General features: G+C 71.1%; 123 protein-coding genes, 5 pseudogenes and 1 riboswitch. Of the genes and pseudogenes, 74 read left to right on the forward strand and 54 right to left on the reverse strand.

Annotation, left to right across the window (positions count from 1 at the left end; translation table 11 throughout):
- Positions 1-26: 26 nt before the first annotated feature.
- The 3 genes from AB0C16_RS21605 to AB0C16_RS21615 form a co-directional block, all read right to left on the reverse strand.
- Entirely contained in the window at positions 27-1,982 is a 1,956-nt protein-coding gene (locus tag AB0C16_RS21605; RefSeq protein WP_357685512.1) for a Xaa-Pro dipeptidyl-peptidase, read from the reverse strand.
- A gap of 196 nt (positions 1,983-2,178) precedes the next feature.
- A complete protein-coding gene (locus AB0C16_RS21610; RefSeq protein WP_357685513.1) occupies positions 2,179-3,231 on the reverse strand; it encodes a substrate-binding domain-containing protein in 1,053 nt (350 codons plus the stop codon).
- On the reverse strand, positions 3,215-5,725 hold the full coding sequence (locus AB0C16_RS21615; RefSeq protein ID WP_357685515.1) for a glycoside hydrolase family 3 N-terminal domain-containing protein: 2,511 nt from the start codon (positions 5,723-5,725) through the stop codon (positions 3,215-3,217). Before AB0C16_RS21615 ends, AB0C16_RS21610 begins: the two co-directional genes overlap by 17 nt.
- Before the next feature lie 353 nt (positions 5,726-6,078).
- On the opposite strand from AB0C16_RS21615, the gene AB0C16_RS21620 reads away from it, so the two are divergent.
- Genes AB0C16_RS21620 through AB0C16_RS21630 form a run of 3 tightly spaced genes read left to right on the forward strand, consistent with a single transcriptional unit; the run spans position 6,079 to position 9,225 of the window.
- Complete coding sequence (locus tag AB0C16_RS21620) at positions 6,079-7,425, forward strand: extracellular solute-binding protein (RefSeq protein WP_357685517.1); 1,347 nt, start codon at positions 6,079-6,081, stop codon at positions 7,423-7,425.
- Positions 7,422-8,333: a sugar ABC transporter permease gene (locus tag AB0C16_RS21625; RefSeq protein WP_357685519.1), complete on the forward strand. Its 912-nt coding sequence runs from the start codon at positions 7,422-7,424 to the stop codon at positions 8,331-8,333. The genes AB0C16_RS21620 and AB0C16_RS21625 overlap by 4 nt, the downstream gene beginning before the upstream one ends.
- 1 nt (position 8,334) lies before the next feature.
- Positions 8,335-9,225, forward strand: a complete 891-nt coding sequence (locus AB0C16_RS21630) for a carbohydrate ABC transporter permease (protein WP_357685521.1) — start codon at positions 8,335-8,337, stop codon at positions 9,223-9,225.
- 58 nt (positions 9,226-9,283) lie between these two features.
- On the opposite strand, the gene AB0C16_RS21635 is transcribed toward AB0C16_RS21630, so the two are convergent.
- The gene (locus tag AB0C16_RS21635; RefSeq protein ID WP_357685523.1) at positions 9,284-9,997 is read right to left on the reverse strand and encodes a TetR/AcrR family transcriptional regulator C-terminal domain-containing protein; all 714 of its coding nucleotides are present in this window, start codon (positions 9,995-9,997) and stop codon (positions 9,284-9,286) included.
- 116 nt (positions 9,998-10,113) lie between these two features.
- Between AB0C16_RS21635 and AB0C16_RS21640 the strand changes: the two genes are divergently transcribed.
- From AB0C16_RS21640 to AB0C16_RS21660, 5 genes are all read left to right on the forward strand, one after another.
- Positions 10,114-11,154: an alpha/beta hydrolase gene (locus AB0C16_RS21640; protein WP_357685525.1), complete on the forward strand. Its 1,041-nt coding sequence runs from the start codon at positions 10,114-10,116 to the stop codon at positions 11,152-11,154.
- Between the two features lie 112 nt (positions 11,155-11,266).
- Positions 11,267-13,306, forward strand: coding sequence for a M14 family zinc carboxypeptidase (locus AB0C16_RS21645; RefSeq protein WP_357685527.1), 2,040 nt, complete (start codon positions 11,267-11,269; stop codon positions 13,304-13,306).
- 85 nt (positions 13,307-13,391) lie between these two features.
- Positions 13,392-15,077, forward strand: coding sequence for an NAD(P)H-dependent oxidoreductase subunit E (locus AB0C16_RS21650; RefSeq protein WP_357685529.1), 1,686 nt, complete (start codon positions 13,392-13,394; stop codon positions 15,075-15,077).
- A 197-nt stretch (positions 15,078-15,274) separates the two neighbouring features.
- The gene (gene fdhF, locus AB0C16_RS21655) at positions 15,275-18,115 is read left to right on the forward strand and encodes a formate dehydrogenase subunit alpha (RefSeq protein WP_357685531.1); all 2,841 of its coding nucleotides are present in this window, start codon (positions 15,275-15,277) and stop codon (positions 18,113-18,115) included.
- 69 nt (positions 18,116-18,184) lie between these two features.
- A complete protein-coding gene (locus AB0C16_RS21660) occupies positions 18,185-19,141 on the forward strand; it encodes a DUF2157 domain-containing protein (protein ID WP_357685533.1) in 957 nt (318 codons plus the stop codon).
- An 87-nt stretch (positions 19,142-19,228) separates the two neighbouring features.
- On the opposite strand, the gene AB0C16_RS21665 is transcribed toward AB0C16_RS21660, so the two are convergent.
- The 5 genes from AB0C16_RS21665 to AB0C16_RS21685 form a co-directional block, all read right to left on the reverse strand.
- A complete protein-coding gene (locus tag AB0C16_RS21665; protein ID WP_357685536.1) occupies positions 19,229-19,399 on the reverse strand; it encodes a hypothetical protein in 171 nt (56 codons plus the stop codon).
- Positions 19,400-19,484: 85 nt separating this feature from the next.
- Entirely contained in the window at positions 19,485-20,891 is a 1,407-nt protein-coding gene (locus tag AB0C16_RS21670; RefSeq protein ID WP_357685538.1) for a hypothetical protein, read from the reverse strand.
- Complete coding sequence (locus tag AB0C16_RS21675; protein WP_357685540.1) at positions 20,888-21,151, reverse strand: hypothetical protein; 264 nt, start codon at positions 21,149-21,151, stop codon at positions 20,888-20,890. Before AB0C16_RS21675 ends, AB0C16_RS21670 begins: the two co-directional genes overlap by 4 nt.
- Positions 21,152-21,164: 13 nt before the next feature.
- Positions 21,165-22,622, reverse strand: coding sequence for a HEAT repeat domain-containing protein (locus tag AB0C16_RS21680; protein WP_357685542.1), 1,458 nt, complete (start codon positions 22,620-22,622; stop codon positions 21,165-21,167).
- Positions 22,623-23,061: 439 nt separating this feature from the next.
- The gene (locus tag AB0C16_RS21685; protein ID WP_357685545.1) at positions 23,062-23,826 is read right to left on the reverse strand and encodes a protein phosphatase 2C domain-containing protein; all 765 of its coding nucleotides are present in this window, start codon (positions 23,824-23,826) and stop codon (positions 23,062-23,064) included.
- Positions 23,827-24,123: 297 nt separating this feature from the next.
- On the opposite strand from AB0C16_RS21685, the gene AB0C16_RS21690 reads away from it, so the two are divergent.
- The 3 genes from AB0C16_RS21690 to AB0C16_RS21700 are packed head-to-tail and all read left to right on the forward strand — an operon-like array spanning position 24,124 to position 27,082.
- A complete protein-coding gene (locus tag AB0C16_RS21690) occupies positions 24,124-25,299 on the forward strand; it encodes an ATP-binding protein (RefSeq protein ID WP_357685547.1) in 1,176 nt (391 codons plus the stop codon).
- The gene (locus AB0C16_RS21695; RefSeq protein WP_357685549.1) at positions 25,296-26,414 is read left to right on the forward strand and encodes a hypothetical protein; all 1,119 of its coding nucleotides are present in this window, start codon (positions 25,296-25,298) and stop codon (positions 26,412-26,414) included. The genes AB0C16_RS21690 and AB0C16_RS21695 overlap by 4 nt, the downstream gene beginning before the upstream one ends.
- Positions 26,384-27,082: a response regulator gene (locus tag AB0C16_RS21700; RefSeq protein WP_357685552.1), complete on the forward strand. Its 699-nt coding sequence runs from the start codon at positions 26,384-26,386 to the stop codon at positions 27,080-27,082. The genes AB0C16_RS21695 and AB0C16_RS21700 overlap by 31 nt, the downstream gene beginning before the upstream one ends.
- 51 nt (positions 27,083-27,133) lie before the next feature.
- Here the strand turns inward: AB0C16_RS21700 and AB0C16_RS21705 are convergent, their stop codons facing one another.
- On the reverse strand, positions 27,134-28,456 hold the full coding sequence (locus AB0C16_RS21705; RefSeq protein WP_357685554.1) for an amidase: 1,323 nt from the start codon (positions 28,454-28,456) through the stop codon (positions 27,134-27,136).
- Positions 28,457-28,777: 321 nt separating this feature from the next.
- Positions 28,778-28,926, forward strand: a riboswitch (cyclic di-AMP (ydaO/yuaA leader).
- A gap of 11 nt (positions 28,927-28,937) precedes the next feature.
- Between AB0C16_RS21705 and AB0C16_RS21710 the strand changes: the two genes are divergently transcribed.
- The 3 genes from AB0C16_RS21710 to AB0C16_RS21720 all read left to right on the forward strand — a co-directional run bounded on the left by AB0C16_RS21710 (position 28,938) and on the right by AB0C16_RS21720 (position 33,749).
- Positions 28,938-29,630, forward strand: coding sequence for a CHAP domain-containing protein (locus tag AB0C16_RS21710; protein ID WP_357685556.1), 693 nt, complete (start codon positions 28,938-28,940; stop codon positions 29,628-29,630).
- 152 nt (positions 29,631-29,782) lie between these two features.
- On the forward strand, positions 29,783-30,157 hold the full coding sequence (locus AB0C16_RS21715) for a cadmium resistance transporter (protein ID WP_357685764.1): 375 nt from the start codon (positions 29,783-29,785) through the stop codon (positions 30,155-30,157).
- A gap of 370 nt (positions 30,158-30,527) precedes the next feature.
- Positions 30,528-33,749 carry a LamG-like jellyroll fold domain-containing protein gene (locus tag AB0C16_RS21720; RefSeq protein ID WP_357685558.1) on the forward strand — a complete coding sequence of 1,074 codons (3,222 nt, stop codon included), beginning with the start codon at positions 30,528-30,530 and terminating at the stop codon, positions 33,747-33,749.
- A gap of 73 nt (positions 33,750-33,822) precedes the next feature.
- On the opposite strand, the gene AB0C16_RS21725 is transcribed toward AB0C16_RS21720, so the two are convergent.
- Positions 33,823-34,836 (reverse strand): endonuclease/exonuclease/phosphatase family protein, encoded by a 1,014-nt coding sequence (locus AB0C16_RS21725; protein ID WP_357685559.1) that lies wholly within the window; start codon positions 34,834-34,836, stop codon positions 33,823-33,825.
- Positions 34,837-34,991: 155 nt separating this feature from the next.
- Between AB0C16_RS21725 and ilvA the strand changes: the two genes are divergently transcribed.
- Complete coding sequence (ilvA, locus tag AB0C16_RS21730; protein ID WP_357685562.1) at positions 34,992-36,206, forward strand: threonine ammonia-lyase; 1,215 nt, start codon at positions 34,992-34,994, stop codon at positions 36,204-36,206.
- Between the two features lie 128 nt (positions 36,207-36,334).
- Positions 36,335-36,682, forward strand: a complete 348-nt coding sequence (locus tag AB0C16_RS21735; protein WP_357685564.1) for a hypothetical protein — start codon at positions 36,335-36,337, stop codon at positions 36,680-36,682.
- A 115-nt stretch (positions 36,683-36,797) separates the two neighbouring features.
- Here AB0C16_RS21735 and AB0C16_RS21740 read toward each other — a convergent pair whose 3' ends face one another.
- From AB0C16_RS21740 to AB0C16_RS21765, 6 genes are all read right to left on the reverse strand, one after another.
- A complete protein-coding gene (locus AB0C16_RS21740) occupies positions 36,798-37,223 on the reverse strand; it encodes a hypothetical protein (RefSeq protein WP_357685567.1) in 426 nt (141 codons plus the stop codon).
- A 282-nt stretch (positions 37,224-37,505) separates the two neighbouring features.
- Positions 37,506-40,919 carry a hypothetical protein gene (locus AB0C16_RS21745; protein WP_357685569.1) on the reverse strand — a complete coding sequence of 1,138 codons (3,414 nt, stop codon included), beginning with the start codon at positions 40,917-40,919 and terminating at the stop codon, positions 37,506-37,508.
- The gene (locus tag AB0C16_RS21750; protein ID WP_357685571.1) at positions 40,916-48,670 is read right to left on the reverse strand and encodes a neuraminidase-like domain-containing protein; all 7,755 of its coding nucleotides are present in this window, start codon (positions 48,668-48,670) and stop codon (positions 40,916-40,918) included. The genes AB0C16_RS21745 and AB0C16_RS21750 overlap by 4 nt, the downstream gene beginning before the upstream one ends.
- Positions 48,671-48,690: 20 nt before the next feature.
- Positions 48,691-56,259 (reverse strand): SpvB/TcaC N-terminal domain-containing protein, encoded by a 7,569-nt coding sequence (locus AB0C16_RS21755; RefSeq protein WP_357685573.1) that lies wholly within the window; start codon positions 56,257-56,259, stop codon positions 48,691-48,693.
- A gap of 148 nt (positions 56,260-56,407) precedes the next feature.
- The gene (locus tag AB0C16_RS21760; RefSeq protein WP_357685574.1) at positions 56,408-58,036 is read right to left on the reverse strand and encodes an FAD-dependent oxidoreductase; all 1,629 of its coding nucleotides are present in this window, start codon (positions 58,034-58,036) and stop codon (positions 56,408-56,410) included.
- Positions 58,037-58,225: 189 nt separating this feature from the next.
- Positions 58,226-58,990: a glucose 1-dehydrogenase gene (locus tag AB0C16_RS21765; RefSeq protein WP_357685576.1), complete on the reverse strand. Its 765-nt coding sequence runs from the start codon at positions 58,988-58,990 to the stop codon at positions 58,226-58,228.
- 151 nt (positions 58,991-59,141) lie between these two features.
- Between AB0C16_RS21765 and AB0C16_RS21770 the strand changes: the two genes are divergently transcribed.
- From AB0C16_RS21770 to AB0C16_RS21790, 5 genes and pseudogenes are all read left to right on the forward strand, one after another.
- The gene (locus AB0C16_RS21770) at positions 59,142-59,645 is read left to right on the forward strand and encodes a helix-turn-helix domain-containing protein (protein ID WP_357685578.1); all 504 of its coding nucleotides are present in this window, start codon (positions 59,142-59,144) and stop codon (positions 59,643-59,645) included.
- 108 nt (positions 59,646-59,753) lie between these two features.
- Positions 59,754-59,987 (forward strand): annotated as a pseudogene (locus AB0C16_RS21775) (BTAD domain-containing putative transcriptional regulator); the annotation flags it as partial.
- A gap of 180 nt (positions 59,988-60,167) precedes the next feature.
- Complete coding sequence (locus AB0C16_RS21780) at positions 60,168-60,401, forward strand: hypothetical protein (protein ID WP_357685580.1); 234 nt, start codon at positions 60,168-60,170, stop codon at positions 60,399-60,401.
- Positions 60,380-62,461, forward strand: coding sequence for a histidine kinase (locus tag AB0C16_RS21785; protein ID WP_357685582.1), 2,082 nt, complete (start codon positions 60,380-60,382; stop codon positions 62,459-62,461). Before AB0C16_RS21780 ends, AB0C16_RS21785 begins: the two co-directional genes overlap by 22 nt.
- A complete protein-coding gene (locus AB0C16_RS21790) occupies positions 62,454-63,119 on the forward strand; it encodes a response regulator transcription factor (RefSeq protein WP_357685584.1) in 666 nt (221 codons plus the stop codon). Before AB0C16_RS21785 ends, AB0C16_RS21790 begins: the two co-directional genes overlap by 8 nt.
- A 38-nt stretch (positions 63,120-63,157) precedes the next feature.
- Here the strand turns inward: AB0C16_RS21790 and AB0C16_RS21795 are convergent, their stop codons facing one another.
- The 7 genes from AB0C16_RS21795 to AB0C16_RS21825 form a co-directional block, all read right to left on the reverse strand.
- Positions 63,158-63,460 (reverse strand): hypothetical protein, encoded by a 303-nt coding sequence (locus AB0C16_RS21795; RefSeq protein ID WP_357685586.1) that lies wholly within the window; start codon positions 63,458-63,460, stop codon positions 63,158-63,160.
- A 138-nt stretch (positions 63,461-63,598) separates the two neighbouring features.
- Positions 63,599-63,799, reverse strand: a complete 201-nt coding sequence (locus tag AB0C16_RS21800) for a ferredoxin (RefSeq protein ID WP_357685589.1) — start codon at positions 63,797-63,799, stop codon at positions 63,599-63,601.
- Positions 63,796-64,464 carry a TetR family transcriptional regulator gene (locus AB0C16_RS21805; protein WP_357685591.1) on the reverse strand — a complete coding sequence of 223 codons (669 nt, stop codon included), beginning with the start codon at positions 64,462-64,464 and terminating at the stop codon, positions 63,796-63,798. Before AB0C16_RS21805 ends, AB0C16_RS21800 begins: the two co-directional genes overlap by 4 nt.
- Positions 64,458-65,672 carry a cytochrome P450 gene (locus AB0C16_RS21810; protein WP_357685593.1) on the reverse strand — a complete coding sequence of 405 codons (1,215 nt, stop codon included), beginning with the start codon at positions 65,670-65,672 and terminating at the stop codon, positions 64,458-64,460. Before AB0C16_RS21810 ends, AB0C16_RS21805 begins: the two co-directional genes overlap by 7 nt.
- Positions 65,673-65,792: 120 nt before the next feature.
- On the reverse strand, positions 65,793-66,401 hold the full coding sequence (locus tag AB0C16_RS21815) for a dihydrofolate reductase family protein (protein ID WP_357685595.1): 609 nt from the start codon (positions 66,399-66,401) through the stop codon (positions 65,793-65,795).
- Between the two features lie 192 nt (positions 66,402-66,593).
- Entirely contained in the window at positions 66,594-67,199 is a 606-nt protein-coding gene (locus AB0C16_RS21820; RefSeq protein WP_357685597.1) for a hypothetical protein, read from the reverse strand.
- Positions 67,200-67,420: 221 nt separating this feature from the next.
- Positions 67,421-68,338 carry a LysR family transcriptional regulator gene (locus AB0C16_RS21825; protein ID WP_357685599.1) on the reverse strand — a complete coding sequence of 306 codons (918 nt, stop codon included), beginning with the start codon at positions 68,336-68,338 and terminating at the stop codon, positions 67,421-67,423.
- Between the two features lie 113 nt (positions 68,339-68,451).
- On the opposite strand from AB0C16_RS21825, the gene AB0C16_RS21830 reads away from it, so the two are divergent.
- Complete coding sequence (locus AB0C16_RS21830) at positions 68,452-69,414, forward strand: cyclase family protein (RefSeq protein ID WP_357685602.1); 963 nt, start codon at positions 68,452-68,454, stop codon at positions 69,412-69,414.
- A 37-nt stretch (positions 69,415-69,451) separates the two neighbouring features.
- Positions 69,452-70,420 (forward strand): EamA family transporter, encoded by a 969-nt coding sequence (locus tag AB0C16_RS21835; RefSeq protein WP_357685604.1) that lies wholly within the window; start codon positions 69,452-69,454, stop codon positions 70,418-70,420.
- A gap of 190 nt (positions 70,421-70,610) precedes the next feature.
- On the opposite strand, the gene AB0C16_RS21840 is transcribed toward AB0C16_RS21835, so the two are convergent.
- The 3 genes and pseudogenes from AB0C16_RS21840 to AB0C16_RS21850 form a co-directional block, all read right to left on the reverse strand.
- Positions 70,611-71,288, reverse strand: coding sequence for a winged helix-turn-helix transcriptional regulator (locus AB0C16_RS21840; protein ID WP_357685606.1), 678 nt, complete (start codon positions 71,286-71,288; stop codon positions 70,611-70,613).
- Positions 71,289-71,297: 9 nt separating this feature from the next.
- Positions 71,298-72,023 carry an alpha/beta hydrolase family protein gene (locus AB0C16_RS21845; RefSeq protein ID WP_357685608.1) on the reverse strand — a complete coding sequence of 242 codons (726 nt, stop codon included), beginning with the start codon at positions 72,021-72,023 and terminating at the stop codon, positions 71,298-71,300.
- 194 nt (positions 72,024-72,217) lie between these two features.
- A pseudogene (locus AB0C16_RS21850) lies at positions 72,218-72,370 on the reverse strand (NUDIX hydrolase); the annotation flags it as partial.
- Between the two features lie 206 nt (positions 72,371-72,576).
- On the opposite strand from AB0C16_RS21850, the gene AB0C16_RS21855 reads away from it, so the two are divergent.
- The 3 genes from AB0C16_RS21855 (at position 72,577) to AB0C16_RS21865 (ending at position 77,276) form a co-directional block, all read left to right on the forward strand.
- Positions 72,577-74,601, forward strand: a complete 2,025-nt coding sequence (locus AB0C16_RS21855; RefSeq protein WP_357685611.1) for a histidine kinase — start codon at positions 72,577-72,579, stop codon at positions 74,599-74,601.
- Between the two features lie 462 nt (positions 74,602-75,063).
- Positions 75,064-76,455 (forward strand): MFS transporter, encoded by a 1,392-nt coding sequence (locus AB0C16_RS21860; protein WP_357685613.1) that lies wholly within the window; start codon positions 75,064-75,066, stop codon positions 76,453-76,455.
- Positions 76,452-77,276 (forward strand): ChbG/HpnK family deacetylase, encoded by an 825-nt coding sequence (locus AB0C16_RS21865; RefSeq protein WP_357685615.1) that lies wholly within the window; start codon positions 76,452-76,454, stop codon positions 77,274-77,276. Before AB0C16_RS21860 ends, AB0C16_RS21865 begins: the two co-directional genes overlap by 4 nt.
- 271 nt (positions 77,277-77,547) lie before the next feature.
- Here the strand turns inward: AB0C16_RS21865 and AB0C16_RS21870 are convergent, their stop codons facing one another.
- Positions 77,548-77,721 carry a hypothetical protein gene (locus AB0C16_RS21870; protein WP_357685771.1) on the reverse strand — a complete coding sequence of 58 codons (174 nt, stop codon included), beginning with the start codon at positions 77,719-77,721 and terminating at the stop codon, positions 77,548-77,550.
- A gap of 144 nt (positions 77,722-77,865) precedes the next feature.
- On the opposite strand from AB0C16_RS21870, the pseudogene AB0C16_RS21875 reads away from it, so the two are divergent.
- A pseudogene (locus AB0C16_RS21875) lies at positions 77,866-78,117 on the forward strand (cytochrome P450); the annotation flags it as partial.
- Positions 78,118-78,196: 79 nt separating this feature from the next.
- Here the strand turns inward: AB0C16_RS21875 and AB0C16_RS21880 are convergent.
- The 3 genes from AB0C16_RS21880 to AB0C16_RS21890 all read right to left on the reverse strand — a co-directional run bounded on the left by AB0C16_RS21880 (position 78,197) and on the right by AB0C16_RS21890 (position 80,797).
- The gene (locus AB0C16_RS21880; RefSeq protein ID WP_357685617.1) at positions 78,197-79,342 is read right to left on the reverse strand and encodes a DUF6596 domain-containing protein; all 1,146 of its coding nucleotides are present in this window, start codon (positions 79,340-79,342) and stop codon (positions 78,197-78,199) included.
- Positions 79,343-79,348: 6 nt separating this feature from the next.
- A complete protein-coding gene (locus tag AB0C16_RS21885) occupies positions 79,349-79,756 on the reverse strand; it encodes a YciI family protein (RefSeq protein WP_357685620.1) in 408 nt (135 codons plus the stop codon).
- Between the two features lie 393 nt (positions 79,757-80,149).
- Positions 80,150-80,797, reverse strand: coding sequence for a TetR/AcrR family transcriptional regulator C-terminal domain-containing protein (locus AB0C16_RS21890; RefSeq protein WP_357685622.1), 648 nt, complete (start codon positions 80,795-80,797; stop codon positions 80,150-80,152).
- 88 nt (positions 80,798-80,885) lie between these two features.
- Here AB0C16_RS21890 and AB0C16_RS21895 point away from each other — a divergent pair, with 88 nt between their 5' ends.
- Positions 80,886-81,341: a hypothetical protein gene (locus tag AB0C16_RS21895; RefSeq protein WP_357685625.1), complete on the forward strand. Its 456-nt coding sequence runs from the start codon at positions 80,886-80,888 to the stop codon at positions 81,339-81,341.
- Positions 81,342-81,752: 411 nt separating this feature from the next.
- Here AB0C16_RS21895 and AB0C16_RS21900 read toward each other — a convergent pair whose 3' ends face one another.
- Positions 81,753-81,923 (reverse strand): hypothetical protein, encoded by a 171-nt coding sequence (locus AB0C16_RS21900; protein WP_357685627.1) that lies wholly within the window; start codon positions 81,921-81,923, stop codon positions 81,753-81,755.
- A gap of 218 nt (positions 81,924-82,141) precedes the next feature.
- Here AB0C16_RS21900 and AB0C16_RS21905 point away from each other — a divergent pair, with 218 nt between their 5' ends.
- The 7 genes from AB0C16_RS21905 (at position 82,142) to AB0C16_RS21935 (ending at position 90,300) form a co-directional block, all read left to right on the forward strand.
- The gene (locus AB0C16_RS21905; protein ID WP_357685629.1) at positions 82,142-83,005 is read left to right on the forward strand and encodes a MurR/RpiR family transcriptional regulator; all 864 of its coding nucleotides are present in this window, start codon (positions 82,142-82,144) and stop codon (positions 83,003-83,005) included.
- Positions 83,006-83,310: 305 nt separating this feature from the next.
- Positions 83,311-84,324, forward strand: a complete 1,014-nt coding sequence (locus AB0C16_RS21910) for a sugar ABC transporter substrate-binding protein (RefSeq protein ID WP_357685632.1) — start codon at positions 83,311-83,313, stop codon at positions 84,322-84,324.
- Between the two features lie 9 nt (positions 84,325-84,333).
- Positions 84,334-85,887, forward strand: coding sequence for a sugar ABC transporter ATP-binding protein (locus AB0C16_RS21915; RefSeq protein ID WP_357685634.1), 1,554 nt, complete (start codon positions 84,334-84,336; stop codon positions 85,885-85,887).
- Positions 85,884-86,975, forward strand: a complete 1,092-nt coding sequence (locus AB0C16_RS21920; RefSeq protein ID WP_357685637.1) for an ABC transporter permease — start codon at positions 85,884-85,886, stop codon at positions 86,973-86,975. The genes AB0C16_RS21915 and AB0C16_RS21920 overlap by 4 nt, the downstream gene beginning before the upstream one ends.
- The gene (locus AB0C16_RS21925; protein WP_357685639.1) at positions 86,972-87,811 is read left to right on the forward strand and encodes an alpha/beta fold hydrolase; all 840 of its coding nucleotides are present in this window, start codon (positions 86,972-86,974) and stop codon (positions 87,809-87,811) included. Before AB0C16_RS21920 ends, AB0C16_RS21925 begins: the two co-directional genes overlap by 4 nt.
- 45 nt (positions 87,812-87,856) lie before the next feature.
- Entirely contained in the window at positions 87,857-88,762 is a 906-nt protein-coding gene (locus tag AB0C16_RS21930) for an NAD(P)-dependent oxidoreductase (RefSeq protein WP_357685641.1), read from the forward strand.
- Positions 88,759-90,300: an aldehyde dehydrogenase family protein gene (locus AB0C16_RS21935; RefSeq protein ID WP_357685643.1), complete on the forward strand. Its 1,542-nt coding sequence runs from the start codon at positions 88,759-88,761 to the stop codon at positions 90,298-90,300. Before AB0C16_RS21930 ends, AB0C16_RS21935 begins: the two co-directional genes overlap by 4 nt.
- A gap of 503 nt (positions 90,301-90,803) precedes the next feature.
- Here AB0C16_RS21935 and AB0C16_RS21940 read toward each other — a convergent pair.
- Positions 90,804-91,031 carry a hypothetical protein gene (locus AB0C16_RS21940; protein ID WP_357685645.1) on the reverse strand — a complete coding sequence of 76 codons (228 nt, stop codon included), beginning with the start codon at positions 91,029-91,031 and terminating at the stop codon, positions 90,804-90,806.
- Between the two features lie 285 nt (positions 91,032-91,316).
- Between AB0C16_RS21940 and AB0C16_RS21945 the strand changes: the two genes are divergently transcribed.
- Both AB0C16_RS21945 and AB0C16_RS21950 read left to right on the forward strand, forming a co-directional pair.
- Positions 91,317-91,502, forward strand: a complete 186-nt coding sequence (locus tag AB0C16_RS21945) for a hypothetical protein (RefSeq protein ID WP_357685647.1) — start codon at positions 91,317-91,319, stop codon at positions 91,500-91,502.
- A gap of 565 nt (positions 91,503-92,067) precedes the next feature.
- Entirely contained in the window at positions 92,068-92,424 is a 357-nt protein-coding gene (locus tag AB0C16_RS21950) for a hypothetical protein (protein WP_357685649.1), read from the forward strand.
- 94 nt (positions 92,425-92,518) lie between these two features.
- Here the strand turns inward: AB0C16_RS21950 and AB0C16_RS21955 are convergent, their stop codons facing one another.
- Entirely contained in the window at positions 92,519-94,849 is a 2,331-nt protein-coding gene (locus tag AB0C16_RS21955; RefSeq protein ID WP_357685651.1) for a lantibiotic dehydratase, read from the reverse strand.
- 84 nt (positions 94,850-94,933) lie between these two features.
- The gene (locus tag AB0C16_RS21960; RefSeq protein WP_357685653.1) at positions 94,934-96,487 is read right to left on the reverse strand and encodes an AMP-binding protein; all 1,554 of its coding nucleotides are present in this window, start codon (positions 96,485-96,487) and stop codon (positions 94,934-94,936) included.
- Positions 96,488-96,957: 470 nt separating this feature from the next.
- Between AB0C16_RS21960 and AB0C16_RS21965 the strand changes: the two genes are divergently transcribed.
- Positions 96,958-101,763: an amino acid adenylation domain-containing protein gene (locus AB0C16_RS21965; RefSeq protein WP_357685766.1), complete on the forward strand. Its 4,806-nt coding sequence runs from the start codon at positions 96,958-96,960 to the stop codon at positions 101,761-101,763.
- Complete coding sequence (locus tag AB0C16_RS21970; protein WP_357685655.1) at positions 101,760-107,294, forward strand: SDR family NAD(P)-dependent oxidoreductase; 5,535 nt, start codon at positions 101,760-101,762, stop codon at positions 107,292-107,294. Before AB0C16_RS21965 ends, AB0C16_RS21970 begins: the two co-directional genes overlap by 4 nt.
- Before the next feature lie 108 nt (positions 107,295-107,402).
- On the opposite strand, the gene AB0C16_RS21975 is transcribed toward AB0C16_RS21970, so the two are convergent.
- From AB0C16_RS21975 to AB0C16_RS21985, 3 genes are read right to left on the reverse strand one after another with little or no spacing between them, the layout of a single operon-like run.
- Entirely contained in the window at positions 107,403-109,652 is a 2,250-nt protein-coding gene (locus tag AB0C16_RS21975) for a lantibiotic dehydratase (protein ID WP_357685658.1), read from the reverse strand.
- Positions 109,653-110,615: an LLM class flavin-dependent oxidoreductase gene (locus tag AB0C16_RS21980; RefSeq protein ID WP_357685660.1), complete on the reverse strand. Its 963-nt coding sequence runs from the start codon at positions 110,613-110,615 to the stop codon at positions 109,653-109,655.
- Between the two features lie 8 nt (positions 110,616-110,623).
- Positions 110,624-110,830, reverse strand: a complete 207-nt coding sequence (locus tag AB0C16_RS21985; RefSeq protein ID WP_357685662.1) for an MbtH family NRPS accessory protein — start codon at positions 110,828-110,830, stop codon at positions 110,624-110,626.
- Between the two features lie 298 nt (positions 110,831-111,128).
- Between AB0C16_RS21985 and AB0C16_RS21990 the strand changes: the two genes are divergently transcribed.
- From AB0C16_RS21990 to AB0C16_RS22020, 7 genes are all read left to right on the forward strand, one after another.
- Positions 111,129-115,868: an amino acid adenylation domain-containing protein gene (locus tag AB0C16_RS21990; protein ID WP_357685663.1), complete on the forward strand. Its 4,740-nt coding sequence runs from the start codon at positions 111,129-111,131 to the stop codon at positions 115,866-115,868.
- Entirely contained in the window at positions 115,865-123,505 is a 7,641-nt protein-coding gene (locus AB0C16_RS21995) for an amino acid adenylation domain-containing protein (RefSeq protein ID WP_357685665.1), read from the forward strand. Before AB0C16_RS21990 ends, AB0C16_RS21995 begins: the two co-directional genes overlap by 4 nt.
- The gene (locus AB0C16_RS22000; protein WP_357685667.1) at positions 123,502-124,287 is read left to right on the forward strand and encodes an alpha/beta fold hydrolase; all 786 of its coding nucleotides are present in this window, start codon (positions 123,502-123,504) and stop codon (positions 124,285-124,287) included. The genes AB0C16_RS21995 and AB0C16_RS22000 overlap by 4 nt, the downstream gene beginning before the upstream one ends.
- Positions 124,268-125,302, forward strand: coding sequence for an ABC transporter ATP-binding protein (locus AB0C16_RS22005; protein ID WP_357685670.1), 1,035 nt, complete (start codon positions 124,268-124,270; stop codon positions 125,300-125,302). Before AB0C16_RS22000 ends, AB0C16_RS22005 begins: the two co-directional genes overlap by 20 nt.
- A 40-nt stretch (positions 125,303-125,342) precedes the next feature.
- On the forward strand, positions 125,343-126,179 hold the full coding sequence (locus tag AB0C16_RS22010) for an ABC transporter permease (RefSeq protein WP_357685673.1): 837 nt from the start codon (positions 125,343-125,345) through the stop codon (positions 126,177-126,179).
- On the forward strand, positions 126,179-127,006 hold the full coding sequence (locus tag AB0C16_RS22015; protein ID WP_357685676.1) for an ABC transporter permease: 828 nt from the start codon (positions 126,179-126,181) through the stop codon (positions 127,004-127,006). Before AB0C16_RS22010 ends, AB0C16_RS22015 begins: the two co-directional genes overlap by 1 nt.
- Before the next feature lie 96 nt (positions 127,007-127,102).
- Positions 127,103-127,987: a tryptophan 2,3-dioxygenase family protein gene (locus AB0C16_RS22020; protein WP_357685678.1), complete on the forward strand. Its 885-nt coding sequence runs from the start codon at positions 127,103-127,105 to the stop codon at positions 127,985-127,987.
- Positions 127,988-128,013: 26 nt separating this feature from the next.
- Here the strand turns inward: AB0C16_RS22020 and AB0C16_RS22025 are convergent, their stop codons facing one another.
- Complete coding sequence (locus AB0C16_RS22025; RefSeq protein WP_357685680.1) at positions 128,014-129,321, reverse strand: cytochrome P450; 1,308 nt, start codon at positions 129,319-129,321, stop codon at positions 128,014-128,016.
- A gap of 213 nt (positions 129,322-129,534) precedes the next feature.
- Between AB0C16_RS22025 and AB0C16_RS22030 the strand changes: the two genes are divergently transcribed.
- Positions 129,535-131,832, forward strand: a complete 2,298-nt coding sequence (locus AB0C16_RS22030; protein WP_357685683.1) for a lantibiotic dehydratase — start codon at positions 129,535-129,537, stop codon at positions 131,830-131,832.
- A gap of 584 nt (positions 131,833-132,416) precedes the next feature.
- On the opposite strand, the gene AB0C16_RS22035 is transcribed toward AB0C16_RS22030, so the two are convergent.
- Positions 132,417-133,418: a helix-turn-helix domain-containing protein gene (locus AB0C16_RS22035; RefSeq protein WP_357685685.1), complete on the reverse strand. Its 1,002-nt coding sequence runs from the start codon at positions 133,416-133,418 to the stop codon at positions 132,417-132,419.
- Between the two features lie 685 nt (positions 133,419-134,103).
- A complete protein-coding gene (locus AB0C16_RS22040; RefSeq protein ID WP_357685687.1) occupies positions 134,104-134,271 on the reverse strand; it encodes a hypothetical protein in 168 nt (55 codons plus the stop codon).
- 711 nt (positions 134,272-134,982) lie between these two features.
- Here AB0C16_RS22040 and AB0C16_RS22045 point away from each other — a divergent pair.
- The 8 genes and pseudogenes from AB0C16_RS22045 (at position 134,983) to AB0C16_RS22080 (ending at position 139,678) form a co-directional block, all read left to right on the forward strand.
- Positions 134,983-135,639 (forward strand): alpha/beta hydrolase, encoded by a 657-nt coding sequence (locus AB0C16_RS22045; protein ID WP_357685689.1) that lies wholly within the window; start codon positions 134,983-134,985, stop codon positions 135,637-135,639.
- On the forward strand, positions 135,636-135,857 hold the full coding sequence (locus AB0C16_RS22050; protein ID WP_357685692.1) for a NucA/NucB deoxyribonuclease domain-containing protein: 222 nt from the start codon (positions 135,636-135,638) through the stop codon (positions 135,855-135,857). The genes AB0C16_RS22045 and AB0C16_RS22050 overlap by 4 nt, the downstream gene beginning before the upstream one ends.
- A 180-nt stretch (positions 135,858-136,037) precedes the next feature.
- On the forward strand, positions 136,038-136,649 hold the full coding sequence (locus AB0C16_RS22055; protein ID WP_357685694.1) for a TetR family transcriptional regulator: 612 nt from the start codon (positions 136,038-136,040) through the stop codon (positions 136,647-136,649).
- 11 nt (positions 136,650-136,660) lie between these two features.
- The gene (locus AB0C16_RS22060) at positions 136,661-138,163 is read left to right on the forward strand and encodes an FAD-dependent monooxygenase (RefSeq protein ID WP_357685696.1); all 1,503 of its coding nucleotides are present in this window, start codon (positions 136,661-136,663) and stop codon (positions 138,161-138,163) included.
- A gap of 37 nt (positions 138,164-138,200) precedes the next feature.
- Positions 138,201-138,560: a hypothetical protein gene (locus AB0C16_RS22065; RefSeq protein WP_357685698.1), complete on the forward strand. Its 360-nt coding sequence runs from the start codon at positions 138,201-138,203 to the stop codon at positions 138,558-138,560.
- Between the two features lie 20 nt (positions 138,561-138,580).
- A pseudogene (locus AB0C16_RS22070) lies at positions 138,581-139,021 on the forward strand (TniB family NTP-binding protein); the annotation flags it as partial.
- Positions 139,021-139,458: a S1 RNA-binding domain-containing protein gene (locus tag AB0C16_RS22075; protein WP_357685699.1), complete on the forward strand. Its 438-nt coding sequence runs from the start codon at positions 139,021-139,023 to the stop codon at positions 139,456-139,458. The pseudogene AB0C16_RS22070 and the gene AB0C16_RS22075, both read left to right, overlap by 1 nt.
- Positions 139,424-139,678, forward strand: coding sequence for a S1 RNA-binding domain-containing protein (locus AB0C16_RS22080; protein ID WP_357685702.1), 255 nt, complete (start codon positions 139,424-139,426; stop codon positions 139,676-139,678). Before AB0C16_RS22075 ends, AB0C16_RS22080 begins: the two co-directional genes overlap by 35 nt.
- Positions 139,679-139,718: 40 nt before the next feature.
- Here the strand turns inward: AB0C16_RS22080 and AB0C16_RS22085 are convergent, their stop codons facing one another.
- A complete protein-coding gene (locus AB0C16_RS22085; protein ID WP_357685704.1) occupies positions 139,719-140,936 on the reverse strand; it encodes an MFS transporter in 1,218 nt (405 codons plus the stop codon).
- A gap of 60 nt (positions 140,937-140,996) precedes the next feature.
- Here AB0C16_RS22085 and AB0C16_RS22090 point away from each other — a divergent pair, with 60 nt between their 5' ends.
- Complete coding sequence (locus tag AB0C16_RS22090) at positions 140,997-142,040, forward strand: DUF5937 family protein (RefSeq protein WP_357685707.1); 1,044 nt, start codon at positions 140,997-140,999, stop codon at positions 142,038-142,040.
- A gap of 164 nt (positions 142,041-142,204) precedes the next feature.
- Entirely contained in the window at positions 142,205-143,086 is an 882-nt protein-coding gene (locus AB0C16_RS22095) for an AraC family transcriptional regulator (RefSeq protein ID WP_357685709.1), read from the forward strand.
- 12 nt (positions 143,087-143,098) lie between these two features.
- Here the strand turns inward: AB0C16_RS22095 and AB0C16_RS22100 are convergent, their stop codons facing one another.
- The 7 genes from AB0C16_RS22100 to AB0C16_RS22130 are packed head-to-tail and all read right to left on the reverse strand — an operon-like array spanning position 143,099 to position 149,924.
- Positions 143,099-145,159, reverse strand: a complete 2,061-nt coding sequence (locus AB0C16_RS22100) for a xanthine dehydrogenase family protein molybdopterin-binding subunit (RefSeq protein ID WP_357685768.1) — start codon at positions 145,157-145,159, stop codon at positions 143,099-143,101.
- Positions 145,160-145,182: 23 nt separating this feature from the next.
- Positions 145,183-146,172: a xanthine dehydrogenase family protein subunit M gene (locus AB0C16_RS22105; RefSeq protein WP_357685711.1), complete on the reverse strand. Its 990-nt coding sequence runs from the start codon at positions 146,170-146,172 to the stop codon at positions 145,183-145,185.
- The gene (locus AB0C16_RS22110; protein ID WP_357685713.1) at positions 146,169-146,693 is read right to left on the reverse strand and encodes a 2Fe-2S iron-sulfur cluster-binding protein; all 525 of its coding nucleotides are present in this window, start codon (positions 146,691-146,693) and stop codon (positions 146,169-146,171) included. Before AB0C16_RS22110 ends, AB0C16_RS22105 begins: the two co-directional genes overlap by 4 nt.
- Complete coding sequence (locus AB0C16_RS22115) at positions 146,690-147,946, reverse strand: low temperature requirement protein A (protein ID WP_357685716.1); 1,257 nt, start codon at positions 147,944-147,946, stop codon at positions 146,690-146,692. The genes AB0C16_RS22110 and AB0C16_RS22115 overlap by 4 nt, the downstream gene beginning before the upstream one ends.
- Before the next feature lie 15 nt (positions 147,947-147,961).
- Positions 147,962-148,603 carry an SAM-dependent methyltransferase gene (locus AB0C16_RS22120; protein WP_357685718.1) on the reverse strand — a complete coding sequence of 214 codons (642 nt, stop codon included), beginning with the start codon at positions 148,601-148,603 and terminating at the stop codon, positions 147,962-147,964.
- Positions 148,600-149,595, reverse strand: coding sequence for an alpha/beta hydrolase (locus AB0C16_RS22125; protein ID WP_357685720.1), 996 nt, complete (start codon positions 149,593-149,595; stop codon positions 148,600-148,602). The genes AB0C16_RS22120 and AB0C16_RS22125 overlap by 4 nt, the downstream gene beginning before the upstream one ends.
- A gap of 23 nt (positions 149,596-149,618) precedes the next feature.
- Positions 149,619-149,924 (reverse strand): antibiotic biosynthesis monooxygenase, encoded by a 306-nt coding sequence (locus AB0C16_RS22130; protein ID WP_357685723.1) that lies wholly within the window; start codon positions 149,922-149,924, stop codon positions 149,619-149,621.
- Positions 149,925-150,165: 241 nt separating this feature from the next.
- On the opposite strand from AB0C16_RS22130, the gene AB0C16_RS22135 reads away from it, so the two are divergent.
- Positions 150,166-150,738: a ferritin-like domain-containing protein gene (locus AB0C16_RS22135; RefSeq protein ID WP_355551096.1), complete on the forward strand. Its 573-nt coding sequence runs from the start codon at positions 150,166-150,168 to the stop codon at positions 150,736-150,738.
- Here AB0C16_RS22135 and AB0C16_RS22140 read toward each other — a convergent pair.
- The 3 genes from AB0C16_RS22140 to AB0C16_RS22150 form a co-directional block, all read right to left on the reverse strand.
- Positions 150,686-153,457, reverse strand: coding sequence for an AAA family ATPase (locus AB0C16_RS22140; RefSeq protein ID WP_357685725.1), 2,772 nt, complete (start codon positions 153,455-153,457; stop codon positions 150,686-150,688). The genes AB0C16_RS22135 and AB0C16_RS22140 overlap by 53 nt on opposite strands.
- Before the next feature lie 467 nt (positions 153,458-153,924).
- Entirely contained in the window at positions 153,925-154,584 is a 660-nt protein-coding gene (locus AB0C16_RS22145; RefSeq protein WP_357685728.1) for a response regulator transcription factor, read from the reverse strand.
- Complete coding sequence (locus AB0C16_RS22150) at positions 154,581-155,726, reverse strand: sensor histidine kinase (RefSeq protein WP_357685731.1); 1,146 nt, start codon at positions 155,724-155,726, stop codon at positions 154,581-154,583. Before AB0C16_RS22150 ends, AB0C16_RS22145 begins: the two co-directional genes overlap by 4 nt.
- Before the next feature lie 111 nt (positions 155,727-155,837).
- Between AB0C16_RS22150 and AB0C16_RS22155 the strand changes: the two genes are divergently transcribed.
- Both AB0C16_RS22155 and AB0C16_RS22160 read left to right on the forward strand, forming a co-directional pair.
- Entirely contained in the window at positions 155,838-156,485 is a 648-nt protein-coding gene (locus tag AB0C16_RS22155) for a DUF4386 family protein (RefSeq protein ID WP_357685733.1), read from the forward strand.
- A 52-nt stretch (positions 156,486-156,537) separates the two neighbouring features.
- Positions 156,538-156,675 (forward strand): annotated as a pseudogene (locus tag AB0C16_RS22160) (transposase); the annotation flags it as partial.
- 12 nt (positions 156,676-156,687) lie between these two features.
- On the opposite strand, the gene AB0C16_RS22165 reads toward AB0C16_RS22160, so the two are convergent.
- On the reverse strand, positions 156,688-157,020 hold the full coding sequence (locus AB0C16_RS22165; RefSeq protein WP_357685735.1) for a hypothetical protein: 333 nt from the start codon (positions 157,018-157,020) through the stop codon (positions 156,688-156,690).
- Between the two features lie 191 nt (positions 157,021-157,211).
- Here AB0C16_RS22165 and AB0C16_RS22170 point away from each other — a divergent pair, with 191 nt between their 5' ends.
- From AB0C16_RS22170 to AB0C16_RS22220, 11 genes are all read left to right on the forward strand, one after another.
- On the forward strand, positions 157,212-157,550 hold the full coding sequence (locus AB0C16_RS22170; RefSeq protein WP_357685737.1) for a YciI family protein: 339 nt from the start codon (positions 157,212-157,214) through the stop codon (positions 157,548-157,550).
- Between the two features lie 2 nt (positions 157,551-157,552).
- On the forward strand, positions 157,553-158,710 hold the full coding sequence (locus tag AB0C16_RS22175) for a sigma-70 family RNA polymerase sigma factor (protein ID WP_357685739.1): 1,158 nt from the start codon (positions 157,553-157,555) through the stop codon (positions 158,708-158,710).
- Positions 158,711-158,919: 209 nt separating this feature from the next.
- Positions 158,920-159,615 carry a hemerythrin domain-containing protein gene (locus tag AB0C16_RS22180; protein WP_357685741.1) on the forward strand — a complete coding sequence of 232 codons (696 nt, stop codon included), beginning with the start codon at positions 158,920-158,922 and terminating at the stop codon, positions 159,613-159,615.
- A gap of 17 nt (positions 159,616-159,632) precedes the next feature.
- A complete protein-coding gene (locus AB0C16_RS22185; protein ID WP_357685743.1) occupies positions 159,633-160,079 on the forward strand; it encodes an ester cyclase in 447 nt (148 codons plus the stop codon).
- Between the two features lie 233 nt (positions 160,080-160,312).
- On the forward strand, positions 160,313-161,506 hold the full coding sequence (locus AB0C16_RS22190; protein ID WP_357685745.1) for a cytochrome P450: 1,194 nt from the start codon (positions 160,313-160,315) through the stop codon (positions 161,504-161,506).
- 362 nt (positions 161,507-161,868) lie between these two features.
- On the forward strand, positions 161,869-162,051 hold the full coding sequence (locus tag AB0C16_RS22195; protein ID WP_357685747.1) for a hypothetical protein: 183 nt from the start codon (positions 161,869-161,871) through the stop codon (positions 162,049-162,051).
- A 202-nt stretch (positions 162,052-162,253) separates the two neighbouring features.
- The gene (locus AB0C16_RS22200; RefSeq protein ID WP_357685749.1) at positions 162,254-162,937 is read left to right on the forward strand and encodes a hypothetical protein; all 684 of its coding nucleotides are present in this window, start codon (positions 162,254-162,256) and stop codon (positions 162,935-162,937) included.
- A 436-nt stretch (positions 162,938-163,373) separates the two neighbouring features.
- A complete protein-coding gene (locus AB0C16_RS22205) occupies positions 163,374-163,619 on the forward strand; it encodes a hypothetical protein (RefSeq protein ID WP_357685751.1) in 246 nt (81 codons plus the stop codon).
- A gap of 200 nt (positions 163,620-163,819) precedes the next feature.
- On the forward strand, positions 163,820-164,413 hold the full coding sequence (locus AB0C16_RS22210; protein WP_357685753.1) for a tyrosine-type recombinase/integrase: 594 nt from the start codon (positions 163,820-163,822) through the stop codon (positions 164,411-164,413).
- 389 nt (positions 164,414-164,802) lie between these two features.
- On the forward strand, positions 164,803-164,934 hold the full coding sequence (locus AB0C16_RS22215) for a hypothetical protein (protein ID WP_357685755.1): 132 nt from the start codon (positions 164,803-164,805) through the stop codon (positions 164,932-164,934).
- 233 nt (positions 164,935-165,167) lie between these two features.
- A complete protein-coding gene (locus AB0C16_RS22220; RefSeq protein ID WP_357685756.1) occupies positions 165,168-165,554 on the forward strand; it encodes a hypothetical protein in 387 nt (128 codons plus the stop codon).
- A gap of 66 nt (positions 165,555-165,620) precedes the next feature.
- On the opposite strand, the gene AB0C16_RS22225 is transcribed toward AB0C16_RS22220, so the two are convergent.
- Positions 165,621-166,097: a hypothetical protein gene (locus tag AB0C16_RS22225; RefSeq protein ID WP_357685758.1), complete on the reverse strand. Its 477-nt coding sequence runs from the start codon at positions 166,095-166,097 to the stop codon at positions 165,621-165,623.
- 222 nt (positions 166,098-166,319) lie between these two features.
- Between AB0C16_RS22225 and AB0C16_RS22230 the strand changes: the two genes are divergently transcribed.
- From AB0C16_RS22230 to AB0C16_RS22240, 3 genes are all read left to right on the forward strand, one after another.
- Positions 166,320-166,514, forward strand: a complete 195-nt coding sequence (locus AB0C16_RS22230; protein WP_357685760.1) for a hypothetical protein — start codon at positions 166,320-166,322, stop codon at positions 166,512-166,514.
- Positions 166,515-166,711: 197 nt separating this feature from the next.
- Positions 166,712-167,413 (forward strand): integrase core domain-containing protein, encoded by a 702-nt coding sequence (locus tag AB0C16_RS22235; protein ID WP_357685770.1) that lies wholly within the window; start codon positions 166,712-166,714, stop codon positions 167,411-167,413.
- Positions 167,414-168,754: 1,341 nt separating this feature from the next.
- Positions 168,755-177,028 carry a DNRLRE domain-containing protein gene (locus AB0C16_RS22240; RefSeq protein ID WP_357685762.1) on the forward strand — a complete coding sequence of 2,758 codons (8,274 nt, stop codon included), beginning with the start codon at positions 168,755-168,757 and terminating at the stop codon, positions 177,026-177,028.
- The last annotated feature ends 82 nt before the right edge of the window (positions 177,029-177,110 follow it).

The raw sequence follows: 177,110 nt of genomic DNA on the forward strand, positions 1-177,110 counted from the left end.
GCCCGCCCGGCCGGTCGGGACCCGGGTCAGCCGTTCGCCGCGGCGAACGCGGCCGCTCCGCCGACGAGCGGCAGCGTGACCGTGCTCTTCGTGGTGTCGAGGTTCAGCGTCGCACCGGGGGTGGGGCGGATGGTGTAGTCGTAGTCACTCGACAGCAGGACGATGCCGATGCGGTGTCCCGCCGCGAACACGTAGTCGTGCGGCTGCATGTCGAAGTCGAGCCGGTATGGCGTGCCCGGCTTGACCGGCTCGGTCCGCGAGATCGACTTGCGGTTCTGCGGATCCGTCCAGCCACGGGTGATGATCTTCGCCTTGCCGTTCTGGTCGTAGTCGACGAGCAGTGCCGTGACGTTCGCGGCCGGCTGGCCGAAGGACATCCGCAGCGATACCAGCGGCGTGCCGCTGAGCTGGACCGGCCCGCTCAACGGCGCCGACTTGTAGGCCAGCCGGTTCGGAGACGTCGCGGCATCGGCGAGAGTCTGCGCGCGCTTCGTCGCGTCGTCGACGATCGTCTCGATCACCGGCTCGCCCTGGCGGGTGTTGTCGAGGGTGAGCTCTCCGGAGGCGCCGTCCGCGCCGGGCGCCAGGTTGAGCGCGGCGTCCGCGGTGGCCGGTTCGGGCCATTCGGCGTATTCCACCAGCGTCCTGTTCTCCCGCTGGACCAGCGCCCGCGGGTCGTTCTCCACACCGTTCTGGTAACCCCACAGGTAGCGGGTGAACCAGCGGTTGAGCACGTTGACGCTGGGGGAGCCGCCGTGCCCTCCCTGGTGCAGGTAGATCTTGTGCGGCACTCCGCGCGCCTTGAGCGCTTCGTACCACTGCACGGCGTGCTTGGTCTTGACGTTCCAGTCGTTGAGCCCGTGCGCGACCAGCACCGCGGCGCGGACCTGGTCGACGTCGTTCATGTAGTTACGCTCGTCCCAGAACGCGCTGTAGTCGCCGGTGACCCGGTCCTGAGTCTCCGCGAGCTCCTCGATCACGCCCCGGCAGGACTGCCTGTCCGCGCGGGTGTAGACGTACTCCGCCAGCACGTCGGCGTCCTCGCCCTGGTAGCCGCCCGGGGCGACCACGGCGCCGTTCGCGCGGTAGTAGTCGTACCAGCTCGAGATCGCCGAGATCGGCACGATGGCCTCGAGACCCTCGACACCGGTGCTCGCGACCGCGTTGGGCAGGGTGCCGTTGTACGACGTGCCGATCATGCCGACCTTGCCGGTCGTCCACGTCGCGTCGACTTCGCCGCCGGCGGCGTTGTAGGCCTTCGCGCGACCGTTCAGCCAGTCGACGACCGCTTTCGCGCCGATGGTCTCGTTGCGCCCGCCGGTGGTCGGACAGCCGTCGGACTTGCCGCTGCCCAGCGACTCGGCATGGACCACCGCGAAACCGCGGGGCAGCCAGTTCGCCTCGTGGCTGGTGCTGATGATGGGCTGCGGGCCGGTGCCCGCGGCCGCGTCGGCCCCGGCCTCGCCGGCGTCGGCGGCGATGGCGGCCAGCCGCTCGTCGGCCGCCGGGTCCTTCACCGAGCCACCGCGGTTCATCCAGCCCTTGCCCGGGCGGAGCGCCTCGTGGAGTTCGTGATCGACATTGTGGTTCGCGACCGGGTTGCCGCCGGCGTAGTAAGGGCTGGCCTCGTACACCACGGGCGACTTCAGACCGCTCGTCTCCGTCTCCCGGAGCCGGGTGACCTCGGCGTGCACCCGGTCGTTCCGTCCGTCGCCGTCGCTGTCGATCGAGGTCTCGACCCACACTTCCTCGCGGATCCAGTCATTGCGGTTCGAGGAGAAAACCGGCTGGGCCATGCCGTCCGTGAACACCGGTCCGACGGGGACATCGGCGGAAGCGCTGACGGGGGCCGAGGTCGCCGCGACTCCGGCTAAGGTCATTGTGGCGGCGAGACCCAGGGCCGCGGCGCCGCGGCGTGCTGATCCCGGACGGAAGAACGCGGTGGGTGCCATGAGGCTCGGCACCTGGCGGGGTAGCGACATCGACAAACCTTTCCGGACGATCAGTGCAGGACCGGAAAATTGGCCCAAGTGGCCTCAAGGTACTGGAAATGCCTCCAAAAATGGGATCTTCGCTACCAGATCGTTCTCGGACGGATGCCCTGTCTCGATCACGCCATCTCCCGCACGTTTCACGTGACTGGGGACTTCGACCGTGGCGGACGTGGCGCTGACCCGGCTACCTTCCCGGACGTCCGGCGCCGGGCCTCGTATCCCGCGAGGCGGGAGCGGTCGATCCGCGCACGACCAACTCGGTGGCGAGCTCGACGTGGTGCGAGTCGATCTGCTCGCCCGCCGCCAGGCGGAGCGCCGTGCGCAGGGCGACCCTGCCCATCTCGCGCAGGGGCTGGCGGACGGTGGTCAGAGGCGGCGAGGCCATCCGGGCGATCTGGGTGTCGTCGAAGCCCGCGACGCTGAGGTCCTCGGGGATGCGCAGCCCCCGCGCCCGGGCGGCCTCGATGACGCCGAGCGCGGTCTCGTCGCTGCCCGCGAAGATCGCCGTCGGGGCCTGGGGCAGGTCGAGCAGGGCCGCGCCACCCTCCACGCCGTCGTGGTAGCGGAAGTGCCCCGTCCGCACGTGGTCAGGGAGCACGGGCACCCCCTCGGCCTCCATGGCGGCGCGGTATCCGTGCAGGCGGGCCTGGTTGCAGGCCGCCGTCGCCGGACCGCCGATGTAGGCGATGCGCCGGTGGCCGAGGGAGAGCAGGTGCTGGGTCGCGGCCAGGCCGCCGGCGAAGTTGGTCGACCCGACGCTGGTCACGCGGGCGCGTGGCAGGTTGAGCGGATCGATCACGACCAGCGGCAGGTGGGCCCGGGACAGAGCGGCCAACTGGCCGGAGGTCAGCTCGCTGGTGACCGCGATCAGCGCCCGGCGCCCGGCGGCGACCAGGTCGCGGGCCCATGCCGCGGTGCGGTCGGCGCCTTTGCGGATGCTGACCACGACCCCCACCTCGACCTCGGCCCCGGCTTCCACCGCCCCCTGGATGATCTCGGTGGAGTAGGCGTTGAAGTCGGTGTCGAACTGCACCTCGACCGTGGCGAGCGCGCCGACCTCGGCGCGGCGCGGTGACGGCGCGACGTAGTCGTGCTGCTGCAGCAGCGACTGCACCAGGGAACGGGTCGCCGGCGCGACGTCGCTGCGGCCGTTGAGCACCTTGGAGACGGTCGCGACGGACACACCGGCCGACGCCGCGACGGTGGCCAGCGTGGCGCGTCTAGGACTTGCCCGCATCTCTTCCCTCCTGTCGCCCGGCGGCGGAGCCCGGCGGCGACCCCACCTCGACGGGCGTGACGAGCCGCCGGCCGTGGCCGACGACCCGCGACGGACCGGTCAGCGTGACGCCGCCGCGGCACGGCAGGTCGGTCGCGGACGTGCCGACGAGCACCTCGACCTCGCCCGGCTCGACGATCCGCCGCAGGTCGCGGCCGGTGAACGCGGTCCGGTCGGCGTGCACGCGGAAGCTCACCTCGGTGCTCGCGCCGGGCTCCAGCCGGATCCGCGCGAAGCCGGTCAGCTGTCTCACCGGCCGGGTGACCTGGGCGAGGACGTCACGCAGGTAGAGCTGGACGACCTCGTCGCCCGCCCTGCCGCCGGTGTTGCGGACGCGGACGGACACGGTGAACTCGCCGTCGGTGGGAACCTCGGCGTCGCTGATCCGCAGGTCGCCGACCTCGAAGGTGGTGTAGGAGGCGCCGTGGCCGAACGGGAACAGCGGGGTCGGGTCGAGGTTGCTGATGCCCCGGCTGTCGGCCCCCAGCGGTGGTTGCAGGTAGGTGCCGGGCTGTCCGCCCGGCCGGCGGGGGATTTGCACGGGCAGCTTGCCTCCGGGCTGGACACGACCGGAGAGTATACCGGCGATCGCCGCACCACCCTCCTCACCAGGCATGAACGCCTGTACGAGCGCCGCGGCCCCGGCGTGCGCCTCGCCCAGGGCGTACGGGCGGCCCGAGACGACGACCACGACGACGGGCGTCCCCGTGGCGGCCAGGCCGGCCAGCAGGTCGGACTGCACCCCTGGCAGCCGGAGGTCCTCGGCGTCGCAGCCCTCGCCCGAGGTCCCCTGCCCGAACAAGCCCGCGAGGTCGCCCACGACGGCGACGCACACGTCCGCCTCGCGGGCGGCGGCGACCGCGGCGGCCAAGCCCGAGCGGTCCTCGCCCCGCACGTCACAGCCCTGTTCGTGGACGATCTCGGCGCCGGGCAGTTCGGCCCGCAGGGCGTCGAGGACGCTGGGCGCGTCGATGCCGAGCCCGAGGCCGGGGTGGCCCGGCAGCACGTGGTTGGGGAAGGCGTAGCACCCCATGAAGGTGCGCGGGTCGGCCGCGCCGGGGCCGACGACGGCGACGCGGCGCGGCGCCGGGCGGCCCTCTCCGAGCAGGGGCAGTGCCGTGCCGGCGTCGAGCAGGACGACGGACCGCTCGGCCATCTCGCGGGCCAGCGCGCGGTTGGACGGCGAGTCGAGGTCCACGACGCCGGCCGCGGCGACCGAGCCCTCGGGAGTCCAGTCCCGGTCGAGCAGCCCGAGCTGGGCCTTCTGGGTGAGCAGGCGGCGCGCCGCCCGGTCCACCAGGGACTCCGGCAGCTCGCCCCGGCGTACCCGCTCGGCCAGGTGCGGGCCGAAACCGATGGTGTCGGGGAGCTCCACGTCGACGCCCGCGGTGAGCGCCTGGACGCCGGCGTCGTCGGTGTCGGCGGCGACCCCGTGCATCATCGCGAGGAACGGTACGGCCCAGTAGTCGGAGACGACGGTGCCGGTGAACCCCCACTCCTCGCGCAGCAGGCCGGTCAGCAGCCAGGAGTCGGCGGCGGCCGGGACGCCGTCCACGTCGGAGTAGGAGTTCATCACCGAGCGGGCCCCGCCCTCGACGATGGCCATCTCGAACGGCGGCAGGATCATGTCCATCAGCTCGCGGCGCCCCATCGGGACGGGACCGTGGTTGCGGGCCGCCCGCGAGGCGGAGTAGCCGGCGAAGTGCTTGAGGGTGGCGATGATCCCGGCGCTCTCCAGCCCCCGGACGTAGGCCGCGCCGAGCATCGCGACGAGGTACGGATCCTCGCCCATCGTCTCCTCGACCCTGCCCCAGCGGTAGTCGCGCACCACGTCCAGCACCGGGGACAGGCCCTGGTGCACGCCCACCGCGCGCATGTCGCGGCCGATGGCGGCGGCCATCCGCTCCACCAGGTCGGGGTCGAACGTCGCGCCCCAGGCGATGGCCGCGGGATAGACGGTCGCGCCGTACGTGGTGAATCCGGTGAGGCACTCCTCGTGGGCGAGCGCGGGAACGCCGAGCCGGGAACGCTCGACGACCGAACGCTGGAGCCGGACCAGCTCCGCGGCGCCTTCCGCCACGGTCACCGGCCCGCTGCCGAACACGCGGGTCAGGTGACCGAGCCCGTGACGGGTCGCCTCCTCGAAGGGGACCGTCCCGGCCGCCGCGAACGCGTCCTGCACCGGCGCCACGTTCACCGTCCCACCGGCACCGGCACCGGCATCGGGGTCGTCACCGGGGTCGGGGTCGTCACCGGAATCGGGAGCGGGATCGGGATCGGGCCGGCCGACGTGCCGCATGGCGTTGCCGGCCCATTGGCTGCCGAGCTGGGCGACCTTCTCCTCCAGGGTCATCTCCGCGAGGAGGGCGTCGACCCGGTCGGCCACGGGCAGGGTCGGGTCCTGCCAGGGGTGGAGGGCCCGGTCCGCTGCGGGAGTCCGATCTAGCGCCGTCATGTGTTGGTCTCCTTAGCAACCGGTTCCTGATGCATGTTTCGCAATGTTTCGACACTGTTGGACGACCTCGACCGAGAGCCTTCCTCTGTCCGAATGACCAGCTGAGTGCCCATGCGAGAGTACCCCACGGATCTCTGTCCCGCCGAGCGGGATCCCTGTCCCCGTAGGGGCTTGACACGCCTATGACCGAAATCTAGATTGACGTGCCGCGCGGTCATTTCGCAAATGTTTCGAGACCTGTCAGGTGGAGGGGAGGAGCGGCATCGGGGGGTGCTGATCCACGACCGCCGGCCACCGCATCCGATGATCAACGCGCCGCGGCCAACCCCCGGCATTCGAGTACGGAGATCAGCGTGGAGTCCAGGACAACATCCCGCCGTACGTTCCTCAGCCTCTCCATGGGACTGCCCCTGGGAGCCGCGCTCGCCGCCTGCGGCAGCTCGGGGCCGACCAGACCCGGCACCGGCGCGAGTGGCGGCGGGGGCGGCGGGGGCGCCACCTACTGGTACCTGTCGGTCCAGCCGCAGGAAGGCGTGCGCACCAGGACCGTGGAGCGGTTCAACCAGGCCAACCCCAACGGCAAGATCACGGGGACGACCTTCCAGAACGACGCCTTCAAGACGAAGATCAAGACGGCGATCGGGGCCGGGCAGGCGCCCACGCTCATCTGGGGCTGGGGCGGCGGCGGGCTGCGCAGCTACGTGCAGGCGGGCCAGGTCGAGGACCTCACCTCGTGGTTCGACCAGAACCCCGCCGTCAAGGACCGGCTGTTCCCCTCCTCCTTCGGCGCCGCCACCATCGACGGCAAGATCTACGCGATGCCCTGCGAGACGATGCAGCCGATCGTCCTCTACTACAACAAGCAGGTCTTCGAGAAGGCCGGCGCCCAGCCGCCCCAGACCTGGGGCGACATCATGGACCTGGTGCCCAAGTTCAACGACAAGGGCATCGCGCCGTTCTCGCTCGGCGGGCAGTCGCGCTGGACCAACATGATGTGGCTGGAGTTCCTCTTCGACCGCATGGGCGGACCCGAGGTGTTCCAGGCCGTGTTCGACGAGGAGAAGGACGCCTGGAGCAACCCGATCGCCATCGACGCCCTGGGCAAGGTGCAGGAGCTCGTCAAGGCCGGTGGGTTCATCAAGGGCTTCTCCTCGATCACCGCCGACTCCAACGCCGACCAGGCGCTGCTCTACACCGGCAAGGCCGCGATGATGCTGCACGGCGGCTGGACCTACGGCGGCATGAAGCAGGACGGGGGCGACTTCGTCTCCGGCGGCCACCTCGGCTACATGAACTTCCCGCCGGTCGACGGCGGCAAGGGCGACCCCGGCAACACCGTCGGCAACCCCGGCCAGTACCTGTCGATCTCCTCCAAGGCGACCCCCGAGCAGAAGGAGATCGCCAAGAAGTTCTTCGCCACCGAGCTGATGGGTGACCAGGCGGTGAAGGAGTGGGTCGAGACCGGCGCGGTGCCGATCGTCAAGGGCGCCGACAGCGCGTTCGCCGCCTCCAAGGACGCCGACTTCCTGAAGTTCGTCTACGGCATCGCCGTCAACGCCAAGACGTTCGCCCAGTCCTGGGACCAGGCGCTCAGCCCGACCGCCGCCGAGGTGCTGCTGGACAACATCTCCAAGCTGTTCCAGCTGTCGATCTCGCCGCAGGAGTTCGCCACGAACATGAACGCGGTCATCGGCAAGTGAGCACGGTCGCGACCTCCGCCACGGCCGCCCCGCGAGAGGGCCGTGGCGGCTCGCTCGCGTGGCTGGCCGTGCCGGCACTGGTGTTCTTCGCCGGGTTCGGTGTGATCCCGCTGGCCGGGGTCCTCGTGCTCAGCTTCACCTCCTGGGACGGCCTCGGCGACATCGGTTTCGCGGGGTTCGACAGCTGGCGCGCCGTGCTCTCCGACCCGGGGCTGCCGCACGCGCTGTGGGTGACGTTCCTGGTGATGGCCGCGTCCTGGGCCGTCCAGACGCCGGCGAGCATCCTGCTGGGCGTGTTCCTGGCCGGTGATCAGCGCTACCGCGCCGTCCTGTCGGTGCTGTACTTCATCCCGCTGCTGCTCAGCTCGGCGGCCATCGCGATCACGTACAAGGCGCTGCTCGACCCGAACTTCGGGCTGGGCGCGGGGCTGGGGATCCCGCTGCTCGTCCAGGACTGGCTCGGCGAGCCCGTGCTCGCCTTCGGCGTCGTGATCTTCGTGGTGTCCTGGCAGTTCATCCCGTTCCACTCGCTGATCTACCAGGGCGGCGTGCGGCAGATCCCCCGTTCCATGTACGAGGCCGCCGAGCTCGACGGCGCCGGGCGGATCCGCAAGTTCTTCAGCATCACCCTGCCGCAGCTGAAGTACACGATCATCACCTCCTCGACCCTCATGGTCGTCGGCTCGCTGACCTTCTTCGACCTGATCTTCGTGCTGACCGCCGGTGGCCCGGGGGACGCCACCCGGGTGCTCGCCCTGGACATGTACAAACGGGGCTTCCAGGCCAACCTCATGGGCCCGGCCAGCGTGATCGCCGTCATCCTCGTCCTCGTCGGCCTCGCCCTGGCGCTGCTGCTGCGCCGGCTCGGCGGCGGCAACGCCGCCGACAGCCGACTGGAAGGCGCCTGACATGGGGACGACCCTGACGACCCGGCCCGAGCCGACCGCCGCGCCGCGGCCCCGGCGCGCCCGCGGCCCGGCCACCGGTCACCGCAACTGGCTGGGCGGCGTGGCCGGATGGCTCTGGCTGGCGGTCGTGGTCGTGCCCATCTACTGGATCGTCGTCACCAGCTTCAAGTCGCAGAGCACCTACTACGCGACCAATCCGCTGGCGCCGCCCGGCGAGCCGACGCTGCGGAACTATCAGCTGGTCGTCGAGTCCGACTTCCCGCTGTACTTCCTCAACAGCCTCATCGTCACCGTCGGCGCGGTGGTGCCCGCCGTCATGATCTCCTTCATGGCGGCCTTCGCGATCGTGCGGGGCGGCTCCGGCCGGTTCCTGCGCTCGGTGAACGCCCTCTTCCTCATGGGCCTGGCCATCCCGCTCCAGGCCACGATCATCCCGGTCTACCTGATCATCATTCGGCTGCACCTTTACGACACCCTGCTGGCCCTGATCCTGCCGTCGATCGCCTTCGCGATCCCGCTGTCGGTGCTGGTTCTGGCGAACTTCATCCGCGACGTGCCCAAGGAGCTGTTCGAGTCGATGCGGATGGACGGCGCGAGCGAGTGGGTGACGCTCTGGCGTCTGGCGTTCCCGCTCACCCGGCCGGCCGTGGTGACGGTGTCGATCTACAACGGGCTGACGATCTGGAACGGGTTCCTGCTGCCGCTGATCCTCACGCAGAGCCCGGACAAACGGACCCTGCCGCTCGCGTTATGGACCTTCCAGGGGCAGTACAGCGTGAACGTGCCGGCCGTGCTGGCCTCGGTCGTTCTCACCACGCTGCCCATCCTGGTCCTCTACGTGGTGGGCCGCCGCCAGCTCGTCAGCGGCCTGACCGCGGGTTTCGGCAAGTGACGGCCCTCGGACACGAACCGGTCGCCTATGGAGTCTGGGTCACGCGCTGACGTGACCGTCATGGCACGTCGCCGAGACCCGTGCGCACCGAGTCTCCTCGGCCCTCGATGAGTGCCTGGAGGCCGTCGAGGATGCGCTCGAGGCCGAAGTCGAACGCTTGGTTCTGTCCGGCCGCGCTCATGGTGGCCTCGGCCACGGTGCGAGCCAGGGCCGGGAATCGGTCGGCGTGCTTTGTGAGCACGTCGCCGATCGCGGTCAGGAAGTGGTCCTCGGACCGGCTGGTGGCGCGTGCCTGGTGGGCTATGACGCGGACCTGGCCGGTGAGGACCGCGAAGATGTCGAGCCGTTCGGCGCCGGTCAGGCCGGTATCGACGAGGAGGGCGAGTGCGGCCTCCATCCAGCTCAGCTCGTTTGGCCCGACCGGGCGCGGCAGCATGACGGCTTCCAGTGTCCATGGGTGGCGCAGGTGGGCGGCGAGCAGGGCATGCGCCCAGGCGCGCAGCCCGGCTCGCCAGGTCATGTCCTGCAGGTCGGGGGGTTCGCCGAGGGCACGCTCGACGATGACGGCCACCAGTTCTTTCTTGCCGGGCAGATATCGGTAGAGCGCCATTTTGGTGAAGCCGAGCTCCGCGGAAACGCGCTGCATCGACACGGCAGTGAGCCCCTCGGCGTCGGCGATGCCGATCGCGGCGTCAGCGATGCGGTCGAGGGTCAGCATCGGCTTCGGGCCACGGCTGCCCTCCGCGCGGATGCCCCACAGCAGATCCGCCACGTCCCTTCGTTCCTTCCCGGCACTCACCGCGACCTTGCAGAACCGCAAAACTGTCTCTACAGTACACAATTAATATTGAGTCCGGTGCCCACAGTTTACGGCCCAGGAGGAAACCCATGGTCAATCCGCTCATTGCCACCCTGCAGCGTCCGGTTCTACGACGCCGCAACGCTCGGCGGCTGGTGATCGACTCCCCCGCGGGAGTCAACGAAGAGCGCTTCCTGACCATCAATGGATACGAGCAATGGGTGACGATGCGTGGCAGGGATCGTCAGAACCCGGTGCTGCTGATCCTGCACGGCGGCCCGGGATCTTCGTACATCCCCTTCAACCCCTGGCTCACCGAGTGGGAGAAGCACTTCACGATCGTGCAGTGGGACCAGCCGGGAGCGGGCAAGACGTTTCAGCGCAACGGTCGCACCGACCCTGTAGGGCTCTCCCTTTCCCGCCTCACGACCGACGGCATCGAGCTGACCGACCAACTGCGCGACCTGTTCGGGTGCCGGAAGGTGATCGTCCTCGGCAGTTCCGTGGGCAGCCTGATCGGCTCGCAGATGGTGCGGCGCCGCCCGGACCTGTTCGATGCCTACGTCGGCGTCAACCAGAACAGCCCGGGCTCCGATCCAGTGGGCTATCGGCTCGCTCGTCAGGCCGCGCAACAGCAGGACGACCGCAAGGGCCTGCGCCTGCTGGAGGAGATGGGCCCCGACCCGTCCCGCTGGACGATCGACCAGCACGAGGGCCTCATGAAACTCGCCATAAGGGTCACCAAGGGTGTGCCCAACATGGTCTACGACCTGATGCTCCCTGCCCTGATGTTCGCACCGTGCTACACGATGAGCGATATCAAGGACTACCAGCGCGCCATGACGTACACGCTCCGTCAGGTATTCGAGGAGTTGCGGGCCTTCGACCGGCGCGATCCGCACGACGAGTTCGCTATCCCGACCTTCTTCTTCATGGGCGAACGGGACATCATCACGCCGACCATTGCCGCTCGGGAGTACTTCGGGAACATTAGCGCCCCACGCAAGGAGTTCGTGGTCATCGAGGGAGCCGGTCATCTGGCAGAATTCGCCAACCCGAGACAACTTCTCCACGAGCTGCTCGTCCGCGTGCGCCCGCTCGCGACACCCCACACGCAAGCGCTCCAATGACGAAACCAGCTCGTAACCGGACGGCTTCGCGCTCCGTCCCCCGGCTGGGTCTTGCTGGTTTCGCCAAGTCGGCTTTCAATGATCTCCATACCGGTGATCCTTGGAGGAGCCGATGCGTGGCTTACGGGCGTCCGCAGTAGTCCTGACGATCGTTCTCGCGACCGCCCTGTCCTCAGGGCCGTCCATGCCGGCGGTCGCCGGGCCTACCGACCCGGAGCCGGCCTCGCTGGTCACGCTCTCCGTGCCGGACCTGGCCGCGATGGAGCGCCTGGTCGCCTCCGGCGCCGACCTCACCGAGCGGGTACGCCCGCAACCCGACGGCAGCATCCAGGTCGACGCGGTCGTCACGCCGAGCCAGCTGGCCGCCCTCCGGCCGCTCGGCGCGACCCTGGCGTCCGGCACGCCCTCACCGTCCGCGCGGACACAGGAGGGCGCCGCCACGAAGGACCAGCTCGTCGTCGAGCGGGCCGTCTGGTTCAAGTCCCGTGACGGCTACTTCCTGTCGGTCGAGGCGTCCAGCAACGCCGGCGCGTCGGCCGTTCTCAGCGTGACCTGGAAGGGCAGGCGCGGCTCCACCGGGCAGGCGCCGATGGTGCCGTACGTCGACGCGGGCGCGTACCTGGGCCACCAGCTCAGCACCCCCGTGCCCGCCACGGACCAGCCGCAGTGGGTCACCGTCACCTCGGCGGCAGGCGGCACGGCGCAGGCGCGGGTCGAGGAATGGCCCGACGGCGAGCGGCCCGAGCGGACGGGGCCCGGCTACCAGAAGGACTTCGTCAGCGCGTACATGCCGCCGGCGCAGCTCAACGAGCGGATCAAGTCGCTGCACCAGCGCTTCCCCCAGCTCACCGACATCATCACGCTGCCGAACCCGACCAACGGCTACCGGCGGCACGCCCAGGCCCTGATCGGCGCCCCGCCCGGCGCCGCCGTCGTGGTCACCTCGACCGCCTACGGCTCCGAGGGCGGCAACGACCTGGCCGTCGAGCTCGTCACGCCCGGAGCGCCCGACCGGCCGCTGGCAGTGACGGTGAACGGCAAGCAGATCACCGTCAGCCTGGCCACCGACGGCTCCGGCACGCCCACCAGCACCGCCGCCCAGGTGGCCGCGGCGATCAACGGTACGGCGGGCGCCGGCGTCAAGGCCTCGGCGTACCGGACGGACCCGGGAGCGGGCGTCATGGCCCCCGCGCCGCTCACCCAGCTGAGCGACTTCCTCCAGGCGCCGGCCGACGTCTCCCGCGAGCCCGCCCGGGTGCTGGCCCTGCGCATCGGCGTGCACCGCGACGGCTCGCGTCCCGGCGTGCTCGCCTACGCCCAGGAGCACGCCAGGGAGTGGGTGACGCCACTGGTCACCATCGAGGCGGCCGAGCGGCTGCTGCGCAACTACGCGCGCGACGCGGCGACGCGCAAGCTGCTGAAGAGCGCGGACGTCTTCATCGTGCCGACGGTCAACCCCGACGGCGCCAACTACAGCTTCTACGACTTCAACTCCCAGCGTAAGAACATGACCAACCACTGCCCGCCGCAGCAGTCCGATCCGGCGCTGCGCAACACCTGGGGCGTGGACGTCAACCGCAACTACGCCGTGGGCTCGCTGTCCGACGGCTACTTCGGCGCCTCGGCCAACTGCCAGAGCGGCACCTTCGCCGGGCCCGCCGAGAGCTCCGAGCCCGAGAGCCGCAACGTCATCTGGCTGGCCCAGACCTACCGCAACATCAAGTTCGCGCTGAACGTGCACAGCTACGGCGGCTACTTCATGTGGCCGCCCGGCGCCTACAAGCTCGACGGCCGCGTCACCCTGCCCCGGCCCACGGCCCAGCAGGAGGCGTACTTCCTGCGCTCGGCGCGCACCATCGAGGAGGCCATCGCCGCCGAGCGGGGCACCGTCACCTGGCCGCAGCAGACCGGGCCGGTGACCGACGTGCTCTACTCGGCGGCGGGCAACTCCGCGGACGAGCTCTGGTACGACTATGGCATCTTCGGGTGGGACTTCGAGGTGGGCAGCGACCTGTGGAACCCCGCCACCGGGAGATGGGAGGGCGTTGGCTTCCAGCCGCCGTTCAGCGAGGGGCACCAGGAGGCGATGGAGTTCGCCTCGGGCCTCATCTCGCTCATCGGGGTCGCCGCCGACTACCGGGAACGCCGATGAACGAAAACCGATGATTTGACCGAATTTATCCAGGGGATTGCCCGGTGAACGCTGCACAGAGCGGACAGCGGGAAGGTACTTCCCCGTGGACTCAGCCGATGGATTCGACGCCTTCCGGGCGCTGGCGGAGCGGCACGGACGTCCCGGAGCCCGGCTGATCGAGTCGCTGGCCGAAGCGGCGGCGGGCGCGAGCGGCGGTCCGGCGGAGTGGGCGCCCGGCGTGGCGGAGCGGCTGGGCCTGCCCGCGTCCGCCGGGCTCGGACCGGCCACCTTCTACGCCGATCTGGCGGCCGGACGGGCCCGCCGCCATGTGCGCGTCTGCACCGCCGCGGCCTGCTTCGCCGCCGGCGCGGGCGCCCACCTGCCCGAAGTCGAGAGAGTCCTCGGCGCCGGCGTGGACGGCGTCAGCCCGGACGGCCAGACCTCCCTGCAGGCCGTCCGCTGCCTCGGCTACTGCTACGCCGGTCCGGCCTGCCTGGACGGTGACACCTCCTGCACCGGCCCCACGCTCGCTGACCAGCTCGCCGGCCGCGTCCCGCCGCAGGCTCCACCGATACCGGCCGCCGACACCACGGGTGATCCCGTCGTGCTCGCCGGAATCGCCGGCGACGAGGTCCCGTGGCAGGTGTGGGCCGAGACGCTGGGCGCGCGCACACCTGACCAGGTCCGAGCCGAGATCGCGGCCTCCGGCCTGCGCGGGCGCGGGGGAGCGGGCTTCCCGGTCGCCGCCAAGTGGGCCGCCGCGGGCCGCTCGCCCGGCACCGTGGTGATCGCCAACGGGGACGAGGGCGACCCCGGCTCGTACGCCGACCGGCTGCTGATGGAGGGCGACCCGGGCCGCGTGCTGGAAGGGCTGGCGCTGGCCTGCTTCGCCTGCGGAGCCCGCCATGGGCTGGTCATGGTGCGCTCGGAATATCCGCAGGCGCTGGCCGCGATGCGAGACGCCCTCCGCCGGGCCTACGACGACGGGCACCTGGGCCGAACGGCCGGCGGCGGCGAGACCGACCTGGACATCCGCATCGTCGAGGGCGCCGGTTCCTACGTGGCGGGGGAGGAGACCGCGCTCATCGCCTCGCTGGAGGGGCAGCGCGGTTGCGCTCGGCCCCGCCCGCCGTACCCGACGCGGCACGGGCTGTGGCAGGCCCCGACCGTGGTCAACAACGTCGAGACGCTGGCCGCCGTCCCCTGGATCGTGCGGCACGGCGGGCACGCCTACGCCCGCCGGGGCACCCCTGCCGAGACCGGGACCAAACTGGTCAGCCTGTCGGAGCGGTTCGCCCGGCCGGGCTGCTACGAGGTCGAGCTGGGCACGCCGGTGCTGCGGATCGTCACCGAACTCGGCGGCGGTCTCAAGGCCGGGTCCGAGCTGGAAGTCGTGCAGATCGGCGGGCCGCTCGGCGGGTTCCTGGCCGCGGACCGGCTGGACACGCCGCTGACCGAGGCCGCGCTGGAGAGCCGCGGAGCCGCGCTCGGCCACGCCGGTCTCGTCGCCTTCGACCAGCGGGTGCGGCCCGAAGAGGTGCTGCGGCACGTGTGGCGGTTCGCCGCCGCCGAGAGCTGCGGAGCCTGCTCCCCGTGCAGGGTCGGCTCACGCCGCGGCCTGGAACTCGTGGGCGACACGCCACCCGGTGAGGAGTACGCGCGGCTGCTGCGGGTGATGGAGGAGGCGAGCATGTGCGCTTTTGGGCGCCGGGTGCCGCCGGCGGTGCGCAGCCTGGCCCGCGCCTACGGTGACCGGCTCGCGGGATGGGATCCGGGGTGGGATCGATGAGCGCTCCCATGGATGGAGGTCCCAGGGACGGCGGCTCGATGGACCGCGGCTCGATGGACGGTGGTCCCATGGGCGGAGGTCCCAGGGATGGTGGTCCCAGGGATGGTGGTCCCAGGGATGGTGGTCCCAGGGATGGTGGTCCCAGGGATGGTGGTCCCAGGGATGGTGGTCCCAGGGACGGTGGTTCCAGCGGTTCCGTGGACGGGAGTGGTGAGGTCCGGCAGGACGGGATCGGGCAGGGCGGGACCGGGCGGGACGAAATCGGGCGGGGCGGGATGACGGTCGAGGTCGATGGCGTCACCGTTGTGGTCGCCGAGGGCGCCACGCTGCTCGCCGCCGTGCGGGCGGCCGGCGTCGTGGTGCCCACGCTCTGCCACGACGACCGCTTCCCCGCCGCGGGCTCGTGCCGTACCTGCCTGGTGAGGGTGGACGGGAAGGTCGTGGCCGCGTGCGTGACCCCGGCCGTCGACCGCGCCCGGGTCGAAGCCGGCACGGCCGACCTGCGGGCGTCGCGCCGCGAGAGCCTCGAAGTGATCGTCTCCGCGCTGCCGGCCCGCGCCCTGGAGGGCGGCGCGGACGGGAGCGAGCTGGCCAGGGCCTGTCACGAGGCCGGCATCACGCCGGACGCCGCCCATGGAGCGGGCGGCCGAGGACGGGACGACAGCCATCCCTATGTCCACCTGGACCGCGACCTGTGCATCGCGTGCGGGCGCTGCGTGCGGATGTGCGCCGACGTGCAGGGAACCTTCGCCCTCACCCTGGCCGGCCGGGGCGCCGACACCGTGGTCGCGCCCGGCACGGGCGGAGCATGGGCCGACTCCGACTGCGTGGCGTGCGGCGGCTGCGTCGACTCCTGCCCCACCGGCGCCCTCACCGAACCCGGGCTGCCCGGCGGCGCCCGGCCGAAGTCACTCACGCGCACCCGCACGACCTGCGGATACTGTGGCGTCGGCTGCGCCCTGGACATCCTCACCGAGCCCGAGCCCGAGCCCGAGCCCGAGCCCGAGCCCGAGCCCGAGAAACACCAGAGGCCCGAGAAGGTCGTGGCCGTTCTGCCGGCCCATGACGGCCCGGTCAACCGGGGCCACGCCTGCGTCAAGGGCCGCTTCGCCCACGGCTTCGCCCGATCGCCCGAACGGCTCACCCGGCCGCTGCTGCGCCGCGACGGCCGCCTGGAGCCGGTGGGCTGGCGCGAAGCCCTCGACCACATCGCTCGCGGGTTGCGGGCGGCCGTCGCCGAGGGCGGACCGGAGTCGGTGGCGGCGATCTCCTCGGCGAGGGCCACGAACGAGGAGAACTACCTGATCCAGAAATTCATGCGCGTGGCGATCGGCGCCAACAACGTCGACAACTGCTCCCGGCTGTGCCATTCCCCCTCCGCCGCCGGGCTGACCGCTTCGTTCGGCCTGTCCGGAGGCACCGACTCCTTCGACGACGTCGAGCGGGCCGACTGCCTCCTGGTGGTGGGGGCGAACCCCGTCGAGGCCCATCCCGTGGTCGGCGCCCGCCTGCTCCAGCGCGTGCTCCGCGGGGCGCGGCTGGTCGTCGCCGACCCCCGGACGGTCGGGCTCGCCCACCACGCCGACGTGCACCTGCGGCCCCGGCCCGGCACGAACGTCGCCCTCTTCCACGGTCTGGCCCACGTGCTCCTCGACGAGGGGTTGATCGACGAGGAGTTCCTGCGCCACCGAGCCACAGGACTGCCCGAGCTCTCCGAGCTGGTCGCGGGCTACCCGCCGGAGCGGGTGGCGGCCATCACCGGGGTGCCCGCCGCGGATCTGGAGGCCGCCGCCCGGTTGTACGGGAGGGCGGAGCGTCCCGCGATCGTCTACGGCCTGGGCGTCACCGAGCACCTGCACGGCACCGATGGGGTGCGCGCGCTGGCCAACCTGGCGATCCTGCGGGGCGCGGTCGGCACGGACCGGGGCTTCGGCGTCAACCCGCTGCGCGGTCAGAACAACGTCCAGGGCGCCTCGGACATGGGCGCCCTGCCCGACCTGCTGCCCGGCTACCAGGAGGTGGACGACCCCGCCGCGAGAGCCCGGGTCGCCCGGGTCTGGGGCGCCGACCTCCCGTCCCGGCCGGGGCTGCGCATCCCGGAGATGTTCGCCGAAGCGCGCGCGGGCAGGCTGCGCGCACTGTTGATCATGGGTGAGGATGTGTGCGCCACCGACCCCGACTCGAACCGGGTCGCCGAGGCGCTCGAGGCCTGCCCACTGGTCGTCTGCCACGAGCTGTTCCTGTCCGAGACCGCCCACCGCGCCGACGTCGTCCTGCCGGCCGCGTCGTGGCTGGAGAAGGAGGGCACCTTCGTCAACTTCGACCGCCGCTTCCAGCGGGTGCGCCCCGCCCTCGCCCCGCCGGGACAGGCCCGGAGCGACTTCGCGATCGTCCACGCCCTCGCCTCGGCCCTCGGCGTGGACCTCGGCTGCCCGACACCCGCCGCGGCCCTGGCCGAGTGCGCGAGCCTGGCCCCGCTCTTCGCCGGGCTCTCCCAGGAACGGCTGGACCGGGAGGGCGCCGTTCACTGGCCGGTGCCGGCCGACGCCCCGGCTGGAACGCCCAGGCTCTACCAGGATCGGTTCGCCACCCCGGACGGGCGGGCCCACCTGGCCGCCCACCCCTACCTGCCACCCGGCGAGGAACCGGACGAGCGCTATCCGCTGATCCTCATCACCGGGCGGCGCTGGGCGCACTACAACTCCGGCGGCATGACCCGGCGCACCGGCAACGTCCGGCTCGACGCCACCGACCGGCTCGACCTCCACCCCGCGGACGCCACCCGGTACGGCGTGCGCGACGGAGACCCCGTCACCCTGGAGAGCCGTCACGGCCGGGCCCGGCTGACCGCGCACACCACCCCCGAGGTCGTACGAGGGCAGGTGTTCTGCGCCTTTCACTTCCCCGCGAACGGGGTCAACACCCTGACCTCCGACCGGGCCGACACCGTCACCTCCTGCCCCGAGTACAAGGTCACCGCCGTCCGCCTGCTTCCCGGCCGTGAGGCGCTCGGGAGAACCGAAGGAGGCGACGGTTGACCGCGGGCCTCCCGGGGGCGGGAGGATGGTGGAAAGGGCTGCTACAGCCAGGTGTGAGAGGAGCAGGCGGTGGCCGAGAGCCGAGACGACGTCCTCAGGCGTCTGGTGCGCGAGAGCGTGCTGACCGCCGAGCAGGCGATCGCCGTCGGCCGGGCGCTCGACGAGGCGGAGCCGCGCCCGGCCGGGGTGCGGTGGGTGGAGGTGGCCGGATACGTCGGAGGCGGCCTGGTGCTCATGGGCGCGCTCTCGCTGGTGGGCCTGTCCTGGGCGGAGCTGACCCGGTCCGCCCGGATCGTGATCCTGCTGGCCGTCACGGCCGGGCTGCTCGCCGCGGGGGTGGCGCTCAGCGGCGTGCGGCTGCCCTGGCGCCCGCCCGCGCGGGTCGGGCCCGCGCAGGCCCGCTCGGCCGCGGTGTCGCTGGCCCTGGCCTCCGGTACGGGCGCGCTGGCGGCCGATGTGCTGGCCACCGGCGACCGGGGCACGATCGCGGCCACGACCGGGCTGGTGGTGGCCGCGGCGGGATACGCGGTGCTTCCCGCCGTGCCGGGAGCGCTGGCCTGCGCCGCCTTCGCCGCCCTGGCGGCCGGCTCGCTGGCCGGCGAGATCAGCGGCTCCGCGCTGGCCGTGGGCCTGTCCGTCATCGGCGCGGGCGTCGTCTGGACCGCCCTGGTGCTGGCCGGGGTGATCCGGCAGCGGCGGCTGGGGCTGGGGCTCGGCGCCGCCATGGCCCTGCTCGGCGGCCAGTGGGCGCTCGGTCAGGAGCACACGGCGGCGTGGGGATATGGGCTGACGTTCGCGGTCGCCGTGGCCTGCCTGCTGTTGTACCGGTGGGAGCGGGCCTGGGTGCTGCTCGTGGCGAGCGTGACTGGGCTCACCCTGGCCATCCCGGAGGCCGTCTGGGACTGGACCGGTGGCGCGGTCGGCGGCTCGGTCATCCTGATCATCGCGGGCGCCGTCCTGGTGACCACCTCGGCGGTCGGCATCAGGCTGCGGCGCGGCCGTGCGGGCGGCGACAGGGAACACTGACCCGCGTCGGAGCCGACCGCGAGTCCCGGGCCGAGGTCCGGGCCGCGCATGCCCAGTGGACGAGGATGGCCCACTCCGTGAGGGGTCCTAAGGAGGGGGGCGCAGCGCTGGCCTTCGCGGACCTGGTCGCCTGGTGATCAGGGCCAGGTCGCTGCCCGCCACCACGAGCAGGGCCACCCGGTCGCCGGGCCTGAGGGTGGCACGGCGCCGCCACAGGCGCGTCGAGCGCACACCGCGCAGCCGGGTGCCGTCGGGCACCGCAGCCCGTAGCCGTCCTCGCTGACGACCTCGTCCACCACGCCGAGGGCGGGGCGCGCGTGCGGTGCCGCCCGGACCACGTCCATCACAGCCGATCCCCGATCCTGGTCAGCACGTCGAAGTCAGGCACGTGGTCGTACGGGATGGCCCAGACCCGCTCGCCGTACTCCCGCACCATGAGCGCGCCCAGGGCGGTCGGATGCCACTCGGGCGTCGGGTGCTCGTGGGCGGACCAGCCGCTGGTGTAGAGCGGACCGCACGGGTTGCCTTCGAGCGGGCAGTGCACGAGCGCGGGCAACCCGCCGCCGTACAGGAGACGTACGCCGGTCTCGGTGACGAGGTTGCGGCCGAGGTCCAGAGAGCGCAAGCCGCGCAGCCCCGCCGAGGTGAGCTGGGCGACGTGCCCGTCGTCCAGCTCCTGCCCGGACAGGTCGAGCGCGAGCAGCCGGGACAGGTGGCCGGACGCCAGCAGCTCGGGCAGCAGCGGCGCCACCCCCGTCAGCCGGACGTAGAGGATGGGCGCGGCGGCGTACAGCTCGGTCGCGTGACGCAGCAGCGCGGGCGCCCCGATCGAGACCCACTCCACGAACCCCCGGCGGAAGGCCACCTGGCCGGCGCCGAGCCGCCGGACCTCGGCCGACCAGGCCGGGTGCCGCTCGATCAGCGACGTGGCCGCGGGCGGCTCGAAGCGTTGGTACGGCCAGTCCCTCCGCAGCTTCTCGCGCTCCTCGACCTGTTCGCGCACCAGGATCGCCCGCTGCTCGCCGCGCTGTCCGGCCAGCGCAGCCCAGCGCAGCCGCGCCTCGGTGTCGTCGGGCCGCGCCAGCAGCTCCGCCAGCGCGGCGCGCTCGGCGGCGCCGGGCGGCCGAGCCGCTTCGGTCGCCATCGGCAGGGTGTAGGCGGTGACGAGCCGGCCGATCGCCCGCGCAAGGGAATCGCACCAGCGCTTGGCCGGTCGCCACAGGTGCTGGCTGGTCGCGCCGTCGAAGGCGGGCAGCGGCTCGTGCGCCAGCCGCGCCAGCGCCTTGATCTCCCGTACGACCTCCGGCGCGAACCGGCTCGTGCACGGCAGGCGGCGCAGCACCCTGGCCGCCGAGGTCAGCCTGGTCCGGGCCTCCTCCAGGTCGGCCAGCGCGCGCCGCATCGACCTGGAGAGCCCGGCCGCGTGCGGGTGGTCACCGAGCAGCGTGGCGATGCGGCCGTAGTGGTCGGCGGCCCGACCGCAGGCGTAGAGGTCTCCGGCGGCCCGTGAGAGCGCCAGGACGGCCGCCGCATAGGTGCGTTCGCCGGTCGCCGGAGCGATCTCGGTGAGCCCCCTGCGGGCGCGACCGGTGGCGTCGCGGTCCTCTTCGAGCACGCGGTCGCTGATCCGATGGGCCACGGTCAGGCGGCTGTCACCGTGGGGGAGCCCGTCGCGCACCCGCCTGATGGCGTCGTCGGCGGCGACCTGACCGGACAGCGCGCCGTGACGCATGGCCTGGACGGGGTTCACGGCAGGAGTTCGAAGAGCGGGCGCACCTCGGCGGGAAGGGTGGCGTCGTGGAAGACGTGGGTGACGCGCCCTCCATCGTGCTCTCCGTCGTGCTCCACGATCAGCCAGAAGAGTGTGCTGTCGGGCGGCGGACCGGGCGGCCGGGTGGCGGGCAGCGCCGCGACCACTCTCTCCAGCTCCGGGAACGCCGAGGAGTCCAGGACGACCTCCACATCCTCGTCACCCATCGACCACGTACGTCGTAGTCGCACCCTTAACATCGCGGAAGCCTCCTCAGGCGTTTCCAGCCGGTCCAGCCGGTCCAGCCGGTCCAGCCGGTCCATCCGGGCGGTCCGGGCGGTCCAGGATGGACGTCAGCAGCTTCAGCACCAGCGGGGCGGGCCACTCGTCCATCCGTCGTTCCATCTCCTCGCGCGACCGCAGCAGCTCGGGCCGCGCGCCCGCCACGCCGGGCCAGCGCTGGATCGCCCCGAGCAGCGTCCACGTGTCGTTGACCGGGGCGGGCCACTCGTCCATCCGTCGTTCCATCTCCTCGCGCGACCGCAGCAGCTCGGGCCGCGCGCCCGCCACGCCGGGCCAGCGCTGGATCGCCCCGAGCAGCGTCCACGTGTCGTTGACCGGGGCGGGCACGGCCAGCCGGGACAGCGCGTCGGGCAGCAACGAGCCGGCGAACGGCGCTGCGGCGCTCAGCATCTCCTGCTCCTCGTGGGTCAGCGGGGCCGGATCGGCCAGCCGGAGCCGCAACGGTGGCACGCACCTGCCGTCACCCTGCCGTACCAGCACGTCGACCGCCAGTGCCGCCGTCTCGCTGTCGTCCAGGGAGCGGGCCACCCGGTCGAGGTGGGCCGCGAGCAGCGGGTCGCCGGGCTCGCCGAGCCAGGTGCCGATGTCGCGCAGCGCACCCCGCCGTACGGCGGAGGCGGGATGGGCGAGCAGCTCGCGCACGAGCGGGCCGAGCGGTGCGGCCTGGGCCGGGTGGTGCCGGGCCAGCATGGCGGCCTCGCCACAGATGATCGTCGACCACTCGGCCGGGCAGTCGCCGGTGGCCAGCATGCGCGTCATGCGGGCCAGCCACCGGGCCCATGCGTGGGGGAAGGAGCGCAGGCGGCCGCTGAGCGCGCTGACGGTGGAATCCCAGTCCGGCTCCATCCACGGCAGCTCCTCCAGGCGCGGCTCCACCTCCTCGTGCACGACGAGGGTCAGCGCCTCGACGACCTCGTCGCCGAGCCCTTCGCCGGCCGCCGGGTCCTCGGCCACAAAGGACAGATCGGCGGGCCGCATCAGCAGCGCGTACGCCGCGCCGAAGCGCTCCACCGGCGGCCCGTCGCCCGCCACCAGGGTGCGCAGGAACTCCCGCTCCTCCTCGAACTGGGCGAGCGCGACCAGCGACGCGATTCTGGTGGCCGCGTCCGGCTCGCGCTCCAGGTGGTCGCGCAGCGCCGGCGGCAGCACGGGGTCGTCGACGTAGGACAGGACGAACGCGACGATCCGCCTGATCGCCGGGCTCGGGTGGTCGAGCCGGGCCAGCAGCGCCGGCTGCCCGGCCGCCGCGGCCGTCCTCACCCGGTCGGGCCACTCCGTCGACTCGTGTCTCGGCACGTCGCGAGGGATGTGCCGCAGCCCGAGCTCCTCGGTGAGCAGGTCGATCGAGGTCGAACTCACGGCCCCCGGTTCGTCCACCATCTCGCCGAACTCCACGAGCACCCAGTGCCACCCGAAATGCTGGTTCATCCGGCACATGGTCCCGCATGGCCGACAGGCCTGTCATCGGCTGAAAAATCTTGACAATTTCTCCCAAGGTGATCCGGGCATTTGTGACGGTTGACGCATTCAGCCGCCCGACGGACCATCCATGAGGTATTTGGACATCGTGACCCTCACCGACATGGTCCACGCCACCCTCACCCGCCGCCCCTTCGACGGCGCGCCCCGAGGAGGCGAAAGCCGCCGGAACCCCTCACCGTGACGTCGCCCGCGCGCCTGGTCGTGAGCCCCGCCACGACCGGGTCAGGCCACCGGCGGCCGGTGCCACATCGTGAGCCGCGTCAGCGGGAGATGGCCCAATCGCCTCGTGGAGCGGCCGGCGGCCCTCGTCGCTGGAGATGAGCGTGGCCGGCTCGGAGGGGGCGATGCGGCACGGGAGACCGGCCCGGCCGGGTGCGGGAGACGTTCAGACGGTGACGAACTCCGCGATGACCACGGTGGCGTCGTCCTTCGGCTCCACGGCGGCCATCTCGTCGTACAGCCTGTCCAGGCAGGCGGCGGGGGACGAGCCGACGGTGAAGAGCTCCGTCATGCGCGGGACGCCGACGGCCTGGATCACGCCGTCCGTGACGACGACGACGCGGTCACCCGGACGCAGGGACACAGTGCCGACCTCGGGCTCCGGAGCGGACGCCGAGCCGATCCCGCGCGGCGGCGGGCCCCCGTCGAAGGAGTGCGACGTGGTGAGCGGCTGAGGCGTCTCGCCTTTCGCGCAGTGCCAGATCGCGCCGTTGCCGAGGTGGACGAAACACAGGCGCGGGCTCTCACCCGGATCGAGCATGATCAGGTCCAGGGTGCTGACCAGGCCGGACATGACGGGGTCGCGCCCGGCGGCGGCGCGGACGGCCCGGTGCGCCGCCTGGGCGCAGCCTTCCAGGTCCTCCTCCAAGGGCCCCGTGTGCTGCGGCCCGGCGGCGACCACGGCGCTCAGGGCCAGGGCGGCGGCCGTCTGGCCGAGCCCGGGGGCGCCCGCGCCGTCGGCGACCGCGATCAGCCGTTCCTGGACGACGTAGGCGTCGGAGGGGTGGCCGTGCGAGCCCTCGTACGTGCCGCCCGCCGCCACGAGCCGCGGCCGCGGCACCGGCAGGCCGGGCGGCCAGGCGGCGCGACGGCCGCGAACCGCCATCACGGGCAGGCAGGCGATCAGGATCGTGATCACGACGAAGGTCATACGCTCCCCTTCCGACGAGGTCATCGCGACGCACCCAGTACGCGACGCACCCAGTAGACGCCCGCGCGGGGTGAGGCGTCTGACGGCCGATCAGCCGTCATGCCCCCGGCCACCGGGCGGTCCAGGGTGCGGAAAGGGCGGTCCACACCGCAGCAGAGCCGGCCCGAGGAACAGCCATGCCACCCATGACCCCATCAGCCGCCACACCACCAGAAACCCCTTTACAGACCCTTCTCCTCTATGTCCGGTGCGTTAGGGTGAGACCCGTCTTGTGCTCTCATCGCGGGCGGACGGCACATGGCTCACTCCGGTTCCACGAGGTACGACTCGGCGGCCAGGCAACTGGAGAAGGCCGTCGCGCGTACCGGTGCGGGCGCAAGGGGCGTGGTGGGCCTGGTGGCGGTCGTCGCCGCGACGCTCGGCGCCGATCCGCCGGTCTCCGCCCTGTGGCTGGCGCCCATGCTGGCGGTCGAACTCCTGTGGACCCTGCCGTTCCTGCGCCTGGCCTGGCGCGGGGGGCCGCTGCCCGCCTGGCTGGTGGCCGGTGACGTGGCCATCACCGTCGCGTTGTGCCTGGCCCAGCGCCGTCTCGTGGCGGAGGAGGCGATCGAGGGCGGAGCGAGCTGGATCGCGGGGCTGGCCACGATGAGCATCATCGTCACCGGGGTCACCTGGCGCCCCAAGGTGGCCGTCCCCGCCGGGCTGCTCGTGGCGGGCGCGTACCTGGCCGGTGTGCGGCTCGCGTCCCCGGGCCAGGACGTGACCGGCACCCTGGGAGTGCACCTCGTACAGATCGTCTCGATCGCGGTGCTGATGACGCTGCTGCGCCGTTCCGCCGCCCTGGCCGACGCCTTCCTGCGGGAGAGCGCGCGCGCCGGGGTCGCGCTCATGGTCGAACGGCTGCGGCGCGAGGACGAGCTGAGGCAGGTCGGCAGCGTCCACGAGACGTCGCTGCACACGCTGACGATGGTCGGCCTGGGCACCTACGACCAGCCCTCGGCCACCCTGCGCGGGCAGGCGGCGATCGACCTGGCCGCGCTGGAGAGGCTGCGTGACACGCCGCGGGCCCCCTCCGCCTCCGCTCCTTCCGCCTCCGCTGCCATCGCCCTCGACACCCTGCTGGACGAGGTGGCCGGCCGGGCGGCGGGCCTGGTCGTCCACCGGCGCCTGACCCCGGAGACGGTGCCCGGCGACGTCGCCGAGAGCTTCGCCCGCGCCGTCACCGAAGCCCTGGCGAACGTCGTCCTGCACGCCGGCGTCGGCGAGGCCCGGCTGGTGTCGAGCAGGCACGACGGCGAGATCCGCGTGGAGGTCGCCGACGAGGGCCGCGGATTCGAGACGCACCGGTTGCCGCCCGACCGGTTCGGAGTCCGCGGATCGATCCTCGACACGATGCGGGCCCTGCCGAACGGCGGCGCCGAGATCTCCTCCGGCGGCCTGGGCACCCGGGTCAGCCTGTGGTGGCGGCCATGACCGACGACATCGAGCAGGTGGCGTGGCGCTACTCCCGCTACACCGCGATCGGCGCCGTGGTGATCGCGGCGGTCTGGCACACCGGCTACGACCTCACGGTCACGATCACCGGCTGGCAGTCCTTCCGCTGGCCGGCGCTGGCGGCGGCGGCCTGGATCCTCTACACGGTCATCGGCGTGATCGCAGCGCTGGCGCTGCTGCGCACCTCGCGCCCGCCGGCCGGAGTGCGCGAGCTCGCCGTCGCCGTGCTGGCCGTGGACGTCGCGGTGATCGTGTCCTGCCGGCCGGAGGACCTGCTCGGCTCCATCGACTGGGGCTGGGGCTCCGTGGGCTGGCTCGGCGTCGTGCTCCTGTGGAACACGCCGCGCCCGCGGCGCGAGCTGATCGTGTTCCTCGCCGCCAACGCCGGCATCATGCTGGCGGCCATGGCCGTGACCGGGACCTACGACCGCGTCTCCATCGCCAAGTACCTCGTGGTCATGGTCGGCGCCGTCACCCTTCAGCTCGGCTATCTGGCGGGCTGCCGCACCCTGCGCGAGCGCGCCGAGGACGCCGTGCTGCTGGCCCGCCGGCTCGCCGCCGACGACGCCTGGCGGGAGTCCGCCCGGCGCATCCACGCCGACCGGCTCCACAGGTACGCCGCGATCCGCGACGTGGCCGAGTCGCTGCTGAAACAGCTCGCCGACGGCGCCGATCCGGGCGATCCCCGCGTACGCGCGGACTGCACGGCCGGGGCCATGCGGCTGCGCCGCCTCATCACCGAACGGGAGGACGTGCCCGACGAGCTGGTGTCGGCGCTGCGCGAGCGCATCGACGCGGCCGAGCGGCGCAAGGTGCTGGTGACGGCGCCGCCGTTCGGCGAGAACCTGCCCCACCTGCCCGAGGGCGTGCGGGAGGACCTGCTCAGAGCGCCGATCCGGGCGCTGGACGGGGCCAGATCGCGGGCCAGGGTCACGGTGTCCGCGATGTCCACCATGGTGAGCGTGGCCGTCGTGGCGGACAACGACGACCTGCCCATCAGCGCGACCCCGGTGCGCGAACCCAGCGGGGTCGTCGTCACCTATCAGCGGCAGGAAGGCGAGGTATGGATCAACAGCATCTGGCAGGGCCCGTGACGGTCGCCCTGGTGGAGGACCACCAGGTCGTGGTGGACGGCGTCAGGTCGTGGTTCGGCCCGCCGAGCCCGGTGGAACTGGTCGCCCAGGGGCCCACCATCGAGTCCGTCCGTGACGTGGCCGCCGACGTGCTGCTGCTCGATCTCAACCTCAACGGGACCATGGTCATCGACCGCGTCGCCGAGCTGTGCGGAGGCGGGCAGCGGGTCATCGTCTTCTCCGAGCACGAGGAGCCCGAGACGGTGCGCGTCGTCCTGGACGCGGGGGCCTCGGCGTTCATCGGCAAGGGGCGGGCCACACGGGAGTCCTGCCTCGAGACCATCCTGGAGGTGGCCGCCGACCGGCCGAGCGTGACGCCGCCGATGGCGCAGGCGATCGCCACCGACGAGGGCCCGCACCGGCCGCACCTGTCCGACAAGGAGCGGGCCGCGCTGTTGTTCTGGTTTCAGTCGATGTCGAAGGCGTCGGTGGCCGCCCGGATGGGGATCAAGGAGCGGACCGTGCGCCAGTACATCGACCGGGCCCGGGTCAAGTACGCGGCGGCCGGGCGGCCCGCGCCCACCAAGGAGAAGCTGCTCATCTGCGCCATCCAGGACGGCCTCGTCCGGCCCGACGAGGTGACCGTCTACACCTCGCTGGCCGCCCGGGCAGCGGAGGAGCTCACCTAGCGGGGCCCCGGACGATCCGGTGAGGGCCCCGCCGCCGCGTACCCGCGGTGATCAGGCACTCGGGCGGCGAGCGGCGGCCTCGAAGAGCAGGTGCTCCCGTCCGGGACGGCAGACGAACTGCAGCCCGACCGGCAGGCCGTCCACCGTCCCGGCCGGCACGGTCAGCGCGGGCAGGCCGAGCACGTTCCACGGGCTGGTCAGCGCGAGCAGGGCGGCCCGCACGGCGACGGGCCGGCCGTCGAGCTCGGTCTCGCGCTGGTCGAGCAGCGGGGCGGTCAGCGGCACGGTCGGCAGCGCGAGCACGTCGTGACGGCCGAACAACGCGCCGGCGACGACCTCGGCCAGCCGGGATCGGGCGCCCATGGCCCGGACGTATCTCCAGCCGGGCATCTCGGTCGCGACGCGCAGGCGTTCGAGCACCTCGGGGTCGAACAGCTCGGGGGCCTCGGCCAGCCGGCCGGCGTGCACCGCTGCCGTCTCGCTGCTCTGGATGGCGGTGTAGGTCTCCAGCAGCTCCCCGGCGATCCCCGCGGGCAGCCGGAGCTCCTCCAGGGGCCCGGCCGCCGCGCGCGTGGCGCTCACCACCCGCGGGTCGCAGGCGAACAGGCCGGCGGGATCCAGCCAGGCCACGCGCGCGGGCCCGGTGTCCTCGGGCACGTCGGCCAGGGCGAGGCAGCGGTAGGCGTGCAGGCAGTCGTGCCCGTCGGCCGCGAGGACGCCGACGTGGTCGAGGGTCTCCGACAAGGGGAAGACGCCGTCCGCCGGTATGGCGGCGTACGCGGGCTTGAATCCGGCGACCCCGCACAGCGCGGCGGGAATGCGAACGGAGCCGCCGGTGTCGGTGCCGAGCGCGAGCGGGACCATGCCCGCCGCCACGGCCGCCGCGCTGCCGCCGCTGGAGCCGCCCGACATGCGCGCCGGATCCCAGGGGTTGCGCGAGGAGCCGTTGGCCGAGCGGTCGCCGGTGGGACCGTAGGCGAACTCGTGGGTCGTGGTCTTGCCGACGATGACGGCGCCGGCCCGGCGGAGCCGCGTCACGCACTCGGCGTCGGCGTCGGCGACCTGGCCGGCGAAGTGCCGTGACCCCATGGTCACGGGCAGGCCGGCGACCATGATGAGATCCTTCACGCCCACCGGCACGCCGTGCAGCGGGCCCCGGTCGGCGCCCTCGGCCAGCTCGCCGTCCGCCCGCCGCGCGGCGGCCCGCGCGCCGTCGGCGTCGACGCTCACGAACGCGTTGAGCGACGGATCGAGCCCGGCGATGGCGTCGAGCGCCCGCTCGACCAGCTCGGCCGACGTGGTGCGCCGCCCACGCAGGTCGCGTGCGAGCCCGGTGATGGTACGGCCGGTGAAAGGGCCGGGGGAGATCGGCATGGGGCCCCTTTCGTAGGTATGCGGAAGATCGTAGTAGCCCGGAACGCCTCGCGAACGGCGCGGGGGACCCCGGCGCCGGACGCCGTCACTTTGCCATTCCGAGGACCCCGCATGAGGAGAGAAAGGTAAAGAATTGAAACGCCGAACCCTTACGCGCCAGGGGATTCCGTTAGGGAGACCCTAACCTCGCTTGCATTCGTCTATGCGATTCACTTACCTTCGATGGTATTCGCGGCGCGCGACAGGGGCTGAAGGAGATGCCCGCGTGGCCGTTCAATTGCCGAGACCGCGTCCGGCCTGCATGAACATCTAGCTGCAGGAGCGGCGCGGCCGCCGAATCCGCGACATCGCGAAACCGGGGACCCACTTCTTTTCTGGGGTGAATCGGCCGCTCTCCCAAAGGGCGGTCCGTAGGGCACTTCCACGCCCGAACCCGACAGCTAACCCGGTAGGCGGCATGGAAGCAAGGAGCAATTCAAGTATGGCCAAGAACATCCTTCAGCACGCCCATCTGCCGGCGAACGCCGCCCGGTTCGCCGTCGGGCTGACCGTCGCGGCCGGCGTGGCCTTCGCCGGTTCGCCGGCCATGGCGACCGGACCCCAGGCGCAGACCAACCCCTCGCAGCCCCTCGCCGTCGCCGCCCCGGCCGCCCCGGCCTCCGCGGGCAACACCGGCCAGGTCAGCATGCAGAGCGTGCTGCAGGTCGCCGAGTCCCAGATCGGTGTGAAGGAGAACGCCGCGGGTGGCGGGACGCCGTACCACAGCTGGTACATGTCCTCGCCGCGGGCGATGGAGACCCTGGCCCGCGACGGCGGCGGCAGCCCGAAGCTGTACGCCAACGCCCCGTGGTGCGCCATGTTCGTCTCCTGGGTCGGCGAGAAGGCCGGCGCCCGAGCCTCGATCGGCTGGGACGCCTACACCGTCACCTACGCCGACTGGTTCAAGGCCAACAAGCGCTGGGGCGACGTCGCCAAGCCCGGCGCCGTGGTCTTCTACGACTGGAACGGCGGCAAGAGCACCAGCGGCGTCGACCACGTCGGCCTGGTCAAGAAGGACAACGGCGACGGCACGATCACCGCGATCGAAGGCAACACCGGCAACGGCAAGGTCGAGGAGCGAGTCCGGCCGAAGGCGCACGTCACCGGCTACGGCTACCCCGAGTACAAGGCCTGACCGGAGACGGCCTGACCGAAGGCGCGGGGCGACGCCCCGCGCCTTCGGCGATCTCCGTCCAGACGGGATCCGCGCCCCGGTCACCGTTCCGGAACGGCGGCGGCGAAGCCGCGCACCCGGCTGGGCCGGCCGCCCGGTAGGTTCTCGCGGTGATGGACACGATCGCGGTCACCCTGGCCACCGCGGCCGGCGTCTTCGCCGGGACCAACGTCGACGACCTCATCGTGCTCACGGTGTTGTCCCTGTCCTCCCGCGCGCACGGGGTGCCGAGGCCGTGGCGGATCTGGGCCGGCCAGTACGCCGGGATCGGCGCTCTGGTGGCGGTGTCCGCGGTCGCCGCGCTGGGGTTGAGCATCGTGCCCGATCAGTGGGCCGGCCTGCTCGGTCTGATCCCCTTCGCCCTAGGCCTGCGCGGTCTGGTCACCGCCGTGCGATCCCGCCAGGCCGCATGGACCGGGGACGTGTCCGGCGTGGCCGGCTTCGAGGGGGACGACGGAAGGTTGAGCCGATCTACCGCGGTGGGTTGACGACAGGGTGGCGACGCCGGCGTATATTGCAGCCAAGATCGGCCAGTGGCCGTGACGGACCCTTCCCTGCCTCACTCCCCGCCTCACTCCCCGGCGACGCGGGCGAGCGGGGCCGGCCCCTCGTTCGACGCCATCCACAGGACTGCCCGGACCAGCCGGAGGAGAGTCGAGTGAACCCACGCGGACACCCGCCCGTCACGTTATCGGAGCAGTGACGGCAGTGACGGCAGTGACGATGAAGGACGAGCGCGCGAGGTCAGGTCTCCGTCACACCACACGACGTGTCGCGGCAGCCGCCGGAGCGGCTGCTTTCTTCTTTTCCGGCACAGCGGTCACGCCCCCGGCGATCGCCGCCTCGGAAACGGGACGGGTGGCGCGCCAGGCTTCCGGCGCCGCCACGGAGCAGGGAGCCCTGTCGGCGGCGCGGCGGACCGGGGAGCGCGTCGAGGTCGGCTCCCTGCGGACCGAGACGCGCACGGTCTACGCCACCCCCGGGGGCGTCTTCGTACTGGAGCAGAACGCCCGCCCGATCCGCGTACGCCAGGACGGCCGCTGGGCAGACGTGGACACGACACTGAGGCCGCTGCCGGACGGTTCGGTGGCCCCGGCGGCGACGGCGGCGCGGCTGCGGTTCTCCGGCGGCGGCGAGGCTCCGATGGCCACGGTCTCCCGGGGCGCCAAGTCGCTGGCCGTGTCATGGCCGGGCGGGCTGCCGGCTCCCACTCTCGACGGTCCCACGGCCACCTACGCCGAGGTGATGCCGGGCGTGGATCTCCAGGTCACGGCCGACGTGGACGGCTTCTCGCACGTGCTCGTGGTGAAGTCGAGGCAGGCGGCCCTGAGCGGGCGGCTGGATCGGCTGCGGTTCTCGCTGCGGTCCGAAGGATTGTCCGTGCGGCGCAGCCGGGGCGGCGGGGTCGAGGCGGTCGACCGGGCCGGCGCGGAGGTGTTCGTCGCCCCGGTCCCGCTGATGTGGGACTCGCCCGCGACTCCCGAGGGCCGGCGCATGGCCCCGGCCACCAGGCCCGGCGAGGGCCCGAGCCCGGGCTCCCGGCACGAGGCGATGGGGCTGGAGCTGGCCGGCGACACGATGACCCTCACCCCCGACAAGGACATGCTCGCCGCCCCCGGGACCCGCTACCCGGTCTACCTGGACCCGTCGGTGTCGGCCCCGCGCAGCTCGTGGACGTCGGTCTGGAAGAAGTACCCGACGACCAACTACCTCAACTCCAGCGACGTGGCCCGCGTCGGGCATGAGAACGAAACCGGCCAGACCAACCGCTCCTTCTTCACGATGAACACCGGCTCGGCCATCCACGGCAAGCAGATCATCAAGGCCACGCTGCGCACGTACGAGACCTGGTCGTGGTCGTGCACGAAGAAGGCGGTCGAGCTGTGGCTCACCGGCACGATCAGCAAGTCCACCACCTGGAACAACCAGCCGTCGTGGTCGCAGAAGCTGGACACCGAGACCGTGGCCAAGGGCTGGAGCGCGTCGTGCCCGGCCGGCGGCGTGGAGTTCGACGCGACCGAGGCGGCGGTGAAGGCGTCGGCGGGCAACTGGCCGACGATCACGCTCGGCCTGCGGGCGACCAGCGAGACCGACACGTACGCGTGGAAGAAGTTCCGCAACAACCCCGTCCTCGTCGTCGAGTACAACAGCGTGCCGGCCACGCCGGTGGCGGCCGACGCCTGGGCGGATCCGGGCGGGGCGTGCGTCTCGGGCGCCGCCCGGCCGGTCGTGGGCACCGCGACGCCGAAACTCTGGGCCAAGCTGCGCGACGACGACGACTCGGTCATGGGCCGCTTCGAGTGGTGGGACACCGGCGGGGCCATGGTGGGGGAGCACGTCACACCCGTCGCCTCGTCCGGCAACGCGTTCTACGCCACCATCCCGGCGGGGGCGTACGGGAACGACTCGGTGATCCGGTGGCGGGTGCGCGCCGAGGACGGGATCGCCACGAGCGAGTGGAGCCCGTGGTGCGAGATCGGCGTCGACACCGCCGCGCCCGGCCGCGAGCCGGTGGTGACCTCCGCCCAGTACCCGGAGAACGGCTGGGGTGACGGGCTCGGCCGTGCCGGGAGCTTCACCTTCGGGGCGAACGGGGTCGCCGACGTGACGGCGTTCCTCTACGGGCTCAACACCGCCCCGGTCACCGAGGTGATGGCCGATGCCGCGGGAGGGACGGCCACGGTCCGGCTCACCCCGAGCGAGGACGGCCCGAACGTGCTGTCGGTCCGTAGCAGGGACGCCGCCGGCGAACAGGGACCGATCCGCAGCTACGTGTTCAACGTCAGGGACGGCACGGGCCCCGCCGGGCACTGGAGGCTCGACGAGGGCCAGGGCGGCACCGCGGCCGATTCGGCGGGCTCCCACCCAGCGACGATGACCGGCGGCGCCTGGATCGACGGCCGGGCGGGGAAGGCGCTGCGCTTCGGCGGCGCCGGTCAACACGCGGTGACCGGCGCGCCGATCGTGCCGACCGAGGACAACCTCGCCGTCTCGGCCTGGGTACGGCTCGGCGGCACGGAGCTCCCGGCGCACAACGTCGCCGCGGTCAGCCAGAGCGGCGAGCTGCACAGCGGGTTCTGGCTCGGCTACCGGTCCAGCGCCAAGTCGTGGGCGTTCATGATGAACCACTCCGGCGGCACCTCCCAGACGGTGTGGGCGTCGAACGCGGCGGTGGTGCCGAAGGCCGGGGAGTGGACCCACCTGACCGGCGTCTACGACTCGGCGGCGAAGGCGTTGTCCCTGTACGTCAACGGCACCCGGACGGCCGGTCCCGTGGCCTACCACGGAGGCGCGGGACCGGCGACCGCGCTGCAGTTCGGACGGGCCCTCTACCAGGGCGGCATGACCGACCCCTGGCCGGGTGACGTGGACGACGTGCGGGTCTACGACCGGGCGGTGTTCGCCGACGAGGTCGCGCTGCTGGTCAGCCACGCCGCCACGCTGACGGGGCACTGGAAGCTGGACGAGGGGGCCGGCGTGAGCGCCGCCGACGCCGCGGCCCGGACCGGCCCGCTCACCCTGGGCGGCGCCGCGGCGTGGTCGAACGGCTGGCTCGACGGCGCGCTCTCGCTGGACGGGGCCGACGGCCACGCCCAGGCGGGCGGGGCCGCGATGCGCACCGACCAGAGCTTCACCGTCACCGCCTGGGCGCAGCTCGACGCCCTGCCTCCGGGCGACGCCGCGGCCGTCGCCCAGAGCGGGACCCGCGCCAGCGGCTTCGTGCTGGGATACGCCGCCGACGGCCCGCGCTGGATGTTCGGCATGGCCACCGCCGACGCGGACGCAGCCCCGGTGGTGCGGGCCCGCTCGGACGCCGTGCCGTACGCGATGGAGTGGACGCACGTCGCGGGCGTCTACGACGCCCTGGCGCGCAAGCTCCGGGTCTACGTCGGCGGGCACCTCGTGGCCACCACCGAGGTGGACCACTCCAGCACCTGGAACTCCGCCGGGCCGCTTCAGCTCGGCCGGGCCCTGCGCGACGGGGCCATGGCCGGCCACTGGCCCGGAACCCTCGACGACGTACGCGCCTACCAGGGCGCCTTGGGTGATCTGGACATCGCCCGGCTCGCCGCCGAATAGCCCTCTCGCCTGATCACCGCCCTCTGGATGGTGAGGACGGATGCCCGAGACGCGGCCGTGGGACGAGCTCGTCCTACGGCCGGACCCGCAGGTCGGCGAAGAGCGCGCGGTGGTCGGATCCCGGCAGGTCGCGCACCCGCACGGCGACCGCGCCGGCCCGCGCGTCCGTCAGCACGTGGTCGATGGCCACCAGCGGCGGCAGCGCGCGTCCCTTCGGCCAGGTGGGCACCAGGCCCTGCCCGGTGGCCGCCGCCGCGTCGGTGTAACCGGTGGCCAGCAACCGCCGGAAGACCGCGTGGTCGAGCGTCGCGTTGAAGTCGCCCACCAGCAACCGCGGCGTCCCGGCCGCCGGCGCGGCCGGCAGCGCGGCGATCCCGGCCTCCCACTCCGGCACCGTCGACGGCACGGGCGCGACCGGGTGCACGACGACCACCTCCACCGGCGAGCCGCCGGGCAGCGCCACCTCGGCCACCGGCATGTGGTGCCCGACCGGCTTGAACGACCCGGACCGCTCGCGCAGGGGATGGCGCGCGTACACGCCGCTGCCCTCCGGCCCCCGGGACTCCGGCTGGGTGACCTGGTACGGCAGCAGCCCCGTCAGCCCGGCCGCGTCGAGCCGCCGCATGGCCGACCACGTCAGCTCCTGCAGGCTCAGCACATCCACGTCGAACTCGCGAACCAGGTCGACGATCACCGTCACGTCGCCGCGCCCGCCGTTGAGGTTCGCGGTCAGCACCCGTAACGGCCGCCCCTGGGCGGAAGTGGAGGCGGAGGCGGGGGCGGCGCCCGGGTCGCCCACCACGCGCGGCGCCACGCACCAGACGAGGCAGGCGCACACCGCCAGCATGAGCGCGATCGCGGCCCTGCTCCGCACGGCGACCGCGAACGCCAGCACCACCAGCGCCGCCACCGTGAAGTACGGCGTGAAGGCGACCAGCGGCACCAGGAGCACGCCCCGCTCCAGCCCGCCCACCCGCACGGCCGTCCCCACCGCGAACAGCACGGCCAGCCCGACGGCCACCCGCGCGCCCCGTATCCGGCGGGGCCGCGCCCGCCGCGTCGTCTCCGTGTCACCTTGCGTCAGCACAGCCGCACACCCTAAGCGGCGATCCTTAAACGCGGATGAGGATCCGGAGCCGTGAGGCGCGGGCGCCTCGGTGCGCGCGGATCGATGACCGGCCCGGCGGGCACTCCGGGCGACGGGTCCGGCCCGCCGGGTGGCCATGGTGGGAGACTTCTGAGATGAGCCCTCCTCAGGTGACCTACGACGATGTCGTCGCCGCACGGGAACTCCTCGCCGGCGTGGTGGTCCGCACGCCCGTGCTGGACTCGCGAGCGCTTTCCGACGTGATAGGCGGGCCGGTCCACCTCAAATGCGAGAACCTGCAGAGATCCGGGTCGTTCAAGGTCCGCGGGGCCTACGTCAGGATCGCCCGGCTCACCGAGGAGGAGCGCGGAAGAGGGGTGGTGGCGGCCAGCGCCGGCAATCACGCCCAGGGGGTGGCGTTGAGCGCACGGCTGGTCGGAGCCAAGGCGACGGTCTACATGCCCGAGGGGGCGGCGCTGCCCAAGGTGGAGGCCACGCTGGGTTACGGCGCGGATGTGATCTTCGCTGGGCATACCGTGGACGAGGCGCTCGCCGCGGCGAGGGAGCATGCGGAGCTGACCGGAGCCGTGATCATCCATCCCTTCGACCACCCGGACGTGATCGCCGGGCAGGGCACGATCGGGCTGGAGATCCTGGAACAGCTCCCGGCCACCGGAACGATCGTGGTGCCGATAGGCGGTGGAGGGCTGGCGGCCGGGCTCGCGCTGGCGGCCAAGACGCTGCGGCCGGGGGTGAGGATCGTGGGCGTTCAGGCTGAGCGCGCCGCGGCCTATCCCGCCTCCCTGGCGGCAGGGCATCCGGTGATGGTCGATCTGTTCCCGACGATGGCCGACGGCATCGCGGTGGGACGCCCGGGGAAGCAGCCCTTCGAATTGATCCACTACCTGCTCGACCGGGTGGTCACGGTGACCGAGGAGGAGATCTCCCGGGCGCTCGTGTTGTGCCTCGAACGCGCCAAGCAGGTCGTCGAGCCGGCTGGAGTCGTGGGGGTCGCCGCCCTGCTGGCCCATCCGCGGGCCTTCGAGCCGCCGGCGGTCGCGGTGCTGTCCGGCGGCAACATCGACCCCATGCTGCTGGCGCGGGTGCTCCGTCATGGCCTGGCAGCCGCGGGGCGTTACCTGGCCCTGCGGGTGCGGCTCCCGGACCGCCCGGGAGCCCTGGCGGGGTTGCTGGCGGATCTCGCCGCTCTCCGGGTGAACGTGCTGGACATCGTGCACGAGCGGTTCGGATCGAGATTGCACGTGGACGAGGTCGAGGTGCAGTTGCAGCTCGAAACGAGGGGTCCTGAGCATTGCGCGGAAGCGCTGGAGACCCTGCGAAGAGACGGCTGCGAGCTCATCTTCGGCTGAGTGTGGTGGGTCGGCGTGAGACCCGTCCCAACGGCATGAGGCCGTGCCTATAGCATGTGTCCTTAGGCTCCGAGCGTTCCTCCGACCTCTCGGGGGGCCTGAGCCGCAATCTAAGAGTGTGATGCGACATGAGTAGTGCTCGCAAAACCGAAGGCCACGCCGCCACGGAGCCCGCCCAGCGAAATGAGGCCGGCAAGCGGGCCCAGCACGCGACCAACGCGCAGTGGCTCAAAGACAATCCGGCCGCGATGCCGCAGGTGAGCGCGGGCCGCTGGGCAGTGTACGATCGCGCCGGCCACCTGTGCGGCCACCTCGTCGGCGGCGGCCCGAGCCGCGAAACCCGCTTCAAGGCGATCATCGCGGCCAACGAGTGGATGCCTCCTGGCAGTGCGCCGGGCAGCTATGGCATCACCCTGCACGATGCCGGGGCGCACCTGCTCGACGACGGCGTGGGCGACGAGGAGACATCCTCCTGAGCTCCGCCGGACGGTCCTGGATCTGAGACACGGGCGCACAGTCCCTGGAGTCCAAGGCCACCGCACGGCATCCTCGTGCGGTGGCCACGCGGAGCATCCGTGGCTGTGCGCGCGTTCAGCCGCCCTGGGTGTAGATCGTCTTCCAGCGCGAGCACTTGCCGACCGGGCGCGTGGCGTTGCCCCGGCACACCTGCACCCTGATCTGCAGCACCCCGCCGACGCTCTTGCTGAACGAGCCCGTGCCCGGCACGCAGTTGTACACGCCATGCGTCCGCCAGCGGCCGTTCTGCGCGCTCTGGCGCCGGATGAGCACCCACGAGCAGCCCTTGCCGTAGGTGTCGTCGAGGTATCCCTTCACGATCAGCCCCGACTGCCCGACGACGACGCGTCCCCACGCGGTCGCCTTGCCGTCGGTGGAGTGGACGCCGCCCCACTTCCAGGAGGTGGGATCCGCGGCCGCGGCGGTGCCCTGGGCGGCGAGGGCGGCGAGGGCGATGGTGGCGGCGGCCATGCCGGTCAGGACGCGGGCGGCGATGCGCATGAGAGGTCTCCCGGGGTGGTCGGTCGTCGGCACGTCCCCAAGGAATATCGGTCCGCTCTTGTGTGCGGCTTGGAACTGGATGGGGCCGCTCGCGGCCACCGGCGGAGGCGGCCCGTCGACCTGCGAGCCTGCCGACCTGGGTCCAGACCGGCCGCCCCTCGTGCCCGGCCGTGGCGCGCCGTTGGAGACGCGTCTCACCCTGAGGGCCATCCGGCACCTGAGGGCCGGGCCCGCGTCGTCGTGGAGGGAGGACGCGCCCCACCTGTGGTCGGGGGAGGTCGCTCAGCCGCCCCAGGTCACGGCCAGCCAGAGGTCGTCCAGGTCCGCGCCGTCGAAGTACAGCGTCAGCGGCCCGACGGGCCGGGGCGGCGGCGCGATGCCCTCGGCGCCACCGCTCAGCGTGCCCACCAGCAGGTCGCCGATCGAGCCGTCCTTGGCCAGCGTCTCCTTCCTCGCGGCCGGATCCTGTGTGCCCGGCTTGTCGAAGACCTCGATGCTCGGCGGCGGCGACTCCGCGCCGCTGCGCGCCAGCAGCGCGAGCCTGGCCACGGAGCCGAGCCTGCCCTGGCTCCAGAACGGGTAGTGCTCGGGCCGGAACGTGAGCGCCAGCTCGTGACGCTCGCCCGCCGCGGGCTCGCGCGTCCTGAACCGCGCCCACTCCGTCGGGAACTCCTGCCGGACCGAGAACAGCCGCACGTTCCCGACCCCCTCGGCCCGCTCCATCGCCGCCTTGAGGCTGTCCATCGCGCCCCTGCGCAGCGGGTCGCCGCCGTCGCGCGCGGTGTAGCGCAGGTGGAAGATCACGTCGCTGATGGTCTCGTAGTCGAACTGGCACGGGTCGCCCCTGCTCGGGTCGGCCGGGAGTTCGAGCTGCCACTCGCTCACCACGCCGGAGTTCTCGAACGGGAGCAGCCGTTCGTCGCGCAGGCTCGTCTCGAACAGGCCGGTCTCGTTCTGCCCGCCGCTGACCACCACGGACTGCAGGCCGAAGTAGTCGCTGAAGCGGTCGTCCTCGGCGTCCCGGCGGTCGTACTCGCCGTCGCGCAGCGCGGGTGAGACGCGGACGCTGCTCTTGAGCAGGGTGAGCTTGCAGTTCACGCCGCTGTAGGGGCCTACCACGCAGGGGAAGCTGACCGCCATCGACCTGATCCGGCGGAAGTGGTGGCCGGGCCCGTCCATGTCGAACAGGCTCTCCGGCAGCCGCACGGTGCACCGGCCGGTCCTGCGCAGCCGGATGAGCGCCACCGGGTCGAGCTGGAGCAGGCTGATGTGCTTGGTGAGCTCGTACTCGCGCCGGTTGAGGTCCAGGTAGGCCATCTCCATGCGCTTGATGTCGAGGTACAGGCGCTCCCCGGCCAGCAGCCCCTCCCTGCCGTCGAGATATCCGTAGCCGATGAAGGTCAGATCGGGTGTGCCGAGCTCGTGCCGCAGTGCTCGCTCGGCCTTCTTGGCGAGGTCGAACGCGAACTGGAACGACTGCGCGTACAGGCCGCTGATCTCCCGTTTCATCCATGTGTACAGGGCCTTGTTGGTCTTCTTCCCGCCCCTCTCCGTGCCCTCCTCGTTGAGGAAACGCTCGATCTCCCGCGCGTGCTCCATCTGCTTGCGGTGGTTCTTCAGCTCCAGCTCGGCGATGGCCTCACGGAGCTGGGCGGCCCGGAGCTGGCGCAGGATCTGGATGATCTCTCCGGCGGCCAGGTTGCTCTGGTGCGCCCACTCGCGCTCGCGCCGGGCGAAGGAGTCGATGCGGGCGGCCCGCCGGGCCTCGAAGTTGAGCCGCTCGGCGACGGCCCGCGCGGCGGTCGAGGCGGCGCCGAAGCCGTCGCCGACGTTCCTGCCGCCGTACTCGACGGTGCCGCCCACGCCGAACGGCTGGGCGTGCACCTTGGCGGTCGGCACCAGATGGGCGATCGAACCGGCGAAGCTGACGATGTTGGCCACGTCGCTGGCCAGCTGCGCCGCCTCCAGCAGCAGCGACTCCCGGACCTCGTGCGAGCTGAGCAGCCTGCCGCCGTTGAGGAACCTGGCGGCCTGGGCCAGGGCGTCGGTGGCGATGTCCACGTCGATCTCCCGCCCGGCGATCTCGGGCTCGCGCATGGTGAACGCCATCTTGCGCAGGCTCTCCTCGTCCAGCTCGCCCAGCTCGGGCAGCGCCCTGGTGATCTCCTCCTCGGACCTGCCGAGCTGGCGCTCGTAGTAGACGTAGCGCTGGGTGGGCAGCGCCAGCGAGGCGACGAGCGCCTCCTTGGACTTGGCCGCCTCCTGCAGCTGGGCGTAGCGCACGTGCTCCACGAGGCCGGAGATCACGCGTTCCTGCTTGGCGCGCAGCACGGTCATCGCCTCGCCGTCGGCCTTCTCCATGGCCGACAGCAGGGCGGCGCCGAGCGACTTCACCTCCTGCGCGACCTCGGCGGCCTTTTGCGCCAGCATCGGGAAGCGCACCAGGGGCAGCGGCTGGTTGAGCCCGCTGAGCACGGCGCCCACGTCGAGTCCCGCCGCGGTGGCGCGGGCCAGCAGCGCCGGGTCGATCGGCGGTTCGAACAGCGCCAGCCGCCGGAACGTCCCCTGCAGGTTGAGACTGTTCCGGATCTTGAAGAGCCGGTCGGCGACGGTGTCCCAGTAGCCGAGCAGCCGGTCGTTGCGCGGCACGCCGAAGTACAGGGCCTTGCCCAGGCTGCGCAGCGTGCCGACCCGGTCGTTGTCGGGGGCGCCGTCCGAGGGGAAGGGCATCAGGTCGAACGGCACGTCCGCTTCCAGATCGCGCATCGCGTTGCCGAACGCGCTGAGGTCGTGCCTGAGGTTCGCGTACGTCCGCGGCCGCACCGACCCCTTGGACGGCACGGCGAGCGGGCGCGGCCCCAGGATGTTGGCGGCCAGGACGTAGAGCGTGAACGCCTCGTCGATCGCCTCCCCGGTGTCCTGCCGGAACAGCGAGTCGCCCCAGGCGATGAGGTTGTCCAGGTAGGCCATGACCGTCTTGATCATGTAGGACTGCTGGCGGTACCTGGCGATCACGTGCGGCCGGAAGGGCGCGTCCTTCCACGCCTCGATGCTGCGGATCGTGGTCTCGCGCAGCGCCGGATCGGCGCCCGTGCTCAGGTTGACGAGGATCTCCTCGACCTTGCGCGCGTCGGTGTACTGGAACGGCCGCACCCGCCAGAACCGCTCGGGCGTCGGTCCCCGGCCGTCGTCGGTCGGGTCGAAGATGTAGTGGAACCAGCGCTGCGCCTCGGCGAACCGCTGGTTCTTGCTGAGCTGGACCGCGATCGCCATCGGCACGTGGAAGAACAACTCCCAGTTGTAGACCGCGTAGGCGCCGTCGAAGGAGAAGTCCAGCTCCTTGACCGGGTACGGCTCGCGCACCAGCGGGGACGGCTGGTAGGCGGCGGAGAAGAAGGCGTCGTACAGCGTCGGCTTGAACCTGCCGTTCAGGGTCTCGAACGTGCCGTCCGGCTTGACCACGTAGTCGGTGTCGGCCGCCTGCAGCGCCGCGGTGGAGCCGGACAGCAGGCGCCGCACGAGCTCTCCCACGTAGGGGTGCAGGTGCTCGTGGATCCGGTAGCCGATCGCCCGCTCCTGGATGACGAAATGCTTGATCTCCGTGGTGACGTCGACCCCTTTGCCGGGCTTGTGGTGCAGCTCGGTGTCCAGGTAGCCGTGGAAGTGCGCGTCCTTGGCGAGCACGAGCCTGTTCATCGCCCGGTGCCTCCGTTCCGCATGGAGAGGTTCTTGGCGAGGCCGGCGTTGAAGCCGGTGCCGCCCACCACGTTCAGCGGGGCGCCGCCGGACACGAGGCCCGCCTTCGCGATCGCGGCGCCGGTCAGGGCGGCCTCGGGGCTGACCGCCATCGGGGCGCCGGCGGTCAGCGTGACGCCGGCCGCCAGCTCGACGCGCCCGGCGGGACCGACGAGCTGGCCGTCGTAGACGATCCCGGTGCCGGGGTTGACGAGCCAGTCCCGGCCCGGCTCGATCGTGAGGACCGACTCGGGCAGCACCTTCCCCTGCGTCGGGTCGTCGGGGATCGGTATGGGGTTCTTCAGCTTGAACGGCTTGTCGGCGATCACCTTGATGCCCTCCCACCAGTTGGGGCGGTCCCATTCCTGCTCCGGCCGGGGAGTCCTGGTGACCCACTCCTGCCATTCCTCGACCGTCCGCTCGGTGACGTCGGGCTCGATGAACATCGTGTGCGTGTTGTCCTGGTAGAAGACCGGCTTGGTGAGCGCGGCCAGCTCCGCCGCCCCGCTCTCGACGGCGCGCGCGACGCTTTCCGGCAGGCCGGGCGCGACGCCGATCGTGATGTCGTTGTCGCAGGGCAGCAGTGTGTACGCGGCCTTGCCCCGCATGATCGGGGGCGTCTCGACGACGGTGACCGGCCGCTTGCCATCCTCGGTGGTGACGCGCGCCGTGAACGTGACGGTCAGCCGGCCGCTGCCGCCGTGCCGGTTGGCCCGCACGTCCGTGGCGCTGTACGGCGTCGCGAGAGCCTGCTGGTGCTCGCCGGCCGGTGCGCGCTCCGGCGCGGCGTTGCGCCCCGCCAGGTAGTAGGACTGGCCGATGGCGGCGCCGAGGTGGACGTAGACGCCTTCGTGGTCGTCGCCGTGCCGCTTGGACACGTGCACCGGGACCGAACGCGGGTCGAACGCGGCGGGCACCGTCGCCGACAGCGGCCCCGTGCCCGGCGACTCGCCGGACTCGTGCGTGGTCCACTGCCCGTTCAGGTACTCGCTCCAGTGCAGCCGCACCTCGACGATCTTGGTGGAGACGGCGAGGGCGAGGTCGCCGAGCAGCGGCCCCATCTTCAGCTTGGCCAGCTCGGTGCCGCCCGAGGCGGCCGGCTGGGGCGGCGCCGGGTTCGCCCTGTCGGCGAAGGTCACCCAGAACACGTGCGGGCGCCCGCGCCAGACGACGGGCACGATGTGGTCGCCCACGATCTCGGTGGTGACCGGCTCCCACGGCGTCCACGTCTGGTGGGCGAAGCGGTGGTAGAAGTACTTGTGCGGTTCGCCGTAGGTGCGGCCGATGACGTGCAGCACGTTCGAGGCCGGGTCGGCCTTGTCCTCCAGGTGCATGCCGACGATGTCGAGCCTGGCCAGCTCCTCCAGTTTCCGCAGGTAGGCGAGGAAGGCGTCCTCGACCAGGTCGTCGGAGACGTCGCCCTGCAGCAGGGCGCCCTCCAGCTCGGCGAACAGGTGGGTCTTGTCGTCGCGGAACTCCGGTTCCAGCCAGTTCTCGGGGAAGAGGAAGATCTTGCGGTTGGCCTCCCAGACCCGGTAGCGCTTCATCCACTCCCAGTGACGGGCGTTGACGGCCGACGGGTGCACGTCCCGCTCCAGGTTGAGCAGGCACCGCTGGACGAACAGCTGGACCGAGCCGATGGCCAGCCTGACGCGGGAGGTCCGCACCACCGGCTCCATGCCGGGATCGATGAGGAAGTACTCGTAGAGCTGCTCGACCCGGTCGAAGCCGTGCCGGTGCATGACGTGCGCGACGAGGGCGTCACGCCGCCGGGCGCGTTGCCGGTCGAAGATGGGCTGCGCCACCCGCTGCCACGCCTCGGGCTCCAGGCGGGCCTTGACGGCCTCCTTCAGGTCGCGGGCGATGGCGGCCCGCGCCTGCGGCCCGGTGGCGGGGTCGACGATCGCGGTCCAGGAGCGGAGCGCGTCGACGGGCGCCCCGAACCGCTCGGCGATCAGCAGCACGTCCCACACGCGGCGGACGGCCCGCTCGTCGGTGAGCGCGGGCCGGTCGGGGAGCGCGTCCACGGCGGCCGTGACGGTGGCGGGCTCGCGCCTGGTGAGCCCGGCCAGGAGCGCGCGGGCCCGCTCGGGCGCCGGCGCCTGGAAGACGTCGATGAGGGCGTCGGCGCCGCCGGCCGGCTCCCGCTTGAGGGCGGCGTAGCCGATCATCCGCAGGACCCAGCCGAACAGCGTCCTCGCGGTGTCCAAGTCCGGGTCCGTGGCCGGCGCCGTGGGGAGGTCGCTCAGCGACCCGCCGCCGAAGTCCGCGGGGTGGGTCAGGATGTGGCGGGCCTCGCGGTCGTTCAGCCCGAGCGTCACGATCAGCCGCGCCGCCTTGTCCAGGAGCGTCAGCGCCCGCTCGCCGTCCGCCACGGCGGTCTCGGGGTACAGCCTCAGCCGCGGCAGGCCGTCCTTGGCCAGGGTCTCGCTCCGCACGAGCAGTCGGCCCCCGCCGCCGCCCAGGTGACGCAGGTCGGCCGAGAACCGGTAGAGGCGGCCCGGCTTCAGCTCCACGTACTCGCTGATCTCGGCGTGGTCGGCCGGTGCCGTCCCGCTGAGGAACTCGGGCTCGGGCAGGTGCTCGAAGCGCATGCTCGCCCGCGCGTCCTTCCGGTCCAGGAGCACGAAGAAGCGGTACGCGCCCGCCGAGGGGACTTCGAGACAGCCGGCGAAGCGGGCGCTTTCGGCCCCGGCGGGGCGCAGCGGTTGCCCGTCCGCGTCGCGCTCGGCGGTGTCGGCCTCCCGCGAGAGCACGGCCGCCAGCGGCGGCCCCGAGCCGTCGGGCGCGGCCCGGAACGTCAGCGTCAGACCCTGCTCGGCGGCGCCGGCCAGCGGGTCGAGCAGTGGCAGCCGCTCGCCGTCCGGGCCGGCCACGCCGAGCAGGGTCGTGTCGGTGAGCAGGCCGTCGACCAGGGCGGGATCCGCCTCGGCGCGCTCGGTCAGCGTCGAGACGACGAAGGTCCTGATGAGCCGCCGCTGGAGGTGGGGCAGGAACACCGTGACGAGCCTGGCCCGGCGCCGGTCCATGAGCCGCTGGGACTGCGCCGGGGTCGAGCCCGGTGGCGGCGGCGCGAACAGCAGGTCGAAGTCGGCGTCTTCGAGGAAGCCGGTCGCGGGCCGTACGCTCTCCGGCTGCGCGCGCAGGTGCTTGTCGAAGAAGGCGCGCGCCTGGGCCTGCACGTCGTCGAGCAGCCGGCCGAGCAGCGGCGAGGGGACGTGCGGCGCGCCCGGTGCGGGACGTGGCAGCCGCGCCAGGAGCTCGGCCTTGGCGGTGTCGAACAGCACGCCGCGGAAGGTGAGCTTCTGCTCCATGCGGACCGGGTCGTGGCCGACCTCGACCACGGAGGGCTCGCCCGCGAACGATGCGGCCTCCAGCCGGTCCGGCGGCTGCACGCCGGCGGCCACGGCGGTGAACTCGGCCGTGCCCTCGATCGCGGCCAGGAAGCGGGCCACGACGTCGGGCGCGAGCGCCAGGGCCAGCTCCTGGCGCAGGGTCTCCTCGTCCATCGCGGCGGGGTCGGCGGGCACGGCGTGCTCGGCCCTGATGGCACGCACGCCGGTGGCCAGTGTCCTGATCAGGGCCAGGCTCGACTCGGGGTCGGGCCGGTGCTCGCCCACGGGGTCGTCGACCCGGTGCCGCAGCAGGTGGTCCAGATCCCCGACGGTCAGTCCCGCGTCCTCGACCTCGGCGGCGATCTCGGCCAGGCGCAGGGCCGCGCCCCACGGGTGGCTGGGATCGTCGAGCAGGAACGGGTCCAGCCCGGACAGCGTCTTGAGCGAGATCAGCTCGGCGACCGTGAGCTTGAGCGCCCCGGCGAGCAGGGCGTGGCGGTAGAGCAGCGACACGGTGGGCAGTGTGAGCGTGGCCCCGTCGAGCGAGAGCGGGGGGTCGGCGGCCGACAGCACGCGCCGGATGTCGTCCTCGGTGAGGCCGAGCGCGCCGCGCAGGGCGAGCAGGTGGTCCTTGACCAGGACTCCGGGCTCGGTGAGGTAGCGGCCGAGCACGTCGTCGAAGACCGGGTCGGTCCTGAGCGCGCCGCGGGTGAGGAAGAGCTGGGCGTACAGCAGCCGGTCGCCGGTGCGGGCCAGGTCGGACCAGAGCGTGAGCAGCCTCAGCCTGCCCGGCCTGCCCGGGCCCAGCCGGGCGTCGAGAGCCTTGAGCCTGGCCAGCCGGAGCAGGGCGCTCCTGAGCGGGGCGCCGGCCAGGTGGGCCGCGTCGAACGGGGTGCCGGCGGTGAAGACCGTCAGCGCGCGGTCGGTCTCCTCCAGCGACCAGCCGAGGATCCGCCACAGGCGGACGAACAGGTTGATCCGCAGGAAGGCGATGCCGTCGGCCGCCCGGCCGCTCGCGTAGCGCAGCGTGGTCAGGTCGAAGCTGCAGCCGGCCTCGGGGTCGGCCAGCACCAGCACCTCGTCGTACCGGATGGCGGCCAGCTCGGACTCCAGCGCCGCGGCCGTGGTCGAGTACGTCGCCGCCAGGCCGGTCAGCCGCTCGGCGAAGGCGACGGCCTCGAGCCGCCGCTCCTGGTCCGGGCGGGACAGCGTGGCGGGGTCGGCGCCGATCAGCGGCTTGTGGTCCAGGTAGGAGCGGGCGTCGCGGACGGTGACGCCCAGCTTGTCCAGCAGCACCAGGCCGGCCGCCTCCGGGTTGACGAAGCCGCACCGCACGACGTCGGTGACCTCCTGGTAGGTGAGGCCGAGCCGGCGGGAGAGCGCCTTGGCCGAGTTCAGGTCGGTGCGCTGCCCGGTCTCCGGGTCGGTCGCCGGCGTGGTGGCCTCGGCGGCGGAGGCGTAGCCGTACAGCTCGTGCCAGGCCGGCAGCGGGTCGGGGTCGACGAAGATCCGGTGCTGCGCGGGGGAGAGGCCCAGATACTCCACCAGCACGTCCTCACGGCCGTCCCCTTCAGGGCGGAAGGCGTCGAGCATCTGCCACAGCGGCGCCTGGAAGTAGTCGGCGAAGGCCCGCACGGTCTCCAGCCAGAGATCGAACGGCAGGTCCAGCGGGTACCGCGCGCCCAGCAGCTTGTCGTAGGCGCCGGCGAGCACGTTGTGCGGCTCGGCGAGCAGCTCCTCGGTGGTGGCGTCACCCGTGTCGTGCGCCGCCCGCTCGTCCAGCGCGCCGTGGGCCACGTAGTACTCCAGGATCTCGTTGACCACGTCGATGTACGGCAGAGCCGTCTGCGTGTTCTCGCACGTCAGCGGGATGTGCGGCAGGTCGGGCCGGCGCTGGGCCAGCGCGTCGTAGGGCATCTTGTACGTGTCGGTGTAGGACTGCCCCTGGTGCTGGGTCTTCCAGTGCGCCAGGAAGTTGCCCCATACCTCCGGCTCCGGGTCCACGAACTGCAGCAGGTCGACCAGGTAGGCCGCCGGGCCGAGCACCGAGCGGCAGTGCTCGCAGTCGCAGTAGTCCATCGAGCCGAACAGCGACTCCATCGTGGGGAACCGCTTGATCAGCTCCTGCTTGACGTCGCCGACCACCTCGGGCGGCGCGGAGAACCCGTACATGGGCGCCTGGCTGTCCATCGTCTTGGCGATCGTGAACAGGTTGTAGGTGACGCTGCTGACCTGCTGCGCCTTGCGGTAGACCAGCCGCGCCTGCTCCCGGCTGGGGAACATGGCGCCGTAGCGGTCCAGGAACACCTCCTGGGAGTGCGCCGCCACGTCGTAGGCGGAGGTCAGGCCCAGGCCGATCAGGATCGGCACGCACTCGTCGTCCGGCGTCATCTGGTAGACCCGCTGCAGGACGCGCACGCTCGTCATGACCCCGGCGGCCTCGGCGGCTCCGGCGGCTCCGGCGGCCTCGGCCAGGTCCGGGTGGGCCTGGACGAAGGTGTTGACCGGCGTCCGGCCGAGCGCGAAGCCGCGGCCGATCGCGCTTCTCAGCCACGCCGCGGTGGCCCCGCGGGCGTCGCCGAGCCCGTACGCGTCCGTCTCGTCGTGCTCGATCCGGTGCGTGATGACCTGGGTGGGGTAGCTCAGGCGCACCTTGCGCGCGAGGTCGCCGGCGTAGGCGCGCAGCCGGTCGCCGACCTTCGGCCCCTCGTAGGCGGGCGGGATCAGCGCCGCCAGCTTCTGCTCGTCGTTGTCCGCCAGCTCGGTGATGTCGTCCACCCAGCGCTGCGGCTCGTAGTAGCCCCGGTCGGCGAGTTGCGCGGGATCGGCGATGTGGGCCGTGCGCTGCAGGTGCTCGACCAGCGGCGCGCTGTTGCGGGCCAGGAAGGCGAGCTTGCCCTGCGCCTGGAGCGCGGTGATGTCGGCCTCCGGCACCCCGGCCCGCGCCGCGGCCTGCCAGAGCTGGCCGGCGTCGCCGCGGTGCGAGACGTACACGCCGGCGAACTTCTCGCGCGTCGCCTCGCCGACCTCGGCCGTGCGCAGCAGGTCGGCGTACGTGGAGCGCGAGCCGGGCGCGGGCGCGGCCAGGCGGACGCCGGTGGCGAAGGCGGCGAACCCGGCCTTGAACTCCGCCGTCTCCTGCGGGGTCAGCGCGATGATCCCGGCCTCGCTCGCCTTCTTCAGCGCCATGTCGACCGCCTCGGCCGACACCTGGGCCAGGTGCGTCCTGTCCGAGGGCAGACCGGCGCGGAACAGCCCGTACAGGGCGTCGGCGCGCAGGTTCACCTGCGGCTCGGCGGCCAGCCTGGTGGCGTTGGCGGCCAGCGCGATCAGCCGCGCGTCCCAGCCGGTGCTGCGGTTGAGCAGCGTCAGGTCCTGCCGCTCGGTGTTCTCCCTGGCCTCGGCCAGCTTCGCCAGGCCGCCCACGACCGGCGCCAGGTCCCGCGTCAGGCGCTGGTACTCGGGGCCGAGGGGTTGCAGCGCGGCCGGCGCGACCAGGTTGACCACGCTCCTGGGGGCGTCGCCCAGGTCGTGCAGCACGCGGGAGAGGGGGATCTCCTTGCCAGTCTGGTCCACGGCGCGGATCTCCAGCCCGGCCTGCTGCCCGTTCCCGCCGTACGGCAGCGAGAACAGGCCGTCCGAGCGGGTGAGCGCCTCGCCGAGCAGCGCCTCGCCGGTGCCGAACCCCTTGCGGTAGAGCCGGATCCGCATCGTGTCGGCGGGGGCGCCGTGCTCCAGCACGATCCGTCCCCGCACCAGCCGCTGCCCGGCGGGCGCGGGCGCCGGGGGAGCCGCCAGGTCGACGATCTCCAGCGGGCGCGCTTCGCGCACCACCTCGGACGACCGGATCGGCGTGCCGTCCTCGCCGGTGGCGGAGACGCTGAGCTCGATGCCGCCGAACTGGGGGAGCGGGTCGTAGCGGATGGTGTAGCGGCCGTCGGCCTCGGTGACGTCCTCGCCCAGCCGCACCGGTCCCGCCGGGCTGTGGTGGAAGGCCCGCACCCGCGCTCCGGGGAAGGGCAGCCCGTCGCCGCGCAGGACCACGCCGGCGACCACGTACGCGCGCGGCGGGCTCTCGGTGCCGAGCAGCCCCCATGCGCGCAACAGGCCGTCGATCGCCCCGGCGGTCTCCGCGTCCACCCGGCCATGGGCTTCGAGCCGCCGCTCCTCCTGGAACAGGCTGACGATCTTCGCGGTCACGTCGCCGTAGAAGGACTTGCCGACCTCCTCGGTCAGCATCTCCAGCAGCTCGCGCCGCCGGCCCTCGTCGCCCCGCAGGATCGCGGCGCGCTCGAGGATCAGCTGGAGGGCGTTGTGCAGGTTCGCCACGCCGGCGCCGCGTGAGCCCGGTTCGAGCGGGAAGGCGATGGGATCCACGGTTTCTCCTCAGAGGTCGCTCAAGGGGCCCAGTTCATGACCTGGCCGGCGTCGTTGGTCGGCCGGAGGGGGCCGGTGTAGGGGAGCGAGGTGTGGAATCGCACCTCGGACAGCTGGTACTCCTGACGGAGGTACTCGGTCGGCTGGTTGTTCTCGACCGGCTTGGTGATGGCCCCGTCCGCTCCCACGGTGAAGGTGACCTCGGCGACGGAGCCGATGGCGTTGTCCTTGGCGAACAGACGGGTGATCTTCCCGTCGGCGTTCGTCTCGTAGCCGTAGACGTCCACGAAGTGGTCGGTGACGGGCTGGCGCACCGGGTCCACCACGCGGGCCGTGGCGGGTTCGTTGACGCCGGCGAGGACTGCCCGGCCCGAGTCGATGTGCCGCTTGACCTGGTCGAGCGCCAGGTCACTGGCCGTCCGGTCGGTCGTCATCCGCCGGGCCGTCCGCTCGTACAGGACCACCCCGCCGCCGCCGATGGCCGTCTCGCCGCCGGCGGCGGTCATGTTCGCGCCCTGGAGCGCGAGGTCGTAGCAGACGTCGACCCCGCCGGCGGGCCAGCCCGGCGGCTGGAAGTCCTGGAGTTTCACGACCTCCCGCCCGAACAGCCGCCGCTTCAGGTCGAACGACTGCGCGGTGGCGTCCGCCAGGAAGCCCTTCGCCGGTTCGAGGCGTGAGCGGTTGTAGCGTTCGAGCCGCTCCGTGACGACCCCTTCGACGACCGACCGCTGGGAGGTCTCCTCGATGGCTTCGCGCATGAGCTGCCGCAGGTTGTCGGTCCTGACGACGCTCTTCGGCTGGGTGCCCGTCTTGTCGACGTGGATGACGGGGTTCCCCCTCGCGTAGGCCAGCACGTTCGGGCCGTCGACGAGGCCGAGCGGGTCGCAGCTCGTCCACCGGCCGAGCCACGGCGCGTAGTAGCGGGCGCCGAGCAGGCACAGGCCGGTCTCCTCGTCGTGTTCCCCGCCCGAGTGCCGGTAGCGCTTGGGCGATTCGAGCTGGGGGGTGGTGGCCTGGTAGGTGGTGCTGCCGTAGGGCGAGTACTCCTCGTAGGACAGGATCCCGGCGCGGTCGTCCAGCTCCAGCCGGGCCGAGTCGAGGTGGTCGCCGAGCTGGAAGCGGACGAGGCGTTCGGGGCCGGCCCCGGCGCCGGCCGTGCGGGTCTCGACGAGGGCGAGGCGGTGCTCGCCGTCCATGACGTGCAGCGTCTGGCGTTCGAGGGCGAGGGGGTGACCGGTCTCGTGGCGGCGGAAGATCTCGAACCCGGCCAGCTGGATCCGCTCCTCGGTGACGCCCGGCGACCTCTCCCAGACCTTGCGCACCCGGGTGCCCGCCGCGTCGTAGACGTAGTGGGCCGAGGCGCCCCCCGGCAGATCGGCGCGGCGCAGCCGGTCGTGGTGGTCCCAGTGGGCGTTGCGCTCGGGGTCGGTTCCCGCGAGGTGCGGCAGCCGGGTGACGTTGCCGTGCTCGTCGTGGCGGTAGCGCTCCTCGGCGGCGCCGCCGACCGTGGTGCCGGTCAGCCGGTTGCCGCGCTTGGCGGGCTCGCACAGGCTGGCCTCGCCGTACCGGTAGGACCGGGTCCAGCCCGGGTGCGCCGGGTCGGTGCCTCGGTGCCGCGTCTCCAGGAGGTTGCCGGCCGCGTCGTAGGCGTACGACTCCGTGTACGTGCCCATCGCCTGGCCGTCGTTGGGGTGGGGCAGCCCGGTGCGGGCGAGGTCGCCGGGGGAGTGCGGCACGGGGGTCCCGCCGGCCTGGCCGAGATGCTCGCGGCCGGTGGCCTCGATGAGGCGGTAGACGGCGTCGTAGGTGTAGTCGGAGCTCGGCTCCACCCGCCGGTTCCCGAAGAAGATCGTTTGCTGGGCGGCGTCGGCGAGATGGGTGATGTTGCCCATCGGGTCGTAGGTGTAGGTCAGATCCTGCAACCCACAGCCGGGCCAGTCGGGCAGCGGCGGCCGCGGGCAGTCGCCCGGGAAGGCGGTGGCGTCGCGGACGGTGCGCAGCCGCGTCAGACGGAAGCTCAGCCGGTCGTAGACGCAGGTGGTGACGGTGGCGTTGCCGTAGGTGATCGTGGCCCTGCGGCCCTTGGCGTCGTAACCCACGTCGGTGACGAAGGGGGTCCAGACCGGCTCGCCATCGTCCGCCGGGCCGTCCGCCGGGCCGTCCGCCGGGCCGCTCACCGTCTCGCCGCGCAGGTTGACGTCGACGCGGTCGAGCAGGCCCGCCTCGTTGTAGCCGCGCCGCACGACGCTCGCGTCGGGCGTGGTCCTGGTGACCTCGCGGTTGAGCGCGTCGAAGGTCGCGCGGATGGTGTGGGCGCCGGGGAGCAGGTGCGGCGCCAGGGCCGCGTCCAGGGCGGCGGGATCGAGGATCGGGGCGGCGCCGGACGGCAGGAACGGCTCGATCGCCCGCCAGTCGGGCGTCTGGTCGTGGACGGCCGCGACCCGGCGCGTGGACGCGGTGAGGTTGCCCTTGAAGTCGTACTCGTCGTTCGTCGCCACGCCCGCCTGATCCAGGTGCAGGTGGAGGCGGCCGCACAGGTTGCGGGCCGGCGCCTGCGGATGCCGCTCGCCGTAGACCAGGCGTTCGGCCAGCAGTTCACCGCCCTGGCCCTCGGTGACCCAGGCGCGCAGGGGGCGGCGCAGGGAGTCGTACTCGGTGCGGAACGCGTGGCCGCGGCCGTCCCATGAGCGGATGGGGTGGCCGGTGATGTCGTTCAGCGTCCAGCGGGTGCCCGCGTCCATGCCGGTCTGCCTGGTCCGGTGACCGAGCAGGTCGTGCTCGTAGCGCATGACCACCCGGCCGAGCGGGTCGCCGGCCTGCTCGATCGCGTCGCGTACCGAGCGCTCGTTGCCTTCGATGTCCAGCTCGGTCCGGGTCGGGTGGGTCTCCTCGACCGTGGCGCCGTCGCGCTCGAAGCGGTTGCTCGCCACGGACAGGAACGTGCGGCCCAGCGGGTCGAGGTACGCAGTGGCCGGGGTGTCCGCGTGGCGGGCCGCCTTGCCGGCCGCGGCCTGCTCGTGCGGGCCGAGCGCTCCCGACGCGCGCCGCCCGTGCCAGGTCTGCCAGGTGGCGGGCTGGGTGGCGAAGTATGCGGCGACATATCCGCTGATGTCGTGATCGGTACGGGGATCGCCGGTTTCCTGGCCGTGAGCCGCGACCGTGTCGTTCAGGTCGTAGGTCACCTGCCGCCACGGATCGACCACGACCTTCGCGTACGTGTGGTCGGGGTTGAGCGTGGCCACGACGCGTTCCAGCGGGTCGTAGAACAGGATCGGGCTGACGCCTGCCCGCGCGGCGAACTCGAACCGGTGCGAGTCGGTGAAGAACGGCTCGTACTGGCGGACCGGTTTGCCCTTGTTATTGAGGATCGTCCAGCCGGTGCCGACCCAGCGGGGGCTCACGTCGTCCGCCGTCATCACCGGGCTGCCGTCCGGGCCGAGCACGACCCGCCCGCCGGCGTCGCGCCGGGGCACGGGCCCCGGCTCGGCCCGCGTCTTCTTCTGGATCTCCCGGCTGAAGCCGTCGGAGTAGGAGAACGTGTGCCGGATCCGGCTCCCTGGCCCGTGGGTCTCGCGCTCCAGCGTGCAGGCGCTCATCGGGCCCCCGGTGTTCCGGTAGGCGTGCAGGTCGTAGACGACGCGCGTGGTGGCGTCGCCCAGCACGGCGAGCGGATCGGCCAGCACGCCGGGCGGCGGATCGGGCAGGTCGGGCTCGAAGCCGTCGAGCGAGCCGCCCAGGCCCTCCTCCGGCTTGCCCATGACGGCGGTGCCCACCACCAGGCCGAGCGCGTCGAAGGCGACCTCGGTGCGGTTGCGGTTGGCGTCCATGACCTTGTACGGCTGCAGCACCCGGTAGTCGTTGCCCGGCCCCGCCGCGCCGCCCGGGCCGCGCTCTCCGGCGGTGACCCGGTTGCCCGCGGCGTCCCGCGTCTCCGTCACGAGCAGGTCGTAGGCGTCCACGTCCACGTCGGTGACGTTGCCGAACGGGTCACGGTAGCGGCGGGGCGTGAAGAAGTGCTCGCGCGCGTACGCCGCCTCCCCGGCGCCGGGCGCGTAGAAGGTGCGGCCGGACGGGATCCACCAGCGGCCGTCGCCGTCCAGGTCGGCGTAGCCGCCCCCGTCGCCCTCCCGGCTGCCGAGCACGGCCGCGGGATCGGGGAGGAGCGCGCCGAAGGTCCGGGCCAGCAGCGCGGGGGTGAACGCGAGCCGGTAGCTCTCACCGGGCAGGGCGAGCGGCTCCAGGACGCCCAGGGGGAGCAGCGCGCTCAGGTCGTCCGCGCGGTAGAGGGTGCGGGTGTGCTCGACGAGCCTGCGCTGCCGCCTGGCGGCCGGTGCGGCCTCGTAGCCGATCTCCTCGTCGAACACGTGCGCCATCCCGCCGGGACCGGGCCGGACGAAGTCGGCCGGCCCGAACCGGCCCAGCGGGCCGCTCGGCGAGTAGCCGGTCAGCTCGTAGGCGCGGCTCTCGCACGGCCGCGGCACGCGCCGCGCCCCGGGCTTGTCGACGCCGTTGGTGAACCGGTTCTCGGTGTAGGTGACCAGCGGGCGAGCCTGGCACTCCCGGTCGGCGGCCAAGGGCAGGCCCGGGTCGGCCAGGCGCCTGCCATAGGCGATGGACGCCTTCTTCAGCGGGTTGCCGAACTCGTCCGCCTCCAGGGTGATCTCGTGCTCGATCCTGGGGTCGGCCACGCCGCCCGGGTAGAGCCTCCGCTCGTACCGGTAGGTGATCTCCTCCAGCGGGTGGGTCAGGAACACCGCGTGGGACTCGCCCGCCTGCCGCTGGAGCATCTCGACGGCGTAGTTGCGCTCCATCACGGTGTACGGGCGGCCGGACACCTCTCCCCGCCCGTCGAGCGCGTAGACCTCCTGGCGCAGGACCGAGCCCTTGAGCGCGCGGCACGCCTCCCGCTCCTCCCGCGCGGACAGCCGGCAGGCGATCCGGGTGCCGTCGGCCTGCCGGATCGTGTCCGGCAGGACGGTGTCGTCGAGCAGCATCGCCGCCAGCTCGGCGGGGGAACGGCCGGGCTCGCGGTGGTACTCACCGGCGTAGTGGCGGGAGACGCCGCGCCCCTCCAGATGGGCGCCCGTGTGGAACCAGGTTTTGGTCAGCACCGGCGGCACGTGGTGGGCGGCCTCCAGGTTGGCCGCGCCGCCCGGGTCCAGCGCGCCGAGCCGTTCGGTGTCGAGCTGCTCGACCAGGCCGAAGCCGCGGAACTCCCGCTCGTCCCCGTCGAAGTGGCCGTGGTGGTAGGTGTAGCCGGTGGTGAACCGGTTCCGGCCGATCCGGTCGTACGTCTCCACCTGCTCGACCACGTGGACGGGGAAGGGCAGCCGGGTCGCCCACGGCCGCCCGGCGGCCTTGTCCTCCAGCCAGAAGCGGGTGGACGGCGCGTAGCCGATGCGGGTCTCGGCGCCCATGTTGTTGACGATCGAGGTCAGCAGGTGCGGTTTGCGCCCGCCCATCAGGTCGATGTAGCGGACCGTGCGAGCGGCGTCGCCCGGCAGCGGCGAGGACCAGACCAGGCAGGCGGTGCCCGTGCCGAACAGGTCGGTGACCTGGATCGACGACAGGCTCTCCACCGCCGGCGCCCGGTCGAGGCGGTGCGCGCCGCTCCACCCGTTGCCCGAGCGGTTGAACCAGACCCGCACCCCGTCGGCGCCCAGGTAGAACAGGTCGGCCGTGCCCGACCCGTCGATGTCGGCCAGCCGGATCCGCCGCGGGTCGAACTGGTCGAGGTGGTCGAACCGGGGCGAGCCGTCCATCGTGATCATGTCGCCGAAGCGGCCGTGTCCCAGGTTCGGCCAGTAGCACACCTCGCCGTCGCGCAGCCGGACGAGGTCGGCCAGGCCGTCGCCGGACATGTCGGCGAGCTGCACCGATCCCGTGCCGTCGCCGAACACCGGCATGGCCCGCGCGGGCACCCGCCTGGCCGGGCCGAAGCCGTCCTCGCCCAGCGACGGATGCCACACCAGCGCGCCGTCCTCGGTCACGAGCACGTCGGCGCGGCCGTCGCCGTCCAGGTCGGCGAACCGCAGGTTCGGGCCGTCCCAGTCGAGGTCCGGCAGGCCGCGGAAGGCGCTGAACCCGGTCCACGTGCCGTCCGGGGCCCGCTCGAAGAAGCCGGGCGCCTGCCTGCCGAGCGTGACCACGTCCAGGCGGCCGTCACCGGCCAGGTCCAGCAGCCGGGCCGGAGCGGAGCCCAGTGAAGGCCGGGCCGCGACCGTCCGCAGCGGGCCGAGGCGGCCCCCGGCGGCGGGCGGTTTGTAGTACCAGGCTTCGGCGCCGCGGGCGAGGACGCCGGACACGCCCTCGCCGTCGAGGTCCGCCCACTCGAACGCCGAGCCCGGCACGTTGCGCAGGCTCTCCGCGTCCAGCCGGCGCACCTCCCCGTCGATGACGGCCTCGCTGTAGCCGTACTCCACGGGCGGCAGCGACCTGGTGACGTACCCGCCGGGAACGCGGCGGTGGCCCTTCAGCGTCATCGACGCGACGAACGAGGCGACCGGGTCACCGCGGCGGGTGTCCTCCGGCAGGCCGGCGGCGGGCCGGTAGGCCAGGTCGAGCGAGCGCACCAGGCAGTCGGCGCCGACGCCGGGCTCGTCGAAGTGGTGGAACATCAGGATCCGCTGGCACAGCCGGTAGGTCCGCACCTCGAAGCCCGCCCGGTAGTCCGAGAACGGGTCGCGCCGGCGGATCCACTCGCCCGCGTCACCGGGCCGGGGATCGTCCCGGTCGTGCTCGCCGTAGTCGAGGACCAGCTCGAACAACCATGCGGCGGCCGACAGGTCCGGCTCGACGAGCCTGCTCACCCGGTTGCCGTAGGCGATCGACTTCAGGTGGCGGGCGGCGGTGCGGGCGGCGTCCGGCCGGCCCCGTTCGTGGGCCTGGGCGAGGTCGGCACCGGCGCCGTCCTCGGGCTTGTACCTGTAGACGATCGCGTTGCCCTTGTCGTCGTGGCTCTCGCGGATCAGCCAGCTGAAGACCTGCCCCTCGGGCCCGCGGACGCGGGAGTCGTCGTCGGTGCCGTACAGGGAGGTGATGTCGTCGCCCGTGATCGACCGCCAGTGCGTCTCCCCGGTTTCGGCGTGCGTCCACCGCTCGATCCGCGCGAACAGGCCCTCGGTCCTGGGCCGGTAGCGCCGTACCAGGTAGGTGTCCGGGCCGGCGGTCTCCCTGCGGGTCTCCACCCGCCCGTCAGGGCCCGCCACCGGTACGAGGTCCTCGGCCCCGGTCAGGAGGAAGACGTCCGACTCCCGGTCGTCGTCGTAGACGGGCAGGCCCTTGTCGGTCCTGCGCGTGATCGACGGCAGCGAGAGCGACCACCCGAAACCGAACACGCCCTTCCCCGCGCCCGTGTCGTAGGTGAGCGCGAGCCGCGGGGTGAACCCCGACCTGCCGGGGTTGACCGGCACCGGCACCGACAGGGAGCCCGTGCCCGAGGCCGGGTTGGTCGCGAACTTCTCCCCGATGCCCCTGATGGCGCCCCCGCCCTTCGGCAGCGAGATGCCGGGCGCGGCCCGCGTGAAGCCGTCGGCGGGGACGTCGTCAGGTGCGGTCGCCCGGCCGGAGTCGAGGGGTGATTCTGACACCACGACGCTCCCCCTTCCGATGCCGCGTCCAGGTCACGCTATGGACGGCGGTGGCCGGGCGGCATCGGGGAGCGTCCCGGGGAAAGCCCTAGAGTGCTGGTGTTTGACGCGCTGTCTCCGCCGCGTCCCCGCCGGGAAGCTCGCGGGATCAGCGGGACACGGCGTGCTGCGCGGCGCGGTAACCGAAGACGACGGCGGGGGCGATGGTCGAGCCGGGGCCGGGGTAGGTGCGGCCCATGACCGAGGCGGTGGTGTTGCCCGCGGCGTACAGGCCCGGAATGGCCGAGCCGTCTTCGCGCAGGACGCGGGCGTGCTCGTCGGTGAGCAGGCCGCCCTTGGTGCCCAGGTCGCCCGGATGGAGGCGGACGGCGCGGAAGGGGCCCCGCTCCAGCGGGCCCAGGTTGGGGGTGGGCTTGACCCGCGGGTCGCCGTAGTAGTTGTCGTAGACGGTCCGGCCACGGCCGAAGTCCTCGTCGACGCCGGTGCGGGCGAAGCCGTTGAACCGCTCGACGGTCGCGGTCAGCCGTCCCGGATCGAGGTCGATCCTCGCCGCCAGGGCGGGCAGGGACGGGGCCTCGACGAGCAGGCCCGCCTCGATCCACTTCTTCTTGCGGCCGAGGTAGGCGGTGTTCAGGTAGCGCCGCGCGTGCCTGACATCACTGATCATCCACATCGGGCCCGATACGCCGTGCTGGAGCATGTCGTGCCCGAAGTCGATGTAGGACTGCGACTCGTTGGTGAAGCGTTCCCCGTTCGCGTCCACCACGATGCTGAAGGGGAGCGACCGCTCGGCGACGAGGAAGCTGTTCTTGCCGTCGGGGCCGACCAGGGTCGCGCCCCACCAGGCGTCGTCCATGAGCGCCAGCGCGCCGCCGGCCCGGGCGCCCACCTCGATGGCGGTGCCCAGGTCGCCTTCCGGAGCGGAGGAGTATCCGGGGATGCCGTGGTGCTTCAGGCGCCATTCCCGGTTGTTCGCGAAACCTCCGGCGGCGAGGATGACGCCGTGCCGGGCGCGGACCCTCCGCCGCCGGCCGTCCCTCTCGACCACCGCGCCCACCACGCTGTCGTCCTCCACGACGAGGTCGACGATCGGCGCGGAGAGCCAGACGGGGGTCTGCTGGGTGCGAACGATGTGCATGAGCGAGCAGGAGAGCGCGCCGCCGATGCCGACCGGGCGCTTGCCGCCCGCCAACTGGCCGAGCGAGCGGAAGACGAACTGCGCGCCGCGGACGAAGCCGCTGACGGTGGACCAGGCCCGTGCCAGCAGCCACACGTCGTCGGTCATGAGCGGGAGCGGAATGCCGTCCTTGGCGCGCGAGGTGGCGTACCAGTCGCCGAGCAGCTTGGTGTCGAAGGCGGCGACCTCGATCGAGCGCCCCACCTTGCCGCCCGGCCGGTCCGGGTAGTAGTCGGGGTAGTCAGGTGATCGCCGCCATCTGACGCCACGACGGCCGAGGAAGGTCACGACCTCGGGAACGGTCTGGAGAAAGGCCGTCCTGCGCTCGGGCGAGGAGGCCGGCCCGGCGTCGCCGATCACGTCGTCCATGTACCCGAGGGCCTCGTCGGCGGAGTCCTGGACACCGGCCCGGATCATGAGCGGGTTGGCCGGCATCCACAGCCCGCCCCCGGAGATGGAGGTGGTGCCGCCCCATCTCGGAGTGCTCTCCACCACCAGGACGTTCAGCCCCCGGTCGGCCGCCGCGATGGCCGCGGTCAGGCCCGCCGCGCCTGAGCCCGCGACGAGCACGTCGACGAGGTCGTCCCATTCATCGGTCATCGCAGCTTCCCTCGGTTCGCGAAAGACGTCGGAGGGTGTGATCCCTCGCCGAACCGGACAGTTGTGTCCGGTTCGTGGTCGTAGTCTGTGCGATGAGCGCTCGCCGAGTCAACCAGTGCGCCGCCGCCCGGCTACGGCGCGGTGGGATCGCGATACGGGTGGCGCGGCGCCCTGCCGCCCTCCCCGGATTCAGCCCGCCGACCAGCCGCCGTCCACCGGCACGATGGCGCCGTTGACGAACGAGGCGGCGTCGGAGGCGAGGAAGAGGGCGGCGTCGGCCATCTGCTCGGGCTGGGCCATCTGCTCGCCGAGGGCGAGCACCGGGCCGAGCCGGGTGATGCCGGCCGGGTCGAAGTCCCTGACGCCCTCCGCCGTGGCGATGCCGGTCAGCGTGGGGCCGGGCAGGATGGCGTTGCAGCGGATGCCCTCCTTGGCGTACGCCCAGGCCACGCTGCGGGTCAGGCCGACCACGCCGTGCTTGGAGGCGGTGTAGGCGGCGCCCGCCGCGCCGCCGCGGATGCCGGCCTCGGAGGCGGTGTTGACGATCGCGCCGCGTCCTTCGCGCAGCATGTGCGGCAGGACGGCGTGGGTGACCAGGAAGGTGCCGGTCAGGTTGACGCGCAGCACCCTCTCCCACATCTCGACCGGGATGTCCGCGGGCAGGGCCATGTTGTCGATGATGCCGGCGTTGTTGCACAGCACGTCGATCCGTCCGTACGCGCTGATCGCGGTCTCGGTGAGAGCCGCGACCGACGCCTCGTCGGAGATGTCGGCCACCGCGGCGATGGCCGTGTCGCCGATGCCGGAGGCGGTCCGCTCGGCGCTCTCCCCGTTGATGTCGCAGACCACGACACGGGCGCCGGCCTTGGCGAAGGCGACGGCCATCGCCCTGCCGATCCCGGAGCCCGCACCCGTGATGAGGGCGACGCGGTCGTGGAAGCTGTCGGTTGTCAAGGTTTCGTCCTCCCGATCGGGGGCGCGGAAAGCCGGCTGAAGGAGACGGTGGGCGGCAACAACCGGACAAAATTGTCCGGTTGCTACGATAGCCGTTATGCCTGCCGCGCGTCGACCGAACAGAGGCCCCAGTGCCGCGGCGGAGAACCGTGTGGCGCTGATCACGGCGGCTCGCGAGGTCTTCGCCGGCGCCGGATACAACGCGCCGCTCAGCATGGTCGCCCGCGCCGCCGGGGTCGGCCAGGGGAGCCTCTACCGGCACTTCCCCGATCGCATCGGTCTCGCGCTGGCCGTGTTCGAGGACAGCGTCGCCGACCTGGAGGCCCTGGCCGCCGAGCCCGGCACCACCCTCGACGACGTGCTGGCCCTGATCACCGAGCAGACCATCGCCTCGACCGCGTTCATCAACATGGTCAGCGCGCCCCCGCGGCCCGACCCGCGCATCGTCGAGGTGCGCGATCGCGTGGCGAGGCTGCTGGAGGGCAGGCTTTCCGAGGCTCGGCGCGCCGGCCGCGTCCGCGCGGACATGACGGCCGATGACCTGGTCATGGCCGTCGGCATGCTGGCCAGCCTGCTCGCCAACATTCCGGCCGCCGAGCGGCCCGAGACCGCCGAACGGATGTGGAGACTGCTCCGCAGCGGGATCGAGCCCTGACCGAGCCGCCGCCCTGCGGTTCGGCTTCGACGCGGATGTTCCAACTGGTCCCGTACACGTTGGGATTCGTCTGGAGGACGAGGGCGATCCTGCCTCCGGGAGCGCCGCGCGGAGGCGGAGCTGGCGCTGGGCCACGACACCACGCTGATCCCCGAGCTGTTCGAGCTGGCGAGCCGGCACTCGCTGCACGAGCGGTTCAGCGCCCAACTGATGCTCGCGCTCTACCGGGCGGGCCGCAGGGGCGCGCGGTCCCGGCTCGACGGCTGCGCGGCCGCTCACGACCTCTGGCGCTCCGCGCTGCGCACCTTCACGCGGACCGGCGTACGCGAGGGGGGGAGCTGACCGCCTGGCGCCGCCGATGGGGCTGCCACTGCGACCTCTCGGACGTCCGCGAAGATCGATGATCCGGACGGGGGCGGGAGCCGCCGCGGGCCGCCGGAAATCGAAGATCACTCACCGATCGTTGCTACGATGGGCGACACAATAGTCACGCTCCGCGATATCTCTCTTCTGGAGCCCCCCATGCGCGCATTCCTCAGATCGCTCGCCTTCCTGGCGGTTCTCGGCGCCGTGCTGACGCCCGTCGGGGCCGCCGCCGACGTGCCCCGCGCCAAGCGCTACATCGACTCCTTCCACTCGGAGGCCGGATGCCGGGCGGCGGGCCGCGACGGCGAGCGGAAGGGACACTGGACCAACCCCACCTGCGTCAAATCGATCATCGACCTTCTCGGCACGTGGGACCTTTGGGTGGACTGACCCCGGATCCGGCCGCCGCCGTCCGGTGGCAGGCCCGCGGCGCGCACCTGGCCGGCATGGCCTCCGCGCTGCTCCTGGCCGTCCTGGTGGCGAGGTTCGCGGTGGTGCTGCCCGGCTGGGAGCGGCAAGGGCCGGCACACCCCGGCGAGGCACGGCTGACCGCCGAGGTGACCCGGCTGGTGGTGGGCCTGCCGGTGTGCGTGGTCGCGGTGTTGCTGCTGGCCGACCGCTACGCGTCCCGCAGGGGCCGGCTGGTCCTGGCCGCCGGGGTCGTGTGGGTCGTGCCGCCCGCGGTGTCCGATGTGCTCGCGCACATGGAGAGCCAGGCGGCGCCGGTCGCCGGGGCGGCGATCCTGCTGGGCGCCGCCGGCACCGCCTGCCAGCCGCTGACGGTGCTCCTGTTCCCGTTGTGCCTGCTCCCCGGCTCGACCTCCCGCCGATGGCGGCGGGGGGTGGTCCTGGCGGCCGGAGCCGCGAGTCTCGAGTACGCGGTGATCTGGGGGCTGGGCACGCCGGGCCTGCCGGGGTTCGCCAGCCCGTGGTCGGGGACCGCGCCGGGGGAGTGGGCCTCGGATCTGCTGCACAACAGCCAGAACGTGCTCGACTGGATGACGCTGGCGGTGACCGTGGCGATGACGGCGGCCCTGGTGCGCGGCGCGGGCAGGGCACCCGCCGGCGAGGGGCGCGGGGTCCGAGGGCTGATCGCGACGGCCTACCCGCTCTACGTCTGCCTGCTGCTGTCCGACCTGTGGGGCGAGAGCTGGACGATCGTGGCGCGGGCGGCCGGGGTCACGCTGTGGGGAGCCATGATCTGCCTGGCCGCCTCCCGGGGCGGCATGTGGCGGCTGGAGCGCGTCACGAGCCATCGCATGGCCCGCGCGTTCGTCCTGGCCGTGCTGGTCATCGCCGCGACGTGCGCCGCGACGGGGGCGTGGGCGGCCTTTCCCGCCGCGCGCACCACGGCCACCGCGATCGCCGCCTGCTGCGCGCTGGTGGTCGGCTGGGCCGCCCGGCCGGTCGTACAGCACGCCGTCATGGCGGTCGAGCGGGCGTTCTACGGGCCGCGCGCCCGGCCGCACGAGGCCGTGCGGGCTCTGGCGGCACGACTGCAGCACGCCCCCCATCCCGGATCCGTGCCCGAGCAGATCTGCCGCAGCGTCGTGGAGGACCTGGGCCTGTCCGGGGCGAGGATCGGAGTCGAGACCCGCGCGGGTCCACGCGTGCTGGCCACCGCCGGCTCCCCGGTGAGCGGGCCCGGACAGGTCTTCGTCCTGCGCCACCACGGACAGGTGGTGGGCCGCCTGGAGGTGGCGCGCGACGGCGCGAGCACACCGGCCGAGCGCGACACCGAGCTCCTGTCGCTGCTGGCCGACCAGGCCAGCCCGGCGCTGGCCGCCCTGCGGCTGGGCGAGGAGGCGCAGGCCGCCCGCGAGCACCTGGTGCTGGCCCGCGAGGAGGAGCGCAGACGGCTCCGCCGGGAGATCCACGACGGCCTCGGGCCCCAGCTCGCCGCGGTCCAGCTCCGGCTGGGCATCGCCGAGGCGTGCAGCCCGCCGCCCGCCGCCGCTCATCCGCATCTGCGCACTGCCGCCGAGGTCCTCGGCGAGGCGCTGGCCGAAGTCCGCCGCATCACGGCCGGGCTGACCCCCGCCACCCTGGTGGACCGGGGACTGCTCGACGCGACCCGGATCCTGGCACACCGCCTCACCACCGACGCCGTGCTTGTCACGGTGACCGACCCGCCCGCACCGCTGCCCGCCCTGTCGCCGGCGGTGGAGACCGCCGCCTACCGCATCGCCGCCGAAGCCGTGACGAACGCCGTACGCCATGCCGGAGCGCGCGGCGTGGCGGTGACCTTCACCACGGCCCCCGCGGCGCTCACCGTGACCGTCACCGACGACGGCGACGGCTTCGGCGCGGACGCGCTGCCCGGCACCGGCCTGTCCTCGATCGCCGAACGCGCCGAGGAGATCGGCGGCGCGGCCACGATCGACACCGCCCCCGGCGGCACCACCGTGACCGCCACCCTCCCCACCACCCTCGGAGATCCCCATGAGTGAGACCGGGCCACGCGTCTGGCGGGTGCTGCTGGTCGACGACCACCCCCTGTTCAGGGAGGGGCTGGCCGCGGCGGTGGACCTGGACGGCGAGTTCACCGTGGTGGGGCAGGCGGCCACCGGCGAACAGGCCCTGACCGAAGCCGCCCGCACCACCCCCGACCTGGTCGTCATGGACCTCAACCTGCCGGGACAGTCGGGCATCGAGGCCACCCGCGACCTCCTGCGGGCCCATCCGGACCTCCGCGTCCTGGTCATGACGATGTCCGAGGACGACGACAACCTGCTGGCGGCGATGCGCGCCGGGGCTCGCGGCTACCTCCTCAAGGGCGCGGTACGTGAGGAGATCCTGCTGGCCCTGCGCACGGTCTGCCGGGGCGGCGCGGTGTTCAGCCCGCACATGGCCGAACGCCTCACCCGGCTGTTCGCCGCCTTCTCCAGCACCCCGGCGAAGGAGGCGTTCCCGACCCTGACCGCCCGGGAGCGCGAGATCCTCGACCTGCTGGCCCAGGGGCTCGGCTACCGGCAGATCGCGCAGCGGCTGTTCGTCACGGACAAGACCGTGCGCAACCACGTCGGCTCGATCTTCGCCAAGCTGCGGGTGCCCGACCGGGCGGCGGCGATCGTCCGGGCCCGCGACGCGGGACTGGGCTCGGGATGACCGGAGGGGTGACATCCCGAGCCCCTTTCACCCGGCCGTCAGCGGTCGGTCCACAGATTCCACATCCAGCCCTCGGCGCACTGATACTGCGACCAGTGCCCGCGATCGACCCCCTGCTGGCCGGCCGTCACGCAGTCGCTGTGGAACCAGAACTTGCCCCGATGCACGGGCAGGTCGGCGGCCGCCTGGGCCGAGGCCGCCTGGGCCGATACCGCCTGGGCCGATACCGCCTGGACCGACGCCGCCTGGATCGGCTGCCGGGCCTGGACACCGGCGGCGGCGGCCTGGGGGACACCGGCCAGGGCGATCACGAACCCGGTGGCGGCGAGCATGCGCTTCATGAGCGTTTCCTTCCTTGGGTTTGCGAACCGGCGACCCGCCGGTTCTTCGGACACCCGAAGCCTCGCCCGCCCGGTGTCCCAGGCACATGGGCCACACACCACATGCCCGCCCGTGTGCCCGGGCAGCCGGACCTGCGGTCAAGCGCCTTCGCTCACCTCGACGGCGCCCGTGGGGCAGACGGCGGCGGCTTCACGGACCGCCGCCCGCAGGCGCTCGGCGGGCTCGGCCTCCAGCAGGACGACGAGGCCGTCGTCCTCGCCCTGGTCGAACACCTCCGGCGCGAGCAGCACGCACTGGCCGGCGCCGCAGCACCTGGACCTGTCCACGACGACCTTCATGACACGTTCCTCTCCGCCTGGCCGGGGGTGACGGGCGCCAGCCACACCGCGACGATCGCGTCGATCAACCCGTTGGCGGCGGCGTGCCAGCTGGGCCGGGGAGTGGGCCTGCCCTCGGCCAGTGCCCGCTCGCGCTCGGCGCACATGTGCACCATCAGCTGGCGTGCCATGTCATAGCGCTCGGCCCGCACCTCGGCCGGGAGCTCGGGCAGGCAGTGGTTCATCCCGTCGAGGATCCGCTGCAGCGTCGGCGAGGTCAGAGCCTCGTCGATCACGATGTCGCGGAGCGCGGGGTCGACCATCACCTGGGCGGCGAAGCGGGCGTACCAGGTGGGACTGCCCAGGACGGCCAGGTGATCGGTGAGCGAACGCACCATGCAGCCGACCCAGTCGCGCGCCTCGGCGGAGTCGCCGATCTCGGCGAGCAGGTTGGCGCGCAGGATCTCGACGCGTCCGGCGTGCTTGCGCACGATCGCGCGTACCAGGTCGGCCTTGGTGCCGAAGTGGTAGCCGACGGCGGCGTTGTTGCCCTGCCCGGCGGTCTCGCTGATCTGGCGGTTGGACACGGCCGACACGCCGTGCTCGGCGAACAGCCGCTCGGCCGCCTCCAGGATCTGCTCACGCGTCGCATTGGCCCGCTCGGCCCGGACGGCCACGGTCACCACCGCACCGGAACTTCGCTCAGCCCGCCGACGACCAGCCCGTCCACCTTCCGCAGCTCCTGCACCGGCACGGCCAGCTCCAGTGACGGCAGCCTGCGCAGCAGCACCTCCAGCACGACCTGCAGCTCGGTGCGGGCCAGTGCCTGCCCCAGGCAGGAGTGGGCTCCGGAGCCGAACGACAGGTGGGGGTTGGGGCTGCGGCCCAGATCCATCTCGCCGGCGGCGTCGAAGACGCTCTCGTCGCGGTTGGCCGCGGCCATGCTGCAGATCACCGTCGTGCCACGCGGCAGCACCGTCCCGCCGACCTCGGTCTCCTCGCGCAGGTAGCGCGGCAGGCCGAAGCCGGGATTGGCGTCGAAGCGCAGCGACTCCTCCACGGCCGTGCGCACCAGCGACCGGTCGGCCAGCAGGCTCTCCCAGCGGCTGCGGTCGGCCAGCAGCATGCCGACCATCTTGCCGATCATGTTGGCCGTGGTCTCGTGCCCGGCCACCAGCAGCGCCATCCCGGTGACCAGCAGCTCGAGGTCGGACAGCCCGCCGCCGTCGGCGTCCGCCCCCTTGATCAGCTCGCTGATCAGATCCTCGCCCGGCCGCGCCCGCTTGGCGGCGACGTGGTCGGACATGTACTGGAAGAACTCGGCCTGCGCCGCGTCGACCTCCGCCTGGCCGAACCTGGTCAGGTTGAGCAGCGTGTCGGACCAGTAGGCGAACCTGTCGCGGTCGGCGGCGGGCACGCCGAGCAGGTCGCAGATCACGTACACGGGCAGCGGGAAGCCAAGGCTCGCCTTGAGATCGGCGGGCCGGCCGCGCTTGACCATGTCGTCGATGAGCTGCTCGGCCATCTCCTCCATCACCGGCCGCAGCGCGGCCATCCGCTTGGCGGTGAACCACCTGCCGACCAGCCGGCGCCACCGCTGGTGCCCCTCGCCGCCATCGGGGATCACCTGCGCCATGTCGCTGCTGAACAGCCCGCCCGACTCGTTGGCCGACAGCCGCGCCGCGTCGTCCGCGTTCAGCAGCCGGGTGAAGCGGGGGTCGGCCAGCACCTGCTTGACGTCCTGGTAGCGGGTCAGCAGCGACGCCTCGTCGCCGCTGGGCAGCCTCACCCGGGCCACCGGACACCCCTGCCGCAGCCGCGCCCACTCCGCCGGCGGCTCCAGCGCCGCCTCGGCCGGGATCGGGTAGTGCAGGACCTGGTCGTTCTGGCTCATGCGGCATCTCCTCATGACGGAACGTGTCACGAAGAGTCAACTCAGCCGTCGTAAGTTAAGTCAAGCGACTGATTTAATTCTTGGGGTGATGTTGACGCTCGCCGCCCGACGGAGGGCGTGCTAGGCGACGGAACCGTAAGCGGGCTTGCCCGCCCACTCGTAGGTGATGTACACGACGCCGGCGTCGGTGGGGGTCGCGCCGGTGAGCTTCAGGCCGGCCGGAGTGGCGCCCTCGGCGAAGAGCCGCTTTCCCTGGCCCAGGACGACGGGGAAGACCAGCAGGCGATACTCGTCGACCAGCTCGGCCTGCTGCAGCGTGCGGATGAGGTCACTGCTGCCCTGGACGAGGATCTCGCCGTCGGTGCTCCGCTTGAGCTCGCCGACAGTCTGAGCGGCCTCGCCCACCAGGACCTGGGTGTTGCGCCACTCGGCGTTCATCGGTGTCCTCGTGGTGACGTACTTCGGCATGCCGTTGATCTTGGCGCCGCCCTCCTCGTCGGGCACGCCGGGCCAGTGCGAAGCGAGGATCTCGTACGACCTGCGGCCCAGCAGCATGCCGTCGGCGCGGTCGAACTGCTCGCCCATGATGCGGCCGAACCCCTCGTCCACGTGCGGGGCCAGCCATCCGCCGTGCTGGAAGTCGTTGGAATCGTCCTCGCCGGGCCCGCCGGGACCCTGCATGACACCGTCCAACGACACGAAGGTCGAAACGATCAGCTTGCTCGCCATCTCTCATTCCTTCTTTCGGAAGGTGGGAAGGGCGGGGTCCGTCCTGTCCCCGCCGTTGTCTTGGGTGCCTTCAGCCTGGCGGAGCCTGCTTACGGATTTCTTAAGGCCTCCCTTTTGACATGCGGGGGTTTTCCAGATAACCGGATCACGTCAATCCCAGCAGGGCGGGACGCGGCGGGTGGCAGGCCGCGATCACCGCGGAGAGGGACGGCCGCCTCGCCCCTCGCGCATGGTCACGTCGCGGACCGCGACGGCGGTGGCCGTGTCGCCGTCCACCTTCGCCATGACCATGACCTTCTGCCCGGTCTTCAGCGCGTCGGCGCCTTCACCGCGGCGGTTGATCCGGGTGTCGCCGTTGAGCGCGTACTCCTTGACGTAGCCGTCCTCGCTCTTGACCGTGATCGAGTCCTGGTCTGCGGCCGTGATCTCGCCGTACTGGGTGGCGACGGTCACGTACTTGCCCTCACGGTCGGGGACGACGAACTCGCCGTGGATGGGGCCGCCGAAGCCCGTCTTGTGGCCGCCCCGGCGCTGTTCCGGCACCTTGTCGGAAGGCGTCCCCTTGTCGGAGGGCGTCCCGGACGGGCTCGCCGACGGTGTCGCGGTGTCGCCGGGCGTGGAGGTCGGCGACGTAGGCGACGGCGAGGGGGAGAGCGCCGACGCGGTGGCGACGCCGGCACCGGTGACCACGACGAGGGCGGTGGTGGCGACGAGGAGCAGGGAACGGGGGAACCGGCGCCTGGACGACGTGTTCGCCGGTGGTTCCGGGGTGCTGAATCCGTCCGGTTCAGTGGTCATCTTTCTTCCTCCAGATTGGTATGCAACAGGACAACAGTGCATCAACCAACCTAAAACGGACGTAAGCGCCCTTCGTGTCCTGAGGCGTACCCTCCGTGCACGTGGCTCCGATGCAAGGAGAGCCCGTCACCCGGCTCGCGAGGTTTCGCGGGGCTCCTCGACCTCGATCATGGTGCGTACGGAGCTCTATGACGCGGGTTGGCGAACCTGGGGCCGCCGCCTCATCTCGGTGCGGGGCGTTCGCGCGGCGGCGACGGCGGGCTCGGCCGGAAGACGCTGCGAAGTGCCTCGTTCACCATGTCCATCGCCGGGTCGTCGCATTGGCCGGTGCGGGCGATGAGCAGGACCCGCGGGACGGGCAACCCCGGTGTGTCGATCGTGGACAGCTTCCCGGTGCGGAGGGCCTCCTCCACGGTGACGCGTGGCAGGACGCTGAGCCCGAGGTCGGCGGCGACGCAGGCGCGGATCGCGTCCACGTTGCCGAAGCGGCTCACCTTCGCGCGACCGCCGGCCGCCATGCCGAGCCGCCGGGCGACCACGTCGCTGTAGCTGCATCCCTCTTCCAGCAACAAGAACTCGTGTTCGGCCAGGCGCTGCCAGCCGGCGCGCCGGCCCGCCAGCGGGTGACCTGGTGAGCAGATGACGGCCAGCCGTTCCGCGCCGATCCGCTCGCCCCGGACGCCGATGTCGGGCAGCTCGCACTCGAACACCAGCGCCAGGTCGGCGGACCCGTCGCCCAGTGCTTCCAGGGCGGCCGTGGTGCCGGCGGCGGCCACCGACAGCTGCACCTGGGGATGGTGTTGACGCAGGAGCGCGGCGACCTGTGGCAGGCGATGACCGCAAATGGTGCCGGGGGCGACCAGGCGCACGGCGCAACGAGCGTTCGCCGGGTCGCCGATCCGCTCGGCCTCCGCGGCGAGGTCGAGGATCTGCCGGGCGAGCGGCAGCAAGCGCCGTCCGTGCGCGGTGAGGACGACTCGGGCGGGCAGCCGGTCGAACAGCCGCACTCCGAGCCTCTGCTCCAGGGCCTGGACGTGCGCGCTGACCGTGGACTGGGCGAACGCCAGCTCCTGGGCGGTCGCGGTGAAGCTGCCCGTGCCGTGCACCGAGACGAACGTCCGCAGCAGCCGCGTGTCCATGCGCTCCAGCCTATCGAGATTTCCGATGGGCCCGTACAAAAACCCTCGTTGGACCCGATAGGCGGAAATGGTGCAGGCTGATCGCGTGCTTGGCGGCGATGACAGGAGTTGACATGCGACCGGACCTCGACAACGGGGGTCGCCTCGTCGGTTATGTGAACGACCGGCAGCCGAACAACTGGGGCCGCTGGGGGCCGGACGACGAACGGGGAACGGTCAACTTCATCACCCCGGCCATGGTGGCCGAGGCCGCGGGACTGGTCCGCATCGGCCGCGCGGTGAGCTGCGCCATCCCGATCCAGGAGGTGATGCCGGTCAACCCGGCCCGGCCGGCGGTCGTGCACACCTTCATGTACACCGGCGCGGACTTCGTCGGCTCCGACGCGCGCGAGGAGTTCAACGGCTTCCAGGGCAGCGATGATCACATCGCCATGCCGCTGCAGAGCTCGACCCACTGGGACGGACTGGCCCACGTCGCCCACGACGACGTGATGTACAACGGCTACTGGACCGGGAACGTCGCCGCCTACAGCGGGGCCCGGCGTTGTGGCACCCATCTCCTCAAAGATCGGCTGGCGGGCAGAGGCGTCCTTCTGGACCTCGCCCGGCATCTGGGAGTCGACCGCCTGCCGCCCGGCCACGCGATCACCGTCGGCGAACTGGATGCCTGTGCCGTGGCTCAGGGCGTCGAGATCGGCACCGGAGACCTCCTCCTGCTCCGCACCGGGGAGATGCCACACTTCTACGGCTTGTCGGACAAAGCTGAGTTCTGGCTTGCCGGGTCGCCCGGACTGGCCATGGAGACTGTGGACTGGATCCATCAACGCGAGATCGCCGCGCTCGCCGCCGACAACATCGCGATCGAGGTCGTGCCGGCGCGACCGTACGAGGGCAGCTATCCGATGCACGCGCGGCTCATCCGCGATCTCGGTCTGACCATCGGCGAGCTGTGGTGGCTCGAAGACCTCGCCGAGGCCTGCGCGGCGGCGAACCGATGGGAGTTCTTCCTGGTCGCGGCGCCACTACACGTCGTCAATGCCGCCGGCGCGCCGATCAACCCGATCGCGTTCCTGTGACCTCCCGTCCTGCCGCACCACCAGAAGGGCGGTCCCCGTGCGTGTGACCGACCGGCGAACATCCGGGATGGCGGTGTACCTCGTGCTGACCGCCGCGATGGCGCTGTTCGGCAGTGCCTTCACCGCGTCCAAGATCCTGGCGGACACGCTGCCTCCCGCAGTCGCGGCAGCCCTGCGTTTCGGGTGTGGCGCGCTCGTCCTGCTGATCTGGCTCGGCGTCACGGGCCGTGGATTCGGCCTGCCGGCCCGCGACTGGCCGCGGATCCTGCTGGCGGGAGCCCTGGGGATATTCGCCTTCAACTGGCTGTTCTTCTGGGGCTTGCACCAGTCACCGTCCGTCGACGGAAGCATCCTGGTCCCGGTGCTCAGCCCGGTGCTGACCACGGCGGTCTCCGCGTTGTTCCTCCACGAGACCGCTTCGCCCGCGCGGATCGCCGGCCTGACCGTGGGCGTCGGCGGGGCAGTCCTGTTCCTGCTCGGCGTGGACGGCCCGGCGAGCGGCGAGCGGCTGATCGGCGACCTGGCCTACGTGGCCGGCGCGGGAGTCTGGACCGCGTACACGCTGCTCGGCCGCCGGATCCTCGCGGGCATCGACCCGCTGAAGGCGACGGCCCTCACCATGTCCGCCGGCTCCCTCATGCTCGTCCTGGCAGCCGCGCCGGCACTCCCATCCGTGGCATGGTCGGACCTCTCCGCCGGAATCTGGCTCGACATCGCGTACCTCGGCGTCTTCCCGACCGCCATCGCCTACGTCGCCTACTTCCACGGCATCCGATCGATGGGCCCGGCCCGGGCTTCGATCATGATGTTGCTCGTCCCGGTCTTCGGCGCCACAGGAGGTCTCGTCGTGCTCCACGAGTCGCTGACCCTCGTCCAATACGCGGGTGGGGCGCTGATGCTCGCCGGAGCCCTGCTCGCTGTGGCACGCGACGCCTTCGCCGCACCGGCGCGCCCGTCACGGCGTGGCGGCGAACCGGTCCCGCCGAAACGATCCGTCCGTCGCTGACGGTCTGCGGGCGCGAGTCGTTCAGTGGCGCACACCATGCGTGGAACGACCGGCCGCTTCGGCACTCACCTTGCCTTCCGGACCGCCCGTGACCCTGAGTGGGGCCGCGTGTCCGAGTGGATCATGTCCTCTACGTCACATGACCGAGCCTCGCCACACCGGCGTGGGCGTGTGGCGCTTCGAGACGTGGTCAGGGCGTGCCCGCGCCACGATCCCGCGAAGGCGGCAGCCGGAACAGGGTGCGCAGCGCGCGCAGGGCCGCGCGGTCGCCGCTGGCTGAGGCCGATCCGTCTTTGAGCGCGTCGGCCAGCGTGGTGCCGCCTGCGGCGATGTCGCGGAAGGTCAGCTCGTCGGTGGTGAGGACCACGTCCGGATACTGGGCGGGCCCATGGACCGTCTCCAGGGTGCCGTCATGAACACGGGCGTGGAACACCTCGTCGCCCACGCGGAATTCGTAGACGACGCGAAGCCCCGCGGCGGCCTCGGCCTGAAAGCACGCCTGCAGGCCGAGCACCGCCCAGCCCGGGTGGAAGGCTTCTCCTTCGCGAGGCTCGCCCATCGCCCATTTCAGGCCCCATCGGGCCAGCCCGAGCACCACCGGTGCGAGATCCGCGCCCGCTGGGGTCAGGGCGTAGGCCGGTGTGCGCGCCGGCGGGGGAAGCGTGACCTTGCGCACCAGCCCTCGGTGCTCAAGGGTCTTCATCCTCGCCGACAACAGGCCCGTGCCGAGGCCGCGCAGGCTGTGCTGCAGGTCGCTGAACCGCTTCGGCCCCGTGAGCAGCTCGCGGATCAGCAGCAGCGTCCATCGCTCGCCGACGATGTCCAGAGTGCGCGCAGTCGCGCAGTACTGGTTGTAGGTTCGCTCCACATGAGGATTTTAGATCGTTGATTTCTCGTTTTCGGAGTCAGCGGGTTCGGCGGCGGCTTGCAGGAGCAGCCGGGTGAGAGCCTCGGGATGGCTGAGCATGACATCGTGCGGTCCGTCCAGGGCGTGTGACCGATACCCCAACTCGGCGGCGAACCGATCGAAGGGATAGGTGCCGGGGCGGCAGTGAATGCCCGTTCCGGGGATCCGGTCGACGGCTCCCGTCAGACGGGTGGCCTCGGTGAAGGTGCTGAGCGCCTGGGGGACCAGCCGAGGGGCGAGCCATTCGGCGTCGGCCGGTTCCGTGATGCCGAAGGCTGCTGGTGGGGGCGGGGGAACGGTCTTGCCGTCTCCGGCGGCGTCGCGGAGCGCTGTCACCAACCACTCGGGGGCCAGGTCGAACAGACTGACCCCGTCAGAGCCGGCCCAGCCGTCCACCAGGACCACGTGGTCCACCAGGTGAGGCCGCTGATCGGCGGCCTGCCGGACCACCAGGCCGGCGTAACTATGCCCGACCAGCACGACGTCGCCGATCCCGCCATCGGGTTCGTGCCCGTCGGCGGCCAAGGCGTCGAGGACGGCGACGACATGGTCGGCATGGACGTGCAGTCCGGCATGCGCCTCAAGGGGCAGGGCGGGAGTGATGGCGTGTGCGCCCGCGCGCCGCAGCAGCGGAGTCACCCGATCCCAGGCCCAGGGGCCGTGCCAGGCGCCGTGAACGAGCACGAAAACGGTCATGCTTGCCTCCGTCAGGATGTGGGGTCACCGGCCCGCCCACACGTGGGGGCCATAGGTCTGAAGATTAACTCTCAACTTCCTGTTTTTGAAGTGTGAACACTGAAAACAGTAAGCCAAGGAGTCCGCCGGTTTCTGGATCTCGCGATCGAGGGCGAGCTCCGGGACTACGGAAAGCCCGCGGCCGGCCGGCATTCGGCGTCGGCCGCGTCCGTTCCGGCGGTCGGCCCCGGCAGCCGTGGCGCGCTCGCGGAAGAGGCCACGGACACCACCCGGCCACGCGGGTCGCGGCCGGGGTCCCCGTATACTCCCAACTGCTCCAGGCGGAGGGTCTCGACATCCCAGTCGGCCTCCTCTGATGGGTCCCGGGGCGTACCTTCCCCATGGTCGTTCGAGGTCTCACCCACGGCTCGTGGTGATCGCCAACGAGTCCGGCCTGGTCGGTTCGCCGGCGACGGGCGCTGAGATTTCCGCGGGGTAGGGGATGCGAGCAGTGAAGGCAGGCGGGGGCGGCGAGCCGGGCGCGGGTCGTGTGGACGCCCGGGGGCCGGCGTGGATGCGGAAGGTATCGGCCGTGCTGGCCGTGCTGTCGGTGTCGCTGACCGTGGCCGGCACCGCGATCCAGTTATCGGTGCCGAAGGAGTGGGCGCCGTGGCCGCCCATGGCACCCGACCACGGCGCGGGCCTGATGTTCCCACTGATCGGCGCGTTCCTGATCGCGTACCGTCCCCGCCTGAAGCTGGCCTGGCTGATGTGTGTCGGCGGCCTCGCCTGCGCGGTCAACGTGATGGTGACCGGGCTGCAGTTCACGCAGGCGTCGGCCGGCGACCTGGAGAGCGCCGGATGGCTGCGCATCCTGGCCATCGCAGGCTGGACGGTCGGGGCTTGCACGCTGGGGATCCTTACGCCGCTGCTCTCACCGGACGATCGCCTGCCCTCCCGCCGCTGGCTGCCGGTGGCGATCACCGGTGTGGCCGCGACCGTCCTCGAGGGCGTGCGCAACATCGTGCGGCCGACGCCGCCCGCGAGCACCTACCGCTGGCCGGAGGTCATTCCGAATCCGCTGGCGATCGAGGCCCTGGCTCCCTACCACGCGACGTTGACGCGCTCGCTGACACTGCTGATCAACGCCTGCGTGGTGCTCGCCGTGATCTCTCTGCTGGTACGGCTGCGGCACGCGCCCTCGACGGCACGCAGGCAGATCGCCTGGCCGCTGAGCGCGTTCGTCATCTACACGCTGTTCGTGCTGCTCGGCGAGGCCTACTGGCTGCCGGCGACGATCTGGACCGGGCTGATTCCGGTGACGATCGCGTTCGCTGTGCTGCAATACCGCCTGTACGGCATCGACACCGTCATCAGCCGGACCGTCATCGCGACCGGCCTGATCGCCGCGGTCGGCGGAGTCTACTTCGGCACCGGCGCCTTGGCCGCGCTGCTGGTGTCGGGCTACGACCAGGTGGCGGGGCTGGCCGCCGCGCTGGTGGCGGGCGCGTTCTTCCAGCCGCTGCGCACGCGCCTGCGCGGCCTCACCGACGTGATGCTGTACGGCAAGCACGGCCAGCCCGAGGAACTGGCCAGGAGGCTGGCGCGCGAGGTCGGCGAGACCGAGCCGGTGAACGCGCTGGCCGCCGTCACGGCGGTGGTGCACGACGGCTTGGGCGTAACCGGCGTCGTCGTCGAGGTCGGCACGGAGGCCGGCACGGCGGGCATGCGGGTGGAGCTGGGGACGACCGGTCCGGACCCGCGTGCCGTGCCGCTGGTGTGGCACGGCGAGCCGGTCGGCCGGATGCTGATCGGGCCGCCCGGACCGCGCCGCTTCTCCGCCGCCTACACCGAGCGGCTGATCAGCGCGGCGACCCTCTACGTCGCGGACGTCGCGCACGCCGTGCTGATGACGGCCGACCTGCAACGTTCCCGGGAGCGCATCCTGAACGCACGTGAGGAGGAGCGGCGCAGGCTCCGCCGCGACCTGCACGACGGCCTCGGCCAGGCGCTCACCAACATGTCGATGTCACTGACCATGGCCCAGCTGCGCCTGCGCGAGGTGCCGTCCTCGGCCGACCGGATGCTGCGGGACCTGTGCGGCAGCATGGACTCGGTCAGCCAGGAGGTCCGCGAGCTGGTCTACGGCCTGCGCCCGCCCAGCCTGGACGACCTCGGCCTGCTCGGGGCGGTGCGCGCGCTCGCCGAGGAGCCGGGGCCGCCCGTCCAGGTCGAGGTGGAAGGCGAGACCCGGGACCTGCCGGCGGCCGTGGAGGTGGCGGCGTATCGGATCGCGCAGGAGGCGCTGACCAACGTGCGCAAGCACGCCGACGCCACCCGGACCACCGTCACGCTGGCCTGCTCGGAGCACGCGCTGGTCGTGCGGGTGCGCGACGACGGCAAGGGGCTGCCCGGCCACCGGCGCTCCGGCGTCGGCTTCGCCTCGATGCGCGAGCGCGCCGCAGAGCTGGGCGGCACCTGCCGGATCACCCAGGCCCCCGCGGCCGGCACCGACGCCGGCCCGGGGACGCAGGTGGAGGCCACGCTCCCGCTTCCCAGGCCCTCTGGCGCCGGTGACGCGGGCGTGAAGCACCGATGACGCGAGCTGCCGTTACGTCGCATCCGTGCCAGCCATGCGACGGGGAAGAGGAGCACATCGACCGATCCACATCGATCCAAGCGGCGCCGACGCTGCGATCCTCTACTCCGACACGAACGGCGCCGGCGACCCCCGGCGGCTGAGCAGGCAGGTCAGGCCACCGCCTCGCTGATGAGCGGCAAGGGGCGGCCGTCTCGTACACGAGTCTCCAGAACACGCGTTCCCGCAGAGCGCGCGTGTCGTCGGTGAACAAGGTCTCCGACCGGGCGCGGGGAATGGACGGTCGCCACGGCGTACGCTCTTGCGTCGAGCCAGTGGCCGCCCCGCTTCATCGCTCCGTCGGCGACCTGTCGGCGACGGAGCCGGCCATCGGCGTCGGCACGACTCCGCTTCACCCCCCCGTTCTCCTTTGAGCGCGCAGGCAACGCCGCGCGGCGTCGGCATCAGAAAGAAGGTGATCGTGTGTCTCAGCCCGGTACGGCCTCCGCCCCGGGGCGGACTCCCGCGTGGCGCTACGCCATCGGGATGTTCGGCACGTCCATCCCGATCAACATGATCAAGGGGTCGATGATCCTCTACTACGTCGACATTCTGGGTCTCGACGTTCGCGCCTACGGCGTGGTCATGGTGATCTACGCGGTCATCGACGCGCTCGACAACCCGCTGCTCGGCCACCTCTCCGACCGCACCCGAACCCGGTTCGGCCGGCGCCGGCCGTGGCTGCTCGTCGGCGCGCCGATGCTCGCGGCCTGCATGATCGCATTCTTCTCCGCGCCGACCTCTCTGCAGGGCATCGGCCTCCTGCTCTGGTTCGCGGTCTTCGCGATCCTGTGCGAGGCCTTCGACTCGATGCTCAACGCGAACTACGGCGCGCTGCTTCCCGAGCTGTACCCGCAGGAGAGCGACCGCGCCGTAGCCAACGGTCTGCGCCAGGGCTTCCAACTCGTGGCGCTGGTGATCTCGCTCGCGGTCACCCCGTTGCTCACGACGAACGTGTTCGGCACCGAGGAATCCACCGAAGGCTTCCAGATCACAGCGATCATCTATGGCGCGGTCGCGCTCGTCGTGATCGTGTTCATGGCGCTCGGCGCGCGCGAGCGTCCCCGCTACTCCACGCGCGAGCGGCCGCTGCTGCTGCCCAGCGTGTGGTCGATCGTGCGCAACCGGATGTTCTGGACGGTCGGGCTCACCGGCGCCTGTTACGGGATCGCCATGGCGCTCGTACTCTCGGGCATCCAGCTGTACGTCCGCTACTCGCTCGGGCTCCCGGTCGGGAACGCGCTCTACCTTCAGGGCATCGTCATCCTCGTCTCGGCGGGCGGCCTCGTGGTGTGGACACGCGTCGCCGCACGCCGCGGCGCCCTGTGGACCTGGCGGCTTGCCTTCGCGGTGCTCGCGGCCAGCTTCGCAGCCTTGTTCTTCGCCACCGACCTCGTCACCGCGATCGCCGCAGGGATGCTCGTCGGGGCCGGGTGGTCGGGAATGCTCGCGACGAACGACCTCATCGTCGCGCGTGTGCTGGACGCCGACGCGGCGCGCAACGGGGAACATCGCGAAGGGCTCTTCCTGTCCGCGTTCGGCTTCTTCGGCCGGCTCAACGGGATCGTGACCGGACTCGCGCTCACCTCGCTGGGCGTGTTCTTCGGCTACAACTCGGGCGACGACCCCGGCGCCGACCCTGGGCTCGCGTTCCGGGTGTACTTATGCGTGTACCCGTTCGTGCTGACGACGATCGGCGCGGTCGCGGCGCGACTCATCTCGGTCCCGATCGAGACGCCGCCCACGGCGGCTGAGCCGGTCGAGCCGCCGCCCGCCGGCCCCGTGGACGAGTCGGCCGTGGAGCGCCCCCGATGACCCGCCGCGTTGTGATCACGGCCGACGATCTCGGCCGCGAACCGGGGACGACAGAGGTCATCGTCGCACTGCTCGCCGAGGGACATGTCACCGCGACGACGCTCATCTGCGTCTCGGCGGCCGCGGAGCAAGCCGCGAACCAGGTCAGGGAGCTCGGCGTCCTGCCGCGGGTGCACGTGACGCTCACGAGCGAGCGCGGGCTCCCGCGCTGGCGACCCCTCAACGGCGCGGCGAGCCTCGTCGATCCGGACGGAACACTCAGTGACGACCCGCTGGCTCTCGGAGCCCGTGGCGAGGCGCGGGATGTCATACGGGAGGCGGACGCACAGCTGCACTGGATGCGCCATCGGGGCCTTACACCCCAGGCGGCCGACTCCCATGCCGGCACCCTCTACGGCCTGCACGGCCGGTCGTGGCTCGCCGAGGCGCTTGAGTGGTGTGCGCGCCACGGCCTCGCCTTCCGGCTGCCCCGTGACCCGGAGCCGTACTTCGGCGGACCGCTCCCGCCGCGGCTCGCGGCAGCGCACGAGCGTGCCGTCGCCCTCGCCGATGCGCTAGGCGTGTCCATCCCGCAGACGATCGCCACCAATCGGCGCAGCGCACACGAGCTCGGTGCCTATGAGCGACTGCGGGACGATTACCTCCGCCGGCTCGCAGCCCTTCCCGAGGGCACGAGCGAGTTGTTCCTGCACCCGTCCCGAGAGGACGCGGTCACGGGACCGGACGGCATCGTGCGGACCTGGGAGGCGCGGCTGCTGCGTGACCCGGTGTGGCACAACGCCCTTGAGAGTGAGCGTGTCGAGGTCGTCGGAGGCTGGTGAACCAATCATGATCGATTCGCGCTGCCCCACCGGGGAGGAGCGAGACGAACCCTTCCAAGGGTGACATGTGCGCGCTGCGTGTGATCAAGGATCGCGTCATCTCGGTTCCCGTCATGATCCCTGCCGACCCGGATCGCGACCTGGCGGAGATCCACGCCTGGGCTTGGCCGGAGAACACCCCTGGCGTGGAGTTCGTCTTCGACCTGCCCGAGGACGTGGCGGTGCAAGCGGCGGGATCACCCTGCTCCCCAGGTGGTTCGGCTGAGACCCATCACGCCAGGAGGGCGCGCCAGCGGTCGGCCGACTCCATCATGTCCAGGCTGACCCGCTCCAGGAACGCCCCTCCTCTGGCCAGACGCTGCCCTACGGGCCTGTCGAGCCCGCACGTCTCCGCCGCCGCCATCGCGGCCTGCGCCGCCTCGAGCGTCTGCCGCTCGCTGATCACGATCGAGTGGTACCAGGCGTCGTCGTCGACCACGTAGATGTCGCGACGCCGCTGCCGATCGCGCTCGCGCCGGACAAACCCCTGCTGGATCAGATAATTCACGGCCACGGAGACGGAGGCCGGGCTGACCTTCAGCCTGCGGGTCAGCTGGCCGCGCTGCGCGCCGATCCCGCGCTCGCCGAGCGGGCCGTGGAGGAGCTGCTGCGGTATCTGAGCGTCGCCAAGACGTTCATGAGGACGGCGCTGGAGGACGTCGAGATGCGGGTCGCGTTCCCCGCGCTGGTCAACCGCTTCCCCACGCTGCGCCTGGCCGTACCGGCTGAAGAGGTTGGCCTGCGCCCGGAGACCGCGGACATCTACGGGGTGAAGAGCCTCCCGGTCACCTGGGACGTGTGACCGCGAGCCAGTGGCGAGGCCGGCCAACTGGGTGAGCAGACCGTCCCTATCGGGTCGGTGAATGCCTGCCGCCCGCCGCTCAACCGCGCAGCCGCGCGTTGAGCCGTGCGGCCTGTCGCGTGAGGTGGTCGCGTTCGGGGAGGCTGGACGCCGATCGGGCAGCTTCGGCGTAGAGCCGTGCTGCGGTCACTGGGTCACCGTCACGCTCGTGCAGATACGCCGCGACGGCGGCGTGGCGGGGCAGGGCGGGGTCGAGCACCGCCAGGGCGGCCAGGCCGGCCCGAGGGCCGTCGGCCTCGCCGACCGCGACGGCCCGGTTGAGGCGGGCCACCGGGCTGCCGGTGAGGCGCACCAGTTCGTCGTACCACTCGACGATCTGCACCCAGTCGGTCTCCTCGGCCGTCCGGGCGTCGGCGTGGAGCGCGGCGATGGCGGCCTGGGCCTGGAACTCGCCCAGGCGGTCGCGGGTGAGGGCCGTCTGGAGCACATCGACGCCCTCGGCGATCAGGCGGGTGTTCCACAGGCTGCGGTCCTGCTCGGCAAGAGGCACGAGCCTGCCGTCGGCGCCGGTCCGTGCCGGGCGCCGTGCGTGGTGGAGCAGCATGAGCGCGAGCAGGCCCGCGACCTCCTCATGGTTGGTCTTGGCCGCCAGCCGGCGGGTGAGCCGGATCGCCTCGCCGGCGAGGTCGACGTCGCCGGAGTAGCCCTCGTTGAAGACCAGGTAGAGCACGCGCAGCACCGTGGCGACGTCACCGTGCTGGTTGAACCGGACGCCCGAGACGGTCCGCTTGGCCCTGCTGATCCGCTGGGCCATGGTCGCCTCCGGCACGAGGTAGGCCCGCGCGATCTGACGCGTGGTCAGGCCGCCGACCGCGCGCAACGTGAGCGCGACGGCCGAAGCCGGTGTCAGGGACGGGTGCGCGCACAGGAAGTACAGCTGGAGCGTGTCGTCCACCACCTCGCCCGGGCCGGGCACGGGCTCGCCCTCGACGCGTGCCTCGCGGTGCCGTCGGGAGGTATCGGCGCGGGCGGCGTCGAGGAACTTACGCCAGGCCACGGTGACCAGCCAGCCCTCGGGATCCCGCGGCGGGTCGTCCGGCCACACGCGCACGGCCTCGACCAGGGCGTCCTGCACGGCATCCTCGGCCGCCGCGAAGTCGGCTCCGCGACGGACGAGGATGCCGATCACAGTGGGGGTGAGGGTCCGCAGCTGGGACTCGTCCACCGTGCGTCACTCCGTGATGGTCGGGGGCGCGGCCAGGAACGGGCGCACCTCGAGCCACTCGTGGATCGGCTTCCCACCCGCACCCGGAGCCGCGGACAACTCGCCGGCCAGCTCGAGCGCCCGCTCGTAGGTCTCGACGTCGATCACCATCCAGCCCGCGATCAGGTCCTTGGTCTCCGCGAACGGGCCGTCGGTGACCGGCGGCCGCCCCTCGCCGTCGTAGCGGACGAACGTGCCCTCCGGGGAGAGCGCCTGACCGTCGACGAACTCGCCGGTGCCCTCGAGCCGAGCGGCGAAGTCCTGCATGTACCGCATGTGGGCCGAAAGCTCCTCCGGCGTCCACTGGTCCATCGGCACGTCGTTGACCGATGCCGGCGCGCCCCGGTAGTGCTTGAGCAGCAGGTACTTGGCCATCATGTTCTCCTCAGTGCGGTACGGCCCATTGTGGCCGTGTTCACTCCGGGGACGAAGCCGCGCGCGGGTTCTCGACATCCCGCCGCGACTTTTCCTGGCGGACTTCAAAGACTCCGCGCACTCCGAGGCGCCACAGATGGGCACAGGGGGCCGCTTCGCGTCCGAGGAGCGAAGGGCGCGTTTCGTCCAGCTCCTTCAACTGAACGCGACGTCAGACGGAGCGAGGGTGAAGAACCGGGCCCGGCTCGTCCCGGCCGATCTCCGGGCACCGCCGCAGGGGCTCCAGTTCCTCGTCCGTGAACACCGGAGCGACCACCAGGCACCTCCCGCCAGAGCCCGAAGCTCCCCGGCCCAGGAGCCTGCCCAGCCATTTCCGCCCGATTTTCCCGCGTACTATGGCGACCCCGATTGAGCAGCCCGGTGCCGGATCCCGTCGAGCACGGTGCCGAGCATCCGGTCGAACTCCGCCAGGGACCCGAAGCCGGCCTGCAGGGGCATGAGGGTGGCCATCGTCGGGTAGGCGGTGGCGTCGATCGCGGGCAGGTCACCGGCCCCGTCGGGTTCGCCGCTGAGGACCGCCAGCAGATATCCGTTGAGAAAGCCGAACAGCATCAGCGGCGCGTCCGCGACCACCTGGTCGGGCAGACCGGCCTTACGCATCGCGGTGACCAGTCGTTCCAGGGCGCTGAGGGCCACCGGCGAGGTCTGGGCGCGCGTGGCCAGCAGCGGGAACACCCGGGGGTGCCGGTAGGCCATCTCCCGGTAGCCGTGCGCCGTCCATCGGGCGGTCTCTTCCCAGCCGTGTGAGGTGTCGTCCGCGGTGACCGCCACCTCGGCGAGCACGGCCTCGGACATCGCGTCCAGCAGCGCCGCCTTGCCCTTGATGTGGTGGTAGATCGACATCGGGTCGACTCCGAGCTCCTCCGCGAGCCGTCGTACCCCGAAGCGCTCCAGGCCGTCGCGGTCGACGAGTGCGACGGCGGTGGCCGCGATGCGCTCGCGGTCGAGCCCCGCCGACCTGCCCTGTGTGCGTCTGGCCACGTCCGGTCTCTCCATTTGCTAAACCTACACCGTAGAACGTACTTTACGGAGCGAAAACCTACGACGTAGATTTTGGAAGGGAGCAGTCATGACCAGAACCATCAACCGTGCACCGTCGACACAGACCAGGCGCCCCATCGCGATGTACACCGGCCTGGTGCTCACCGTCGCGGCGATGATCGCACCGTACGTCGACCGTGCCACGGGACACGTGCTGGCCGACCACATCCGGGCCGGCTACCCGGCGTACTCCCAGGAGCGCATCGACTCGGCCGTCACGGCGTACCTGGTCATCCTCACCGTCGTCGGCGTGCTCGGCGTCGTCAGCTGGGTCTGGACCACGTGGGCGGTCAGGTCCGGCAAGCGGTGGGCCCGCTGGGCGGCCACCGCGATGTTCGCGCTCGGGACCTCCGTCGCGCTGACCGGACTGTTCGTCAAGGACACCTCCGGCGACACCGGCCTGGCGCCGCTGCTGGGGTGGATCGGAATGGCGCCGTGTCTGGCAGGGTTGGTGGCCGTCGCGATGCTGTGGCGGAGGTCCTGACCAGGCTCACGGAGATAGGCGTGCAGCGCTTCATCCGGGTCGCCGACCGCGCCGGTGATTTTCGCGAACCAGGCGCAGGACGAGGGCACGGATGAAGCGGAACGTGGGCGGGCGCCCCGGCCGCCTCGGCCGGCAGGTACGGGCGTGACGCCGTTTCATCAGATCGTGATGCCAGCGCAGGACGGTATCCGGGCCGGACGACAAGCCGCAGCCGGCGCAGCACCTCGTGCGGCAACGATGCCAGGAGGGCGGCGAGAAAGGCCCGGCCCTCCGGAGCCTTTCTCGCCTCGGTGTCGGCGCCGAGGTGGCGTTCCAGAACGGTGATCTGATGACGCAGGGCAAGTATCTCGACGTCCTTGTCCCGATCGCCCATCGACAGCAACCGCAGCGCGGCGAAGGCGTTCGTGACGGTCAGGCAGGCCAGGCGAAGGAGCGCGGCCGATCATCATGCCGCACCTGCCTCCCCTCTCCTGGCGGCGCGTGGTCGACCAGGTCGCCGACCTTCATCTCGCGCGGCGCGGCGCGATCCAGCCGGAAGAACTGCTCCAGCTCTGCAGTCGACGGCTCCTCGGCAAGCGCCATACCGGACGACCGGCTCATCAGACAGGAATCGCCGGAGATGACCCAGGAACCTTAAGCCGGCAACCAGACCGATCTGGTTGCGCATCGCACCGAAACGAAGATCACGTTTCCAGTGGCACCCAGCCTCCAGGGCCCATCTGTTACAAAGCACCCCTTCTCAATCGGTCCAGGTTGTGCAACTATCGTTCCAATCACACGCAATTGGAAGGATTGTTGCGATGCAGGATCGGGTGATCCCGGCCTGGCTCGGCGGCGGCGACTCGCATCAGGGCATATCCCCGGCCATGCGGCGCGTCGCCCAGGCGCTCGCCGCCAATCCACAACGATGCTCCTACGCGCCGGTCGCGGAGGTGGCCGAGTTGGCAGGCACCACGCCGAGCACCGTGGTGCGCTACGCGCAGGCACTGGGCTATCGGGGCTGGCCGCCGCTGCAACAGGAGTTGCGGGCACACTACCTGGCCAGCCTCAGCACCGACCAGACCAAGGCCGAGCACGCCGACGGCGGCGCGATGGGCCCGGTGCACGAGGCCGTGCGGCGTGACATCAGCAACCTCACGCTGGCGCTGGAGCTGGTCGACCCCGAGGTGGTGCACGCGGCGACGGTCGCCATGGCGGGCGCCCGCAGCACCCTCGTCGTGGCGTCCGGCTCGTTCACCGCCCCGGCGCACGTGCTGACCCACCTGGCGAGCACCATGGGCCTGCCGTTCACGCTGGAGGGCCGCGGCGGCGTGCACCTGGCCTCGGCGGCCGGAAGGCTCAGCCCGGAGGACTGCCTGGTCGCGATCAGCTTCTGGAAGCAGTTCCGCGAGATCGCCGTACTGACCGAGGCGGTGCGTGAGGCAGGCGTGCCGGTCGTGGTCATCACCGACGCCGCCAACACCCGCCTGGCGTCCGCGGCCACGTACCTGATCACGGTTCCCAGCGAGGGGGTGTCGTTCTTCCAGTCCGTCACCGCGGCCACCTCGGTGGTCTACGGGCTGCTGGCCGGGATCGAGTCCCACGTCGCCGCCGACGCGCGGAAAGCCCACGAGCGCACCCAGGCGCTGTGGAACGCGCTCGACGTGTGGGACCAGCGGAGGTGACCGTGCCCGGCGTGCCCAGCCTCGTCGTCCGCCCGCAGGGCTTATAGCCCGCCGGCGACGCTTCCCACTCCTGACGCCGTTTCGTCGTCGTCACCCGGACTTCACCCGTTCTGCGCCGAGCCCGTACCGGCGCATGCCCGGCTGCCTTTCGCCGTCGCCACGTCTCCGGTGTCCCGCCATCGGCGTCCGTGACGAAGAGCCCTTTCCTGAAGCCGGCCGATCCCGGCCCGCGAAGCCGTGTACGCCGCCCCGCGGCCCCCGAACCCGTTCCCAGGGCACCCCCTGACCCAGCTCAAGGAGATCTGATGACTGGCCAGACTCGCCGTTCCTTCCTCCGCTACGCCACGTCCGTCGCGGCCCTCGGCGCCGCCGCTCCTCTGTTGTCCGCCTGCGGTTCCGACGCCGCGAGTGCGCCGCTCTCGGCGGGCGGCGGCAAGAAGGTGGGCAAGGTCGGCTTCGACCACCCGTTCAACACGGTCCCGCTCTGGTCGACGATCATGAAGTTCGCCGAGCAGTCCGCCAAGGCGGCCGGCGCCGAGCTGCTCACCGCCGTCGACGACGCGCAACTCGACAAGCAGCTCGCCAACCTCCAGGGCTGGATCGCGCAGAAGGTCCCCGCGTTCACCGTGCTGCCGATGGAGGTCACCAGCCTCGAACCGGTCGCCAAGTCCGCGCTGGACGCCGGACTGGTGTGGGTCACCTACGCCGGTGAGATGAAGAACCAGAGCGGCTCGGTCCTGCTGAACAACAAGGAGTCGGGGTTGCGGCTCGGCCAGCAGGCCGGCCGGTGGGTCACCGAGAAGCACGGCGGCCGGGCCAACGTCGTCCTGCTGGAGTACCGCGAGTCCGGCACGATCGGCATCGAGCGGTGCGACGGCATGATCGAGGGCCTTAAGCAGAGCGCACCCGACGCGGAGATCGTCGCGACTCAAGCCGCCAGCGACCCCGCGACCGGACTGCAGGTGATGCAGTCCATCCTGAGCAGCCGCAAGGACATCAACGTGGTGCTCTGCTACAACGACGACGCCGCGACCGGCGCCTACCGGGCCTTCGTCAACGCGGGCTTCGACAAGGACGACGCCGATGTCTTCATCGGCGGGCAGGACGGCGCCAAGGAGGCGCTGGAGCTCGTCCAGCAGGGCACGATGCTGCGGTGCAGCTCCGCGCTGCGGATCTCCGAGCTGGCCAAGGTCTGTGTGGAGCACCCGATGGCGCTCGCCGCCGGCACCGCGAGCTCGCCCGTCGTGCAGATGCAGATCGAGGCGCTGACCGCGGCGAACACCGACAAGCTGGCCGCCTACCTGTCGGACCTGGCGTAGCGGGTCGTCATGAGCTTCGTCATCGACGGCGTACGAAAGTGCTACGGCGCCAACGAGGTGCTCAAAGGCGTGTCGTTGCGCTGCGAGCCCGGGCAGGTGCAGGCCCTGCTGGGCGCCAACGGCGCGGGCAAGAGCACGCTGATCAAATGCCTCAGCGGCGCCCACGCGCCCGACGCTGGAACGATCCAGCTCGACGGCGAGGTGTGGACCGGTCTGACCCCGCAGCGGGCGGCCGAGGCCGGAATCGCGGTGATCTACCAGCACCTCAGCCTGGTCGCGTCCCTGTCGATCAGCGACAACGTCTTCCTCGGCAGAGAACTGCGCCATGGCCCGCTGCTCGCCCGAGCCGAGCAGCGGCGCCGTACCAGGGAGGCGCTGAGCGGCGTCCTCGGCCCGGACCACGGCCTGCGCGAGGACACGATCGTCGGCGATCTGCCGATCGCGAGCCAGCAGCTCGTCGAGATCGTCAAGGCCACCTCGCGCCCCGGCATCCGCGTGCTCATCCTGGACGAGCCGACCGCCGCGCTGTCCGACCGCGAGGCCGGAAAGCTCAAGGACGTGGTACGGCGCATCGCCGCAAGCGGGGTGCACGTCCTGTTCATCACGCACATCCTCGGCGACGTGTTCGACCTCTGCGACCGGATCACGGTGCTGCGGGACGGCGTGGTCGCGCTGGACGAGCCGGTCGGCTCGGTGCGGACCGAGCAGCTCACCGAGGCCATCACCGGCCGCCTCCCGGCTCCGCGCCGCGTCGCGGGACCCGCGCTGTCGCGGCGGCGTACCCCCATGCTGACGGTGTCCGGGCTGTCCGGCGAGCGTTTCGACGACGTCACCTTCACCAGCCACGAGGGCGAGGTGGTCGCGATCTTCGGTCTCGTCGGCTCGGGCCGCAGCGAGCTGCTGGAGACGCTGTACGGGGCCCGCCGCGCCGATGTGGGCACCGTACAGGTGGGCGGCCGTACGGTACCGCGCCGGTCGAGCCCCAAGGCCGCGCTGCGCGCCGGGATCGCGCTGGTGCCCGGCGACCGGGCCCGGCAGGCTGTCTTCGCCGACCTCGACGCGGCGGACAACGTGCTGCAACCGGCGTTCGGACAGCTCGGCCCGCCGCTACTGCGGCACCGCGCGGCCGAGCGACGGCGGTTCGCCGCCGGAGCCGACCAGGTGCGGCTGCACCCCTCCGACCCGGCGCTGGCGGCACGGGCCTTCTCCGGCGGCAACCAGCAGAAGCTGGTGCTCAGCCGGTGGCTCGCCGCCTACCAGGGGGTACGTGTCCTGCTGCTGGACGAACCGACCCAGGGCATAGATGTCGGCGCCCGCGCCGACATCTACCAGACGCTGCGCTCGGAAGAGGTGCTCACCGGCCGCACGGTCGTGTTCACAACGTCGGACCCGGACGAGGTCGCTCTGCTGGCCGACCGCGTCCTGGTGCTGGTCCGGGGCCGCATCGTAGCGGAACTCCCGGCTGAGCCGCTCGACCGCAACCGCATGCTGCACCTGTCCCACCTCGGCATCCTCGACCCGGTGCCCAAAGCACCCCAGACGGAAGGAGTCTCCCGACCATGAGCCAGGTCAAGGCGGCGGACGTGACCACCGCCCAGCACGGCGACGGCCACGGGGAGCCGGTGCAGCGGTGGACCGCGCAGCGCGTCGGAGCGCTCCTCGTCCGCAACAGCCTCGTCATTGGCATCGCCGTGCTGCTGATCGTGTTCACCTCCGCCGACTCCACCTTCCTTACCGTCGACGTACTCAAGAACATCGCCCTGCAGAGCACCGTGCTGGCCATCGTCGCGGTTACCAGCACGCTGCTGGTGATCTCTGGAGAGGTGGACCTGTCCGTCGGCTCGCTGGAGGCAGTCTCCGCGGTGACCGCCGGGTACCTCATGGCCGCCAGCGGCTGGGGCACGCCCACCGCGGTGCTCGTCGGCCTGGCGGCTGGGGCCGCCGCCGGAGCGGTTAACGGCTTCCTGGTCACTGTGGTCGGCATCAACTCGATCGTGGTCACGCTCGGCATGGGCAACATCACCCGGGGCCTGACCTACCTGATCACCACAGCGCCGGTGTTCGGCTTCACCGAGGGCTTTTTGCGCCTGGGCAACGGCACGTTCCTCGGCATAGCCATCCCGATCTGGATCGCCGTGCTGGTTTTCGCGCTCGGCGGGGCGTTCCTGGTGCTGACCCCCACCGGGCGGCACATCTACGCGGTCGGTATGAATCGCGAGGCCGCCTACCTCGCCGGGCTCAACCTGCGGCGGATCCGGTTCGTGCTGTTCACCCTGAACGGCCTCGCCGCCGGACTGGCCGGGGTCATCCTTGCCTCTCGTCTCAACAGCGCGCCCCCCGGCACGCTCGGCGTCGGCTTCGAGCTGCAGGTGCTCACCGCGGTGCTGCTGGGCGGGGTCGCCTTCACCGGCGGCAGGGGACGGCTGCTCGGGGTGCTGCTCGCCGTACTGTTCCTCAACATCCTGCAGGCCGGCCTCACGATGATGAACGTCGCGAACGCCTGGCAGCAGATCTCCCAGGGCGTCGCGCTGATCGCGTCCGTCGGGCTCGACCTGTTCAACCACCGGCGCGGCCGCCGCGCGCTGCTGCCATGGGCCCGGCTGCGCCTGGCCAGAAACACCACGTCCGGCGATCAGGAGGCATCACGATGAGCATCACCATTCCGACCTCGGTCGGTGAGACCTACGTGGCCGAGGCCGGATCCGGCCGGCCGATCCTCGTGCTGCACGGCGGTCTGGGGCTCGACCACGGCTACCTGCGCCCGACCTTCGACGCCTTGGCCGCCAGCCACCGGGTGGTCTACCTCGACTTCGTCGGCAACGGCCGGTCCGACCGCGCTTTGGACTACGCGGCGATCCACGACAACACCATTTGGGTCCGGCAGGTGGACGAGGTCATTGAGGCGATGGGCCTGGAGAACCCGGTCATACTCGGCCACTCCTACGGCGGCTACGTGGCGCTGGAGTACGCGCTGACCCCGTCGGGCGCTGGCCGGCCGATGATCCTCGTCTCGACCGCGCCCAAGCTCGACCACACCGACGTGGTCGCCGAGAACGCGGCACGGCGCGGCACCCCGGAGCAGGTGGACGCGGTGCGGGTGCGGCTGGCCCGGGCGCAGGCCGACGACGACGAGTGGGCCGACCTGTGGCGCACCCTGCTGCCGCTGTACTTCCACGCGCCCACCGCCGAGTTGGTCGCCCGCGCCTCGGAAGGCACCCACTTCAGCGCGGAGGCGTTCAACACGGCGCACCTGCGGGCGCTGCGCGCCTACGACGTCAGCGGACGGCTCGGCGAGATCACCGGCGACACACTCGTCGTCTCCGGCGACGACGACTGGATCCTGCCGCTGGAACTCTGCTCGCAGCGGCTCGCCGCCGGCATCCCGGGCGCGGCGCTCGCGGTCCTGCCCGAGTGCGGGCACTTCCCCTTCATCGAGCGCCCCGAACCGTTCCTCACCGTCGTACGGGACTGGCTCGAACGGCACTGAGCCGGACCGTCCGCAAGACGAACTGATTCCCCAGAAAGGACAGGAATGAGCGAGACCACACCAGGGTCGGTGGCCGTAGTCGGCCTGGGCGCGATGGGAGGTGCGACGGCGGCGATGCTCGTTCGGCGCGGCTGGTCAGTGCTGGGCTGCGACCCGTCGGAGGAGTCTCTGGCCCGGGCGCGCAACGCCGGCGTCAACACGGTCACCTCCATCGCGGACCTGACTGGAACGGAACAGGTCCTGCTCTCCCTCCCCGGCGCTGAGCAGGTGCGCGTCGTCGTCCCCGAGCTCCTGGAGCTGGACTCGGTACGCCTGATCGTCGACACGTCCACCTCCGACCCGCAGACCAGCGTCGGCCTGGCCGCGGACGCCGCGGCGCGCGACGTCGTATTCGTAGACGCGCCGGTGTCCGGCGGCCCGTCCGGCGCCGCCGCGGGAGCCCTCGCCGCGTTCGTCGGCGCGGTGCCGGAGACCGTCTCGACGGCGGCTCCGCTGCTTGACGCGATCACCGGCGGCGGATGGCGGCACATGGGAGGCCCCGGCGCGGGCAACGTCACCAAGCTGCTCAACAACGCTTTGTGCGCCGGGGCCATCGCGCTGTGCGCGGAGGCCGTCGACATCGCCGCCGCGTACGACGTGGACGCGGACAAGGTCGTCACCGCGCTGAACAGCGGCTCGGGACGCAACGCGGCGACCGACGTCAACTTCCCGCGCTGGGTGCTGCCGGGCACGTACGACTCCGGGTTCCCGATCAGCCTCATGGCCAGGGACGTCAACCTGGCGGCTGACTTGGCTGCGCGCACCGGCACCGCCATGACCGTCATCGACGCCACCCGCCGCACCTGGCAGGAGGCGGCGCAGCAGCTGTCGCCGGACGCCGACTTCAACCGGGCTGCCCAGGTGATCGCTGCCTCGTCCGGGGCGCTGACCCACGCCGGGAGGACCCAGTGACCATCTCACCGACGCTCGGACTCAGCGCGGCCGCCACCGCCGCCGCGAGCATCCTCGGCGAGGCCCTGCCCGAGGGGTTGGGCGGGTACGCCGCCGGCGAGCACCTCGCCGGGCGCGGTGCGGCCGTCGAGGCACGCTACCCGGCCACCGGGGAACTGCTGACCACCTGGCGAGATATCGGCGCCGAGGGCACGACCGCCGCGATCGACGCTGCCGCGGCGGCGCTGCGGCCATGGCAGGAGGCCGGCCCGTTCGGCCGCGCCGAGGCGCTGCGCCGTCTGGCCGCACTGGTACGGGAGGCGGCCGGACAACTGGCCGCCCTGGAGTCAGCCACCGCGGGCAAGCCGCTGCGTGACAGCCGGGTGGAGGCGCTGCGGGCCGCCGACTTCTTCGACTACTACGCCGGATGGGCCGACAAGATCACCGGCCAGACGCTGCCTGTCCCCGGACCGTGGCTGACCTACACTCGCCGCGTGCCGTACGGCGTGGTCGGGCTGTTGACTCCGTGGAACGCTCCCCTGTTCACCGCAGCGTGGAACTCCGCGGCGGCCCTGGCCTGCGGCAACACCGTGGTGCTGAAGCCGAGCGAGTTCACCCCGGCCACCACGATCGTGCTGGCCCGGCTGGCCGAGCAGGCCGGCCTGCCGCCGGGCACGCTGAGTGTCGCGAGCGGGCTGGGGGAAACGGTCGGGCAGGCGCTGGTAGCCGATCCCCGGGTGCGCAAGGTGGCCTTCATCGGGTCGGTGGCCACCGGCCGTACAGTCGCCACGACGGCCGCCTCCAGAGGCGTCCCGGCGCTGCTCGAGCTGGGCGGCAAGAGCGCGAACATCGTCTTCGGCGACGCCGACGTCGACGCCGCGTCCGACGGCGTGCTCGCGGCGATCTTCGCCGGCGCGGGCCAGTCCTGCGTGGCGGGTTCCCGGCTGCTGGTGCACGCCGGTCTGCACGAGGAGTTCGTCGCCGAAGTCGTCCGCAAGGCCGCCCTGCTGAGGGTCGGCGACCCGCTAGACCCGGAGGTCGAGATCGGGCCGGTCGGCAACGCCCGGCAATACGAGCACGTGTGCGGGCTGGTCGAGCAGGCGGTGGGCGAGGGCGCCGCGCGGGTCAGCAGGCACGGCGAACGGCACGGGCTGAGCGACGGAGGCTACTGGGTCGAGCCGACCGTGCTCGACCACGTGACCACCGATCACACGGTGGCTCGGACCGAGGTCTTCGGTCCGGTGCTGGCGGTGAGCACGTTCGTCGATGAGGCCGATGCGGTCAGGCAGGCCAACGACACCGAGTTCGGCCTGGCCGGAGCGGTCTGGACGCGGTCGGTCGAGCGGGCGCACCGAATTGCCGACGATGTCCGGGCCGGCACGTTCTGGATCAACTCCTACAAGGCGATCCATGTGGCCGCGCCGTTCGGGGGGTTCGGGGACTCGGGCTGGGGTCGTTCATCCGGCCCAGACGTACTGGGCGAGTACACGCAGGCGAAGGCGGTCTGGGTGCCAACGGCTCCGTACCCTGCACCCTTCCCGTCCCTGCGTGCTTCCTGACGTCTACGAGAGCGTGCCCCTTGGTCAGGTCGTGGGCGTCGCGTGCGCCCCACGACCTGGCCAAGCCGCCCAGACGCTTCGCGAGAGAGCGGAGATCCTCTGGCTGACTACCGGCCCCCGGCGCCGCAAGCCCGGCATGAGTGTGGCCTCCGCCGGTAGGCGGCCGAACAGCAGACCGATCCTCAGCGGTCGGTGAAAAGGAACAGCGCTCGCGCGCTGAAGAAGGGAGTGGCGACGGGTTGGCGGCTGCTGCCACGACGGTGCCCCGTCACACGCCTGGTGAGACGGTTGCGTCGTCGAACCCGGCTCCGTCCACGATCTGTCCGCCGCCCGCGCGCACGTCCTTGGGCGCGTTGCACGCCGCTGCCGACGGCGGTCTTCCCGCCCGGCGAGCCTTTCATCACATCACCAACAGCCCCGGTCTGATCGGCGACATCGCCCGCGCGGCGCTTGTCCTCACCCATTTCGAGCACCATTACCTACTCGCTGAGATCACGTCACTGTCAAAGGATTGCGTCTTGAAGTATGGCGGGGATCTGCCGCCGCTCGATGAGCCGCAGACGCCGGCGGCAGTTCACCGGTGCCGTTGAGGCGCGCAGCCGTCGAGGATCCCAGCCCGCGATTGCAGTATGGCAGGCGGGGGCGGGAAGTTCGACGTCATAGCGCTCGACGCTGGTGCCTGCCAGGTGAATGATGCGCGAATTCTCCACGCGTAAGGCGCTGGCCTCCATAGAGGCAATTCTATCAAGATGATGTTAGTTTCCGAATGTTATTCGGAGTGCTCATGCCTTCCACCGGATCCGCTACCCATGCTGTGGCATAGCCGCTCGCGGCTCGCCGCAGCTCGTCCGAAGCCGGGGTCGATGACAGAAGTGACAGAACGCCGGATGTCAGCCCTGATCTGCATCGCCGGCACCCGAAGCGACAACGGCGGAACGCTGACGGAATGCGTTTCGGGGTGACACCTGACGCTGGGCCTGTACTTCGACAGATTACCCTTGGCGGTCAATCGCATCATGACCGATGCGCTGATCGATCTGGTGCCCGACGTGACCCGGTTCTCCGGTCAGGAACTCCTGGAAGCCGTCCGACGAGCCGGTATCACCGTAGATCAGATGGCGGAATCGGGGGCGCGCGAAATGGAAGCCGGACAGGGCCGAAGGTATCCATTCAGGCCCAGTAGACAGGGGTGGGAGAAGTGACTGCCTTACGCGGGCCAGGAGCCTACCGGGTCCCCCCGTCCGTGCCGACGCCACCTTCATCGACGGCAAGCTCGGTGAACGGCCTCAAGCATCCCCCATCCCGGCTCAAGGCGAGCGGGTGATTCTGGAGCGGCGTTCCCGCCGCGAGTTCGATGGGAAGCGGAGATGTGGGAACAGGCGGCTGCGAATGATCCTGCGCTGACGGGCAAGCATTTGCGCGCTCATGGTTAACGACATGCCTCGCTAGGCTCTGGCAATGTTTCCCTCGACCCGCCAGTGATTTAGGGAGGGCATGACAACTCTGAGCTTTACCATGCCGCGCCTGGTTCCGACTCACTCCCGGAGCCGCTCGGCATTACCACTGCCATTTTCCGCAGGGCGAGGACGGCATGTGCCTCGGCGGGACTGAAGCTGCTTGGTGAACGAGCCTGAGATCTGCGATGCCAGGCTGCCTCCTCGTGCCCAGGCGGCGGAGTGGGAAATTTTTCGGATCGTTGACTGAGGGAGTCAGCAGATGACGCAAGTGTCTAACCAATCTGTCATGAGGTTGTGGAATGAGCCGGTTGTGCGGTATCTGCGGGAGGAGGAATGCGCCAGGCCCGAGCTGCCCGCTCACCTGGGGCCGATCCTCGAACAGCTCGCCATGGGGGTCACCGATGCGACTGCCAGCCGGAATCTGCATATATCGGCTCGCACGTTCAGCCGCCGGGTAGCCGAAGTGCTGACCTTCCTTGGCGTCGCGACGCGCTTCCAGGGCGGCATGGCCGCCGTTAGCCTCGACCTTTCGGTCCCGGCCCTCCCCTATGAACCCATCGAAGTCTGCGACTTCCGGCTCATCTCGAGTATTCGGCCTCATCGACGTGACGTCGTCGGGCTGAATCCGTCGGGAGATCCTTCGGCGACCATGCGGCCCACGGCCTGACGGCTGAAGCCGGTCGTCTCCGACGCCCGCCAGGGCGCCTTCCCAATGACGACCGCGAGAGTGCCCGGGAGCGTCGCGGCGGCGAACCGTACGGCTACTGGCCGCGTCCGTCGGCGGCGACGAGCCGGATCTCGCTGGTGTAGCGGCGGTTCCCGCTGGCGGTGAGCCACAGTTCGCTGGGGTCGGGCCGCATTTCGGTTATGACGGTGACACTATCTGGGTCCGCGCGTTGACTGCGGCGCGTGGTGGCTGTGAAGAGGGCGGCGAGGGCGGGGCTGTCCAGATCGAGGTAGACCGGTTTCGGCTCCTCAGGCGTGCGCCAGAACAGGTGCCTGGGCATGCCCTCGGCCGCGGCCCAGGCGCGTAGCCGCGCGTAGCCGACGGCCTCGTCGTCGACTGTCAGATGGGGGAGCTCGGCGCTCGGCACGCGCCAGGTCTCCCGGGCGAGGACGAGCTTGTCGATCGTGACGCGGGGGGTGTGCGGCATCGGCGGCATCGGTGAGAAGGCGTCGACCGCGGCCTGCGACAGGAGCTCGCCGAGCACGTCGAGGAGTGGGGCGACCCGGCTGCCTTCCCTGTGCCTGACATCGAGGGCCCTCCCGTCGGTGGGCACCGGTACTTCCAGGTCCCGGATTTCGAGGACTCGCCCGGACGGCGCCGGCCGCGCCCCGCAGCGGGGGCCGAACGACAGATATCTGTAGGCGGGAGAGAAGTGCTCGGGGTCGGGGTAGTGCCTGCCGGTTATGTGCGGCAGGCCACGGGCGTACAGCGGCACGAATCGCTCGTGCGGGTGGTCGTGTTCCCTGGCGGCCTCCCCGATCCGCCCCGGCTTCGGATGCCAGTGCAGGAACGTGTTCGAGTCGACCGTGGCCATGGCGATGTGCAGCTCGCCGAGGACGACCTCGTACCGGCCGGCGCGCAGAGCGTCGAGGCCGTCGGCGGCGATCATGAGATCAGGGCTGTGATGCGCCCCGGCGAACCAGGCCGCCCGGTCCGCGAGGAACAGCCGCCCGGCCTCAGGGGCGAGATCGGCCGCGCGGTAGCACGCGCGGGCGACCGCCGGGTCGAGGTTCAGTAGCCGCCGCCACTTGTCCTGGAGCAGCGAGGACACGGAGGGGGTGGCCTCCGCGACGGCCTGCCGACCGTGCAGCATCACCAGCCCGAGCGGGACGGCGTCGGTGCCGAACACGACGGCCAGTTCCCGCACCGTGTCGTGCAGGACGAGTTCGTACCGGCGCCCCAGCTCCGAGACCAGCCAGCGGGCGCTGTCCAGGACCAGGGTGAGCGGCGCGGCCAGCTGCGAGAGGAGGGCGTCGCCGATCGTGAGGTCGACGTCGCGCCGGCTCTCTGGGAGCAACAGCCGCCGCCCGGCCGTGTGCATGCCCGGCCTGCGCTCGGCGGCCACCCCTGTCGCCTCCTCGAACGCCTCGTCGAGCCGGCGTATCCCCGCCCGGAGCGTCTCCGCTGTGTGGGCCGCGGAGGCCAGGTCGAGGCGTGCCCGCTCGAACTCCTCGACTCGTGCGGCGGCGGTCGCCCTGGCCTCGCATGGCGGAAGCCGGTCGATTTGGTCGTGCAGGGACTGGAGCGCGTGCGGGCCCTGAGGGACGTCGAAGCCCCAGTGGAGGAGGCCCATGGCCGCGAGGCGCCCGAGGTTCGCCAGGACGACGTCCTCGCCGACCGGCGCCCCCGTCCGCCAGGTGAGCTCGGCCGCGAGCAGACGGGGTGTCCTGCGCCCGTCGCTCAGGGCGGCTAGGTCGGCTAGGTCCGCGTCCAGGGTCGTGACGGAGCCGTCGCTCCGCACGAGCGCACGGCCCAGGAGCGTGACGTCGTACGTCAGGACGGGCGGCAGGTGATGGCGGATCCGCGGGTCGTCGGCCAGGCTCGCCGCGAGCGCCTCGACCGGCCAGTCCTCGAAGTGCACCACGCTCTCGGCCACGACGTCGGGTCCGCCGTGGAATCGCGCGTGCTCCTCGATCCCGCCCACCCGGACCCACGCGGACGGCCCGAAGAAGCCCACGGTGTCGTTCTTGGCGTGGTAGCGCTGGAGGTAGCCCACCAGCGTCGCCTCCTGGCGCCGCCACGGCCTGCTTCGCTTGAGCGGCTCGCCGTCCGCGGGCAGGTGCTTCCTGAGCCAGTTGATCACCCGTTCGATGAGTGCCGGGTTCTGCCAGGTCATGGCCTTCAGCACGGGATCGGAGCAGGCGAGGTCGAGCATTCTGGTGTTCGTCTCGTACTGCGCGGCGGACCAGGCGGCCCGGTATTCGTCCTCGACAGCCGGATCCGCCAGGTCCCGCGCATACGCCTCCGCCAGGCGGGCGACGGGATGAGACGCGGCAGCCGTCAGTTCGCCGAGCGGGAACCCGGCGCTGCGGAGAACCGCGTCCTCCCACACCCACCAATCGCCTTGGCCCAGACGCCTGCGCATTCCCATGTCCCCTCTGTGTTTGCATCTCTGTGTCCACATCGCCGGTTCCCGGACATCTCGTCGGCGCGGCGCAGTCGGAGGCGATCAGACCGCGAGCTCGGCGCGCAGCACCTTCCTGTCGGTCTTTCCGTTCAGCGTCAGCGGGAGAGAACCCCTGTGGTGGAAGGCGACGGGCCGCATGGGCCGGGGCAACCCGGCCACGAGAGGCGCCAGCTCGGCCGGCCCCACCTCCTCGCCCGTGTAGAACGCGTGCAGTCGGGCCTCGCCGTCCAGGGCGGCGACGGGAAGTACCACCGCGTCCAGCACCTTTGGATGCCCGCGCAGCAACGACTCGATCTCGCCCGGCTCGATGCGGATCCCCTGTACCTTGATCTGGTCGTCGACGCGGCCGACGTGGACCAGATGCCCGTTCTCCCGGCGGACCAGGTCGCCCGTCCGGTACCAGTGCGCAGCGGTGAGCGGCTCGGCGCCGTCGTACACACGGGCCGAGATCCCGTCGAAGGTCACGAACCGGCCCGTGTTCTCGTCGGGGTCGAGGTAGCCGGGAAAGCGCTGCGGCCCCCGGACGCAGAGCTCGCCCTCCTCCGCGGGGCGCAGCCGATCATCGATCAGCACGTACTCCAGCGCGGGGTAGACGGGCCCGATCGGAAGGGTGCCGTTCGACGTCAGCGGCCAGGCCGGGTCGCCGGGGTGGACCGCGAAGTCGGTGCACACGAGTGTCAGCTCGGTGGGGCCGTAACAGTTGTGCAGCGTCGTGTTCGGAGCGGCGGCGCGCCACGTCAGCGCCTGCCCGTTCGTGAGCGGCTCGCCGCCGAACAGAGTCTGCCGCAGCCCGGGCACCGACCCGGGCGTCAGCCCACCGGCCCGTACGGCGAACGTGATGACCGAGGGCACGGAGAGCCAATGGGATAGGGCTCGTTCGTTCGCGAACCGTACGACGTCATAGATCTCGCTCCTGCGCGGCACGCACAGGGTGCCGCCCGCGGCCCAGGCGCCGAACAGCTCGTTGACCGCGGCGTCGAAGGACAGCTCGAACGTCTGCGACACGCGACAGCCGGGCTCGAAGCCGAAGCGCGGCAGGGCCTCCTCCAGGAAACAGGAGACGTTCGCGTGGGTGACCGGCACGCCCTTGGGCTCGCCGGTGGACCCGGAGGTGAACACGATGTACGCGACGTCGCTCAGCGGCTCCCGGACGGAGGGGACGCGCGGCGAGCGCGAGGCTTCCCACGCCGCGCGCGGGCCCCCACCGGCGAGATCGACGACGGGAACCCCGGCCGTCCGCGCGTACGCGGCCGAGGTGTGGCCAGAGCTCACGTCGATGATCGTGACCTCGACGCCCGCGGCACGGGAGATGGCCGCGTTGCGCGCTGCCGGGCTCCTCGGATCCAGGGGCACCACCGTCGCGCCGAGCCGCAGCGCCGCCAGGTATCCCGCGTAGGCGGCCACGCTGCGGCTCATCAGCAGGCCGACGCGCGCCGGGGGGCCGCCGGCCGTACGCTCGACCAGAGCGGCCAGGCACCCGGACAGCTCGGCCAGTTCCGTGTACGTCAGCGAGTGGCCTTTGACTTCGAGTGCCGTAGTCCCGGCGTGACCGCGCGTTGTGCGGTGAAACCAGTCGTATAAGGCTCGTACCGACAATGCATTTCCCCGTGTTGTCCAGGAATCCCCTCGGGAGAATTCGCAAGGAGATCGCGCGTTGCCTCCGCCGAGACGGTTGGAGCGACGCGTTTTCCGAGGAGAGTCCCGGGCGGCGGGCCGATTCAGCTCACCACCGACCGAAAACGCAGGTCAAGCGCGTGACGTCTTCTCGCCACGGTGCCCGGCTCGCATTGCTCTCCCGCTCCCTTTCAGGTAGGGAAACACGCCGGGCCGGGGTGGTCGGGCGTCGACCGAGACCGCTGTCACACATATGTCGACTTCTCGCCACGATCGCCGAGATGCGTTGTCCTCCCTCCTCGATGCTATGAATCTTGGTGCCGTGCATCGACATGTCCCGTCGGCGAACCGCCTCGTCCGGGGTCGGCTCGGTCCCGGTCTCGACTCCGCCCGGCACATGGAGGACCCGCTCGCCGGGCCGCGTGCTCCCGGGGGGCGGCGCCGTGACTGACATGCTTCACCTGCGTTTCGCGGATCTCGCGCGCTCCGCACCCGGCGCCCCGGCTGTCCAGGAGGGGCGGCGCATGTTCAGTCGGGGGGAGATCGACGCGTGGGCGGATCGCATCGCGGAGCGGCTTCGTGCGAGCGGCGTCGGCGCCGGAATGCCGGTCGCCGTGTACCTGGAGCGCTCGGCGGTTGTCGCAGCCTGTGCGCTCGGGGTGTGGAAGGCCGGGGCCGCTCTCCTCGCCGTGGACCCGCAGACACCGCGTGCGCGGCTGCGCGACATGTTCGAGGAGACACCTCCCGCGGCCCTCCTCACCCAGGCCGGGCTGCGCCCGCGCGCCGCCTTCTACACCGGGTCGGTGCTTCACCCCGATCGTCTGGCGGCCGGTGACGGCCCCAGGGCGGCCGCGGGGGACCGCCCCGGCCCAGGAGGCGGCGAGGTGCGACCGGACGATCTGGCGTACGTCATCTACACCTCCGGCACGACTGGGCGGCCGAAGGGCGTCGGGGTCAGCCACCGCTCACTGTTGTCGATCCTGGACGCCTGGACGGAGGTCTACCGGTTCGGCACCGAGTCGAACGTCGTCCTCCAGGTCGCCGGCCTCGGCTTCGACGTCGCGATCGGCGACCTGGTGCGTGGCCTGCTCACCGGGGCCCGGCTCGTGGTCTGCCCCCGCGAGGTCCTGCTCAGCCCAGCGGCCCTGTACGCCCTCATGCGCGACAGCGGCGTCGACTTCGCCAACCTGACCCCTTCCCTGCTACGTCCCCTGGTCGCCCATCTGCGGGAGACGGGCGGGCGGCTCGACTTCATGAGCTGCCTGGTGTCGGGTGGTGAGAGCCTGACCGCCGCCGACTACGCGGCCGTCCGCGAGGTGACAGGGCGGAGAGTCCGCGTCTTCAACATCTATGGCCTCACCGAGGCGACGATCGACAGCACCTACTACGAGGTCCCGGATCCTCCACCGGCGACGGGAGGGGTGCCCATCGGCCGGGCCTTCGCGGGCACCGACCTGCACGTGCTCGACGAGAAGATGCGCCCCGCCGACGAGGGCGAGCTTTACGTCGGCGGCCGGCACCTCGCCCGCGGTTACCTCGCCGACGCCGCCATGACCGCCGCCAGATTCGTCGCCGGTCCCGGCGGCGCCCGCCTCTACCGCACGGGCGACCGCGTGGCCCGGCTGCCGTCCGGCGACCTTCTGCACCTGGGGAGAACCGACGACCAGGTGAAGATCCACGGGGTCCGGATCCAGCCCGCGGAGATCGAGGCCGTCCTGATGTCCCATCCGCGGGTGCGCGCGGCCGCTGTCGTGCCACGCGCCGCCGCGGGCGCGACGGAACTGTTCGCGTACCTGGTGACCGGCGGCGAGGTCGACGCCTGGGAGGCCGAGGCCGAGATCCGCCGGTTCGCGGCCGCCCGGCTCGCGCCCGCCGCAGTGCCCGCGGCGCTCGTCTTCGTGCCGGAGCTCCCGGTGACCCCGGGCGGGAAACTGGACAGCCGACGGCTGCCGGAGCCGGAGGCCGGGGCGAGGCGCGTCCCCGGCCGGTCGCCGGCCGAGGCGGCGGTCGCCCGGATCTGGTCCGATCTCCTCGGGGTCGAGGTCACGCGGACCGACCTGGACTTCTTCGAGCTGGGCGGCGACTCGCTGCTCGCGGCGCGGATGGCGGCCCGGCTGATGGAGGAGACAGGCGCGCACGTGCCGCCGGGGGCCGTCCTGCGCCATCCCACCGTGGGCGAGCTGGCCCGGTTGGTCTCCGGGGCGGGCGTCCTGCCGCCGATCCCGGCCGACCCCGGCCGCACGGAGGGACCTCTGTCGCCCGGCCAGCACCGGCTGTGGGCGCTGCACCAGGTCGGCGGCGGGCTCGCGGCGTACAACATCCCCACGGTCGTCCGGATCTCCGGGCCGCTCGACCGAGACGTGCTCCGGGCGTCGCTCGACCTGCTCGTGGCACGCCACCCCGCCCTGCGGACGGCGTTCGCGGCGACGCCGGACGGTCCCGTCCAGCGGGTCGTTCCGGCTCCCGCGATCGAGTTCTTCGAAGACGGGGGCTGGGACGGCCTGGAGGAGTTCGTCCGGCGGCCCTTCGACCTCGCCGATCCGCCGCTCCTTCGGGCCGCGCTGACCAGGACCGGCTCCGGCGAGCACCTTCTCGTGCTCGTCCTGCACCATCTCGTCTCCGACGGCTGGACCATGCGCATCCTGCTCGACGACCTCGGAGTGATCTACTCGGCCCTGGCCGCGGGCGAGCGGCCCGGGCCGCCCGGAACCGCCCCGACCTATCTGGACTTCGCCGCGTGGTACGCCCGGCGGCTGCGCGACGGTGAACTCGAGGGCCAGCTCGACCACTGGCGCGAGCGGCTGCGCGACGTCCCGCCCCCTCCCGCGCTGCCCGAGCCGCTCCGGTCGTCGAAAGGCGTGGGCACCCGCCGGCTGCTGCTGGGCGGCGAGGTGGCGGAGGTGGTGCGGTGGCTGGCCGCCGAGCATCGGACCACCGTCTTCACCGTGCTGCTGGGCGCCTTCGCCGCGCTGCTGTCCCGCTGGTCGGGCCAGCGAGATCTGATCGTGGGCGCGCCCTTCGGAGACCGTTTCGTGCCCGGCACCGAGAACCTGGCGGGTTTCTTCGTCAACACCGTTCCGCTCAGGTTCCGGCTGCCGCCCGGAACGAGCTTCGCCGACCTGCTGCGCCAGACCCGCTCCCTCGTCGCCGACGCTGCCGCGAACCAGGAGATCCCCTTCGACGTGGTGCAGCGCGCGGTGGGCGAGGTCCCGCTGACCGTATGGTTCAACCACCTCGGCCCGCCGGATCCCGCGCCCGCGTTCGCGGGGCTCCGGACGGAGATCCTCGACGCCCCGCCCGCCGGCGCGATCTTCGACCTCAACGTCTACGTCACCGATCGTCCGGACGGCCTGAGCGTCGAGCTGGTCTTCAACGAGAAGCGCTGCGATCGCGACCAGATGGCCGCCCTGCTCGTGCAGTACCGCCGGCTGCTGCTGCGCGCGGCGGCCGACCCCGACCTGCCGTTCGAGGAGCACGCGCTGACCGTACGGCGGGAGCGGCCGGTCGCGGAGCCGAAGGAGCACGCGCCGATCACCGCGATCGCGGCGGCGCGGGCGCGTGGGCGGCGGGACGCCGTGGCCGTCGAATCAGAGGCCGGCGAGGTGACGTACGCACAGCTCGGAGCGTGGGCCGGCGCTGTCGCCCGCGACTTGCGCGAGGCCGGTCTGGGCCCGGGCGACGTGGTCGCCGTGCGCGCTGAGCGCTGCGCCGCCCTGCCCGCGACCCTCCTCGGCGTCCTGGCGGCCGGCGCGGCCTTCTGCCTGCTCGATCCGGCATATCCCGAGCGGCGGCTGGCCGCACAGGCGGAGCGGGCAGGCGCGGTCGCGACCGTGTGGGCCAGGGCGGAGGACGGGCCGCGGGTGGGTCCCCCGCTCCGTGGGACGCCCGCGGAACCACTCGCGTATGTCGCGTTCACCTCCGGGACCACGGGGGAGCCCGCCCCGGTCTTCGGCGGCCAGACGCCCGTCGCCCACTTCCTGAAGTGGTACGCCGACCGGTTCGCGCTGTCCCCCTCCGACAGGTTCGCGCTGCTGTCCGGCGTCGCCCATGACCCTGTGCTACGGGACGTGTTCGCCCCTCTGTACGCCGGAGGCGTTCTGTGCGTCCCGCCGTCTGGAGCGCTCCGCGCCCCGAGGGAACTGGCGCGCTGGCTACGTGCCAAGGCCGTCACCGTGGCCCATGTGACGCCTCCGCTGATCAGGATGCTGGCGGCGGCGGACCAGGCCCCGCTGACCGCGCTGCGCCTCCTGGTTTCGGGCGGCGACGCGCTGCTCGGCGCGGACGTGGATCTCGCGCGCAGGCTGGCGCCCAACGCCTCCCTAGTCAATTTCTACGGGTCCACCGAGACGCCGCAGGCCATGAGCTGGCAGGAGATCTCGTCGTCCGAGACCTTCACCGGGCGGGTTCCGGTCGGGTGCGGGATCGAAGGCGTCGAGCTGGTCGTCGTCGGAGCCGGGGGCCGGCCCGCCGCGCCGGGGGAGCTGGGCCGCGTCACCGTGCGGACGCCGTACCTGACGCACGGCAGGGGCCGGGTCTACGACACCGGCGACCTCGGGCGGCACCTGCCCGGCGGGCGCGTGCGCGTGTACGGCAGGGCCGACGACCAGGTGAAGATCTCCGGATTCCGGGTGGAGCCCGGCGAGGTGGATGTCTTCGCGACGCGCCTGCCGTACGTGCGCGAGTGCGTCACGGTCGCCCGCCCGGGTCCCGGCGGGCCCCGGCTCGTCATCTACGTGGCGGGCGCGGACGGCTCCCGCCCGACTCTCGACCGCCTCCGGGCCGACCTGCGTGCCGACCTGCCCGCGCACGCGCTGCCTTCGGCCCTGGTGCTGATGGAGGAGCTGCCGATGACCCCGAACGGCAAGGTCGACCGCGCCGCCCTTCCGCTCCCCTCGACACCCCGGCGAGGCCCGGCGACCGTCGCGGACGCCGGCAACGCGGAGAACGTGATCGCCGGGATATGGGCGGAGGTGCTCCTCTCGGATCGGGTGGGGCTCGACGAGAACTTCTTCGACCTCGGCGGCTCCTCGGTCCGGATGCTGGCGGTCCAGGCCGCGCTCAAGGACTGCTGGGGCGTCGAAATCCCACTGCTGACCCTCTACGAATACCCGAGCGTCCGGGCACTGGCCCGGCATCTGCGCGGCAGCCGGTCGACCGCGATGACCACCAGGCGGGAGACCGGCCGTGGCGAGCACCAAGCCGAACGGGCGCGTCGTCTGGCGGCCCGCCGCTTATCACCTTCAGGAGGCGAGACATGAGCGCCGACTTGCGCGACGACCACATCGCGATCATCGGCCTGGCGGGACGGTTCCCTGGCGCCCGCGACGTGCGAGAGTACTGGCGGAACCTGGCCGAGGGCGTCGAATCCATCACGTTTCTCTCGGACGAGGAGCTGCGGGAGCGAGGGGTGCCCGACTGGCAGCTGGGCGAGGACGCGTACGTCAAGGCAGCCCCGATGATCGAGGACATGGAGGGGTTCGACGCCCGGTTCTTCGGGTTCACCCCTCTCGAGGCTCAGATCCGGGATCCGCAGGGCCGCCTTTTCCTCGAGACGTGCCACTCGGCGCTGGAGGACGCGGGCTGCGTGCTGTCGCGTTACGACGGAGTCGTGGGAGTGTACGGCGGGGGCGCCAACGACTTCTACGGCGAGGACTATGTCAAGCGGAACCGCGCGGTCCGGCGGGCCGCGGGCGGCATGAGCATCGCGGTCAGCAACCATCCCGACTACCTCGCGACGGCGGTCGCGTACCGGCTGGGCCTCCAGGGACCGGCCGTGAACGTGCAGACCGCCTGCTCCACCTCCCTGGTGGCCGTGCATCTGGCGTGCCAGGCCCTGCGGTTGGGCGAATGCGACATGGCGCTGGCCGGCGGCGTCGAGGTCGAACTGCCGTACGGCGAGGGCTACTGGTGGCTCGAAGGCGGGATCATGTCCCGCGACGGCCACTGCCGGGCCTTCGATGCGAAGGCCAGCGGCACGATCTTCAGCACAGGGGTGGGGGTCGTCACCCTCAAGCGCCTGGCCGACGCCCGCGCGGATGGGGACCACATCTACGCCGTCATCCGGGGCTCGGCCGTGAACAACGACGGCTCGGCGCGGGCCGGCTTTACCGCCCCCGGGATCGAGGGCCAGACGAAGCTGGTGCTGGAGGCGCTGGCCGCCGCCGAGATCCACCCCGAGTCGGTCACCTACGTCGAGGCGCACGGGACGGGCACGCTGGTGGGCGACCCCATCGAGGTGACCGCCCTCTCCCGGGCCTTCCGGCTCGCCGGGGCCGAGGGCGAGCAGTACTGCGGCATCGGCTCGGTGAAGCCCAACGTGGGCCATCTCGGCCCGGCGGCCGGCGTGGCCGGGCTCATCAAGGTCTGCCTGGCGCTGGAGCACGAGCAGCTGCCCCCGAGCATCAACGTGAACGAGGTCAACCCGGCCATCGAGCTGGAGGACAGCCCGTTCTTCATCAACACGGGCCTGCGCGAATGGCCGCGCTGGGCGAACCCGCGTCGCGCGGGCGTCAGCTCGTTCGGGATCGGCGGCACCAACGCCCATCTCATCGTCGAGGAGCCGCCCGCGCCGGAACCGGAGGCGGCGGAGCCCGCGGACAGCTGGCAGCTCATCCCCGTGTCCGCCAAGACACCCGCGGCGGCCGAGCAGGCGGCCCGGCGCCTGGCGGTGCATCTGCGCGACAACCCCGGGCTCCCGCTGCCCGCCGTCGCCAGGACGATGCAGACGGGCCGCGCGGAGCACCCGCACCGCAGAGCCGTGGTCGCCCGGGAGCCGGGAGAGGCCGCGGCCCTGCTCGGCATGGCCAAGGGGCCGCAGGTCGTCGTCTCCTCGTCCGCGGCCGTGCCGCGCACGGTGGCCCTGATGTTCCCCGGACAGGGGGCGCAGCACCCGAGCATGGGACGCGACCTCTACGAGCGGCAGCCGGCGTTCCGCGCCGCGGTCAATCACTGCGCGGAGCACCTGCGGGGCCGACTCGGCCTTGACCTGCGGGGTCTGTTCTACCCCGAGCCGGGGCAGGAGGAGGACGCGGCCCGGCAGCTCGCCGAGACCCGCCTGACGCAGCCCGCGCTATTCACCGTCGAGTACGCCATGGCGCGGCTCCTGGAGTCGTGGGAAATCTGGCCCGCCGCGATGATCGGGCACAGCGTCGGCGAGTACGTCGCGGCCCACGTCGCCGGTGTGTTCTCGCTGGAGGGCGCGCTCGACCTGGTGGCCACGCGGGGCGAGCTGATGCAGTCCATGCCGCGCGGCGCCATGCTCGCCGTACCGATGCAGGAGAGCCTGCTGGCAGCCATGGTCTATGGAGAGGTGGAGATCGCGGCGGCGAACGCCACGCACGTGACCGTGGTTGCCGGTCCCGAGGAGGCGATCGCCGACTTCGATGAGACCCTCCGCCGCCAGGGCATCGAAGGCCGCAGGCTCCACACGTCGCACGCATTCCACTCAGCCCTCATGGAGCCCGCGCTGGCGCCGTTCCAGGAGGCTGTGGCGAAGACGGCCCCAAAGCCGCCGACCATACCATTCGTCTCGAACGTCACGGGCACCTGGATCACCGACGAGCAGGCCATGGACCCGGCCTACTGGGCCCAGCACCTGCGCCGGCCGGTCAGGTTCGCCGACGGCCTGGCCGCCGTCGGCGCCGACCAGGCCGTCGTCCTGGTGGAGGCCGGTCCGGGGGAGAGCCTGACCACGCTGGCCAAGCAGTGTCTGGCCGGCCAGGGCACGCCCATCGTGCCGACCATGCGTCACCCCCTCCGGGAGGCCGACGACGAAATGACGTTCCTGGCCGCGGCGGGCCGGCTGTGGGCGACCGGGGTGGACCTGGACTGGGCCGCCGGGCGGGGACGCCGCCGCAAGACGCCGCTGCCCGAGTACCCGTACGAGCGGCAGCGCTTCTGGGTGGACCCCGACCCGGAGATCCAAGCCGCCGAGGCCAACGCGGACGAACCCGACCTGCTTCCGGTCGAGCGGGCGGTCTTCAGGACGACGTGGCGTGAGAGCCCGCTGCCCCTGGACGTTCCGGCCGCTGATCTCGGGGCGCGCTGGCTGATCTTCAGCCCGGGGCGGGGGCCCGTGGAGGCACTCGGCAGGCGGCTCGCGGCGGACGGCGCCGAGGTGACCATGGTGATCCCCGGCACGGACTTCGCCGAGATCGACGCGATGCGCGTCGCTCTCCTCCCGGGAAGCCGGGGCGATTACCAGCGGCTCTTCGACAGGTTCGCCGCCGGAGCCACCCCAACCCACATCGTGCACGGCTGGACGGCGGTCGAGCCCGTCTGCGACGTGCTCGACGAAGCCCACGTGGGTGCGGTTGCCGACACCGGGTTCTACTCGCTCATGTTCCTCGCCCAGGAGGTCGACCGCCGCTCCCCCGGGCATCCGATCGCCATCACCGTGGTGAGCGCCGGCGTTCAGGAGATCGCCGGCGACGAGCCGATCGAACCGGCCAAGGCCCTCCTGCTCGGACCGGTTCAGCTCATCAACCGGGAGATCTCCGGAGTCACCTGCCGCAGCGTGGACATCCAGGTGCCCTGCACGCTGGGCGACGAGGCCGTGGCAGGCCAGTTGCTGGGGGAGATCCACACTCCGGGCGACGACGTGCAGATCGGCTGGCGGGGCAGGAAGCGCTGGACCTGGTCGTACGACAGGCTGCCTATGCCCGGCCCGGGCGGGGTGCCCGCGCTCCTGAAGCCGGGCGGGACGTACCTGATCACCGGCGGGCTCGGCGGAATCGGTCTCACCGTGGCGCTGGACCTCGCCCGGGCGGTGCGGGCACGGCTCGTCCTCGCCAGCCGGTCCGGGTTCCCCGAGCGCGAGCGCTGGGACGCCCTGCTCGCCGACGAGACCGCCGATGAGCACCTGCGCTCGCGGATCCGGCGGCTCCTGGAGATCGAGGCCGCGGGCGGCGAGATCATGGTCGCAAGCTGCGACATCGGAGACGAGGCGCAGCTCAGGGAGCTGGCGGCCGCCGCCGAGGAGCGCTTCGGCGGGATCGACGGGGTGTTCCACTCCGCGGGCGTGACGGCGGGCGGAATGCTCGCCGTGCGCACGCGCGAGGAGGCCGAGGAGGTGCTCCGGCCCAAGGTCGCGGGCACCCTCGCTCTGCACCGCGTGCTCGGGGATAGCGGCGCGTTCCTCGTGCTCTTCTCCTCGATCGCGGCGGTGGTCGGCACGTTCGGCCTCGTCGACTACTGCGCCGCCAACTGCTTCCTCGACGCCTTCGCCCGCCGTCTCAGCACCCGCGGCGCGCCCGTGCTGTCGATTGGCTGGGGGATGTGGAATGAGGTCGGGATGGCGTCGGAGGCAGAGGAGTCCGCGCCGCATCTCTTCCGGGAACTGCAGAGCGGCATCCGCTACGAGGACGTCGACGCGCCGCTGCTCGACCGGCGCGTCCGCGACCGCACCAGCGACGCGATCTTCTCGGCGCTGCTGGAGCCCGACGGGCACTGGGCGCTGACCGAACATCGGATCGGCGGAGCGGCCGTGTTGCCCGGCACGTACTGCCTCGAGCTGATCCACGAGGCGGCCGGCCTAGCGGCGGGCTCGACCGGCGACGAGGTGGAGATCAGCGACGTCATCTTCCTCGGCCCCGCCGTCGTCACCGGCCCGAGGGAGCTGCGTGTCGTCCTCAGGGAGGAGGGCGACGAGTACGACGCGACCATCATCACCGCGCCCGTCGTACGCGGGTACGCGGACTGGACCGAGCACGTCAAGGCGCGGGTCAGGGTGCGGGAGGCGACGCCCGCGCCCGGTCACGACCTCGACGCCATCAAGGCCGCCTGCACCGAGCTGGAGTACGACGACTCCAAGCTCGACAGCAGCGCGATCGTCAGGTTCGGGGCGCACTGGAACAACGTCGGACTGGTCCGGGTCGGCGAGGGAGAGGAGATCGCGCGGCTGGAGCTGCGCCCGGAGTTCCACTCCGAGTGCGACAGGTTCGCCCTGCATCCGTCACTGTTCGACGACGCCGTCTCCAACAGCCAGCATCTGCCCATCCTGCGGTCCCGGGGCGATCAGTACCTGCCCTTCTCGTACCAGCGGATCATCGTCCGGCGTCCGCTGCCGCCGCGGTTCTTCTCGCACGTACGGCACTTGGACGCGGGCGACGGCGAGATAGTCAGCTCCGACATTACCCTGATCGACGACGAGGGCCGTGAACTCGTGCGGGTCGAGGGCTACTCCCTCCGCCGGATCGACCACGAGGCGATCATCGCGTCGGTCCGGGGCGACGAGACGCGGCCGACGGTGTCGGTCGATCCCGAGGACCGGGGCGCGGTCTCCGACTGGGGCATCACGCCGGAGTACGGGGCGGACGTGCTGCGCCGGCTGCTGGACACCTCGCTCGCCGGCCACGTAGTGGTCTGTCCCGAGGGCCTGGCGCGGAACCTGCGCCGTACGGCCGATCTCAACAGTGACGTGATCGAGCAGGAGCTGGCGAACGCGCAGCTCACCGCCGCGGGCACCATGGAACGCTTCCTCGACACCCCCTACGTCGAGCCTGCGACGGGGGCGGAGGCCGTGCTCGCGTCCCTGTGGGCCCAGTCCCTGGGCGTGAGTGAGGTCGGGGCCGAGGACGACTTCTTCGAGCTCGGCGGGAACTCGCTGGTCGCTGTGCAGCTCGGAGCCAGGATGCGCGAACGCTTCGATGTCGACCTGCCCGTCGGCTCCCTCTTCGAGCGGCCGACGGTCCGCCGGCTGGCCGCAGCGATCGAGGAGTCCCTGCTGGAGAAGGTGGAGGCCATGTCCGAGCGCGAGGCCGCGGAGGTGCTCGCCCTGCTGAACAGGTAAGCCAACAAGGGTGCGGCCCGGTCGCTGCGGTGACCGGGCCGCACCCCTTTGCGCGCGCGTCGATACCCCGAATCCGTGTACGGCGGGCCTGCCCAGGCCAAGGAGTCGTCAGGCGAGAGGGTCGGTGAACACCAGTCGCAGCTCGCTGGTGCAGGGGCGTCCGTCGTCGCCCGGCAACCAGGCGTGGTGCGGATCGGGATGCATCTCCGTCACGGCGACGACCCCCCCGCTCCTCCGCACTCCGGCCAGGAACACGCCGACCAGCAGCGGACTGTCGAAGTCCAGGTAGACCGGCTTTTGCCGGAGACCGGCCCGCCAGAACACGAAGCGGGGCATCCCGAGGTCCCGCGCCCAGCGCCGTACGCGGACGTAGGCGGCGGCCTCGTCGGCCTCGTCCCAGCCGGGGATCTCGACAGCGGGCACTCGCCACGCCTCGCGGGCGATCACGAGCCTGTCGACCGTGACCCTGGGGGTATGCGGCTGTGGCGCGAGCGGGCGGAAGAGGTCGCCGAGCTGCTCCTGGGCGATCTCCCCGAAGACGTCGAGGACGCCGAGGCGCGCCCCGCCGGGGACGGGGACGACGATCTTCGACGGGTCGTCCGGATTGCGCTGGGCGATCAGGTCCGCCAGCTCCAGGCGCCGCCCCGCAGGTGCGGCCCGCTGCCCGTTGCCCGGGGCGAAGGACATGTACCAGTAGCGGTCGGAGTACAGCTCGGGGGTGGGGTAGTCCCGCCCGGTGAACTCTCCGGACCGGGGATAGAGGGGGACGACGCGTGGATGCCGGGCCGGCCCGGTCTCCGCGAGGCGGCGCAGGCGGGCCGGGTCGGGGTGGAACTCGGCGAAGGTGGCGGAGTCCACGGTGACCATGGCGGGGTGCATCTCGCCGAGCACGAGCTCGAAGCGGCCGGCGCGAGCCTCGGCGGCGCCGCGTGCGGCGATCATGACGTCCGGGCTGTGGTAGGCCGCGCCGTACCAGCCGGGGAAGGGTGCGGCGAAGTGCTCGTGGATCGAAGGGGCCAGGTCGGCGACGGTCCTCGTCACGCGCCGCGTGCCCGGCTCGTACGCCAGCACCTCATGCCAGACGCGCTGGAACTCCTCGGCCGCCGCCGCGTACCAGGATCGGTCGCCGCGCAGGTCGAGGAACCGCCGGACGAGCAGCCCGAGCGGCAACGGCCGCCCCGTCTCGGCGATCTCGCCGTACAGGCGCTCCAGGAGTGCTTCCAGGCAGGTCCCGAACCTCCAGGTCAGCCAACGGGCACTGGTGAGCACCAGGGACATGGGCGGTACGAGCGCATCCCGCAGACCCGCGCCCAGACTGAGCCGCAGATCCCGCTCGCACTCCTCGTAGACGGCGCGCCTGCCCGTCGGGCGCTGGTCCTTCGCGCGGATCGGGGCCGCGCCGATGAGTGCGGCCAGGTCCGCGTCGAGGGCGGCGAGCGCCCTCTCCAGCGCCTCGGGTTTCTCGGCGGCCGACTCGACGGCGCTGAGGTGTGATTCGAGCCGGTCTAGGGCCGCGACGGCGTGCGGCGCCGCCCGTGTGAGCCCGTCGCGCAACGCGCGCTCCGGCCAGGCGTCCTGGGGTACATCGGGCCGCCAGGAGATCAGCCCCGCGGCCTGGAGCTCGCCGAGCGCGGCGAGCACCTCGTGCTCGCCGCGGACGCCCGGCGTGCCACGCCAGCGCAGATCGGCGGCGACGTCCCGGGGGGTCCTCGTTCCGTCGACCGCCGCCAGCACTGCGGCCTGTACGGCGGTGAGGCGGCGGGCGGCGCCGTCGGGCCCTATCACCAGGGTTCCCGTGACGGCCACGCCGGGCAGGCGCGCCGCGGGGAACCTGCGGCGCAGCGCGGGATCCTCGGCGAGCGCCGCCGCCACCGCGTCGATCGCCCAGTCCTCGAAGTGCACCGATCGGCGGGCGACCAGGCCGGGACCCGGCGAGGCCTCAAGGTAGGGGACCTCGTCGTCGAAGACGGCCCAGGAGTACGGGCCGAAGAAACCGATCGTCTCGTTGCGGGCGTGATAGCGCTGGGCGTATCTGGCGAGGGTCGCCTCCTTGCGCCGCCTGTCCTGGTTGCGCCGGTACCGATCCTCGTGGCGCCGCAGCCAGCCGGCGACGCCGTCGATCGCGGCGGGGTTCTGCCAGAGCAGGGCCGTGCGGAAACGTTCCTCCTCCGCCATGCGCAGGAGTCGCACGCCAGTGCGTCTTATGCCCTCGTGCCAGCTCTCCCGCAGGCGCCTGGAGTCCGGGCCGTCCGTGAGCGCCGTCTCGGCGGTCACGGGGTCGGCGAGGTCGAGGAGCGCCGAGACAGGAAAGCCCGTGCCGCGGACGACGACGTCGGGCCAGGGCCGCCATGAGTCCATTCAGTCGAGCCCGGCCCGGAGCGTGGCGCTCCAGCGGTCGCGGCTTGTGTATGCGCTGCCGAGGGGTGAGATCACCAGATGCGTTGCGCCCGCGGCCACGTACTCGTCGAACCGGGCTCGGACCCGCTCGGGCGTGCCCCGCACGGACAGCGCCTGGAACATCGCGTCGTCCGCGCGGCCCATCTTGACCTGGGCGTCGAAGCCGCTCGCGGAGAAGAGGCGCCGGTAGGTCGGCACGCGCAGGTACTCGGAGAGGTAACCGGTGAACGACTCGCGGTCCTCCTCCGGGTCGTCGGTCACAGCGGCGCTGACCACGGCGGCCACATCGAAACCCCGCCCGTCCGGATACCTGCCGTCGGCGCGCCTGGCGAAGCCCCGGCGCAGCGCGGGGACGACCTGGTCGCGGACGTACTCGGCGGTGCACATCCACAACACCACGCCGTCGGCGAGCTCGGCGGCGAGCTCGAGCATGCGCGGCCCGAAAGCCCCCACGTAGATGGGCATGCCGGGACGCCGGGACGCGGTGGGCGGGTGCATGGCGTGCCCGCTGAACCAGGTGCCGTCGTGGTCGACCGCGCCGTTCCTGATGAGGCCGGCCGCGATCTGCAGATATTCGCGCATGCCCTCCGTCGGATGCGGCGCCTTCCCGGCTCCTACCATCCACTCGCCGACGCCCCGGTGCCCGAGGCCGAGCCCGAGGGCGAACCGGCCGCCCGAGAGGTCGTCGAGCGTCATGGCCGCCTGGGCCATGAGGACGGGCGGCCGGGAGTAGAGCGGCAGGATGGCGTTCCCGAGCATGGACCGCTCCGTCCTGACGGCCATGCCGGCGATGATGATGGAGCTGTCGGGCTGGTTCGGCATCTGGATCAGCCACTGGGAAGAGGCCCCCAGCTCGTCGCCCATGACGGCGCGGTGCAGGGTCTCCCGCAGCGGAAGGTACTGGGGCGCGTGGACGATTCCCACTCGGTGGCTCATTCGCCGTCCATTCTCAGCCGCAGGCTGCGCGGCCGCATGTCCGTCCAGACCTCGTCGATACGAGCGAGGCAGTCGTCCTTGGCGCCTTCCGTGCCCTCCGCCCGCCAGCCACTCGGCATCGGCCGGTTCGCCGGCCAGATGGAGTACTGGTCCTCATCGTTGAGCACCACCCGGTACACGCAGGTGTCATCGTCCTCGAACACGCCCCAATCCTGACCCGGATATCCCCTCCGCCGCCCGGCTCCAGGGCCGGCGTGGCGACTAGTCGCCAGCTATCCGGACGGATCTTCCATCCGCCGCCCGCGGCTCCCAGACTGCTGCCGGACGCAGCACAGGCGGGCATTCGGTCCGGGGAAAGGACTCATGACGACTGACGCAGGCGACGGCTCCCTCTCTCCCGTCAAGCGAGCCCTCTTGGAGAAACTTCGGGCGGGAGGGGGGACCGGATCGCGAGAGACCTCCGCGATTCCCCGCCGTACCGGCTCGGGGCCGCTCCCGCTCATGCCCAACCAGTCTCTCGTCTGGATGGTGAGCCAGCTCGTTCCCGACATGCCCCTGTACAACGACAGGTTCCTGGTCCGGATACCTCCCTGGGTGGACGAGGAGACGATGGCCGACGCGATGGACCGCGTGGTCGCGGAACAGGAGGCGCTGCGGATCGTCGTCGAGGTCGTGGACGGAGAGCCGCGGCAGCGGGCACTGCCGCCTTCCCCCGGGGCGCTGCAGGTGATCGACGCGGCGCCGGAGCCGGGCGAGGACGCCGACGCGGCGGCGGTGCGCGTGGCGAACGAGCTGGCCGACCGGCCGTTCGACCTGGCGGCGGGCCCACTCGCGCGCTTCGCGCTGATCCGCGCCGGGGAGCGCCGGTTCCTGACCGTGTGCGTCCATCACCTGGTCTGCGACGCGTACGGCCTGAGCATCATCGTGAAGCGGGCGGTCGAGGGCGGGCCCGGCCCGGAGACGTCCTTCCTCGACTATGTGGAGTGGCAGCAGGGCAGGCTGGAGCACGGCTTCGGGGCCGAGCTGGAGTACTGGGACCGGACGCTGGCCGGAGTCGGGCCGAATCTGGAATTGCCCGCGGACCGGCCTCGCCTCTTGGTCCCGGACTTCAGGGGCGGCCACCATCTGCTCTCGCTGGACGCTGAGCTGTCCGAGCGGGTGGCCGCCGCCGCGCGCGCCGCCGGCACCACCCCGTTCGCCGTGCTGCTCACGGCCTTCTACGAGTTGCTCGCGCGGGTGAGCGGACGGCGCGACCTCGTGGTGGGCACCACGATGCTGGGCAGACCCGTGCGCGAGACCCACGAGGTCGTCGGCATGTTCGCCGACATGGTGCCCCTTCGCCTGCTGCGCGATGATCCGCTGACGTTCGCCCAGGCGCTGACCCGGGTCCGCGAGGTCGTCGCCGGGGCCTTCGCCCATCAGGACATCCCCTTCGCAACCCTGGTCGAGCGGCTGAACCTGCCGCGCGCCGCCAACGCCCCGGCCCTGTTCTCCATCCTGTTCAACATGCCGGGACTGACATCCGCGGTCGGCGATGAGCTGCTCCCGCTCTCCTACAGCACGCGCGGCACCCAGTTCGACCTCATCTTCAACGTCCTGGAGCAGGCGGGCCGGCTCGAACTGGACGTTCAGTACTCCGACGTGTTCGAACCGGAGACGATCGCCCGGTGGTCAGGATGGTGGCAGAGCCTGCTGCGGCAGGGGCTGGACCGCCCGGACGTGCCGTTGCAGGAGCTGGACATGCTCGGGCCGCGTGTGCGCCTCCGCCTCGCCCAGGTCGGCCACCGCCCGGCGGCCGAGACGCCGGTGGAGTCGCTGTGGGAGCCGGTCGCCCGGCACGCCGCGGCGGCGCCCGGCACCCCGGCGTTCCGCGGGCTCACCTACGGAGAGCTGTTCGCGCGCGCCCTGCGGCTGGCCGCCGCGCTGCGCGCCCGCGGCGTCGGGCCCGGCACGCGGGTCGTCACCCTCCTGCCCGGCGGCGCGGATTTCGTCGTCGCCGCCCTCGCCGTGTGGATGCGGGGCGCGACCCTGGTCCCGCTGGACCCCCGTCACCCCTCCGCCAGGACCGAGCGCGCGGCCCGCGCCGTCGATCCGAGCGTCGCCGTCGACCCCGGGATGTTCCTGGAGCTGCTGGGGAGCGTCCCGGACGGCGCCGCCGACCCGTCGCCCCCGGCCGCGCCGTACGCTCCCGAGGCCGCCGCCGCGATCATGTTCACCAGCGGCTCCACGGGGACGCCGAAGGGCGTGGTGCTCTCCTACGGTGCGCTGGGCGGCCACGCCGCCCAGATGGCCCGCCTGTGGGAGCTCGGCCCCGCCGACCGGGTCCTGCAGTACGCCTCGCCCGCGTTCGACACCTCGCTTGAGCAGATTCTGGTCGCGCTGACGGCCGGGGCCGCCCTGGTCGCGCGGGAGGACGCCCCGTGGCCGCCGGCGACCGCGTGGCGGGTGATCGCCGACGAGCGCGTCACCGTCGCGAATCTGCCCACCGCGCTCGTGCACCAGATGGCCGAGGAGGAAGTGCCCGACGGGCTGCATCTGCGGCTGTTCATGCCCGGCGGCGAGGCGCTGTCGAGCGGGATGGCCGAGCGCCTGCGCGCCGCCCTGCCCGATGGCTGTGCCCTGTGGAACATGTACGGGCCCACGGAAGGAGTCGTCACCGCGCTCGCCCACGTTCTCGACGGAACGGCCCGCGGCCCAGTCGTCCCGATCGGGCGGCCCCTGCCCGGGCGCCGCGTCGCCCTGCTCGACGGGGACCTGCGCCCGGTTCCGCCCGGCGGTATCGGGGAGATCTGCCTGGGCGGGCCGATGCTGGCGCAGGGCTATCTCGACGCCCCCGTGCCGACCGGCCGCGGCTTCGTCCCGGATCCGGACGGTCCGCCCGGGTCGCGGCTCTACCGCACCGGCGACCTCGGACGATGGACCTTCGACTGGATTCTGGAGTTCCGCGGCCGCCGTGATCGGCAGGTCAAGGTGTCTGGCGTCCGGGTCGAGCCGGAAGAGGTCGAGGCCGCGCTCACCTCACTCGACGGAGTCGCCGAGGCCGCGGTGACGGCGCGCCGGGTCGACGACCAGACCCTGCTCCACGCGTACCTCGTGGCCGAGGGTCCGCAGCCCGACGGTGACCGGGCCCGCCGGCGAGCGACGGCGGCGGTCTGGGAGGGCCTGTCCGCGCTGCTGCCGCCCGCCCTGATGCCCGCGACCCTGACCTTCCTGCCGGCCCTCCCGATCGGGCCCACCGGGAAGATCGACCATGCCGCGCTCCCGGCGCCGCCCGCTCGGTCCGCGGCCCCGGCGCGCCCGGTGGACGAGGTGGCCGCGGCCATGACGCGCGCCATGAGCGAGACGCTCGGTGTCCCGGTAGGGACGAACGACGACTTCTTCGCCCTCGGCGGCACCTCTCTGTCCGCCATGCGGGTGCTCGCCGCGGTGCGCGCGTCCACCGGGTGCGACCTGCCCCTGCGCGACCTGTACACAGCGCGTACGCCCGCGGCTCTGGCTCGCCTCAGCCGCCGGACGCGCGCAGCCGCCCCGCTTGCGACGGCGCCCGCCGTCGGCCCGGTTCCCGCCACATCCGCACAGCGCCGTCTGTGGACGCTGGAGAAGCTCGCGGAGGACGTCGCCCTCTACACCGTCCCTGCCATCGTCGAGGTCGCTCGGCCGCTCGCCCCCGACGCGACGGCGCAGGCGTGGGACTGGCTGCTGCGCAGGCACGACGTCCTGCGCGCCGCGTTCAAGCTGACCGCCGAGGGGCTGTTCCTGCGGCCCGGGACCGCCCGCGAACGGCCCGCGCTGACAGACCTGAGCGAGGTGCCAGAGAACGAGGCGAGGGCGAGATGCGAGCAGATCGTGGCCGCCGACATGGCCCGGCCGTTCGACCTCGAACGCGGGCCGCTCGCCCGGCTCCGGCTGGTCACCCTCGGGGAGGACCGCAGCCTGCTGGTCCTCACCGCCCACCACACCGTCTGCGACGGGTGGTCGGTCCGGATCCTGGTCGATGAACTGCTGGCGGCCGAGCACGCCTTCCGGCGCGGGAAGCAGCCGGTCCTGCCGCCGCCCGGCCCGTCGTTCGCCGACGTCGCGGCCTGGGCGGCCGCCCGGCCGGCCGACCCTGACGCGCTGACCGAGTGGCGCGCGATCCTCGAAGGCGTCCCGCTCGCGCTGGACCTGCCGCTCGATCGCCCGCGGCCTCCCGAGCCCGGCTTCCGGGCCGCGGCGCTGCCGCTCACCCTGGACGCGGAGCTCACGGCGCGCCTCGACGAGACGGCCAGGCTCCTGGGCGTCACCGCGTTCACGCTGATCCTGGCCGCCTGGCAGGTGACCCTCGCACAATGGAGCGGTCAGGACGACTTCGTCGTGGGCGTGCCGTACCACGGGCGCGACGTTCCCGGCGTGGAGCACACGGTCGGCATGTTCGTCGAGACGCTTCCCGTACCCGCTCGCGTCCACCCCGGCGACACGGTGTCCAGCCTGCTGCGAGCGACGTCCGCCCAGGTGATCCGCTGCGTCGTGAACGCCGGCGTCACCTTCGAGGCGATCGTCGGGGACATGCGCGGCCGTGCGGGCCTCGCCCGCGACTCCCTGGTGCAGGTGCTGCTGGCCTACCAGGACGAGGACAACGGCGCGGGCGCGGAGACGGACCGCCGCATGCTGGCGGTGCCCACGGGTTCGCTCGACCTCGACCTGATCCTCAACCTGGAGCGCGACGGGCCAGTGATCCGCGGCGGCGTGGAATACCGCGCCGAGCTGTTCGAAGCGGCCACCATCGGGCGCGTGACGGCCCACTACCTCACGGTCCTCGGTGCCCTCGCCGCAGAGCCGCACCGGCTCGTCAGAGATCTGCCGCCGGTGCCGGCGGACCCGTCGCCTCTCGCCGAGACGCATGGCGGCGAAACCACCGAACGCGAGGAGCGCGCTGTGGAAGATGTGGTTGAGCTGGTAGTGGCCAGTGTCTGGCGCGAGGCCCTGGACGCGCCGCCGGACCTCGAACTGGACCTGGACGCCGACTTCTTCGAGTTGGGCGGTGACTCCTTCGCCGCGACCCGGGTCACACTGCGGCTGGCCGAGCTGCTCGACATCTTCGTGCCCGTGCGCGGCGTTTTCGCCAATCCGACGATCGCCGCCCTGGCCGACTCGCTCCGCCGGCTCGAACCCGAGCGGACGGAGCTTGCCGCCGCCGCGCTCGTCGAGATGGGCCGGGCCGCGGGCGAGGAGCCCGCCCCGCTCGGCGGGGACCAGCCGTGACCGCGTCCCGCCGGGTTCGGGCCCTCCGCCTGCCCGCCGGCCGGGTCACGCCCACCGACCGCTCACGGGGCGGTCCTGCGCGCCTACCGCGCGCCGACCGGAGCGGACGGCTCCCGCTGTCGCACGCGCAGGAGCAGCTCTGGCTCGGCGAGCGGTTGCGGCTGAGCGTTCCGCTGTACAACGTCCCCCTCGCCGTGCGCCTCCCGGCCTCGCTCTCGCGCGAGGACCTGTCCTCGGCCCTGACCGAGCTGGTACTCAGGCACGAGGCGCTGCGGACCGCCTTCGGCGAGGACGACGGCGTGCCGTACCAGTGCGTCCGTCCGGTCCGCGAGCCTCCGATCAAGATGATCGAGCTGACCGGCGAGGACCCCGCCGCCGCGGAGGCCCGGCTGGCCGGGCTGCTGGAGGAGTTCGGGCAGGCCCCCTTCGACCTGGTGTCCGGGCAACTGCTGCGGGCGCTGGCCGTACGGCTGGGCCCGGCGGAGACGGTCCTAGCCCTCTGCGTGCACCACCTCGCATGCGACGGGCACTCCCTGAACCGGCTCCTGGACGAGCTGGCGGCCCTGGCCGAGGGCGTCACCCTGCCGCCGATCGAGGTGCAGTACGGCGACTTCGCCGTCTGGGACCGCTCGGAACCGCCGGAGCGGGCCTCGGGCATCGCGTACTGGCGCGACCGCCTGCGGGACCTGCCCATGGTGCTGGACCTGCCACTCGACCGCCCCCGGCCCGCGACCTGGACCGGGCGCGGCGCGCGGCTGGTGCGCACGCTCCCCGGCGACCTGGCCGCCCGGCTGCGGGAGACGGCGCGACGGCTCGGAGTGACCCCGTTCACGGTCCTGTTCACCGCGTGCCAGGTGGTGGTCAGCCGGTACAGCGGCGCGCCGGACTTCCTGCTCGGCGTGCCGACGCTGGGCCGGGGCCACCCCGAGGTCGCCGGAGTGGTCGGGAACTTCGTCACCATGCTGCCCGTCGGCTGCCGGGTCGAGCCCGGCGCGTCCTTCGCCGAGCTGGCCGCGCGGACCGCCGCGGACCTCGCCGCGGACCTGGCCCACGAGCACGTCCCCCTGCAGGTCATCGCCAGGGAGCTGGCCGTTCCCCGGGACCTCTCCCGGGCGCCGCTCACGCAGGCGGTGTTCACCCACAACGCGGTGAGGATGCGGACGGACGGCGTCGAGCGCCTGCACGTGGACACGGCTACCGCCAAGTACGACCTCACCTTCTCCGCCGCCGAGTACGACGCGGAGATCGACATCGGGCTCGAATGTGCCGAGGACCTGTTCGAGCGGGCGACCGCGGAGTCGTTGCTCTCGTCGTACGGCCAGGTGCTGGCCGCCGTCGCGGCCGATCCGGATCGCCGCGTCGCCGACCTGCTCACGCCCGCCCCGGCCGCCGCGCCCGGGGCGGCGGAGGCGGACGCGGCGCTCTTGGAGCCGGACGGCCTGCACCTGCGCCTCGCCGAGACGGCTCGTCGGCGCCCCGGCGCGCTCGCCGTCAGCGGAGGCGGCGTCTCGATGTCGTACGGCGAGCTCGACGCCCGCGCCCGGCTGATCGCCGGGTGGCTCCACGCCCGCGGAGTGGGACGGGGCGACCTGGTCGCCGTTCACCTCGCCCGTACTCCCGACCTCATCGCCGCCCTGGCCGGCGTCCTGTACGCGGGGGCGGGCTACCTGCCGCTCGAACCCGCGCATCCCGACGAGCGCGTCCTCGCCCTGATCGACGACGCCGGGGTGGCCGCCGTGATGTGCGAGCGGGATCTGGCCGGCGAAGTCGCACACCGCATGCCCGTCATGCCCGTCCTCCTGCCCGGTGCCGAGGCCGGCTCGGCGCCGTACGGCCCCGAGTCCACGCTGCCGGACGAGACGGCCTACGTCATCTACACCTCGGGCTCGACCGGGACTCCCAAGGGGGTGGTGATCACCCACGGCAACGCCCTGGCCCTGCTGGCGGACGCGGGCGGCAGGATCGCCCCCACGGAGGACGAAGTGTGGACACTGTTCCACTCCGTCGCCTTCGACTTCTCCGTGTGGGAGATCTGGGGCGCGCTGCTCTCGGGCGGCCGGCTGGTCGTCGTGCCCTGGGAGACCGCCCGCATACCCGAGAGCTTCGCAGCGCTGCTCCGGGACGAAGGCGTGACCGTGCTCAGCCAGACGCCCACGGCGTTCCGCGAACTCGCCGCGCTGGCGGCCGCGGGGGCCTGCCCGCCGCTGGCTCTGCGCTGGGTGGTCTTCGGCGGCGAGGCCCTGGACCCGGCGACCGTCAGGCTCTGGTGGAGCAACCGGGGAGCCGAGCGCCCGCGGCTCGCCAACCTGTACGGCATCACCGAGACCACGGTGCACGTCACGTTCCACGAGCTGACCCCGGAGACGCTGCCGCCCTCCGTGGGAACCCCGATCGGGCGCCCCCTCGACCGCTGGGAGGTCCTCCTCCTCGACGCCGATGGCCGCGAAGTGATACCCGGCGCCGTCGGCGAGATCCATGTGTCGGGGGCCGGTCTCGCCCGTGGCTACCTGAACCGCCCGCGGCTGACCGCCGAACGCTTCGTCCCGCATCCCCACCGGCCCGGGCGGCGGCTCTACCGATCCGGCGACCTGGCGCGGCTCCGGCCGGACGGGACACTGGAGTACCTCGGACGCGGCGACCAGCAGATCAAGATCAGGGGGGTCCGCGTCGAGCTGGGCGAGGTCGAGGCCGTTCTGGCGGTCCAGCCGGGAGTGACCGCGGCGGCGGCCGCCCTGCGGACCTCGGCGAGCGGGCGGCCGGTGCTCGTCGGCTACCTCGCCGGATCCGCCGACCCCACCGAGGTCCGCCGCCGGATGACGCGGCTGCTGCCCGAGCCGATGGTGCCGTCGGTGATGGTCGTCGTCGACCGCCTGCCCCTGACTGGGAACGGCAAGCTCGACCGCGCCGCCCTTCCCGCGCCCGGTCGTAGGCGAGAGGGCGTGGACGACGCGCCGGTCACGCCCGCCGAAAAGGAGGTCGCCGCCGTCTGGTCGGAGCTCCTCGGCCTGGAACCCGGCAGGGTGGGGCGCGACGACAACTTCTTCGGGCTGGGGGGCGACTCCATCCTCGCTCTGCGGGTCGTCGCGCGGCTGGCGGAGCGCGGCCTCCGCCTGCGGGTCGAGGACGTCTTCGCCGCCCAGACCCTGGCCGAGCAGGCCGCGGAGGCCACGGCGAAGACCCCCGGGCCCGAGGCTGCTCCGGCACGGGTGGCGCGCTTCGCGGGCGTCTCCGCGGACGACGTCCACCGCATGCCCCCGGGCCTGGCGGACGCGTATCCGCTGACCATGCTCCAGGCCGGGATGCTCTACCACCAAGAGAGCGGCGGGGAGCACCCTCCTTACCACAACGTCACGACGCTGCGCGTGGCCGGACCGGTTGACCTAGCGGCGCTTCAGCAGGCGTACGACCTGGTCGTGGCCCGCCATCCGGTGCTTCGCACCTCCTTCGACCTGGCGTCCTACGGTGAGCCGCTGCAACTGGTCCACGAGCGGGTCAGGGGCCCCATCGGATACGTGGACCTGGGATCCCTCGACCTAGACGGCCAGGAGGAGGCCGTCCGGGCGTGGATGACCGACCGTCAGCGCCAGCCCCTCGACCTGAGCGCCCCGCCCCTGCTCCGGCTGCACGTCCTGCGGTGCGGTCCGGAGGAGATGTGGCTGGGCCTGGTCGAGTGCCATGCGATCCTGGACGGCTGGAGCCTCACCTCGACGTTGCAGGAGATCCTGGACCGCTACGGGGAACTGCTGGTCGGGTCGCCGCCCACGGTCGAGGCGCCGCCCGAGCCCTCGTTCCACGAGTACGTGCTCGCCGAGCGGGCCGCCGCCGCGAACCAGGAGGCCGCGGCGTACTGGGACGGCCTCGTCTCCGGGGTCGAGCCGCCCCGGCTCCCCGCTGCGGCCGAGAACCCCCGTCCGGCGCGACGGAGGGTGATTCCCCTCGGCGAGGAGGTCGCCGCCGGTCTCGCGGGCCTCGCCGTACGGGCGGGCGTCCCGCTCAAGAGCGTTCTCCTCGCCGCGCACGCCGTGGCCGTATCACGGCTGGCCGGAGTGTCTGAGGTGCTGACCGGGCTGGTCACCAACGGACGCCTGGAACACGGCCGCGGCGACGAGACGCGCGGACTGTTCCTCAACACCGTGCCGGTGCGACTGCCGGGGGCCGCCGCCTCGTGGGAGGAGGCGGCCATGGCGGCCTTCGACGCCGAGCGTGAGCTCCAGCCGTACCGCAGAAGGCCGGGCGGGCTGCTGCAGCGCGCCGTGGGCGGCAGAGCCCTGCTGGAGACGTTCTTCAACTACACCAGCTTTCACTCCATGAGCCTCGGCACAAAGCACGGCGGGATCCGGCTGACCTCGGGGTTCAGAGAGCAGGCCAGCACCGACTTCCCGCTGATGGCCTCGTTCGACCGCGTGGTCGCCGACGGGGTCGAGCACCTCACGCTGCTGCTCGGCGTCAACGAGCCGTACGCCGAAGAAGAGCAGATCGCGGAGATGTACGCCTCCGTGCTGCGCGCCGCGGCCCGGGGACACCCCGCACCGGCTGCGCACGCCGAACTCCCCCCCGGCGACAGGCTGCTGACGGAAGGTGAGGGGGAGCACGTGACGTGGCCGCCGGGCGAGACCCTGGTCGGGGTCATCGGGGCGAAGTCCCGTGCGTGCGAGGGCGCCGTCGCCGTGACGGAGGGAGCCACCGGCCTGACGCTGACCTATGCCGAGCTCTGGGCGCGGGCCGGCGCCCTCGCGGAGCGCCTGCGGGCGATCGGGGTGACGGGCGAGTCCCACGTGGGGGTCCGAATGTCGCGCTCGGCGCGTCAGGTCGTTGCCGTGCTCGGCATCGCCATGAGCGGCGCTGCGTATGTGCCCCTTGAACCCGACGCGGCGGAGCTGCGGCTGCGGATGATCCTCGACGATGCCGACCCCGTCCTGGTGCTGGACGACGACGCCGACCTCTCGCCGCCCGCCGGTCCGAGGCCCCCCGCGGTCGCCGCGGACGCGGACGCCCGCACCGCCGCGTACGTGATCTTCACGTCGGGCTCGACCGGCCGGCCCAAGGGCGTGGTGGTCGAGCAGGCGGCCCTCTACAACCGCATTGCCTGGGCCCAGCGGGCCTTTCCGCTCGGCCCCGGCGACCGCGTGCTGATGAAGACGCCGATCGGGTTCGACGTGTCGGTCTGGGAGTTCTTCTGGCCTCTGCTCGCGGGCGCGCGGATCGTCGTCGCCCCGCCCGAGGCGCATCGGGACCTGGGGGAGCTCGTCCGGCTGATTCGCCGCGAAGAGCCCACAGTCGTGCACTTCGTGCCGTCCGTACTCGAACGCTTCCTCGCGGAGCCCGGCTCCGACTGCCCGAGCCTGCGCCTGATCGTCTGCAGCGGCGAGGCCCTCCATGCGGACCTGGCGGCGAGAACGCTCGCGCGGATGCCGTGGGCGCGGCTGGAGAACCTGTACGGGCCGACCGAGGCCGCCATCGACGTCACGAGCGCCACGGCCGGAGCGGGCGCGGGCGCGGGCGCGGGGACCGTGCCCATCGGCCGTCCCATCGCCAACACCGTGGTCCGGGTGCTCGACCCGGCGGGCCGCCCCGTGCCCGTGGGCGCCGCCGGAGAGCTGTACCTCGGAGGGGCCGGCCTGGCCAGGGGATACCTCGGACGCCCCGCCCTGACCGCCGCGCGGTTCGTACCCGACCCGTACGGCCGGCCGGGCGGGCGGCTGTATCGCACGGGGGATCGGGTCCGCTGGACGCGCCGTGAGGGACTGGAGTTCCTCGGCCGCCTCGACGACCAGATCAAGATCGGTGGCATGCGGCTCGAACCGGGTGAGATCGAGGCGGCGCTCGCGAGCGCGCCCGGGATCGCGGCCGCGGCGGCCGTCCTGCGCCCGCTCGGCGGCGGACGGCACGGACTCGCCGCGTTCGTGGTGCCCGAGCACACCGCGGTCGACGCTCAGGCCGTCCGCCGCCACCTGGGTCGTCGCCTGCCCGCCGCCGCGCAGCCGGCGCGCCTGGAGACGATCGGTTCCCTGCCGCTGACGCCCAATGGCAAGCTGGACCGCGCGGCCCTGCGCGCCCTTCCCCTCACCGGCGACGAGCGGGACGAGCGGGTCCCGCCGCGCACTCCGGAGGAACGGCTGCTCGCGGACCTGTGGCGGCAGGTGCTCGGCGTGGCCGTGGTCGGTGTGCACGACGACTTCTACGCCCTGGGCGGCGACTCCATCCTGGCACTGCAGATCGCGGGCCGCGCCCGGGCGGCCGGGCTGCCCGTACAGCCTCGCGACGTGTTGACCTCGTCCACCATCGCGCGTCTGGCCGAGGCCGGGGCACGGGCGGCCGGGGACGAGCCCGGCGGGGACGAGCCCGGCGTGCCGGCCGATCCGCTCAGGGCGCCGCTGACGCCGATCCAGCGCTGGTTCCTCGACGTCGCCGCGAGCAATCCGGGCCGTATCGACCAGTACGCGCTGCTGGAGCTCTCCGGCCCGGTCGACCCCAACCGACTCGCCGACGCGGTGCGGCTCCTGCTGGAGACCCACCCCATGCTGAGGTCGCGGCTGACCGGCGACGGCTGGTTCGAGGTGTGCCCGGTGCCGGACGACGGCCTGGTCGAGACGATCGACCTCGCGGACGTGGCTCCCGAGCGGCACGCGGAGCGCGTCCAGGAGATCGCCTGGGCCGCGGTGCGCGACTGGCCCCTCGACCGCCCGCCGCGCATCCGCTTCTTTCTCCTCAACCGCGGCCACGGCCGGCCGCCGTGGTTGCTCGTCGCCGCGCACCACCTGGCCACCGACGCCGTGTCCTGGCAGGTGATCTTCGACGATCTCGCGGCTATCGCCACCGGCACGCCGCCCCGGCCCGTGGCGACCGGCTTCCCCGCGTACGCCCGCGCGCTCGCCGACTACGCGTCCTCCCCGCGGGCGCTCGCCCAGCGCCCGTACTGGCGCGCGATCCAAGGGGGCGCGACCACGCGGCTTCCCGCCGCGCCGATGGCCGACCCCGGCGACCTTCTCAGCGAGGAGGTCGTACGCTGCCGGCTCGAACGGGACGCGACCGGGGTGCTGCTGGCCCGCGCGGGCGGGCACGACATCATGGCGAGCCTGCTCGGCGCGCTGTCCTGGGCGTTCGGGGGATGGGTCCCCGACGGGGAGCTGGCCGTCATGCGGCTGCACCACGGCCGCACCCTGCCCCACCTCCCCCAGGCCGATCTCAGCCGGGCCGTCGGCTGGTGCACCGGAATGCACCCCGTCCTGCTTCCGGTGCGCGGCGCCGGCTCGCCGGCGGACGCCGCGGCGCGGATGGCGGGCCGGCTGACCGAGGTGCCCGACGACGGGGTGGGCTTCGGCGCCCTGCGCTGGCATGGAGGGCACTTCGCAGACGTACCCCCTCCCGATGTGGCCTTCAACTACATCGGGCAGGGGAGGGACCGCCCGGCCTGGAACGCGGTCGCGCGGCTCGTGACGCCGGGACCTCGGGACCGCAGGATCCCTGGTGAGAAGCGCGGCTTCCGGCTGTGGGTGCAGGTCGCCGTCGCGGACGGAGAACTGGTCGCCGACTGGCAGTACTCCGTGGACCGTGACCGGCGAGAGGTCGTCGCCGCCGCTGCGGACCGGTTCGCCGCGGCGCTGCGGGCGCTCGCGGCGGAACGGGGGCACGCGTGACCGCGCCGGAGACCTGGACCAGGTACACCCGCGCCCTCCCCGGCGCGCATGATCGCCTGCTTTGCTTCCCGTACGCCGGAGGCGGTGCGGCGGCGTTCCGCGCCTGGGTCGGAGAGCTGGCGGCGTCGGGGACGGAGGTCTGGCCGGTCCAGCTCCCGGGCCGGGAGAACCGGCTCGGGGAGCCGCCGGTCAGCGACCTCCCGCGCCTGGTCGCCGAGCTGGCCGACGTGTTCGAGGACCGCCTGGACGAGCTTCCGTACACGCTGTTCGGGCACAGCATGGGCGCCCGCGTGGCCTTCGAGCTCGCGCACGAGCTGCGCCGGCGCGATCGGCCGCCGCCCAGACTGCTGATCGTATCCGCGCACCGCCCGCCCCACCGCCTGGATCCCGATCCACCCGCACACGCACTGCCGCGCGATCGCTTCCTCGCCAGGCTCCGCACATACGGGGGCGTCTCCGAGGCGGTCCTGGCCGAGCCGTCCCTGCTGGACCTGATGTTGCCGGTTGTCAGGGCCGACTTCGCCCTGTTCGAACGCCATCCATGGCAGCCCGAGCCGCTCCTCGGGTGCCCGATGACCGTCCTCGGCGGGCGTACCGACGCCCGGGTGCCCGCCGCCGAGCTGACCAACTGGGCCGAGCTCACCGAGGGCCCCTGCGAGCTGCGGATGTTCGACGGGGGGCACTTCTTCCTCGCTGAATCCCCCCACCAGGTGGTCGGAGCGGTTCGGGACGCCATCCTGCGGACGAGAGAAGGGACTGGACATGTCGGAGACATGCGGTGAACCGCCACCCGCCATTCACATCGACGGGCTGACCAAGACCTTCCATCAGGGCCGGCGGACCCTGATGGATCGGTTGGCCCGCCGCCCGGACCAGCGGGCCGAGGTGGCGGCGGTGGACGGGCTGGATCTCACGATCGGCCAGGCGGAGATCTTCGGGCTTCTCGGGCCCAACGGCGCGGGCAAGTCCACCACCGTACGGATGATCGCGACCCTCCTGGAGCCGACGGCGGGCACCGTGCGGCTGGGCGGGGTGGACGTCGCCGCCGACCCGGAGGCGGCCCGGCGGCACCTCGGCGTCGTTCTCGGCGGAGAGCGCAGCGTCTACTGGAAGCTCACCGGCCGGGAGAACCTGGAATATTTCGCCGCGCTCTACCAGATTCCTCGCGCACAGTGGGGTCCGCGGATCCAGGCCGTCCTGGAGGAGATGGACCTGTCGGAGCGCGCGGACGACTACGTCGAGCGCTACTCGACCGGCATGCGCCAGCGCCTGGCCATCGCCCGGGCACTGCTGCCCGAGCCCGCCGTGCTGCTGCTCGACGAGCCGACCGCGGGCCTGGATCCCCAGGCCGCGCTCCACCTCCGCGAGCGGATATCGCGCTTGCGCGCCGCCGGCCGGTCCGTCGTGCTGACGACGCACTACATGGACGAGGCCGAGGAGCTGTGCGATCGCGTCGCCATCATCGACGGGGGGCGGATCGTCGCGCTGGGGACACCTGCGGAGCTGCGATCCCTGGTGAACGCGGCGCAGGTGGTACGTGTGCAGTTCGAGGACGTCAGCGCGGACGCCGAGGCCGCTCTCGTTGAGCGGATCGGGCGGGTCGCCGACGTGGTGGACAAGGAGCACGAGGGGGCGGCCCTCACGCTGACGCTCCACGTCTCCGCCGGAGAGGAACCGCTCCCGCGCGTCATCGACGTCTCCCTGAGCCTGGGCGTGACGCTCCGCCGGGTGGACGTCGAGCCGGTGACGCTGGAGGACGTCTTCCTGTCCGTGACCGGGAGGAGCCTGCGCGAATGAGCCGATCGACCCCCCGAGAACGCGAAGAGAGGTCGTCCGAGTGAATCTGAGAGCCGAGGCACGGGCCTTCGCGGCGAGCACGGTCAAGGAGTGGGCGGTGATCAGACGCTATCCCGTCGTCTTCGTCTCGCTCGGCGCCTGGGCCCTGATCCTGCCCTTAGCGTACGTCGCCCAGGCGAGCGGGTACGCGGGCGGTGACCCGCGGGCGACCGCCGCCTTCGCCGAACGCGCCGGGACCGGCCAGGTGGTCGGCTACCTGTACCTCGGCTGGGCCATCCATCTGTGGATCTCGGTCGTCCTGTGGGGACCGGGGATGCTGCTCCGCGAGGAGCGGCAGCGCGGCACCCTGGAGGCGATCTTCCTCACACCCACGTCGCGGTTCACCGTCCTCTTCGGTCCCGCGCCCGCCCACCTCCTGCCCGCGCTGGTCGTCTTCGGCACGGTCTTCGCGGCCCTGCGCTTCGCGTTCGGGGTGCCCATCGGACCCGGCGAGCTCGCTCGCGGCCTGCTCGTCCTGGCGGCGGCCACCCCCGCCCTGCTGGCCATGGGCGCGCTCTTCGCGACCGCGGCCCTCCGCTTCCAGGACGCTGGCGGCGTGGTCCAGGTCGTCCGCGGGCTGCTGACCCTGCTGTGCGGGGTCACGTACCCGCTGGCGGTGCTTCCCGCATGGGCGCAACGGATCGGGGAGCTGCTGGCGCCGACGCACGTCATCGCCGAACTACGCGGAGCGGTCCTCGAAGGCGGGCGCTGGCAGCCGGACCGCCTCGGCGTGATCGTCCTCGCCGTCTCGCCCGTCGTGCTGGCCGTCGCCGCCATGGTGGTGTTCGCCGTGAGCATCAGGCACGCGCGGAGGACAGGAAGGCTCGGGTACCTCTGATGCGAATCAGCCTCAGCGTCATCGCGGCGGTCGCGGCGCGGGAGCTCCGGGTGGCCGCGCGCTACCCGGTCAGCGTCGCCAACCTCCTGGTGCTCGTGCCCCTATACCAGCTCGTCCTCCCGGCCCTTCTCCTCGGCGCGGCGTTCCTCGTCGCGGGCCGTGCCATCGGCCTCGCCGGCCTCACCGGCACCACCGACCTGGCAGGCTGGCTCACGATCGGAATGGCGTTCAGCCCGCTCATCGTCGGGGTGACGTGGGGCGTGGCGAACGCGATCGAGACAGACCGGGAACTGGGCACAATCGAACACAGCTGGGCGGCGCCCGTTTCCCGTGACTCGCTGCTCCTCGGCTCGATGACGAGCAGCACCCTGCTCGCGGCCGTCGCCGCGCTGATCATGGTCGCCATGGGGTGGCTGATCTTCGGAGCGTCGTACGGCACCGGCCTGCTGCTGATCCCGCTGGCCGCCGCGCTGGCCCTGCCCGGCGTGGCGGGCCTCGGCTACCTCGTGGCCGCCCTCGTGCTGCGCTGGCGTCATGCGGGCGAGGTCGTGGACGGCCTGGGGTACGTCCTCGCGATGCTGGCCGGCATCGCGTTCCCCGTCTCGGTGCTGCCCTCGGCGCTCCAGGCTGTCGCATACGCACTGCCCGCGACCTGGGCCATCGACTTCTCCCGGGCGGCGGCGCTCGGGGCCACACCCATCCAGCCTGTGCCCGTCGAGATCGGGTTGCTGGCGGTCACGTCGGCCGCCTGGTTGCTCGCCGGGCGCTGGCAGTTCCTGCGCGTCGAGCGTCGCCTCCTGGCCGACGGGACGCTCGGCCAGCACTGAGCGCATGGCCGGTACCGAGATCATGACCCGCGCGGAGGGCACGGCCGGCACGGCGTCCTATCCGAGAAGCACGGCCGCCGAAAGGACATGACGCGGATGCACGTGAACGGATCCACCGACGCCGGCGACCGGCCCCTGTCCGAGCGCGAACCGGAAGATCGTGAGGCGGTGCCGTACGGCGATCCCCTCGCCGCAGGCGGCGGGTCGCCGTATCTGGCGTACGGTCGCATCGACCTGCTGCTGTCGCTGCAGCGCCCTCGCACGGACATGCCGGCCGAGTTGTGCTTCGTCGTCGTGTGGCAGATCCAGGAACTGCTGTTCAAGCTGCTGCGGGAGGAGTTCGCGGCCGCCCGCGACCAGCTCGCGGCCGACCGCGTTCCCGACGCGCTGTGGACGCTGCGCCGCGCCGTGCCCGCGCAGCGGCTCCTGGTGGACACCTGGGAGGTGCTGCGGGGGATCGGCCCTGACGAGTTCGCCGCCTTCCGTGCCCACTTCGGCGGCGCGTCCGGCGTCCAGTCCTTCATGTACCGCCGGTTGGAGTTCGTCCTGGGGGAGAAGACGGCCCGCGCGATCAGAGCGTACGCCGACATCCCCGCGATCGCCGCCGAGCTGGCCGCCGACCTGGCCGCCCCCAGCCTGTACGACGCGGCGCTCGGGCTGCTCGCCCGGCGTGCCGGACTCGTGCCGCCGGACCACCTCAATCGAGATCTGACGCGGCCATACGAGCCGCGCCCCGAGGTCGAGCGGGCGTGGGCGGCGGTCTACCGCCCCGGCGGGGACGGCGAACTGCGCCTGATGGCCGAGACCCTGTGCGACGTCTCCTACGAGTTCGGCCGCTGGCGCTCTGTGCACCTGCTCGTGACGGAGCGGATGATCGGCGGCAAACCGGGCTCCGGCGCCAGCGCCGGGATCGCCTGGCTGCGGCAGAACGCCGATCGCCGTCTGTTCCCCGAGCTCTGGAGGGCGCGGGACCTGCTCTGAAGGCCGCTCGAACGCAAGGCGGGCGCTCAGGTGTGGCTTCGCACCGCCCGCACCGGCAGGCTGCTGTAGCCGGAGAGGAAGTTGGAGAAGACCCTGTTCCCCGGACCGGTCGGCTCGAAGCGGACCGCGGAGTCTCTGAGCAGCGTCAGCAGGATGCGCAGCGCCGCCCGCCCCAGGTGGGCACCGACGCAGAAGTGCGGCCCGCGGCCGAGCGACAGGTGCCGGTTGGGCCACCGGGCGAGGTCGAACGCCGACGGATCGGCGAACGCCCGCTCGTCGAAGTTGGCGGACGAGATCCACACTGTGACGATGTCCCCTGCCTGGATGCGCACCCCGCCCAGCAGGGTGTCGCTCACGGCGTGGCGGCCGAGGTGCATGGCGGGTGCCGTCCAGCGCAGGACCTCCTCCACGGCGTGGTCGGGGGAGACGGTGCCCGCCCGCAAGGCCCGCCACTGCGCCGGGTGCTCGATGAGACCCTGGACGGCGCCGCCGGCGACCATACGGCTCGATTCGTCGCCGCCGATCAGTACGCTGTAGCAGTTGGCCGCGATCTCCTCGGCGGTCAACGGGCCGCCGGGAGGGGTGGCGGCGCCCAGGGCGCTCACCAGGTCGTCGCCGCCATCGGAGCGCCGGCGGCGGGCCAGCGTGTGGAAATAGGCCAGGATCTCGCTGCGGGCGACCATCGCGTCCCATTCGGTCGTCTCGTCCGTGTCCGAGCTGAGCGCCATCTTGCTCCAGGCCAGTAGGGCCGGCCGGTCGGATTCGGGGACCCCCATCAGTTCGCAGACCGTCGCGATCGGCACGTGGTCCGCGACGTCGGCCATGAAGTCGAACTCGCCTTGGGCGACGGCGCGGGCCAGCAGGCTCCGGGTCCGCTCGCGTACGCCGGCGAGAACCGGCGCGAGCGCGTTCGGCGCCAGCACTGTCCGGAGGAGGTGGCGAATCTCCCTGTGCCGCGGGCCGTCGCTCACCCCGGCCATCCGCCCTGACGCGGAGTCACCGCCCTTGAGCAGGGTGGCCAGCACATTCCCTCCGCAGGAGGTGAACCGGTCGGGGGCGGAGCAGACCTCGGTTCCCTCGGCGTGCGTCACGACGACCCAGAATCCCGGCCGGTCAGGGCCCTCCGGATGCCAGTGCACCGGCGCGGCGTCGCGGAGCGCACGCCACACAGGGCGCATGCCGTCTCCCGCGAAGGTCCGCGGGTCGGTGAGGTCGACCGGCATTCTCGGCGGCCCGTTGACCCCCGCTTCGCGCTCAGGGCCCGCGGGCACCTCCAGCAGGCATGCCGACTCCGAACCCGCTCGTCGCGGGTGATCACTCTCCGATTCGGCCATGCTCACTGCCTCCTAGACGGACGAAGACGCCCGGGACGGGCGCGAGACCACCCAGGTCGCGGGACATCCGTTTCGGAGGTTATGGCAGCCGGCCCGCCCCGTCCCTAGCGATCGCCGTCGTGGCGACAAGTCGCCACGACGGTCCCCGCCGCTGGCCATGTCTGAGCAAGCACGGCGAGCATGGGGGGACGTTGCGAACGAAACCGGAGGCACATGTCCAAAACGTGGCGATTGCTGCCCGACGCCGTGGTTCGCAGCGCCGGCCTGCCCGTCGAGCGGCTTCTCGCGCTGGGCGACCCCGAGGCGGCCGAGGCGGTGCTGGCCAGCCCACCGGAACGCCGTGACGAGATGTGGGAGCGATGGGCGCGCGCCAGTGCGGACCGGCTCATCGAACTGTCGGAGCACGACGTCTTCCACCGGGCCCTGCTCTGGCAGAACCCGGGAATCCTCGAACGGGTGTGCGCCTGGTTTAGCCGTCACGCGGGAGACGAACGCAGGAACGCGGTGTGGCGGCGCAACGAGGACCTGCTCGCCCGGTACGCGCAGCGCTACTGCGCGAGGAACGAGACCATCGGCTTCTTTGGCCCCACGGCGTGGGCCCTCTTCGACGACGCGGCCGCCCATGCCGAGATCGTGCCCGGGCCGGAGATCGTCGCGCGCCGGGAGATCTTCTTCGAGGACTGGCTGATGGACGACCTCGGAGCGCTGCTCGCCGAGAACGACCTCCTGCGCCGCCACCTTCCGCCCGCTCGCCCGGCGGGACTCATGGTCAGCGGTGGGTTCGCCGTACGCTCCGGAGCGGCCCCGCGGCGACTGGCGCCCGTGGAGGCGGCCGTCCTCGCCGCGGCGGACGGGTCGCGCTCCGCCCGCACGATTGCCGCCGACCTGCGCTGGCGTGGGGTGGCGGGGGTGCGGGGCGAGAGCGACGTGCTCGATGTGCTGGAGCGACTGCGAGAGCACGAGCTGATCCGCTGGCGGCCGCCGGTGCCGCAGAATCGGCGGCCGGAGGTCGCGCTCCGCGACCGGCTGAAAGCGCTCCCCGCCTCCCAGGAGCGCGATGAGGCCTTGGACGTCCTGCGGCGGTTCGACGAGGCGCGGACGCGGATCGCCGCCGCAGACCGGCCGGAGGCGCTGGCCCACGCGCTCGCCGGGATGGACGTCCTCGTCGAGGAAATCATCGGCGCGTCGGCGCGACACACTCGTGATCGGCGACCGCTGGGCCGCAGCGCCGTTTTCGAGGAGTGCGAGCGCGATGTCAGGGTGGTGATGGGCAGGTCCATCGTCGATGCGCTGCTGCCGCCGGTGACCGTGGTCCTGGAGAGCGCGAAATGGCTCACATGGCGTTTCGGCCAGTGCCTTGAGGCGCTGTTCGCGGATCTGTACGACCGGTTCGCCGGTGGAGCGCAAGGCGTGCCCGTGCCACTGGGCCCGCTGGTCGCGGAGTTCCTCGAGCGTCGGCTCGATCCCGCGTGGTTCGGCCATGTTCTGGAGGAGTTCCAGGACTGCTGGGCAGCGGTGCTGGCTGTCGAACCCGGGGTCCGCCGACTCCAGTTCGGGGCAGAAGACCTCGCGGAACGGGTTCGGGCCGCGTTTCCCGCGCCCCCTCCCACCTGGTATGGGGCGGCCTACCACAGCCCTGACGTGATGCTGGCCGCAGCGGATGCCGAGGCGGTGGCCCGAGGCGAATTCGAGCTGGTCATGGGAGAGTTGCACCTTGCCGGGCTGACGTACGACGCCGAGACGTTCACCCTGTTCCACCCGGACGAGAGCAGGCTCCGCGACGCCGTCGAGGATGCCTTGTCCACGCACCCCAGGGTGGTGCCCGCCTATCCGCGGTCGCCCGAGTTCACCGGTCGCGACTCGCCCAACTCGACGCTGACCTCCGAGCGCTTCTGGTACTTGACCTTCGGGAGCGCGGACGACTCGCGCTCTGTCCCGCCGGGAAGACGGCTCGATCTCGTCGATATGGTCGCGATCAGAGACGGGGACATCGAGATCCGGACCGCGGAGGGACTGCGCCTCGGTGTGCTCGACGTCCTCGGCGAGATGGCGTACGAGAGCGTCGTCGATCTGTTCCACCCGCTGCGCCCGGCCGCGCACACGCCGCGGGTCACCGTGGACCGGCTGGTCATCTCCAGGGAGACATGGCGGCTGGCCGCGGACGACGTGCCGGGGGTGGCCGAGGACGGCGAGGCGGCGGCTTTCGCGGCGCTGTGGCGCTGGGCCCGTGACCAGGGGCTGCCCCGATTCGTCTTCTGGCGCGCCGCGTCCCAGGACAAGCCGGTCTACCTGGACTTCGACAGCCCGCTGTTCGTCAACAACTTCCTGTCCGCGGTCAGGCGCATACGCCGTCGCGGCGGCGGACTCATCCGGCTGACGGAAATGCTCCCAGCCCCTGAGCAGGCCTGGCTCCCCGATGCCGAGGGTCACGCCTACACCAGCGAACTGCGTCTCGGGTTCGTCTACGCGGGCGGCGACCCGTCTCCGGACAGATCAGCGGCCACGGGGTGAAGGGAGGGGAGAACATGCGCGTTGCCGTCGTCGTGGGCGACCTGCCCGGCCAGAGACGGATTTTCGAAGCCCCCCTGACGGCGCGATGCCTCTCCAGGTGGGTGACCACACCACGCTGGGCGACCTGCTCCGCGCCATGACAACCCGCGCCGACGTGGCCGCGAGCCGGTGCACGACGCTCGCCAACCTTCCGGCTCGCGCGGCTGGCGGCTTCTTCCAGGCGGCTGTCTTAGGCGAAACGAACCGTGAACCGCGCTGAGTGCGGGGGAATGGGCGGAGCCTCTGGCCGACGGTCTGGAAGTTTGACGAAGATCAGGGCCATGCATCCACTTTTCAGACCGTCCCGAGCCGCGAGACGCGAGGACCCCCGCGGAGTTCATCGCGCCAGATGCGGCGGCTCAGGGCGTGGTCAGGACTGACGTTCCGGATCCCGCTGTGGCTGCGCCTCTGTACCCCCGGGGCTCCGGAACTGGTCTGCATCTTCGAGCCCGGACACCGATCCTCGACCTACGCGGCAGAGCACGGACGAGGTCACCGGGGGCGATGGGCGGTTGTGAGATCGGTGCCGGCGGAGAGCGAGGCTCTCACCGGCTGTCGTGAATGTGGCGGTACTGACTGGGCGGTGTTCCGTAGGTGGCGCGGAAGGCACGGCTGAAGTGCGCCGAACTGGTGAACCCCCATTTGCGGGCGATCGCGTGAACGGGGTAGGAGCGGAGCCGGGGGTCGGCCAGATCCTGACGGCAGTGTTCCAGCCGGAGGTGCCGGATCCACGCCGACACCGTCATCTCGTTCTCGGTGAAGAGGTCGTGCAGATGCCGTACCGAGATCTGGTGGGTGCTGGCTATGGTGGCCGGGGACAGGCGCGGGTCGCCCAGTTGCTGTTGGATGAAGTCACGGATCCGCAGCCGGAGCAGGTCTCGCTGCGCTTCGGGCGTTTGCGCCGAGGCACTGTCCAGGTGCTGTGCCAGGACGGCGGTGAGCAGGTCGGTGGTGAGCGAGGCCAGACAGGGGGCGTCCTGGGAGTCGAACTCCTCGGCTTTTTCGACGAGGTCGGTCAGCCACCGCGCGAAGACGGCCCCCAAGCCCCGCCTCGCAGAGAAGGGAACGGCGGTGATCCGGTCAGCCGCGTCCGAGAGGATAGGAAGCGCCCGCCGGGGGATCTGGACGACCAGGGTCGAGGTGCTCTCTCGCGCGCACCTGCGCCAGCCGTCAAAGGGCCGGGATGTGTCGAACAAAGCGAACTCGCCCGTGCCGAAGATGGCCTCGCGCCCGGCTTGGCGCAGCGCCGCATCCCCGACGAGGATGAGCGTGACCACGAATTCCTCCGGGTCGTTCCGCTGGATCAGCGCCGGGGGCCTGCACACCTGAACCGAATCGTGTGCCAGCGCATAAACCTGCAGGCGCCCCATGTCCACCCGTCGGCCGCGGATGCGGAAGCCGCCCTCCTTGTCGCTGTGGACCAAGACTGGGGCCTGGAATAGAGGTTTCACCTCTTGCCAGTACCCAATGCGCTCTCCTGAGGCGAGCGTCTCAATATTGAACTCGGAGACCTGCAAACCGCACCTCTGAATCAGATTCTCGAGCAATGCTTGAAACCTGTGAGTCTGCCGGGAAGGGGCATACCTCCGGATTATCCGTTGAAGGTTTCGAGATAAGCCGACGCGCGGACGTCGGTCGGGAAGGCGCACCTGAGGAGCCCGGCTACGCCAAATAAACCCTCGCAGACAGTTACGTCCAACCGCCTCATCCTGGTAGGCAGCGGCGGCGAAGGCTGCTATTGCGTAGGTCCCTGCGGTAGGAACGCCATTCGGAGGGCCCATCGTCTGCGACGGCCGGGAATGCTTCGGAGTCATCCTCATTGACCCCTCGATAATCGTCGAATGGAACCCTGAGTGGGATGAAGCAGAAGCCCGCCGAGTGAACGTCGTGCCGGGCGGGGACGAGGCTGGTCGTGACGTCCCTAAGAGCTTCTGGAAAGGGACTCAGAAGAATTTTGCGGGCTCGACAGGCTTATATCGAACTCTATGATCCTATGAATCCGTGGCAGGACGAGGAGTTGCGTCAGCCCGGAGTAGCCCTTGGTCGGGAAGACAATCTTGTCGAAGTCGGCGGCGCCGTCGAAGGCGCGGGTGATGACCGACCGGCCCGGGGAACTCGTCGCTGCCCGCGAGCCGCTTGACGAGTCGCCGGTTGGCCACGTCCCAGGCGCCGGCGAGGAAGTCGAAGTCATTCATGCGCGAGACGGTAGGACAGGATCACTGACAGGTAATGTCAGTGAACATGCACGCATCTCGCCTTGTTTCGATCTTGCTGCTCCTGCAGACGCGCGGCCGCATGGACCGCTTCGTTGACGTCGTACAAGACGATGACCGATCGGCCCGCGCGGTCGCGCAGGGCCAGCCAGATGACGGCGGGTGCGCTGATCGGGATGATGAGCAACCCCCAGCCACCGATCGCTAGAGGCCGATGAGGCGTCCCAGCCGAGCACCTTAGGCTTGCCGCCGGGGGTCGGTGTTCCCCCGCACCTCGTAGTCCACGGGATTCACCGCGACGGCCGCCACCCGGACGAGCAGGTCGCGCGGCTCTGGCTCGGGGGATGGGCAGATCGACGTCCACAGGCTCTCGGTGTCGTACCCGGGCCGGTTCTGCCGGTACGCGACGGTGCGTCTTCTGCTGGCATTCGGAAATCTCCCTCATCGTCAGCTCAAAGGACGGCCTGATCCCGCCGGTCTGCGTCGAACCGATCAGCGGCCGGCGCATTTCCGCGCCATCCTCTCTGAGTGACAGTCTTCTCACTATCTGCTGCCGCCCAAGCGGTCGCGCTCGGTAGCGTCGGTGTTTCACGGCGTCGAAGATCCAATCCGACGGACATGACGGCTTGCGGTCATGACATCGGCACCCCGGTGAAGCACAACCACTGGCGCCCACGGACGCGGGCGTATACACAGACAACCACGGGCTCCTGGCCTCACCCAGCCGAAGGGAACCGGCGATGACGATGAATGGTGAGGACCTGGCGCGTTTCGGAAGGGAGAGGTGGGCCGCCGGCGATCGCCGTGGCGTGGGCCTCGGAGCGGTTATCCGGCGTATTGCGGTCCTGGCACATGTGCTCGCCGATGAGTTTCAGCGCCGCCGCCGGTCACCACCATCATGACAACCTTCGCACTCATTCACGGCGCCGGCGGGAGTGCCTTCGACTGGCACTTGCTCGGAGCCGAGCTTCGCGGCCGTGGGCATGACACGGTCGCGGTGGACCTGCCCATGTCCGACCCGCAGGCGGGACTGTGGGACTACGCAGATGCTGTCGTCCAGGCGGCCGGCGAGCGCCAAGACCTCGTCGTGGTGGCTCATTCGTGGGGCGGCTTCGTGGGCCCGCTCGTCTGCGCGCGTGCCAAAGCCGCCGCGCTTGTGCTGGTGACCGCCATGATCCCGAGTCCTGGCGAGACGCCGGACGACTGGTGGGAACGCAGCGGCCGGCCCTCGTCCGGCATCGATGACGACTACGAGCTCTACCTGCACGACGTTCCGCGTGAGCTGGCTGAGCGGGTGCTGGCCCACGACGGCGCGCTCGCCGAGAACATGAGCATGGACCGGGCGGGTCGCGAGCCCTGGCCGCTGGACGCCTGGCCGGACGTTCCGACGAGGTACCTGCTCTGTCGCGACGACCGCTGCTTTATCCCTGACTTCGTGCGCCGCCATGTGAAGGAGCGACTCGGCATCATTCCGGACGAGATGCCCGGCAGCCACATGGTGATGCTGTCGCGGCCGCGCGAGCTGGCCGACTATCTGGTCCAGCTCCTGCCGTGATCGCCCGGAGATCCTACTTCTCCGGGAAATATCCGGCGCAGACCCAGCCCGACTATCCTGCGCCGGCAGGCTGGATGAACTGCGACGAGTACCCCTTCGCCACGACCAAGCAAGGAGCGGCCTCCGCGAACGGCCACTACTCCCTGCGTGCGGTGAGCGCCAAACAGAACCGCGCCCAAGGGGATGCCCTGGGGCCTTCTACGCGCATTACCGCGTAGGCTCGAAAAACCCCTTCTGGGTGGCGATCGTAGACTAGCCGCTTTTCACGGTGACCATGATGAAGGGAGGGTGCCCATGGCCCCTCCCTTCGTGCCCGTTTTGCCGTGAGATCCTATGGCTGAAAAATGCGTGGTCTGAAAATTTGCTGATCACGCAATAATTGCGCTAGGTTCGCACCAATGAGCGGACTGAGAGAGCGGAAGAAGCAGGCCACGCGCGACGCGCTGATGACGGCCGCCCTCCGGCTGGCTCTGGCGCGAGGGCTGGAGAACGTGCGGGTCGAGGACATCGCGGCCGAGGCCGGGGTCTCGCCCAGGACGTACAACAACTACTTCGCCAGCAAATACGAGGCGATCACCGCCCGTCACACCGACCGCGTCCGCGCGTCCGTGGCGGAGCTGCGCGCCCGGCCGCCCGGTGAGCCCTTCTGGGAGGCCATGACGGAGGCCATGGTGCGGCCGTGGGCGCAGCACGCGGGCACCACCGACACACCTCCGTCCCCCGAGCTGCTGGCGAGCATCCGCATGCTGAATGACGAGCCGGCGCTGCGGGCGGAGGCGCTGCGGGTGGCGTTCGCGGCCGACGGCGAGCTGGCCGCGGCCGTGGGCGAGCGTACGGGCACCGATCCCGACCGTGATCCCTATCCCCGCCTGGTCGCCGTCACCGCGATCGCCGCCGTGCAGACCGGCGTCGCGCACTGGCTGCGCACCGACCCTCCGGTCCCGCTCGTGCCGCTGTTGCGCGACTGCCTGCGCGCGCTGGCCGCGGGACTGCCCGACCCTTCACGATGAGGAGATCGTCCATGGACATCGTCATCGCCGGCGGCGGCCCCAACGGGCTCATGCTGGCCTGCGAGCTGAGCCTGGCCGGGGTCCGGCCCATCGTGGTCGAGCGCCTGCCCAGGCGCAGCGACCAGCCCAAGGCCAACGGGATCGTCGGCCAGGTCGTCAGGCTGCTGCGCGGGCGCGGCCTGGCCGACCAGGAGGCGCCCATGCCCATGTTCATCTTCGGCGCGATGCCGCTGGACCTGACCGAGATCGACGACAACCCGCTCCACGGGATGGGGATCAGGCAGCCCGACCTGGAGGAGCTGCTGGAGCGGCGCGCGCTGGAGCTGGGCGTGGAGATCAGGCGCAGGCACGAGCTGGCCGGCTTCGCCCAGGACGCCGAGGGCGTGAGCCTCGCGCTGGCCGGGCCGGACGGCGCCTACGAGCTGCGCACCCGCTACCTGGTGGGCTGCGACGGCGCGCACAGCAGGGTCAGGAAGCTGGCCGGCATCGGCTTCCCCGGCGTGCACGCGACCGACGTCGTGAGCAGGACCGCGCATGTCACCGTGCCGGGCGCGGTGATCAGGCCCGAGCGGGCCGAGCTGGAGGTGCCGGGAGCGGGCACGTTCGTCCTGTACGCCTGGCACCGGACCGAGCGCGGCGCGTATGCGATCATGCCGGCCGGTGGCGACATGCTGACCGTCGCCTCGATGGAGTGGGAGGCCGGCGCGCCCGGCGACGACGTGCCGATGACCGTTGCGGAGCTGCGCGGGAGCCTGGCCCGCGTCCTCGGGCGGGACCTGCCGCTGGCGGCGCCGCAGGGCCCCGGGCCCCACCTGCTCAGGAGGCTGAACGGCCGCGACACCCGGGTGGCCGACCGCTACCGCGCGGGCCGGGTGTTCGTCGCGGGCGACGCCGCCCACGTGCACTCCGCCATGGGCGCGCCCGGCCTCAACCTGGGCCTCCAGGACGTCGTCAACCTGGCCTGGAAGCTGGCCGCCGAGGTGCGCGGCTGGGCGCCGCCCGGGCTGCTGGACACCTATGACGCCGAGCGCCGCCCGGCCGCCGGGCGGGTCGCCATGCACTCCCAGGCCCAGCTCGCGCTGGCCGCGCCGGGGCCGGAGGTCACCGCACTGCGCGAGGTGTTCGGCGAGCTGCTGGGCGACGAGCCCGCCCGCCGCCGCGTGGCCTCCCTCGTGGCCGGATCGGACCTGGCCTACCCGATGCCCGGCCCGCCGCACCCGCTGCTCGGCCGCTTCCTGCCCGAGCTGCCCGCCGAAGTGCCCGCCGGGTCCGCCGCATCGCCCGCTGGGCCTGCTGGGTTGCCCGCCGGGCCGGTAGGCCGGGCGCGGCCCGTGTTGCTCGACGTGACGGGCGGCCTGCGGGTGCGCCACGGGCGGGTGGACGTCGTGCCGTTCGACGGGCCCGAGTCCGTGCTGGTGCGGCCCGACGGCTACGTGGCCTGGGCGGGCACGCCGGACGGGTCGCTGGCGCGGGCCCTGGAGACCTGGTTCGCGGAGGAGCTCGAAACGGCGTGAGGGCCGGGGCTCAGGCGTCGGGGCTCAGGCGCTGGCCATGCTGATCCCCCAGGCCGGGGTGCTGGACCCCGACGGGCACGCCTACCTGCCGGTGCCGTACCGGACGCCGTCGCGCCCGCCGATCAGCGTGTGGGAGCAGCGCGCCGCGATCACCTGGCTGCGGGAGAGCGGCCGCGCCCAGGTCGATGAGAACGCCCTGTTCGCCATGGTGGAGCAGATGCGGCAGATCACCGACACCGCGGCGGCCAAGACCCGCCGGGCCCGCCGGGAGGTCGAGCGCCGCTCCGCGACTCCCGCCACGCGACGGACCCCACCTGCGCCACTACCGCCGCCGGCGGCGGAGGGTCCGGCGGGCGGGGAGCCGGTGCGTCCGTTCGAGGTGATCGAGCAGTGGTGAGCAGAGAGCCGGACGTCGAGCTGGAGCCGGGCTCGCCAGAGGAGTTGTCTCATCTGCATGAGACTGCCCGGCTGGTGGCGCGGCTGCCGGCCTCCGAGAGGCTGGCACGGGTGCGGGCGGATCGGTGGATCGGCTGCACCCGCGCCGCGCAGGCACAGGCCCGGCTGCAGAAGCTGCTGACCTGGCCGGCCAAGCAACGGATGCCGAACCTGCTGGTGATCGGGCCGACCAACAACGGCAAGTCGATGATCGTGGAGAAGTTCCGGCGCTCCCACCCGCCGATCTCGCACCCGGACGCCGAGGAGATCCCGGTGCTGATGGTGCAGATGCCCTCCGACCCGCGCGTGGCGCGCTTCTACACCGCGCTGCTGACCGCGCTTGGCGCACCGCTGCGACCCCGCCGGCGACTGGCGGAACTGGAGCAGCTCGCGGTGCGGCTGCTGCCGCAGACCGGTGTGCGTTGCTCACCGAGGCCGCTGGATCGGGGGACGCGGTGGCCGTCGGCGAGGTCGTCTCGGGAACGGTCGTGGAGGACGAACGGGCGTTCGGGCCACGGATACGGCTCGACGGAAACCTCGCATCGATGCCCGCGCACATCAGCGACTTTCCCTGGCGTGGAAGCCGGGCCGATGCGGTCAGGGTTGGGCAGCGCGTCACCGCTGAAGTCGTCTCCGTCGATACGGCCGCCGGGCGGATCTGGCTGTCCTCGGCGGCGGCCGAGCAGCCGGAGCTCTGGACGTTCTTGAAGGGGCTGCGTGCAGGGGACGTGCTCACCGGCCGGGTCGCCGACATCCAGAACTTCGGTGTGTTCGGTCGCCCTGGACGAAGGCCCACTGCACCCCACCTACGCCGGCGTCGGGTTCGTGACGATCCCCGAACTGTCCTGGAAGCGCTTTGAGCACGTGGGCGACGTCGTCCGTACCGGGCAGCGAGTCCGCGGCGAAGTGCTCGCCTTCGACACCACCAACGGCGAAGCCAGGCTCTCCCTCCGTGCCTTGCAGCCGGATCCGTTCCAGTCGTTCGCTGACAATGTCGGGGTGGGACACCGGTTCTCGGGCACCGTCACCAAGATTGTCCCGTTTGGGGTGTTCGTCGAACACGACCCGCGCGCAACTTGAACCGAGAGGCCTGTTCGGAGACGGGCGGTGACGGCCTGAATCAGACCTCGTGGCGGAGTGGGCTGAGCCAGATCGGTATCCAGCTGAGCGCCATGATCGCTGCGCCTGTCCACATTGCCGTCCCGATGCCCCAGACCTCGCCGAGGAGGCCCGCCAGCAGACCACCGACGCCGACGGCGCCCATCAGGATCAGGCGCATGGTGGCGTTCATCCGACCGAGCATCGGGTCGGGTGTGACCTTCTGCCTGAAGCTGACGAGCAGCACGTTGTTCACCCCTGTCCGGAAGCACAGGATGCTCCATGCGGCCGCCGAGATCCAGACGCTCCAGCCGACGAACGGCACCAGGAGCGCGAACGGCGCAGTGGCCACACCGACGATCCACACGGCACGCCCGCGGCCGAACCGGCGGCCGATCAGGTGAGCCGTCGAGGAACCGGCCAGCACACCCAGCCCACCGATGGCAAGGTAGACCCCAAGCACCCAGGCGGGATGTCCGAGCTCGTTGACGAGTAGCACGGGCAGCAGCGTCGAGCAGAGCGGGAACGCGAGGTTCGTCATGCCGCCTTGTGTCGCGATGGCGACGAGGACCCGGTTGCCGAAGAGGAATCGCACCCCCTCGCCGATCTGCCGTCCGAGTCGCTCGCCGGGTACGGGGGCGGGCGCGGGTTCGGGCTTACTGATCCGGCGTAGCCACACGGCCGACCACAGGTAGGTGAGCGCGTTGAGCAGGATCGCCGCTGGCGCGCCTGCGATGGCCACCAACACTCCGGCGGTGCTTCTGCCGCCCACGTCCATCGCCGCGTTCGTGCCGACGAGCACCGAGTTGGCGGCGGTGAGCCGGTCGCGGCCGACCAGGTGCGGGACCGTGCTCTGAGAGGCGACGTCGAAGAAGAGCGTGCCGACTCCCGTCACGATGGCGACGCCGTACAACTGGGTCATCGTGAGAGCGTCCAGCCACCACGTGACCGTTACCGACACCAGGAACGCAGCGCGAACCAGGTCCGTCGCGATCATCACCGGGCGGCGTCTGACCCGGTCCACCCATGCTCCGGCGGGCAGGCCGAGCACGAGCACGGTGATGGTGGTGAGGGCGCTGAGCAGTCCCACTTCGCCGGGCCCCGCGTTGAGGGCGGTCACCGCGAGCAGGGGCATCGCCACGTAGCCGACTTGGCTGCCGAACTGGCTGACCGCCGACGCCAGGTAGAGGTTTCTGAAGGAGGGGTCACGCAGGAGCGGAGTCTCGGCAACGGTTGTCACCCCACATTGATGATGGAAGAGTCGGCCAACGCGCTATCGATTAAGTAGAGAGCGAATCAAATGGGCCTTGAGCTGACGTTCACCGCACAAGATGCCGCCAATGTCCGTTTCGCCGTTTCTCCTTTGTGGGAGGTCGTCGCCAGCGTGCGGGTGGTGAAGAACCCGGCCGCGCATGCCGTACTCAAGCCCTGGGCCGAGCGGGTGCGACGGCGGCTCGCCGATGTCGACTGGCGGTTGCTGTCCGACCTGGTGCCGGTGCCGACGATCTCGATTGTCGGCTTCGTCTGCCCGCCGCCCTCGACCTCCGTGCCCGACCTGGAGGTGGAGCTTGCCACGATGGCGGCGATGGCACCCCTGGTTCAGGAGGGTCTGGACGCCTGGGACGGCCCACGCACCCAAGCACTCCAAGCGCTCCATGCCGACCCCGCGGGAGGCCTCGAACGGTTGGCCGAGGAGATCCGCGACTACTGGGAAGCGGCCATCGCGCCTTACTGGCCCCGAATCAGGGCCCTGCTCGAAGGAGATGTGCTCTACCGCGCCAGGTTGCTGGCCGAGGGTGGCCTGCGGCGCATGCTCAGCGACCTTGACACCGCCGTGACATGGGAGGAAGAGAAGCTGCGCCTGCCGAAGGCGGTCTGCGAAGGAGTGCGCCCGCTGGGCGGGCTGGGGCTGTTGCTGGTGCCGTCGGTATTTGCCTGGCCGCGTGTCTTCTCCATCACGACCCCGCCCTGGCAGCCCACGATCCGCTACCCTCCGCGCGGCGTCGCGACGCTCTGGGAGCACCGCGAGTGTGACCCCCCACAGGCGCTGGCCGCCGTGCTCGGCCGGACCCGCACCCGACTGCTGGCCGAACTCGACCAGCCCGCCTCGACCAAGGAACTGGCCGCCCGCCTCGACCTGTCAGAACCAGGCGCGAACCAGCACCTCACCGCTCTCCGCAGGGCCGGACTGGCCAGCGCGCACCGCACCGGGAGATACGTGCTCTATGCCCGTACGGCCATCGCCGAGACACTACTTGCCGGCGACGCAAGTCCCATACCGGGCAGTCACGGGTACCCACGTGCGGGAATCACCGAACTCCTCGACCCACCCCGCCCCCACTGACAACCAGGCCCTCAGCCTGCGGAACACGCTTCAAGATCCACTCCACGCCCCTGCCTCGTCCCCGGCCGGCGGCTGGAACGGCCTGGCGGACCCACCCCGCGCGCGATGTCCGTGCTCATCGCCAATGATTGTCGCGGTCCGCGGGTGCTGCTTGGATCGGGCTCATGGTCCTCGACGAATTGCGCGATCTTCTCAACCGCCATGCTCGGCCTGATCTGAGGACTTCCATCGAGGACGTGCTGATCTTCAAGGCCGAACACCCCCGGCCGCCGACGCCGACGACCTACGGCAAGGTGCTGGCTGTGGTCGCGCAAGGAGTGAAACGGTTCGCGTTGGGCGACACGGTCTACGAGTACCGGGAGGGGCAGTACCTCGTCGCCTCGGTCGACCTGCCGGTGACCGTCCACTTCGCCAAGGCCAGCCCGGAGCTGCCGGGGCTCGGGGTCGGGCTGACCCTGCATCCGGCCACCGTCGCCGAGGTACTGCTGCAGGCGGCTCCCGGCGACCTCCCGGAGCTCGGTGACGACGCTCCGCCGGGCCTGGCCGTCAGCACCGCTTCGGCCGAACTCCTCGACGCCGTCGTCCGCCTGGTGCGCCTGCTCGACCGCCCTCAAGACATCGCCGTCCTCGCGCCCCTCATCAAACGAGAGATTCTCTGGCGGCTCATCACCAGCGACCAGGGCCCCGTCATCCGCCAGTTCGGCCTGCCTGACAGCAGCCTCAGCCACATCGCGCGCGCTGTTCAGTGGATCCGTGACCACTACGCGCAGCCGTTCCGGGTCGAGGACGTGGCCAAGCTGGCGGGGATGAGCGTCTCCGCTTTCCACCGGAACTTCCATGCAATCACCGCGATGAGCCCGATCCAGTTCCAGAAACAGATCCGGCTCCAGCAGGCGCGACTCCAGCTTGCGGCGGCTCCCGCCGACATCGCCGCTGTCGGCCGCCGCGTGGGCTACGACAGTCCGTCGCAGTTCAGCCGCGAATACCGTCGCCAGTTCGGGGCATCCCCCAGCCAGGACGCCATGCGCCTGCGCGCCACGAGCTGAGTTCCGTGGTGGTCAGTCCTCCAAGACGCGGTCGAGACGGATCGGCAGCTGCCGCTGCCGGACCCCGGTGGCATGCCAGACAGCGTTGGCGATCGCAGCCGCGGTGCCGACGTTCCCGATCTCACCGGCACCTTTGACTCCCATGGGGAGGCCGGGTTCGTGGTCAGGCACGAATTCGGCTTCGATGTCGGGAACGTCGGCGTGTCCGGCGATGTGATAGCCGGCGAAGTCAGGGTTGACGTGCCGCCCCGAGACCGGGTCACGGACGCCCTCTTCGTGCAGAGCCATGGACAGCCCGCCGACCATTCCCCCGATGACCTGGCTGCGGGCCATGAGCGGGTTGATCACCCGGCCCACGGCGAACAGCCCGAGCAGTCGCCGCACGCGCACCTCACCGGTCGCCGGGTCGACGGTGACCTCGGCGAAGACGGCGCTGTAGGCGTGTCGTTCCCTGGATGGCAGCTCGCCGAGCAGGTGCGTCGTGTCGACCGTGACCGTCGCCGGCCGTTCCGGGCCGCGCATCTTCGCCGCGGCCTCGGTGATCGCCCACGCCCAGGACGCGGTCCCGCGGGACCCGCCCGCGCTCCACGCGGGGCCGAGGTCGCTGTCGGAGATCCGAAGCCCGATCTTCTCCACGCCGACCTCCAGCGCATCGGCGGCGATCGCGGTCAGCGCGGTGCGGGCGCCCGTGCCGAGGTCGGTGGCGGCGACGACCACGGTGAAGGTGCCGTCCGGCTCGGCCGTGATGGACGCCGTCGAGGGGAACGCCCCGGTGCTGAAGGACGTGGCGGCCAGCCCGGTGCCGACGAGCAGGGATCCCTCCCGCCGCATCCGCGGCCGGTGGTCGCGATCTGCCCAGCCGAACCGGCGTGCGCCTTGACGCAGGCACGCGACCAGATTCCGGCTGCTGAACGGCAGTCCGGACACGGGACCGACGACGGGCTCGTTGCGCAGCCTGAGCTCGAGCGGGTCCATCTCCAGGCGCTCCGCCAGCTCGTCCATGGCCGATTCGAGCGCGAACGAGCCGGGCGCCGCGCCGGGGGCACGCATGGAGTACGGCGGCAGGATGTCGAGCGGGACCGCCGTGAGCCGGGTGCGGATCGCGGGCGCCGCGTAGAGCGTCTTGGTGAGCTCGGTGCACCCCTCGATGTACTCCGCGAGCGGGGACAGCTCGAACGCGGCCACGTGGTCGATCGCCCGCAGGCGCCCATCGGCATCGGCTCCGATCCGGATCACCTGGTCCGTGGCCGGCCTCTGCGCGGTGGCCAGGAACACCTGGTCGCGGGTGAGCGTGACCCGCACGGGCCGCCCGAACCGCGTCGCGGCCATCACGGCCAGGATCAGCTGCGGCCCGCACATGCCTTTGGACCCGAAGCCTCCGCCGACATGCTCGACACGGATACGCACCCGCTCCGGAGGCAGGCAGAAGAGCGTGGCCAGGGTGACGGCGATCTGGTACGGCCCCTGGTTGGAGTCGACGATCTGCAGGCGTTCTCCCTCCCACCAGGCGGTCGCCGAGTGCGGCTCCATGGCGCTGCAGTGCTCCTCGGGCGTGCCGTACCTCTCGTCGACCACTACCGCGGAGGCGGCCAGCTCGGCGTCCACATCGCCGACGTCCACTGGCCCGTCGAAGAGGGCCGATGCCGGACGGCCCGCCGGGTGGCCGAAGAAGAACTCCGTGTCATGCGGTTGCACGTCATAGACCACCGGCAGCGCCTGGGCGGCGGCACGGGCCTGTTCGGGCGTCTCGCCCACCACGAGGGCGATGGGGCGGCCCGCGTGCGGGATCACGTCATCCTGCAGGAGTCGCAGCCCTCCGTCCGGACCGAAGAAGTGCCCTGCTTCCGGGTTGAGCCGGGGCGCATTCCTGTGGTCGATCACGCCCAGCACGCCGGGCATGTCCTGAACGGCCGCGACGTCGATGTCGAGGACGCGCCCGCGGGTGATGGTGGAGACGACGACTGCGCCGAAGGCCAGGCCCGGCACCGGCTCGTCGGCGGAGTAGCGGGCGCCGCCGGTGACCTTGGCTCGGCCCTCGACGCGGGGCCGCGCGGCCCCCCCCGCGCCCCCGATTCAGCGTTCATGGGTGATCTCCTTCAGCACGGTGAAGCCGCCAGGTCGGTCAAGACGGCCACGATGAGATTGCGCGCCAGCGTCACCTTGTAGGCGTTGCCGGGCAACGGCTCGGCGGCGGCCAGTTCGGCTTCGGCGGCCGTCCGGAACCGGTCGGCGGTGGCGGGGCCGTCCAGCAGCAGGCTCTCGGCGGTCCTGGCGCGCCAGGACCGTGACGCGACCCCGCCGAGGGCGATCCGCGAGCTGCGCACCACCCCGTCGCGGATGTCCAGGTCGGCGGCGATGGACACGGTCGTGAAGGCGTACGACGCGCGCTCGCGGACCTTCCGATACCGCGAGAGCGGCGAGATGGCGGACTCCGGGAGACGCACCGCGGTGATCAGGGCTCCGGGCGGCAACGCCGTCTCCCGCTCTGGCGTGTCGCCGACGGGCAGGTAGAACTCCTCCAGTGGGATGTCCCCGGCGCCGTCGAGCGTCTCGTAGTGCACGACCGCGTCGAACGCGGCCAGCGCGACCGCCATGTCCGACGGGTTCGTGGCCACGCAGTGCGGCGACCAGCTGAGGACGGCGTGGTTGTGGTGCGCGCCGGCGATCGCTGAGCATCCGCTGCCGGGGGCGCGTTTGTTGCACGGCTGCGAGGGGTCGGCAAAGTAGGAGCACCGGGTCCGCTGCAACAGGTTCCCTGCCACCGTGGCCATGTTGCGCAGCTGGCCTGACGCGCCCGCCAGCACTGCCTGGCTCAGCGCCGGATACCGGCGCCGCACCTCGGGGTGGGCGGCGAGATCGCTGTTGGTCGTCGTCGCACCGATCTCCAGCCCACCGCCGGGTACCTGCCGGATGCCGTCCAGCGGAAGGAAACGAACGTCCACCAGCCGGGTGGGGGACTCGACACCGGCTTTCATCAGGTCGACGAGGTTCGTGCCGCCGCCGAGGTAGCGGACGTCGTCGTTCCCGGCGACCAGTCTGAGCGCCTCCCTGATCCCCGAGGCGCGCTGATAGGCGAACTCCTTCATCGGGCCTCCTCCAGGATCGCGCGCACGATCGACGGGTATGCGCCGCAGCGGCACAGGTTGCCGCTCATCCGCTCGCGCACCTCTGCCGCGTCCAACGCCGGCGCCGGGCCGTCCGGGCAGAGATCGGCGGTGACCGCGCTGGGCCAGCCCGCCCCGTGCTCGGCCAGCATCCCGACGGCCGAGCAGAGCTGCCCGGACGTGCAGTAGCCGCACTGGAACCCGTCGAGCCGTACGAAAGCCTGCTGGATCGGCCTCAGCTCGCCGTCACCGGCGAGGCCTTCGACGGTTGTGACCTCGGCGCCCTCGGCGGCGACCGCCAGCGTCAGGCAGGACAGCACCCGCCTGCCGTCCAGCAGCACGGTGCAGGCGCCGCACTGGCCGTGGTCGCAGCCCTTCTTCGGCCCGGTGTGGCCGGTGTCCTCGCGCAACGCGTCGAGCAGCGTCCTGCGATTGTCGAGGCACAAACGATGTGTCGCGTCGTTGACGCGCAGCGAGATCACGCTGCGGGTGTCGTTGGTCATGGTCTTCCTTCCTTCAGGCGCGGCATGCCCGGGCGCGTGAGGCCGGATGGCAGGGGGCTGGCGGCGCATGCGTCGCGGCTGGCCCGCTCGCGCGCGTACCGGGTGGTCTCGACGACGATCAGAGTGATCAGGATGGTCACCAGTCCCGCCAGCCCGGCCAGCGGCGGCAGGACGACGGCAGCCGGCGTGGCCGCGAGGATGGCGCAGACCGTCAGCAGCCGGGGGCGGCTCAGCGTGTGGTGCATGCGGCGCTCGAACAGCAGATGCCCGACGAGGTACAGCGTGAAGCCACCGAAGAGAGCGAGCGCGGAGAACACGCCCAGCGGCCGGCTGTCCCCGGCGTGTGCGAGCACGCCCTCCACACCCAGGGCGGTGAGCAGGATGCCGGCGATGAGAGGCAGGTGCCCGTAGGTGTAGGCCTCGACAGCCAGGCGCAGCCTCGTTTCGCCCCGTGCCCGCCCGAGCCGGTGCTCGGCCGCACGTGCCACCACCTCGAAGTACAGCCACCACAGGCACACCGCGACGGCGACGCCGAGGACGGCGGCGAGCAGCAGGGCCCCGCTCATGGGCCGGTCGGCGGCGCCGACGCCGATGGCCAGGAACGACTCGCCGATGGCCAGGATGACGAACAGGCCATGACGCTCGCTCAGGTGGGCCGGGCTGTGCAGCCGCCACTGGCCGTGCCTAGCCGTGAGGTAGATGCCGACCCAGTCCACCAGGAGGGCGACGGAGAACAGAAGCACCTGTGTCCAGCCCCCGAGCAACGCCCCGGACACCAGCAGAACCGCGCTCGTCAGCATGGGCAGCCAGGTGATCGCGATCTGCCGTCGCAGCCCGGCGTCACCGGTCGCGGCCACCGCGAAGACCGCGAGGTGCACCCAGCGGACCAGCAGGCAGGCGCCCACCAGCACCACAGGGCCGTTCAGGCCGCCCGGCTCGTCGTCCCATGCTTCGGGGATGGTCAGGCCGACGACGAACATCGCCGTCATCGCGACGACCATTCCCGCCCGCGGTAGACCCTGGTCGGCTCGTGAGTGGTTGCCCAGCCAGGTGTAGCCGGACCAGGTGCCCCACAACAGTGCGAGCATCAGCAGCCCCCGGAGCACGCCGGGAGCGCTGTGCTGCTGGGCCATATAGCCGTTGAGCTGCGTTATCGCGAAGACGTAGACCAGGTCGAAGAACAACTCGAAAGGCGTCGCACGATGGCCCTCACCGGTGGAGCGAACGTTGCCGTGTCCACGTTTCACACCCATGGTCACCCCTCCAGGTCATGCGACGCATGCGCGTCCATCGGGGATCAGTGGGCGCGTCTGCGCCGGGACGCGGGGCCTTCGGCAGAAGTAAACGAATGCGGGCGGCACGTTGGCCCACACCGTGCGGCTGACCACGACCTCATCGAACCGCTCGCCCAAGGAATGCCGTAGCCGGCGAGCCGGGGGAGCCCACCGCGTGTAGGTGTACGCGAACGTGGTGAACACGCCATGCGGGGCGAGAGCGTGGGTGACGGCGCAGAGGAGGTCGTCCTGCAGGCCCGGCGCGAAGGCCGCCCAGGGCAGCCCGCTCACGATCACGTCCGCGTGGTCGAGGCCGCGATCGGTCAGCTTCTCACGCAGGTGGCGCGCGTCGGCGACGGAGACGTCGACCTGTGGGTAGCGGGCGGCGAGCAGGTCCGCGAATCGTTGGTTGAGCTCGATGGCCAGGTGGTGGCCGCGGCCGGCGAGCCGCTGCTGGATGGCCCCGGTGAACGCGCCTGTACCGGGGCCGAGTTCGACGACGAGCGGATCACCGTCGCGTGGGATGGGCGAGGTGATCAAGTCGGCCAACGGCTCACCGCTCGGCGCGACAGCGCCGACGGTGAAGGGGGACCGGAGGAACTCTCGCAGGAACGCGGCACGGTTGACGGCGCTCATCGGTTGGCCCCTTGCGCTGACTGAAGGGCCTCGTCCGGCGAGGCGGGGGTCAGGACGCGGGCGAGCCAGTCGTTGCGGGTACGGCGGGCGGTGGCGGAGATCCGGGCATGGGGGTAGAGCGCGTCGAATCCGTGGAAGCCGCCCGCCCAGACATGCAGCTCTGCCTGGCCGCCGGCCGCCCAGATCCTGGTGGCGTAGGTGACGTCCTCATCGCGGAAGACCTCTGCCGTGCCGGCGTCGATGTAGGTGGTCGGCAGGCCGGACAGGTCGCCGGCGATCGCAGGTGAGACATAGATGGACACAGCCTGGTCGGCCAGGGGGCCGAGGACCGATCGCCATCCGAACTCGTTCATCTCGCGGGTCCAGACACCGGGGTCGCCGGAGAACTGGTGGCTGGAGACGGTGATGTTGCGATGGTCGAGCATGGGACAGATCAGCACCTGCGCGGCGATGGCGGGGGCGCCGCGGTCACGCGCCAGAAGGGCGAGCCCGGCAGCGAGACCACCGCCGGCGCTGGCCCCCGCGACGATGATGCGCCCCGGGTTGACACCGAGCTCGCCAGCGTGCTCGGCGATCCAGAGCAGGCCCTGGTAGCAGTCTTCGACCAAGGCCGAGCCGGTTGCCTCCGGTGCCAGCCGGTAGTCGACGGTGGCCACGACGGCGCCGAACAGTTCGAGCCATTCCAGCGGGATGTCGATGTTCGAGAACCGGTCACCCATGATCATTCCGCCACCGTGGATCCAGTAGACGCACGGCGCCGCCGCCGTGGAACGGCCGGGGGTGAAGATCGAAAGGGGGATCTGGGCGCCGTCTTGGCCGGTCACCGTCACCTCGCGCCGGTCGATCGCGCGACCCTCGAGGTACGGTTCCACCGATGTCACGGACAGGTGGCGCATCTGGGCGAGCATCTCGGGGTCGAGCCGGGATACCAGGGGCATGTCCGCAAGAAGCTCCCGCAGTTCGGGATCGAGGTCGGGTCTGGCCAATGTCACGATCAGCTCCTCCTGGTTCAGGTTCAGAAAGCGGCTTTGCCGCCGACCGGCACCGCGTCGGCGTATTCGGACTCGCCGGCGAGCAGCGACTGGAGGCGTGCGACCAACGCCTGCGCCTGCGGGGTGGCGAAGAACCTCGCGTGCGCCTCCCGGCTGACCCACCCTTCCGTGACGTACACGACGTCCCGGTTGCCGGACGAACGGCTGACCAGGAACACGACGCAGTCCTTGTTCGGTAGTGACGGTGCGTTGAGCAGAAGCTGGACCAGTTCGTCGCCCTTACCCGGCTGCGCCGTCATCGTCGCGTGAAATCCATGGCCGACAGACATGGGGACGACCTCCTCACTGTGGTGCGCTGTTCGCTTGTCTCGCCCCCCACTTTCGGCGCCGCCCGGGCGGCCCCACATCAGTCATTCGACTCCGAGTTCACGGCCTTTCACCGGGGCAGGCGACCTACTTGTGTGTGGAGTCACGCCGCTGGAAAACGGCCTGTCCAGGGACCAGCGCCCCTGGGCGATTAGGTCATATGACAGATGCCTCGGTGCGACTCTGTGTCTCACCATCGAGGGTGTGACGAGGCTTCCAAGTCCAGAGCAGCTGTCCAAGCGCGAGGTCCGGGACCGTGCCCTGTTCGATCTGGAGGACGGGCCGGTGACCCCGTCGAACCGTGCTGAGCTGACGGCTGTCGCGCGTCTGCTCAACGTGCTGCTGGTGAGCCTGGTCGTGTCCTCGTTGCAGTACGAGCAGCATGCGCACCTCGTCCGCGCGCCGTCATACCGGCCGATCTCCGAGTTTCTCCACGCCTGCGCGGACCAGGACCGAGGTGGGGCCAGGCTGCTCGCGGCGCGGATCTGGCAGCTCGGCTTCGCCGCCGACTACGACCCGCAGCACCTGTCCGCCCGGTCGTGCGTCACCTTCCAGACCTTCCCCGACGGGGACCTCACGGGCATCGTTACGCAGGATCTCCTCACGGCGCGGATCCTCGTCCAGACCCTGCAGGAGGCGGTGCGCTGGGTCGGGAACAGCGATCCGACCACTCGGCAACTGCTGGAGCGGCTGCTCGAAGAGAAGGAGAGCCAAGCTGACGCGCTCAGCGCGCAGGCGGCTGCGACTCGTCGGGATGCGACGACAGCGCATCCCTGAGCCCCGCGCGGGAGGTGACGCCAAGCTTGGGGAAGATCCGGTACAGATGCGCGCCGACCGTTCGGTGCGACAGGTACAGGCGCTCGGCGATCTGCTTGTTGCTCAGGCCGCTCGCCGCCAGCTGCGCGATCTGAGCCTCCTGCGCAGTCAGGGCGGTCGGACCACCCGACGGCACGTCAACCTGCCGGTGGCCGGCCGCGCTCAGCTCGCTCCGGGTGCGCGCCAGCCACGGCTCCGCGCCCATGGCGGCGAACCCGTCACAGGCGAGGAGCAGCTGCCGACGAGCCTCCGACGCCGATCGGCCACGGCGGAGCCTCTCGCCGAACGCGAGCCGTACCCGCGACGCGTCGAACAACCACCGCTCGCTCGCCGGACTGGCCAGCAGAGCCTCCAGCCGCGACATCGCCGCGTCGTCATCGAGAACGAGAGCCTCCGCGCCGGCCTGGATCAGCGCCATCCTGCTCGACAGCGAGGCCACGTCGGCAGCCCGCATCGCCTCTACGTGCGCCCTGGCCTCGACCGTGCGTCCGACTCGCACCGCCGCCTCGACCAGGTCGAACATGACCCAGGTGCAGTGCGGTGCATGCGAGGCCAGGACGCCGGGCGGGCTCATCGCGGCGGCGTGCCGGAAGGCGGCGTCGTAGTCGCCCCGGCCCAGCGCAGCCAGGGCGCGCGGATGATGCGCGAACAGGGCCGCAGCCGAAACACCGCGCGGCAGCGCCCAGTGCGTGATCTCGTCGGCCAGTGTGTACGCCTCGTCGAAACGTCCCCGGCCGGCGGCGACGATCGCCCTGTTGTACAGGAAATACCATTCGAAGAACGAGAAGCCGCTGGCGTCACAGACCCGATGCCCCTCCAAAGCGAGTTCCTCGGCCTCGTCCCACCGGCCGACGAGGTAGTCGTCCAGGCACAGGTGCATCAGGGCGCCGAGGTGCCGGCGGGGTGCTCCGCCGTCCCGCCCCTGCTGGACCAGGCGCCATGAGGACTCGCGGCAGTCGGCCAGGCGGTCCAGGTAGACCGATGCCGTACCGATCCGCATGATGCGCGTGGGATCCCCCTCGTCGGGGAGGGTGCGGAGGATTTCGTCGATCGCCGGCCGGGCCGAAGCCGCGGTGCGTACGGGGTCGGGGAACGTCTTGCTCGCCAGTGCGAGCACGTCGGGCGGCGATGGCTTCAGCCTGCGCAGCGCCCGGTGGAACGGTTCCCAGTACTCCGGATCGCTGCCGTACCAGCACAGCAGCAGCAAGGTGTGCATGGCTTCGATCAGGGCGGGGTTGTCGGCGCGGAATCCGTGGTCGCCGGTCTCGATGGCTCCCACCAGGAGGCGGTGCGCGGTGTTCACATCGCCGTCTCCGTTGAGCATCAGGAAGGCGGCCGCGTTGGCGGCCAGCAGGGAACCCGCCGAGTCAGGGTCCGACCGGCGCGCATCCGTCAGGAGCGACTGGGCGTCCTCGACGGCGCCGCCGGCTTCGGCACCGATGTAGGCGGCCTCGGCGAGCCGCCGGCCACGGCTCGCGCTGGTCGAGCTGAGTTCGGCGGCGCGGATCAGCGCCGCGACCGCGGCGAAGGCGTCTCCGCGGAGCATGACGCGGTGCGCCGAGTCCTCCAGCAGCTGCGCCACCGTCTCATCCGGTCCGATGGCAGCCGCCGCGAGGTGCCACGCGCGGCGTTCCTGGTCGACGTCCAACGCTCCGGCGAGAGCGAGGTGCGCGCTGCGTCGCTCCTCGTGGGTGGACACCGCCACGATCGCCGACCGGATCAGCGGGTGCCGGAACGCGATCCGCGCCGTGGCGTCGTCCACGCGTACCAACTGCGCCCGCTCGGCCGGGGCGAGGCCGGCCAGGCCGTGCCCGGCCCCCACGGCGGCCCTGAGCACCCTGATGTCGCCGTTGCCCTCGAACGTGGCCAGCAGTAGCAGCCTGCGGGTCGGCTCCGGCAGATCAGCCATCCGCGTGGCGAACATCGCCTGGAGCCTGTCGCTGAGCGGAACCATCTCAAGGTGGGTCACCGGGTGATGCGCAGCACCCAGCAGCGTGGACGGCAGCTCAGTCAGCGCCAGCGGATTGCCTTGGGCGAGGTCGAGCAGCCGTCGCCGGACGCGCGGCGGCATCTCCGGAAAACCAGCGTCGACCAACTGCCCGGACGCCTCATGGTCCAGCGGCCGGACCGTCATCTCGGTCAGTCCCCGCGGATCCAGGAAGCTCGCCGCGCCCGTTCTGGCGGAGACCAGCAGCCCGGCCTGGGTACCCTCCAGGCGGCGGGCGACGAAGCTCAAGACGACGGCGCTGGCCCGGTCGATCCAGTGCACATCGTCCACCAGAAGAGCGAGCGGCGCATCGGCGGCTACCGCCTTGACGAGCAAGAGCGTCGCGTTGCAGACCAGGAGCGCGTCCGTGGGCGCCCCCACACCGAAACCGAGCGCCACCGACAACACCTCCCGCAGACCGGGCGGGAGGCGCTCGATGTCGGCGTTCAGCGGCAGAAGCAGCTGGTTGAGGCAGGAGTAACTGACTTCCGCCTCGAACTCCGACCCTGACGCTCGCAGAACCCGCATGTCCGCCGTGATGGCGAGCTCTGCCACGGCGGCCATGAGAGCGGATTTGCCCACCCCGGGCTCACCCCAGAGCAACCGCGCGTCGCCGCGTTGCCGGGCGGCATCGAGAAAACTGGCGAGCTGGTCGAGCTCGGCACGGCGTCCGAAGAGTTCACCGCCGCCCACAGGCACCTCACAGCGTCGGCCATGTCCTACCTGCCCGACCCGACTCGCCGCACCACGACGGCTGTCGCATAAGGCGTCGCGAGCATATCCCGCGATGCGGCGGACATGGCGGCGTCATTGGCCTCCTTCGGCCGAGAAGGCAGGATCGGGCAACAGTTAGCGAGAATCGAACAAGCCAAAGCCCTGGAAGCGCCAATAACCCAAGTTAACGATCGAAGCCCGTGCCGAGTAGGCCCGGAGCGCGGTGTCGGGATCGCTCCCGGCCCGTTTCTCCGGACCTCTCGCCGAACCCGCCGTGCGTCTTTCAACGCAACGTGCGGAGAACCGTTCGCCCAGAACCTGACCCGCCCGTGACGGATGATCACCCGCCATGATTACCGGGCACCAGCAGCACGAGTACACCCAACCGCGATCACACCAGACCCCTGACCTGCGGGTTCAAGGTGAAACGAGCCCAATGTGACGGGCTATGCGCCCCAGCCTCGGTCGCCGGCTTGGACGAGGCCTGATTCGTACGCGAGGACTGCGAGTTGCACGCGGTCGCGGAGGTTCAGCTTGGTCAGCAGACGGGAGACATAGGTCTTGACCGTGGCCTCGGTGAGGAACAGTGCGCTGGCGATCTCGGTGTTCGATCGGCCTCGTGCGACCTGCCGCAGCACGGCCGCTTCTCGTTCGGTCACGTTGGGCAGCGGAGCTGGACTGGTGGAAGGCGCGGTGGCGAACCGGTCGAGTAACCGGCGGGTGAGTTTGGGAGCCAGCATCGCCTCGCCCCGGGCCACGACGCGCACCGCGTGTACCAGGTCATCGGGAGGGACGTCTTTGAGGAGGAACCCGCTGGCGCCCGCCCGCAGGGCGCCGTACACATACTCATCGAGATCGAAGGTGGTCAGCGCCATCACGCGGACGCCGGGCTGCTGCGCCACGATCCGCCGGGTGGCTTCGATGCCGTCCAGCCGAGGCATCCGTACGTCCATGAGGACGACGTCGGGGCGGTGTTCGGCGCAGGCGGTGATGGCTTCGATTCCGTCTCTGGCCTCGGCGACGACCTCCAGGCCGCTTCTTTCGAGGATGAGTCGGAAGCCTTCCCGTAGAAGCGCCTGGTCGTCGACGATCATCACGCGGGTCATGCCGGTTCCAGGGGAAGGACGGCGGCGACGGCGAACCCGCGGTCGGGTAGTGGGGCGGCTTGCAGCGTTCCGCCGTACAGCGCCGCGCGTTCCCGCATTCCGATCAGGCCGTGTCCGGTTCCAGCGGTGCCCGGGCGCCCGCAGCCGTCGTCACGTACGTCGATGCGCAGCTTGTCGGTGCTGAATGTCACTCCCACGCTGACCTCGGTGGCGGCGTTGGCGTGGCGGCGCGCGTTGGTCAGCGCCTCCTGCACGATCCGGAATGCTGCGAGGTCGAGGCCGGCGGGCAGTGCCCGCGGCGCGCCGGCCACGGCGAACTCCACGGGGAGCCCGGATTTCCGAGCGTCGTCGACCAGTGTCTGCAGGCCCGACAGTCCGGGCTGGGGTGAGAGCAGGCCGACCTCGTCGGTGTCGCGAAGCATGGTGACTACCCGTCGCATTTCAGCGAGGGCGCCGTTGCCGGTGCGTCGGATAGTGGCGAGAGTACTGCGTACCCGGTCGGGGTCGTCGGTGACCATCTGTTCGGCCGCGCCTGCCTGTACCACCATCACGCTCATCGCGTGTGCGACGATATCATGCAGTTCGCGGGCGATGCGGGTGCGTTCCTCGATGACGGCCTGTGCCGCCTGTTCGGCTGCGGCGACCTCGGCCGCCACCGCCCGCCGCTGGGAGGACTGGGCGTGACGGGCCATGATGGACTGCCAGCGCCCGAAGGCGAAGCAGACGCCCACAACACCCCAGTGGTACAGCATTTCGTTGAACCCGCCGAGCAGCTCAATGAACAGGTCGGCGTAGATGAGGGCCGCGCTGGCCATAGCCGCACCGATCCACGGTTCGCGTCCCTTGCCATGGCGCGCCACCGAGAACACGGCGATCAGGAACGGCACGAACTGCCCGAAGAACAGCAGGAACCCAAGCTGGCCCGAGGCGCATAGCCCGGCAATCGTCACGGCGGTCGTCGGGATCGGGTGGGTGCGTCGCCACCACAGCGAAGCCGCGACGACCAGCACCTGCACGCTCGTCGCGAGCGGATCCCCGTCGCCCTGCCGCGATCCGAGCGGAAGCCACACCTCGGTGAGGCCCGTGACCAGTACGGTCAGACACAGGCCGGCATCGACGGTCCGGCGCCACCACACGTCCATGGGGGTCAACTGTAGGGGACGGGGAGGTCGAAGAGATCAGTCCGGAGTTGACATGTGCTGACCACTTTCGGCCGACTACAGCGACGGGCCGCTCAGACTTGACTGTCGCACATGACACGACACCTTCGATTCCTCGTAGCGGTCTGCCTCCTCGCGTTTGCCCTGCTCAGCGTTGGCTTCATGGCCTTGCAGCCCGAGCTGCCCGATGACCGGGCGCAGTGGCTCGCCACGATCGCTGACGCACGTGCGGGCGCGTCGGCCGCCGCCCAGATGTTCCTCTGGTCCCAACTGCCGTTCGCGGTCTCGGTCGTGGGGCTGGTCGCCTGGCTGCGGCCGAGGTTCCCGCGGCTCACGATCACCGGTGGTGTGTTCGGGGTGCTCGGCGCGTTCGGCCACACCGTAGCCGGCGGTTGGACGCTCACCCAGGTCGTGATGGCCGACGAGCCTGCCCACCGTGACGCCTACTCCCAACTGATCGCCGCGCAGGAGCAGTCGGCCCTGATCGTCTCGTTCCTCATGATCGGTGTGGTCGGCACCGTGGTGGGCATGCTGCTGCTGTCGATCGCCCACTTCCGTTCGCACGTGCATCCGCGATGGGTCGGCCCGGTGCTGTGGGTGTGGCTCGCGGTGGAGTTCGTCGGCAGCGGCATCAGCCCGTGGGCGACGTACCTGTCCGGGCTGCTGCTCCTTGCCGGTTGCAGTGGGCTCGCGGCCGGCCTGCTCGCCGCACGCCAGGACGGGTGCAGGTCTTTGCAGTGACTGGCTGAGCTGGGCGTTCGCTGTCCTGGCTGTTTGATCGTGAAACCGGGCCGCCAAGGGACTGACCGCCGGGGAGATCTCCGTGCGCCTGGCCGAGGTGTACGGCGCGGAGGTGTCCAAGCAGACGATTTCCACCATCACCGACAAGGTGCTGGAGGGGATGGCCGAGTGGCAGAACCGGCCGCTCGACGTCGCTTGAGTTCTATCGGTGGTTGCGAACACTCCAGAAGGAGATGTTCGGATGCCTCGATGGGCTCACAACAAGATGCCGACAGCGGTCAAGAAGCGGTACTTCGAGCTGTTGCGGGAGGGTTATAAGGGCGCGGCGGCAGCTCGTGTGGTCGGCGTGTCGACCAGCTGCGGACCGTCCTGCGCCGAACAGCGCGATGAAGTATCCGCCGGAGCGCCGGGCGGCGGCCCGCTCGATGACGACCGGCGTCCAGCCGATCTGCCGCAACCGCAGAGCGGTCGCGATCCCGCTGATGCCCAGCCCGACCACCAGAGCCCGGCGGCCGGTGTTGTCCGTTGCGTCCATGGTGAACTCCCTTGCCGGTTCGCTGTCACTCCCGCGACGAAGCGGCCCGGCACGCCGGGACGGCGGCGAGTGTGATCTGCGTCTCCCCCGCCTCCGCGCCGCGCAGGCGGGGCTGGGAAAATGGCGGAGAACGTCCCTTGCGGGGTTGCTCGTTCGTCGGGAAGGTGAGAGCCCACTGGCTGGAGGTTGCGATGCAGTACGCCCTGATGATCTACGCCGAGCCCGGCTACCTGGAGGCCCTGCCCGAGGCCGAGCGAGAGACGACGTACGCGGAGTATTTCGCGCTGGCCGATGAGGCGAGCTATGTCGGCGCCACGCAGTTGCAGCCCGCGGAGACGGCCACCTGCGTGCGGGTGAGCGGTGGCCGGACGCTGATGACCGACGGCCCGTTCGCCGACACCAAGGAGGTGCTCGGCGGATTCTGCCTGGTCGAGGCGGACAACCTGGACGAGGCGATCGAGATGGCGGCGCGCATCCCGGCCGCCAGGCTCGGCGGCACGGTGGAGGTCAGGCCGGTGATGCGGTTCTGAGCGTGCTGGAGGAGGTGTTCCGCGACGAGTGGGGCCGGGTACTGGCCTCGCTGGTCGGGTTCCTCGGTGACTTCGATCGGGCCGAGGAGGCCGCGCAGGAGGCGTTCGCCATCGCGGCGCAGCGCTGGCCGGCGACCGGCGTGCCGGACACGCCGGTCGCGTGGCTGGTGACGACGGCTCGCAACCGGGCGATCGACCGGTTCCGCAGGGAGCGCACCCTGGCCGACAAGCTCCATCTGCTGCCGGTGCCGGAGGCCATCGTGGATGAGTTCGACGACACACTGATCAAGGACGAACGGCTCGAGCTGATCTTCACCTGCTGCCACCCGGCGCTGCCGCTGGAGGGGCAGGTGGCGCTCACGCTGCGGACTCTCGGAGGGCTGGAGACCGCCGATATCGCCCGGGCCTTTCTGGTCCCCGAGGAGACCATGAAGCGGCGCCTGACCCGCGCCAAGGCCAAGATCAAGGCGACCGGGATCCCGTTCGCGGTCCCGGAAGCGCGCCTGCTGCCCGAACGCATCGACGCGGTGCTCGCCGTCATTTACCTGATCTACAACGAGGGCTACCGCGGCCGGGTCGACCTGGAAGCCGAAGCCATCCGCCTGGGGAGGGTGCTGGCCGCGCTGATGCCGGAGGAGGCGGAGGTGCACGGGGTGCTGGCGCTGATGATGATCCACCACGCCCGGCGGCGGGCCCGGTTCTCCGGCGAGGACCTCGTGCTGCTCGACGACCAGGACCGTTCACTGTGGGACGTGAGCCAGATCGCGGCCGGCCGGGCGGTGCTCGATCGGGCGATCGCGCTGGGCGGGCGCGGCGCCTACGTCGTTCAGGCCGCGATCGCGTCGTTGCAGGCCCGCGAGCGGATCGACTGGCCGCAGATCGCCGAGCTGTACCGGCGGCTGGCCGGCCTCACCGGCTCGCCGGTGATCGAGCTCAACCGCGCCGTGGCGGTCGCCCAGGCCGGCGACCCCGGCGCTGCGCTGCGCGCCGTAGACCGCCTCGACCTGGACGGCTACCTCTACTTCCACTCCACCCGCGGCGAGCTGCTGCGCCGCCTCGGCCGCGACGCCGAGGCCAGGACGGCCTACTGCCGCGCCCTCGACCTGGCCACCTCGACGCCCGAGCGGCGGTTTCTGACCCACCGGCTCGAACAGCTCTGAATTCCCCGGGTCCGGGGTGTCCCCCGGGAGGCCGCCCGTTCGTCGCCTGGATATGAGCGACAACTTTCCGGCCTTCCGCGCGGGCGGCACAGCCGCATCGACGCCGGCCTCCAGCCCCTACGCCGGGTGACCGCCCTCGGCCGGCGTGGGCGTCCGGTGCTTGGAGCACCTCGCCCGGCACGACACCATCACGAAGGGAAAGAGAGACCATGAGCGGTAAGCTCGACATGACCGCGATGTACGCCGCGCACGACGCGCTCCGGCGGGAGCTGGAGCTCCTCGCCCGGACCGCGGCCAGGGCCGACGACGACCCCCGGCGCATCCTGGGCACCGCCGTCGGCTGGGAGCTGTTCAAGAAGGTCCTGCACGTGCACCACACCGCCGAGGACGACGCGCTCTGGCCGGCGATGCGCGAGGCCGCGGCCGGGCGCCCCGACGACCTGGCCCTGCTGGCAGCCATGGAGGCCGAGCACGAGGCGATCGACCCGCTCATCGACGCGATCGACGCCGCGCTGGCCGACCGGGATTTCGGGCCGCAGCGCCTGGGTGACCTCACCGACGCGCTCGTCGCCGGCCTGACCGAGCACCTCAGGCACGAGGAGGATGAGGCGCTGCCGCTGGTCCAGTCGATCGTCACCGAGCCGCAGTGGCTGCACTTCGGCCAGGTCAACGCCCGCCTGGCCGGCCCGGACGCCTCGCGGATCCTGCCCTGGATGCTGGACGGCGCGAGCGAGCGGGCCATCGCCACGATGCTGGCCCCGCTGCCAGAACCGGCGCGCAGGGCCTACCTGGACGAGTGGCAACCCGCCTACGCTGCCCTGGACCTGTGGGCCGCCGGAACGACCGGCTCACAGACGGCCTATTCCCCGCCCCAGGCGGACACCCCCACCCGAACACCCCTATGAGCCCGAGGAGAGACCACATGTCGATCATCACCACGGCGGCACGCAACAAGGAGACGCTCCGCCGCTTCCACGACGCCGTCAGCACCGGTGACGAAGAGATCGTCTCTAGGACGATCGACGAGGTCGTCCGACCGGACGTGCAGATTCGCACGCCGCTGCCGATCGAGACGACGGGGACGCAGGCGATGAAGGAGGTGCTCGCGATGCTGCACCGGGCCTTCCCCGACCTCCACGTCGAGATCGAGGACGTGATCGCAGAAGGGGACAGGGTCGTCACCAGGAACACGGTCACCGGGACGCACCGGGGTGAGTACATGGGCGTGCCACCGACCGGCAAGTCCATCACGTACAAGGAGATCCTCATCGCCCGTTTCGCCGACGGACGGGTCGCCGAGACCTGGGCGGTCGTCGATGTCATGTCGCAGATGCGGCAGCTCGGCGTGTTCGCGGGACCGAACGCCTAGCGAAGCGTTCATCCCCCGCAGGAGACCGCGCAGCAGGACAGCAGCGGAGCGAAGAACGCGGAGCCGACCGCGAGGGCACCCGGCTCAAGGTCAGCCAGCGTGCGGTGGTCCCCCTACCGGAAGGGCAACCGCGAGCCTGCCGAGGCGGTCCGCCGGCGCGTGCACCACCTTGGGGCCGCAGTTCACACCGCACAAAGACGCTGAATACCAATCACAGGACGGGTAGACGGACGATGACGCAAGCGAACGAAGCGCCGCTGCAGATGCGGCGGAACGGGTTCGATCCGGCAGAGGAGCTGGCCCGGGCCCGCGACGGCGAGGGCGTGGTCCGGGTGGAGACGCCCTGGGGCCTGCCCGGGTACCTGGTATGCCGCCACGAGGACGTCCGCCGGGTGCTTGCGGATCCGGCCCGATTCAGCAGCGCCCTAACCCCGCTCCGCGGAGCCGGCGCGTTACACCCCGACGAGTTGGCCAGGATGCGCGCCGGGCAACTGATCGGGTTGGACCCGCCCGAGCACACCCGGCTGCGCCGGATGCTCACCTCGGAGTTCACCGGGCACCGGATGCGCCGGCTCGAACCGCGGATCACCGAGATCGTCCAGGCTGCCCTGGACGATCTGGAACGGGCCGGTAAGCCGGCCGACCTCGTGGCGAACTTCGCCCTGCCGGTCCCGTCCCTGGTGATCTGCGAGCTGCTGGGCGTGCCTTACGCCGACCGCGCCGGGTTCCAGGATCGTTCCGCGCGCCTGCTGGACACCTCCTTGTCGGCGGAGGAGCTGACCGCGGTGCGGCGGGAGGAGCGCGCCTACCTGGCCGGCCTGGTCGCCCGCGCGCAGGCCGACCCGGGCCAGGACCTGCTCGGCATGCTGGTGCGTGAGCACGGCGACGATCTCAGCACCGACGAGCTCATCGGTGTCGCCGGGCAGTTGCTGCTGGCCGGGCACGAGACCACCTCGAACATGCTCGGCCTGGGCACCCTGGCCCTGCTGCAGCACCCGGACCAGCTCGTGATGATCCGCGAGGACCCGGCGCGGATCGAGCCCGCCGTCGAGGAGCTGCTGCGGTGGCTGTCCATTGCTCAGTCGCCTCCGCCCCGCACCACCACGACCGAGGTGGAGATCGCCGGGCAGGTCATCCCCGCGGGAGCGCTGGTGATCTGCTCGCTTCCCGCCGCCAACCGCGACTACGCATTCATCGGCGACCCGGACCGACTCGACGTCACCCGGGAGGCCGCCGGTCATGTCGCGTTCGGCCACGGCGTGCACCACTGCCTCGGGGCGCCGCTGGCTCGGATGGAGATGCGCATCGCCTTCCCCCTCCTGCTCCAGCGGTTCCCCGGCCTCGCCCTGGCCGACCCGTACGAGCAGGTGGACTTCCGGGTCTTCAGCGTCGTGTTCGGCTTGAACTCGCTACGGGTGACCTGGTGAGCTCACGGGTCTTGGGGGTTGACACCGCCCGCGACGATGAACGGATCACTGCGTGTGGCGAGGACCCGCTACCGGCGCTCTGGCGATCGCGGCGGGCTTGGCGGGCGCGTCGATGGTGCGACCAGGCCAAGGCGCCCGGACGTACGAGCCGGGATTTGTGCCCTCCGCAACCGGCGGACGGCGTCCTGTCCTGAAAGGAGGTGTGGCCGATGCGACGCGACCCCACCTGGAGCTGATGAGGTGATCCCGCTGCTCGACTCTGCGCCTGGCGAATATTTCATCCGGCCAGGTCATAGCCTTGTGGCATTTCACGGTCTCCGGCCGCCGGGGGAGGGGAGACGCGTGCGGCATGATAACCGGTCGTGCTCATTCGCCTCGCCTATCTCGCGCTCACGAACACTTTCGCCGCGCTGCGACTCCTGCCGAGGAGCGATCGGGACAGAGACGTCGAGATCCTCGCGCTGCGTCACCAGGTCACCGTTCTTGAGCGGCAGCTCGGCGCCGACACGGGGCTTGAGCGACAACGGAACGGCCAGTGGCGATAGCGAGCCGACGTGGGCGGGGTTACCACCAATCACCGTTCCGATGTCGATGGGCGTCAGACTGATGGGAATCCCATAACGGTTCTGTCGCTGTGCGTTGATTACGCGAGGTTGCCGGTGCCGTACCCCTACTTCTTGGTCTTCCCCTTCAATCGTCTCAGTCGATCTCAACTAGTCCTTAAGTGCCGCCGTCCACGATCTGATCATGGCGAAGACGACGCGGGAGCGCCGCAACAGGCGGCAGCGATGGGAGGCAGCCCGAGCGTACGCGGGAGCGCGGGAGCGGCGACAGCGGGAGGCTGCCCGACCGCACGCGAAGGCGCAGGAGCAGCGCCTCAACGCGGACGGGTCTTCTTCGACGGCTCGAAAGGCCGGCGAGATCAGCGCGAACTTGTTCGCTGCGCTGGGGATGCTCATGCTGCTCTTCGCTCTGGTGGGATTTCCGTTTTTCATCATCGACTCCACCCTGCCCGACGTACGGACGGCACTCGGCATGAAAGGCGCGCCCGGGACCGCGACTGTCCTGTCCTGCAGGGAGTACCGGATCGGACGCCACGGCACCCGCAACGACTGCAAGGCCCGGTTCGTGTTCGAGGACCCGGCCAGAGCACCGATTGTCCTGCAGACCGTGGCGGACACGGAGGTGGGCGAGACATTCCCGGCCGCGATCAGCACGCTGGGAGACCAAGTCATCCCCACCGGCACCCGAGGCGTATGGAGGGTCGTGCCGGTGATGAGCGTCGTCCTGCTCATACCGGCCATACTGCTGTTCTGCTTCGGCCTCCTGGCAGAATCCAGGGCGATAAAGAGATCGATGAGGATCGGAGCGGGCGTGCTGGTGGCGGTCATGGCTGCGGCCGTGATCGGAGGATTCACACTCGGCCGGTGAACCGCTGGTCGGACCGGTGCGGCCCCGGCTTTAGGGCCGGCTCGTCGCCAAACAGACCGCACTCCGCCACGTGCAGGTCGCCGTCGGACCTGTACAGGTGCCGACGGCCATCAACGCGCCAGGAGGCCCTCCGCGTCAGAACGCTGACTGGAGGCAACTTCTGCGGTATGGAGCTGGTGGACGGACACTGAGGTTCCCCCGGTTTCCCGGAGTGTTTCCTATCTGGTTTCGGTCAGCTCGGTGTGACTGCTGACCGTGTCGGGACGCGTCAGGCAACCTCCATCACCCTCCCCACCCACGGTGCGGCAAGTCACCGGGTGGCTGCTGCGCAACCCCGCCACCCTCACAGATGACGAGCAGAGACATCTGGACGCGCCCGCCTGATCGGCTGGACCAACATCGCCGCCACCGATCACTACCGCAGCCACCCCCGCCGATGGCCTCCAGCTACTCGGTTTCGCAACATGAGAACGCTTTGGCCCTGATCACCCTGGGCATGCTCCCCTTGGCCATCCTCGCGGTCACCGGCGCCGCCCTCAAAACCGAACCCGTCCCACCGGCCGGCACCGGCCAGCTCGGCGCGATCTCCGCGAACGAGATCCGCCGCCTCTTCGCGGTGCTGACCCGGCCACCCATCGACGAAGATCGCATCCTAATTCCCGGTCGTAGAATCGCCCAGTGATTCTGCCCATCATGATGAGGTACTGCTCCAGCTCTTCTGCTGTTGGCATGAATGGCCTGGATTTGAGGTCGTCCCAATATGACATGTATTCGGGAACTTCAAAGAAATCTTCATCGGATACCCCGTCATATGTGTAAGACAGAGGATAGATTTCGTCTATTCCTCCATTGCATGCGAGTTCAAAAGCGCGATCGCGGTGGGTGGACGGCGAACTGGAGGAAAGCGTTCTGACGGTGGCCAGGCAACTGTCCAACGTGGGCCGCCGGGTGGAGGAGGGGAAGCCGAAGTCGCGGGCGTCGGAGGCGGCGGTGGCGTTGGACTCGGGGACGTTGGCCGTGCTGCAGGCGCACCGCGAGCGGCAGTTAAAGGAGAAGCGGACGTCGGGCGGCTCGTGGCAGGAGACGGGCCGCATCTTCACACGGGAGGACGGTTCGGAGTTGACTCCGGACTGGGTGTCGGAGCACTTCTACCGGCTGACTTTCGCGGCCGGGCTGCCGCCGATCCGTCTTCATGATCTTCGTCATGGTGCGGCCACGCTCAGCTTGGCGGCGGGAACGGACATGAAGTATGTCTCGGCGATGCTGCGGCACTCGTCGATCGGGATCACGTCTGACATCTACACGGCAGTATTGCCGGAGATGGCGCGTTCAGCGGCCGAGGCATCGGTTGCTCTGGTGCCTCGGAAGATCGCGTTGGGGGAGGCGTCCGAAACTGGCGGTCCCCCTTCGGTCCCCCACCCGGCGGATCGACGACCCGCGGATACGAAGTTGAGTGCTGCACCGCAGGTGGAGTAGGTAGGGCGGGTGGGACTTGAACCCACGACCCACGGATTATGAGAATCCTCGGTTGATGTTGCTCAGTGTCACGGAGTGCTGTTTTGTATTGTGGTGGCTGGGATTATCCCCGTCGTCGTGTCGGTCTGTGCCGACGCGTGCCGTGCTGTATCGCGTACACGCGAGTAACCACCGAGCAACCATGCGTTCTTGACCATCGGCACTATGTGCCCTTTGTCCCCCGTCTCGGCGCGGCTGTCTGGGGCCGGGCTTGCGTGGTGAACTCGAACTTTACGGTGGACCGAACGTGTGCGAGCAACCACCGAGCAGCCATCGCCTGGTCATTTGCGTCCACAGGCAGGATGGCTCGCAGCGGACCTCGGATGCGATGCATGGTCTGCCTGACGTGCATGGACGTGATTTTCGGCAGGCGCAGGGCCGCGGCCTTCACGTTCGCCCATGACAAGATCGTGAAGATCGAACGCATCTCCGCCCGGGACCGCCTCCGCCGCGTCGAAGCGGAAGGCACGGCCGGTCGATGAACCGGCCGCTTGACATGCCGGTGACGGAGTGGATCAATGGCGGACTTGTGCGCATCATTGCCGGAACGTTAGTCCTCGCCACCATGATCGCCGGGTGCTCGGGCGCGCCCGTGGACAGGACCCAGCACGTCGTAGTCGCGCCCCCTTCACCCACGACCGCGATCCCCTCCCCACGGGCGATCCCCTCCCCACGGGCGACCCCCTCGTCACGGGCGACGCCGAGTCGGACGCCGTTGACCAACGATCAGGCGGCCCGGCGTTATCTGGGCATCGTGCGCCCGTACAACATCGCCCTCGAGCGACTCGAACAGGCGATCAACGGCGGCCAGTCCGTCACGGTGCTACGCCGCCGGGCGGCGCAGGTCGCCACCACGAACCAGACGCAGATCCGGCAGTTGACCGATACCGCCTGGTCCAGGGCACTGCGCGGTCCCATGGGCCGGCTCAAGGCCGAATCGCTGAAGGCGCAACGCCACTGGCTCGGGGCCGCCCGTGCCCGTACCCGCGACGCACTCGTCCAAGAGGTGCTGAACGCCATCCGTTACGACGGAAAACCAGCGGTGGGAAAGATCCGCACTCTGCTGCACCTGGAGCAGTACGACGAGGACGACTATTCATAGGTCGGGCGCCCCGGTGGACCACCCCGGCGGGCGGCACTCCAGCCGTGGATGCCGCCCACCGCCTCATCACGCCGGCTCGGGCACGCGGGTACGCCGCCTGCTGATCAGGCGTACCACCATGATGATCCAGGCCACCGCCGCGATCGCGCCCGCCGCGACGAGACCCGTCGTGAGCAGCCAGGTGTACCCGCCCGTCGTGGAGAACACGCCATTACGGGCACCCGTGTCACGCGCGGGCACCGCCTTACCTTCCGCCATTCCGTCGGGCTCGTCATAAAGAATGACGTCGGCCCGCTTGGCGCCGCCCTCCGTGGCGGTGAAGTCGCCGTACCAGGAGCAAGAACGCCGGCCGCAATTCTCGTGGACCGCGGTGAAAGTACCGAGCGTGCCGTTCCCGGCGTTGGCCTGCCATGCGGGAACCACATCGGCCGCACTGAAGACCAGCCCGATAATGGCGATGGCGGGGAGCCCGATCCAGACGAAGATCTTCGTCCGCCAGCTACTGATCTTTTCTAAGCCAACCATGGCCGGTGACCTTAGCACGGGCGACCGGCTACCGCAGGCGCAGTAGATTCGCGATTCCTGCAGCGGACGCGGCAGTGACAAGTACCTCCGTCAGCCTGATGTCCGCCGCTGCGTTCGGCGGACATTGCGCCTGCCGATAATGCCATCCGCCCAGGTCATGGCATTGGCCATGGCTTCACCTGACGTACGTGATCTTTGGCCGTCAGGGAGAGGGGTGGGAGTTCGGCATGATGTTCGGCTGTGCTCTTTCGCCTGGCCTATCTAGCCGTCACGAACACCTTCGCGGCGCTGCGGTTGCTGCCAATGGGAGATCGTGACAAGGATGCCGAGATTCTCGCCCTGCGTCACCAGATCACTGTCCTTGAACGGCAACTCGGCGCCGGCACCAGGGTGAGGTTCGCTCCCGAAGACCGGGCCTTCTCGCTGCCCTTCTGACGTCGCTGCCCCCACGAGGTCCTACGTCGGCTGCAGCTCCTGGTCCGCCCGGACACCGTCCTGCGCTGGCATCGCGATCTGATGAAACAGCGTTACGCCCGTACCTGCCGACCAAAACGGCGCGGGCGTCCGCCAACCGTCCGCTCTATCCGCGTTCTCATTCTGCGTCTGGTCCGGGAGAACCCGTCTTGGGGCGGGTGCACGGCGAGTTGGTCACGCTGGGCATCACGGTGGCTCCATCCACCGTCTGGGAGATCGTCAAACAGGAAGGTGTCGATCCCGCTCCCGAGCGGGCGTCCACCATGTGGGCCGATTTCCTGCGTTCGCAAGCCGAAGCTATTTTGGCCTGCGACTTCATCGAGGCCGTCACGCTCAATGGACAACGTCAGTACATCCTGGCCGTCATCGAGCACGCCACCCGGCACATCCGTGTGTTGAGCACCACCGCCCACCCGACCGCGAGCTGGGTGCTCCAGGCGATGAAGAATCTCATGATGGATTTGGACGACGCGGGCTGCCGGGCGCGTTATCTGATCCGTGACCGGGATGGGAAGTTCCCCGCTCGGATGGAGGAGATCCTCGCCGGGGCCGGCATCCAGACCGTGCTCACCGGTATCCGGATGCCGCGGATGAACGCGGTCATGGAGCGGTGGATGCAATTGTGTCGCCGTGAGCTTCTCGACCGCTGCCTGCTATGGAACGAACGCCACCTGCGGCACGCCCTGCGCGAGTACGAACGGTTCTACAACCGGCACCGCGCCCATCAAGCCTTGGCCCAGGCGGCCCCGCTGCGTACCGTCCCGGATCCGATCACCGATCCAGAGCGAATCGCCGGCTTGAACGTTCGCCGACGAGACCGGCTCGGTGGAGTCCTCAACGAGTACTCGCAAGTCGCTTGAACTGCATGGATGGAGTTCGGCAGGCACAGCACCCAGTGCTCGGCCGGAAGCCGTGTGAAGGCGATCAGGGGCAACGGCTGCGACACCTCGCCACGGATGCTTGTCCAGGGTTGCTGTGGCCGCACTACGGCGATGTCGCTTTCCGCGCTTGGCCGGGTGGGGTGTGCAGGTCCTGGGAGGGCTGGTCATCCACAGGTAGTTGTGCTGATTTCTTCTCTTGTCCCGGTGGTTGTCCGCCTTGGCCGGGTGGGGTGTGCGAAGGGCTGGTCTCGGGAGGCGCACTCAATGACGCCTGCTGCGTGCCGGTCGCAGTGGGCCGGCTGTCGGATTCCGATGGCTTGGGGACGTCCGGCGGCGCGGCTGGAGTATGGGGCTGGTGCCGTGGAGGCGTTGCCTGGGCGGCGGCAGCAGGTGGAGTGGTGCGGTTTCGGCGCGCAGTGGGGGTCGGGCGCGGGCGGCTCGTCGGAGCAATGGCGGAGGCGATGATCCGGCGTGGGGCCGAGGTGGCTCTTGTCGGTGTGGCGTTGGGGTGGGCGGATAGGGCGGCTGGGGGCGGGCTGGTGGTGTTGCTCTCCGGGGTCGGCACTTCGTCGAATGTGGGGGAGCTGGCGGGAATGCCGATCAGGAGGGCGGCCGCGACGAGGTGGAGGAGGCCGGCCAGGACGGTGGCGGTCCTGATCGCCTGTCCGCGGGTGTGCCGCCGTTCGGTGGTGGCTTGGTGGGGCCGGGTCGTCACCGTGGACGGGTTCTGGTCGCTGGCATGGGTGTTCTCCCGGGGCGTGGGTGGGCAACGGCAAACCTTATCGATCTAGACATGGATGGTGACGGCGGTCAAGAGCGTCGGGCAAAGATTCGTCGCCGTATGCCTGCCTGACGTGCGTTTCTGCACGTCGAGGGCTTCGGGAGAAGGGGTTTACGGACTGAGTCAGTTGCTGTGAGTTCGCTGGGAGTTGACTCCCAGGTACTTTGCGGAGCGGTTTCAGCGACCTGGACCTTTCACTCTCCGTTACATCTTCTGAGGGTTGGCTGGAACCCCACCTTCGGGCGGATCTTCGCAGCCTGACAGGCCCTCGCTGGCCATTCAACAGTGTGTTCGACTCTTTGGGTGGGTCACTTTCTGTGGTTCTTGACCGAATGTGCCGATTTGTGGCGTGATGCGGGTGTTTTGCCTCAGGGGATCTTTAGGTCCTCCTTATCTGCGGCCCCTGGCGGGTCGCGTGAGCATGGAGTGTGTCCGTGTCGCAATTACCCGTCCCACGACCGAAACCGGCCCCACAGCCCCGACCTAGACGTCACGCACGGTTACGTCGGCATGTCGTCCTCATCACCGCCCTCGCGCTGGTGGCCTCGCTCGCTTCGGCACCGCCCGCCGCGGCGCAGAGCGGACCGGCCGAGCCCGGGCTGCTGTCACGCGCGTCGAGTTGGCTGACCACGCAGTCGAGCTGGCTAGCCGGGCAGGTGGCCGGCTGGTTCGCCGAGGAGCCGAAGGGAGAGATACGCCCGGCTCAGGCGCCGATCACGTTGCCGGGGCGAGATGGCACACCGGCGCAGCTGAAGCTGGATCCGGTCAAGGAGCCGGGCAAGCGGGTCAAGGAACTGACCGGGCAGCGCACCGCGGTGAGTAAGACCTTCGAGCTGGAGGACGGCCGCCGCCAGGTGGAGATCTCGGCGGTGCGCCAGCACGTGCGGGACGAGTCCGGCACATGGCAGCCGGTGGACACCCGGGTGCGGGAGCAGGCCGAGGACGGTTTCACGCTGGCGGCCGAGCGGACCGGGTACGTCGCCCGGTTCGGCGAGCGCAGTGACCGGCTGGTACGGGTCGGGCTCGGCGAGGCGCAGGTGACCTTCGGGCTGCCGGGCGAGCCGCGGACGATCAAGCCGGAGGTGGACGGAGCGAAGGTCATCTACCGGGGCGCGTTCGGTGAGGGCGCGGACCTGGTGTACGAGGTGACCGCGTCCGGGGTGAAAGAGGGCATCGTGCTCGCCCGCGCCCCGCAGGGCACCCCGTCGTACCAGTTCACCGTCAGCATGTCCGGCGGGCTGCAGGCCAAGGCGAACCCGGACGGGTCGATCGGTTTCGTGCCGCCGTCCGGCAAGGGAGCGGTGTTCACGATCCCGAAGCCGTACATGATCGATACGGCCGACGACGCGGCCTCGCCGTACGGCAAGCGCTTCTCTGCCGCCGTCACCCAGACGCTGGGCGAGCAGTCGACCTTGACGGTCACCCCCGACGCGGGCTGGCTGGCCGCTCCCGAGCGGTCCTGGCCGGTGACCATCGACCCGACCGTCGTGATCGCGCCGGACTGGTCAACCTCCAGCGACGCGATGATCGTCTCCACCTCGCCGACTACGAACTACGACGTCGACCTGCGGCTGAGCGTGGGCCGTTCCGGGACAAGCGTGTACCGCGGGCTGGTGCGCTTCGACCTGGCGGGGCTGGTCCCCGAGGGGACGACGATCGACAAGGCCGAGATGGGGCTGTACTACGACCAGACGCTGGCCGGCTCGACGGGATCGGTGGCGCTGGAGGCCCGGCGGGTGACCCAGCCGTGGGACCCCAGCACGGTGACCTGGAACTCGATCAACACCGCGATGGGCGAGGTCGCTGCCACCGCGACCTTCCAGGCTGCCGAGGCCAACCTCTGGCACACCTACACCGTCACCGACCTGGCCCGCGCCTGGCTGGCCGGGACGACGCCGAACCACGGCGTGATGGTCAAGGCGGTCAACGAGACGGTGGCGGCGGGCGGTCCGCAGTACGCGGAGGGTGAATGGGCCAAGGGTTTCCCGGAGAACCCGATGCCCAAGCTGACCCTCACGTACGGGACCCCGTCGGTGCAGCTCGGACGGCCGCTGGTGGTACACGCCACCGGCGCGGAGCTGGCCTGGAAGCCTTATGACGGGCCTGGCGAGGTCACCGAGTACCAAATACATCGCAGCCGGGACCTGTCCTTCACCCCGTCCCCGGCCACCCTGGTGGCGCCGCTGGACAGCGAGGCGACCACGTACGTGGACACCTCGGCCACGCCGAACACGAGGGTGGCCTACCAGGTGGTCGCGGTGCGTTCGGCCGGGCAGGCCTCGACGTCGGGGCCGTTGATCGTGGAGCTGCCCAACGCGGGCATCACCGCGGCCACCATCCCGCCCAGCGCCGACACCACGTTGACCAGCTGCCAGCCCAGCGTCGGGCACGACAAGCTTGGCGAGCGCGCGAACCTGTCGGCCGGATTCGGCGGGACCGCCTTCGGCACCACCAGGGCGCTGCTGAAGTTCGACACCTCCATCATCCCGGCAGGCATCAAGGAGGTCATGGCGAACCTGCGGATCTTCCAGGTCGCCCATCGTGGCCTCGAGCCGAGCTACCACTTCTACCCGCTGACCCGTTCCTTCGACGAGGCCACCGCCTCCTGGCAGCAGGCCGCACCCGGCGTGCCCTGGACGAAGGCCGGCGGCGATCATGAGACCGCCTCGGTGGGGCAGGGCTTCTTCACCTCCCCGACCGACCCAGACTTCTCAAGCTGGTGGGCGCCGCGCGGGTTCGACGCGCTGGTGCAGCGCTGGATCAGCGACCCGTCCACCAACCACGGCCTGCTGCTGCGCGCCGACAGCGAGTCGTCCAAGGCCTGCCCGACCAGCGGCGACGGCGACTCCTTCACCTCATCCGAGGCGGCCGAGCCGGAGGTACGGCCGTGGCTGCACGTCCTCTACTACGACCCGACGCAGACCTACAGCGCCCCCGGCACCCCATCCCGGATGGCCGGCGGCGAGCAGCGGACGGTCGACGTCACGATCACCAACACCACCAGCGAGACCTGGCCGGCCGGCTCCACCCGGCTGGGCTACTTCTGGAAACTGCCGGACGGCACGGACGTGACCGGCGACACCCAGCTGTTCACCCCGCTGGAAGCAGCGCTGGAGCCACGTGACACCGTCACCGTTCAGGCCCAGGTCAAGGCCCCCACGCTGGCCTCGGGCAACCTGGCGGACGCCGCCTCGCTGGTGTGGGACGTGCACGACACCACTACCAACAGCTGGAAGTCCGCCAGCCACCAACTGCCGCAACTGCCGCAGCAGATCCGCCTGGAGTCCCCGACCAGCGACCTGCTGGGGCTGGAGAAGTTCTACGCCTACACCGGCAAGAACACCGGCGCCGGAGCAACCGCCCTGGTCAACCCGTACGCGGGCAACGTGGTGTGGAACTACAACGCCTTTTCCAACCCCTCCCGCGGCGCGCAGACGTTCGTCCGGATGACCTACAACAGCCTGGACACCAGCGCATCGTCGATGGGTTACGGCTGGTCGCTGCAGACCTCCACGCTGCAGCGCCTCGGCTCGCAACTGCACCTCCATCCGCCCGGCCAGCCCTGGCCCGAGCAGGTGCGGCTGACCGACGGGGACGGCACCACCCACGTGTGGCTGCGCGACCCGCCCACCTGCACCTCCAACTGCGAGTACAAGCACCCGCGCGGCGTGCATCTGTACCTGCAGAAGACCGGCTCGGCCGACCCACTGCGGCAGTGGGTGTTCACCAAGCCGGACCGGACCCAGTTCTTCTTCGACGACGAGGGCTTCCAGTCGGCGATCGTGGACAAGAACGGCAACACCATGTCGTTCACCTACGAACGCCGCCGCTCCAACAACAAGCCAACCAAGTTCCTGCAGTACATCACCGACGCGGCCGGGCGTCGCACCCTGACCTTCGACTACTACGCCAAGGGCCAGGACTACACCTACATCAACGACGCCGGCCAGCCGGTCAACGACACCAAGCTGACCAACCCGCACATCATCGACAACGTCGAGTCGATCATCGACATCGCCGGTCGGAAGGTGACCTTCACCTACACCGACAAGGGCCTGATGGCCAAGATGGTCGACGGCGCCGGCGACGAGCAAGCGAAGACGTTCGCCTTCACCTACGACGCCACCCAGGGCAACAAGAACGTCAAGCTCGTGGCGGTCAAGGACCCGCGCGGCAACAGCACCAAGCTGGACTACTACGACGCGACGGAAGACCCGGAAGATCTGTGGAAGATCCAGACCCTCACCGACCGGCTCGACGGAGTCACCAAGTTCGACTACGTCGACCCGGACGGCCCGCAGGGCGGCGTCATCAACGCCACCGTCACCGACCCGCTTCAGCAAGGCACGAACAAGGCCACCAAGTACGTGCTGGACAAGTACGGCCGCCCGGATTTGATCACGAACGCCAACAACGAGATCACTGATCTGGAGTGGGACGACGATCACAACGTCACCACGCTGATCGAGAAGGGCAAGGACGCCGGCACGACGGAAGACGCCGTCACGACGTGGGAGTACGACCCGAAGACCGGCTACCCACTGAAGATCACTGACGCGGAGGCCAACAAGAACGGCACCGCCCCCACCACCCTGACCTACGAGGGCCCGGAAAACTTCAAGGGTTTCGTCGCCGACCTGGTCTTCAAGACCAGCCCGAACGGCAACACCCTGGGGTCCGGTGACGGTGCCAAGCATTACACGTGGAAGTTCGGCTACGACGGCAACGGCAACCTGAAGACGGTCACCGATCCCCTCGGCGTCTTAACCAACGATCCTGACGACTACACCACCACCTACACCTACGACCCCTTAGGCCAGCTGGCCACGTCAGTCGATGCCAAGGGCAACACCACCGCGTACACCGACTACCACCCGACCGGCTACCCGCAGAAGATCACCGATGCGTACGAGCACAGCACCGTCACCGAATACGACGTGCGCGGCAACGTGCGGTCGGTCACCGACGCACTGGGCAAGACCACCAGCCAGACCTACGACATCTTCAAGCGGCCGCTCGAGTCCAAGGTCCCCAAGGACCAGGACGCCTCTCCACCGGTGTTCATCGTCACCCCGGCCCTGGAATACGACGCCAACGACAACGTCACCAAGACCACCGCGCCCAACGGTGCCGTGTCCACCGCCGTCTACGATGAGGCCGACCAGCTGACCGAGTCGTTCCTGCCCAAGGACAGCGACGACGGGCCGGTACGCAAGGCCACCTTCACGTGGGACCTGGCCGGCAATCTGAAGAACCAGATCGAGCCCAAGGGCAACCTGCCCGGCGCGGACCCGGCCCAGTTCACCACCACGTACACGTACGACGACATCTACCAGCTGATCGGCGTCACTGCCACCGATGTCGCCAACGCTCGACAGAACAAGATCACCTATGAGTACGACGACGTCGGCAACGTCATCAAGGTCATCGACCCGCGCAAGAACGCCACCGCCGACGCCGGCGACTACGCGGCGTTCTACACCTACGACCGCAACCACCGCGTCACCGCCGTCAAGGACGCCGCCGGATACGAGACCTCCACCGAGTACGACCTCGATGGCCGGGTCGTAGGTCAGACCGACCAGGACAACAACAAGGCGATCACCACCTACAACGACCGCGGCGACGTGGTCGAAACCAAGGTCCCGCACTCCGAGACCGACGGGGTCATCAAGTACGTCACCACCCAGTTCGCCTACGACCAGGTCGGCAACAAGACCAAGACCATCACCCCGCGCGGGGTGGAACGCGGCGGCGACCTGGTCGACTTCGTCGCTGAAACAAAGTACGACAAGCTGAACCGGCCGACCGAGGAGATCTACCCCTACGACCGGTCCGACCCGGTCTACAACACGCCCGACAGCGTCTTGTACGTCTACGACGCGGTCTCCCGGCTGAAGGAGATCTCGCAACCGCCCTCGCACGGGCAGACCATCCGCAACCTCTCCACGATGACCTACTGGGATAACGGCTGGTCCAAGACCACCACCGACCCGTGGGACATCAAGACCACTTACGACTACAACGAGCTCGGCCTGCAGAAAAACCGCACCGTCACCTCGGCGGGCGGCTCCTCGCAGCGGGCGCTGGACTGGTCGTACTACCCCGACGGCAAACTCAAGACCCACTCCGACGACGGCGTCCCCCTCGGCCTCGACGTCGTCCTGTCCGACAACTCCGACACCGGCCAGACCGTCACCACCGGCACCTGGACCCTCGCCGGCAGCGGCAGCTCGGCATCCAACATCGTCGGCCCCCAGGTGGAGGCGGCCACCGGGTTCGTCGGCTACGACTACGCCACCGCGCCCGCGGGCACCGGCCAATCGTCATTCGCCTGGAACCTCACCACCCCCTCGGACGGCATCTACAAGGTGCAGGTCCGGTACCCGTCCGGCGCCACGGCCACCAACGCCACCTACAAGGTCAAGCACCAGGGCGGCGAGGCCACCGTCACCCTCGACCAGACCAAGAACCCCGGCACCTGGGTCGAACTCGGCTCCTACGCCTTCACCGCCGGCACCGCCCACAGCGTCAGTCTCACCAATGAGGCCAACGGCACCGTCGCGGCCGATGCGGTCAAGCTGGTGCGCGACAACAGCGGTGACACCGACGGTGAGAAGAAGGACTTCTCCTACACCTACGACGCCAACGCCAACCTCATGAAGATCGAGGACAACTCCCCGACCGCGAAGATCGATCTGTGGGACATCTCCTACACCAACCTCAACCAGATCGACACCGTCAAGGAGTCGTTCAACGGGACGCTGAAGAACACCACCAGCTATCGCTACAACGAAAACAGCGCCGTCACCGAGCGCACGCACGACAAGACGGTCGCCACCTATGGCTACGACGTGCGTGACCTGGTCGAGCAGGTGGTCAACAAGAAGAGCGCCTCGGACCCGGCGCCGAAGACCACCCGCTACACCTACACCAAGCGTGGTGAACGCTTCACCGAGACCAAGGCCAACGGCAACACCGTCACCTACGACTACTTCCTGTCCGGCGTCCTGCGCCAGTCGATCGAGAAGAAGCCCAACGCCACGGTCGTGGCCGAGCACACCATCGGCTACCAGGGCAACCTGCAACGCGCCAGCGACCACGCCAAGATCCAGAACGCCGACAACCCCGGCGCCTACCTCGAACACGACTACGCCTATACCTACGACCCCCGCGACCGCATCACCAAGACCGTCAAAACTCCCGTCAGTGGCGGGGCGGCCGAGATCGAGACTTACTCCCACGACGCCAACAGCAACGTCTGGGAGCAGGAGGTCCTCGGCAAGAAGACCACCTTCACCTACGACCGCAACCGCCTGATGACCTCCGTCACCGACGGCCAGACGTCGACGTACACCTACGACCCGTACGGGCGGCTGCGCACCATCCAGGGCGGCGGCAAGACACAGGAGAAGTACACCTACGACGGCTTCGACCACGTCACCCGCCACGAAAAGCTCGGGACCGACGGTGTCACTAGCACGGTGACCACCTACACCTATGACCCGCTCGACCGCACCACCACCAAGACTGAGAAGGAAGGCACCGCCTCAGCCAAAACCACCACGTACTCCTACCTCGGCCTGTCCGGCGAGGTTCTGGATGAAGAGGTGGCCGGCAAACTCACCAAGTCCTTCCAATACAGCCCGTGGGGCGAACGCCTCTCACAGGTGAAGGTCACCGGCGACGGGTCGGAGGAGTCGTCCTACTACGGCTATAACCCGCACACCGACGTCGAACAGATCACCTCAGAGTCGGGTGACACCCGGGCCACTTACGGCTACACCGCCTACGGCAGCAACGACGACAAGCTCTTCACCGGCGTCGACAAGCCCGACCCCGTCGACCCCACCGCCAAGGAGGAGTACAACCCCTACCGCTTCAACGCCAAGCGCTGGGACAACTCCACCGGCATGTACGACATGGGGTTCCGCGACTACAACCCCGGCCTCAACCGCTTCCTCAACCTCGACCGCTACAACGGCGCCCTCGCCGACCTCTCCCTTGGCCTCGACCCCTGGACGGCTAACCGTTACGCCTTCGCCGGCGGCAATCCCATCACAGGCATCGAACATGATGGGCACGAGCCACGCCCCTGGCACAATCGCAAGTTCGAGGGATGGTCACAGAAACAATACAACGAATACTGGGCATGTGAGAAGGATCCCGGCAACTGCGGTAAGAAGCCAGGCGCGGAAAAAAACGGTGACACGCCGGTGGTGCAGCTTGACTGCGCCGGCTCTGGCGGCCACAAGACCTGCGAACCCAACTCGGGTCTGAATCCGCTCGAAAAAGTCGGCATCCTCATAGTGTGGAACTGGTTCACCACCGTAACTTCAACGACGGAGTGCATCGAAGGAACCGGCCTCGATGACTGCGTAGAAGCTCTGACGGACGCAAAATTCAAGAACAGGGTCCACATCCCCAAAAATGGCAAATCGGGGAAGGATTTCCCCTGCCATAGCTTCGTGCCCGGTACCGAAGTGCTCATGGCCGATGGCACGCGTAAGCCGATCGAGGATGTAAAGGTCGGCGATGAGGTTCTGGCCACCGATCCAGAAACCGGGGAGACCAGAGCCGAAGTCGTTACCGTGGTGATGACCAGCAAGGGCGACAAGAACCTCGTTCAGATCAGCGTCGACACTGATGGTGACCGGGGCACCGCTCGCGGCAGCATTATCGCTACCGATCACCATCCATTCTGGATTCCTACGCTGCGAAAGTGGATCGGCGCCGGCGACCTCGAGCCGTATCCATTCAGGCTCGTTGTTGATCGTGTCTGGTTTGGGGTAGACGCGCCGGTTTCGCAGTGATTGTGGATGTTGTCAGGCAAGGATCGTAGTTTGAGCTCGTGTCCGACCCCCGGGACCCCAGCCGTGAGGAACTGCTGGCTGC

The sequence above is a fragment of the Nonomuraea sp. NPDC048916 genome, from assembly GCF_040649575.1.
Taxonomy (GTDB): domain Bacteria; phylum Actinomycetota; class Actinomycetes; order Streptosporangiales; family Streptosporangiaceae; genus Nonomuraea.

What these genes read in the sequence shown, in the direction of transcription:
- AB0C16_RS22115 (WP_357685716.1), bottom strand. Translation starts at nt 147,946, where the DNA reads ATGGGTGTGAAACGTGGACACGGCAACGTTCGCTCCACCGGTGAGGGC.
- AB0C16_RS21685 (WP_357685545.1), bottom strand. Translation starts at nt 23,826, where the DNA reads ATGACCTTCGTCGTGATCACGATCCTGATCGCCTGCCTGCCCGTGATG.
- AB0C16_RS21810 (WP_357685593.1), bottom strand. Translation starts at nt 65,672, where the DNA reads ATGAGCCAGAACGACCAGGTCCTGCACTACCCGATCCCGGCCGAGGCG.
- AB0C16_RS22130 (WP_357685723.1), bottom strand. Translation starts at nt 149,924, where the DNA reads ATGTCTGTCGGCCATGGATTTCACGCGACGATGACGGCGCAGCCGGGT.
- AB0C16_RS21795 (WP_357685586.1), bottom strand. Translation starts at nt 63,460, where the DNA reads ATGAAGCGCATGCTCGCCGCCACCGGGTTCGTGATCGCCCTGGCCGGT.
- AB0C16_RS21760 (WP_357685574.1), bottom strand. Translation starts at nt 58,036, where the DNA reads ATGACCGATGAATGGGACGACCTCGTCGACGTGCTCGTCGCGGGCTCA.
- AB0C16_RS22190 (WP_357685745.1), top strand. Translation starts at nt 160,313, where the DNA reads ATGACGCAAGCGAACGAAGCGCCGCTGCAGATGCGGCGGAACGGGTTC.
- AB0C16_RS22060 (WP_357685696.1), top strand. Translation starts at nt 136,661, where the DNA reads ATGGACATCGTCATCGCCGGCGGCGGCCCCAACGGGCTCATGCTGGCC.
- AB0C16_RS21745 (WP_357685569.1), bottom strand. Translation starts at nt 40,919, where the DNA reads ATGAACAGGCTCGTGCTCGCCAAGGACGCGCACTTCCACGGCTACCTG.
- AB0C16_RS22020 (WP_357685678.1), top strand. Translation starts at nt 127,103, where the DNA reads ATGCACGTGAACGGATCCACCGACGCCGGCGACCGGCCCCTGTCCGAG.
- AB0C16_RS22030 (WP_357685683.1), top strand. Translation starts at nt 129,535, where the DNA reads ATGTCCAAAACGTGGCGATTGCTGCCCGACGCCGTGGTTCGCAGCGCC.
- AB0C16_RS22055 (WP_357685694.1), top strand. Translation starts at nt 136,038, where the DNA reads ATGAGCGGACTGAGAGAGCGGAAGAAGCAGGCCACGCGCGACGCGCTG.
- AB0C16_RS21740 (WP_357685567.1), bottom strand. Translation starts at nt 37,223, where the DNA reads ATGCGCATCGCCGCCCGCGTCCTGACCGGCATGGCCGCCGCCACCATC.
- AB0C16_RS21955 (WP_357685651.1), bottom strand. Translation starts at nt 94,849, where the DNA reads ATGCGCAGGCGTCTGGGCCAAGGCGATTGGTGGGTGTGGGAGGACGCG.
- AB0C16_RS22105 (WP_357685711.1), bottom strand. Translation starts at nt 146,172, where the DNA reads ATGAAGGAGTTCGCCTATCAGCGCGCCTCGGGGATCAGGGAGGCGCTC.
- AB0C16_RS22015 (WP_357685676.1), top strand. Translation starts at nt 126,179, where the DNA reads ATGCGAATCAGCCTCAGCGTCATCGCGGCGGTCGCGGCGCGGGAGCTC.
- AB0C16_RS22005 (WP_357685670.1), top strand. Translation starts at nt 124,268, where the DNA reads ATGTCGGAGACATGCGGTGAACCGCCACCCGCCATTCACATCGACGGG.
- AB0C16_RS21630 (WP_357685521.1), top strand. Translation starts at nt 8,335, where the DNA reads ATGGGGACGACCCTGACGACCCGGCCCGAGCCGACCGCCGCGCCGCGG.
- AB0C16_RS21800 (WP_357685589.1), bottom strand. Translation starts at nt 63,799, where the DNA reads ATGAAGGTCGTCGTGGACAGGTCCAGGTGCTGCGGCGCCGGCCAGTGC.
- AB0C16_RS22155 (WP_357685733.1), top strand. Translation starts at nt 155,838, where the DNA reads ATGACACGACACCTTCGATTCCTCGTAGCGGTCTGCCTCCTCGCGTTT.
- AB0C16_RS21825 (WP_357685599.1), bottom strand. Translation starts at nt 68,338, where the DNA reads ATGGACACGCGGCTGCTGCGGACGTTCGTCTCGGTGCACGGCACGGGC.
- AB0C16_RS21735 (WP_357685564.1), top strand. Translation starts at nt 36,335, where the DNA reads ATGAGTAGTGCTCGCAAAACCGAAGGCCACGCCGCCACGGAGCCCGCC.
- AB0C16_RS22065 (WP_357685698.1), top strand. Translation starts at nt 138,201, where the DNA reads ATGCTGATCCCCCAGGCCGGGGTGCTGGACCCCGACGGGCACGCCTAC.
- AB0C16_RS22025 (WP_357685680.1), bottom strand. Translation starts at nt 129,321, where the DNA reads ATGGCCGAATCGGAGAGTGATCACCCGCGACGAGCGGGTTCGGAGTCG.
- AB0C16_RS21910 (WP_357685632.1), top strand. Translation starts at nt 83,311, where the DNA reads ATGACTGGCCAGACTCGCCGTTCCTTCCTCCGCTACGCCACGTCCGTC.
- AB0C16_RS21925 (WP_357685639.1), top strand. Translation starts at nt 86,972, where the DNA reads ATGAGCATCACCATTCCGACCTCGGTCGGTGAGACCTACGTGGCCGAG.
- AB0C16_RS22205 (WP_357685751.1), top strand. Translation starts at nt 163,374, where the DNA reads ATGGCCTCCAGCTACTCGGTTTCGCAACATGAGAACGCTTTGGCCCTG.
- AB0C16_RS21855 (WP_357685611.1), top strand. Translation starts at nt 72,577, where the DNA reads ATGCGGAAGGTATCGGCCGTGCTGGCCGTGCTGTCGGTGTCGCTGACC.
- AB0C16_RS21920 (WP_357685637.1), top strand. Translation starts at nt 85,884, where the DNA reads ATGAGCCAGGTCAAGGCGGCGGACGTGACCACCGCCCAGCACGGCGAC.
- AB0C16_RS21865 (WP_357685615.1), top strand. Translation starts at nt 76,452, where the DNA reads ATGACCCGCCGCGTTGTGATCACGGCCGACGATCTCGGCCGCGAACCG.
- AB0C16_RS22170 (WP_357685737.1), top strand. Translation starts at nt 157,212, where the DNA reads ATGCAGTACGCCCTGATGATCTACGCCGAGCCCGGCTACCTGGAGGCC.
- AB0C16_RS21930 (WP_357685641.1), top strand. Translation starts at nt 87,857, where the DNA reads ATGAGCGAGACCACACCAGGGTCGGTGGCCGTAGTCGGCCTGGGCGCG.
- ilvA (WP_357685562.1), top strand. Translation starts at nt 34,992, where the DNA reads ATGAGCCCTCCTCAGGTGACCTACGACGATGTCGTCGCCGCACGGGAA.
- AB0C16_RS21975 (WP_357685658.1), bottom strand. Translation starts at nt 109,652, where the DNA reads ATGGACTCATGGCGGCCCTGGCCCGACGTCGTCGTCCGCGGCACGGGC.
- AB0C16_RS21645 (WP_357685527.1), top strand. Translation starts at nt 11,267, where the DNA reads ATGCGTGGCTTACGGGCGTCCGCAGTAGTCCTGACGATCGTTCTCGCG.
- AB0C16_RS22120 (WP_357685718.1), bottom strand. Translation starts at nt 148,603, where the DNA reads ATGAGCGCCGTCAACCGTGCCGCGTTCCTGCGAGAGTTCCTCCGGTCC.
- AB0C16_RS22200 (WP_357685749.1), top strand. Translation starts at nt 162,254, where the DNA reads ATGGCGAAGACGACGCGGGAGCGCCGCAACAGGCGGCAGCGATGGGAG.
- AB0C16_RS22045 (WP_357685689.1), top strand. Translation starts at nt 134,983, where the DNA reads ATGACAACCTTCGCACTCATTCACGGCGCCGGCGGGAGTGCCTTCGAC.
- AB0C16_RS22095 (WP_357685709.1), top strand. Translation starts at nt 142,205, where the DNA reads ATGGTCCTCGACGAATTGCGCGATCTTCTCAACCGCCATGCTCGGCCT.
- AB0C16_RS21990 (WP_357685663.1), top strand. Translation starts at nt 111,129, where the DNA reads ATGCCCAACCAGTCTCTCGTCTGGATGGTGAGCCAGCTCGTTCCCGAC.
- AB0C16_RS22180 (WP_357685741.1), top strand. Translation starts at nt 158,920, where the DNA reads ATGAGCGGTAAGCTCGACATGACCGCGATGTACGCCGCGCACGACGCG.
- AB0C16_RS22165 (WP_357685735.1), bottom strand. Translation starts at nt 157,020, where the DNA reads ATGGACGCAACGGACAACACCGGCCGCCGGGCTCTGGTGGTCGGGCTG.
- AB0C16_RS21700 (WP_357685552.1), top strand. Translation starts at nt 26,384, where the DNA reads ATGGATCAACAGCATCTGGCAGGGCCCGTGACGGTCGCCCTGGTGGAG.
- AB0C16_RS21790 (WP_357685584.1), top strand. Translation starts at nt 62,454, where the DNA reads ATGAGTGAGACCGGGCCACGCGTCTGGCGGGTGCTGCTGGTCGACGAC.
- AB0C16_RS21680 (WP_357685542.1), bottom strand. Translation starts at nt 22,622, where the DNA reads ATGAACCAGCATTTCGGGTGGCACTGGGTGCTCGTGGAGTTCGGCGAG.
- AB0C16_RS22145 (WP_357685728.1), bottom strand. Translation starts at nt 154,584, where the DNA reads ATGACCCGCGTGATGATCGTCGACGACCAGGCGCTTCTACGGGAAGGC.
- AB0C16_RS21845 (WP_357685608.1), bottom strand. Translation starts at nt 72,023, where the DNA reads ATGACCGTTTTCGTGCTCGTTCACGGCGCCTGGCACGGCCCCTGGGCC.
- AB0C16_RS21945 (WP_357685647.1), top strand. Translation starts at nt 91,317, where the DNA reads ATGACCGATGCGCTGATCGATCTGGTGCCCGACGTGACCCGGTTCTCC.
- AB0C16_RS21905 (WP_357685629.1), top strand. Translation starts at nt 82,142, where the DNA reads ATGCAGGATCGGGTGATCCCGGCCTGGCTCGGCGGCGGCGACTCGCAT.
- AB0C16_RS21815 (WP_357685595.1), bottom strand. Translation starts at nt 66,401, where the DNA reads ATGGCGAGCAAGCTGATCGTTTCGACCTTCGTGTCGTTGGACGGTGTC.
- AB0C16_RS21885 (WP_357685620.1), bottom strand. Translation starts at nt 79,756, where the DNA reads ATGGCCAAGTACCTGCTGCTCAAGCACTACCGGGGCGCGCCGGCATCG.
- AB0C16_RS21940 (WP_357685645.1), bottom strand. Translation starts at nt 91,031, where the DNA reads ATGGAGGCCAGCGCCTTACGCGTGGAGAATTCGCGCATCATTCACCTG.
- AB0C16_RS21780 (WP_357685580.1), top strand. Translation starts at nt 60,168, where the DNA reads ATGCGCGCATTCCTCAGATCGCTCGCCTTCCTGGCGGTTCTCGGCGCC.
- AB0C16_RS21830 (WP_357685602.1), top strand. Translation starts at nt 68,452, where the DNA reads ATGCGACCGGACCTCGACAACGGGGGTCGCCTCGTCGGTTATGTGAAC.
- AB0C16_RS21640 (WP_357685525.1), top strand. Translation starts at nt 10,114, where the DNA reads ATGGTCAATCCGCTCATTGCCACCCTGCAGCGTCCGGTTCTACGACGC.
- AB0C16_RS21615 (WP_357685515.1), bottom strand. Translation starts at nt 5,725, where the DNA reads ATGACGGCGCTAGATCGGACTCCCGCAGCGGACCGGGCCCTCCACCCC.
- AB0C16_RS21605 (WP_357685512.1), bottom strand. Translation starts at nt 1,982, where the DNA reads ATGTCGCTACCCCGCCAGGTGCCGAGCCTCATGGCACCCACCGCGTTC.
- AB0C16_RS22185 (WP_357685743.1), top strand. Translation starts at nt 159,633, where the DNA reads ATGTCGATCATCACCACGGCGGCACGCAACAAGGAGACGCTCCGCCGC.
- AB0C16_RS21965 (WP_357685766.1), top strand. Translation starts at nt 96,958, where the DNA reads ATGCTTCACCTGCGTTTCGCGGATCTCGCGCGCTCCGCACCCGGCGCC.
- AB0C16_RS21900 (WP_357685627.1), bottom strand. Translation starts at nt 81,923, where the DNA reads ATGGCGCTTGCCGAGGAGCCGTCGACTGCAGAGCTGGAGCAGTTCTTC.
- AB0C16_RS21820 (WP_357685597.1), bottom strand. Translation starts at nt 67,199, where the DNA reads ATGACCACTGAACCGGACGGATTCAGCACCCCGGAACCACCGGCGAAC.
- AB0C16_RS21675 (WP_357685540.1), bottom strand. Translation starts at nt 21,151, where the DNA reads ATGTTAAGGGTGCGACTACGACGTACGTGGTCGATGGGTGACGAGGAT.
- AB0C16_RS21715 (WP_357685764.1), top strand. Translation starts at nt 29,783, where the DNA reads ATGGACACGATCGCGGTCACCCTGGCCACCGCGGCCGGCGTCTTCGCC.
- AB0C16_RS22090 (WP_357685707.1), top strand. Translation starts at nt 140,997, where the DNA reads ATGGGCCTTGAGCTGACGTTCACCGCACAAGATGCCGCCAATGTCCGT.
- AB0C16_RS22215 (WP_357685755.1), top strand. Translation starts at nt 164,803, where the DNA reads ATGGACGTGATTTTCGGCAGGCGCAGGGCCGCGGCCTTCACGTTCGCC.
- AB0C16_RS21705 (WP_357685554.1), bottom strand. Translation starts at nt 28,456, where the DNA reads ATGCCGATCTCCCCCGGCCCTTTCACCGGCCGTACCATCACCGGGCTC.
- AB0C16_RS22110 (WP_357685713.1), bottom strand. Translation starts at nt 146,693, where the DNA reads ATGACCAACGACACCCGCAGCGTGATCTCGCTGCGCGTCAACGACGCG.
- AB0C16_RS21690 (WP_357685547.1), top strand. Translation starts at nt 24,124, where the DNA reads ATGGCTCACTCCGGTTCCACGAGGTACGACTCGGCGGCCAGGCAACTG.
- AB0C16_RS22150 (WP_357685731.1), bottom strand. Translation starts at nt 155,726, where the DNA reads ATGGACGTGTGGTGGCGCCGGACCGTCGATGCCGGCCTGTGTCTGACC.
- AB0C16_RS21915 (WP_357685634.1), top strand. Translation starts at nt 84,334, where the DNA reads ATGAGCTTCGTCATCGACGGCGTACGAAAGTGCTACGGCGCCAACGAG.
- AB0C16_RS21710 (WP_357685556.1), top strand. Translation starts at nt 28,938, where the DNA reads ATGGCCAAGAACATCCTTCAGCACGCCCATCTGCCGGCGAACGCCGCC.
- AB0C16_RS21970 (WP_357685655.1), top strand. Translation starts at nt 101,760, where the DNA reads ATGAGCGCCGACTTGCGCGACGACCACATCGCGATCATCGGCCTGGCG.
- AB0C16_RS21695 (WP_357685549.1), top strand. Translation starts at nt 25,296, where the DNA reads ATGACCGACGACATCGAGCAGGTGGCGTGGCGCTACTCCCGCTACACC.
- AB0C16_RS21610 (WP_357685513.1), bottom strand. Translation starts at nt 3,231, where the DNA reads ATGCGGGCAAGTCCTAGACGCGCCACGCTGGCCACCGTCGCGGCGTCG.
- AB0C16_RS21895 (WP_357685625.1), top strand. Translation starts at nt 80,886, where the DNA reads ATGACCAGAACCATCAACCGTGCACCGTCGACACAGACCAGGCGCCCC.